194 protein-coding genes, 1 tRNA gene, 1 other RNA gene and 2 pseudogenes (1 of these 198 cut by a window edge) are annotated in these 230,686 nt (G+C 57.4%); 93 read left to right on the top strand and 105 right to left on the bottom strand.

What is annotated here, in order from left to right; translation table 11 throughout:
- From hscA to trmJ, 7 genes are all read right to left on the bottom strand, one after another.
- Positions 1–406, bottom strand: partial view of a Fe-S protein assembly chaperone HscA gene (gene hscA / locus OKB77_RS05645; protein WP_204383024.1) — the 5' end (the start) only. 1,442 nt of this gene lie to the left of the window's left edge; 406 of the gene's 1,848 nt are visible here — the first part of the coding sequence; its start codon is at positions 404–406; its stop codon lies off the left edge, out of view.
- Positions 407–434: 28 nt separating this feature from the next.
- Positions 435–953 (bottom strand): co-chaperone HscB, encoded by a 519-nt coding sequence (hscB, locus tag OKB77_RS05640; RefSeq protein WP_005351031.1) that lies wholly within the window; start codon positions 951–953, stop codon positions 435–437.
- A gap of 118 nt (positions 954–1,071) precedes the next feature.
- Positions 1,072–1,395 (bottom strand): iron-sulfur cluster assembly protein IscA, encoded by a 324-nt coding sequence (iscA, locus tag OKB77_RS05635; protein ID WP_005333812.1) that lies wholly within the window; start codon positions 1,393–1,395, stop codon positions 1,072–1,074.
- Between the two features lie 15 nt (positions 1,396–1,410).
- Entirely contained in the window at positions 1,411–1,794 is a 384-nt protein-coding gene (iscU, locus tag OKB77_RS05630) for a Fe-S cluster assembly scaffold IscU (RefSeq protein WP_005333813.1), read from the bottom strand.
- A gap of 41 nt (positions 1,795–1,835) precedes the next feature.
- Positions 1,836–3,050 (bottom strand): IscS subfamily cysteine desulfurase, encoded by a 1,215-nt coding sequence (locus OKB77_RS05625; RefSeq protein ID WP_013723838.1) that lies wholly within the window; start codon positions 3,048–3,050, stop codon positions 1,836–1,838.
- A 53-nt stretch (positions 3,051–3,103) separates the two neighbouring features.
- Positions 3,104–3,607 (bottom strand): Fe-S cluster assembly transcriptional regulator IscR, encoded by a 504-nt coding sequence (gene iscR, locus OKB77_RS05620; protein ID WP_026035025.1) that lies wholly within the window; start codon positions 3,605–3,607, stop codon positions 3,104–3,106.
- Between the two features lie 92 nt (positions 3,608–3,699).
- A complete protein-coding gene (gene trmJ / locus OKB77_RS05615; RefSeq protein WP_270817102.1) occupies positions 3,700–4,422 on the bottom strand; it encodes a tRNA (cytosine(32)/uridine(32)-2'-O)-methyltransferase TrmJ in 723 nt (240 codons plus the stop codon).
- Between the two features lie 187 nt (positions 4,423–4,609).
- Here trmJ and OKB77_RS05610 point away from each other — a divergent pair, with 187 nt between their 5' ends.
- Positions 4,610–5,026: a hypothetical protein gene (locus OKB77_RS05610; protein ID WP_270817101.1), complete on the top strand. Its 417-nt coding sequence runs from the start codon at positions 4,610–4,612 to the stop codon at positions 5,024–5,026.
- Here the strand turns inward: OKB77_RS05610 and ubiT are convergent.
- Complete coding sequence (gene ubiT / locus OKB77_RS05605) at positions 4,979–5,512, bottom strand: ubiquinone anaerobic biosynthesis accessory factor UbiT (protein WP_005344837.1); 534 nt, start codon at positions 5,510–5,512, stop codon at positions 4,979–4,981. The genes OKB77_RS05610 and ubiT overlap by 48 nt on opposite strands.
- Before the next feature lie 189 nt (positions 5,513–5,701).
- Here ubiT and ubiU point away from each other — a divergent pair, with 189 nt between their 5' ends.
- Both ubiU and OKB77_RS05595 read left to right on the top strand, forming a co-directional pair.
- On the top strand, positions 5,702–6,697 hold the full coding sequence (gene ubiU, locus OKB77_RS05600; RefSeq protein ID WP_042080116.1) for a ubiquinone anaerobic biosynthesis protein UbiU: 996 nt from the start codon (positions 5,702–5,704) through the stop codon (positions 6,695–6,697).
- 11 nt (positions 6,698–6,708) lie between these two features.
- Positions 6,709–7,581 (top strand): U32 family peptidase, encoded by an 873-nt coding sequence (locus tag OKB77_RS05595; RefSeq protein WP_270817100.1) that lies wholly within the window; start codon positions 6,709–6,711, stop codon positions 7,579–7,581.
- 65 nt (positions 7,582–7,646) lie between these two features.
- Here OKB77_RS05595 and nlpI read toward each other — a convergent pair whose 3' ends face one another.
- The 7 genes from nlpI to queA form a co-directional block, all read right to left on the bottom strand.
- Positions 7,647–8,591: a lipoprotein NlpI gene (gene nlpI / locus OKB77_RS05590; RefSeq protein ID WP_005351017.1), complete on the bottom strand. Its 945-nt coding sequence runs from the start codon at positions 8,589–8,591 to the stop codon at positions 7,647–7,649.
- A 90-nt stretch (positions 8,592–8,681) separates the two neighbouring features.
- Positions 8,682–9,050 carry a rhodanese-like domain-containing protein gene (locus OKB77_RS05585; RefSeq protein ID WP_019446086.1) on the bottom strand — a complete coding sequence of 123 codons (369 nt, stop codon included), beginning with the start codon at positions 9,048–9,050 and terminating at the stop codon, positions 8,682–8,684.
- Positions 9,051–9,134: 84 nt separating this feature from the next.
- Entirely contained in the window at positions 9,135–10,082 is a 948-nt protein-coding gene (secF, locus tag OKB77_RS05580; RefSeq protein ID WP_005337322.1) for a protein translocase subunit SecF, read from the bottom strand.
- Positions 10,083–10,092: 10 nt separating this feature from the next.
- Positions 10,093–11,946: a protein translocase subunit SecD gene (secD, locus tag OKB77_RS05575; protein ID WP_043823978.1), complete on the bottom strand. Its 1,854-nt coding sequence runs from the start codon at positions 11,944–11,946 to the stop codon at positions 10,093–10,095.
- Positions 11,947–11,964: 18 nt separating this feature from the next.
- Positions 11,965–12,300 (bottom strand): preprotein translocase subunit YajC, encoded by a 336-nt coding sequence (gene yajC, locus OKB77_RS05570; RefSeq protein ID WP_005337327.1) that lies wholly within the window; start codon positions 12,298–12,300, stop codon positions 11,965–11,967.
- 49 nt (positions 12,301–12,349) lie between these two features.
- Complete coding sequence (tgt, locus tag OKB77_RS05565) at positions 12,350–13,486, bottom strand: tRNA guanosine(34) transglycosylase Tgt (protein ID WP_005337329.1); 1,137 nt, start codon at positions 13,484–13,486, stop codon at positions 12,350–12,352.
- A gap of 74 nt (positions 13,487–13,560) precedes the next feature.
- Entirely contained in the window at positions 13,561–14,613 is a 1,053-nt protein-coding gene (gene queA, locus OKB77_RS05560; RefSeq protein WP_005344678.1) for a tRNA preQ1(34) S-adenosylmethionine ribosyltransferase-isomerase QueA, read from the bottom strand.
- A 212-nt stretch (positions 14,614–14,825) separates the two neighbouring features.
- Here queA and OKB77_RS05555 point away from each other — a divergent pair, with 212 nt between their 5' ends.
- From OKB77_RS05555 to ahpF, 3 genes are all read left to right on the top strand, one after another.
- Positions 14,826–15,272, top strand: coding sequence for a CBS domain-containing protein (locus OKB77_RS05555; RefSeq protein WP_139405300.1), 447 nt, complete (start codon positions 14,826–14,828; stop codon positions 15,270–15,272).
- A gap of 691 nt (positions 15,273–15,963) precedes the next feature.
- Positions 15,964–16,530, top strand: a complete 567-nt coding sequence (gene ahpC, locus OKB77_RS05550) for an alkyl hydroperoxide reductase subunit C (RefSeq protein ID WP_005337335.1) — start codon at positions 15,964–15,966, stop codon at positions 16,528–16,530.
- Between the two features lie 123 nt (positions 16,531–16,653).
- A complete protein-coding gene (ahpF, locus tag OKB77_RS05545; RefSeq protein ID WP_270817099.1) occupies positions 16,654–18,234 on the top strand; it encodes an alkyl hydroperoxide reductase subunit F in 1,581 nt (526 codons plus the stop codon).
- 136 nt (positions 18,235–18,370) lie between these two features.
- Here the strand turns inward: ahpF and OKB77_RS05540 are convergent, their stop codons facing one another.
- From OKB77_RS05540 to OKB77_RS05500, 9 genes are all read right to left on the bottom strand, one after another.
- Positions 18,371–19,087: an SIMPL domain-containing protein gene (locus tag OKB77_RS05540; protein ID WP_270817097.1), complete on the bottom strand. Its 717-nt coding sequence runs from the start codon at positions 19,085–19,087 to the stop codon at positions 18,371–18,373.
- 56 nt (positions 19,088–19,143) lie between these two features.
- Complete coding sequence (locus OKB77_RS05535; protein ID WP_270817096.1) at positions 19,144–19,704, bottom strand: hypothetical protein; 561 nt, start codon at positions 19,702–19,704, stop codon at positions 19,144–19,146.
- 85 nt (positions 19,705–19,789) lie between these two features.
- A complete protein-coding gene (locus tag OKB77_RS05530) occupies positions 19,790–26,173 on the bottom strand; it encodes a retention module-containing protein (protein ID WP_270817095.1) in 6,384 nt (2,127 codons plus the stop codon).
- Positions 26,174–26,436: 263 nt separating this feature from the next.
- Entirely contained in the window at positions 26,437–28,362 is a 1,926-nt protein-coding gene (locus OKB77_RS05525; protein ID WP_213389036.1) for an EAL domain-containing protein, read from the bottom strand.
- A gap of 3 nt (positions 28,363–28,365) precedes the next feature.
- Complete coding sequence (locus OKB77_RS05520; RefSeq protein WP_270817204.1) at positions 28,366–29,118, bottom strand: transglutaminase-like cysteine peptidase; 753 nt, start codon at positions 29,116–29,118, stop codon at positions 28,366–28,368.
- Positions 29,119–29,253: 135 nt separating this feature from the next.
- Positions 29,254–30,579, bottom strand: coding sequence for a TolC family outer membrane protein (locus OKB77_RS05515; protein WP_043819337.1), 1,326 nt, complete (start codon positions 30,577–30,579; stop codon positions 29,254–29,256).
- Between the two features lie 37 nt (positions 30,580–30,616).
- A complete protein-coding gene (locus tag OKB77_RS05510) occupies positions 30,617–32,050 on the bottom strand; it encodes an HlyD family type I secretion periplasmic adaptor subunit (RefSeq protein ID WP_005350982.1) in 1,434 nt (477 codons plus the stop codon).
- The gene (locus OKB77_RS05505) at positions 32,043–34,187 is read right to left on the bottom strand and encodes a type I secretion system permease/ATPase (protein WP_005350980.1); all 2,145 of its coding nucleotides are present in this window, start codon (positions 34,185–34,187) and stop codon (positions 32,043–32,045) included. The genes OKB77_RS05510 and OKB77_RS05505 overlap by 8 nt, the downstream gene beginning before the upstream one ends.
- Positions 34,188–34,564: 377 nt before the next feature.
- Positions 34,565–35,494, bottom strand: a complete 930-nt coding sequence (locus tag OKB77_RS05500) for a TIGR01212 family radical SAM protein (protein ID WP_042083735.1) — start codon at positions 35,492–35,494, stop codon at positions 34,565–34,567.
- A gap of 611 nt (positions 35,495–36,105) precedes the next feature.
- On the opposite strand from OKB77_RS05500, the gene gltB reads away from it, so the two are divergent.
- Together gltB and OKB77_RS05490 are read left to right on the top strand one after the other, a co-directional pair.
- Positions 36,106–40,563: a glutamate synthase large subunit gene (gene gltB / locus OKB77_RS05495; protein WP_270817093.1), complete on the top strand. Its 4,458-nt coding sequence runs from the start codon at positions 36,106–36,108 to the stop codon at positions 40,561–40,563.
- A 12-nt stretch (positions 40,564–40,575) separates the two neighbouring features.
- On the top strand, positions 40,576–41,991 hold the full coding sequence (locus OKB77_RS05490) for an FAD-dependent oxidoreductase (protein WP_040067731.1): 1,416 nt from the start codon (positions 40,576–40,578) through the stop codon (positions 41,989–41,991).
- A gap of 74 nt (positions 41,992–42,065) precedes the next feature.
- Here OKB77_RS05490 and OKB77_RS05485 read toward each other — a convergent pair whose 3' ends face one another.
- On the bottom strand, positions 42,066–42,644 hold the full coding sequence (locus OKB77_RS05485) for an O-methyltransferase (RefSeq protein ID WP_019445094.1): 579 nt from the start codon (positions 42,642–42,644) through the stop codon (positions 42,066–42,068).
- Positions 42,645–42,931: 287 nt separating this feature from the next.
- On the opposite strand from OKB77_RS05485, the gene OKB77_RS05480 reads away from it, so the two are divergent.
- Positions 42,932–44,227 carry a DEAD/DEAH box helicase gene (locus OKB77_RS05480; RefSeq protein ID WP_270817091.1) on the top strand — a complete coding sequence of 432 codons (1,296 nt, stop codon included), beginning with the start codon at positions 42,932–42,934 and terminating at the stop codon, positions 44,225–44,227.
- A gap of 98 nt (positions 44,228–44,325) precedes the next feature.
- Positions 44,326–44,976: a DUF2913 family protein gene (locus tag OKB77_RS05475; RefSeq protein WP_270817090.1), complete on the top strand. Its 651-nt coding sequence runs from the start codon at positions 44,326–44,328 to the stop codon at positions 44,974–44,976.
- A gap of 94 nt (positions 44,977–45,070) precedes the next feature.
- On the opposite strand, the gene OKB77_RS05470 is transcribed toward OKB77_RS05475, so the two are convergent.
- The 3 genes from OKB77_RS05470 to OKB77_RS05460 all read right to left on the bottom strand — a co-directional run bounded on the left by OKB77_RS05470 (position 45,071) and on the right by OKB77_RS05460 (position 47,933).
- Complete coding sequence (locus tag OKB77_RS05470) at positions 45,071–45,310, bottom strand: FeoC-like transcriptional regulator (protein ID WP_184151563.1); 240 nt, start codon at positions 45,308–45,310, stop codon at positions 45,071–45,073.
- The gene (gene feoB, locus OKB77_RS05465; protein ID WP_270817089.1) at positions 45,307–47,577 is read right to left on the bottom strand and encodes a Fe(2+) transporter permease subunit FeoB; all 2,271 of its coding nucleotides are present in this window, start codon (positions 47,575–47,577) and stop codon (positions 45,307–45,309) included. The genes OKB77_RS05470 and feoB overlap by 4 nt, the downstream gene beginning before the upstream one ends.
- Before the next feature lie 128 nt (positions 47,578–47,705).
- On the bottom strand, positions 47,706–47,933 hold the full coding sequence (locus OKB77_RS05460; RefSeq protein WP_005337384.1) for a FeoA family protein: 228 nt from the start codon (positions 47,931–47,933) through the stop codon (positions 47,706–47,708).
- A 119-nt stretch (positions 47,934–48,052) separates the two neighbouring features.
- Here OKB77_RS05460 and OKB77_RS05455 point away from each other — a divergent pair, with 119 nt between their 5' ends.
- The 10 genes from OKB77_RS05455 to OKB77_RS05410 all read left to right on the top strand — a co-directional run bounded on the left by OKB77_RS05455 (position 48,053) and on the right by OKB77_RS05410 (position 58,835).
- Positions 48,053–48,382, top strand: coding sequence for a translation initiation factor (locus OKB77_RS05455; RefSeq protein ID WP_005337385.1), 330 nt, complete (start codon positions 48,053–48,055; stop codon positions 48,380–48,382).
- A gap of 259 nt (positions 48,383–48,641) precedes the next feature.
- Positions 48,642–49,199, top strand: a complete 558-nt coding sequence (locus OKB77_RS05450) for a TMEM165/GDT1 family protein (protein ID WP_005346773.1) — start codon at positions 48,642–48,644, stop codon at positions 49,197–49,199.
- Positions 49,200–49,363: 164 nt separating this feature from the next.
- Positions 49,364–50,302: a DUF2157 domain-containing protein gene (locus tag OKB77_RS05445; RefSeq protein ID WP_270817088.1), complete on the top strand. Its 939-nt coding sequence runs from the start codon at positions 49,364–49,366 to the stop codon at positions 50,300–50,302.
- Positions 50,295–51,299 carry a DUF4401 domain-containing protein gene (locus OKB77_RS05440; protein WP_270817087.1) on the top strand — a complete coding sequence of 335 codons (1,005 nt, stop codon included), beginning with the start codon at positions 50,295–50,297 and terminating at the stop codon, positions 51,297–51,299. The genes OKB77_RS05445 and OKB77_RS05440 overlap by 8 nt, the downstream gene beginning before the upstream one ends.
- Complete coding sequence (locus OKB77_RS05435; RefSeq protein WP_167569499.1) at positions 51,296–51,814, top strand: GDYXXLXY domain-containing protein; 519 nt, start codon at positions 51,296–51,298, stop codon at positions 51,812–51,814. Before OKB77_RS05440 ends, OKB77_RS05435 begins: the two co-directional genes overlap by 4 nt.
- 71 nt (positions 51,815–51,885) lie before the next feature.
- Positions 51,886–52,632, top strand: coding sequence for a substrate-binding periplasmic protein (locus OKB77_RS05430; RefSeq protein WP_245148220.1), 747 nt, complete (start codon positions 51,886–51,888; stop codon positions 52,630–52,632).
- Between the two features lie 130 nt (positions 52,633–52,762).
- Positions 52,763–53,509 carry a substrate-binding periplasmic protein gene (locus OKB77_RS05425; protein ID WP_103251035.1) on the top strand — a complete coding sequence of 249 codons (747 nt, stop codon included), beginning with the start codon at positions 52,763–52,765 and terminating at the stop codon, positions 53,507–53,509.
- Between the two features lie 139 nt (positions 53,510–53,648).
- A complete protein-coding gene (locus OKB77_RS05420; RefSeq protein ID WP_042056222.1) occupies positions 53,649–54,404 on the top strand; it encodes a substrate-binding periplasmic protein in 756 nt (251 codons plus the stop codon).
- Between the two features lie 934 nt (positions 54,405–55,338).
- Complete coding sequence (locus OKB77_RS05415) at positions 55,339–58,335, top strand: RNA-directed DNA polymerase (protein WP_270817086.1); 2,997 nt, start codon at positions 55,339–55,341, stop codon at positions 58,333–58,335.
- A gap of 11 nt (positions 58,336–58,346) precedes the next feature.
- Positions 58,347–58,835: a hypothetical protein gene (locus OKB77_RS05410; RefSeq protein ID WP_270817085.1), complete on the top strand. Its 489-nt coding sequence runs from the start codon at positions 58,347–58,349 to the stop codon at positions 58,833–58,835.
- Between the two features lie 692 nt (positions 58,836–59,527).
- On the opposite strand, the gene cysS is transcribed toward OKB77_RS05410, so the two are convergent.
- Complete coding sequence (gene cysS / locus OKB77_RS05405; RefSeq protein WP_270817084.1) at positions 59,528–60,904, bottom strand: cysteine--tRNA ligase; 1,377 nt, start codon at positions 60,902–60,904, stop codon at positions 59,528–59,530.
- Between the two features lie 212 nt (positions 60,905–61,116).
- Here cysS and OKB77_RS05400 point away from each other — a divergent pair, with 212 nt between their 5' ends.
- From OKB77_RS05400 to OKB77_RS05375, 6 genes are all read left to right on the top strand, one after another.
- Positions 61,117–61,614, top strand: coding sequence for a peptidylprolyl isomerase (locus tag OKB77_RS05400; RefSeq protein WP_033115878.1), 498 nt, complete (start codon positions 61,117–61,119; stop codon positions 61,612–61,614).
- Positions 61,604–62,401, top strand: a complete 798-nt coding sequence (locus OKB77_RS05395) for a DUF4269 domain-containing protein (RefSeq protein WP_270817083.1) — start codon at positions 61,604–61,606, stop codon at positions 62,399–62,401. Before OKB77_RS05400 ends, OKB77_RS05395 begins: the two co-directional genes overlap by 11 nt.
- On the top strand, positions 62,398–63,153 hold the full coding sequence (gene lpxH / locus OKB77_RS05390) for a UDP-2,3-diacylglucosamine diphosphatase (protein WP_270817082.1): 756 nt from the start codon (positions 62,398–62,400) through the stop codon (positions 63,151–63,153). Before OKB77_RS05395 ends, lpxH begins: the two co-directional genes overlap by 4 nt.
- Before the next feature lie 297 nt (positions 63,154–63,450).
- A complete protein-coding gene (locus tag OKB77_RS05385; RefSeq protein ID WP_270817081.1) occupies positions 63,451–66,885 on the top strand; it encodes an ImpA family metalloprotease in 3,435 nt (1,144 codons plus the stop codon).
- Between the two features lie 257 nt (positions 66,886–67,142).
- Positions 67,143–67,319: a DUF3606 domain-containing protein gene (locus tag OKB77_RS05380; protein WP_270817080.1), complete on the top strand. Its 177-nt coding sequence runs from the start codon at positions 67,143–67,145 to the stop codon at positions 67,317–67,319.
- A gap of 246 nt (positions 67,320–67,565) precedes the next feature.
- Positions 67,566–67,814 (top strand): GlsB/YeaQ/YmgE family stress response membrane protein, encoded by a 249-nt coding sequence (locus OKB77_RS05375; protein ID WP_005359720.1) that lies wholly within the window; start codon positions 67,566–67,568, stop codon positions 67,812–67,814.
- Positions 67,815–67,879: 65 nt separating this feature from the next.
- Here OKB77_RS05375 and OKB77_RS05370 read toward each other — a convergent pair whose 3' ends face one another.
- Together OKB77_RS05370 and tctD are read right to left on the bottom strand one after the other, a co-directional pair.
- Complete coding sequence (locus OKB77_RS05370; RefSeq protein WP_270817203.1) at positions 67,880–69,232, bottom strand: sensor histidine kinase; 1,353 nt, start codon at positions 69,230–69,232, stop codon at positions 67,880–67,882.
- 46 nt (positions 69,233–69,278) lie between these two features.
- The gene (tctD, locus tag OKB77_RS05365; RefSeq protein ID WP_108612209.1) at positions 69,279–69,953 is read right to left on the bottom strand and encodes a transcriptional regulator TctD; all 675 of its coding nucleotides are present in this window, start codon (positions 69,951–69,953) and stop codon (positions 69,279–69,281) included.
- A 222-nt stretch (positions 69,954–70,175) separates the two neighbouring features.
- On the opposite strand from tctD, the gene OKB77_RS05360 reads away from it, so the two are divergent.
- Genes OKB77_RS05360 through OKB77_RS05350 form a run of 3 tightly spaced genes read left to right on the top strand, consistent with a single transcriptional unit; the run spans position 70,176 to position 73,195 of the window.
- The gene (locus OKB77_RS05360) at positions 70,176–71,162 is read left to right on the top strand and encodes a Bug family tripartite tricarboxylate transporter substrate binding protein (protein WP_270817079.1); all 987 of its coding nucleotides are present in this window, start codon (positions 70,176–70,178) and stop codon (positions 71,160–71,162) included.
- An 11-nt stretch (positions 71,163–71,173) separates the two neighbouring features.
- Positions 71,174–71,605 carry a tripartite tricarboxylate transporter TctB family protein gene (locus OKB77_RS05355; protein WP_270817078.1) on the top strand — a complete coding sequence of 144 codons (432 nt, stop codon included), beginning with the start codon at positions 71,174–71,176 and terminating at the stop codon, positions 71,603–71,605.
- Positions 71,606–71,614: 9 nt separating this feature from the next.
- A complete protein-coding gene (locus OKB77_RS05350) occupies positions 71,615–73,195 on the top strand; it encodes a tripartite tricarboxylate transporter permease (RefSeq protein WP_270817077.1) in 1,581 nt (526 codons plus the stop codon).
- 77 nt (positions 73,196–73,272) lie between these two features.
- Here the strand turns inward: OKB77_RS05350 and maiA are convergent, their stop codons facing one another.
- From maiA to OKB77_RS05300, 10 genes are all read right to left on the bottom strand, one after another.
- The gene (gene maiA, locus OKB77_RS05345) at positions 73,273–73,908 is read right to left on the bottom strand and encodes a maleylacetoacetate isomerase (protein ID WP_270817076.1); all 636 of its coding nucleotides are present in this window, start codon (positions 73,906–73,908) and stop codon (positions 73,273–73,275) included.
- 139 nt (positions 73,909–74,047) lie between these two features.
- Complete coding sequence (locus OKB77_RS05340) at positions 74,048–75,043, bottom strand: fumarylacetoacetate hydrolase family protein (RefSeq protein ID WP_245132399.1); 996 nt, start codon at positions 75,041–75,043, stop codon at positions 74,048–74,050.
- A 10-nt stretch (positions 75,044–75,053) separates the two neighbouring features.
- Entirely contained in the window at positions 75,054–76,205 is a 1,152-nt protein-coding gene (locus OKB77_RS05335) for a homogentisate 1,2-dioxygenase (protein WP_270817075.1), read from the bottom strand.
- Positions 76,198–77,334 (bottom strand): 4-hydroxyphenylpyruvate dioxygenase, encoded by a 1,137-nt coding sequence (gene hppD / locus OKB77_RS05330; RefSeq protein ID WP_270817074.1) that lies wholly within the window; start codon positions 77,332–77,334, stop codon positions 76,198–76,200. Before hppD ends, OKB77_RS05335 begins: the two co-directional genes overlap by 8 nt.
- Before the next feature lie 224 nt (positions 77,335–77,558).
- On the bottom strand, positions 77,559–78,242 hold the full coding sequence (locus tag OKB77_RS05325; RefSeq protein WP_270817073.1) for a haloacid dehalogenase-like hydrolase: 684 nt from the start codon (positions 78,240–78,242) through the stop codon (positions 77,559–77,561).
- Between the two features lie 26 nt (positions 78,243–78,268).
- The gene (locus OKB77_RS05320) at positions 78,269–78,928 is read right to left on the bottom strand and encodes a TIGR01621 family pseudouridine synthase (protein WP_270817072.1); all 660 of its coding nucleotides are present in this window, start codon (positions 78,926–78,928) and stop codon (positions 78,269–78,271) included.
- A 183-nt stretch (positions 78,929–79,111) separates the two neighbouring features.
- Positions 79,112–79,804, bottom strand: coding sequence for an ABC transporter permease (locus OKB77_RS05315; RefSeq protein ID WP_005337302.1), 693 nt, complete (start codon positions 79,802–79,804; stop codon positions 79,112–79,114).
- 3 nt (positions 79,805–79,807) lie between these two features.
- The gene (locus OKB77_RS05310) at positions 79,808–80,548 is read right to left on the bottom strand and encodes an ABC transporter permease (RefSeq protein ID WP_005352911.1); all 741 of its coding nucleotides are present in this window, start codon (positions 80,546–80,548) and stop codon (positions 79,808–79,810) included.
- Positions 80,549–80,785: 237 nt separating this feature from the next.
- Entirely contained in the window at positions 80,786–81,559 is a 774-nt protein-coding gene (locus OKB77_RS05305) for an ABC transporter substrate-binding protein (protein WP_005337307.1), read from the bottom strand.
- Positions 81,560–81,608: 49 nt separating this feature from the next.
- Positions 81,609–82,379 (bottom strand): ABC transporter ATP-binding protein, encoded by a 771-nt coding sequence (locus tag OKB77_RS05300; RefSeq protein WP_005337310.1) that lies wholly within the window; start codon positions 82,377–82,379, stop codon positions 81,609–81,611.
- A gap of 533 nt (positions 82,380–82,912) precedes the next feature.
- Between OKB77_RS05300 and OKB77_RS05295 the strand changes: the two genes are divergently transcribed.
- The gene (locus OKB77_RS05295) at positions 82,913–83,815 is read left to right on the top strand and encodes a lysine exporter LysO family protein (protein WP_139747607.1); all 903 of its coding nucleotides are present in this window, start codon (positions 82,913–82,915) and stop codon (positions 83,813–83,815) included.
- A gap of 104 nt (positions 83,816–83,919) precedes the next feature.
- On the opposite strand, the gene iadA is transcribed toward OKB77_RS05295, so the two are convergent.
- Complete coding sequence (iadA, locus tag OKB77_RS05290) at positions 83,920–85,050, bottom strand: beta-aspartyl-peptidase (protein WP_236303144.1); 1,131 nt, start codon at positions 85,048–85,050, stop codon at positions 83,920–83,922.
- 66 nt (positions 85,051–85,116) lie between these two features.
- Complete coding sequence (locus OKB77_RS05285) at positions 85,117–85,899, bottom strand: ABC transporter substrate-binding protein (RefSeq protein WP_443111790.1); 783 nt, start codon at positions 85,897–85,899, stop codon at positions 85,117–85,119.
- Between the two features lie 388 nt (positions 85,900–86,287).
- Here OKB77_RS05285 and OKB77_RS05280 point away from each other — a divergent pair, with 388 nt between their 5' ends.
- On the top strand, positions 86,288–86,896 hold the full coding sequence (locus tag OKB77_RS05280; RefSeq protein WP_270817071.1) for an acyl carrier protein phosphodiesterase: 609 nt from the start codon (positions 86,288–86,290) through the stop codon (positions 86,894–86,896).
- 56 nt (positions 86,897–86,952) lie between these two features.
- On the opposite strand, the gene OKB77_RS05275 is transcribed toward OKB77_RS05280, so the two are convergent.
- Together OKB77_RS05275 and arsC are read right to left on the bottom strand one after the other, a co-directional pair.
- Positions 86,953–87,336, bottom strand: coding sequence for a DUF2069 domain-containing protein (locus OKB77_RS05275; protein WP_159157126.1), 384 nt, complete (start codon positions 87,334–87,336; stop codon positions 86,953–86,955).
- Complete coding sequence (arsC, locus tag OKB77_RS05270; protein ID WP_128816765.1) at positions 87,333–87,683, bottom strand: arsenate reductase (glutaredoxin); 351 nt, start codon at positions 87,681–87,683, stop codon at positions 87,333–87,335. The genes OKB77_RS05275 and arsC overlap by 4 nt, the downstream gene beginning before the upstream one ends.
- A 60-nt stretch (positions 87,684–87,743) precedes the next feature.
- Between arsC and OKB77_RS05265 the strand changes: the two genes are divergently transcribed.
- The gene (locus OKB77_RS05265) at positions 87,744–88,226 is read left to right on the top strand and encodes a TlpA family protein disulfide reductase (protein ID WP_270817070.1); all 483 of its coding nucleotides are present in this window, start codon (positions 87,744–87,746) and stop codon (positions 88,224–88,226) included.
- Positions 88,227–88,316: 90 nt separating this feature from the next.
- Here OKB77_RS05265 and OKB77_RS05260 read toward each other — a convergent pair whose 3' ends face one another.
- Entirely contained in the window at positions 88,317–89,771 is a 1,455-nt protein-coding gene (locus OKB77_RS05260) for a beta-barrel assembly-enhancing protease (RefSeq protein ID WP_443111789.1), read from the bottom strand.
- Positions 89,772–89,892: 121 nt separating this feature from the next.
- Here OKB77_RS05260 and OKB77_RS05255 point away from each other — a divergent pair, with 121 nt between their 5' ends.
- Genes OKB77_RS05255 through OKB77_RS05245 form a run of 3 tightly spaced genes read left to right on the top strand, consistent with a single transcriptional unit; the run spans position 89,893 to position 92,064 of the window.
- Entirely contained in the window at positions 89,893–90,126 is a 234-nt protein-coding gene (locus tag OKB77_RS05255; RefSeq protein WP_270817069.1) for a sulfurtransferase TusA family protein, read from the top strand.
- Between the two features lie 25 nt (positions 90,127–90,151).
- Complete coding sequence (locus OKB77_RS05250) at positions 90,152–91,222, top strand: AI-2E family transporter (RefSeq protein ID WP_128816768.1); 1,071 nt, start codon at positions 90,152–90,154, stop codon at positions 91,220–91,222.
- 35 nt (positions 91,223–91,257) lie between these two features.
- On the top strand, positions 91,258–92,064 hold the full coding sequence (locus tag OKB77_RS05245; RefSeq protein WP_158110654.1) for a MipA/OmpV family protein: 807 nt from the start codon (positions 91,258–91,260) through the stop codon (positions 92,062–92,064).
- A gap of 111 nt (positions 92,065–92,175) precedes the next feature.
- Here OKB77_RS05245 and OKB77_RS05240 read toward each other — a convergent pair whose 3' ends face one another.
- Positions 92,176–92,976 (bottom strand): alpha/beta fold hydrolase, encoded by an 801-nt coding sequence (locus OKB77_RS05240; protein WP_158110653.1) that lies wholly within the window; start codon positions 92,974–92,976, stop codon positions 92,176–92,178.
- 114 nt (positions 92,977–93,090) lie between these two features.
- Between OKB77_RS05240 and ppk2 the strand changes: the two genes are divergently transcribed.
- Positions 93,091–93,906: a polyphosphate kinase 2 gene (gene ppk2, locus OKB77_RS05235; RefSeq protein WP_139442065.1), complete on the top strand. Its 816-nt coding sequence runs from the start codon at positions 93,091–93,093 to the stop codon at positions 93,904–93,906.
- A 112-nt stretch (positions 93,907–94,018) separates the two neighbouring features.
- Here the strand turns inward: ppk2 and OKB77_RS05230 are convergent, their stop codons facing one another.
- The 5 genes from OKB77_RS05230 to yejK all read right to left on the bottom strand — a co-directional run bounded on the left by OKB77_RS05230 (position 94,019) and on the right by yejK (position 100,494).
- Positions 94,019–95,155, bottom strand: coding sequence for an ABC transporter ATP-binding protein (locus tag OKB77_RS05230; RefSeq protein ID WP_270817068.1), 1,137 nt, complete (start codon positions 95,153–95,155; stop codon positions 94,019–94,021).
- A gap of 68 nt (positions 95,156–95,223) precedes the next feature.
- On the bottom strand, positions 95,224–96,114 hold the full coding sequence (gene malG, locus OKB77_RS05225) for a maltose ABC transporter permease MalG (protein ID WP_005333868.1): 891 nt from the start codon (positions 96,112–96,114) through the stop codon (positions 95,224–95,226).
- A 12-nt stretch (positions 96,115–96,126) separates the two neighbouring features.
- The gene (gene malF / locus OKB77_RS05220) at positions 96,127–97,779 is read right to left on the bottom strand and encodes a maltose ABC transporter permease MalF (RefSeq protein ID WP_005333870.1); all 1,653 of its coding nucleotides are present in this window, start codon (positions 97,777–97,779) and stop codon (positions 96,127–96,129) included.
- Between the two features lie 75 nt (positions 97,780–97,854).
- Positions 97,855–99,036: a maltose/maltodextrin ABC transporter substrate-binding protein MalE gene (gene malE, locus OKB77_RS05215; protein ID WP_005333871.1), complete on the bottom strand. Its 1,182-nt coding sequence runs from the start codon at positions 99,034–99,036 to the stop codon at positions 97,855–97,857.
- Between the two features lie 408 nt (positions 99,037–99,444).
- On the bottom strand, positions 99,445–100,494 hold the full coding sequence (gene yejK, locus OKB77_RS05210) for a nucleoid-associated protein YejK (RefSeq protein ID WP_270817066.1): 1,050 nt from the start codon (positions 100,492–100,494) through the stop codon (positions 99,445–99,447).
- A gap of 73 nt (positions 100,495–100,567) precedes the next feature.
- Between yejK and OKB77_RS05205 the strand changes: the two genes are divergently transcribed.
- Both OKB77_RS05205 and OKB77_RS05200 read left to right on the top strand, forming a co-directional pair.
- Complete coding sequence (locus OKB77_RS05205) at positions 100,568–100,795, top strand: YejL family protein (RefSeq protein ID WP_005333874.1); 228 nt, start codon at positions 100,568–100,570, stop codon at positions 100,793–100,795.
- 47 nt (positions 100,796–100,842) lie between these two features.
- Positions 100,843–102,693, top strand: coding sequence for a DUF3413 domain-containing protein (locus OKB77_RS05200; RefSeq protein WP_270817065.1), 1,851 nt, complete (start codon positions 100,843–100,845; stop codon positions 102,691–102,693).
- Between the two features lie 85 nt (positions 102,694–102,778).
- Here the strand turns inward: OKB77_RS05200 and OKB77_RS05195 are convergent, their stop codons facing one another.
- Positions 102,779–103,564 carry a MetQ/NlpA family ABC transporter substrate-binding protein gene (locus OKB77_RS05195; protein ID WP_181222306.1) on the bottom strand — a complete coding sequence of 262 codons (786 nt, stop codon included), beginning with the start codon at positions 103,562–103,564 and terminating at the stop codon, positions 102,779–102,781.
- Positions 103,565–104,167: 603 nt separating this feature from the next.
- Here OKB77_RS05195 and asp point away from each other — a divergent pair.
- Positions 104,168–106,042, top strand: a complete 1,875-nt coding sequence (gene asp, locus OKB77_RS05190) for a serine protease Asp (protein ID WP_270817063.1) — start codon at positions 104,168–104,170, stop codon at positions 106,040–106,042.
- Between the two features lie 18 nt (positions 106,043–106,060).
- Complete coding sequence (locus OKB77_RS05185) at positions 106,061–106,519, top strand: serine protease chaperone (protein WP_042053127.1); 459 nt, start codon at positions 106,061–106,063, stop codon at positions 106,517–106,519.
- Between the two features lie 68 nt (positions 106,520–106,587).
- Here OKB77_RS05185 and ppsA read toward each other — a convergent pair whose 3' ends face one another.
- Positions 106,588–108,960, bottom strand: a complete 2,373-nt coding sequence (gene ppsA / locus OKB77_RS05180) for a phosphoenolpyruvate synthase (RefSeq protein ID WP_270817062.1) — start codon at positions 108,958–108,960, stop codon at positions 106,588–106,590.
- A gap of 347 nt (positions 108,961–109,307) precedes the next feature.
- Between ppsA and ppsR the strand changes: the two genes are divergently transcribed.
- Positions 109,308–110,120 (top strand): posphoenolpyruvate synthetase regulatory kinase/phosphorylase PpsR, encoded by an 813-nt coding sequence (ppsR, locus tag OKB77_RS05175; RefSeq protein WP_005344832.1) that lies wholly within the window; start codon positions 109,308–109,310, stop codon positions 110,118–110,120.
- A gap of 239 nt (positions 110,121–110,359) precedes the next feature.
- Here the strand turns inward: ppsR and OKB77_RS05170 are convergent, their stop codons facing one another.
- On the bottom strand, positions 110,360–110,656 hold the full coding sequence (locus OKB77_RS05170; protein WP_233267786.1) for a hypothetical protein: 297 nt from the start codon (positions 110,654–110,656) through the stop codon (positions 110,360–110,362).
- A gap of 386 nt (positions 110,657–111,042) precedes the next feature.
- On the opposite strand from OKB77_RS05170, the gene OKB77_RS05165 reads away from it, so the two are divergent.
- Positions 111,043–112,425 (top strand): amino acid permease, encoded by a 1,383-nt coding sequence (locus tag OKB77_RS05165; RefSeq protein ID WP_005333893.1) that lies wholly within the window; start codon positions 111,043–111,045, stop codon positions 112,423–112,425.
- A 100-nt stretch (positions 112,426–112,525) separates the two neighbouring features.
- On the opposite strand, the gene OKB77_RS05160 is transcribed toward OKB77_RS05165, so the two are convergent.
- A complete protein-coding gene (locus OKB77_RS05160; RefSeq protein ID WP_076494364.1) occupies positions 112,526–112,852 on the bottom strand; it encodes an ArsR/SmtB family transcription factor in 327 nt (108 codons plus the stop codon).
- A gap of 106 nt (positions 112,853–112,958) precedes the next feature.
- On the opposite strand from OKB77_RS05160, the gene OKB77_RS05155 reads away from it, so the two are divergent.
- The gene (locus tag OKB77_RS05155) at positions 112,959–114,029 is read left to right on the top strand and encodes a permease (RefSeq protein WP_270817061.1); all 1,071 of its coding nucleotides are present in this window, start codon (positions 112,959–112,961) and stop codon (positions 114,027–114,029) included.
- 126 nt (positions 114,030–114,155) lie between these two features.
- On the opposite strand, the gene OKB77_RS05150 is transcribed toward OKB77_RS05155, so the two are convergent.
- Positions 114,156–114,866 carry an HAD family hydrolase gene (locus OKB77_RS05150; RefSeq protein WP_216962063.1) on the bottom strand — a complete coding sequence of 237 codons (711 nt, stop codon included), beginning with the start codon at positions 114,864–114,866 and terminating at the stop codon, positions 114,156–114,158.
- Between the two features lie 203 nt (positions 114,867–115,069).
- Between OKB77_RS05150 and OKB77_RS05145 the strand changes: the two genes are divergently transcribed.
- Positions 115,070–116,623 carry a methyl-accepting chemotaxis protein gene (locus tag OKB77_RS05145; RefSeq protein ID WP_159158686.1) on the top strand — a complete coding sequence of 518 codons (1,554 nt, stop codon included), beginning with the start codon at positions 115,070–115,072 and terminating at the stop codon, positions 116,621–116,623.
- 91 nt (positions 116,624–116,714) lie between these two features.
- Here OKB77_RS05145 and gcvP read toward each other — a convergent pair whose 3' ends face one another.
- The 3 genes from gcvP to gcvT all read right to left on the bottom strand — a co-directional run bounded on the left by gcvP (position 116,715) and on the right by gcvT (position 121,462).
- Positions 116,715–119,591, bottom strand: a complete 2,877-nt coding sequence (gene gcvP / locus OKB77_RS05140; protein WP_270817060.1) for an aminomethyl-transferring glycine dehydrogenase — start codon at positions 119,589–119,591, stop codon at positions 116,715–116,717.
- A gap of 299 nt (positions 119,592–119,890) precedes the next feature.
- Positions 119,891–120,280, bottom strand: a complete 390-nt coding sequence (gene gcvH / locus OKB77_RS05135) for a glycine cleavage system protein GcvH (RefSeq protein WP_005333898.1) — start codon at positions 120,278–120,280, stop codon at positions 119,891–119,893.
- A gap of 84 nt (positions 120,281–120,364) precedes the next feature.
- Entirely contained in the window at positions 120,365–121,462 is a 1,098-nt protein-coding gene (gene gcvT, locus OKB77_RS05130) for a glycine cleavage system aminomethyltransferase GcvT (protein ID WP_204483771.1), read from the bottom strand.
- Here gcvT and OKB77_RS05125 point away from each other — a divergent pair.
- Positions 121,439–121,666, top strand: a complete 228-nt coding sequence (locus OKB77_RS05125) for a hypothetical protein (RefSeq protein WP_041915404.1) — start codon at positions 121,439–121,441, stop codon at positions 121,664–121,666. The two genes, gcvT and OKB77_RS05125, sit on opposite strands and share 24 nt — an antisense overlap.
- 212 nt (positions 121,667–121,878) lie before the next feature.
- On the opposite strand, the gene OKB77_RS05120 is transcribed toward OKB77_RS05125, so the two are convergent.
- The 3 genes from OKB77_RS05120 to OKB77_RS05110 form a co-directional block, all read right to left on the bottom strand.
- Positions 121,879–123,147, bottom strand: a complete 1,269-nt coding sequence (locus OKB77_RS05120; RefSeq protein WP_270817200.1) for an FAD-dependent 2-octaprenylphenol hydroxylase — start codon at positions 123,145–123,147, stop codon at positions 121,879–121,881.
- A 122-nt stretch (positions 123,148–123,269) separates the two neighbouring features.
- The gene (gene ubiH, locus OKB77_RS05115) at positions 123,270–124,493 is read right to left on the bottom strand and encodes a 2-octaprenyl-6-methoxyphenyl hydroxylase (protein ID WP_270817059.1); all 1,224 of its coding nucleotides are present in this window, start codon (positions 124,491–124,493) and stop codon (positions 123,270–123,272) included.
- Between the two features lie 177 nt (positions 124,494–124,670).
- Positions 124,671–125,240: a UPF0149 family protein gene (locus tag OKB77_RS05110; protein WP_005333908.1), complete on the bottom strand. Its 570-nt coding sequence runs from the start codon at positions 125,238–125,240 to the stop codon at positions 124,671–124,673.
- Between the two features lie 173 nt (positions 125,241–125,413).
- On the opposite strand from OKB77_RS05110, the gene zapA reads away from it, so the two are divergent.
- Positions 125,414–125,746, top strand: a complete 333-nt coding sequence (gene zapA, locus OKB77_RS05105; RefSeq protein ID WP_005333910.1) for a cell division protein ZapA — start codon at positions 125,414–125,416, stop codon at positions 125,744–125,746.
- A gap of 16 nt (positions 125,747–125,762) precedes the next feature.
- Positions 125,763–125,944: non-coding RNA, 6S RNA (gene ssrS / locus OKB77_RS05100), on the top strand.
- 166 nt (positions 125,945–126,110) lie between these two features.
- Here the strand turns inward: ssrS and emrD are convergent.
- From emrD to OKB77_RS05085, 3 genes are all read right to left on the bottom strand, one after another.
- Entirely contained in the window at positions 126,111–127,307 is a 1,197-nt protein-coding gene (gene emrD, locus OKB77_RS05095; RefSeq protein ID WP_270817058.1) for a multidrug efflux MFS transporter EmrD, read from the bottom strand.
- A 261-nt stretch (positions 127,308–127,568) separates the two neighbouring features.
- Positions 127,569–128,231 carry a glutathione S-transferase family protein gene (locus OKB77_RS05090; RefSeq protein ID WP_043819510.1) on the bottom strand — a complete coding sequence of 221 codons (663 nt, stop codon included), beginning with the start codon at positions 128,229–128,231 and terminating at the stop codon, positions 127,569–127,571.
- 168 nt (positions 128,232–128,399) lie between these two features.
- Positions 128,400–128,855 carry a hypothetical protein gene (locus OKB77_RS05085; protein ID WP_005352991.1) on the bottom strand — a complete coding sequence of 152 codons (456 nt, stop codon included), beginning with the start codon at positions 128,853–128,855 and terminating at the stop codon, positions 128,400–128,402.
- A 199-nt stretch (positions 128,856–129,054) separates the two neighbouring features.
- Here OKB77_RS05085 and suhB point away from each other — a divergent pair, with 199 nt between their 5' ends.
- Complete coding sequence (suhB, locus tag OKB77_RS05080) at positions 129,055–129,858, top strand: inositol-1-monophosphatase (RefSeq protein WP_005352992.1); 804 nt, start codon at positions 129,055–129,057, stop codon at positions 129,856–129,858.
- A gap of 414 nt (positions 129,859–130,272) precedes the next feature.
- Here the strand turns inward: suhB and OKB77_RS05075 are convergent, their stop codons facing one another.
- On the bottom strand, positions 130,273–131,904 hold the full coding sequence (locus tag OKB77_RS05075; protein WP_270817057.1) for a methyl-accepting chemotaxis protein: 1,632 nt from the start codon (positions 131,902–131,904) through the stop codon (positions 130,273–130,275).
- Between the two features lie 387 nt (positions 131,905–132,291).
- Between OKB77_RS05075 and OKB77_RS05070 the strand changes: the two genes are divergently transcribed.
- The 15 genes and pseudogenes from OKB77_RS05070 to OKB77_RS05000 all read left to right on the top strand — a co-directional run bounded on the left by OKB77_RS05070 (position 132,292) and on the right by OKB77_RS05000 (position 145,665).
- Complete coding sequence (locus tag OKB77_RS05070; RefSeq protein ID WP_201998330.1) at positions 132,292–133,224, top strand: ZIP family metal transporter; 933 nt, start codon at positions 132,292–132,294, stop codon at positions 133,222–133,224.
- A 166-nt stretch (positions 133,225–133,390) separates the two neighbouring features.
- Positions 133,391–134,083, top strand: a complete 693-nt coding sequence (mtnN, locus tag OKB77_RS05065) for a 5'-methylthioadenosine/S-adenosylhomocysteine nucleosidase (RefSeq protein ID WP_270817056.1) — start codon at positions 133,391–133,393, stop codon at positions 134,081–134,083.
- Positions 134,080–135,042, top strand: a complete 963-nt coding sequence (locus OKB77_RS05060) for a cobalamin biosynthesis protein CobD/CbiB (RefSeq protein ID WP_270817055.1) — start codon at positions 134,080–134,082, stop codon at positions 135,040–135,042. Before mtnN ends, OKB77_RS05060 begins: the two co-directional genes overlap by 4 nt.
- Positions 135,035–135,868: a cobalamin-binding protein gene (locus OKB77_RS05055; protein WP_270817054.1), complete on the top strand. Its 834-nt coding sequence runs from the start codon at positions 135,035–135,037 to the stop codon at positions 135,866–135,868. The genes OKB77_RS05060 and OKB77_RS05055 overlap by 8 nt, the downstream gene beginning before the upstream one ends.
- A gap of 105 nt (positions 135,869–135,973) precedes the next feature.
- Positions 135,974–136,978 (top strand): UDP-N-acetylglucosamine 4,6-dehydratase (inverting), encoded by a 1,005-nt coding sequence (gene pseB, locus OKB77_RS05050; RefSeq protein WP_270817053.1) that lies wholly within the window; start codon positions 135,974–135,976, stop codon positions 136,976–136,978.
- On the top strand, positions 136,975–138,120 hold the full coding sequence (pseC, locus tag OKB77_RS05045) for a UDP-4-amino-4,6-dideoxy-N-acetyl-beta-L-altrosamine transaminase (RefSeq protein WP_270817052.1): 1,146 nt from the start codon (positions 136,975–136,977) through the stop codon (positions 138,118–138,120). Before pseB ends, pseC begins: the two co-directional genes overlap by 4 nt.
- 26 nt (positions 138,121–138,146) lie before the next feature.
- Positions 138,147–138,863, top strand: coding sequence for a pseudaminic acid cytidylyltransferase (pseF, locus tag OKB77_RS05040; protein ID WP_270817051.1), 717 nt, complete (start codon positions 138,147–138,149; stop codon positions 138,861–138,863).
- Positions 138,860–139,561, top strand: a complete 702-nt coding sequence (locus tag OKB77_RS05035; protein ID WP_270817050.1) for a PIG-L deacetylase family protein — start codon at positions 138,860–138,862, stop codon at positions 139,559–139,561. The genes pseF and OKB77_RS05035 overlap by 4 nt, the downstream gene beginning before the upstream one ends.
- A 7-nt stretch (positions 139,562–139,568) precedes the next feature.
- A complete protein-coding gene (gene pseG, locus OKB77_RS05030; RefSeq protein ID WP_270817049.1) occupies positions 139,569–140,606 on the top strand; it encodes a UDP-2,4-diacetamido-2,4,6-trideoxy-beta-L-altropyranose hydrolase in 1,038 nt (345 codons plus the stop codon).
- Entirely contained in the window at positions 140,603–141,664 is a 1,062-nt protein-coding gene (locus tag OKB77_RS05025) for an N-acetylneuraminate synthase family protein (RefSeq protein WP_270817048.1), read from the top strand. Before pseG ends, OKB77_RS05025 begins: the two co-directional genes overlap by 4 nt.
- A complete protein-coding gene (locus tag OKB77_RS05020) occupies positions 141,661–142,122 on the top strand; it encodes an acyltransferase (protein WP_139478167.1) in 462 nt (153 codons plus the stop codon). The genes OKB77_RS05025 and OKB77_RS05020 overlap by 4 nt, the downstream gene beginning before the upstream one ends.
- A complete protein-coding gene (locus tag OKB77_RS05015; RefSeq protein ID WP_270817047.1) occupies positions 142,109–143,140 on the top strand; it encodes a DegT/DnrJ/EryC1/StrS family aminotransferase in 1,032 nt (343 codons plus the stop codon). Before OKB77_RS05020 ends, OKB77_RS05015 begins: the two co-directional genes overlap by 14 nt.
- Positions 143,137–143,820 carry a WbqC family protein gene (locus OKB77_RS05010; RefSeq protein ID WP_270817046.1) on the top strand — a complete coding sequence of 228 codons (684 nt, stop codon included), beginning with the start codon at positions 143,137–143,139 and terminating at the stop codon, positions 143,818–143,820. The genes OKB77_RS05015 and OKB77_RS05010 overlap by 4 nt, the downstream gene beginning before the upstream one ends.
- Entirely contained in the window at positions 143,807–144,487 is a 681-nt protein-coding gene (locus OKB77_RS05005; protein ID WP_270817045.1) for a class I SAM-dependent methyltransferase, read from the top strand. Before OKB77_RS05010 ends, OKB77_RS05005 begins: the two co-directional genes overlap by 14 nt.
- 138 nt (positions 144,488–144,625) lie before the next feature.
- Positions 144,626–145,665 (top strand): annotated as a pseudogene (locus OKB77_RS05000) (IS481 family transposase).
- Positions 145,666–145,730: 65 nt separating this feature from the next.
- Here the strand turns inward: OKB77_RS05000 and OKB77_RS04995 are convergent.
- From OKB77_RS04995 to flaA, 8 genes are all read right to left on the bottom strand, one after another.
- On the bottom strand, positions 145,731–147,827 hold the full coding sequence (locus tag OKB77_RS04995) for a motility associated factor glycosyltransferase family protein (protein ID WP_270817044.1): 2,097 nt from the start codon (positions 147,825–147,827) through the stop codon (positions 145,731–145,733).
- A gap of 8 nt (positions 147,828–147,835) precedes the next feature.
- Complete coding sequence (locus OKB77_RS04990; protein ID WP_270817043.1) at positions 147,836–148,135, bottom strand: hypothetical protein; 300 nt, start codon at positions 148,133–148,135, stop codon at positions 147,836–147,838.
- Complete coding sequence (locus tag OKB77_RS04985; protein WP_124929136.1) at positions 148,132–148,545, bottom strand: flagellar export chaperone FliS; 414 nt, start codon at positions 148,543–148,545, stop codon at positions 148,132–148,134. The genes OKB77_RS04990 and OKB77_RS04985 overlap by 4 nt, the downstream gene beginning before the upstream one ends.
- Positions 148,546–148,597: 52 nt before the next feature.
- Positions 148,598–149,986, bottom strand: a complete 1,389-nt coding sequence (fliD, locus tag OKB77_RS04980) for a flagellar filament capping protein FliD (RefSeq protein ID WP_139478173.1) — start codon at positions 149,984–149,986, stop codon at positions 148,598–148,600.
- A 30-nt stretch (positions 149,987–150,016) separates the two neighbouring features.
- On the bottom strand, positions 150,017–150,457 hold the full coding sequence (locus OKB77_RS04975; RefSeq protein ID WP_333563154.1) for a flagellar protein FlaG: 441 nt from the start codon (positions 150,455–150,457) through the stop codon (positions 150,017–150,019).
- Positions 150,458–150,495: 38 nt separating this feature from the next.
- A complete protein-coding gene (gene flaB / locus OKB77_RS04970; protein WP_124929134.1) occupies positions 150,496–151,407 on the bottom strand; it encodes a flagellin B in 912 nt (303 codons plus the stop codon).
- Between the two features lie 415 nt (positions 151,408–151,822).
- On the bottom strand, positions 151,823–152,740 hold the full coding sequence (gene flaB / locus OKB77_RS04965) for a flagellin B (RefSeq protein WP_179903624.1): 918 nt from the start codon (positions 152,738–152,740) through the stop codon (positions 151,823–151,825).
- A gap of 580 nt (positions 152,741–153,320) precedes the next feature.
- A complete protein-coding gene (flaA, locus tag OKB77_RS04960; protein WP_124929132.1) occupies positions 153,321–154,235 on the bottom strand; it encodes a flagellin A in 915 nt (304 codons plus the stop codon).
- Between the two features lie 373 nt (positions 154,236–154,608).
- On the opposite strand from flaA, the gene OKB77_RS04955 reads away from it, so the two are divergent.
- Together OKB77_RS04955 and OKB77_RS04950 are read left to right on the top strand one after the other, a co-directional pair.
- Positions 154,609–155,241, top strand: coding sequence for a trimeric intracellular cation channel family protein (locus OKB77_RS04955; protein WP_005333975.1), 633 nt, complete (start codon positions 154,609–154,611; stop codon positions 155,239–155,241).
- Positions 155,242–155,341: 100 nt separating this feature from the next.
- The gene (locus OKB77_RS04950) at positions 155,342–155,734 is read left to right on the top strand and encodes a hypothetical protein (protein WP_005333978.1); all 393 of its coding nucleotides are present in this window, start codon (positions 155,342–155,344) and stop codon (positions 155,732–155,734) included.
- Between the two features lie 77 nt (positions 155,735–155,811).
- On the opposite strand, the gene thiI is transcribed toward OKB77_RS04950, so the two are convergent.
- Positions 155,812–157,260, bottom strand: coding sequence for a tRNA uracil 4-sulfurtransferase ThiI (gene thiI / locus OKB77_RS04945; RefSeq protein WP_270817039.1), 1,449 nt, complete (start codon positions 157,258–157,260; stop codon positions 155,812–155,814).
- 177 nt (positions 157,261–157,437) lie between these two features.
- Between thiI and OKB77_RS04940 the strand changes: the two genes are divergently transcribed.
- Positions 157,438–158,403, top strand: a complete 966-nt coding sequence (locus OKB77_RS04940) for a hypothetical protein (RefSeq protein WP_270817038.1) — start codon at positions 157,438–157,440, stop codon at positions 158,401–158,403.
- 426 nt (positions 158,404–158,829) lie between these two features.
- Here the strand turns inward: OKB77_RS04940 and pbpC are convergent, their stop codons facing one another.
- The 4 genes from pbpC to OKB77_RS04920 all read right to left on the bottom strand — a co-directional run bounded on the left by pbpC (position 158,830) and on the right by OKB77_RS04920 (position 168,849).
- Positions 158,830–161,262: a penicillin-binding protein 1C gene (gene pbpC / locus OKB77_RS04935; RefSeq protein ID WP_270817037.1), complete on the bottom strand. Its 2,433-nt coding sequence runs from the start codon at positions 161,260–161,262 to the stop codon at positions 158,830–158,832.
- Positions 161,228–166,117, bottom strand: coding sequence for an alpha-2-macroglobulin family protein (locus OKB77_RS04930; protein WP_270817036.1), 4,890 nt, complete (start codon positions 166,115–166,117; stop codon positions 161,228–161,230). Before OKB77_RS04930 ends, pbpC begins: the two co-directional genes overlap by 35 nt.
- 166 nt (positions 166,118–166,283) lie before the next feature.
- Positions 166,284–166,946 (bottom strand): DedA family protein, encoded by a 663-nt coding sequence (locus tag OKB77_RS04925; protein WP_270817035.1) that lies wholly within the window; start codon positions 166,944–166,946, stop codon positions 166,284–166,286.
- A gap of 214 nt (positions 166,947–167,160) precedes the next feature.
- The gene (locus OKB77_RS04920; protein WP_270817034.1) at positions 167,161–168,849 is read right to left on the bottom strand and encodes an FAD-dependent oxidoreductase; all 1,689 of its coding nucleotides are present in this window, start codon (positions 168,847–168,849) and stop codon (positions 167,161–167,163) included.
- A 135-nt stretch (positions 168,850–168,984) separates the two neighbouring features.
- Between OKB77_RS04920 and OKB77_RS04915 the strand changes: the two genes are divergently transcribed.
- The 3 genes from OKB77_RS04915 to OKB77_RS04905 all read left to right on the top strand — a co-directional run bounded on the left by OKB77_RS04915 (position 168,985) and on the right by OKB77_RS04905 (position 173,513).
- Positions 168,985–171,921, top strand: coding sequence for a sensor domain-containing phosphodiesterase (locus tag OKB77_RS04915; protein ID WP_270817032.1), 2,937 nt, complete (start codon positions 168,985–168,987; stop codon positions 171,919–171,921).
- A gap of 65 nt (positions 171,922–171,986) precedes the next feature.
- On the top strand, positions 171,987–172,784 hold the full coding sequence (gene pflA, locus OKB77_RS04910) for a pyruvate formate lyase 1-activating protein (protein WP_005333994.1): 798 nt from the start codon (positions 171,987–171,989) through the stop codon (positions 172,782–172,784).
- A gap of 87 nt (positions 172,785–172,871) precedes the next feature.
- Positions 172,872–173,513 (top strand): energy-coupling factor ABC transporter permease, encoded by a 642-nt coding sequence (locus OKB77_RS04905; protein WP_270817031.1) that lies wholly within the window; start codon positions 172,872–172,874, stop codon positions 173,511–173,513.
- 84 nt (positions 173,514–173,597) lie between these two features.
- Here OKB77_RS04905 and OKB77_RS04900 read toward each other — a convergent pair whose 3' ends face one another.
- On the bottom strand, positions 173,598–174,890 hold the full coding sequence (locus OKB77_RS04900; protein WP_270817030.1) for an NAD(P)/FAD-dependent oxidoreductase: 1,293 nt from the start codon (positions 174,888–174,890) through the stop codon (positions 173,598–173,600).
- Positions 174,891–174,964: 74 nt separating this feature from the next.
- The gene (ycfP, locus tag OKB77_RS04895; RefSeq protein WP_005334000.1) at positions 174,965–175,504 is read right to left on the bottom strand and encodes an alpha/beta hydrolase YcfP; all 540 of its coding nucleotides are present in this window, start codon (positions 175,502–175,504) and stop codon (positions 174,965–174,967) included.
- Positions 175,505–176,009: 505 nt separating this feature from the next.
- Here ycfP and OKB77_RS04890 point away from each other — a divergent pair.
- The gene (locus tag OKB77_RS04890) at positions 176,010–177,416 is read left to right on the top strand and encodes a nucleobase:cation symporter-2 family protein (RefSeq protein ID WP_019445490.1); all 1,407 of its coding nucleotides are present in this window, start codon (positions 176,010–176,012) and stop codon (positions 177,414–177,416) included.
- A 63-nt stretch (positions 177,417–177,479) separates the two neighbouring features.
- Here the strand turns inward: OKB77_RS04890 and OKB77_RS04885 are convergent, their stop codons facing one another.
- Complete coding sequence (locus OKB77_RS04885; RefSeq protein ID WP_270817028.1) at positions 177,480–179,276, bottom strand: M3 family oligoendopeptidase; 1,797 nt, start codon at positions 179,274–179,276, stop codon at positions 177,480–177,482.
- A gap of 123 nt (positions 179,277–179,399) precedes the next feature.
- Entirely contained in the window at positions 179,400–180,320 is a 921-nt protein-coding gene (locus tag OKB77_RS04880; RefSeq protein ID WP_270817027.1) for a DUF808 domain-containing protein, read from the bottom strand.
- Between the two features lie 251 nt (positions 180,321–180,571).
- Here OKB77_RS04880 and OKB77_RS04875 point away from each other — a divergent pair, with 251 nt between their 5' ends.
- Positions 180,572–181,174 carry a DUF924 family protein gene (locus OKB77_RS04875; protein ID WP_270817026.1) on the top strand — a complete coding sequence of 201 codons (603 nt, stop codon included), beginning with the start codon at positions 180,572–180,574 and terminating at the stop codon, positions 181,172–181,174.
- Positions 181,175–181,237: 63 nt separating this feature from the next.
- Here OKB77_RS04875 and OKB77_RS04870 read toward each other — a convergent pair whose 3' ends face one another.
- The 5 genes from OKB77_RS04870 to OKB77_RS04850 all read right to left on the bottom strand — a co-directional run bounded on the left by OKB77_RS04870 (position 181,238) and on the right by OKB77_RS04850 (position 186,606).
- Entirely contained in the window at positions 181,238–182,857 is a 1,620-nt protein-coding gene (locus OKB77_RS04870) for a methyl-accepting chemotaxis protein (RefSeq protein ID WP_270817025.1), read from the bottom strand.
- Between the two features lie 104 nt (positions 182,858–182,961).
- The gene (locus OKB77_RS04865) at positions 182,962–184,221 is read right to left on the bottom strand and encodes a dicarboxylate/amino acid:cation symporter (RefSeq protein WP_043819404.1); all 1,260 of its coding nucleotides are present in this window, start codon (positions 184,219–184,221) and stop codon (positions 182,962–182,964) included.
- 204 nt (positions 184,222–184,425) lie between these two features.
- Entirely contained in the window at positions 184,426–184,893 is a 468-nt protein-coding gene (locus tag OKB77_RS04860) for a CC0125/CC1285 family lipoprotein (RefSeq protein ID WP_270817024.1), read from the bottom strand.
- A gap of 180 nt (positions 184,894–185,073) precedes the next feature.
- Positions 185,074–185,150: transfer RNA gene (locus OKB77_RS04855), tRNA-Pro, on the bottom strand.
- Between the two features lie 112 nt (positions 185,151–185,262).
- The gene (locus OKB77_RS04850; protein ID WP_270817023.1) at positions 185,263–186,606 is read right to left on the bottom strand and encodes a dihydroorotase; all 1,344 of its coding nucleotides are present in this window, start codon (positions 186,604–186,606) and stop codon (positions 185,263–185,265) included.
- An 80-nt stretch (positions 186,607–186,686) separates the two neighbouring features.
- Here OKB77_RS04850 and OKB77_RS04845 point away from each other — a divergent pair, with 80 nt between their 5' ends.
- Positions 186,687–187,562 carry a 6-pyruvoyl trahydropterin synthase family protein gene (locus tag OKB77_RS04845; RefSeq protein WP_042053203.1) on the top strand — a complete coding sequence of 292 codons (876 nt, stop codon included), beginning with the start codon at positions 186,687–186,689 and terminating at the stop codon, positions 187,560–187,562.
- A 71-nt stretch (positions 187,563–187,633) separates the two neighbouring features.
- Here OKB77_RS04845 and OKB77_RS04840 read toward each other — a convergent pair whose 3' ends face one another.
- The gene (locus OKB77_RS04840; RefSeq protein WP_100646263.1) at positions 187,634–189,646 is read right to left on the bottom strand and encodes a methyl-accepting chemotaxis protein; all 2,013 of its coding nucleotides are present in this window, start codon (positions 189,644–189,646) and stop codon (positions 187,634–187,636) included.
- Positions 189,647–189,898: 252 nt separating this feature from the next.
- On the opposite strand from OKB77_RS04840, the gene hinT reads away from it, so the two are divergent.
- The 12 genes from hinT (at position 189,899) to tyrA (ending at position 202,347) form a co-directional block, all read left to right on the top strand.
- Entirely contained in the window at positions 189,899–190,249 is a 351-nt protein-coding gene (gene hinT, locus OKB77_RS04835) for a purine nucleoside phosphoramidase (RefSeq protein WP_005334033.1), read from the top strand.
- On the top strand, positions 190,249–191,685 hold the full coding sequence (locus OKB77_RS04830) for a COG3014 family protein (RefSeq protein WP_270817022.1): 1,437 nt from the start codon (positions 190,249–190,251) through the stop codon (positions 191,683–191,685). The genes hinT and OKB77_RS04830 overlap by 1 nt, the downstream gene beginning before the upstream one ends.
- An 83-nt stretch (positions 191,686–191,768) precedes the next feature.
- Complete coding sequence (locus OKB77_RS04825) at positions 191,769–192,167, top strand: YcfL family protein (protein ID WP_158112315.1); 399 nt, start codon at positions 191,769–191,771, stop codon at positions 192,165–192,167.
- A complete protein-coding gene (lpoB, locus tag OKB77_RS04820) occupies positions 192,167–192,763 on the top strand; it encodes a penicillin-binding protein activator LpoB (protein WP_270817021.1) in 597 nt (198 codons plus the stop codon). Before OKB77_RS04825 ends, lpoB begins: the two co-directional genes overlap by 1 nt.
- Positions 192,764–192,773: 10 nt before the next feature.
- Positions 192,774–193,598 carry a phosphotransferase gene (locus tag OKB77_RS04815; protein WP_270817020.1) on the top strand — a complete coding sequence of 275 codons (825 nt, stop codon included), beginning with the start codon at positions 192,774–192,776 and terminating at the stop codon, positions 193,596–193,598.
- A 3-nt stretch (positions 193,599–193,601) separates the two neighbouring features.
- Positions 193,602–194,459 (top strand): DUF6279 family lipoprotein, encoded by an 858-nt coding sequence (locus OKB77_RS04810; RefSeq protein ID WP_005361577.1) that lies wholly within the window; start codon positions 193,602–193,604, stop codon positions 194,457–194,459.
- 95 nt (positions 194,460–194,554) lie between these two features.
- A complete protein-coding gene (locus OKB77_RS04805) occupies positions 194,555–194,989 on the top strand; it encodes a hypothetical protein (protein WP_005334044.1) in 435 nt (144 codons plus the stop codon).
- A 158-nt stretch (positions 194,990–195,147) separates the two neighbouring features.
- Entirely contained in the window at positions 195,148–196,950 is a 1,803-nt protein-coding gene (gene secD, locus OKB77_RS04800) for a protein translocase subunit SecD (RefSeq protein ID WP_144715451.1), read from the top strand.
- A 151-nt stretch (positions 196,951–197,101) separates the two neighbouring features.
- Positions 197,102–198,019, top strand: a complete 918-nt coding sequence (secF, locus tag OKB77_RS04795) for a protein translocase subunit SecF (protein ID WP_270817018.1) — start codon at positions 197,102–197,104, stop codon at positions 198,017–198,019.
- Between the two features lie 280 nt (positions 198,020–198,299).
- Positions 198,300–199,550 carry a glucose-1-phosphate adenylyltransferase gene (gene glgC, locus OKB77_RS04790; RefSeq protein ID WP_270817017.1) on the top strand — a complete coding sequence of 417 codons (1,251 nt, stop codon included), beginning with the start codon at positions 198,300–198,302 and terminating at the stop codon, positions 199,548–199,550.
- A 460-nt stretch (positions 199,551–200,010) separates the two neighbouring features.
- Positions 200,011–201,084, top strand: coding sequence for a 3-deoxy-7-phosphoheptulonate synthase (locus OKB77_RS04785; RefSeq protein ID WP_058058089.1), 1,074 nt, complete (start codon positions 200,011–200,013; stop codon positions 201,082–201,084).
- A gap of 135 nt (positions 201,085–201,219) precedes the next feature.
- Positions 201,220–202,347 (top strand): bifunctional chorismate mutase/prephenate dehydrogenase, encoded by a 1,128-nt coding sequence (gene tyrA / locus OKB77_RS04780; RefSeq protein ID WP_270817016.1) that lies wholly within the window; start codon positions 201,220–201,222, stop codon positions 202,345–202,347.
- A gap of 160 nt (positions 202,348–202,507) precedes the next feature.
- On the opposite strand, the gene OKB77_RS04775 is transcribed toward tyrA, so the two are convergent.
- The 4 genes from OKB77_RS04775 to dapB form a co-directional block, all read right to left on the bottom strand.
- On the bottom strand, positions 202,508–203,659 hold the full coding sequence (locus OKB77_RS04775) for a DUF1615 domain-containing protein (RefSeq protein ID WP_040067843.1): 1,152 nt from the start codon (positions 203,657–203,659) through the stop codon (positions 202,508–202,510).
- Between the two features lie 301 nt (positions 203,660–203,960).
- On the bottom strand, positions 203,961–207,185 hold the full coding sequence (gene carB, locus OKB77_RS04770; protein WP_005337626.1) for a carbamoyl-phosphate synthase large subunit: 3,225 nt from the start codon (positions 207,183–207,185) through the stop codon (positions 203,961–203,963).
- A 20-nt stretch (positions 207,186–207,205) separates the two neighbouring features.
- Positions 207,206–208,342: a glutamine-hydrolyzing carbamoyl-phosphate synthase small subunit gene (carA, locus tag OKB77_RS04765; protein WP_033113584.1), complete on the bottom strand. Its 1,137-nt coding sequence runs from the start codon at positions 208,340–208,342 to the stop codon at positions 207,206–207,208.
- A 669-nt stretch (positions 208,343–209,011) separates the two neighbouring features.
- The gene (gene dapB / locus OKB77_RS04760; RefSeq protein WP_005347132.1) at positions 209,012–209,824 is read right to left on the bottom strand and encodes a 4-hydroxy-tetrahydrodipicolinate reductase; all 813 of its coding nucleotides are present in this window, start codon (positions 209,822–209,824) and stop codon (positions 209,012–209,014) included.
- 273 nt (positions 209,825–210,097) lie between these two features.
- On the opposite strand from dapB, the gene OKB77_RS04755 reads away from it, so the two are divergent.
- From OKB77_RS04755 to serA, 5 genes are all read left to right on the top strand, one after another.
- On the top strand, positions 210,098–211,078 hold the full coding sequence (locus OKB77_RS04755) for an alpha/beta hydrolase (RefSeq protein ID WP_236397553.1): 981 nt from the start codon (positions 210,098–210,100) through the stop codon (positions 211,076–211,078).
- Between the two features lie 438 nt (positions 211,079–211,516).
- Entirely contained in the window at positions 211,517–212,851 is a 1,335-nt protein-coding gene (locus OKB77_RS04750) for a Na+/H+ antiporter NhaC family protein (protein ID WP_236397556.1), read from the top strand.
- Positions 212,852–213,062: 211 nt separating this feature from the next.
- A complete protein-coding gene (locus tag OKB77_RS04745; RefSeq protein ID WP_005337635.1) occupies positions 213,063–213,659 on the top strand; it encodes a 5-formyltetrahydrofolate cyclo-ligase in 597 nt (198 codons plus the stop codon).
- Positions 213,660–213,820: 161 nt separating this feature from the next.
- Complete coding sequence (rpiA, locus tag OKB77_RS04740) at positions 213,821–214,474, top strand: ribose-5-phosphate isomerase RpiA (RefSeq protein WP_139407244.1); 654 nt, start codon at positions 213,821–213,823, stop codon at positions 214,472–214,474.
- Positions 214,475–214,799: 325 nt separating this feature from the next.
- Positions 214,800–216,032: a phosphoglycerate dehydrogenase gene (gene serA, locus OKB77_RS04735; protein WP_005337639.1), complete on the top strand. Its 1,233-nt coding sequence runs from the start codon at positions 214,800–214,802 to the stop codon at positions 216,030–216,032.
- Between the two features lie 81 nt (positions 216,033–216,113).
- On the opposite strand, the gene OKB77_RS04730 is transcribed toward serA, so the two are convergent.
- Positions 216,114–216,494, bottom strand: coding sequence for a diacylglycerol kinase (locus OKB77_RS04730; protein ID WP_005337641.1), 381 nt, complete (start codon positions 216,492–216,494; stop codon positions 216,114–216,116).
- A 144-nt stretch (positions 216,495–216,638) separates the two neighbouring features.
- Between OKB77_RS04730 and OKB77_RS04725 the strand changes: the two genes are divergently transcribed.
- The gene (locus OKB77_RS04725) at positions 216,639–217,703 is read left to right on the top strand and encodes a 3-deoxy-7-phosphoheptulonate synthase (RefSeq protein ID WP_270817015.1); all 1,065 of its coding nucleotides are present in this window, start codon (positions 216,639–216,641) and stop codon (positions 217,701–217,703) included.
- 86 nt (positions 217,704–217,789) lie between these two features.
- On the opposite strand, the gene OKB77_RS04720 is transcribed toward OKB77_RS04725, so the two are convergent.
- The 3 genes from OKB77_RS04720 to OKB77_RS04710 form a co-directional block, all read right to left on the bottom strand.
- Positions 217,790–218,587, bottom strand: coding sequence for an ATP-binding cassette domain-containing protein (locus tag OKB77_RS04720; RefSeq protein WP_270817199.1), 798 nt, complete (start codon positions 218,585–218,587; stop codon positions 217,790–217,792).
- 65 nt (positions 218,588–218,652) lie between these two features.
- Positions 218,653–219,660 (bottom strand): vitamin B12 ABC transporter permease BtuC, encoded by a 1,008-nt coding sequence (gene btuC, locus OKB77_RS04715; protein WP_270817014.1) that lies wholly within the window; start codon positions 219,658–219,660, stop codon positions 218,653–218,655.
- 97 nt (positions 219,661–219,757) lie between these two features.
- Positions 219,758–220,489, bottom strand: a complete 732-nt coding sequence (locus tag OKB77_RS04710) for a substrate-binding periplasmic protein (RefSeq protein ID WP_043825634.1) — start codon at positions 220,487–220,489, stop codon at positions 219,758–219,760.
- Between the two features lie 112 nt (positions 220,490–220,601).
- Between OKB77_RS04710 and OKB77_RS04705 the strand changes: the two genes are divergently transcribed.
- Both OKB77_RS04705 and tapW read left to right on the top strand, forming a co-directional pair.
- Positions 220,602–220,958 (top strand): DMT family protein, encoded by a 357-nt coding sequence (locus OKB77_RS04705; protein WP_005353120.1) that lies wholly within the window; start codon positions 220,602–220,604, stop codon positions 220,956–220,958.
- A gap of 58 nt (positions 220,959–221,016) precedes the next feature.
- Positions 221,017–222,156, top strand: a complete 1,140-nt coding sequence (gene tapW, locus OKB77_RS04700; RefSeq protein ID WP_005353124.1) for a type IVa pilus ATPase TapW — start codon at positions 221,017–221,019, stop codon at positions 222,154–222,156.
- A gap of 94 nt (positions 222,157–222,250) precedes the next feature.
- On the opposite strand, the gene OKB77_RS04695 is transcribed toward tapW, so the two are convergent.
- Positions 222,251–222,700, bottom strand: a complete 450-nt coding sequence (locus OKB77_RS04695; RefSeq protein ID WP_270817013.1) for a methyltransferase family protein — start codon at positions 222,698–222,700, stop codon at positions 222,251–222,253.
- A gap of 173 nt (positions 222,701–222,873) precedes the next feature.
- On the opposite strand from OKB77_RS04695, the gene alr reads away from it, so the two are divergent.
- Entirely contained in the window at positions 222,874–224,103 is a 1,230-nt protein-coding gene (alr, locus tag OKB77_RS04690; RefSeq protein WP_270817012.1) for an alanine racemase, read from the top strand.
- A 62-nt stretch (positions 224,104–224,165) separates the two neighbouring features.
- Here alr and OKB77_RS04685 read toward each other — a convergent pair whose 3' ends face one another.
- The 6 genes and pseudogenes from OKB77_RS04685 to OKB77_RS04660 all read right to left on the bottom strand — a co-directional run.
- Positions 224,166–225,110 (bottom strand): TerC family protein, encoded by a 945-nt coding sequence (locus tag OKB77_RS04685; RefSeq protein WP_005337664.1) that lies wholly within the window; start codon positions 225,108–225,110, stop codon positions 224,166–224,168.
- Between the two features lie 302 nt (positions 225,111–225,412).
- The gene (gene oppF, locus OKB77_RS04680) at positions 225,413–226,408 is read right to left on the bottom strand and encodes a murein tripeptide/oligopeptide ABC transporter ATP binding protein OppF (RefSeq protein ID WP_005337666.1); all 996 of its coding nucleotides are present in this window, start codon (positions 226,406–226,408) and stop codon (positions 225,413–225,415) included.
- On the bottom strand, positions 226,409–227,389 hold the full coding sequence (locus OKB77_RS04675) for an ABC transporter ATP-binding protein (RefSeq protein WP_005337668.1): 981 nt from the start codon (positions 227,387–227,389) through the stop codon (positions 226,409–226,411). It lies immediately after the preceding gene.
- Positions 227,390–227,443: 54 nt separating this feature from the next.
- Complete coding sequence (gene oppC / locus OKB77_RS04670) at positions 227,444–228,355, bottom strand: oligopeptide ABC transporter permease OppC (RefSeq protein ID WP_005337670.1); 912 nt, start codon at positions 228,353–228,355, stop codon at positions 227,444–227,446.
- A 14-nt stretch (positions 228,356–228,369) separates the two neighbouring features.
- On the bottom strand, positions 228,370–229,290 hold the full coding sequence (gene oppB / locus OKB77_RS04665; RefSeq protein WP_069555437.1) for an oligopeptide ABC transporter permease OppB: 921 nt from the start codon (positions 229,288–229,290) through the stop codon (positions 228,370–228,372).
- Between the two features lie 98 nt (positions 229,291–229,388).
- Positions 229,389–230,612, bottom strand: a pseudogene (locus tag OKB77_RS04660) (ABC transporter substrate-binding protein); the annotation flags it as partial.
- Positions 230,613–230,686: the final 74 nt, after the last annotated feature.

Raw genomic sequence — 230,686 nt, 5'->3', positions numbered from 1 at the left:
CCAGCTTTTTGAGAATTTCGGCCGATACCTGCACCGGATTGACCAGCCCCTGACGGGTTTGCAGTTGCGGCATGCCATTGTCGGCGGCAACAAACTGGTAAGGCTGCTGGCGGGTATCGATATCGGCCAGCGCCTTGCCCATCATCCGTTTGACCGAGACGATGGTGTTGTGAGGATCGAGCGCCGCTTCGCGCTTGGCATCAATCCCCACTCGAATGGCGTCGCTTTGATAGTGCACCACCGACGGGAGCAGGTCGCGCCCTTGCTCATCGCAAAGGGTATCGGCGTGACCGCTGCGAACCGCAGCGACGAGAGAGTTGGTGGTGCCGAGATCGATGCCGACGGCACGTTTGTGCTGATGAGGAACAGCGCTCTGGCCGGGTTCGGCGATTTGCAGTAATGCCATGGGTAATGAAACTTCCAGCGTTAAAGGATCAAGACTCGAGAAGCGAGTCTTCGAATCGTTCCAGCTCTTCGAGGAGCTTGTCGACAAACTTGAGTTTGCGAACGCAATCAGCGGCAACGAGATCTCTGCCGGCGGCAAGAGACTCGGTCAGCTGCTGCATCAACATCTGGTGATCATGCCTGATCTCGCTGCGAAAATCCTTGATGGCGCGCTCAGGGTCGGCGTCATCTTTCAGATCGGCCAGACGCTCGCGCCACTCCAGCTGCTGCATCAGAAACGCGGTATCTTGCAGAGTCTGCTGTTCACCACGGATATCGGTGCCACGCAGGGAGAGCAGATATTCGGCACGGCGCAGCGGCGCCTTGAGGGTGGTGAATGCTTCGTTGATCTGGGCGGCACGTTGCACCGCAGCCAGCTGCTCCCGTTCGGGGGCGGTGGCAAAACGATCAGGATGGAATTGGGTTTGCAGCTGGCGGTAGGTATCAGCCAACTGACGGGTATCGAGCTCGAAGCCTTCAACCAGCCCAAACAGCTCGAAATGATTCATGCAAACCTCTTGGAAACGTTCGCCACAACCTCACTCGCCCCTGGCAAATGAGATGTGGTTGAACGGGTCATGGGCGACCCGCTCAACCACAGACGAAGGATCATTGACGTCAAACATCTCAGACACTGAAGCTTTCGCCGCAACCACACTCGCCTTTGGCGTTGGGATTATTGAACTGGAAGCCCTCGTTGAGGCCCTCCTTGACGAAATCCAGCTCGGTGCCATCCAGATGGATCAGGCTCTTGGCATCAACAATAATCTTGACGCCCTGCTGCTCGAACACCTGATCCTCATCGGTCAGTTCATCAACGAACTCAAGCACGTAGGCCAGACCGGAGCAGCCGGTGGTTTTGACGCCGAGGCGCAGGCCAATGCCCTTGCCCCGGTTAGCCAGAAAAGAGGAAACCCGTGCCGCGGCGGCATCTGTCATGGTAATAGCCATACTGCTCTCCGGCGCTTAGAGACCTTTCTTCTGCTTGTAATCGGCGATGGCGGCCTTGATGGCGTCCTCAGCCAGAATGGAGCAGTGGATCTTCACCGGTGGCAGGGCCAACTCTTCAGCGATATCTGTGTTCTTGATGCCAGCCGCTTCGTCCAGGGTCTTGCCCTTGACCCATTCGGTCACCAAGGAGCTGGAGGCGATGGCAGAACCGCATCCGTAGGTCTTGAACTTGGCATCTTCGATGATGCCTTCGTCGCTGATCTTCAATTGCAGCTTCATCACGTCGCCACAAGCGGGCGCACCGACCATGCCGGTTGCAACGCTGGGATCATTCTTGTCGAAACCACCGACGTTGCGAGGATTCTCGTAGTGGTCGATTACTTTTTCACTGTAAGCCATATCTCACTCCTGCTAATTCTGTTGCTCACTGACCCGGTGGATCAGTGATGAGCCCATTCGACCGTGTTCAGATCGACGCCGTCTTTGTACATCTCCCACAGAGGGGACATCTCGCGCAGACGACCGATGGAGTCACGAATAAGCTTGACCGCGTAGTCAATCTCTTCCTCGGTGGTGAAGCGACCCATGCTGAAACGGATGGAGCTGTGTGCCAGCTCGTCGTTCAGACCCAGTGCGCGCAGCACATAGGAAGGTTCCAGGCTGGCGGAGGTACAGGCCGAACCGGAAGAGACCGCCAAATCTTTCAGCGCCATGATGAGGGATTCCCCTTCCACATAGGCAAAGCTGACGTTGAGGTTACCCGGAACACGTTGCTCCAGATCGCCATTGATGTAGACGGCTTCAATATCCTTGATGCCATTCCACAGACGCTGGCGCAGAGCCAAGATGCGCTCGCCTTCACTCACCATCTCTTCTTTGGCGATGCGGAAAGCTTCGCCCATCCCGACGATCTGGTGGGTCGGCAGAGTACCGGAACGCATGCCGCGCTCGTGGCCGCCACCGTGCATCTGGGCTTCCAGACGAACGCGGGGTTTGCGGCGAACAAACAGTGCACCGATCCCTTTCGGACCATACACCTTGTGCGCAGAGACGGAGAGCAGGTCCACTTTCAGTGCTTCCACATCTACCGGGATCTTGCCCACGCTCTGAACAGCATCCACGTGCAGCAGGATCTTGCGGGAACGGCACAACTCGCCGATGGCGGCAATGTTCTGAACCACGCCGATTTCGTTGTTCACATGCATGATGCTGACCAGGATGGTGTCATCACGCATGGCATTCTCGATCATCTCGATAGTGAACAGGCCGTTGGGCATCGGCTCAAGATAGGTCACCTCGAACCCTTCACGCTCCAGCTGGCGACAGGTATCGAGCACCGCCTTGTGTTCGGTCTTGGAGGTGATGATGTGCTTGCCCTTGCTGGCATAGAAGTGGGCAACACCCTTGATGGCCAGGTTATTGGATTCGGTCGCACCGGAAGTGAAGACGATCTCGCGGGGATCGGCACCGATCAGATCTGCCACTTGATTACGGGCCAGATCCACCGCCTCTTCGGCTTGCCAGCCAAAGCGGTGAGAACGGGAAGCCGGATTGCCGAACAGGCCATCCATGGTGAGACACTGCATCATTTTTTCTGCGACACGCGGGTCCACCGGACAGGTTGCCGAATAATCAAGGTAAATAGGCAGTTTCATGTTTTTCTCCGTCACAGTCCGGGTCATACAGAGTCCCGCTGTGGAAAGCACGTTTATAGTTGGACTTTCAAGCTCACATCGCCGTGTTCTGCCCGATCAACCAGGGACAACACGGTCTTCATTTGTTCATCTTGCTTGCCGGCAATGCGGCGCACATCGGCCTGGCGTACCAGCTCGGCCAGCGTGATATCCCCGAGGAAGCTGGAGATCCGCTCACTCAGGTCGCGCCACAGGGAGTGCGTCAGACACTGGGTACCACCGTGGCAACCGCCCTTGCCGAGACACTTGGTGGCATCGACCGACTCATCGACCGCGGTGATCACCTGACCAACCGAAATCTCGCCTGGGGCCAACCCCAGGCGATAACCACCACCCGGGCCACGCACGCTGCTCACCAGACCATGTTTGCGCAGGCGGGCAAAGAGCTGCTCGAGATAGGACAACGAGATGCCCTGGCGCTCGGAAATATCGGCAAGGGGGACGGGCCCCTGCTCTGCATGCAGCGCCACGTCGAGCATGGCGGTTACAGCGTAACGTCCTTTTGAAGTCAGTCTCATGTGCCTTACCGTCTTGCGAAGCAATTTAATGGGGCACATGGTCACATACCCGACCAAATCAGTCAAGTATATGGTTGAGTAAATCAGTCGGATTAATCCGGTATGCGCGCTTTCTGCACCGAGGTCAGAATACCGCGCAGAATGTTGAGCTCAGCAGCTTCCGGCCGAGCTCGATTGAACAGGCGACGCAGCTTGCTCATCACATGACCCGGATGGTCATCGGCAATAAAACCGGTCTTCATCAGGGTTTGTTCCAGGTGCTGATAAAACCCTTCCAGCTGGGCGGCACTCGGGTAGACCATCTCCTCTTCAGGCTCGGCGGTCTGCCCCTGCAGCCAGCGCATCCGCACTTCGTAACAGAGGGTCTGCACCGCCATGGCCAGATTGAGAGAGCTGTAATCAGGATTGGCCGGAATGGCCACGTGGTAGTGGCACTTTTGCAATTCGTCGTTGGTGAGACCGGTGCGCTCACGACCAAACACCAACGCAACCGGGTGCTGCATCCCCTCAACCACCGACTTTTCGCCGGCCTCACGGGGATCGAGCATGGGCCAGCTCAGGGTTCGAGAGCGGGCGCTGGTGCCAATCACCAGACAACAATCGGCGATCGCGTCGTCCAGCGTCGGGACGATACGGGCATTGGCAAGCACATCGCTGGCACCAGCCGCCAGGGCGAAGGCATTGTCATCCGGCAAGGCTTGCGGATCAACCAATACCAGCTGAGTCAAACCCATGGTCTTCATGGCACGTGCCGCAGACCCCATGTTGCCGGTATGAGAGGTGTTTACCAAAACGATACGAATCTGATCCAACATGCCCAGTCAATCTTCAGTCAAAAATGGCGCGCAATTGTAACATAAGAGAACACAATGTTGGCACCGTAAAAGCCGAGCCATTTCAGAACAAAACTACCCGTTTGTATAACAAACCAGCATGAGGGAAGTGAGAGGGGGGGACTAAACTTGATGGATATCCGATAAACGGCACAGGAGACACCACGCCATGCTTCCTCCCTTTATCTATGAGAGATTGCCCAGCCTCTACCTGCTGGCAGCCATTGCCATTATTACGTTGAGTGAACAGCCACTGCTCTGGTTTGCAGGCGCCTTGCTGTTTATCGCCGGAGCGGTGACCTGGATGATGCGCTCCAGCTACCGACGTACCGATCTGATTATCTTTCCGAGCAAACGCTGGCTGCAGCCGGAGTGGCTGTATGAAGCGCAGCCCTTTATCTGGCTGGCTGCGGGGCTGGCCATGTCACAGCTGCCCGCCCCTGCGGCACTCATCGCCTTGGCGCCCTGTCTGTGGGCCTGTCGCTGCCTCTGGGCACGGCACCATTATCGTCGCCATGCCCATGGGGTGATTGTCCACTTAAGACGGGATCCCGCCCGGCGCCGTCTGCACCGGAGCCTGCGCTGACTCGGTGCGGGCGCGTTCGATAAACGTCGCCAGATCCATCAGGGGATACTTCATCAGGCTTGGCAAGCCATCGAGATCCAGACTGTCCATCAAGTTTTTCACCTCAAGGCCCAGTTCGGTATCCCCTTCTATCTTCAGCTTGCGCTGGAAAAAGAGCGAATCCGGATCCTCTTTGCGACCGGCAATCAGGATCAGGTCGTTGGCGGTACCGCTGAAGCAGACATCGGCCTTGTCACACTCGCGAGCCACCACCAGCTGGCCATTCTGCTCACTGATAAACCAGCACAACTCCAGATCAGAGACTTCGACTTTCAGCCACTTGTCTGCCAGAAACTCGAAATCGCCATCTTCGATAGCCTCTTTGAATACCCGGGCCAGCAAACTCTCCATCAGCTGCTTTTGCAGATTGAAGGGAACAAGCTTGAGGGGATGGCGCAAGAAGCGCGGAGCCTGTTCGACCAGGCGACGTTGCAGTTGTTGAAACACGATAGACTCCCTTTTTTGCGCATTCAAACACAGGGAGAGTGGCAAGATCCTGTTGGAAATCAAACTTGTGCAGGGTTACCTCAAGAAGGGTAAAGCCACACAAAGCTGCCTCAGGTCAAAAAGCGGGAGTGCATGGCTGCATACAATCAGGGCTCGTTTGCCCTTCATATGCACTCTCGGAGCGTACCAATGGAATTACTCTGTCCGGCAGGCAGTTTGCCGGCACTGAAAACCGCCGTGGATAACGGGGCCGATGCCGTTTATATCGGTTTCAAGGATGACACCAATGCCCGCCACTTTGCCGGTCTCAACTTTACCGACAGCAAACTGGAGAAGGCGGTGGATTATGTGCATCAACATGGTCGCAAGCTGCATATTGCTATCAATACCTTTGCCCATCCCGGGGCCGATACTCGATGGAAACAGGCGGTTGATCGCGGAGTGGCCCTCGGCGCCGATGCGTTAATCATCGCCGATCTCGCCGTGCTGGAATATGCCAGCCGCCACTACCCCGAGATGGAACTCCATGTCTCGGTGCAGGCCAGCGCCACCAATGCCGCCGCCATTCGCTTCTATCAGCAGCAATTCAATGTCACACGGGTGGTGCTGCCCCGGGTGCTCTCCATGCATCAGGTCAAGCAGCTGGCCCGCGAGACCGATGTTGGCCTTGAGGTATTCGCCTTTGGCAGCCTCTGCATCATGGCCGAGGGGCGCTGCTATCTATCCTCCTACATGACTGGCGAGAGCCCCAACACCGTCGGCGCCTGCTCACCGGCCAAGTTCGTCCGTTGGGAAGAGACCCCGAATGGTCTCGAGTCGCGGCTCAACGAGGTGCTGATCGACCGCTATGGCCCGGGCGAAAATGCCGGTTACCCGACCCTGTGCAAGGGGCGTTTCGACGTGGATGGCCAGACCTACCACGCGCTGGAAGAGCCCACCAGTCTCAATACCCTGGGTCTCCTGCCCGAGCTGTTCAAGACCGGGATCCAGTCGGTCAAGATTGAAGGGCGCCAACGCAGCCCTGCTTATGTGGAGCAAGTGACCCGGGTCTGGCGTGCGGCCATCGATGCCTATCAGGCCAATCCCGAGGCCTATCAGGTCAAAGCTGAGTGGGATGCCCAGCTCGCCCGCGTCTCCGAAGGTAGCCAGACTACCCTCGGCGCCTACCATCGTCAGTGGCAATAAGGAGTCCACCCATGCAATTTTCTCTCGGGCCTGTGCTCTTCTACTGGCCCAAAGCCGATACCGAATCCTTTTACCATGCTGCTACCGACAGTCAGGCCGACATCATTTATCTGGGGGAGACCGTTTGCAGCAAGCGGCGCGAACTCAAAGTCGATGACTGGATTGCACTGGCCCGTCAGGTGGCCAGCTCCGGCAAGCAGGTGGTGCTCTCGACCCTCGCCCTTATCTCCGCCCCCTCCGAACTCAAGGAGGTGAAGCGGCTGGTCGACAATGGCGATCTTATGGTCGAAGCCAACGATCTCGGTACGGTGCAACTCGCCAGGGAGGCAGGGATCCCCTTCGTCTGTGGTCCCGCCATCAACGCCTATAACGCCGATGTGCTGCGCATGTTGCACAAACAGGGGATGAAACGCTGGGTCATGCCGGTGGAGCTCTCCCGTGACTGGCTGATCCAGCTCAATCAGGATCTGGGCACCCTGCGCGACCAATTTGAGGTGGAGGTGTTTGCCTACGGCCATCTGCCGCTCGCCTACTCGGCGCGCTGCTTCACCGCCCGATCCCTCGACAAGCCCAAGGACAACTGCGAGCTAGCCTGCATCAACTACCCCACCGGACGACTGGCCAACAGCCGCGAGGGGCAGCGGGTGTTCAATCTCAACGGGATCCAGACCCAGTCCGGTTACTGCTACAACTTGGGTAACGAGCTGGCTGGTATGGAAGGTCTGGTGGATGTGGTCAGACTTTCACCGCAAGGGATGGAGACGCTGGAGATGCTGGCTCGCTTCAAGGCTAACCAGCAGGGCAATCAGCCCCTCGTTCTGCAGCAGGATCGCGATTGCAACGGCTACTGGCGCCAGATCCCCGGCATGAGCCTGGTGGAGTAAACCCGCCATTCGCCCAACAAAAAGGCCTCATCGCGAGGCCTTTTTTACCACTATCTGGCAGTAGATCAGGAGGGCTGATCACCCTTGTTACGAGCGCTCTGGGCACCTGGCGGCAAGGGCTTGCGCGCCATCAACTCCAGCTCCAGCAGCGCATAGCGGTGCTCGATAAAGTCATAGACGTTGTTGGATAAGGCCAGCTTGAAGTAGCTGATGGCTTCCTTGCGGTTGCCTTTGCCCAGCTCGAACTTGCCCAGATAGAAGTAGGTTTCACACAGGCGCTCGGCAAGCTCCCGGTTATCCTTCACCCCTTTCACCACGTTGCCCATCAGCTGGGAAGCGTTGATCTCGCCGGTATAGAGGCGAACCAGATCCCAGTTCCAGGCATCGTCATCGTACTTGTTGAGACGCTCGCGCATCCGGCTCATGGCGGCCGATGGGTCGAGTTTCTGCTCGGCCAGATAGAGCCAGATCACCCGATAGGGGTCTTCCGGCTGCGCCTCGTAGAAACGCTTCATATCGGCCGCGGCCAGTTCGGGACGGTTGCCGTAATAGAGGGCGATGCCACGGTTGAGATAGGCATAGTCATAGTCCGGTGCCAGTTCGAGGGCGGAATCGAACGCATCATAGGCTTCGTCGTAATTCTGCTGCTGTACCAGATAGACGCCGATGAAGTTGTAGGCTTCGGCGAAATCCGGTTTCTCCCGCAGGGCACGGTTGAAATCGAGCCGCGCGAGGGAACGCAGACCAACCCGATCAAACACCACGGCACGCTCATAGAACAATTCTGCCCGTTGCTCGGTGGTCAGTTCCATTTCACTGAGCATCTGCCCGAGTCGGGCGAGCGCCAGCTCACTCTGGTAGGAGACCTGCAGGGGGGTCGCCAACACCAGTGAAGCAGGCTGCGGCTTGGGAACCTTGGGGGTGTTAACCTGACTGCTACTGCTGCAACCCCACATGGGAAGCAACAACAGGATACCGAGGAGGTATCCAATCCCTTTCCTGACGTTCAATGAACACTCCGACGCTTACGCTTGACCCCGCATATGGTAAAGGTCAACTGCCGCTTTGTCATGTAGCTGTGCCCCTCTACCTCAAATAAATCAGGATTCGACAGGGTATCCGGCATCGCACCAACCGCGAAACCCGCCGTCGACGCTGATCACCTTGCGATAACCCATCTGTTGCAGGTTGTCCGCCGCCAGAATTGAGCGAAAACCACCACCACAATAGAGGTAGAGCTCGGTCTCGAGATCCGGGAACTGGGTCTCGATATCCCGCTCAATCACTCCACGACCCAGATATCGGGCACCGGGCAGATGGCCTTTGGCCCACTCGCTCTCTTCCCGCACGTCGATCAGGTGAAACGTGCGCCCTTCGTCCTGCCAGCGCTTGATCTGGTGAACATCGGTTTCGGTGATGCGGGAGCGGATCCCGTCAACCAGCGCCAAAAAACGGGGATTGTGATGCATGACAAACTCCTGTTGTTTAAATCATGTGCGTCAGCAAACGACACGCAGAGATAAGAAAAGAGCGCCATGAGGCGCTCTTCACTGTTACGGCAGGATTTCCTGTTGGTCCGCACCCTCTTTCTCTACCTGGGTGGGCAGCATGTGCTCGCGCTTGACGCCGAGGAACATGGCAAACGCACTCGCCACATAGATGGAGGAGTAGGTACCGAACGCCACACCGATCACCATGGCCACGGCAAAACCGTGGATCAGCGCACCGCCCTTGAGCAGCAGCGCCAGCACCACGATAAAGGTGAGGCCGGAGGTGATGATGGTACGACTCAGGGTCTCGGTCATGGAGAGATCCAGAATGTACTCGGTATCCCCTTTACGCACCTTGCGGAAGTTCTCCCGCAAGCGGTCGAACACCACGATGGTATCGTTCAGGGAGTAACCCACCAGGGTCATCAGTGCCGCCAGTACGGTCAGGTCGAACTCGTACTGGAAGTAGGCAAAGACACCCAGCGTGATCACCACGTCGTGCACCAGGGAGAGAATGCCCCCCAGCGCCAGACGCCATTCGAAACGCACTGCTACGTAGGCCAGGATACAGAGGATGGAGGCCAGCATGGCCAGCGCACCGTCTGTCGCCAGTTCATCACCCACGGAAGGGCCGACGAACTCGACGCGTTTGAGCACTGCGCCCTCGTCGAGCTGCTTGGCCGCCGCCAGCACTTCGTTACCCTGTTGTTCTACCTTGACCCCCTCTTTCGGGGTCAGGCGGAACAGCACGTCACGGCTGGAGCCAAAGTGTTGCAGGGTTGCCCCTTCAATCTTCTGCTCTTCCAGAGCGTCGTGGATCTTGTCCAGGCTCACCGACTGCTGGAACCCCACCTCGATGGTGGTACCACCGGTAAAGTCCAGACCCCAGTTCAGCCCCCGATCAAACAGGAAGAACAGGGCTACCACCATCAGCACGGAAGAGAAAACCACACCCGGCTTGGCATAGCGCATAAACGGGATCGGTTTTTCAAAATGTAGAATCTGAAACATCTCTCTATCCTCAGATGGGCAGCTTGTCGATACGCCGTCCACCCCAAGCCAGGTTGATAATGGCACGGGAAACTGTGATGGCAGTAAACATGGAGGCGGTCAGACCAATGCCCAGCGTCAGGGCAAAGCCCTTGATGGCGCCGGTGCCGATACCGAACAGGATCACGCAGGTGATCAGCGAGGTCACGTTGGAGTCGGCGATGGTGGAGAATGCCCGATCAAAGCCCAGATGGATGGCTTGCTGAACACCACGACCGTTGCGGATCTCTTCACGAATACGCTCGTAGATCAGCACGTTGGCATCCACCGCCATACCCAGCGTCAGGACGATACCGGCGATACCCGGCAGGGTCATGGTGGCACCAGGGATCATCGACATGATGCCGACAATCAACACCAGGTTCATACAGAGCGCCAGGTTGGCAACCCAGCCGAACGCGCGGTAGTAGATCCCCATGAACAGCACGATCACCAGCATGGCCCAGCCGATGGCTTCCATACCGCTGTCGATGTTCTGTTGACCCAGGCTCGGGCCAATGGTGCGCTCTTCCACGATCTGGATCGGGGCGATCAGGGCACCGGCACGCAGCAGCAGCGCCAGGTTGTGGGCTTCGTTGGCATTGTCGATACCTGTGATACGGAACTGGCTGCCAAGACGCGACTGGATGGTGGCGACGTTGATCACCTCCTCCTGCTTGCGGAACTTGCGCTTGCCATCCGGACCCGGTTGACCGACCGGCTTGTACTCGATGAAGACGGTCGCCATCCCTTTACCGACGTTGTCCTTGGTAAAGTTGGCCATCTTGTTGCCACCCTGGCCATCCAGCTTGATGTTGACCTGGGGACGGCTGTACTCGTCGAAACCGGACTGGGCACCCACGATGTGGTCACCGGTCAGGATCACCCGCTTGTGCAGCACCACGGGACGACCATTGCGATCGTTGTAGACCTTGGAGCTGGGCGGGACACGGCCATCGGCCGCAGCCTGGATGTCGGCAGTCTCATCGACCATGTGGAATTCCAGGGTCGCGGTTGCACCCAGGATCTCCTTGGCGCGGGCGGTATCCTGAATACCGGGCAGTTCAACGACAATGCGCTCGGCGCCTTGCTGTTGTACCAGCGGCTCGGCCACACCCAGTTCGTTGACCCGGTTACGGATGATGGTGATGTTCTGCTCGAGGGCGTACTTCTTCACTTCCTTGATCTTGGCTTCGCTCAGACCAGCCAGCAGGATGAACTCATCCCCTTTCTGCTCGGTAGTGAAGGTCAAATCAGGGTTCTGACGACGCAGATGAGAAACGGCGCGTTCCTGATCGGCTTCGTCACGGAAGATCACCTGCACCTGATCACCGACCCGGCGCACGCCGGAGTAACGGATTTTCTGGGTGCGCAGCTCAGAGCGGAAATCCTGCACCATCTGCTCTTGCTGCTTGGTCAGTGCTTCGGCCATGTCCACTTCCATCAGGAAGTGCACACCACCGCGCAGATCAAGACCCAGCTTCAGAGGCGCCGCACCGATGGCTTCGAGCCAGGCGGGAGTGGAAGGTGCCAGGTTGAGTGCGGTAATGAAGTTGTCGCCCAGCTTGTTGGCAACGATATCGCGCGCCTTCAGCTGGTCTTCGGTGTTCTTGAAACGGATCAGGATAAAACCGTGCTCGAATGCAGCATGTTTGACCGGGATCTTGGCCGCTTCAAGGGTCTCTTTCACCAGATCAAGAGTATCTAGCTTGACTTCGGCACCACGGCTGGCAGAAACCTGCAAAGCCGGATCTTCGCCGTAAAGATTGGGGGCTGCATATAGAAAACCGATGGCGATCACCAGGATCACCATCAGGTATTTCCACAGCGGATAGCGATTCAACACGCTGTGCTCCTTGGGAGATTAAAGGGACTGGATAGAACCCTTGGGCAGAACGGCAGAGACGAAGTCCTTTTTGATGGTGACTTGAGTCTGGTCGTTCAGGGCGATCACCAGATAATCGCTGTCTGCAGCCACTTTGGCAATTTTGCCAACCAGGCCACCGGAAGTGAGCACTTCATCACCCTTGGACAAGGAGCTCATCAGATTGCGGTGATCCTTGGCACGCTTGGCCTGGGGACGATAGATCATGAAGTAGAAGATCAGGCCGAATACGGCCAGCATGATGATCATTTCCATACCACCACCCTGTGCACCCGGTGCTGCGCCTTCTGCATACGCCTTGGAGATAATGCTCATTTAACAACCTCTTATTGATGTAGATTTAAAAAAACAAAATTATATGTTGTTATTTAACGTCATTTTCAGCTAACGGAGGCACAGGCTTCCCTTGCCGACGGTAAAACTCTGTTACAAAGTCGTCTAATTTACCCTGCTCGATCGCGTCCCGCAAACCCTGCATCACGCGTTGGTAATAACGCAGGTTATGAATCGTATTCAGACGGGCACCGAGGATCTCGTTGCACTTGTCCAGATGGTGCAGGTAGCTACGGCTGTAGTTCTTGCAGGTGTAGCAATCGCATTCGGCATCCAGGGTGCTGGTGTCGTTGCGGTGCTGGGCATTGCGGATCTTCACCACGCCATCGGTGGTAAACAGGTGGCCGTTGCGGGCGTTGCGGGTCGGCATGACGCAGTCGAACATGTCGATACCACGGCGCACCCCTTCCACCAGATCTTCCGGCTTGCCGACACCCATCAGGTAGCGCGGCTTGTCAGCCGGAATTTTCGGGCAGACGTGCTCGAGGATGCGGTGCATGTCCTCTTTGGGTTCGCCCACGGCCAGACCACCGACCGCATAACCGTCGAAACCGATCTCCAGCAGCCCCTTGAGGGAGACATCCCGCAAATCTTCGTAGACCGAGCCCTGAATGATGCCGAACAGGGCGTTCTTGTTACCCAGCGCATCAAACTTGTCGCGGGAACGCTTGCCCCAGCGCAGGGACATCTCCATGGACTTGCGCGCTTCTTCATAAGTGGCCGGGTACGGGGTGCACTCGTCGAATATCATCACGATGTCGGAGCCCAGATCGTACTGGATCTCCATGGACTTCTCGGGGTCGAGGAAGATCTTCTCGCCATTGATGGGGTGACGGAAGTGGACGCCCGCTTCGGTGATCTTGCGAATATGGCCCAGGCTGAACACCTGGAAACCACCGGAGTCGGTCAGGATCGGGCCCTGCCAGTTCATGAAGTCATGCAGATCGCCGTGGGCACGCATCACTTCCTGACCCGGACGCAGCCAGAGGTGGAAGGTGTTACCCAGCAGGATCTGGGCGCCGGTTTCACGCACTTCTTCCGGGGTCATCCCCTTGACGGTGCCGTATGTCCCGACCGGCATAAAGGCAGGCGTTTGTACCACACCACGTTCGAAGACCAGTTGACCGCGACGGGCACGGCCGTCGGTGGTTTTCAGTTCAAATTTCATTGCTACCTCGGCTGCGTCAGATAAACAGTCTGACAATAGGAGGGCCGCTCACGGCCCGGTAAATAAGCTGAAGCTTATGCTTCAACCTGGCGACGGGTGACGAACATGGCGTCCCCGTAGCTGAAGAAACGGTACTGCCCGGCCACGGCTGCCTGATAGGCCGCCATCACGTTGTCATAACCGGCGAAGGCGCTGACCAGCATGATCAGGGTCGACTCCGGCAGATGGAAGTTGGTGACCATGGCATCGACAATCTGGAACTGATAGCCAGGGAAGATGAAGATATCGGTGTCACTAAAGAAGGGCGCCAGCGGTTTGCCCTGCGCCAGGGTGACCTTGGCCGCGCTCTCCAGCGAACGCACCGACGTGGTCCCCACCGCGATCACCCGACCACCACGGGCACGGGTGGCCGCGATGGCATCCACCACCTCTTGCGGCACTTCCGCATACTCGGAGTGCATGTGGTGATCTTCAATCTTCTCTACCCGCACCGGCTGGAAGGTCCCCGCCCCTACATGCAGGGTGACGAAGGCCGTTTCAACCCCTTTGGCCCGAATTTTCTCAAGCAGCGGCTCATCAAAGTGCAGGCCGGCGGTCGGCGCAGCGACAGCGCCCGGCTTTTGATTGTAAACGGTCTGGTAGCGCTCCTTGTCGGCATCCTCGTCGGGACGGTCGATATAGGGGGGCAGCGGCATGTGGCCGATGGCCTCCAAAATCTCCAGCACCGGACGCGGGTCGAGGAAGTGGATCTCGAACAGGGCGTCGTGGCGGGCTCGCATCTCGGCTTCAACACCACCATCCATGATCATCCGGGTGCCGGGCTTGGGCGCCTTGGAGGCTCGGACATGGGCCAGCACGCTGTGCTCGTCCAGAATGCGCTCGACCAGTACCTCCAGCTTGCCGCCGCTGGCCTTCTGGCCAAACATGCGCGCCGGAATGACACGGGTGTTGTTGAATACCAGCAGGTCACCCGGATTGAGCTGATCCAGCACATCCACAAATTGACCGTGGCGCAGGGCGCCAGTTTGACCATCGAGCTGCAACAGGCGGCTGGCGGTACGCTCTGCCATCGGATAGCGGGCAATCAGCTCGTCTGGCAGATCAAAATGAAAATCGGATACTTGCATCTTTCACCTCGGGGGGAATCGGCGGCTAGTCTAGTTATCCCCATCTTCCAAGGCAACCCAAAAGACCAAAAACCCAAGAGAGACAAGGGGTAGCGAGCAATATTGAGACACACATCCGGTTAATGATTCTTTAATGTTCTGTATTGACCCTGATCATGTTTTGCCAGTTGGGGCTGGGCTAGGGTGAAAGCAGATACACAAGGAGGCCCACCATGATGACCCTATCCGAAATCATGACCGAACACCCCTTCACTCTGGGTCCGTCAAACAGTGTCAAACAGGCGATGGACCTGATGCAGCAGGAGCGGATCCGCCACATTCCCATCGTCGACGAGCAACATCACCTGCTGGGGTTGGTAACCCTCACCGATATCCTGGCCACCCGGGAATCCAAGCTGCTGCTCATCAGCCCGGAGCGGGAAGCCGAATTTACCGACAGCGTGCAACTCGACGAGATCATGACACGGCAAGTGGCGAGCGTAGATCCTCACGCCGGCATCAAGGAGGCGGCACTTTACCTGCAGCGGCACAGATATGGCTGCCTGCCGGTACTCAAAGGACGCAAGCTGATCGGCATTGTCACCGAGTCGGACTTCATTGCCGTGGCCATCAACCTGCTGGAATTGATGGAAGAGCAGGAACCCCCAACCGAATTTTGACAGAATGCAATGTAATTAAATTACAATAAAAGCGTTTTCAGCCGTCAAAACAAGCTGAAATGATGAAACACTTTCATTTTGATTGAAAAATTACACCAAATGCTTGCCTTGTGATCTGCGTCACACTATCATCCCTCTCATGCAATAGTTGCCGAGGGGGAGACGAGGGATTGTGCACCCATTATCTTCCTCTCATATGTCTGCAAGTTTGCACACCCCGTAGTTAGTCTTTGCTGTAAAGCATTTGTTTATATAGCCATTCCTTGTTTGATGACCCGGCCCTGTCGTTGCGATAGCGCCGGGATTTTTTTATCTGCGCTTTCGGCTTCCCCCTTACCAGCACATCCCCCATCGCTGCGAGCAGCGGCCTCAACCTCCTGCGCCACCTGTTTGCACCACCGTTTATCTCATCGCGTCATCGTGGCTCTGCACACCCCTTCTTATGCCTTGAAAAGGCGATGTAGCGCACAGATATTGAACCACGACAAGGAGTTATCTCAGTAGGCCAGAGATATTCATGTTAGGTACAGCCATAGTGAGTTATCTAATAAGTAGATTTAAGCGATTCAAAATTACGGCTTTTATCGATTAGCGGAAGCCCCTATGATGAATCCATCGAAAGTTAAGCGCCTCGTCTGGCAAGACTCTTCAACACCAGACCGGCATATGTACATCACCAAGGAGCAATTACATGTCTACCTACATCAACACTGAAATCAAGCCGTTCAATGCTACCGCCTACCACAATGGCAAATTCGTTCAGGTGTCTGACGCAGACCTGAAAGGCAAGTGGTCCGTGGTCTTCTTCTACCCGGCTGACTTCACCTTCGTTTGCCCGACCGAGCTGGGCGACCTGGCTGACAACTACGCTGAATTCCAGAAACTGGGCGTCGAGATCTACTCTGTCTCTACCGATACCCACTTCACTCACAAAGCATGGCACGACACTTCTGACACCATTCAGAAGATCCAGTACCCGATGATTGGTGACCCGACTGGTACCATCACCCGCAACTTCGGCGTGATGATCGAAGAAGCTGGTCTGGCTGACCGCGGTACCTTCGTAATTGACCCGCAGGGCATCATCCAGATCGTCGAGATCAACGCAGGCGGCATCGGCCGTGACGCACTGGAACTGCTGCGCAAAGTTAAAGCGGCCCAGTACGTTGCCTCCCACCCGGGTGAAGTGTGCCCGGCTAAATGGAAAGAAGGCGAAGCCACTCTGGCCCCGTCCCTGGACCTGGTAGGCAAGATCTAAGCCTCCCGCTTCCAAGACCGGCCCGCATAAGGGCCGGTCTGCTTTCCGGCCTTGCCAAATAGGCCTGAAAGCAGACCGACTCACATTTAATGCCAACTCGCCATTACAAGAAGGAATTCGACCATGTTGGATACCAACCTCAAACAACAGCTGAACACCTATCTGCAGTACATCGTCAATCCCATCGAGATCAGCGTGTCCGGCAACGACAGCGACAAATCTGCAGAGCTGCTGGCACTGGCCAGCGAGATCGCCGAGATGTCCCCCAAGATCACCCAGACCTCTGGCACTGCCGTTCGCAAGCCTTCCATGAGCGTCGCGCCCCAGGGCCAAGCACCGCGCGTTCACTTTGCCGGCATCCCCATGGGTCATGAATTTACCTCTCTGGTGCTCGCCCTGCTGCAAAGCGGCGGCCACCCCTCCAAGGCAGATACAGCCGTGCAGGAGCAGATCCGCAATCTCAAGGGCGAGTTCCACTTCGAGACCTATATCTCCCTCTCCTGCCACAACTGCCCGGACGTAGTACAGGCCCTCAACCTGATGGCGACCCTGAACCCCGGCATCACTCACACCATGATCGACGGCGCCCTGTTCCAGGAAGAAGTCGCCGAGCGTCAAATCATGGCGGTACCGAATGTTTACCTGAACGGTCAACCGTTCAGCCAGGGCCGTATTTCGCTGGAAGAGATCGTCGCCAAGCTCGACACCGGTGCCGCCGAGCGCAAGGCCGCCGAGCTGAATGAGAAAGATCCCTACGATGTGCTGGTCGTGGGCGGTGGCCCGGCTGGCGCCGCAGCGGCCATCTATGCCGCTCGTAAAGGCATTCGCACCGCCATCGTTGCCGAGCGTTTCGGTGGTCAGGTGATGGACACCGTCGGCATCGAGAACTTTATCTCCGTGCCCTATACCGAAGGCCCCAAACTGGCCGCCAGCCTGGAGCAGCACGTCAAAGAGTACGGCGTGGAAGTGATCACCGAGCAGCGCGCCGCCGCCATCAGCAAAGATGGATATGTGAACGTGGATCTCGCCTCTGGCGCCACCTTGAAGAGCCGCGCCGTGATCCTGGCTACCGGCGCCCGCTGGCGTGATCTGAACGTACCGGGCGAGCTTGAGTACCGCACCAAGGGCGTGGCCTACTGCCCGCACTGCGATGGTCCCTTCTTCAAGGGCAAGCGAGTAGCTGTGATCGGTGGCGGTAACTCCGGCATCGAGGCAGCGATCGACTTGGCTGGCATCGTCGAGCATGTGACTGTGGTGGAGTTCGCCGACACCCTGCGTGCCGATGAAGTGCTGCAGAAGAAGGCTCGCTCCATGGGCAATATCGACATCATCATGAGCGCGCGCACCACCGAAGTGATCGGTGATGGCAGCAAGGTGGTCGGTATGGACTACGAAGATCGCACCACAGGTGAGATCAAACACCTGGCGGTGGCGGGTATCTTCGTCCAGATCGGCCTGGTACCGAACACCGAGTTCCTTAAAGGGAGCGAGATTGCCCTGACCCGCTTTGGCGAGATCGAGATCGATACCAAAGGGGCGACCTCCCTGCCCGGCGTCTACGCCGCAGGGGATGCCACCACGGTACCGTTCAAGCAGATCATCATCTCCATGGGTGCTGGCGCCACTGCCGCACTGGGTGCGTTTGATTACCTCATCCGCAACCCGGCTCCTGAAGCGACCAAGGCTGATGCTGTGACCGCCTGATAAACCCAGCGCAACAAAAAGCCGACGCTCGATTAAGTAAACACGAGCGTCGGCTTTTTTATATCTGCATCGATGCGCAATAAAAACCCCGCAGCAAATGGCGGGGTTGTTCATGACTGGACTTAAACGACGAGCATCACTCCAGCAAGAAAACAGCCTCGATATTATCACTTACCGTGATCTGCTGTTGTTGATAGCTGTTGTCCGCCATATCCGGCGCGGGAGCAGCCATCGCCATGGCCTGCACCACCTTCAGGTTGCGGCTGTAGGCGGTAATGGGCGAAGCATTGCGGTACTCCACACTGTATACCTTGCCAAGCTTCATCCCGAACGCCTTGGCCAGAGATCCAGCCTTGGTTTTGGCATCCTCAACGGCATTCAAACGGGCCTGCTCCTTGATGACCTGCGGCGACTTCAACCCGTACTCAATCTGGGATACGGACTCCAGCCCGGCTTTGAGTGCGGTATCCATCAGGGGGCTCAACTTGTCGAGCTGATAGAGCTTCACCGCCAATTGTCGCTGAGCACGATACCCCAACAATACCGGCTTCTTGTTCTCGCCATACTGATATTCCGGAGAGACCATCAGGTTGCCAGCCTCAACATCGCTGCGCTTGATCCCCAACCCTTCCAGTTGGCTGAAAAAGGCTGCGACCTTGGTATCGACCTGCTGCTTGGCCTTGAGGCCCTGCTTATCCAGTGCACTCACCGCCACATTGAGGGTCAGCATATCGGGTTCGGTCTTCTGCTCGGCATAACCGCTCACCACCAGATGGGGCGCTTGCGGCACTTCAATCGCCAGCAGCGGAGCACTGACAACCAGAGCGGAAAGAGTAAGAAGGGGACGCCACATAGAAAAAAACCTCAATCGGAAAGATTGAGGCCATTATGCCCGTGCAGCTGCGGGATTCATATATCGTGCAAGGGGGGGAGCTGATCCAGTATCTGATTGGTCAGATCGAGACTAATGGTGACCATGCTGCCGGGATCCTGGCTCTGGTTTGCCATATCCAGCGCAGGAGCCGCACCACAGACCAACACCTCATCATCGAAATGGAACGAGTCCCACGACAGAACGTGTCCTTGCACCGCCTGTCCGATATTGGTGCCACCACTATCCTCCTCCATCGCAGACCAAGGAATGGTATCAGATGGCCCTAGCAAATCTTGCAACAACGGAGAGTGAAAACTGGCCAGCGAATACTCCTGCTGCCCCTGATGATGGCCAACCAGAATCATGTTATGAGCAGACTCGGTATCCATGACCGGCACATAAGTGATAGAGGCCGTAGCGAAATCAACATAGAGCGAGCCCGCTACATCACCGGCCTCATTCTCAATCTCCATCCCATCCAGCCGATCCCCCGCGATCGAGGCCTGATAGCCAAACTGGCCTGCGCAGGTAATGTTCCCCTGCCCATCCCAGCTATAACGGATGCCATCAATGTCGACCCAGTTGAATGACTGCATGATTACCCCTCTCATCTACTACCGCTATCTTATCCATCCCCTTGGGAAAAAACAGGGGCCAGGCAAGCCCGGCCCCAAGACAAGGTTACGGATCAACCTTCAAGTTACCGTCATCCAGCAACTTCTGAATAATCTGCAAGTCACTGTTACCCAGGGTCGTCAAGTCAATACTGTCAAATTTTATGACGTGGGTGGTTCCTCCATTCGTACCATCCAAATCAATAGTCAATGTTGATTTGTTTGTGCCTGGCCCATCACTACTGAAATTGAGGTACGCATCAAGCGAACCAGAGTTGGCATGTTCGCCAGTGAGCAGCTCGCTGATATCCAGTACATCTCCGCCAGTGCCGGTGGTGAAGTCTTTGATGACATCCACACCACCGATATCACCCGCCCCCCACTTAAAGGTGTCTTTACCGCCTCCACCTGTCAGGGTGTCAGACCCTGTTCCACCAATCAGAATGTCGATACCGTTACCACCAATCAGGATGTCATTCCCTTTTTGGCCATAAAGCACATCATTACCGTCGCCACCTTCAAGGGTATCATCGCCACCGACAGCCCCCTCCTTACCATACACTGCATGCTGGCTGTAAAGTTCGTTGAGCAGTTGCCCACCACTCTTGCCCGGATTGTCTGCCACAAACTCGAACCAGCCACCATCCACATTGTCTGCATGAATGCTGTCACCAAAAATCACGTCGTTGCCTGCACCGCCCTGCAACAGGTCTGAGCCGACACTAACAGCGGTAAAGAGCGAGCCCAAGCCACTGGACAGGTCATCAAAGCTGTCTACGGCGAGGTAGTTATCTGGCGTGTTGTCAATCGCATTGAGGTTATTGCCAAATGATGCACCGGATGGCACCCCGATCCCGACCGCATTAATCACCACCCCAGGAGCCGTCAACGCATTCAGGGCTGTCATACCGTTAGCAATCTGGGTTGAATTGGTCCAGCTTCCAACAGTTGGCTCCCCGTCCGTAAGGAAGTAGACATACTTATGATCTGCGACAGGATCCCCGGTCATCATGGTATTAAGAGTTGTCAACGCAGCCTGATAGTTGGTCCCCCCCCCTGAGCGAGTTAGATTACTGACAGCCTGCTGAGCAGCAGTAACCGAGGAATAGGTACCCACAACGTTGCTATTATCTGCAAACGTACCAATCTCGACTTGCAACTGTGATATGCCACTGAACTTGGCCAGCAAGTTATTGATGGCATCTTTCATGAGCTGGAATTCAGTGCCGCTAATACTTCCCGACATATCGATCATGAACGTCAGGTTGTAACTACCCGAAGTCACTCCGCCAACATCACCGATCAATACATCTGCCCCAACTCCACCCACTATTGCCCCATCCACATCCGGAGCAAGAAGAGGGTTGGGACGAACGTGATCGTCAATAGCTGTGCTGGCTCCGGAACCTGTGTCATTGGCATTGCTACCAACCACCAGGACCGGATTGATAATGGTCAACTTGGCACTGCTGGTATCTCCATCGCCATCCTTGATCTTGTAAGTGATCTCGACAGGTGCCCCCTCAGCTCCTCCTGATGGTGGTGTGAATCGATAATCACCATCATTTTCAATGTAGAGGGTGCCCTTATTGGTACCCAGTGCGATAGAGAAAGAGGTATTGCTGTTATTAAAGGTGTAGGTTGTTCCGTTGTACTCTACAGAAACCAGTTTGGGCGTACCAAAACCGTCGGCACCAGCACTGTCATTGGCTGTCACATTGCCATCAATTACCTGTGTCAGGTTGGTCAGTGTTCCCGACAGCTGACCCGCGGTATTGATCACCACCACATTGTTGTTGTGAGCGCCACTCGGTGACCACGCGACACTTTGCAGGTCGGCATCAAGTACGCTGGTTGAGCCAATCCCCACGGCATATGCACCATCAATGCCTTTTTGCGTCAGGAAGTTTGTCCAGTCATTGCGCTCTGTGGCGTTAATTGCCTCATCAGCCGAACTGGGCACTCCATCCGAAATGAAGAATACAAAGGTGTTATCAGCGGAAGGCGGTGTCCCATAATTGTCCCGAACCGCTTGCAAAGCATCATCGTAGTCAGTAGAACCGCCAGAAGAGATGCTAGTCAGCTGACCTGTTACCTGATCCTTGGTCAGCCATACCTGACTGCCGACACTCTTGACAGTGGCCGAACTATCAAAATCAACCAGCATCACCTTGACCAGCGAGTTGCCATAGCTGTTCATCAGATTCGTTACAGCATCCTTAATAACCTGCATATTGGTATTACCAATACTGCCTGAGCTATCGAGAACCAGCACTAGGTTGACAGTGCCATTAGTGCCACTGGTAATGGTATCAGCTACAGCACTCGGACCGTCGTCCTCGAACTTGACGCCAGCACCGATGCTCACGCTCTTGCTCGCCACATCACCATCACCATCGGTGGTGGTCACCACCGCCGACAGCTTGCCTGCCAGGTCTACCGGCTCGTCATAGTTGGTCGGGCTATCCGGATGTTTGATAGCTACAAACTGGGTCACGCTCAGTTTGCCGTCTTCCCCTATCTCCAGCTTGAATGCGTTGCTGTCCAGGCTACCGTTACCATCGCTGTCAAACTTGCCGTACACGATGTCGCTGTCAGCACCGTCCGCCACCAGGGTGATGGCCTTGTTGCCCACCGTGGTCACCAGCCCGCTGGCCGCCACATCAATACGCAGCGACACATCGGTCGTGCCGCCGTCCACGCCTGTACTGCCCACGCCACCACTGAAGATCGACGCAACGCTGGTCACGGTGACACCCAGCTGGGTCGATTCATCGGTGGTGACACTGCCTGCCAGCGTCATCGCCGTCACGCTCGGACCGTCGTCCTCGAACTTGACGCCAGCACCGATGCTCACGCTCTTGCTCGCCACATCACCATCACCATCGGTGGTGGTCACCACCGCCGACAGCTTGCCTGCCAGGTCTACCGGCTCGTCATAGTTGGTCGGGCTATCCGGATGTTTGATAGCTACAAACTGGGTCACGCTCAGTTTGCCGTCTTCCCCTATCTCCAGCTTGAATGCGTTGCTGTCCAGGCTACCGTTACCATCGCTGTCAAACTTGCCGTACACGATGTCGCTGTCAGCACCGTCCGCCACCAGGGTGATGGCCTTGTTGCCCACCGTGGTCACCAGCCCGCTGGCCGCCACATCAATACGCAGCGACACATCGGTCGTGCCGCCGTCCACGCCTGTACTGCCCACGCCACCACTGAAGATCGACGCAACGCTGGTCACGGTGACACCCAGCTGGGTCGATTCATCGGTGGTGACACTGCCTGCCAGCGTCATCGCCGTCACGCTCGGACCGTCATCATCGAAGCTGAATACCGACCGCTCGCCAGTAATCAGAGTGACTGTGGCACTGTCGGTCACGCTATCGCCATCACCATCCACCACGGTCACGCTGTACTGCAGCTGCACGGCGCCGTCCTGGCTCAGCAACAGGTTTACCGCCTCGTCAAAGGTGGCGTTATCACCATGGTCCAACGCTTCGTACAAGGTGGTTTCCAGTTGGTAGACCGGCGGGTCGCCGGCATCGGCCACATTGACAATCTTGATCGTGAACACCGGGTCGCCACCATTGGCATCGCGACCCACCAGGTTCCCCTCCTCCAGGAACAGGGTGATTTCCCCCCCTGCAGTCGAACTCAGATTGGTCGCCAGCCCCCCCACCGGTACCCCCACGAAGCTCAGGCTGGCGGTGGTGCTACCCACACCGTCCGAGCCATAGCTGACGCCACTTTGGGCAAACAGGCTGGCCAGTCCGCCACTGACGCTGCTGTACACCTGGGCCAGGCCCGGACCGGTATCGTCGTCATTACCATCGGCGGTCTCACCAGACGCCGCACGGTCGTCCCCGACACTCTCATCCAGGCTGACCTGCAGGGCCGCCAGTTCCCCTTCCGAGGCCTCGGCACTGACACTCAGGGTCGGGCCGTCATCATCGAAGCTGAATACCGACCGCTCGCCAGCAATCAGCGTGACAGTGGCACTCTCGGTCACACTATCGCCATCACCATCCACCACGGTCACGCTGTACTGCAGCTGCACGACGCCGTCCTGGCTCAGCAACAGGTTTACCGCCTCGTCAAAGGTGGCGTTATCACCATGGTCCAGCGCTTCGTACAAGGTGGTTTCCAATTGGTAGACCGGCGGGTCGCCGGCATCGGCCACATTGACAATCTTGATCGTGAACACCGGGTCGCCACCATTGGCATCGCGACCCACCAGGTTCCCCTCCTCCAGGAACAGGGTGATTTCCCCCCCTGCAGTCGAACTCAGATTGGTCGCCAGCCCCCCCACCGGTACCCCCACGAAGCTCAGGCTGGCGGTGGTGCTACCCACACCGTCCGAGCCATAGCTGACGCCACTTTGGGCAAACAGGCTGGCCAGTCCGCCACTGACGCTGCTGTACACCTGGGCCAGGCCCGGACCGGTATCGTCGTCATTACCATCGGCGGTCTCACCAGACGCCGCACGGTCGTCCCCGACACTCTCATCCAGGCTGACCTGCAGGGCCGCCAGTTCCCCTTCCGAGGCCTCGGCACTGACACTCAGGGTCGGGCCGTCATCATCGAAGCTGAATACCGACCGCTCGCCAGCAATCAGAGTGGCTGTGGCACTGTCGGTCACGCTATCGCCATCTCCGTCCACACGGGTCACGCTGTATTGCAGTCCCAGACTGTTCTGCCCACTGAGCAGCAGCGACAGTGACTCATCAAACAAACCGGTGTCGTCATGAGACAAGGCTTCAAACTGGGTGGTCTGCAGTTGGGATCCCCCATCTACCTCCACAATCTTGATGCTGAAGACCACACCTCCTTCACCATCAACCCCTTGCAGCTCGGTCGCGCTCACTGCATTGAGGGTAATCGCACCACCTTTGGTGGCCGACAGGTTGGTGGCAACCCCCGCCTCGCCAATTCCGACAAAGCTGAAACTGCCGGTGATGCTACCTGCACCATCAGCACCGTAGCTGCCACTGCTGGTAAACAGTGACAGCAAACCACCTTCAATCGCTGTTGTAGCCCGGGCCAGTACACCCTCTGCGTCATCACTGACATAGCCGTCATTCACATCACTTTCGCTGTAGGTATCCTCTTTGCCAACCGTCTCGTCCAGACTGACCGACAATCCACCCAAATTAGCCTCTTCGGCCACCCCCACATCTTGGGTCGGCACATCATCCTGAATAACGATGTCCAGCGTTGCACTGGTTGTATCACCGTCATCATCGGTCAAGGTCACAGCGAGACTTTCACCCAATTGCAGGTCAGAAGCGGGTTGTTGATGGGCCTCGTTATCAAGGAGGGTATAACTGTAGGAGACACTGCCGTTACCGGTAACGGGATCGTAGGTTATTGCGGTGATTTGCAATCCATTGCCAAGCGGCGTTTCAATGGATACAGGCTGAGCAACCACGGTGCCATTGCTGATCAACTGGATCGCCCCGATTGCCAGCGTTTGCACACCATCAGGGGCATTAAAGGTAAACACCCCACTTTGAGTTAACGAGGCTGCGTTAGGTGCCAAACCGTCTGCAAGGTTGGCATCACTGACCAACACCTCTCCCCCTTCCAGAGTAAGCCCATCAAGGCCTACCGCCTCATCTACCGGAGTAATGGAGATAACGAGTGTTGAAGTCACTGTATCCTGGCCATCAGTTACCTGATAGTTCACCGGGGGAACAGCGCCATCATAGTTAGGCGCAGGAGTAAAGGTATAGCTCCCATCCGGGTTGATGATCAGTGTGCCCACTCCGGTAATGGTGGCAGCAACACCCGCAGGGACTCCGATATTGATACCCCAGTCATATGAAACGATAGAGGCATCAGCAGGCCCATCTGGATTGGTACTATTGTCGAGTAAATTCCCACTGACCTGAGTGTCTTCCAGGGTCTCGGCGGTTTCGCCCAAATCATCAAGCTGATTTTCAAGAATCAAATCTTCGGCCTGATTTTCATTGATGACAGCAGCCGTATCGTAGGTGGTATCAAACCCTGCAGCCGCTATCGTGGCATCGCCTGTTCGATCAATTGTTACGAAACCACCATTACCACTGGCACCCGCAACCCCACCAATGCCGCCACCACCACCGGCCGCTGGTGCCCCACCAGCAGCAGAAGCCTCAAAGTTTTGAGTCGGGTCAACACCCTGCAGAATCGATTCTTGCAATGCGGCAATATCTGAAGGTGCGCCTTCCTGGCTGGCCGCCACTTGCGGTTGAGCAGGTTCAGCAGACTCGGAACCTGCCGGAACATCCGATGCAGGAGTATCGTCATAAGCGGAAAGAGCCAGCTTGGCGTCATCCGCTATGGTCAATTTTGCTCCGGGTTGGAGAATTTCCCCTTTTTGCAGAGGGCGGCTGCTTCCATCAGCCAGCACAATCTCCACATTGCCTTCTATAGCTGAGACAACCACGGACTTGTCGATGATTTGGGTACGCATATCCATTGCTCCAAGGTGACAGATCTTGATGTCTACACCGTAGAAGGAGATAGTGCGCTGTTCCGTTGCAAAAAAGCGTACGTTCGAGAGGAATTCAACAAATGGACGGAAAAAAATCGAAGAGTTGGAATTTCTTAATACAAATCAGAACCCTAGACACAGCCCCATTCAAGACCGACCTTGAGTTGGTTATAGAAAAATGGCGAAAAGAGAAGTGACTGGTATAAAAAAGGCCCCTATCGGGGCCATTTCCAGCATTTAATTCAAGACAATGGGAAGGCGGGATGAACAAATCCCTGGTAACCATCGATATGCAACTTGGAAAGCAGTTCCACTTGATGTTGATCTTCGACGCGGGTTGCAATGGTGGTCACACCGGCATTATGTGCGGCGCGACACACTGCAGCCAGGAATGAGGTGTCAGCCCCCGGCTCCATGACCTGACTGGTATAACCGTGATCAACCTTGACATAAGCCGGCGACAACTCCTCCAGATAGCCCAGAGACTGGAAGTGACGACCATAGTGGTCAACCCCCCACTGGAAGCCATGAGCTTGCAAGGTGCCCACCAACGCAGCCACGTTGTCTTTATGTTTCATGATGGCAGCTTCAGGTATTTCAAATAACAACCGCTCTTTCAGCTCAACATGCTCGGTCAGGTAACGCGTCAGCCAGGTTAAAAATTCATCCGAGCAGAGCGAGCCAGCAGTGATGTTGATCGCCAGTACCAGATCAAAGTGTTTTTGCAGTAATGGAACGCAAGCATCAAGCACCGCCTGGTCAAACTCGCCACCCAATTTGAACTGTTCAATCGCGGGCAAGAACTGACCGGCAAAATAATCTGTGCCATCCCGAGAGATAGAAGCAAACAGCTCGGCATGCAACCTTGCTCCATTATCAAACCGGCAAGCTGGTTGTGCTTTGAAGCGCCAAAGTTGTCGTGAAATGGCATCTTGTACCAGATCTCGCCAGGCCAAACGCCCCATCAAACCTTGCTCAGTACCCCCTTCCATCACCACAGCACCGCGGCGTTCATTGCGCGCCTTGCCAAGCGCATTATCGGCTTTGGTCAACAAGGCAGAGAGATCATCATTGCCATCACGACCGGCAATACCAATGACGGAGAGCGCATCCCCTTCGCCCATTGGATTCACCACCAGATCAGCAATGCGGCTATTAATCACTTCAGCCAACTCTTTTAGCTGAGTCAGATCGTCAGTTGGACAGAGCAGCGCATATTCCGTCGCGGAGATCCGTGCCAAGGCGGCGCCATCCCACCCTTTTAATTGCTCTTTCAAAGCCTGAGCTATCGATTTGACCATGTTGTCGCGGGCAGCAAAGCCTTCATCGCGATAGATATCATCCAGCATGTCGACCGCAACCAGCATGACGCCACCTTGGCCAGCCTCCGCGATCCATGCGTTTACCTGACCCACAAAATAGGCTCGGTTGCCAAGCCCCGACACGGCATCGACATAAACCCGCTCACGCAATTTCTCGGCCTCATCGGCTTGCTCTTTGAACTGCAACGCCAACTTGCTTGAGAGGGTGTTGATCGCCTGAACGACCTGCTTCAATTCATGGGTTTTAGGCTCCGGGATCGTATGACCGAAATGGTGCAGTTCAATCTCGACGGCTTGATCACAGATCTGTTTGAGTGGCTTGAGCAAGTAGTTGAGTGCTCTCATCAACAAAATGGTGGTGATCAAAAAGCCGACCAGAAACCAGCTCGCCAGCTCGCTCATCCCCCGCCACAACTCGTAATAAGCCTGGCCGGGGTGACCCACTACTTTTAATTTTCCAAGCTGCAACCAGCCAGACGTCAGAATTGACTCGTTGGAAACCTCAGGAAACAGTCCCAAATTTACAAACCACCGCGGTACCCCCTGAATATTGTTGGTATTTTCCTGCTCGATGACATCCTTTGATGCCAGCAGATCAAGGCGAACCAGTCGATAATAGCCACCATCAAAAATGGCCTGGATCACCGACTCGGCACCGACCTTGTCACCGTTTTCCAGATAGGGGGTGAGCGCAAGCCCCAGCGAGGTTGCCGTATTGATGACCGTTGTTTCCTGTTGCTGCGCCAGATAAGTGCGGGTTGAATTGAATTGCACCCAGTATGTGGCCGCAAATAACAATCCAAACAGCAGCAGCATGGTGGCTAATAACTGTCGATAGAGCGTCATAGGTTAATCATCCAAATTCACCACTGGCCGAGCCAATCGCCCCGAGGTCATGCGATTGCGTAAATCATTCCATAATCCCAAGCGGGATGATTGACCAGCCAGTTCCCCTTGGCCTCGTGCCTTCATCAACCACAAGTGACTACCGTTAAAACTGTAAATAGGCACCAGATCACGCCGCTGTGTGGCTGGGCGAATCGAGCCTATCAAATTATCCAAAATAACCGGAACGGAAGAGGGTGTCTCATAATATGCCACCACCATGTGAAACTGGTTGTAATCAAGAGCCTTAACGTACACCATCCGCATTTTATCATCCGGGATCCCAAGCTCGAGCAGCGTAGAGTATTTGGCGATACTGAAATCTTCACAGTCTCCCCCAGCGGCTCCCAAAAATTCTAGCGGGGTTGCCCAATAATCCTTTTTGCGCCACAACTTTATATCGTCAATAAAACGCATCCGATTGAAAAAATTATTTACCCGCTCAAGCTTTTTTTCTTCGCTCAGGGCCCTGCCCTTCGTCTCCATGACCAGCATACGCCAACTAGTTACACGCTTGCCGGCTCTGGCGCCATAGGTCTGCTCCGCCCGTTTGATCAAGTTGACATCTTCCTGTGGCAGAGGCTGACTGGCACAGAGCAGAAGTGAGAAAGGTAACAGCAGGATCCATAAGGAGTGGCGCAGAGCGCGTAAGGATCGGTATCTCCATTCATTAAGAAGATAACACCATCTGCCGCCGGTTCCGCGCTGGAGTGTCACGTCATATTCCTGCTGCATTATTGCTGCTGCACTCCTCAAAGCCCGTGCAACCATCTGCTTTAGCCAAACATGGTGACTGCCAGCAGCAGTCACCATATTGGCGTTCATGATCCCAGCGGGATCATGGGCAAACGGTTATTGCCTGGCCTGCCATTCAGCGGGTTGTTTGACGCTAAATGCATTGAGCAGGCTACCTGTCGCGTTGAGAATACGATAGTCCGCCAGCAGTGCATCATACTCGGCAGTGATATAGCTGCGACGCGCCTCGAACAGTTCGTTCTCGGTGTTCAATACGTCCAGCAATGTCCGTTGACCCAACCCAAACTGCTTCTTGTACGCCTGTACGGTGTCATAGCTGGCGTCAACATGCTCTTTCAGGAAGGTCTTTTGCTTGGCCAGCGACTCTTTCGCGTTCCAGGCCAGACGAGTGCCTTCCTCTACTTGGCGGAACGCATTCAAATGAATGTCTTTCGCCTGAGAGTAGAGCGCCGATGTTGCATTGCTCTCTGCCACATCAGAACCGCCACGGAACAGGTTGTAACGCATGCGCACCATTGCGGTCAGATCATCGTTGCGCCCTTTGACCGCATCGATATCCTCATTCCAGTTCTGATCGACCTCGAATGTTACATTCGGGTAGAAACCGGATTTGGCGCCTTCATGTTGATACTTGGCCGCTTCGATATCCTGCAGGGAAGAGAGCAGGGTTGGGTGGACTTCAGTCGCCGTTTTCAGCGCACTATCGAGGCTGGCCGGGATAAGCTCGGTATTGGGAACTGGCTGTACCAGATCTTTTGGTACCTCGTTCACGACACGAATAAATTCACTCTCTGCGTCGCGATAGTTGTTTTCGGCAGCGGCCTGATTTGAATAGGCCCGGGCAACACGACCTTCAATCTGGGTCTGATCCGCAGTAGAGCCAAGCCCTGAATCAGTCCGCTTGCTGATGTCGCTGCGGATCTGTTCGTGGGTTTCCAGGTTTTGTTTGGAAAGCTCCAGAATCTCCTGCTGGCGCAGCATATTGAGGTAGACCTCAGCTACTCGCAGCGCGGTATTTTCAGCTTCGGAGATCATCGCCAGACGCTGGGCATTGGCTTCAGCTTCGGTTCTGGAGACGTTGTTGCTGACATCAAAGCCATCAAACAACATTTGCCGCAGACTCAATCCAGCCTCTTTGCGAGTCATGGAATCATCAATATTGCTGTTGGCGCTGGCAGCACGGGTAGAAGGGCTGTCAGTTTTTTCATAGCCTACGCCGCCACGCAGATCGATCGTAGGATAATAGCCCCCCTTGGCTCCATCATGCTGATAGAGTCGTGCCTGATACAGATCAAACGCTTCCTTTATCTTGGGATGCGTAGCAAGTGTCTGTGCCACCGACTCTTCCAGAGTCTGGGCCTGACCCAAACTCGGGATCAGGATGCAGCCACTGACCAGCATGGCAACAATCGTTTTTTTCATGTTATCTCCAGTCATGTTTTGTTTTTAGATTGTTGGCTTATCGTTCTCTCAGTGCCGACTGCTTTGCCCGTAAAATCGGCTTAAGCAAATAGTCTAGGACACTTTTTTTACCAGTAATGATATCAGCACTGGCTAACATACCGGGGATGATGGGAAGTGCGTTAAGCTCATCGCCCAAGTAACTCTTCTCTGTTCGAACCCGAACCAGATAAAAGGAGTTCCCCTCCTCATCCTGGATCGAATCCGCACTTATCTGTTCAACCTTGCCATGCAATCCTCCATAGATTGTAAAGTCGTAGGCAGTAATTTTGACGATGGCATCCAGCCCCGGTCGCAGGAAGGCGATATCTTTCGGTGACACCTTGGCTTCTACCAGCAAGGTATCCTCCAACGGCACAATCTCCATCAAATCCATGCCGGGCTGAACCACACCGCCCAGGGTGTTGATCTTGAGTTTCTTGATGGTACCCTTGAGCGGAGCAATCACGCTGGTCCGGTCAACCCTGTCTCGCAAGCCAACCTGCCCTTCTGATAACTGGCCAAGCCGCCCCTGTTTCTCATTCAGTTCAGTCTGGGAGTCTGCTCTGAACTTCAGCGCAATATCATTACGCTTGGAGATGGTCTCACGCAGTACCGAATTGAGTTTTGGGATCAGCAGACGGTTGCTCTCCAGCTCCCCCTGCATCTCGTTGACCTGCCGCTCCAGCTTGATTAGCTCCACTTGAGGCACTATACCTTCTTTCGCCAACGGACGGCTAATATTCAGTTCCTGTCTGGCCAAATCCACACTGCGATTCACGGTGCGGATCTTGGCATTCAGTTCAATCAGCTCCTGCTCTTTCTGTTCGATTTGCTGACCAAGAATATAGAGCTGGTTCTTCAGGTTATTGAGGCGATCCCGCTGTACAGACCGCTCACGGTGTGCGTATTCGGCAAAGACGGTTTCATAACCATCGGGAAACTGGATTGGCGCTTCACCTACCACGACCTGTTCACGCCACCCCAGTGCCGGGTCGTTTTTCACCTCGACGCTGGCCATCTCGGCGCGCAGACGGGCCACATCCCCCTTGAGGGTGACTACCTCTTGTTCCCGTTCTCTAAAGTCGGAGCGGAAACGGGTGTCATCAATGCGCAGCAGCGGCTGCCCCTTTTCGACGATATCCCCCTCTTTGACGAAGATCTCTTTGACGATCCCCCCTTCCAGGTTCTGGATCACCTGCAGCTGACGGGACGGAATAACTTTGCCCTGACCCACTGTGACTTCATCCAGTTCGGCCCAGGCCGCCCAGACGATGGCACTCATGAAAAAGAGGAAACAGCACCATAGCAGGATACGAGCTCCGGTCGGCGTGGTCAGCAGTACAGCTGCCGCGCCGTCATCGACAAACTCCAGATGCTCGGGTGCTGGCAATACCTCGCCGGAAGGCGTCTTTTTGCTGCGCTTGAACCAGTCCATGAGCCCCTTAACCATGGGACACCTCCTGCACGCGCACCTTGCCTTCCTTCAACTGCTGCAACACCACCTCTTTGGGGCCATCAGCAACGATCTGCCCCTGCTCGATGACGATCACTCGCGATGCCACATCCAGCATCGAGGTTTTGTGAGTGATGAGGATCAATGTGGTTTCCGGGCCAAGTCTGGCGAGCTCCTGTTTGACCTGCATCTCGGACTGGTTGTCCATGTTGGAGGTCGGCTCATCCATCACCAGAATGGGGGGGTCATTGAGCAGGGCGCGAGCCAGCAGGATCGACTGACGCTGGCCACCGGAAAGCTGACGGCCACCCTCGCCTATCTGCCGATCCAGCCCGTTGGGATCCCGGTTGGTAAAGTTGGTGACACCCGCCCGCTTGGCGGCGCGTAAGACTCTCACATCATCCACCAGCGGATTACCCAGCATGATGTTGTCCCGCACCGAGCCAAAGAAAAGAATGACATCTTGCGGGACACAACCGATATTGCGGCGGATCACCGCAGGTGGCAGTTGATCGAGTTCAAAACCGTCGATACGTACCGAGCCATCGGTCGGTCGATACAACCCCATCAACAGCTTCTCGAGGGTCGTTTTACCCGCCCCAATCCGGCCGATAATCGCCACCTTTTCGCCCGGCTGAATGCGCAAATTGATATTGTGCAGGGTGCTGGTTTCCATTCCCGGATATTTGAAGGAGACATTTTCAAATTCAATGCGACCGGCAATCACCGGATGATGGATATATTGCTTGCCCTCCTCCTGCTCTCCCGGGGTTTGCATGATTTTTTCCAGAATATCCAGTGCTGACTTGGCCTGGTTATAACGGGTCGACAACACGGAGAGTTGCACCATGGGCGCAATGGCGCGGCTGGAGAGCATCACGGCGGCAATCATGCCCCCCATGGTGACCAAACCTTCGGAGATCTGGTAAACACCGACGATCACCAGACCGACCGTCACCACCTGCTGGATATAGCTGGCCAGCGAGGACATGGAGTTGGTAATGCGGCGGGTCTGTACGCCCCAGGTGGAAATATGGGAGACGGCCTGCTCCCAGCGATGCTGGAACATGCTCTCCGCGCCGAAAATCTTGACGGTTTCCAGCCCGGAAATACTTTCAATCAGGTTGGCGTTCTTCTGGGACGCAAGGCGTGACCCCTCTTCGATGGACTGCTTGAGGGGCTCTTGAATATAGAAGCTGTAGGCGATGAGGATCAGCATGGCGACGATGGGAACCACCACCATTACGCCTGCAAACATCCAGATAATAAAAAGGAAGAAGACGGCAAAGGGCAGATCGATAAGAGTAGAAACCGTTGCGGAGGTGAAAAACTCCCGCACCGATTCAAATTCCTGCAGATGTTTTGCGAACGCGCCAGTGGAAGCGGGACGAGACTCCATCCTCATGCCCATCACCTTGGCGAAAATTTTGGCGGACAGCAGCACATCAGACTTTTTACCGGCAATGTCGATAAAGTAACTGCGCAACTGCCGCATCACAAAATCGAAGGTAAAGACCACCATGGCCCCGACAGCCAGCACCCAGAGCGAATCAAACGCCAGATTGGGCACAATCTTGTCATAGACGTTCATGGTGAAAAGAGGGCTGGCGATGGCAAACAGGTTGATCAGAATGGAGGCGATCAGCACATCGCGATAGATGCCGCGGGATTCGAACAAGGTGCTCCAGAACCAGTGTCCATCACGGGTTTCAAGCACCTTGGGCGAGCGTTCGTCAAACTTGAACTGCTTCTTTACATAGAAGAGGCGCCCCAGATACTCATCACCCAACTGGGCTGCGGTCAGCCATTGCGCGGCATCACCGGCCTGCGGGAAAATCACTTTCCCCTGGCTGCGATCTTCGTTCCACTCCAGCAATATACAGGCGCCACCACTGCGCATCTGCAATACACAAGGCAGCAGCAAGGGAGAGATATCAGCCAGTGGCTGGATCACTTCACGGGCGGATAACCCGCCCCGCTCGGCAGCACGGCAAAAGAGTGCGGTAGTCAGGCGTCCGGAGACCAGTGGCAACCCGGTCGTCAGGGCATCCTGACTGTTGGGCACACCATAAAAACGGGTCAAGAAGACCAGACACTCCAATAACTCATCAATACGACTTGTTTCTGCTTGCATAGCATCCTGTCACTGCATAAATGAGGTAGATAAGAGCGTTCATCGCTCCTATTTCCCTGCTATAGCCACGCTAAAACCAAGTGGCCTTCCCGCTGATGAGACTGATCAGGGGATAAACCTGTCCAGATAGATCGCGACACTCATCCCCAATTTCCCGGCACAGCAGCAATGGCGGCATGATTCGTTATTGGTAAAAATAATCGGCTCATCAACACCATGCTAACACTGCAATCAGGGTGAATGTCGGAGTTAATTGATAATGACATTTATTATGGTGCACCACTATATCAACCGGCACGTACCAAAACTATAGTTTAGGGTATGAAGTTTTTTATATAACCCTATGTTTTACGTGAAAATAATAATCTGGTGCTCAATTATAGGTCAGGAAGTATGAAGGGTCTGCCCAACGCGTGACCTTGCGGGCCATTCAATGAGAGTGCTTTGGCAATATCCGCCATGGCAGTCCAGCGGTTTTCACACCAGGCTGGCGCCAACAGAGTCGGACGGCGCGCGGAGGCCGAAATCCGGTGATACACCACCTCGGGCGGCGTGTGCTGGATCATGGCAACGGCCGCTTCCACATACTGCTCCAGCGTCAATACCTCAAGCCGACCCGCCTGCCACGCTTTGCCAAGAGTACTACCCTCAACCACATGAAGCGGATGCAACTTGATCCCCTCAACACCGGTCTCAACGATGCGATGCAGGGTATCGAGGCTGTCCATCGGCACTTCGCCTGGCAGGCCGACGATCAGATGAGCACATACCTTGATGCCGCGCTGATGGGCACGTCTTACTGCATCCTCATAGGCGGCATAACCATGGCCGCGGTTGATCCGTTGCAGGGTCTTGTCATTAGCACTTTGCAGCCCGAGCTCCAGCCACACCTCGTAACCCCGGGCCTGATAGCCCGCCAACAGATCCAGCACCGCATCCGGCACGCAATCGGGACGAGTGCCCACACAGAGCCCCACCATATCGCTCACTGACAGCGCCTCTTCATACATCCGCTGCAGATATTCGACTTCGGCATAGGTACTGGTATAGGCCTGAAAGTAGGCAAGATAGCGCTTGGCACGGGTGACTTCGTCCCGGCGAGCCAGCAGCTGTTGCACCACAGAGAGTTGCTGAGCCGACTCGTCAGCAAAAGAGGATACGTTGCAGAAGGTGCAGCCACCACGGCCCAGGGTGCCGTCACGGTTCGGGCAGGTGAAGGCCCCGTGGATGGAGAGTTTGTGGATCTTCTGACCATGACGCTGCTTGAGATCCTGACCGAATGTATTGACGAGTTCGTGTAACTGCATGACACCTCCGCTAAAGGAGCGCCATTGTACGAGCTTGCGCAAAACAGGGGCTGAGCTGGATCAAGCTAGCGGAGAGGGTAAAACATATAAATACCCGACCAATTTTGAATAAATATAGAGAAAAAGCGCAAAAAAAGGATTTTTACAGTTCTTTGACGATTCAAACAGTAAACATCCATATGAAAATGAGACCTGATAACCCACTGTTGAACAATGAAAAATTCAAAGAGACCCGACAGCACACAATTGCAAGCATGGGATATTGAAAATGTGATCCCTTCCGCTGTCGGCCACATCGGGTTGGTAAAATTACTACATTCGCCCATCGTCGCCGAGCGCACCATTGAGCCCGCCAATGGCGATATATTTAACCAACAAAATCAAACTACACAGAATAAACACTCCATAACTGCGAGCGAATCCCCCTAACCCGACATTTTGTTATGCGAATGTAACCATGAAGACAAACCTGACCTGCGATTGACCTCGCCAGAAAATCCCATTAGTTTGGAGATTCGCCACGTCAGGCAGACGGAACCACAAGAGCCAATCGCAATTTATGCAGTCAGGTGATGACTGTGCGATACAAGGCCGAGCAAGGGAGAAATGCAATGTCACTATATGATCCAAAGCTGGAGAGGGATAACTGTGGCTTCGGCCTGTTGGCCCACATGGAAGGGGAAGCCAGCCACAAGCTTGTCCGTCTCGCGATGTCAGCATTGGCTCGCATGCAGCACCGCGGCGGGATCTCCGCCGATGGCAAGACCGGCGATGGTTGCGGTCTGCTGCTGCAAAAACCGGACAGCTTCTTCAGAGCTGTCGCCGAGGAGAAGGGATGGCACCTTGGCCGCAACTATGCGGTCGGCATGCTGTTTCTCAACCCTGACCCCGTATTGGCCCAGCAGACCCGCGACATCATCGACGAAGAGCTGGAAAAAGAGACCCTGAGTCTGGTCGGCTGGCGCAAGGTGCCTGTCGATACCAACGTACTGGGTACTATCGCCAAAGCCTCCCTGCCCAGCATTGAACAGGTTTTTGTCAACGCCCCGCCCGGCTGGGTCGACAAGGATCTCGAGCGCCGTCTCTATATCGTGCGTCGCCGCATCGAAAAGCGCGTCAACGATGACTACTTCTACGTGGTCAGCCTCTCCAACCTGGTCACCGTCTATAAAGGGTTGTGCATGCCGGTGGACTTGCCGCGCTTCTATCTGGATCTCGCCGACATCCGTATGCAGGCGGCCATCTGCGTCTTCCACCAGCGTTTCTCCACCAATACCAGCCCGCGCTGGCCGCTGGCCCAGCCGTTCCGCTATCTGGCCCACAACGGCGAGATCAACACCATCGCCGGCAACCGCCAGTGGGCCAAAGCGCGCAGCTACAAATTTGCGACGCCGCTGATCCCCGATTTGCAGGAAGCGGCCCCCTTCGTCAACACCACGGGGTCAGATTCCTCCAGCCTCGACAACATGCTGGATCTCTTCCTCGCCGGTGGTATGGACCTGTTCCGCGCCATGCGCCTGTTGATCCCGCCTGCATGGCAAAAGCACCCGAACATGGATGATGACCTGCGCGCCTTCTACGACTTCAACTCCATGCACATGGAGCCGTGGGACGGCCCGGCCGGTATCGTCATGACCGACGGTCGCTACGCCACCTGCGCACTAGATCGCAACGGTCTGCGTCCGGCCCGCTACGTCATCACCAAGGACAAGTTCATCACCCTCGCCTCCGAGGTCGGCACCTGGGACTATACCCCGGACGAAGTGCTGGAGAAGGGCCGGGTCGGCCCTGGCGAGCTGTTCGTGGTGGATACCAGCAACGGCAAGGTGTGGACCAGCTTCGAGATCGATGACGATCTCAAGACCCGCCACATCTACAAACAGTGGATGGATAAACATTGCCGCCGACTGGTCCCCTTCGAGCAGATGGACGACAGCCAGACCGGTAGCCGCGAGTTCTCCGATGACCAGCTGAAAACCTATCAGAAGCTGTTTGGCTACTCCTTCGAGGAGCTGGATCAGATCATCCGGGTTCTCGGTGAAAATGGTCAGGAGGCGGTGGGCTCCATGGGGGATGATACCCCGATGGCGGTGCTCTCCTCCGGCCCGCGTACCCTCTATGACTACTTCCGCCAGATGTTTGCCCAGGTGACCAACCCGCCCATCGATCCACTGCGTGAGAACCACGTGATGTCGCTCGCCACCTGTATCGGTCGCGAGCAGAACGTCTTCAACGAGACCTTCGGCCACGCCCACCGGGTGCTGTTCCAGTCGCCGATCCTGCTCTACTCCGACTTCCACCAGCTACTGGCACTGGAAGGTGAGTACTACCGTCATCAGGTGATCAGCCTCAACTTCAAGCCCGAAGAGGGGCTGGAAGCGGCCATCTTGCGCATCTGCGAGGAGGCCAAAACCGCCGCCAGGAGTGGCACCGTACTGCTGGTGCTGTCGGATCGCGATATCAGCGCCGATACCCTGCCGATCCCGGCCGCCATGGCGGTGGGTGCAGTGCAGCGCACCCTGGTGGACAACAACCTGCGCTGCGACGCCAACATTCTGGTGGAGACTGCAAGCTGCCGCGATCCGCACCACTTCTCGGTGCTGCTGGGCTTTGGCGCGACCGCCATCTACCCCTATCTCGCCTACGAAACCCTGGCCAAACAGGTTGAAGAGGGCGTGCTCACCATGTCCCTGCGCCAGGCCATGGTCAACTACCGCAACGGCATCAACAAGGGGCTCTACAAGGTGATGTCCAAGATGGGCATCAGCACGGTCGCCAGCTACCGCTGCTCCCAGCTGTTTGAGGCAGTGGGTCTGGCCAAGTCGGTGGTCGATACCTGCTTCCGCGGCGTATCGAGCCGTATTCAGGGTGCCGATTTTGCCGACATCCAGCAGGATCAGCACAATCTGGCCCGTCAGGCATGGCTGGTGCGCAAGCCCCTCCCCCACGGCGGCCTGCTCAAGTTCGTCCACGGCGGCGAGTACCACACCTACAACCCGGATGTGGTGCAGACCCTGCAAACCGCGGTGCGCTCCGGCAACTATGCCGATTACAAAGAGTACGCCCGTCTGGTGAACGAGCGCCCGGTTGCCACCCTGCGCGATCTGCTGGCGCTGAAGAAAGTCGACAATCCGGTCGCGCTGGATCAGGTTGAGCCGGCCGACAAGCTGTTCCCCCGCTTTGACTCCGCGGCCATGTCCATCGGCGCCCTCGGCCCTGAGGCCCACGAGGCGCTGGCTGTTGCCATGAACCGCCTCGGCGGTCAGAGCAACTCCGGCGAAGGTGGCGAAGATCCCAAGCGCTTCGGTACCGAGAAGAACTCCCGCATCAAGCAGGTGGCTTCCGGCCGCTTTGGCGTCACCCCCCACTACCTGATGAACGCCGATGTGGTGCAGATCAAGGTGGCTCAGGGGGCCAAGCCCGGCGAAGGTGGCCAGCTGCCCGGCGACAAGGTCACCGCCCAGATCGCCCAGCTGCGTTATTCCGTGCCCGGCGTGACCCTGATCTCGCCGCCGCCGCACCACGACATCTACTCCATCGAGGATCTGGCCCAGCTCATCTTCGACATCAAGCAGATCAACCCAAGCTGTCTGGTGTCGGTGAAACTGGTCTCCGAACCCGGCGTCGGCACCATTGCCTGCGGCGTGGCCAAGGCCTATGCCGACTTCATCACCATCTCTGGTTATGACGGCGGCACTGGCGCGAGCCCCCTCACCTCGGTCAAATATGCCGGCTCCCCGTGGGAACTGGGTCTGGCTGAAACCCAACAGGCGCTGGTCGCCAACGGTCTGCGCCACAAGGTGCGGCTGCAGGTGGACGGTGGTCTCAAGACGGGTCTGGACATCATCAAGGCGGCCATCCTCGGCGCCGAGAGCTTCGGTTTTGGCACCGGCCCCATGGTGGCGCTCGGTTGCAAATACCTGCGGATCTGCCACCTGAACAACTGCGCCACCGGCGTTGCCACTCAGGATGAGAAGCTGCGTCGCGAGCACTTCACCGGCCTGCCGGAGATGGTGATGAACTACTTCAAGTTCATCGCCGAAGAGACCCGCGAGCTGATGGCCCAGCTCGGCGTCACCCAGTTGACCGACCTGATTGGCCGCACCGATCTGCTGGAGGCCCTGCCCGGCCTCACCGCCCGGCAGGCCAAGCTGGATCTCTCCGGCATTCTGGCCCGTCCGGTGGCACCGGCAGGTTCCAGCCTGTTCAGCCAGCAGCACAACCCCACCTTCGACAAGGGGCCGCTCAACCTGAAAATGGTGGAAGATCTGCTGGAAGCGGTGGAAACCTCAAGCGGCGGCGAGTTCCGCTACGACATTCGCAACACCGACCGCTCGGTGGGTGCGCGCCTCTCGGGCGAGATCGTCAAACGTCACGGCAACCAGGGGATGGCGGCCGATCCGGTCAAAGTGCACTTCAACGGCACCGCAGGCCAGAGCTTCGGCGTCTGGAACGCAGGTGGCCTTGAGATGATCCTCACCGGTGATGCCAACGACTACGTGGGCAAGGGGATGACCGGCGGCAAGCTGGTGATCAAGCCCCATGTCGGCGTGGCGTTCAAATCCCATGAAGCAGCCATCATCGGCAACACCTGCCTCTACGGCGCCACCGGCGGCAAACTCTACGCCGCAGGCACTGCCGGCGAGCGTTTCGCGGTGCGCAACTCAGGTGCCCTGGCGGTAGTCGAGGGGATTGGCGACAACGGTTGTGAATATATGACCGGCGGCATCGTCACCGTGCTCGGTCAGACTGGCGTCAACTTCGCGGCAGGCATGACCGGCGGCTTTGCCTACGTGCTCGACGAGTGCGGCAACTTCGCCAAGCGCACCAACCCCGAGCTGGTGGAACTGCTGGATGTGGCGGATCTCGCCATCCATCAGGAGCACCTGCGCGGCATCATCACGGCGCACCTCAATGAGACCGGCAGCTCGCGCGCCGAGGAGATCCTGGCCAACTTCGACTCCTATGTGCCCAAGTTCAGGCTGATCAAACCCAAGTCCAGCGACGTGAAATCGCTGCTGGGTCACACCAGCCGTTCCAGTGCAGAACTCAGAATCCAGGCGCAATAAGGAGGGAACCCTATGAGCCAGAACGTATTTCAGTTTATCGATGTCCAGCGGGTCGACCCGCCCAAGAAGCCGCTCAAGATCCGCAAAATCCAGTTTGTGGAGATCTACGAGTCCTTCAATCAGCCGCAGGTACAGATGCAGGCGGATCGCTGCCTCGAGTGCGGCAACCCCTATTGCGAGTGGAAGTGTCCGGTCCACAACTACATCCCCAACTGGCTGAAACTGGCCAAAGAGGGGCGCATTCTGGAGGCGGTGGAGCTCTCCCACCAGACCAACAGCCTGCCGGAAGTGTGCGGTCGGGTCTGCCCGCAGGATCGCCTCTGCGAGGGCTCCTGCACCCTCAACGATCGCTTCGGCGCGGTGACCATCGGCAACATCGAAAAATACATCACCGACAAGGCATTCGAGATGGGCTGGAAGCCGGATCTCTCGAACGTGGTCAAGACCGGCAAGCGGGTCGCCGTCATCGGCGCCGGCCCTGCGGGTCTTGCCTGTGCCGATGTGCTGGCACGCAATGGCGTTACCCCTGTGGTGTTTGACAAATATCCGGAGATCGGTGGCCTGCTTACCTTCGGCATCCCCTCCTTCAAGCTGGAAAAAGAGGTGATGCAGCGTCGCCGCGAGATATTCCAGGGGATGGGTGTGGAGTTTCGTCTCGAGACCGAAGTTGGCAAGGACATCACCTTCGCCGATCTGCTCGGCGAGTTCGATGCGGTCTTCCTCGGGGTCGGCACCTACAAATACATGAAGGGCGGCTTTGCCAACGAAGAGGCGCCGGGAGTCTATGACGCCCTGCCCTACCTCATCGCCAACGCCAACCGGTTGCTGGGGTTCGAGAAGGCGCAAGCCGACTACATCGACTTCGCCGGCAAGCAGGTGGTGGTGCTGGGCGGCGGCGATACCGCCATGGACTGTGTACGTACCGCCATCCGTCAGGGAGCTGACAAGGTGATCTGCGCCTATCGTCGCGACGAGGAGAACATGCCGGGCTCCAAGCGGGAGGTGAAAAACGCCCGCGAAGAGGGGGTTGAGTTTATGTTCAACCTGCAGCCGGTGGCAGTCGAACTGGATGCCAGCGGTCGCGCCGTCGGCATCAAGGTGGTGAGCACCGAGCTGGGTGAACCCGATGCCAATGGCCGCCGCAATCCGGTGGTCATCGAGGGCTCAGAGCAGGTGTTGGCCGCCGATGCGGTGGTGATGGCGTTTGGCTTCCAGCCCAACCCCCAGCCCTGGATGGCGGAGTTCGGCATCGAGCTCGACAACCGGGATCGCATCAAGGCCCGCGAGCAGGCGGAATACGCCTTCCAGACCAGCAATCCCAAGGTGTTCGCCGGTGGCGATGCGGTACGTGGCTCCGATCTGGTGGTGACCGCCATCTACGAAGGGCGCAAGGCAGCCGAAGGGATCATGGACTATCTGGCGGTCTAATCCGACCGGCCAAGGCCATGATGAGCTTTCACAATCAGCCCCGCCAATGCGGGGCTGATTTTTTGTAGCTACCCCTACAAACGCACCACCAGCCACTCCCCCTTGCCGACCGGCACCAGCGAGGTGGTAAAAGCCGGATCCTGCCCGACCTCGTTCATCCACTCCACCATCTCGCTGCGATGGGAGATGGCGTTATCGACCACCAGCAAGCCACGGGGTGCCAGCAGGCGGCGGATCTGCGGCCACCATGCCCGGTAGTGCTGACGATCCGAATCGAGGAAGATGAGCTGATAGCCGCCTTGCGGCAAGGTCGGTAACAGCTCGCCTGCATCCCCTGCCAGCAAGGTTACCCAGGGGGCCAGCCCTGCCCTCTGAAAGTTGTCATGGGCCAGCACGCGCTTATCCTCATCCAGCTCAATGGTGGTAACGTGCCCCTCCAGCCGACGCACAGCTTCTGCCAGCCAGAGTGTGGAGTAACCATTGGAGGTGCCGATCTCCAGCACCGCCTGCGCCCCACGGGTCTGCACCAATACTGACAGCAACTCCCCCGTGTCGCGGGTGATATTGAGCAGCTTGCGGTGGCGTGCCTGCTGCATGCTGTCATTGCGCTCGCCAAGCTGCTCCAGCTGGCGTTTTAACTGTTCCAGTTCCATTGATATCCCTCTCGTCCTTGCCCAAAACCGTTAGCCCACACCTCCAAGCTTGGCATTTGGGAGTCAAATGATTGCTTTCAACCGCCATTCACACCACAAAGGATGAGAAAAGGACAACCATATGAGGCAGAATTTGTGACGTCTATCTGTTACACTTCGCGCCCGCCATTTTCCGGCTCACTCTCTGACTTGATGTCAGGCGCAGCCGTCGGTGGTTACAACCTCCGTCTCGCTCATGCCGAGCTAACCAAGCCAAACACAGCCCAGCTGGAACACAGGAACCCATTATGAGATTTGAATCGTTCGATTTTGCCCCCGAGATTTTGCGTGCTGTCTCAGATTGCGGTTATCAGGAGATGACCCCTGTGCAGCAACAGGCGATCCCGGCCATTCGCCGTGGCCGCGATGTGCTGGCCAGCGCCCAGACCGGTACCGGCAAGACCGCCGCCTTCGCCCTGCCCATCTTGCAGCGTCTGGTAGACAATCCGGCGCCGGTCCAGCCTTCCAACGCCCGGGTGCTGATCCTGACCCCGACCCGCGAGCTGGCGGCTCAGGTGGCGAGCAACATCAATGACTTCGCCAAGTATCTCGATATCACCACCATCACCATCGTCGGCGGTGGCAAGCAGGACGTGCAGGCCAAGAAGCTCAAAGCGGGCGCTCACATCATTGTGGCCACCCCGGGCCGTCTGCTGGAGCACCTCACCGCCTGCAACCTCAGCCTCTCCGGCGTCGAGTGTTTGGTGATGGATGAAGCGGATCGCATCCTCGACATGGGCTTCAGTGCCGATGTGCAGAAGATCCTGCAAGCGGTCAACAAGACCCGTCAAAACCTGCTCTTCTCCGCCACCTTCTCCGACGCGGTGAAGAAGCTGGCCAACCTGATGCTGGACAGACCGCAGATCGTCAGCGTCAACAAGCAGAACTCCACCGCCGACACCGTCAGCCACACCGTCTATCCGGTCGAGCAGAAGCGCAAGCGCGAGCTGCTCTCAGAGCTGATTGGCAAACAGAACTGGCAGCAGGTGCTGGTGTTCGCCAGTACCCGCGAGAGCTGTGATGTGCTGGTCGAGGAGCTGAACCTCGACGGCATCAAGTCCGCCGTGGTCCATGGCGAGAAGGCCCAGGGCAACCGTCGCCGCGCCCTGCGCGAATTCATGGAAGGCAAGGTACGGGTACTGGTCGCCACCGAAGTGGCCGCCCGTGGTCTGGACATTCCGGATCTGGAATACGTGGTCAACTATGATCTGCCGTTCCTGGCGGAAGATTACGTGCACCGCATCGGCCGTACCGGTCGTGCCGGCAAGCGCGGCATGGCCATTTCCTTCGTCAGCCGTGAAGAGGAGCGAACCCTGCTGGAGATCGAGGCCCTGATCGGCCAGAAGATCCGCCGCATCATGATGCCGGGCTATGAGGTGAGCAGCCGTGACGAGCTGATCAAGCAGTTGCAGGAGCGTCGCCGCTTCGGCAAGCGCCCGCAGCGTGAAGATAACGCCGTAGCCCAGGTGATGGCCGAAGCCAAGCTGCAGGGTCAGCGCCTCAAGCGTCTGGCCGCCGCCAAGAAGCCCCGTCAGCCGAAATAAGGCGGGCAGTTGCTCTATTGAACCGCAAAGGCGCCACTGGCGCCTTTGCCATCTCTGTCATCGGTGTTGACCTGTGGTGGTCAACTCAAGGATTGCTTATGACCTCTCCGACCTACAATCAGGCCCTGCTCGAGATGGCCACTCAAAGCTTGGCCGAACTGGCCCGCACCGCCGAGCAAAAGACGGGCAAGCGCACTCCGGCGCAAGAGAGCCACTTTCTCTGCGCCTGGATGGCCGACTCCCTCAAGGAGAAGCGCTTCTCCCGTCTGGTGATGGAAGATTTGAAAGCTTGGGTGCAGCTTGGCCGCACTCTGGGTGCGGGCGCCGATCTCAAGGGATTGCTGGAGCGCATCGCCTTCCAGTACCAGTGCGCCATGACCAACCCGCAACAACTGGGGGCCAAGCTGGCAGCCCTGCTGGATGAGCTGGCAACGGCAGGCTGGCTGGTGCTGACCGAGAGCGAGGTGAACGCCAAGCTGCGCCTGCAATCGGGCGGTCAGCCGAGTCTGGTAGTAAGCCATAGCGAATATGAAGGCCATATCGAGGACGGTGAGCTTGTCAAACCCCTCACCCTCTATGTGCGCGGTGACGAGAAGGTGCTGGCCGAGGCGGCCTTCAAGCACGGCCTGCTGCTGAGCCAGGGCAACAAGAAGACCACCCTGGTCAAACACCACAAAGCCTACCGGCTGATGCCGGACAACGCCCAACCGGCGCTGGCACTGCTGAGCGAGGCTCGCCAGAGCGCCTGATCCCGCCAGTGTGCTGCAATAAAAACGGCAGACCCTTGCGCAGGATCTGCCGTTTTTTATTGTTCGATGTTTGGTGATGAGGTTGGGTAGTCGTTTAGCGGATCTTGAACCCAATCTGGCCCGGTGCACACCACTCGAACATCACCTCCTCGCTCTTGCCGCAGCAGCTGCCGCCACATACCCGGCTCTCGCGCTTGATGACCCGCCCCTTGCGCATCCAGACGCCGAGCATGGCCTCCACCGCATCTTCCGAGGTGTGGAAGTGGCGAGCCAGATCACGCCGGCTCACCTTCTGCTGCGCGGCGAGGTAATCCCCCAGCTCGCGCAGGATCATAAGGTCACCACCTTGCGGGCGACGATGTCACCGTGACGACGACCGGCCCACCAGAGCAGTACCAGAGAGAGGCCATAGCTGACGATCCAGAACAGGCTCTGCTCCGGGTGAGCGGCGAAGGTCGCCACCTGATAGAAGAGGGTGGCGCACATAAAGGCCATATAGTTGCACCATACCGCCGTCATCAGCGCCCACTGACGACCGGTTTCCCGCACCAGCGCGCCCATGGCGGCGGCGCAAGGCATGTAGAGCAGCACGAACAAGAGGTAAGCAAAGGCACCGGCCGCCCCGTCGAAGTGGGTCTGCATATTGCCGTAGGTGGAGACATCCACCTCCTGCGCCTCGGCGGCAGCTTTCTGGTCGTCGAGGTTGCCAACATCAAGCCCCATGGGGTCGCTCGGGTTGATCTCCGCCAGATTGGCCGCCACGGCATCGATCGCCTCGTGGAAACTGGCCACCAGCGAGAACTCGCTCTCCTCCTCTGCATCACCACCACCGGCGTAGAGGCTGTTGAGGGTCCCGACCACCGCCTCTTTGGCGAAGATACCGGTGACGATACCGACCGTGGCCTGCCAGTTGTCATCGCGTACACCGATGGGGTGCAGCACCGGGGTCACCGCCTGGCTTATCTTGCTCAGGACCGAGCTCTCCTGCTCCTGATGGCCGAAGCTGCCATCGGTACCCAGGGAGTTAAGCACGCTCAGCACAGCAACCACCAGCACGATGGTTTTACCTGCGCCAAAGACGAAGGATTTGAGCTTCTGCCAGGTCTTGATGGCAACGTTGACCGGACGCGGCCACTCGTAATCCGGCATCTCCATCAGCATGGAGTCGCTCTTGCCCGGCAGCAGGGTGCTACGCAGCAACAGGCCGGTGAGCACCGCCACCAGAATGCCGATGAGGTAGAGACCGAACACCAGGTTCTGGCCAGACTCGGGGAAGAAAGCCACCGCAAACAGGGCGTAAACCGGCAGACGGGCACCGCACGACATGAAGGGCGCCATGGCGGAGGTCATCAGCCGCTCCCGCTCGGAGTTGAGGGTGCGGGTTGCCATCACCGAGGGCACGGTACAGCCAAAGCCCATCAGCATGGGGACGAACGCCTTGCCCGGCAGGCCGAGGCGGCGCATCAGGGCATCCACCACGAAGGCGGCGCGGGCCAGATAACCGGAGCTCTCCAGCACCGCGAGGAACAGATAGAGGCAGCCAATCACCGGAATAAAGGTGGCCACCGTCTGCAAGCCAACGCCAAAGCCGTCCGCCAGAATGGCGCCCAGCCATTCTGGGGCATTGACCAGCCCCAGCAGGTGGTGCACCCCATCGACAAACAGGGCGCCGCCCATGATGTCGAAGAAGTCGATAAAGGCGCTGCCGACGTTGATGGCAAACAGGAACATCAGGTACATGACAAACAGAAAGAAGGGGATGCCAATCCAGCGATTGAGCAGCACCCGATCCAGCCACTCGCTCTGGGCCTCGGTGAGCTTGCCCTTCTGCTGACGCGCCTGTTGTACCCACTGATAGATATGGCCGTAGCGAATATCCGCCAGCTGCAGGTCGATATCCTGTCCCTGATGGGCGCGAGCCACTACATTGGCGGCGGCCGCCTGCTGACCGGGCAGCAGGGTCTCCTGCATCACCGCATCCTCTTCCAGCAGGCGCAGGGCGCGACCACGGGCAGTAAGGTGATGCGGGGCGAGCAGGGTCTCCAGCTCCGCCAGATCGGTTTCAAGCGCGTGGCCGTAATCGAGCTGCAAGGCGGCTTGCGGCTGACCGATAAACTGCCGGATCTGCTGCTTGAAGGCGGCAACCTGCTTGCTGTTGTGGGCAGAGAGGGCCACCACCGGGCAACCGAGGGATTTGCCGAGCTTGCTCTCGTCGATGACGATGCGGCGCTTTTGCAGGATATCCAGCTTGTTGAGCACCACCACCATGGGCAGGCCCAGTTCGCGCAGTTGCAGCGTGAGGTAGAGGGAGCGCTCCAGATTGGCGGCGTCGATGACGTTGAGCAGCAGGTCGGGTTGTTGGCCCTGGGCAAAGCGGCTGGCGATCTGCTCGTCCAGACTGCCATCCTGACTGGCCAGGCTATAGATGCCGGGCAGATCCATCAGCTTGAAGTGATGTTCACCCGCGCTGAACTCACCCATCTTCTTGTCGACGGTGACACCACTCCAGTTGCCTACCTGCTGGCGGGCGCCGGTCAGGGCGTTGAACAGGGAGGTCTTGCCGCTATTGGGGTTACCTACCGTTACCAGGGAATAATTCATACCAGCTCTACCTCTATTTTCTTCTGAGCCCGCCGCCTGCGTGTGGCAAGCTGCTTTGCAGGTTCGACTTCTTGTCTATGAACCGCTCACGGTGACTTTCTTGACCGGAGCGGTAGCCGAACAGGGGGTTATACCGGCTCGACTTCTATTTGCTGGGCCAGACTCTTTTGCATGGAGAGACAGATCCCCTGGCACTGGATCTGGAGCGGGTCCCCCAGGGGGGCGGAGCGCAGATAGATGACTTCAGTCTGGGGCAACAGACCCATCACCATCAGTTTGCGGCGCAGCGGCCGGGCGAGCTGATTCATATTCTTGATGCGAGCACTCTGTCCCGGTGACAACTGCGTGAGTACCATGACTGACTCCTGAAGTTAAACAATAATAATTCGCTTTTACTTGGGGCATTATAAGCTGTGTCTTCAACTTTTATTTGAGTAAAATCAAACTCCGCTTAGCTAACCCATAAAGTATTGCCATGAGTCACGACAACAACAGCCGCCTCGTTTACAGCACAGATGGCGGCATGATCAAGGAGCAGAGCGCTCCCCAATCCGCCTCCCCCTTCCCCACCGACGGCACCGTGCGCATTCGCCGCGAGACCAAGGGGCGCAAAGGTGCCGGGGTGATCACCATTCATGGCGTACCCGCCGATCAGCAAAAATCCCTGGCCACCCTGCTCAAGAAAAAGTGCGGCACCGGTGGTGGTATCAAGGAGGGAGTGATCGAGATCCAGGGGGATAAACGGGACCTGATCAAAACCGAGCTAGAGAAAGCCGGTTTCAGCGTCAAGCTGGTGGGTGGCTGATCCCCTTGTCACTCATGCGGTTTTTCCCTAGAATGCCCGCTCCCATCGAGGGGGAGTAGTCTCGCACGCCGGTGCCATCCATTGCATGAATATCGGTTTGCGACCCTGATCAACATACTTGGTGCCAAATCACCATGGTCAGGGTGATCCATGCCAGCCATGGATTTGACAAGACCTTTGACGGGCCAGTGCCAATACCGGGGACGGATGGCGCAGGCTTGTCTTTGGTTTATAACAATTCCGTCCCCCGGTCATTTTTATGGAAGCTTTGTTAACCTCAACCCTCAGCGTTGCCATTGCCGAAATCGGTGATAAAACCCAGCTGTTGGCGTTGCTGCTCATCTGCCGTTTTCGCAAGCCCTGGCCCATCATCGCCGGCATGCTGGCGGCTACCTTGCTCAACCATGCGGGCGCTGCCTGGATTGGCGAGTTCATCAGCCGCTGGCTCGATCCCAAGATAATGACCTGGCTGGTCGCCATCGCCTTTATCGCCATGGCTATCTGGATTTTGGTGCCGGACAAGATGGATGACGAGGAGAGCCCGCTGGATAAATACGGCCCCTTTATGGCCACCTTCGTACTCTTCTTTATTGCCGAGATCGGCGACAAGACCCAGATCGCCACCGTGCTGCTGGCCGCCAAATATGACTCGCTGGTACAGGTCATTACCGGCACCACCCTCGGCATGATGCTGGCCAACGTGCCTGTGGTGCTGATCGGCAAGCTGGGGGCGGACAAGCTGCCGCTCAAGGGGATCCGCATCGCCTGCGCCATCCTCTTCGTCGGCCTCGGGGTGAGCACCCTGATCTTTGCCTGATCGCCTTTTCCGCTGCTCAAGCCCTCCCCTGTGGAGGGCTTTTTTGTTTGCTGCTGTGTCTATTGCGTAACCCGCTGTCGCAACCACCAGCCTTACAGCCAAGGGGCAGTGCACGGTTGCGGGTGCCTCATGCCATAATGGGGCAAACCTCGTGGAGTCCCCCCATGCACAACGTATCAAGAGAGACGCTTCTCGAATGGGTCAAACAGGGACGGCTGGCGCCAGAGAAGCTGGCGGACGCCCTGACCCTCGCCGATCTTCCCCCCTATCCGGCGCGCTGGCAGTGGCTATTTGACCGGCTGCTGCTCTGGCTCGGCGCCCTCTGTATCGGGGCTGGCCTCATCTTCTTCGTCGCCTTCAACTGGCAAGAGCTGGGCCGGGTCTCCCGCCTTGCGCTGCTGGAGGCACCGCTGCTCGCCATGCTGCTTCTGCTGTGGCGCAAACCGCTGGGGGATACCCCCCGTCAGGCGCTGCTGCTCGCCATCGCCCTCAATATCGGCGCCCTGCTGGCGCTGGTGGGTCAGACCTACCAGACCGGCGCCGATCCCTGGCAGCTGTTCGCCACCTGGGCGCTGATGCTGGTGCCGCTGGCGACATTTGGCCAAAGTCCCCTGCTCTGGACCTTGAGCTGGCTGCTCGGCCAGCTGGCGCTGGTGCTCTACTGGCGGCTCGGTTTGTTCACGTTCTTCTTTACCTTCGATGAAGAAGGATTGGGCTGGTGCCTTACCCTGCTCAACGCCACCCTCTGGGGTCTGCTTCTGCTGGCACCAGCCCGCTGGCGCCTGATGCCAAGCTGGCTGGCGGGCCTGGCTGCCGGTCTGGGAGCTACCCTGCTCACCCTGCTGGCGCTGTTTGATGCAGCCTCCCCGCTGGTGTGGCCGCTCTGGCTTGGCTGGCTCGCTGCGGCCTATGCTCTCTGGCATCACAGATTTATCGCCGGACTCGCCATGGGGTGCCTCAGTCTGATTGCCGTCATCCTCGCCACCCTTGGTAAATGGATGGAACCCGACATCAACGGCTTTTTGCTGCTGAGCCTGATCGCCATCGGTCTTTCGGTCACCGCCGCCCGCTGGCTACAACAACAACGGAGGTCTCATGAGTGACCTGACCCTTTGGCAAGTGCTGCAACAGGCCAATCTGGTGGAAGGGGAGATGCCCCGTGATACCCAACCCCACTGGTCAAGCCGCTTTCTGCTGGGGCTGGTGGGCTGGATTGCCGCCCTGTTCCTGCTCTTTTTCCTGTTTCTCACCTTCGAGCAGCTGACCCGCGAGGCCAACAGCGCCCTGCTGCTCGGGGCCGTGCTGCTGGCGGGGGCCTACGCCCTCAATCGCAGCCAAAGCGGCGATCTCTGGGATCAGTTCGTGCTGGCCCTTACCCTGGCGGCCGATGCCTGGCTGCTCTATGGCCTGCTCGATCAGCTGGATCTCCATCACGCCCTGCTCTGGTTCGGTCTGTGCCTGCTCTCCCTTGCCATCGCCGTGCTGTTCGATCACTGGCTGGTGCGGCTGTTTCACAGCGTGGCGGCGGCCCTGCTGCTCACCCTTGGCCTCGCTTGCCTCGGGCTGCAACTGCTGGCCCTGCCGCTGGTGATGGCGGCCATCACCTTCTGCTGGCTGCGGGCAGATAGGGATCCAGAGCGTCACCAGCTCTACCACTCCATCACGCTGGGGCTCGCCCTCTCCCTGCTGGTGCTGGGCCGTCTGCACCAACCGCTGTGGGATGGCGGCAGCTGCGTGCTGGACGAACTGGGGCTGTCCCGCCTGCCGCTCTGGCTCAATCCCCTGATCTGCGCCGCCCTGCTGCTGGCGGTGATGGTGAAACTCAAGATCCCCCTGCTGTTTGGCCTGCCGCTGGTGCTGATCAGCGCCATCATCCCCGGCATGGGGGCAGGCGCACTGGTGCTGATCCTCGGGTTTTATGCCGGCAGTTTAGGGCTGATGACACTCTCGGCCCTGCTGCTGCTCGGCTATGGCTCGCTCTATTACTACGATCTGGGGCTCACCCTGATGACCAAATCCTGGCTGCTGCTGGGCTCCGGCATCCTGCTGCTGGGTGCCCACCAGCTGCTCACCACCTTCGCGGCAAGGAGCGACTCATGAAACCCGTCACCCGACAGCTCGCCCTGTTGCTGAGCGGCCTCGCCATCCTGGCGGGCATCAATGCCACCGTCTGGCGCTATGAGCACGCCATGAGCAGCGGCGAAGTGGTGCTGCTGCGGCTCGCCCCGGTCGATCCCCGCTCCCTGATGCAGGGGGATTACATGCGGCTCAACTATGAAATTGCCCGCGAGCTGACCAGCCGCGACGCCAGAGCTACTCAAAACAAGGGCAGCGACACCCTGGTGATCCGCCTCGATGCCCATCAGGTAGCCACTCTGGTGGCTGATGGCAAACCGGATCGGCTCGCCAGCGATGAGCGGCTATTGCAGGTGCACCAGAGCGAGCGGCAGTGGCAGATCGGCCCCGATGCCTACTTCTTTGAAGAGGGCACGGGAGAGCAGTACGAGGCAGCCCGCTACGGCGAGTTCCGGTTGCAAGCGGATGGCAAGACCCTGCTGGTGGGGCTGCGGGATGAGGCCTACCAGCCCATCGGGCAGATCCGCGCCCGCTGGTAACGGCAGTGAGTGGCTATTTACTCTGTTCATGGTCACACTCAAGGGAAGGTTGATCGCTAAGGATGTTCCCAATGAGGATATGGCTGATCTGTCATCTGTTGCTGCTCTGCTGGGCCTCGACGGCCCGGGCTGATCTGGGCAAGCTCGAGTACCTCACCGAAGAGTACCCCCCCTACAACTACAGCGATCCGCAAGGCCAGCCCACCGGTCTTGCGGTCGATCTGCTGCAGATGATCTGGCAACACAGCAGCGTGACACCCCAGCCGGTGCGCATCCTGCCCTGGGCGCGGGGTTACTACTTGCTAACCCAGAAGCCCAACGTGGTGCTCTTCTCCACCGCCCGCACCCAGGCGCGGGAAGATCTCTTCAAGTGGGTATGCCCCATCGGCTACTCGGAGTACATACTGCTGGGCCGCAAAGCGCAGAACATCACCCTGACCGCCTTCGAACAGATGAGCCAGTACAAGATCAGCGCGGTGCGCTCGGACGCCGCCGAGCAACTGCTGCTCAACAACGGCATGGATGACAACAACATCATCCCGGCCAACCGCCTGTCTCAGGGGTTGAAGATGCTGCTCTCCGGCCGCGCCGACCTGCTCGCCACCAGCAAGCTGGCGGGATATGACGCCATCCGCGAACTGAAGCTCAATAGCGACGACTTCAACGTGGCCATGGTGCTGAGCGCAGAGCAGCTCTGCTACGCCTTCAGCCGTCAGGTGCCCGACAGCGAGATCACCCTCTTTCAGCAGGGCCTGACCCGCGCCCTCGCCTCGGAAGAGTTTCGCAAATTGCAGGCCAAATACCTGCCGGTGCGCTGAGCACTCACTCACCCGATGGGCAGCAGTTCGCTGCCCATTTTATTGATGAAAGATGCAATAGAGGTGGCTAGCTATTCCCGCCACAAGCAGTCAAACTGGGCTACATAGTTGATTGCGAAGGATCTTTCCCGTGCGGACATGGCACCTACCTCATCTGCTACTGCTCTTGTGGGCCACCTTCGCGCAGGCCGATCCGGGCAAACTCGAGTATCTGAGCGAAATCTCTCCCCCGTTTAATTTCAGCGACCAGCAAGGGATGCCGACCGGATTGTCGGTGGAGCTGATGCAGCTTATCTGGAAAGCGCGGGGCGTGTCGCCCCAGCCAATCCGCATTCTGCCGTGGGCCCGGGGCTACAACCTGCTGCAACAAAAACCCAATGTGGTGCTGTTTGCCACCGCACGCACCCCGCAGCGGGAAGCGCTTTTCAAGTGGGCCTGCCCCATCGATCACTCGGAATTTGTGCTGCTGGGGCGCAAGGCGGACAACATCACCCTAGGCTCCGTGGCCGAGATCAGCCGCTACAAGGTCGGCGTGGTGCGCTCTACCGTCTCCAAACAGCTGCTGCTCGAACGCGGTATCGATGAGCGCCAGCTGATGCTGGCCAACCGCCTCACCCAGGCGGCCAAAATGCTCACCTCAGGTCGCGCCGATCTGTTTGCGACCAACAAGCTGGCGGGCTATCAAACCCTGCAGCAGCTCGGCTTCAAGCCGGATGACTTTCATGTCGCCTTCGTGCTGGATGCCAGACCGCTCTGCTACGCCTTCAGCCGTCAGGTGCCTGACAGCGAGGTCGCCCTCTTTCAGCAGGCGCTGACCCAGGTCGTCGCCTCGGCGGATTTCTCGGCCCTGCAAGCCAAATACCTGCCACTGCGCTAACGCCCTGATCACCGCTGGCATAGGGTGCGTGATGGCGGCGTGCACCCGCGCTTTTTTGCCAAACATGCTCCGTCGCCTTGGCGAAATCGGCCAGCTTGGTCACACTTGAGCAGATATTCCCTTGATCAGGATGGCAAAAATGAAACCATGGATTGGATTGGCCGGGGCGCTGCTGGCCACCCTCGCACAGGCGAGTCCTGAGCTCGGCAAACTGCACTACATCACCGAAGAGTACAAACCCTACAACTACGCCGATGCCAGCGGTGCCCCCACCGGCCTCGCGGTCGAGCTGCTGCAACTGGTATGGAAAAAAACCAATACACCAGCGCAGCCCATCACCATCATGCCTTGGGCGCGCGGTTACTACCTGCTGACCCAAAAGCCCAATGCGGTGCTCTTCTCCACTGCCCGCACCCAGGCGCGGGATCCCCTGTTCAAGTGGGCCTGCCCCATCGGGTATGCCGAGATCGTGCTGGTGGGGCTGGCCGATCGCAATATCACCATCACCAAGCTCGACGATGCCAAGGCATTCAATATCGGCGCGGTGCGAGCCGATGTGGGGGAGCAACTGCTGCTCAACAACGGCTTTGACGAGACCAAACTGATGGCCGCCAACCGGCTGGCACAGGCGCTCAAGATGCTCACCTCCGGCCGGGTCGATCTGGTCTCCACCAACAAGACCACCATGGAGCAGCTGATCGTCGAGCAAAAACTCGATCCCGCCCGCTTCAAGGAGCAGTGGGTACTGAGCTCGGAGCAGTTCTGCTTCGCCTTCAGCCATCCGGTGAGCGACGAGCTGGTCAAGGAGTTCCAGACCGGCTTGACCCAGGTGCTGGCGAGCAGCGAATACCCGCTGCTGCACAGCAAATACTTCCCAACCCCCGCCGCCAAATAGCGGCGCCGCGTCGAGCACCAACAACAAGGGGCCCACCGCGGGCCCCTTCGCTTTTTTCCGTTTGCGCTCCCCTCCTTTACCGTTTGCACGCCTCTCGCGGCGTCACCCCACCGCCCCGCCACGACCCCCCCCCCCGGCAACCAACAACTAATCACTAATTAATAAAAGTTTGTGCCAGCGCAAAAAATCACCCTTTTCTGATAGTTAGCCCATCAAAACCATAGATAAGACCACTCTGGCTCCGTAATATGGCGACGGGCGTCTGTTGACCCCTTTTCCGAGATCAATGGTCAACGGCGCAATCTGGTAGCGACAGTCAGGGGCGGTAGCCACTGTTGCGGAGACCAGCCGGTCTCCTGCGCCTGCGCCAAGGTAACCGTCCCCTCTCCCCTTGCGGGAGAGGGCTAGGGTGAGGGGTCACTAGCCTGATGGGCATGGCTTCGCCATGCAGGACACGAGGACTCCGTCCTCGACGGGGTTTCGCCGCCGCTGCGCGGCTTGGCGAGTGACTTTTCTTTGCGTGGCCAAAGAAAAGTCACCAAAAGAAAGGCCACCCCCACTTGTTCGCCCTCCTGCGTCGGGTTCCCTCGGTTCACCCGTTTGTCCCACGGCACGCGCCGATGGGCCATCCCTGGCCCAGCGGCGCTCACTCGGCGTCCTGCCTCGCGGCCTGGACAAACGGTCTCACCTCGGCGAACAACAGGGGGCAACACCGAACTTGCAACACCGAGGCCAATTAACAGACCCATGTGTATTTTGGGAATAGCCTTATATTGAAAGATCGATAGTGTATATTTAATTGCAATGTGACCTAATTTATCTAATGCCTAGTACGCTTCATTAATTGAACTTAAGACCCGCTCTCATTAAAAAATGAAATTCAAATCGCTATATTTTTAGCATATAAAAACACACCAAACAGAATTAAATCATTATGTCAACAATATTTGAAAAAGAATTTATCACATTGTCAGATTTATATCTGGCATATAGAAAAGCCAAAACAGATTCATTTTTTGATAACTTTCACCCTTGCAAACGTCGATATTCCGAGTTTGAATCAAATTTACATGAGAACTTACTAAACCTTCATAAAACTCTCATTGCTGATGAAAAAAATGACCCATGGTACAAAAATGATTTATTTTTAGGTGGATATTCATATGCCCCTAAGTCGATTGATACTAGCCCTTGGGAGGATAAAGAGTGCATCCATTTTAGGTCAATCGATCAAAATGAAGACTGGCTTAATAAATATACCGAAAATAAAAATAAAAAATTATCAGCTAGCTACCGATTAATCATTAATGCCACTGTTGAATATCAAGTTATTTCTGCACTATGGATTCTTAAGGTTGGGCATAAATTTGAATCTTTGCTCGATAAAAATTTATCCTATGGTAATAGATTGCGTAGAAAACACCACCCATATGAAGATTTTGGACCATATAATGGCGAACTTAACTTAGACTCTCTCGGATTATTTTCACCTTATTTCTCTGCATATAGAACATGGAGGCAGAAAGGTCTTGATGCCATGCGTGATATTGTTCAGAGAAACAATAATGCAACCGCAATAACGATGGACCTTGCTAGTTTTTATCATAAAACATCACCTAATTTTATATTGAGACCTTCATTTCTAATAAAGACTGGAATCCAACTCAGTAAAGACGAACGAAAACTCACGCAACAGCTTATCGACTCAATACATTCTTGGTACAAAAAGACACCTGATTATATAGGACGCCCTAGCGGGGCATTACCCGTTGGTTTATCTGCGTCCAAGATAATATCTAATGTACTATTATATGAACTAGATGAGGAAGTTAGTAAAAACATTAATCCAGAGTATTATGGACGATATGTTGATGATATTTTTTTGGTTTTTAGAACTCCGCCAGAACTATCTAGCGGGAATGATGTGATTAACTACTTATCTGATAAGATTGATTTTTTAAAAATACATAGAACCAGAGGGGAAGCCCCGACTATATCGCTCAAGTTAAATTATGCTAGTGACTGCGAACTGAAATTCACTCCTAGCAAACAAAAAATATTTAGTCTATCACCGAAATACGGCCTTGATCTTGTAAACCAGATTTCTAGCCAAATTCGAGCTCAGTCCAGTGAATATAGAATGCTTCCTTCTGTTCCAGAAGATGCTAACTCTATGGCTGAAAAAGCACTATTAGCCTCATCAGATGCATCCTTAATTGCAGATGCATTAAGAAAAACCGATGTTGTATCTATTAGAAGACTAGGGTTGTCTCTTTTGATAAGAGATCTGGAAAGCTACTCAAATGATTTATCAAGACTAGAGTGGGGAAATATAAGAAAGGAATTCTATGGTCTTGTTGAAAGATATATAATAACTCCAAAGGGCATTTTTGACCTATCAAGTTATTTAAGCAGAATTTTCCAAATCATGATATCTAACTATGACTTCGCTGAAACCAAGACCTTAGTTGACAAAATAAAAAACTGTTTCGACATCATTGCTGAAACCACAGAAAAAAATACACATCAAAATCTTTTGTTATGTAAAAAATATTTTTCGGAGTCTCTTATTGAAACAGCATTAAGGTCATCTACAATAGCTGGTTTTGAAAAATGGAGCGAACTCAGAAGAACCATAATGTATATTAGCAATCTACATGAACATGAATATAAAGCAATAACCAAGACAAAGCTAAAAGAAATCAGTAGAAACTTACTTCTTTCTGATCTAGGCATCAGACCATATAAAGACTACTGGTTTTATAGTCAACATAATGATGAATCATCTATACGAATACCAAAATCACTTAGCGTAAATAAAATACTAAACCTACCTTTAATAAGGAAATTTCGTAAAAGTGCATCGTTAAAGTTACCCCACTGGCCAGCATTAACATTCCCAACGAGACCGTTAAGCATTCCTGAGATTGTTATGGCGTGCCCTAAAACATTAGATGACAGTCAATTACTCAAGGATTTTATCTTTGGGCTTCGTGGAGCAAAAACGATAGAAGACTTTAATTTTTTTAGAACAACAGATGATGCTGGCAATAATAAAATCACAATTCCCAATAAAACTCCAGACATTGTCAGCATAGCTCTAACAAACTTTGAAACCACAGACAACCAATTTACGCAGGCTATAAATAACAAACCAGACTTGACTCTAAAACGCTACAGACGAGTCAATACTTTAATTAACAACATACTAAAATCTGAACATAGGTCAGATTATATAGTATTTCCTGAATGCTCATTGCCGCGTAAATGGGCACTTAATATATCAATGAATCTCGCAAGGAAAAGAATATCTTTTATTGCTGGAATTGAATATCATAAACCAAATTCAAAAAATGAAGTAAGAAATGACTGTCTTTTATCTCTTGTTACAAAGTGGCCTGGTTATAACAGCAGTTTTATTTTTTTCCAACCCAAGCTAAGCCCTGCTCACACAGAAGAGAATCAACTAAAAGCAAAATCACTTAAATTATCTAAACCAGATCCACAAGAAATACTACCTATATATATACATGGAAAATATTGTATAGGCGTATTAATTTGTAGTGATTTAACTAATCCAATGAATAGGGTTAGATATCAAGGGAAAGTTGATAGCTTATTTGTTTTAGAGTGGAATCCGGATGTAAAAACATTTAGTTCACTTGTTGAAGGGTCCGCACATGATATACATACATTTATAATACAGGTAAATAATCGTGCATACGGTGACAGCCGAGTAAGGGCACCATATAGACTTGACTATAAAAGAGACCAAGTAAGAATAAAAGGAGGCCTAGTAGATTATTTTGTAATAGCAAAGATAGATTATAAATCCTTGCGTAAGTTCCAGCAAAAAGGGAAAATGACTGATTCTAGCTCCGAATTTAAACCGACACCGATTGGTTTTACTTTCTCACCAGATAGAAGATGACTAGATAAAATATGAATAATATATATTGCTTTAAAATGGGCCTAGCAGCTTTATTAGATGTATCTCTATGGGTAGAATGGTTGGGTATACTTGCTAATCTTGCAACTTTTTTCGGACTATTTATTGCTGGAGTAGCCGCAATTTATGCGATTCGACAGCATAAAGAGAATATTATAGAGTCTCGACGATCTGTTGCTTATGAACTTTATCAAAATTATCTTTCTTTATGTTTCGAACACCCCGAGTTTGCTAGGGGCTTTAAAAGACCAACAAACCCAAGTGACACAAAATATGAACAGTACTGTTGGTTTATATCATCTGCTCTCTTTGCATTTGAACAAATCCTTCATACAGAATCACAAAAAGAAACTTGGAGCAAAACTATTAAATCTCAACTGTCATTTCATAAGGAACATTTGATTAGGTCTAGTACTATTAGAAATGAATTATGGGATGATGAACTCCAAAATTTAATTGATGAAGTCATCAGCCAACCATAGTGCACTTCAAGTTTATCAATTGCATTATTGCTAAAAAACCGCAGCCTTGAACTGCGGTTTTTTATTTCTATTTCCCTGACACTTTATACCCAAACCCAAATGCTATTTCCCCAACCCCTTGCACTGCTCTCCCCTTTCAGCGAAAAAGGCGGTCAACATGCACGCTAAAGCCACGGGCGGGCACGGTATTGGTTCCCCCTGCAAACCGCCGAGTCGAGTGCAACGGGTCAGGAGCGCCATCAGGGATGATGGCGCAGCCGCAGTCGGCACATGGATGTGCCGTCTGCGGCGCTCCGTCCGACCCGTTGTACGAGACGAGGGAACCCGCGAAGCGGGCGGTTTGCCGGGGGAGAAGACCTTTGGTGACTTTGGGTCTTTCCAAAGTCACTCGCCCCAGCCCGAAGGGCGGGCGAAACACCTTCGAGGGCAAGGCCCTCGCGTCCTGCATGGCGAAGCCATGCCATTAAGGCGTAGGACGATATTCAGCCGAGAAATGACGTTAGCCCCCCTCACCCTAGCCCTCTCCCGCAAGGGGAGAGGGGATCAGAGCGCAGGCCACCGAGGCTTAAGCAGATCGCAGAGGCTTAAGAGGTGTCGAGGGAAGAGACACAAACAAAAACCGCAGCCCAAGGGCTGCGGTTTTTTTATTCGCTCAACCTGTTGGCACCAGACGCCAACAAGGCCAACCGGCCTTAGGCACGGCGCCAGCTGGTCTTGCCGGCGCTGTCTTCCAGCACGATACCCATCTCGGTGAGACGGTTGCGGGCGGCATCGGCAGCAGCCCAGTTCTTGTCGGCACGGGCCTGATTGCGCTCGGCGATCAGGCGCTCGATCTCGGCAACCTCTTCGTCCGCTTCGTCACCCTTGAGGAAAGCCTCGGGGTCTTGCTGCAGGATGCCGAGCACGGCGCCCAGCTCGCGCAGACGGGCGCCCAGCGCGGCAGCGACGGTCATGTCTTCACCCTTCTGGCGGTTGATCTCGCGCACCAGATCGAACAGGGCGGAGTAGGCTTCCGGGGTGTTGAAGTCGTCGTCCATCGCCTCTTTGAAGCGAGCCACCTGCTCGTCGCCACCGGCAGCCGCGGCTACCGGCAGATCGCGCAGGGCGGTGTACATCCGCTCCAGCGCGGCGCGGGCTTGCTTCAAGTTATCTTCCGAGTAGTTGAGCTGGCTGCGGTAGTGGCCAGACATCAGGAAGTAACGGACGGTTTCGGCGTCGTAGTGGGCCAGCACGTCGCGGATGGTGAAGAAGTTGCCAAGGGATTTGGACATCTTCTCTTTATCCACCATCACCATGCCGCTGTGCATCCAGGTGTTGACGTAGTCGCCACCGTGGGCGCAGCAGGACTGGGCGATCTCGTTCTCGTGGTGCGGGAACTGCAGATCGGAGCCGCCGCCGTGGATGTCGAAGTGGTTGCCAAGGTGCTTGGAGTTCATGGCGGAGCACTCGATGTGCCAGCCAGGACGGCCCGGACCCCAGGGGCTTTCCCAGGTCGGCTCGCCCGGTTTGGACATCTTCCACAGCACGAAGTCGAGCGGGTTGCGCTTGGCATCGACCACGTCAACGCGGGCACCGGCTTGCAGTTGCTCCAGATCCTGACCGGAGAGCTTGCCGTAGTCGGCGTAGGATTCGACGATAAACATCACGTCGCCGTTATCGGCCACATAGGCGTGCTCTTTATCCAGCAGGGATTGCACCAGCTCGATGATCTCTTCGATGTGCTGGGTGGCACGCGGTTCGATATCCGGGCGCACCATGCCGAGGGCGTCGAAGTCGGCGTGCATGTCGCCAATCAGACGCTCGGTCAGCTCGTCGCAGGTCACTTGGGTCTCGGCGGCACGCTTGATGATCTTGTCATCCACGTCGGTGATGTTGCGCACGTAGGTCAGGTCGTAACCGGCGTAACGCAGGTAGCGAGCCACCACATCAAAGGCGACGAAGGTGCGGCCGTGGCCGATATGACAGTGATCGTAGATGGTGACACCACACACATACATGCCCACCTTGCCCGGGTGGATAGGTTTGAATTCTTCTTTTTGACGAGTGAGTGTGTTGTATATCTTCAGCATCTTCTAACCACTGCCTGTGAGTAAAATGGTTGGTCATAATACCCCGTTCAGGGGCAGAAAACGAGGCAGAAAAGAGGGCCAATCCCGCCTGCCAGCACGGTTACGGCGCCAGAGAGACTATGCCGCCAGCCCCTGATGGGCTAGAATTGCCACCACTTTATGCCATACACCTGCGGGCACTTCGTCGCCCGCATCAAATGAAAGGACATATCATGGTCACTCTGCACACCAATCACGGCGACATCACCCTCACCCTGAACGCTGAAAAAGCCCCGGAAACCGTGGCCAACTTCCTGCAATACTGCCGTGACGGTCACTACGACAACACCATTTTCCACCGCGTCATCGACGGCTTCATGATCCAGGGCGGCGGCTATGCTCCGGGCTTTGAAGAAAAAGACACCCGCGCCCCCATCAAGAACGAAGCGGCCAACGGTCTGTCCAACAAGATCGGCACCATCGCCATGGCCCGCACCATGGAGCCGCACTCTGCCAGCGCCCAGTTCTTCATCAACGTGAACAACAACGACTTCCTCGACTTCAAATCCGCTACCACTCAGGGCTTCGGCTACTGCGTATTCGGTGAAGTGACCGCCGGCATGGACGTGGTCAACAAGATCAAGGGCGTCAAGACCGGCAACTACGGCCGTATCCACCAGGACGTTCCGACCGAAGACGTGGTGATCACCAAGGTGACCCTTGCTGACTGATCTCTGCCGACTCGGCACTGATAAAACTGCGGCCCCGGCCGCAGTTTTTCCATCTGCCTCCCCCACTGCCAGCCCGAACTGGCGCCGCCTCGACTATCTGGCCCACGGCAACCCGCGCCAGCGCTCGGCTCATGCCCTGCTCACCGCCGGGTTGTGGGATGAGCTGGCAGGACAGTGCGCCGATCTGGCGCTGGTGAGCACGCTGGCCATCGGCCTCGATCGGCCGGGCAGCGATCTCGATATCCTCTGCCAGCATCCTGATCCGGCGGCGTTTGCCGCAACGCTCAAAGCTCAAGGTTGGCTGGCAAGCGCCAAAGATGAGAATGTCTGGCTGCTGGAGCGCACCTTTTCCTGCCTCGACCAGAGCTGTGCAGATACCGGTTCTGACACGAGCGAGGCCAGCTGGCCGCTGGAACTCTATGTCACCCCCGCCCCCATCGAGACGCTGAACGGCTGGCGCCACCTCACCCTGATGGCGGCCCTGCTCGAGCGGTTTGGTGATGCCTTCTACCGCGAAGTGCTGCGCCTGCGCCTTGAAGAGGGATTAAAAGGGGAAGCAGCCATATGCCGGTTGCTGGGGTTTGCTGGCGATCCTTATGCTGCACTGCTGACGCTGGAGGGACGCAATCTGGCCGAGCTGTCATGGCAGCCGCCATGCCGTGACGATATCCATACCGCAACTGGCGCGATGGCGCCCGCTGCGCACTGTTCGTCCCCTGTTGTGTCTACTATCTCTGCCACCCCTGTTTGCCCTGTTTCGACCGAGAGCCCGACCCCCACATCATGAGCACCCTCTTTATCAGTGACATTCACCTCTCTGCCCAGCGGCCCGATATGACCGCGGCACTGGTGCGCTTTCTCGAGCACGACGCCCCCGGCGCCGATGCCCTCTATGTGCTGGGGGATCTCTTCGAATTCTGGATTGGCGATGATGACCCCAATCCGCTCCATCAGCAGATGGCCGACGCCTTTTTGGCCCTGAGCCAGCAGAACGTGCCCATCTACTTTATCCACGGCAACCGCGACTTTCTGCTGGGGCAACAGTTTGCCAAGCGCGCTGGGATGACATTGCTGGGGGACCCTTGCGTGATCGAACTCTATGGGGAGCGGGTAGTGCTGAGCCACGGCGATCTGCTCTGCACCCTGGATGAGGGGTATCAGAAGTTTCGTCGCATCACCCAGCTCAAGTGGCTGCGCTGGCTCTTTTTGCAACTGCCGCTCGCCCGCCGTCAGGCCATCGCCTGCAAGATGCGCGGCCAAAGCCAGATGGAAAATGCCCACAAGAGCCAGATCATCATGGATGTGACGCCCGCGGCGGTGGACGACACCCTGCGCGCCCACGACTGCCGGATGATGATCCACGGCCACACCCACAGACCCGCCATCCACGACTTCACCCTCGATGGCCACCCCGCCCGCCGCATCGTGCTGGGAGACTGGTTCGAGCAAGGCTCGGTGCTGATCTGCCGCCCCGGCGAACAGCGGCTGGAAATGCGGGCGCTGGCAACGATCGACCCCGCCGCTTATCCATCCGTCTGACATCCCCTCTGTGCAGGTTGCAGGCAAAACCTGCGGCCCAGCATCCCCTGTTAACCCGGTGAAGCGACTCATTACGGTGAGCTCAGGCTGGTATGGCCTGTGCTGATGGGGTGCTCGCCCCATCCCTATCGGTTCTGCTGCGCCAGCAACACCAGATACGGCAAAAGCCGGCCAAAAAAACATCCAAGATGCTGAAAATAAAGCAAAATGACCATTCAATCAGCGTTGAAATAAGCAAGGCAGCTCATTAGACTACCGACTCCCCTACCCGTCGTAACACAAGGAACGTATCAAACAATGAAAAAGACGGTTCTCACCCCCTTACTGGCGCTGTTGATCACAGGCTGTGGCGGCGGTGATGGCGAACAGGAAGAGACCCCTATCCGCCCCCCTGTCACCCCCAACTATTTCGAGGCATCCAGCCAGAGCAGCGCGGGCGGACAGTTGAACCCCACCAGCCTGCGGTTGGCGGCGGGTGAACAGGGGCGCTTCTCGGTACAGGCTGACAGCGGTTACCTCCTGACCGAGATAAGCGGATGTGATGGCACCCTGGACGGCCTCACCTATACCACTGGCCCCATGCGCAGCGATTGCCAGATCTCGGCCAGCTTCACGCAGGAGAGTGCCGCCGTCTATTTCAACGCCACCACCCACGCTTCTCAGGGGGGCGCACTCAGCCCCGACGCCCTGCGTCTGAACGCCGGTGAACAGGGCCGTTTCACCGTGCAGCCCGAGAGTGGCTTCGTACTGACACAGATCGCAGGATGTGAGGGCACCCTGACGGGTAATACCTACACCACAGCACCCATGCGCGCCGATTGTCAGATCTCGGCCCGCTTTATCAGCGATGCCGCCAATGCGATTGCCCGGGAAGATCATACCCTTGCCAGCGAGCAATCCCTGATCGCCCATGCCCGTGCGGCGATTGCCGACAGTGAGGCGCACCGCACCGAGCTGGTTCGCAGCCTCTATCAGGGAATGGCACAGATCAGCTGGAACCCGAGCCACGACTCCATCACCTTTTCCAGCTTCCAGCCGGAGAGCACGGTGACCCTGCTCCCCTCCAACATCAATGGCAAGGGGGAGAGCGAGATCCGGGGTCTGGTGATGGTCTCCGAGCAAGCCGATTACCGTCAGGCCGCCATGGGGGCGAACCTGTTTTCCGTTGACCGCACCCCGCAGAGCGAGGCGCTGCTCAAGGGGCTGATTGGCTGGCTGACCCGGGGCAAGGATAGCGATGGCCTGCGCATCCTCACCGCCCAGATGCCTAGTCGCGCCGATAGCGTCTATTTTCCCCACAACGAAGGCGTGCGGGACTGGCTCAAGGTGATCTATCCCGACAAGCACAGTATCAACCCGGCCAATACCTGCGATTATCAGGCGCTGAGCGACTGTATCGATACCATGGCGCCGGAGCTTATCGTGATCAGCGATATCGACCGCCAGGGGCTGGGGTATCAGGGGATCGCACAGGGGATCGCCAAGGCCAAAGCGGCCGGGATCCCGCTGCTGCTCTCCAACTATCGGCGCGATGCCAGCCCGCTGCTAAGCCCCCTCTATCTCGATATGGGGCTGGTCACCTGGGGCAACTACTGGTCAAAACTCAGAGCCAGCGATCTGGCAGTGAACACCATCATGGCACCCGACGCCCAGCTGATGGCGGTCGATACCCTGCTTGGCAACCTTCAGGATCGCAACTTCACAACCCAGTGGCTCGATAGCTGCGGCGGCAACTTTATCAATTGCGGTGGCTCGGAGAGCTTCAACCAGCAGTTCAAGCTGGGTGCCGACTGGCTGAGAAATGCGGCCATCACCCTCGACAAGGCCGGGATCAGTCCCTTTGCCCGTGACGGCGTGACACTGTTGCCCGCCACCCTGCTGCTGGCCGACAAATACCGTGCCGCCATCGACTACCCGATTGCCTGGGATGAACATCAATTCTGGCAGCAGGCGATGTTTGCCGACTGGCTGGTGAGCTATGCCCGCACCCGTACCCCGGCCCAGCCCGATCTGGGGGAGTACGTCACCGATCGCAACAAGGTGGTGAAGGGACAAGCAGCTCACTACGCCTATCCCGCAACGCTCACCGACAGTCGGCGCATTGCGGTTCCCTACAGCGGGCAGTGGACCACCACCGGCTGGTATGCCCTGCCGGGACAAACCATCACCCTGAGACGCACCGATAACGCCGATGTGTCTGCTACCGTCCGACTCAACTACCACAGGCCCAACACCAATCGCGCCTATGAGCAGAAGATCTATCGAGCCCCGCTGGAGCTGACCACCGGACGACTGATCTTGGCCAAGGGGGGCAGTGTCACCTTCACTTCTCCTTATGGCGGCCCTATCTACCTCTATCTGGAAGGGGGGGCAGCATCGCTGGCCGTCCAGGTGAGCGCCACGGGCGTCACCCGTCATCCGGCCATCATGGATTTCAGTGATGAGCAGCAGATACGCGAGTTCAACGAGCGGCTGGAACAGACCGAGCTGCCCCATATCGATCTGCGGGCCGATGGCGCCGAACAGCATCTGCGCCGGGATCGCTTCACCAAGGCGGTGGGTGGCGTCATCCCCGACACCAATGCCCTGCTCGACAGCATCGCCCGGGATCACATCAATGGCGTCTACACCCTGGCGGGCCTGAAAATTCAGGGCAAGGGGCTCGATGAGTCGCTGCCTGCAGATGTTAAAAACGCCTGCGTGGCACTGCTGGGGGAGGGTTGTCTCGATGAATCGCTCCATACCCGCACCATCATCCAGCATGCCAACTATGACCAGAATGCCCATTGCGGCAGCGGTTGCAGTGGCAACCCGTGGGACTCGTCCGGCAGCATCAGTCCGACCGGCTGGCTCGACAATCACGAGCTGGGCCACAACCTGCAGACCAACCGGTTGAACGTGCAGTACGCTGCGGCAGACGATGCCGACAACTGGAGTGGCTACGGCAGCCGGGCGGGGGAAAACTCCAACAACATCTTCCCTTATGTGGTGAAGTGGCGCGCCCATTATCTGAGAGATGGCAACACGGCGCCCATCAAGGATGGGCACATGAATCACAAGGATCTCTTCTATGTGTTCATGTCTGATGCGGCGCAGGTACGGGACAGGAGTGGCAACCGCGTCGTGCTCGGGGCCAACTGCCAGGTGCTCGATACCGGCGAGAGTCGCTACGAAGCCCCCTGGAAGAGCAATGCCTACGCCGTCCACAACGGCTATCGCATGGCGTTTTATATCCAGATGGCATTGCGCGCCCACGGTATGATCCTGACTGATGGCACCCGGCTGAACGATGGCTTCACTATCTTCACCCTGCTCTATCAGCATTCACGGATCTTCGGCGCGGCAGCAGACAGTGAAGCGCAGTGGAATGCCAACAAGGATAGGCTCGGCTTTAGCCTGTTCCCCTACTCGGGGCATGCAGTCTATGGCGGCAAACGGGTGCGCGACATACCGGGCAATGACTTTATGCTGGTTGCACTCAGTCGGCTCACCGGTTGGGACTGGCGCAATCACTTCGATCTGCTTGGCCTGCGTTACTCCAGCCTCGCGGTCGCTCAGGTGCAGGCCAACCAGCGTTATGGCAGCCTACCGATGGGGATGTATGTGCTGGAGGATGACCTGCCCCCAGCCAACATGAGCGAAGGCGTCACATTCCTGACGCTCTCTGAAAGCGACGGATCCACCCTCTGGCCCCGCAACAGTGGCTCGCCAAGCGCCTGCCCAACACCCTGAATAAGATCATCGCGATAACCCCAACAAGCGCCCGGCTGGGCGCTTGTTGTTTATCCGGCCTCTGGCCCCGTTGTTGATGATGTGAAGAGGGTGGAATTAAGTGGTGATCGCTCACAGATCAGCAAAGCAAACCTGCACTCCTCCTTCAGTCCCCAGGTTGTGTGAACCCCGTCACCTTGCCCCTTGCCGATTGAGAGGATGATAGCGCTCAGGCAGAAACGTCTTTCTCGCCAGTATTTCAACAAGTTGAGGTTTGTATGCCTGACAGCAATGCGGTCGCTCACCCGTTCGATGCCAAGAAGATCAATGTCAACGATCCCTATGAGATGAAGCAGTGGATCAAAATGTTCGAGTGCACCGAAGTCCAGCTGAAACGGGCGGTCAGGGCAGTCGGCACCTCAGGCAAGGCGATCAGAAAATACCTCAAGAAGTGAGGGTGCAACCCCGTCACAAACCCGGCCCCGCTGACGGGCTTTTCTCATTTTGGCCTTTACGTGGGCCATCCCCGCCCCTGTTTGGCGGTGCACATACCGCCATTCAGCCGCTCATAACCGGACTGTGCAGCCCGACCAGCACTGGCCGCCGTCCGACAGCTTGTGACCAGCCCGCGCCGTCTGGCCCTTCGCATCCCGGCATCCCTGCCTATAATGCGGGCTCAAACACACAGAGAGGATTAATCCATGGGCTTTATCACCTGGATCGTATTGGGACTGTTGGTGGGTATTCTGGCGAAGTGGATCATGCCGGGCCGCGATGGCGGTGGCTTCTTCATGACCGCCCTGCTGGGGATTGTCGGCGCCATGGTTGGCGGCTATGTGGGTACCCTGCTGGGGCTGGGCTCGGTGACCGGTTTCAATATCCCGAGCATCGCGCTGGCGACCGTGGGCGCTCTTATCGTCCTGTTTGTCTTCAACAAGATCCGCAGCTGACCCCCAACGCCATCTATGTGTAGATAAACAGGGCACCGCGAGGTGCCCTCTCTTTTTTATCGCCCTCACGATGTTGCCAGCGGCAAGATCAACCTCACCAGCAAGCCCCCCAGCTGGGTGGCCGGCAGCAACACCACTTCGCCGTGGTGGTAGTGGGCGATATCGCGCACCAGTGCCAGACCTAGCCCCGCTCCCGGCTGTTCACTCCCCTGCTCGAGGCGCTGGAACGGCTGCCAGACTCGCTCCGCCAGCTCGGGGGCGATGCCGGGGCCGCTATCCTCCACCTCCAGCCAAATCTGCCCATTGCTTCGCACCACCCGCGCCGTCACGGTGCCGTGGGGCGGGGTGTATTTGATGGCGTTGTCGAGCAGGTTGGCGCACAGCTCCCCCAGCAGCAGCGGCTCCCCCGCCACCATGATGGCGGACTCCTTCCCTTCGTAACCGAGATCGATCCCCTTGCTGCGGGCCTGCGCCAACCGTGACAGACAGGCCTGCTGCACCAGCGCCGTCATCTCGATGGGCTCACGCTGGCGCAGCCCGGAGCACTCGTCCGATTTGAGCCGGGCCAGCAACAGTAACCGTTCGGTCAGGGCGATGGTGTGATCGAGCCGCACGGCCATGGCATCGAGGCTTTCGCTCATCAGGGCCGGATCGCCACTGCCGCGCGCCACCTCAACTTGGGTTTTCAAAATGGTGAGCGGGGTGCGCAGCTGATGGGCGGCATCGGCGCTAAAGCGCTCCTGCCGGGCCACCAGCTGGCGCAATCGGGCCAGCTGGCGGTTGAACGCCTGCACCAGCGGCCGGGTCTCCTGCCAGGGGAGCAAATCCGGCAAGGGGGCAAGATTGGCGGCATCGCGGCGCAGGATCTCCCGCGACAAACGGCGCATCGGGGTGAGCAGCCGTTTGAGCAACAGATAAGCGAGCAGCAGGGTGAGCACCACCAGCGCCCCCTGGGTCAGCAGGGCCGACCAGAGCAACTGCTCCGCCAGCTGCTGGCGACCGAGCAGGGTTTCCGCCACAGTGATACGAGCCATGCCGTTGACGCCCCCCTCACCCACCGGTTGCAGCAGCATCACGGCACGGATCTGTGCCTCCTGATAGAGCCCGTCGTAGAAGTAGGCGAGCGCCGGATAACGGTCGGTCAGCGGCGTACCGTCCGGCATGGGGGGCAAGTCGTCAAAGCCGGAGATGACCCTATCGTCGATGCCGCGCACCTGATAGAAGAGGCGATCGCGCATGTTGCGCTCGAAGCTGTCGAGCACCACGTAGGGCACATCCACCCTGAGGCTGCCCTCGGCTGCCGTCAGCCGCTCGGCAACGGTGCGGGCCGAGGCGAGCAGAGTGCGATCATAGGCCGAGGTAGCCGCCGCCAACGCGCCGTAGTAGCTGTACCAGGCCGAGGCAGCCCAAAGGGTCAGCAGTGGGCCACCCAGAAACAGCAGCAGTTGATGGAGCAGGGAGCGACTAATGGGAGGCCTCCGGCGCCGCTTCCAGCAGATAGCCGAGACCGCGCAAAGTGGTGATCACCACCCCGCTGCCCACCAGCTTTTTGCGCAGCCGGTGGATATAGAGATCGATGCTGTCGAGCCCTACCTCGTCATCGAGGTTGAACACCTGCTCGAACAGCTGCCCCTTGGCGACCGGCCGCCCGTGGCGGTACATCAGCGCGGTCAGCAGCGCCTGCTCACGCGGAGTCAGGGCAAGGCGGGCATCGGCCAGCAGAAAATAGCCGTCGGGGTGCAGGGTCAGGCGCCCCAACCGCAGCTCGGCACCGCCACTTTCGCTGCGCCGCAGCAGGGCTCGCAGCCGGGCATCCAGCTCCCCCAGATCGAACGGCTTGGCCAGATAGTCATCGGCACCGGCATTGAGGCCACAGATCCGCTCCTCCACCGCGCCGCGGGCGGTGAGCAGCAGCACCGGCACCCCCTGCCCCCTACTGCGCAACCGGCCGAGTACCGCCAGCCCGTCGAGCTTGGGCATCTCGATATCGAGCACCGCCAGCGCGTACTGTTCGTGGCGCAGCAGGTGGTCAGCCTGAGCCCCGTCAGCCACCCAATCCACCGCGAAACCGGCGCTGGTGAGTGCCCGCGACAGCCAGTGGGCCAGTTCGTGATTATCTTCTGCCAACAGCAAGCGCATCCCTCTCCCCTTGTTCCTAACCACGGCATTCAGCCGCAGTGCTTCAACTGCATCCCTTCGTCACTGCCAGTACAGGAGAAGGTGAGATCAAGGTCACACTCCCGGCTCTTGGTCAGCGATTGAAAGGTGAATGAAAGGTTGCTGTTTTAACAATTTCGCATCACTTCGTCTATCGACGGAGTCACACCCAGGAAAAACAACGACAAGATGGAGCACACAACCATGAAGCAACGCACACGTCATGCCCTCGCCCTGCTGACCCTGCTCGGCGCCCTGCCACTGCAGGCGGCCGAAAGTGCCGCGACCCCGAGCCGTACCGAATGCATCGCACCGGCCAAACCGGGCGGTGGTTTCGATCTCACCTGCAAGCTGCTGCAGGTGAGCCTGCAGGAGACCGGCACCATCGACAAGCCGATGCGGGTCACCTACATGCCGGGCGGGGTCGGCGCCGTGGCCTACAACGCCATCGTGGCCCAGCGCCCCGCCGAGGCGGGGACTGTGGTCGCCTTCTCCGGCGGCTCCCTGCTCAACCTCTCACAGGGGAAATTTGGCCGTTACGGGGTGGACGATGTGCGCTGGCTGGCGGCGGTAGGGACCGATTACGGCATGATCGCGGTGCGCCATGATGCCCCCTATCAGAACCTCAAGGATCTGGTGAATGCCATGGCAAACGACCCCAACAGCGTGGTCATCGGGGCGGGAGCCTCCATCGGCAGTCAGGACTGGATGAAGACGGCGCTGCTGGCCAAACAGGCCGGAGTTGACCCCCACAAGATGCGCTACGTCGCCTTTGAAGGGGGTGGCGAGCCGGTCACTGCACTGCTGGGCAACCATGTGCAGGCAGTCTCCGGCGATCTGAGCGAGATGGTGCCCTATATCGGTGGCGACAAGCTGCGGGTGCTGGCGGTGTTCGCCAAAGAGCGGTTGCCCGGCAAGCTGGCCACCATTCCTACCGCCAAAGAGCAGGGTTATGACCTGGAGTGGCCGGTGATCCGCGGCTTCTATGTCGGCCCCAAGGTGAGTGACAGCGAATACCAGTGGTGGAAAAAGACCTTCGATCAGCTGGTGAAGACCGATACCTTCAAGGCGCAGCGGGATCTGCGCGGGCTGTTCGAGTTTGACCTGACCGGGGATGCCCTCGACAGCTACGTCAAGACCCAGGTGGCGCAATATCGCGAGCAGGCCAAGGCCTTCGGTCTGGCCAAGTAGGAGCTGCAGCCATGAGCGATCGCATCTTCGCCGCCATCTGGCTGCTGCTCTGTCTGGCGGGGGCCTCCCTCGCCTGGCAGTACCAGAGCGAATACAGCTATGAGCCGCTGGGGCCACGCCCCTTTCCGCTCGGGATCCTCGGCCTGATGGCACTCTGTGCCCTGCTCCTGCTGCGCCGCCAGCCGGACACCGTCAGCTGGCCGCCGCTGCGTACCCTGCGCCACCTCGCCATCATGGTGGCAGCACTGGCCGCTTACGGCGCCAGCTTCGAGTGGCTGGGCTTTCCGCTGGCTACCACCATGCTCACCTTTGTGCTGGGGCGCCTGTTTGGCGCCTCGGCCAAGGCAGCCCTGCTCTCCGGCATCGTCGGCGGTCTGGTGCTCTATTTCGCCTTTGACCGGCTGCTGGATGTCACCCTGCCCCTCGGCATCTGGTTCTCTTAAGGAGTCAATATGGATACCTGGATGTACCTATCCCAGGGCTTTGCGGTGGCGCTCACCCCGGAGAATCTGGTAATTGCCCTGATCGGCTGCTTTGTCGGCACCGTGGTCGGCCTGCTGCCGGGCCTTGGCCCCATCAACGGCGTCGCCATCCTGTTGCCGCTGGCCTTTGCCCTGAAACTGCCCCCCGAATCGGCGCTCATTCTGCTCGCCACCGTCTATATCGGTTGCGAATATGGCGGGCGGATCTCCTCGATCCTGCTCAACGTACCGGGGGATGCCGCCGCCATCATGACTGCGCTGGATGGCTACCCCATGGCCCAGCAAGGCAAGGCGGGCGTGGCCCTCTCCATCTCGGCGGTCAGCTCCTTTGTCGGCTCCATGCTCGCCATCGGGGGGATCATTCTGTTCGCCCCGGCGCTGGCGCGCTGGTCGCTCGCCTTCGGCCCGGCGGAGTATTTCGCCCTGATGGTGTTCGCCATCGCCTGCCTTGGCAGCATGATGAGCCAGAACCCGCTCAAGTCCTTTATGGCGGCGCTGATCGGGCTCGGGCTCGCCACCGTCGGGGTGGATGCCAACACCGGCATCTATCGCTTCACATTCGACAGCGTCCACCTCTCGGACGGGGTGCAGTTTATCGTGGTGGTGATAGGCCTCTTCTCGGTGAGCGAGATCCTGCTGATGCTGGAGCACACCAGTAGTGGCGGCAAGCTGGTGCGCACCACCGGGCGGATGCTGTTCAACTTCAAGGAGCTGGTCTATTGCACCGGCACCATGCTGCGCTCCTCCACCATCGGCTTTTTCGTCGGCATTCTGCCGGGGGCTGGCGCCACCATCGCCAGTGCCATCACCTACATGAGCGAGAAGCGACTGGCGGGGCCCAATGCCAAATTCGGCGAAGGGGACATTCGCGGGGTGGCCGCGCCAGAGGCGGCCAACAATGCCTCCGCCTGCGGCTCCTTTATCCCCATGCTGACCCTGGGAGTGCCGGGGTCGGGCACCACGGCGGTCATGATGGGGGCGCTGACCCTCTACAACATCACCCCGGGCCCCACCATGTTCACCGAACAGCCCGATGTGGTGTGGGGACTGATCGCCGCCCTCTTGCTGGCCAACGTCATGCTGCTGGTGATGAACATCCCCATGGTGGGCATTTTCACCCGCATGCTCTCCATCCCGCTCTGGTTTCTGGTGCCCGCCATCGCCAGCGTCTCGGCGGTGGGGGTCTATGCGGTGCACAGCACCACCTTCGATCTGCTGCTGATGGTGGGCCTAGGGGTCTTTGGCTACCTGCTGCGCAAGATGCACTTCCCCATGTCGCCGCTCATTCTGGGCTTCGTGCTGGGTGAAATGCTGGAGCAGAACCTGCGCCGCGCCCTCTCCATCAGCAATGGCGACACCGCCATCCTGTGGAGCAGCAGCATCAGCCAGACCCTGCTGGTACTGGCGATCGTGGTGATCGCCCTGCCCCCACTGGTACGCCTGCTGCGCCGCCGCAAAGCCGATCCGCTGATCCCGGACGCCCGCCCGGAGCAGGGAGCCAGATCCCCTCAGAGCAGAAAGAGGCACGCCAGCAAACTGGAGTGCCGTTAACGAACAAGGGCCCCACACAGTGGGGCCCTTGTTTATGAATGGCGTGTTGATGCCATCCCGCGATTCAAGTCAGTAGGTCACTGCGCGTCCGGCTGGTTTGCGGGGGCGGCCTTGATAAAGGCTTGCAACTGTTCGCAGTTGGCGACGATGCGGCGGATGGTGGGGTAATCGTCCAGCGTCATGTCGTAGCGGCGGGCGTTGTAGACCTGAGGCACCAGCATGCAGTCGGCCAGGGTCACTTCGTTGCCGACGCAGTAGACACCGGCGGTGGTCATCAACAGCTGTTCGAGGGCGGTGAAGGTCTCGTCAATCCAGTGGCGATACCAGCAAGCCTCCTGCTCGTTGTTGGCCCTGAAGTGCTCTTCCAGATAGTTGAGCACCCGCAGATTGTTGAGCGGGTGGATATCGCAGGCGATCATGTTGACGATCTGGCGCACTCGGGCCCGCGCGTCGGGGGAAGAGGGCATCAGGGAGTAGGCGGGATAGGTCTCGTCAAGGTACTCCATGATGGCGACCGACTGACCGAGCTGCACATCGCCATCCACCAGAAACGGCACCAGCCCTTGCGGATTGATCCGGCGATAGGCCTTCTCGCTCTGCTCGCCTTGCCGCAAATTGATGGGATGCTGCTCGTAGGCGAGCCCCTTGAGCTGCAACACGATCCGTACCCGAAAACTTGCCGACGAACGCCAATAGCCAAACAACTGCAACATAATCTGTCCCTGCATCTTATCTGGGCCCGAAGCCCGGCAGGTGCTCGCCACCTGCCTCCTTGTGTACCCGGCACCGGTTGAGGGCTCGTCGTGATCCGGACATATCCCGAATAGGTTTGCCGCCAACCGGCGCTGGCCATCAACCTCCCTGACCGCTCGCTGGCACCACCTGTTGAGAGATGGTGCCAAACAGGTTTTGGCCAGAGCGATCTTCCATCGCGATCGACACTCTATCACCAAACTGCAAATAGGGGGTTATAGCTTGATCACAATCAAGAATTTCCAGCATGCGGCGCTCGGCGATGCAGGATGAACCGGCGCTGCGATCGTAATTTGAGACGGTGCCCGAGCCGATGATGCAACCGGCACCAAGGGGACGGGTCTTGGCCGCATGGGCAATCAGTTCGAAGAAGCTGAAGGTCATGTCCACCCCGGCATCCGGTGCGCCAAACAGGGCGCCGTTCAGATGGGTGCGCAGGGGCAGCATCACCTTGCCATCGTGCCAGTCATCGCCCAGCTCGTCCGGGGTGATGGCCACCGGCGAGAAGGCGCTGGACGGTTTGGACTGGAAGAAACCAAAGCCCTTGGCCAGCTCGCCCGGAATGAGGTTGCGCAGGCTCACATCGTTGACCAGCATCAGCAGCTTGACGTGGCTAACGGCCCCCTGCGGGCTCACCCCCATCGGCACGTCGTCGGTGATGATGGCGACTTCCGACTCGAAATCGATCCCCCACTCCTCAGAACCCATCACGATGGGGCCACGGGGGGCGAGAAAGCTGTCGGAGCCCCCCTGATACATCAGCGGATCGTGCCAGAAGCTTTCCGGCATCTCGGCGCCGCGCGCCTTGCGCACCAGCTCCACATGGTTGACGTAGGCGCTGCCATCGGCCCACTGATAGGCGCGCGGCAGCGGAGAGAGACAAGACGCTTCGTCAAAGGGGAACGCCTCGGCCACACGGCCCTCGTTAAGCTGCTGATAGACAACCTCCAGCCTGGGGGCAACCTCGGCCCACTCGTCGAGAGCGGCCTGCAAAGTCGGGGCAATCTCGCTCACCCGTACCGCCCGGGTCAGATCCCGGCTCACCACCACCAAAGCGCCATCGCGCTTGCCATTGTTCAATGTTGCCAATTTCATAAGCGATTCCTTATTTGCCGGCAGCCGCGTCCGGGCGCTGCCAGCTGGAGACATACCGGGTGTTCTCGATCCCTTCGCACAGACTGCCAACGTTCAGCGCATCGCGGGTGTCTAGCATGACCGCCACCTCGTCGGTGAACTTCTTGGCATAGGCCTGCCCTGCCGCAAACGCCTTGGGATGGGGGCCGTGGGTGAAACCGGCGGGATGGAAGGTGACCATGCCCCGCTCGATATTGTCCCGGCTAAAGAAGTCCCCGGCGTGGTAAAAGAGCACCTCGTCATAATCATCATTGCTGTGATAGAAGGGCACCTTGAGGGCGCCGGGATCGCTCTCGATGGGGCGCGGCACGAAGGTACAAATCACGAAGCGGCTCGCCACAAAGGTCGAATGAGCTGACGGCGGCAGATGGTAGCGGTGGCTCATCAGCGGGCGGATATCCCGCCAGTTGAGGCGCACCACGCACAAATCCCCGTGCCACCCCTGCGCATCCAGCGGGTTGAAGGGCCAGGTGATGACCGATACCTGATCGTGGCGTTTCACCTGCAGCGACCAGGGATTCTCATCCTGCTGGGCCAAAAAGCGCTCGTTGATGGCGGGCACATCCAGCGCCGCCGGGTCGAAGATGGCGTGATTGCCCACCAGCCCCTTGTCCGGCAGCTGATAGCTGTCGTTGGTCGCCTCGATCATCAGGATGAACAGGGGCGCTGTCGGCTCGATGCGCCACATGGTGCCACGGGGGATCACCACATAGTCGCCGTCCCGCAGGCTCAGGTGGCCGTAGTCGCAGAAGAACTCGCCGCTCCCCTCGTGGATAAAGAGCAGCTCGTCGCCGTCGGCGTTGCGCACCAGAAACGGCATCGCCTCGGATAGCCGCCAGACTCGGTAGCGGCAGTGAGGGTTGCTGAGAATGTCGGGAGCCACCCAGGGGGAGAGTGAGCTCACCTCCTCTTGCAGGGCATTGAGGTCAAACAGCCGTGGCCGCAGCGGTCCCTCCCAACTGCTCCAGTCGGTGGGAGCATGCTTGTGATGCATGTGGGTAGCCGGGCCGAAAAAGCCGCTGCGCCCCAGTTCGCGCTCATAAATGGCCTGTTCCGGCAGGTCGGCATGGGCCTGCCGAGAGTGAGTCCCCTCCCGATGGGGGAAGTTAATCCAGTTACGCATTGTTCGCTCCCTCTTTACGTGCCCCCTTCTCATCCTCGCCGCCATCCAGCACGCCGCGGCGGATCTGGTCCAGCTCGATCGATTCAAACAGCGCCTTGAAATTGCCCTCGCCAAACCCTTCGTTGCCCTTGCGCTGGATGATCTCGAAGAAGACCGGGCCAATCACGGTATCGGTGAAGATCTGCAGCAGGATGCCATCCTTGGTGGGGGAGCCGTCGATGAGGATGCGCAGCTCTTTGAGGGCCGCCAGATCCTCCTGATGCCCCTCGACACGACTGTTCACCTTCTCGTAGTAGGTATCGGGCGTCGGCATAAAGCCGGTACCGCGGCTGCGCAGGGTGCGGATGGTGTGGTAAATATCGCTGGAGGCCATGGCGATGTGCTGGATCCCCTCCCCCTTGTACTGGCGCAGGTACTCCTCGATCTGCGACTTGTCATCCGCCGACTCGTTGATGGGGATACGGATCTTGCCGCAGGGGGCGGTCATGGCGCGTGAATGCAGCCCGGTCAGCTTGCCCTCGATATCGAAGTAGCGAATTTCGCGGAAGTTGCCGATCCGCTCATAGAAGTTGGACCAGACATCCATATTGCCGCGATGGACGTTGTGGGTCAGGTGATCGATCTCCATAAGACCGGCATCTACCTCTGCCATCCGGGCCTGCCAGTCGGGGTAGAAAACAAAATCCACGTCATAGATGGAGCCCTTGTCGCCATAACGGTCGACAAAGGAGAGAGTGCTCTCGCCGATACCGTAGATGGCGGGAATATTGAGCTCCATCGGGCCAATCTTGCCGACAAAGGGCTTGGCCCCCTTGGCGATGGCGTACTGCTGAGCTTTGCCCGCATCGCTCACCCGAAATGCCATGCCGCAAACGCTCGGCCCGTGCAGGCTGGCAAACTGCTCCGCCTGGGAGTGAGGCTCAGCATTGACCACAAAGTTGATATCCCCCTGCCGGTAGAGCCAGCACTGCTTGTGTTTGTGCTTGGCGACCTCGGCAAACCCGAGCGAAACAAACAGGCTCTTGAGGGCAGCAATCCCCTTGGCATCGGGGGCCGTGTACTCGACAAATTCGAAACCGTCTGTGCCTAACGGATTGATGGTATGGGTGGCGGAAGAGGTGGCATTCATCGGGCGCTCCTTGCTCTTGATTCGGTTAAAACGGATTGCAGCACCCAGCGGCGCGGCAAGTGTTAACAACTTGTTTCATTAGAAGCAGGGCGTAGCAGGAAGAGAAGAGGCGGGTTGCAGATAGTTTTTCGCAGCTGGCAGCAAAAGATGTAAATGAATTGTGACATTCAAGCCACAACCTTGCGGATCAAACGGTGACGACCCGCAGGACTGTCAGCTTTGCCTTACAGTTGCCAGTTTTTGATCATCAGATGGGGCAAGCAGGCCCGGGCTTTTTGCAGTCGCACAGGCGTCGGATTGATCAACCACGCCTCTTTCCCCAACCCCAGCAGCGGCAGATCGTGCAGGCTGTCGCTCAAGGCCAGCTCGGCATCGAGGGCGCAAATCTCCGGCAGCAGCTTGTGCTGACCGTGGCAATAGAAGCGCGGCATCAGGCCGCCAAAACGGTAGTGCATCTGCGAGCCAATGATCCGGTGAGGCAACTGGCCGGGCAGTTGCTGATAGAGCTGGGCTCGCACCAGCGCGCAGGGACTGGCGGAGATCACCCAGCAGCGCGCCCCCTCGCTTTGCAGCAATTCGCGAGCCTGACGAAACAGCCCCGGCCTGGTGCGGCAATAGGCGCGCACCAGCTTGCGCCAACCGAGGGGAGAGAGCCAAAGCGTGATGGCCCACCAGATAAGGGAGATACCGCGCCGCCGCTGGCTGGGTAGCAGCTGACTTGGCAACAAATAGACCAAGCCACCCAGCGCAATCACTGGCAACAGCAACAGCGGCCAGATCCGGCGGCGCAGGATATAGCACAGCAGACCGGCGTGGCTGTCGCCGGGGGCCAGGGTGTCGTCAAAGTCGGCCAGGATCCAGCGCGGTGCACGTCCGTCAGGATCACGCTCTTTCGCTGAATGGATCATGGTGTCAGACGCTGGGCGCATAAGCATCAGGGCGCAAGGGCTGCGATGGCTGCCGTGAGCTCGGGAGTGACAAATTCACTCCCCACATCGGGCGGACAGACAAAGTCGAAAGGCTCGCCCGAAAGGGTAAAGCTGAGCCGCCAGGCGTGCAGATAGCCGCGATCGGCTGGCGTACCGCCATAGCGCTCATCCCCGAGAATGGGGGCGCCGATACTTTTGAGGGCAACCCGGATCTGGTGGGTTTTGCCGGTCTGTGGCTTGATGCGATAGAGCCGCAGCCCCTCGCGCACCGACACCGAATCAAACCAGCTGATGGCAGGATTATCCAGCGTGCGCGCCAGCATCCAGCTGCCGCCACGCCCCTTTTGCATATCCCCCTTCACCCAACCCTGCTTCTTCTTCGGTTTGCGATCGGAGAGCGCCAGATACTGCTTGCTCACCTCACGGGCTGCAAAGGCCATGCTCAGTTCGCGGTTCGCCTCTGTGGTGCGGGCCAGCAGCACCAGCCCGGAGGTCATCTTGTCGAGCCGGTGTACCGGATAGAGAGTGAGCCCAGTATCGGCCTTCACCCGATTGACCAGTCCCGGATTGACCGCCTCCCCGTCGCCCTTCTCGTCATGCATGCCGATGCCGGGCTGCTTGTCGATAACCAGGAAAGCGGGATGCTCAAACAATATCCGGTACATAAAACCTCGGGACTCGGGAACTGGGGGATTAGGCATGCAGCCAACAGCTGGCGGCGCTCGGGAGTGCTGCATTCTCCCTGCTCGGCCGCCATTTGGCAAACCGGGCGGGCAGAGGCTGAAGATAAAAAATGGCCCCGCCTGCAACAGGCGGAGCCATTTTCGCTCATCTTGGCAGGTCAACCCTTACACATTGCGCGGGCGCAGGTGAGCGTGCCAGCGCGCTTCCCACTTTTTGAACAGCCAGACGATGACAAAGGTGAGCAGCATATAGAGCAGCCCTGCGGTCAAAAACGCCTCGAACGGACTGTAGTAGCGAGAGTTGATGATCCGCGCCGCGCCGGTCAGATCGACGATGGTGATGATGCCCGCCACCGCCGAGCCTTGCAGCATGAAGATCACCTCGTTGCTGTAAGCCGGCAGTGCCCGACGAAACGAGTTGGGCAAAATGATCCGGGTCAGGGTCTGCCAGCGGGTCATGCCAAAGGCGTTGGCAGCCTCAATCTGGCCGCGCGGCATATTGTGTACCGCCCCGCGCACGATCTCAGCGGTATAAGCGGCGGTATTGAGGGTGAAGGCCAGCAGCGCACAGAACCAGGCTTCGGAGAAGAGCGACCAGGCGGCACTGTTCTTCAGCCACTCCCACTGGGCGGCGCCGTAGTAGATGATAAAGAGCTGCACCAGCAGCGGGGTGCCGCGAAAGAAGTAGATATAGGCCCAGATTGGCCCCTTGATCAGCCAGTTGCGGCTATTGCGCAAGATGCCCATGGGCACCGCCAGCATCAACCCAAGGATCAGAGAGAGGGCCACCAGCCAGACGGTGGTATAGAGCCCCTCCCAGTAGGTGGGCCACTCTTTGAGAATGATTGAGAAATCCATGGCTTACCTCGTCTTGATGGCATAGTGACGCTCGGCCCACTTGAGCGCCGAGGTGGAGACTGCAGTGAAGATCAGGAAGATCAGCGCCACCGCCATGTAGAAGGTGAAGGGTTGCTGGGTCGAGCCCGCCGCCAACGAGGCTTTGCGCACCATGTCATCAAGGCCGATGATGGAGACCAGCGCGGTGGTTTTCAGCAGCACCAGCCAGTTGTTGCCAAACCCCGGCAGCGCGTGGCGCATCATCTGGGGGAAGAGGATCCGCACAAACACCTGGGTTGCCCGCATGCCAAAGGCCCGTGCTGCCTCCAGTTCGCCTTTGTCCACTGCCAGAATGGCGCCGCGAAAGGTCTCGGTCATGTAGGCGCCGAAGATAAAGCCGATGGTCGCGACACCGGCCACAAAGGGGCTGATGTCGATATAGTCCGGCAGCAGGGAGACCCACTCCTGATTGGGATTACTCTCGAGTAACCAGCTGTTGTAAGTCTCGTTGACCCAGGTGCAGATACCGTTGATCAGCACCTGACCGCCAAAGAAGAGCAGCATCATCAGCACCAGATCGGGGATGCCGCGAATGATGGTGGTGTAGCCGGTGGCGATGGCCCGGGCCCACTTGTAGGGAGAGAGTTTGGCCAGCGCCCCCAGCATCCCCAGCAGCAACGCCAGCAGCAGGGAGGCCAGCGCCACTTCCAGGGTGACCCAGGCGCCCTCCAGCAGCGAGGCTTCGTATCCTTTCAAATCAAACATATGCAGCTCCATCGCCACTGAATCTTCACGCACCTGCTAACCAGAAGGCTCCATAGCAGTCCGAATGAAATATGTGCAGCTCCATTGCAATCAATGCGGGCCCGTAAACTCCCTCAGGGAGGTGACGGGCCCGATGACTACTGACGGGATCAACCTGTCGTTACTTGCCGTAGACGTCTTTGGACTTACTCGCCGTAAACGTCTCTTTGTTTTACTCTCCGTAAACGTCTCTTTGTTTTACTCTCCGTAAACGTCGAACTCGAAGTACTTGTCGTTGATTTCCTTGTACTTGCCGTTGGCACGCAGCGCCAGAATGGCGGCATTGAATTTCTCTTTCAGATCCTTGTCAGCCTTGCGCACCGCAATACCGGCACCCTCGCCAAACCACTTGGGATCGGTCAGTTTCGGGCCGACGAATTCGAAGGCATCACCGCCCTCTTTCTTCAGCAGACCGTCGGTGATGGCGGCAGAGTCGGCCAGCACATAGTCCACACGACCGGATTTCAGATCGAGATAAGCTTCATCGGCGGTGCCGTAACGCTTGATGGTGGCATTGGGGAAGTTGTCGGTAATAAAGGTATCCATGGAGGTTGCACGCTGCACCGCGACGGACTTGCCTTCCATAAAGGCTTTGTCGAGCTGCACATCAGTGCCCTTCTTGGCGGCAAAGCGGGCCGGAATGTGCTGGTACTTCTGGGTGAAGTCCACCTTCTTCTTGCGCTCTTCGGTGATGTCCATGGTGGCGATGATGGCGTCAAACTTGCGCGACAACAGCGCCGGAATGATGCCGTCCCAGTCCTGCTTGACCAGGGTGCACTTCACTTTCATCTCTTCGCACAGGGCGTTGGCGATGTCGATATCAAAACCTTTCACCTCGCCACTGGGCTCGGTCCAGGAGAAGGGGGGATAGGCACCCTCAACCCCGATCCGGACCTCTTTCCACTCCTTGGCCATCAGGCTACCGGACGCGAGGGCAGTAACTACGGCTGTCGCCAGCATCAGCTTGTTCATGTATCTCTCCTTGATAAAACAGTTGATTGGGTAACCAGGCATCCCGCCATCAGTAGATGGAGGAGATGAATTGCTTGAACCGCTCGGATTTGGGATGGGCGAAAATCTCCTTGGGGTTGCCCTCCTCTTCCACCCGCCCCTGATGCAGAAACATCACCTTGTTCGATACATCCCGGGCAAACGACATCTCGTGGGTCACCACCAGCATGGTGCGCCCCTCTTCGGCCAGCTCGCGCATCAGACCGAGCACCTCCCCCACCAGCTCGGGATCCAGCGCCGAGGTGGGTTCATCGAACAGCATCACCTCGGGCTCTACCGCCAGCGCACGGGCAATGGCGGCTCGCTGCTGCTGACCACCGGAGAGGTGGCCGGGATAGTAGTCACGCCGCTCCCAGAGTCCAACCCGGTTGAGCAGTTGCTCTGCCTTGGCCAGTGCTTCGGCGCGAGGCACCTTGAGCACCTGGATTGGCACTTCGATGATGTTCTGCATGATGGTCATGTGTGACCAGAGATTGAAACTTTGAAACACCATGGCCAGCCGGCTGCGGATCCGCTCAACCTGACGCATATCCTCGGGCAACCGCTCGCCGGCGCGGCTGGTTTTCATCCGGATCAGCTCACCATGGAGCGAGACGGTGCCGGATGAGGGGGTTTCGAGCAGATTGATACAACGAAGAAAGGTCGACTTCCCCGAGCCGGAGGAGCCGATAAGGGAGATGACATCCCCCTTGTGGGCGGTCATGTCGATGCCCTTGAGCACTTCGTGGGTGCCAAAATATTTGTGCAGATCACGTACTTCCAGTGCGGCAACGTCGCTCATCCATTACAACCTTGTCTGTCCCTAGACGCCGCAGGGGGCGTGACTCAACCACCGTCCATTTAACAAAAAGTTAACCGATGGCAACCTTCAGCGAAAATATCACCCGGATAGTGAAAAAACAATACAGAACGAGGGTCTTCAGGGGATTCGCTCTATTTTTATTCGCTCTTTGCGTATTTTTCAGCACTTTGTTTGCATAAACAGCCGTTTCAATAGCTATTCCGATACCGCCTTTTTATACCCCAATCATATCAGTGGCAAGAGAAAAGCGTGATGTGTGCCAAACCGGCACCAAAATGGCTTTATGCACACCCTTACCGAGCGAATTATCGGCTCCCCGATCGGATCAACTTGATTTCATTGGTGCACTCGGGCTCGCACAGAACCTTATCAAACAGAGAGGTTGTGGCAAAAAAGTAACAATCAGCCCCCAAAAGGGCTGTTTTTGGCCATGAAAGCGAGAGATATGTGACACAGAGCCAATAAGTAATGATAAGGTGGTGTTTTTATCAGTTTTTGTGATCGAGGCCTCGATGCTGCTCAATGTGTTGCTGATCCTGTTGCCACTGGCAATCGGTTATCTGATTCCCCTCTCCTCTGCCCGACTGATCAAGTTGGTCAACCAGAGTCTGGGCAAGATGGTCTACCTCATTCTGTTTCTGATGGGGCTCGGGCTTGCCTATGTGGAAAACTTGGGCAGCAATCTGGCGGTGATCTTCAAAGTCGCCGGGGTGATGCTGACCGCGATCACGATCTGCAACCTGCTGGCCCTCTGGTGGCTCGACAAGCGCACGCCGCCGACCCACGAGGCGAGCGATAGCAAAATGCCGAGCAAGCTGCACCTGTTGTGGGAATCCCTGCAGCTCTGCTTTGTGGTGCTCGGCGGTGTGCTGCTCGGGTTGCTGGTGGATCTGCGCGCCCTGCCCATCGACAAGTGGAGCGAATGGGCCCTGATGCTGCTGCTGTTTCTCATCGGGGTGCAGATGCGCAACTCCGGCATGCGGCTGCGCCAGATCCTGCTCAACCCCTGGGGGATGAAGATCGCCGCCACCGTCATCCTCAGCAGCTGGCTTGGCAGCCTGCTGGCGGCCCAGTTGCTGGGCATGCCCTTTACCCATGGTCTGGCGATGAGCTCGAGCTTCGGCTGGTATTCGCTCTCCGGCATTCTGGTGGCCGACAAACTGGGGCCGGTGCTCGGTTCTGCTGCCTTTATCAACGATCTTGGGCGCGAGCTTATCGCCATCCTGATCATCCCGGTCCTGATGCGACGCCACCCCTCGGCGGCCATCGGTTACGGCGGCGCCACGGCGCTGGACTTCACCCTGCCGGTTATCCAGAAATCAGGGGGCATTCAGGTGGTGCCGGTGGCCATTGTCTCCGGCTTTATCCTGAGCCTGCTCGGCCCCATCCTGATCCTCGGGTTTCTGGCGATCTAAGCCTGATTCCCACATTGCAGATAAAAAAAGCCCGACCTTGTTGTCGGGCTTTGGCTGTTTGGAGCAACCACGCTCTCGCACTGACTACGATATTGCCCGCAGCCTTATTCGCGCCACAGGCCGCCGCTCATCACCCTTTCGATAGCAAACGTCCGGTCGTGCACCAGCAGCAGATCCGCATCCTGCCCGACCCCGATACGCCCCTTGCTGCCGAGCCCCAGCGCCTGCGCCGGATTGCTCGTCACCGCGGCCAATGCCCTCTCCAGAGAGACACCGAGCCGGGTCGCGCGCACGCACTGCTGCCACAGGCTGGCAATCTGGCCGCAGCGCATCTCGATTAGCCGCCCTTCGCCATCAAAGCGCGGCAGGCTAGCGTTGGCATCCGAGCTGAAGGTGATGCGCTCGGCAGGCACATTGGCGGCCAGCAGCTCAAGGAGTGCATCGGCGGCAAGCCGCTCGCCATCCTCCAGCAGATCGGGAAAGCTCGAGGTGGTGAGGTCTACCCAACCTCCCGCCTTGCCCCACTCGATGGCCTCGGCAAAGAGCCAGGGGTTGCGGTTGCAGTGAGTGGGATAGAGCTGGCGCAGCGGAATGTCGGTCTCATCGCGCAGGGCCCGCAGGGGGGCCAATGCCCCCTTGCCATCCCCGACATGGAAGAAGCTGACCCCGCTCTTGCCCGCAAGCAGCCCGGCCACTCGCGCCTCGCTGGCAAGCCTGGCCAGCTCATCGTGGGTCGGCGCACTGGATCTGTGGTCACTGATGGCCACCTCCCCCACCCCCAATACCTCGGGGATCAGGATGATGTCCGACTCCACCGTGCCGGTCAGGGTCTTGACCGGCAGATGGTAGGAGCCGGTATACATAAAGGCGCTCACCCCGGCGGCGCAAAACTCGCGCACCTTGCCGAGCACCTGCGCGGGAGTGCGGGTCAGGCTGTCGGTGCCAAGCGCCGCCACCAGGGTAGTGACACCTGCCTTGAGCGCCTCGCTCGCCGCCAGCTCCGGGGTGCGAAAGGCAAAGCCCCCCTCACCGCCACCGCCAGTAATATGGGCCAGCGGATCCACCAGCCCAGGGACCAGATAGCGGCCACGACCATCGACCCGATGCAGCGGCCAGTTTGTGGGCACCGTCAACCCCTTGCCCATCCAAGCGATACGGCCATCGGCCACCAGCAAATCCTGCTGGCCAAGGTGGGTGGGGCTGAAGATCTCGGCTCCCTCGATCAGGGTCAACATGGCGATCCTCCTTGCACAATTGTCGCTTGCCCAATGAAAAGAGAGGGAGCAAGCTCCCTCCCCCCGTCAACCACCATATATATCGTACTTGAAGTACTTCTGGTTGATCTGCTGATAGGTGCCATTGGCACGCAGGGCCTTGATCGCCTCGTCCAGCTTGCCCTTGAGCTCCTTATCGCTCTTGCGCACGGCGATCCCCATACCATCACCAAACCACTGGCGATCGGTCAGGGCGGGCCCCACATAGTCGAACTTGTCGCCCCCCTCTTTGCCAAGCAGCCCCTGCTCGATGGCAGAGGCATCGGCCAACAGGGCCAGCACCCGACCCGCCTTCAGATCGAGATAGGCCTCATCGGCATTGCCGTAGCGGACTATGGTGACATTCGAGCCAAAATTGTCGGTCAGGTACTTGTCGTGGGTGGTAGCACGCTGCACCCCGATGCGCTTGCCCGCCATGCCTTCCGGGGTCAGCGTCAGCTCGGTCCCCTTAACCGCCACAAAGCGATTGGGAATATGGGCATATTTCTCGGTGAAGTCGACCTTCTGGCGCCGCTCGTCGGTGATCGACATGGCGGCGATGATGGCATCGTATTTGCGCGACAGCAGGGCCGGGATCATGCCGTCCCAATCCTGCGCCACCAGCTCGCACTTGACCGCCATCTGCTGACACAGGGCGTTGGCGAGATCGATATCAAACCCCTTGATCTCGCCCGACGCATCGGTCCAGGAGAAGGGCGGGTAGGCCCCCTCCACCCCGAAACGCACGGTTTTCCACTCCTTGGCCATAGCGGGGGTGGCCAGCAGGCTGGCAACAAACAGGGCTGAGAGGGTCAGTCTGATCTTCATCATGAGTACTCCATTACATAAAAAGCGCACAGGCGCGGACAAGGCACCGCAAGCGAATGCATGCGATGACCAAAAGCGGCAAAATCTGGATGAGCGAGATCACGCCCAAGCGGGCGTCAGTGAACTGCTCCAGGGGTTCGATCTATTCGTCGAACCACTCGGAGAGATAGAAAGGCTTGAAGTAGAAGGCCAGAAAAAAGCCTCTGGCTTTGCGCATCATGGTGGTTTGTCGCGTCCTGTGACAAAAGATGGCAATCACCTTAGCACGCCCGAATTTTGCCCGGCAAGAGGCAGCCGCAGGGCAGTAGCAAAATCCCGATCATGGTCAAGGCGGGCGGGATCCGTTAGGCTCGAAGCACCTTGCCATCCCATAACAGACCCACAGCGACCGATGAATTTTCTGGCCCATCTCCATCTGGCTGCCCACACCCGAAGCTCCTTCACCGGCAATCTGCTCGGCGATTTCGTCAAAGGCACGCTGCCCACGGGGCTTGCCGCCCACTTCGATGAGGGGATCTGGCTGCACCGCAAAATTGACGCCTTCACCGACGGGCACCCCGAGCACAAGGCGGCCGTCGCCTGTTTCGAGGCCCCCTGGCGCCGCTTTGGCGGCATAGTGGTGGATATGATCTACGACCACTGGCTGAGTCAGCACTGGGAGCAGTTCAATACCGAGCCCCTGCCCCGCTTCCTGCAACGCAGTTATGACCAGCTATTGACGGATCACCCACGCCTGCCGGATGGACTGCCACTCCCCCTCAAGCGGATGGCCGAGCAGAACTGGCTCGCCTCCTACCGCCACAGGGAGGGGCTGGGGCAAGCGCTGAATGGCATAGGTCGCCGACTGCGCCGCTCGGTACAACTGGGAGAGGCGCTGTTGACCCTCGATGAGTCGCAGTGGCAAACATGCGAGGCGGGATTTCTGCGCTTCTATCCCGCACTGATGGCCTTTAGCCAGCAGCAGCTGGCCCAATATCGGGCAGCCCAAGGGGCACAGTGATCCCTTTGGATAAAGCAGCTTTCCCATAAAAAACGCCCCTTGCGGGGCGTTTGTCATCAGTTGGCTTCGTCTTTCTTTTTGCGAATGCTTAAGCCAAGTTCCCGACCACGCAGTCGGGCGTAATAGATGGTGCCGATAAAGGCGAGAGTGGTGAACAGCAGCTCCACCACCGCCAGCCACCGCTCCCCCTCATCCGTGGTGATCAGGGTGAGGGCGTGAAGGAAATAGGGCATCAACACAAAGTTGCCCCAGGCGTGGGTGTAAGGGTTGCCCTGCACTATCCCCTTGAGGGGGAAGAGCAGCGGCACCGTCCAGATCACCGGCAGCAGCCAGGGGTTGAGGTCCGGATGGGGTGATAGCCACAGATGCCAGAGGATGACCCAGCCCAGCAGGCCGAAGAAGCCGACCAGAGTCAGCCAACGTGCGAAGCGGGTGCTCACTTGAGGATCTCCAGCACCTGCTCCGGCGGGCGACCAATGCGGGCCTGACCATTCTTGATGACAATGGGGCGCTCGATCAGCTTGGGATGCTGGTGCATGGCGCGAATAAGGGCATCACCGCTGACATCGGCCAATCCCAGCTCCTTGTAGAGATCCTCCTTGGTGCGCATCAGCTGGCGGGGATCGCTAAAACCGAGCTGAGAAAGCAGGTTGCGGATCTCATCTTCGCTCGGGGCCTGCTCCAGATAGAGCACCACATCAGGGGCGATCCCGTGCTGTTCCAGCAGAGCCAGGGTTTCGCGACTCTTGGAGCAGCGCGGATTGTGGTAGATTTGGGTCTCGCTCATGGTAACTCCCTGATTAATCGCAAGATGGGACTAGAAACGGCGCTATTGTAGGGGAAAGTGATGGTCAGGGTAAGCGGCAGTGGAAAGGAATTGAAACGAATTTGTTGGCTGATTGTGGCTGGCCTGCTGGGCGCCTGCACGCCCGCCCCCGAATTTACCGATGCAACAGGGCAGTCGGTCAGCCTGCGCCACTTTGCCGGCAAGCCGCTGCTGGTCAACTACTTCGCCCCCTGGTGCGCTCCCTGCCTGCGCGAGATGCCACGCCTCAACAGGCTGGCAGCGGAGGGCCAGATCACAGTGGTGGCCATCAACTACGACCCGACTACGCCAGCAGAGCTGGACAAACTGGCTGCGCAGTATCACATCAAGGTGCCGCTCCTTATTGCCAATGAAGATGCCAGGCTCCCCTTCCCTCGCCCAAGCGGCCTGCCCACCAGCTATCTGCTCGATAGCGAGGGCAAGCTCAAGCAGACGCTGGTCGGCGAGCTCGACCAGCAGCAGCTCGAGATGCTCAAGGCGACCGCCAGCAGCATGAGTCACTAGCCCATCGCTGCTATCACCGTCCCCCACATCAACGCCACCGCCATAAACAACAAGGGCGCACCATAGTGCGCCCTTGTTTGATAGGTTTCGTTAGCCCTTGAGGCTGTCGAGATCCTTCTTGGCCCGCTCCAGCTCGGTGATGCGCGCCTCCAGACGAGCCAGGGTCATCCGATCGCTGGTGGTACCGCGTGCCACGATCAGCTCGTCGATGGCCGCCTGATAATCCCCGCGCAGCGCGAGCATCTCGGCCCGCGCCATATGCAGCTCGGTCATTCTGCCCGCCTTGCGATAGGCATCGGCCAGCAGGTTCCAGGCCAGATTGTTCTCCTCATGGGCACGGGCATAGGGGTCGAGGATGGCGATGGACTTCTTGTAGTTGCCGCTCTCGAGGTAGGCGTTACCGAGGTTGACCACCACCACTTCGTTATCCGGCATTCTGCTGCGGAACTTCTCGAGGCGCGCGATGGCATGGGCACTACGCCCCTTGGCCAGATCGATGTCGGTCTGGGCATCGACGATAAAGAGATCTTCCGGATGACGGGCCGCCAGCTCCTGCATCAGGGTATCAGCCTCGTCGGTGCGCTTGAGCTGGATCAGCGCCAGCGCCTTGCCATAGATGGCGGCATCCTTGAGCGGGTAATCCCCCTTCTGGATCCGGCTATCGAAGTAGCTCAGCAGCCCCTGCGGGGTATCGGTACCAAAACGCACCTGAATCCGTACCTTGGCCAGCCAGAAGTCGAGGCTCGGCGGCAAGTCGCGGCGACCATAGCTGCCCGCCCGAGCGCGGGCCTCGCTGATCCGGGTCTCCGGCAGCGGGTGAGTGAGCAGCATCTCCGGCGGCTTGCTGGCGTAACGGTATTCGGCAGCCAGTTTCTGGAAGAAGTTGGCCATCCCCATGGGATCGAAACCGGCATCATAGAGCGTCTTCATGCCGATGCGATCCGCTTCGTATTCGTTGTCGCGGGTGTAGTTGATGGCTGACTGCATGGAAAGACCCAGCGTGGTCTGCAGCGCGGCGATACCAGCAGTCGGGTTGATCACTGCCAGCGCGATGGATCCCACCAGACCGGCCAGAGTCACCGCCGAGCTGCTTGCCTGCGCTTCCATATAACGGGCGATGTGGCGCTGGGTCACGTGGGTGATTTCGTGGGCCAGTACCGAGGCCAGCTCGCTCTCGCTGTCGGCGTAGAGGAAGAGGCCAGTGTGCACCTTGACTCGCCCGCCGAGGAAGGCGGCCGCGTTGATGCTGGGATCATTGATGAGGAAGAAGGTAAACGGGAAACGCACCCCATCGGCGTTGGTCAGCAATCGCTGACCCAGATCGTCAATGTACTGGCTCAGCACCGGATCATCGATGATCGGCAGACCCGCACGGGCAAAGCGCATAAAAGCGTTGCCGTAACGCACTTCCTGCTCGATGGGCAGGGCAGCAACCCCGGCCGTGCCGATGTCAGGAAGCTGATTGTTGGCCTCGGCATGAAACGTGGCGCCCATCAGGGAAGCCAGCAGGGGAAGCGATGCCATCAGGGGGGAAAAGCGTGCCACGTTATCTCTATCTCCATCAGAAAGGGCCTCGGCAGAATACCCTTGCCCATCAAGGGCTACAAGCGTTGTTTCACGCTCTTATCACGGCCATAATAGCGGCCACTTGCCTGATGGAGCCCCCATGGAAGTTCTCGACCTGACCCCCTGGCGTTGCCCCGAGCCGCTGATCCGGCTCAAGCTCTGGTTAAGGAAGGCCCAAAGCGGTCAAACCGTCACCATCCTGCTGGCCGATGCGGGTTCACGGCAGGATATTCCGGCCTATCTGCAGCGTCAGGGCCACCATGTCGAGATGCAGCAACAACCGGACAATACCCTCTCTTTGCAGTTGGTTGTCGGGGCGAAGCAACCATCTTGAGCTCCAGTGATGTAAGGATGCAGTCATGTTAGAAGTATTGAAGCGCTGGTATCAGACCCGTTTTTCCGATCCCGATGCCGTTACCCTGTTCCTGTTGCTGGTGTTTGGCTTTGCGGTGCTATGGCTGTTTGGCGACCTGCTGGCTCCCCTGCTGGTGGCGCTGGTGCTGGCCTATCTGCTGGAGTGGCCCATCGGACGGCTGCAGCGAGCCAAATTGCCACGGACCCTGGCTGTCACTCTGGTGCTGCTGTTGTTCATCTCTGCATCCGTGCTAGTGGTACTCGAACTGGTACCAACCTTGCTGAACCAAGGGGTCAATCTGGCTAAAGAAGCACCGGCAATGCTCTCCCACGCGCAGGATTATGTGCGCACCCTGCCGGACAAATACCCCGAAATCATCGATGTCAGCCTGGTGGAGACCGTCATCGACAATATTCGCCAGCGCATCCTCACAACCGGTGAACAACTGGTGACGCTCTCTCTCAGCTCGCTGGTCAACATCGGGGCGCTGCTGGTCTATCTGTTTCTGGTGCCACTGATGATGTTTTTCCTGCTCAAGGACAAGCAGTTCTTGATAAGCTCCCTGCGTCGCTTCCTGCCACGCAACCGGGCACTGGTCCAGCGGGTCTGGATTGAGATGAACGAGCAGATCATGAACTATATACGCGGGAAAATTATCGAAATCCTGATTGTCGGCGTGATCACCTACGGCGCTTTTACCCTGCTCGGCCTACGCTACTCAGCCTTGCTTGCGGTCGCGGTCGGTTTCTCTGTGCTGATCCCCTACATTGGTGCTGCCGCCGTCACGGTTCCCGTGGTGATGGTCGCGCTGTTTCAGTGGGGGTTGACGCCGGAGTTCACCTGGCTGGTCATCGTCTACACCGTAATTCAAGTGCTCACCGGCAACTTGCTGGAGCCGCTGCTTTTTTCCGAAGCACTCAACCTTCATCCTGTGGCCATTATCATCGCCGTGCTGGTGTTTGGCGGCTTGTGGGGATTCTGGGGAGTCTTCTTCGCCATTCCCCTCGCCACCCTGGTCAAGGCGGTGATCAATGCCTGGCCAAAACGTGAAGAGATGCCCGGTGCCGCAAAATAACCCGCATCCCCTGCAATCGTGACAACGGAGTGTCCATGACCTTTTTTCGTCAAATCAGAGCGGCAGGGATGACGGCCCTGCTCCTCGCTGCCGCTATGCCAGCGCGTGCCGATATCGATCTTGGCGCCATGGATCTGCTCACCAGCGACAGCCCTACCAGCCCGGTGCCACAGGGCTTTGTCGCCGGTGCGGCGCTCATCGGGGGACAGGCCCGTTATGAATCGCAGGACAACGCCCTCTACGCCATCCCGGGCTTTATCTACTTCGGCGACCAATTCATGTTTCTGGGGGATCGGGCCCGCTACTACTTCCACAAGGATGAGAACGTGGCCCTCTACGGCTATGGCCGGGTCCGTTTTGGCAATCTGGATCCCGAGGACTCGCCCGTTTTCAGTGGTATGGAGCAGCGAAAATGGCAGCTGGAAGGCGGGATCGGTGGCAACATCATCACCCCCTATGCCCTGCTGACCGTGCGGGCCAACAGCGATGTCACCGGCCGCAGCAAGGGGCAGGAGCTGCTGCTGTGGGCCGACTTCCCCATCCTGCGCGACAACCTGCTGATCATGCCGGGGATGGGGCTGATGCTGCGCAGCGACAAGATGGCCAACTACTACTTCGGCGGTATCTCCGAAAGCGAGGCCACCGCCCAGCGGCCAGCCTGGGACACGGGCTCAACCCTCTCCCCCATGGCGGCGCTCATCACCAGCTACCGCTTCAGTCCCAACTGGATTGGCATGTTTGCCATGAACTACGAATGGTATGATCGGGACATCAAAAACAGCCCCATCGTCCAGCACGATGGCGAACTCTATGCAGGATTTGCCTTGGGCTATATCTGGTAACAGTTATGAGTCTTGAACCGTGAGACACGACCAAACAAAAGGGAGCCCTCTGCTCCCTTTTTCACGACCATCAGGCTGGTAGTAAAGCCTGCTCAAGCTGCCAATTCAGGCTTACAGCGCCGCCAGAAACTCGGTCAGTTGCTGATTGACGAAGGACGGATTTTCCAGCGACGAGATGTGGCCAGCGGCCGGGATCTCCTTGAACGGGCAACCCAGTACCTCGGCCATCAGATAGCCCTCCAGCACCGGGCGCGCCTTGTCCTCGCAGCCGGTCATCACCAAGGCAGGAGTGCTTATCTCCTCCAGCCACTCGATGCGATCCTCGCGAGTCACAAAGCTGCGGCCCACCGCCACCATGGCGGCAATCTTATCCTTTGGCCAGGCGGCAAGGCGCGCCTTGAAACCGCTCATCAGCGCCTCATCAGGCTGATTGGCAAAAAAGAGCGGCGCCACCTGTTCGACGATGGGCGCCGGCACGGTGCCAAGCTGCTCGATCATCGCCAGCATGCCGAGGTAGCGCTCGCAGGTGATCTGCGGCTCGAGGCCAACGAAGCTGTCCATCAGCACCAGCCCCTTGAGGCGAGCTGGTGCCATGCGCGCCAGCTCCACACCCCACATGCCGCCGATGGAGAGGCCCACCAGCACGAACTCGTCGACCCCGAGGGCATCGAGCAGCGCCAGATGATCGCGCGCCAGGGTTGCCAGCGTGCAGGCGCCTTCCGGAAGCAGATCGGAATCGCCGTGGCCCCACAGATCGGGAACGATGCAGCGATAGCTCCCTTTGAGCGCCTCGATTTGCGGCGCCCACATGGTGCTGTCCCACAGATAGCTGTGACCAAACAGCAGCACCGGCCCTTGCCCTTCATCCAGATAGGCCATCCGGCGGCCCGCTATCTCCATAAAATGCTTCATGTTATCTCCTGTTGCCAGCGATGGGCGGGCAGTGTATCACGTCCCCCTTGGCAGTCGACTCTCCCTGGTGCAAGCTGAAGTGACGGCAAGAAGGGACTCAAAGAGGAGAAGAAGATGCCGAAGGACAAGAGCAAGAAGCGGCCACGACTGGACAAGAAATGTTATGAACACCACCTCGCCCACCTGCAGGAGGAGCTGGTCAAGCTGCAGGAGTGGGTCAAGCAGGAGGGACTGAAGGTAGTGGTGCTGTTCGAGGGACGGGACGCCGCCGGTAAAGGGGGCGTCATCAAGGCGATCACCGAGCCCCTCAACCCCCGGGTCTGCCGGGTTACGGCGCTGCCCGCCCCCTCGGACCGCGAGCGCTCCCAGTGGTACTTTCAGCGCTATGTCGCCCACCTGCCCGCTGCTGGCGAGATGGTGCTGTTTGACCGCTCCTGGTACAACCGGGCCGGGGTAGAGCGGGTGATGGGCTTTTGTAGCGACGCCGAGTATCGCGAGTTTCTGCGCGCCTGCCCCGAGTTTGAGCGGATGCTGATCCGCTCCGGCATCACCTTGATCAAATACTGGTTCTCAGTCAGCGATGAGGAGCAGGAGAAGCGCTTCAAGGAGCGGATAAATACGCCCATCAAGCGCTGGAAGTTCAGCCCGATGGATTTGCAATCCCGCTCACGCTGGGTGGAATACTCCCGCGCCAAGGATGACATGTTCACCTACACCGACACCGAGGATTGTCCCTGGTTCGTGGTGGAGGCAGATGACAAACGCCGTGCCCGCCTCAACTGCATCGCCCATCTGCTGAGCAAGGTGCCCTACGAGGCGATCCACTACGAGCCTATCAAGCTCCCCCCCATCAAGACCGAAGGGTATGAACGCCCGCCGCTGGCCAGCCAGACCTTTGTGCCCGATATTACCGCCGAACTCGAGGCTTGAACCGGGTTACCTTGCCTATCTGCATGTTCAGATCGCAGGCAATAAAAAGCCGGTCTGACGACCGGCAAAAAGGCATTGATTATTAAGAAAGGAAAACCAGCACAACAAAAAATCAGGTACGGATATATTTGGCGGTACGGGGGAACGCCTGCTCCTTGGCATCGAACAGGTAGCAGGCTTCGGCCGGGATACCCACGCTGTAGGTCTGACCGGTCGCCACATCCACATCCGAGGTGGCCTTGACGGTAAAGTCGTGACCATCCACATCCATATAAACGAAGGACTCGGCACCCAGGTGCTCGGCCACCTGCACGATCCCGCTCACCTTGCTGTACGCATGGGGGTGATCCAGCGGCATCAGGTGCTCGGGGCGAATGCCCAGCTCCACCTTGTCACCCACAGCGCCACTGCGGGCATCGACCCGGGCACGCACGGTATCGCCAGAGGTCAACTTGACAAGGCACTCCTGCTCGCCAATCTCCAGCAACTCGCCCGCCAGGAAGTTCATCTTGGGAGAGCCGATAAAGCCCGCCACGAACTTGTTGTCCGGGTTGTGGTAGAGATCCAGCGGTGAACCGAACTGTTCCAGGTTGGTGGCAGCTTCGGCCTTGAGCGGGCTCAGCACCACAATCTTGTCGGCCAGGGTCATCGCTTCCACCTGATCGTGGGTCACGTAGATGATGGTGGAGTTAAGCTCCTTGTGCAGCTTGGCGATCTCGATCCGCATCTTGACCCGCAGGGCGGCATCCAGGTTGGACAAGGGTTCGTCAAACAGGAATACCTGCGGCTGCTGCACGATGGAGCGACCGATGGCGACACGCTGACGCTGACCACCGGAGAGCGCCTTGGGCTTTCTGTCCAGCAGCGGCTCGAGACCCAGGATCTCGGCGGCGCGCATCACCCGCTTGTGGATGTTCTCCTTGTCCATTTTCTTGAGCTTCAGACCAAAGGCCATGTTCTCGTAGATGTTCATGTGCGGATAAAGGGCGTAGGACTGGAACACCATGCCGACGTTGCGCTCTACCGGCGGCACGTCGTTCATGTAGCGACCGCCGATGGTCAGCTCACCGCTGGTGATGTCTTCCAGACCCGCGATCATCCGCAGCAGGGTGGATTTGCCACAGCCGGACGGGCCGACGAAGACAATGAACTCCCCTTCCTTGATGGAGAGGTTGATGTTGCGCAGGGTGTCCTTGTGAACAGCCGGATCGTAATTTTTGCGAACGTTGTTGAGTACTACTTCAGCCATGACGAGCTCCGCTCTTGAATCTTTGCAAATCGTGATAGCGGGGGGAGTCAGCTCCCCCGGCCATAAACTTAACCTTTCACACCACCGGCGGTCAGACCGCCAACCAACCAGCGCTGTGCCAGCAGGAACACCACAGTGATGGGGAAACCGGAGAGCACTGCGGCCGCCGCGAAATCACCCCACAGATAGTTCTGCGGATAGAGGTACTGCTGGGCCCCGACCGCCAGGGTCAGATTATTCACATCCTGCAGCAGGATGGAGGCCATGGGCACCTCGGTAATGGAGCCGATAAAGGCCAGAATAAACACTACCGCCAGGATGGGCACCGACAGGGGCAACAGGATCAGACGGAATGCCTGCCACGGGGTCGCACCGTCGATGGCCGCCGCCTCCTCCAGGGAGGAGTCGATGGTCTCGAAGTAGCCCTTGATGGTCCAGACGTGGAGGGCGATACCACCCATGTACGCCAGGATCAGGCCACCGTGGGTATTGAGACCCAGCCAGGGGATGTAGTCACCAATCTTGTTAAAGAGCGCGTAGATGGCTACCAGTGCCAGCACTGCCGGGAACATCTGGAAAATCAGCATGCCCTGCAGGATGGTGGACTTGCCACGAAAACGCAGGCGGGCAAAGGCGTAGGCACAGGTGGTGGAGAGCGTCACGATCATCAGGGCAGTGATGCCGGCGATCTTGATGGAGTTCCACAACCAGGTCAGCACCGGGAACGGCGGCGGCGTGATGCTGCCGTCGGCGTTGGTGATGGACATGCCCAGCGCAAGCTTCCAGTGATCCAGCGTCGGATTGGAGGGGATGATCTCCCCTACCGCGAAGTTACCGTTACGGAACGAGATGGCGATAACCATGATCAACGGGAAGATGATCAACGCCAGGAAGCCCCACATGACCAGGTGGGTTGCCCACACCCGGTATTTGACTGATTTGGGTTGTACGATTGCCATGTTGAAGCCTCCTTACAGCTGCTTGTCGGCTTTGGACAATTTCAGGTTGAGCAGCGCCAGCGCACCCACGATGAGGAAGATAGCTGTGGCGATGGCACTGGCCAGACCGTAGTCCTGACCACCCGATCCCTGGAACGCAATCCGGTAGGTATAACTCACCAGCAAGTCGGTGGTACCGGCCGGGGTGCTGGCGCCGATGATGTCGGGCGCACCGTTGGTCAACAACTGGATAAGCACGAAGTTGTTGAAGTTGAATGCGAACGAGGCAATCAACAGCGGTGTCAGCGGCTTCATCAGCAGCGGCACGGTGATCTTGAAGAAGTTCTGCACCGGACCGGCACCGTCCATGGCGGACGCTTCATAGAGATCTTCCGGGATGGCTTTGAGCAGGCCCATGCAGAGGATCATCATGTAGGGGTAGCCGAGCCAGGTGTTGACAATCAGGATCATCACCTTGGCCAGGAAGGGGTTGGTATACCAGTCCGGTTTGATGCCAAACGCCGCTTCCAGGAACATGTTGATCTCACCGAAGTTCTGGTTGAACAACCCCTTGAACACCAGGATGGAGATAAACGCAGGGATCGCATAGGGCAGGATCAACATGACCCGATAGAAACCGCGCCCCTTGAGCTCTTCCCACTGCACCAGACAGGCCAGCACCATGCCGATAGCCAAGGTGAAGGCGACAGAACAGGTTGAGAAGATCACGGTCCAGATGAAGATCTGCAGGAAGGGTGACTGGATGCCCGGATCGGTGACGATGCGCGCGAAGTTCTTCCAACCGACGCTCACCACAAAGCCCGGAGCAATCCCCTTGCCGACAAACTGACCCTGTTCGTCGATGTACTGATAGAAGCCGGTCTCGCCATTGGGCAGCATCAGTTCGCCATTCTGGGTATCACGCAGCAGGTTGCTGTCTTTGATCACCACGCCGGACTTGAGCACGGCACCATCCATCAAACGGGTGTAGTGCTGCTTCTGGGCGGCAAACTTGCGCAGGCTGCTCAGGGTCAGGTGGGTACCGCCATCCGGCAGCACCAGATCAAGGTCACTCAGGTGAGTACGATGCTCAACAATGGCGCGGATCGGTGCGGCCTTGCTGGCCGCTTCGCCGGTGAAGGGCTGCAGCTCGACCACTTGCTGGGTGTTCTGCACACGGCCCTCGCGGGACGCCAGCTCACGGGCCTTGTTGGTCATCAGGGAAACAGGTTGGCTGATAAAGGATTGATCATCCTGTGTCAGCAGCAGCTGGAACTGGCCGTTGTCGCCACCCAGCAGGGTAAAATCGAATTCACCGCCCGCCACCTTGTAGGTTTTCTTCAGGTGGTAGTCCCGCGCCTGCTCCACGGAGAGCAAGTTGGACCCCGAATAGTTGGTGAAGGCAATGCCAATGGTGTAGGCAAGAGGGAAGATGATAAACACAACCATGCCCGCAACACCCGGAAAGATGTAGCGATGGGCATAGGTCTTCTTGTTCATGAAGACATACAGACCGACGGAAACCACCACCAGATCCAGCAGCGCGAATACCCACTCGCCACTGGCGTACATCATCACGGCTGCGTAGCCGTTGAGGATGGCAACCAGGGCCGCTATGGTCCACTTAAGCCAGGTGTGCTTATCCTTCGGACCGGCATAGGACTCAACAGAAGGTACTACTTCCATGCCAATTAACCTTTATAACGCCAAGAGAGATTTGAGAGAGTGGGAGGCCATGACGGCCTCCCGGGTAGTGCGTGCTTACTGAACGATACGCTTGGCAGCGGTATCCAGAGCTTCGTCAACACCCTGACGACCGGAGGTCACGTTCTTGAGGGCAGTTTCGAAGGAAGACCAGAAACGGCTCATCTCGGGAACGGATGGCATCGGCTCGCCAGCCTGGGCGTTCAGCATGGTGGCCTTGATGTGCGGATCGGATTCCAGGGTCTTCTGGAAGGATTTCAGCGCAACGGCACCCAACGGCTTGTCGGCGTTAACCGGCGCCAGACCGGCATCGGTCAGCAGGTAGTTTTCCAGGAACTCGATAGCCAGATCCTTGTTCGGGCTGGCGGCGTTGATGGTGGCACCCAGTACGCCAACGAAGGCTTTGGCCGGCTTGCCGTTCAGGGTCGGCAGCGGCGCTACGCCGTACTTGATGCCGCTCTTGTCCAGGTTGCTCCAGGCCCAGGGACCGTTGATCATCATGGCCACTTCGCCCTTGTTGAACTTGGCGTCCATCACACCGTAGTCGATGCCTTTTTCCAGGTGACCGGACTTGATCATCTCGGAGATGTAGCCCACGCCCATCTTGGCACCTGCGTTGTTCACGCCGGTATCTTTAACGTCATAACCGGTAGCGGTTTTCTTGAAGGCGTAACCACCGTTGGCAGCCACCAGCGGATAGCTGAAGTACGGGGTGTCATAAGCCCACATGATGGCGCGCTTGCCGTTTTTCTTCAGAGTCTCGTCAATCTTGGCGATCTCTTCGAAGGTTTTCGGCGGCTCGGGCAGCAGGTCTTTGTTATAGATCAGGCTGACCGCTTCCATGGCAACCGGGTAGCCATAGGTTTTGCCATCAACAGTCATGGCATCCCATGCCAGCTGTTCAAATTTGCCTTTGGTGGCAGCGTTCGGCGTTACCGGAACCAGCAAACCGGCTTTGACCCACTCACCGTAACGGTCGTGAGCCCAGAAGAAGATGTCCGGGCCGTTGCCAGTGGCGGCGGCTTGCTGGAATTTCACTTCAACCTGATCCGGGTGAGCCACAGTAACCTTGATGCCGGTTTCTGCTTCAAACTTCTTACCCACTTCAGCCAGACCGTTGTATCCCTTGTCACCGTTGATCCAGATGGTCAGCTGGCCTTCATCGATGGCAGCAGTAGCAGAGCAAGCGACGCCAAGAGTGGCCAGACCGATCAGGGATGACAGCAATTTCTTTTTCATGAGCCTTTCCTTGTATTAGTTCCGCGCTGTAAGAGCATTGTGTGCGAGATGAATATTATCCCAAGCGGCAAACGGCTCACATGACGCAACTCGCATTTTTGAAATGCAATTACGTATTTCCTTCCAGAAAGTTTTGAAAACATTTTCTTATTTCAGGGAATTACGGCCATTTATCGGCTTAATTCCAGACAACCACAGAATAATAATTACCAAAATGAAATAAAATTTCATGAATGAAAGGGTTTTCACCTCAATGAAAACCCTTTCAGATGGTTTATTTTGTTTGATTTGTTAACAAAGTACCGCGCCAGTTTCGAGGTCTGCCCGGGCGCAATAAAAAAAGAGACCCCGCCGGGGCGGAGTCTCTTTTTGCCAGAAATGACGACTTGATCACACTCGGGAGCATGACTACGACTGGCGCAGCAGCTGATCCTTAAGATTGGGCGGCACACCCTTGATGGTCAGGGTGTCGGTCTGGGGGTCGTAAAAGATCCGGCTGTTCAACAGCTTCTGCTCAAAGCTCAAAGTCAGGCCGCCACCGGAGCCGACAAACTTGGTCAAACCACGCAAGGTAGAGCGATCCGCCGGGAAACGCTCTTCCAGCTCATACTCCTGACCGATAAAGCTGTAAAAATCGAGGTCACCGTCGCTGGGCAATTCTGCAGACAGCTCCTTGATTTCAATCTCTTCACCGGCACTCGCCTGTTCGGTGCAATATTTGAAGACCTGCTTTTTATAGTCGTTGCGCTCGGTCGGTTCGAGCTGACGACTGTCGCAATAATCTTCAACCGCCTGCAGCAAGCCTTTATTTTGTACCTTGGCATCCATGCCCTCGCGGGCACCCAGCAGATCCATAAAGAAGTCGCCCAGTTTGCGACCAATGCGCCCCTTGCTGAAGGTGATATAGCGGCGCGAATCAGGTTGGGTTTTCCATTCGGTCAAATCAATGCGGGCCACCAGATTGAGTTTGCCGATATCCAGATACTGGATATGGCGCAATTCCAGCGCTTCGCTGACGGTGACGCTCTCCTTGCCCTCCAGCAGAGCAATCAGCAGATAATCGACCCCGACGTAGTTATATTTGGCAAACAGCAGCACCCCCTGCTCATCGAGGGCGTGCTCCACCAGCTGCTTGACCAGCATCTGGGTCACGGTGACCGAGAAGGGAACGAATTCGGTCTGCTCGTCGAGCAGCTGTTCGAGGGCGATACGAAACGCGGGTGAAGGCTGCTTGGGAGCCTCTTCACCGTCGGCCAGCTCGGCCACGGCGGCCTCGGGGTCAGCAAAGAAGCCAAAGCCCTTGCCGCCCTTGCCGTTGTAGATCCGATGCAGTTCCGCCATCAGTCCCTGTACCGCCTCATCAGGGGGCAGGGTCTGGCTGCGGGTATCGGCGTGGGGTTGACCATCGCCGCCCTGGCGCAAGGAGTGAAGAATGATCTTGTCGATATCGAGACTCATGTCACAAAGCCATAGTGTTAGCCGAAAGGGTGAAGTATTATAAGGCGCTTTGAACCGAGATGAACTGAAGATTATGCCTATCGTATCAAAGTACAATAACGAGCAATTTGACGCCCTGATGAACGACCTGATCACCGCGCTGGAAAAGCATAAAGCGCCGGTAGATCTCAGCCTTATGGTGCTTGGCAATCTGACCACCAATATCATCAACGGTATGGCACCGGCCCAACGCCAGGCCATCACTGAAAAGTTTGTCCAGGCCCTGACCGCATCGGTCGATAATCGCCACGACGCACACTGAGTCCCCGACTCTGTTGATTTGACGTTTCTCAACGCAGATGGATCACTATGGTCGAAACCGGTAACCCCTATCGTGATAATGTCTCTCGCCTGATCACCTGGGGGCATTGGTTCTCCTTCTTCAACATTATTCTGGCCATGCTCATCGCCACCCGTTATCTGGGTGCCATCAGCTGGCCATCGACCACGCTTGGCGTGATCTACCTCGTTGTAAGCTGGATTGGCCACTTCTCGTTTCTGAGTTTTGTCACCTACCTGTTGACGATCTTCCCGCTCAGCTTCGTGCTGCCCAAGGAGAAGTCGTTGCGGTTCATCTCGGCCATCATCGCTACCCTGGCGCTGGTGCTGCTGCTGATCGACACCCAGGTATTCCGGCTGTTCAAGTTCCACCTCAACAGTCAGGTATGGCAGTTGCTGCTGGATCAGGCGCAAACCGAAGAGGGCTCAATCTGGAGCATCATCTTCGTTGCCGTACCCACCATCTTCCTGCTGCAACTGCTGCTGTCGGCCTATGTCTGGCGCAAGATCAACAAGCGCAAGCGCCGCCAGTACGGCAATCAGGTGGGGCTGGCCCTGCTGATCTGCTTTATTCTGACCCACGTGGTCAACAGCTGGGCGGATGCGACCCTCTATCAGCCCATCACCATGCAGAGAGCCAACTTCCCCCTCTCCTACCCTATGACGGCCCGCTCCTTCCTGGCCAAACATGGCTGGCTGGATCTGGATCAGTACGAGAAGCAGGCGGCCTCCCAGGGTGATAACAGCGACAGCCGGATGCACTACCCGCTGCGCCCGCTTAACGTCAACGCCCCCCTGACTCACAACAATCTGCTGATTGTGGTGGTCGACTCATTGCGTTTTGACATGCTCAACAACATCAACATGCCCAATCTACAGCGCTATGCGGATCAGCATCTGACGTTCCGCAATCACCTGAGTGGCGGCAACGACGACCTGATGGGCATGTTCAGCCTCTTCTACGGGTTGCCCGGTCACTACTACAAGGACATCAGCAGCGACAAGCGTCCGCCGGTGCTGTTCGACGAGATGCTGCGCCAGGATTACCAGTTCGGCCTGTTCGGGGCGATAGAAGATGGTCAGAAGTATCGCAAGAGCATCCTCGCCGGTCTGCGCAAACAGGTGTTTGTCTCCGAACAGAGTGACGATGGCAAGCTGCTGACCGACTGGCAACAGTGGCTGGAGAAGCGCTCTCCCGAGCGTCCCTGGTTCTCGCTGGTCTATCTCTCGAGCCCCGGCGACTACCAGTTGCCCGCCACCATGAAGGGGCCGTTCCAACCGGAGCTAGCCAACTTCAATCCGGCGACCGCCTATCGGGCGGAGAACCTGCAAAAACTGGAGAACCGCTACAAGAACTCGGTCTTCTATACCGACCAGTTGCTTGAGCAGATGCTGACCAAATTGCAGTCGCAGGGGATGGACAGCAACACCATCGTCGTCATCACCTCCAACCACGGCCAGGAGTTCAACGACACCCGCAGCAACAGCTGGGGCGCAGGCAGCAACTACTCACTCTATCAGGTGCAGGTACCTCTGGTACTGGCCTGGCCGGGGCGCGGCAGTGACGTTCGGGAGCAACCAAGCAGCCATTTCGATCTGGCGCCGACCCTGATGCAGGGGATGCTGGGCGTGCGCAATCCGGCGCGCGATTACAGCATTGGCCGCTCGCTGTTTGATACCAGCCCGCGCAACTGGCTGCTGGCCGGGGATCAGAATGACTTCGCCATCTATGAAGGGGACACCATCACCCACTTCAACAAGCAGGGTGACTTCGAACTGCTGGAACGCAACAGCTATCGCCCGATCAAGCACGGCACCCCGGATATGGGCGCCATGATCCAGGTGATGAACGAGCTGAACCGCTTCTATCGCAACCAGTGAAACGCCCGTTGATGGCTTGATACCATAAAAAACGCCCCGAATTCGGGGCGTTTTTCGTTGTATAGCCGGGCCACGTTCACGACAGTTAGCCACCCCACCCTTGCGGGTACTTGTAGCCGACGAAACGCTTGGCTGCATAGGCCTTAAAAGCCGCCGAGTTGTAGGCCGCCGCCACATCTTTGGCAAAAGGCTGGTCCGCATCTGCGCTTTTCACCACCACCCAGTTGATAAAATCGTAGCTGCGTTCCAGAAACAGTCCTTCACTGAACGGGATTCCGCTGGAGGCGGCAAAATTACCGTTGATCACCGAGAAGTCCACATCCTCCCGCGAGCGGGGCAGTTGCGCCGCCTCCAGCAACACCAGCTTGAGATTGTGCGGATTGTTCACCACATCAAACTCGCTCGCCTTGAGCGGGTTTATCCCCTCCTTGAGAGTGAGCCAACCAAGATCCTGCAGCATCAGCAGCGCCCGAGCCTGATTGGTGGGATCGTTGGGGATGGCCACCGTGCTCCCCTCTTTCACCTTGTCGAGTGCTGCCAGCTTGCCGGAATAGAGTCCCATCGGACCGGTTGGCACCTGGGTAATGGGCGCCAGCGACAAGCCGCGATCTTTGGCAAAACTCTCCAGATAGGGTTTGTGCTGGAAGCAGTTCACATCCAGTGATCCGTCAGCCAGAGCAATATTGGGCGTCACATAGTCGGTGAACTCCACCAGCTTGACCTTGTACCCCCTGGCCTCCAGCTGCGGCTTGATGGAATCGGTCACCATGTCGGCAAAATCCCCCACCGTGGTACCAATCACGATCTCCTGTTTGGTCGGCAAGGACGCATCGGCGGCAACCGCGGAAAAAGAGAGGCTCCCGACCGCCATCGCGGCAATAAAGGTGCTGGCGCCAGCAGTGGCGCGCAAGGAAACAGTCAAAGGAGAAGATAAGAAGGAACGAAACGGCATAGGGACTCCCTGTCAGGTACGCATCAAACTATGGGACTACGGCGGGGTGGCTCTCAGAGATTAAGCCCCTCAAGCCGCAGCAATCCAGCCATCCGGACGGCTATTTCATTTACCATAACAGAGCCATCCACCGCCGCCAAGCAATAAACCGCTGGTCCCACCTCATCACCCTTGCTGTCACCCCCGAATGCATAGCTGTACTCACATTGGCACACACAACCATGCCGCTCACGTTCAAGAGCGCACGAGCTCCCCTCGGGATTGCCCCGAATCGAGATGGCTGCGGCGAAGGAGAGTCGCGAGAGGAGTAAATTACAGATAAAAAGATCAGTAGCGAGCGGTGAGAACCATTCTCAATAGAACACATAACCAGTGTCATTGGAATACCTACCACAAACTGAATCGGATTTCTTTGAACCTCATTGCGTTTTTTGAAAATGGCTCTTTTTGAACCCCTACCACCCGTGTATAGATTTCCGTCGCACTCAGGATGGTGCGATCCAAGATGGAGTTAAAAAAATAATGAAGCAAACATCGTTAGCACTGGCGATCACAGCACTGCTGTCGACCCTGCCCAGTGCGCTCGTTCAGGCAAATGAAGGTTGTGCGCCGCTCACCGGCAAGGAGAGCGGCATGGATATCGGACGCAGCAGCACCGAGCGCTGCCTGCCAGGAGCCAATCCCCTGCAGGATCAGCAGTGGTATCTGCTCAACAGCGGCCAGGATGGATTCAGCGCCCGTGGCGGTATAGCGGGCAATGATCTCAACCTCTGGTGGGCTCATCGCACAGGCGTGCTGGGCCAGGGGGTCAATGTGGCCGTGGTGGATGATGGTCTGGCCATCGCCCACCCGGATCTGGCGGAGAACGTGCGCCCGGGGTCGAGAAACGTGGTAACCGGCAGCGATGACCCGACACCGACCGATCCGGATACGGCCCACGGCACCTCGGTCTCCGGCATCATTGCGGCGGTAGACAACGCCATCGGTACCAAGGGGATTGCCCCGCGAGCCCAGTTGCAGGGGTTCAACCTGCTGGATGACAACAGCCAGCAGTTGCAGAAAGATTGGCTCTACGCCCTTGGCGACAGCGATGCCAGCCGCGATAACCGGGTGTTCAACCAGAGCTACGGCATGAGTGTGGTGGATCCCCGCTCTGCCAACTCTCTGGATCAATCCCAACTTGATCGTCTGTTTGAACAGCAGACCCTCAAGGTGCAGGGCGCGGCCTATATCAAGGCCGCCGGCAACGGCTTCAACAAGATAGCGGCGGGCGGCTATGTGCTTAACCGCACCGGTAATGGTCCCAAATTACCGTTTGAAAACAGCAACCTCGATCCCTCCAACAGCAACTTCTGGAACTTGGTGGTGAGCGCGCTCAACGCCGATGGCGTCAGATCCTCCTACTCCAGCGTCGGCAGCAACATCTTCCTGAGCGCGACCGGCGGCGAGTACGGTACCGACGCTCCGGCGATGGTGACCACGGATCTGCCCGGCTGCGACATGGGTTACAACCGCACCGACGATCCCAGCACCAACCGGCTGCACGGCAACCCGCAACTGGATGCCAGCTGCGACTACAACGGTGTGATGAACGGCACCTCCTCCGCCACCCCCAGCACCTCCGGCGCCATGGCGCTGCTGATGTCCGCCTACCCGGATCTGTCGGTACGTGACCTGCGGGATCTGCTGGCGCGCAGCGCAACCCGGGTCGATGCCAAACATCAGCCCGTGATGGTCAGCTACACCAGCAGCACCGGCAAGGTGCGCGATGTGAAAGGACTGGAAGGTTGGGAGCGCAATGCCGCCGGCATGTGGTTCAGCCCGACTTACGGTTTTGGTCTGATTGACGTCAACAAGGCTCTTGAGCTGGCAGCCAATCACCAGCCCCTCCCCCCGCTGGTGCAACTGCCGTGGCAGAAAATCAATGTCAGCGGCAGTGCCGCTGCCATCCCGGATGTGGGCAACAGCCCGACCAACTCGACAACCCGCATCGCGACACCGTTGACGGTAGAAGCGGTTCAGGTGATGGTGAGCCTGGATCACCAGCGTCTGCCCGATCTGCTGATCGAACTGGTCTCCCCCGCCGGCACACGCAGCATCCTGCTGAGCCCCTTCAACAGCCTGGTCGGCCAATCTCTCGACCAGCAGCAGCTGGGCTTTGTGCGCACCAAGGGATTGCGCGACATGCGGATGCTATCCAACAAGTTCTACGGCGAATCGGCGCAAGGCACATGGCGACTGGAAGTGACCGACGTTGCCAACGGTACCCGTCAGGTCTCTCTGCTCAATCGCGAGACCCGTGAGCGTACCACCCTGACCGAGCGCAACAATCGCCAACCGGGCAAGCTGATCTCATGGTCCCTGCGGGTCCTGGGTCACGATGCCAACCGCAGCTAACACGCTAGGAGTATTACCATGAACAAACCTGTTACCTTGCTTCTGGCAACCCTGCTGGCCCCCCTCTCGGGACAGCTCTGCGCCCAGGAGTCCGTCACCATGGATGGCAAGCAGTACAGCACCATAGAGGTGAACGGCCAGACTTACCTCATTCCCGACAACGGCAGCAAGAAGCGGGTCGCCCGCAGCCTTGACAGCAAGGTCCCGCAACAGACCCTGCGCCGCGGTGACGTGTTGATGCAAGGGGCCGCCAGCCCGGAGCTGACTGTAAGCGGCACCCTGCTGGTGGAAGCTGACGATGCCAGCGCCAAGGCGCTGGCGACTCGCCACGGCCTGAACTTCAAGCAGAGCAGTGGTGGTATCGCCCTGCTGGAGGCTAAATCGGGCACCGATCTCAACGCCATCGCCACCAAGCTCAAGAGCGAAGGGGTGAATGTGCAGATCGAGCTGTCGGGGGCCGAACAGCAGCCGAAATAGGCCGCGACACCAGATAACAAAGGGGGCCATTATGGCCCCCTTTCTGTGCAGCTCATTTTGATAGTGGCTTACTTGGCACCATGCTGCTCCGCCAGATAGAGCCAGGTATCGACCACGGTATCGGGGTTGAGAGACACCGAGTCGATCCCCTGCTCCACCAGCCAGGCGGCAAAGTCCGGATGATCGGATGGGCCTTGGCCACAGATCCCCACATACTTGCCCGCCTTGCGCGCGGCCTGAATCGCCATCGACAGCAGTGCCTTGACCGCCTCGTTGCGCTCGTCGAACAGGTGGGCAATCAGCCCCGAGTCCCGATCCAGCCCAAGGGTGAGCTGGGTCATGTCATTGGAGCCGATGGAGAAGCCATCCACGTGCTCGAGGAACTTGTTTGCCAAGAGGGCATTGCTCGGGATCTCGCACATCATGATCACCTTGAGCCCCCGCTCGCCGCGGCGCAGACCGTTCTCGGCCAGGATGTCGATCACCTGCTCCGCCTCGCCCACGGTGCGCACAAAGGGGATCATCACCTCGACGTTGGTCAACCCCATCACATCGCGTACCCGCTTGATCGCCTCGCACTCGAGGGCAAAGCAGGGGCGGAAGCTGTCGGCGATGTAGCGGGATGCGCCACGAAAACCGATCATCGGGTTCTCCTCGTGGGGCTCGTAGCCACGACCGCCCACCAGATTGGCGTACTCGTTGGACTTGAAGTCCGACATCCGCACGATCACCCGCTCCGGCCAGAAGGCGGCCCCCAGAGTGGCGATCCCCTCGGTCAGCTTGGCCACATAGAACTCCCGCGGGCTGTCGTAACCGGCGATCATCTTGCCGATGGTGGTCTGCAGCTCTGGGGTTTGCTGGTCAAACTCCAGCAGCGCCTTGGGGTGCACGCCGATCATCCGGTTGATGATGAATTCAAGGCGCGCCAGCCCAACCCCTGCATTGGGCAACTGGGCAAAGTCGAAAGCGCGGTCCGGGTTGCCGACGTTCATCATGATCTTGATGGGCAGGCGCGGCATATTGCCCACCTCGGTCACCGCCACATCGAAGTCCAGCTCGCCGTCATAGATAAAACCGGTATCCCCTTCCGCACAGGAGACGGTGATCCGCTGGCCCGGCTGAATATGGTCGGTGGCGTTGCCACAGCCGACCACCGCCGGAATGCCCAGCTCGCGAGCGATAATGGCGGCGTGACAGGTGCGGCCTCCCCGGTTGGTGACGATGGCGGAGGCCCGCTTCATGATGGGCTCCCAGTCCGGGTCGGTCATGTCGGTAACCAGCACGTCACCGGGTTGCACTTCGTCCATCTGGCTGATGGAGGAGATGACCCGCGCCGGGCCCGCGCCAATCTTGTGACCGATAGCCCGCCCCTCGATCAGCACCTTGCCCGCTTGCTTGAGGGCAAAACGCTCGAGGGTGTTGGCCTCCTGGCGGCTGCGCACGGTTTCCGGGCGGGCCTGCACGATATAGAGCTGGCCATCCTGACCATCCTTGGCCCACTCGATGTCCATCGGGCGGCCATAGTGCTGCTCAATGATGAGGGCCTGTTTCGCCAGCGCCATCACCTCCTCATCGCTGATGCAGAAGCGGCTGCGCTCGGCCTCATTGGTGTCGACAATCTTCACCTGACGGCCATGACCGGCATCGTCAGAGTAGGTCATCTTGATAAGCTTGGAGCCGAGGGTCTTGCGTACCACCGCCGGGCGGCCCCCCTTGAGGGTCGGCTTGTGCACATAGAACTCGTCCGGGTTGACCGCGCCCTGCACCACCATCTCGCCAAGACCATGGGCGCCGGTGATAAAGACCACGTCGTTGAAACCGGACTCGGTATCCAGGGTAAACATGACGCCGGAGGCGGCGAGATCCGAGCGCACCATCCGCTGCACCCCGGCCGAGAGGGCAACACCCTTGTGGTCGTAGCCCTGATGCACCCGATAGGAGATGGCGCGATCGTTGAACAGAGAAGCAAACACATGCTTGACCGCCGTCATGACGGCATCGATGCCACGTACGTTGAGGAAGGTCTCCTGCTGACCGGCAAAGGAGGCGTCCGGCATATCCTCGGCGGTGGCGGAGGAGCGCACCGCAAACGAGGCCTCGACACCGGCACTCAACTTTTCATAGGCAACCCGGATAGCCTGCTCCAGCTCGGGCTGGAACGGGGCTTCGATCACCCAATCGCGGATCTGCTGACCGGCCCGGTTGAGGGCGGCGATATCGTCCACGTCGAGATTGTCGAGCAGATGGTGGATCTTGCCGTTGAGGCCGCTTGACTCCAGAAACTCGTTAAACGCAAAGGCGGTGGTGGCAAAGCCCCCCGGCACGGATACGCCGGCGCCAGAGAGGTTGCTGATCATCTCGCCAAGGGATGCGTTCTTGCCGCCAACTCGTTCTACGTCCTGCATTCCGAGTTGTTCGTACCAGAGCACGTACTGTTGCACTTGGATGTCTCCAGGTTGGTGGGCACCGATGCCATAGCACCTCGTGCGCCCGATTTAATCGATGAGGTTATGGGTAAGTCAGGTGCGTTATTGTCTGTTTCTTTTGTTGCCAACGACAATGAAAACGTTTTCTACTGATTTTCAAAAAAATCCCCGAGCAAGAGTTGGGGATGGTCGAATGACCGGAACATTCTACAATGGCGACACAAAAAGATAACGATTCAGGTTTGCAAGCCACTTCACAACTTGGGCACAGCAGACCGGTTGACAAAACAGGTATGGTTTCGGGAGATACTTCTCACCCCTTACCCCATGCGACCCCACCCGCGGTATCACAGGAGCCCTACGTGCACACCGTATTTTATGTTTCAGACGGAACCGCCATCACCGCCGAAGTGTTCGGCCACGCGGTACTGAGCCAGTTTCCGCTGGCCTTCGAGCAGATCACTATCCCCTTTGTGGAGACACTGGAGAAAGCCCGTCAGGTACGGATGCGGATCGACGAGCAGTTCCGCCAGACCGGTGTACGCCCCATCCTGTTTCACACCATCGTCGACCCGCTGGTACGGGAAGAGGTACTGAAATCGGAGGCGTGCGGCCACGACTTTCTCAATACCTTCGTCAGCCCGCTGGAGCAGGAGCTGGGGGTAAAAGCCGAGCCCCGCCTCCACCGCACCCACGGTATGGAGAATCGCAAGCTCTATGACGATCGCATCGAGGCGGTCAACTTCGCACTGGCCAACGACGATGGCATCACCACCAAAGAGTACGATGAGGCGGACATCATCCTGATCGGGGTCTCCCGCTGCGGCAAGACCCCCACCAGCCTCTATCTGGCGCTGCAGTTCGGCATTCGCGCCGCCAACTACCCCTTTATCGAGCAGGACATGGGGATGCTGGAGCTGCCCGCCCCCCTCAAGGCCAACCGTCACAAGCTGTTTGGCCTCACCATAGCGCCGCAGCGGCTGCACGAGATCCGTAACCAGCGCCGTGCCAACAGCCGCTACTCCTCCATCGAACAGTGCGAGCAGGAGCTGGCCTGCGTGGAGCGGCTGTTTCGCCAGGAGGCGATCCGCTTCCTCGATACCAGCTCCCACTCGGTGGAGGAGATCAGCGCCAAGGTCCTCGAGGCAACCGGTCTGCGCCGCCAGCTCTGTTAAGCCAGCTTGACAGCTATCGGCATCAACAAAAGATAAAAATTACAGTGTCGCGGCGAAAGTCAGCTGTGGCGAACTGCAATTCACATAGATGACAGTGAAAAGCGTGGATAAAAAAGGGATAAGCACCACAAATGCTTATCCCTCTTCTTGTCGACCTTAGCGTTGTGCCCTTGTCACCTGCAGCCAGTTAGCCGCTATTCGATTCCGTTCTGCTGCGCTCGACAAACAGCCAGCGTTAACTAACGATTGAGCTCCGGGTTGTTCATCAACCGGGCATAGAAGGCCAGCAAACCGTGGCGCAGGCGAACCCGCTCCGCCAGCCAGCCGCCAACGAGCGCCCCCGTTACCCCACCCGCCAGCAACAGCGACTGCCAGTAGTGCAGCAACTCCTGATCACCGAGTAACAGCCAACCCAGCAACATAATCGCGGCCACCAGCAACAACAGCGGACTGGCGGCAATCCCTAACCAGAGCGCCACCTGTACACCCCGGGCAACCCCCTGTTGCAGCACGCTTTCGCACTTTCTGTACTCCAACTCCCTGCACTCTTCCCTGTACTCTCGCTTGTTTGGCATCATTTGCATCCATTTGTGGCTTGGCACCACGAAAGCACACCAACAAGACAAAATGTCAATCAAACAGAATTCGACTGCACAAACATTAACCAAAAACTACCAAGAAGCCTCTTCAGATCATGAAAAAGCTGCCTTTGGTACAAAACACGGCCATTAGAGATGGAAAACAGGTGCATTCATGGCGGATTATCACTATTCTGCTTCGGTTGCCAGCCAACACTAAAAATTGAAAATGGCATGGTGTAACGAAATAAATACAGCTTTCGTCAGGTTTTGGCTACGCACTGCGGCCTGCTCAGGATGAGCCCAACACCGACCAGAGACAACAGAGACGTAAGGACAGACCCATGGATTTGAAACAAGACGGTGAGGAGCTGAAGCGCGGCCTTAAAAACCGCCACATTCAGTTGATTGCTTTGGGCGGCGCCATCGGCACCGGCCTCTTTCTGGGCATTGCCCAAACCATCAAGATGGCAGGTCCCTCGGTCCTGCTGGGGTATGCCATCGGCGGCTTTATCGCCTTCCTGATCATGCGCCAGCTCGGTGAAATGGTGGTGGAAGAGCCGGTAGCCGGTTCATTCAGCCACTTTGCCTACAAATACTGGGGCGAGTTTGCCGGTTTTGCGTCCGGCTGGAACTACTGGGTGCTCTACGTGCTGGTGAGCATGGCCGAGCTGACCGCGGTGGGCATCTATGTCCAGTACTGGTGGCCCGAGATCCCGACCTGGATGTCGGCAGCCTTCTTCTTCGTGCTGATCAACGCCATCAACCTCTCCAACGTCAAAGCGTTTGGCGAGATGGAGTTCTGGTTCGCCATCATCAAGGTGGTCGCCATCATCGGCATGATTGGCTTTGGCGGCTATCTGCTCATCTCCGGTGCCGGCGGCCCCGAGGCGAGCGTGACCAACCTGTGGGCCCAGGGCGGCTTCTTCCCCAACGGCATCAGCGGTCTGGTGATGGCGATGGCGGTGATCATGTTCTCCTTTGGCGGTCTGGAGCTGGTGGGCATTACCGCCGCCGAAGCGGACAACCCCGAGAAGAGCATTCCCAAGGCCACCAATCAGGTGATCTACCGCATCCTCATCTTCTACATCGGCGCCCTGGCTATCCTGATGTCCCTCTATCCCTGGGGTAAAGTGGTGGAAGGCGGCAGCCCGTTCGTAATGATTTTCCACGCTCTGGACAGCAATCTGGTCGCCACCGTGCTCAACATCGTGGTGCTGACGGCCGCACTGTCGGTCTACAACAGCTGCGTCTACTGCAACAGCCGTATGCTGTTCGGTCTGGCCAAACAGGGCAACGGCCCGAAAGCCCTGCTCAAGACCAACAAGAGCGGCGTACCGCTGGTTGCCCTCTCGGTCTCGGCCATCGCCACCCTGCTCTGCGTGCTGATCAACTACCTGATGCCGGGCAAGGCGTTCGGCCTGCTGATGGCGCTGGTGGTCTCCGCACTGGTGATCAACTGGGCGATGATCAGCCTCGCGCACCTCAAGTTCCGCAAGGCCAAGGTCGCAGAAGGCGTCCAGCCCAAGTTCAAGGCGTTCTGGTACCCCTTCGGCAACTATCTCTGCCTCGCGTTCATGGCTGGCATCCTGGTGATCATGTATATGACCCCCGATTTCCGCATCTCGGTCGAACTGATCCCGGCATGGCTGGTCGTGCTGGGTATCGGCTTTGTCATCAAGCGCAAGGGACAGGCCCAAAGCAAGGTTGCAGCCAATCTGGGTTAATACCCGCAGCTGAGAAAAACAATGCAAAACGCCGATCGGATGATCGGCGTTTTTTTATTGCGCGCAGCGCAACTGACCGCACTACTAGCAGCCATAGCCCTCAGGAAGGCAGCTCTTGCCTTTGATCTTGCCGATGCTCCGGGCTGTTGACGCAACACTCATCGCGGAAAAAGGCGATGATCTCCTCCAACACCGCGTATTGAGAGACGCAAAGCAGGGTGCGACTCTCCCGGTTTTGCTTCACCAGCCCCACCGAGACCAGCGCCGCGATATGGTGGCTGAGGGTGGATGCGGGGATCGCCAGCTGCTTTTGCAGCTCACCCACCGGCAGCCCCAGCTCTCCCGCCTTGACCAGATGCTTGAAGATAAACAGCCGGGTCGGATGACCCAGCTCTTTCAATGCCTTGGCGACCTCTTCCAGTTGCATCTCTGCGCCCTCCACAAATTTGATATTTCGATAATACCAGAAATATCTTGACTGGCCATTCATTTCGATTATTTTGGAAATATAGAAGCTAAGTGAGGATACGACAATGAATGAGTGGTTAACCATGCTGACCGATGCAGCCCAGATGTTCCTGTTTCTGGCTGTCGAGCTGTCGGTTCTGTTTCTGGTCATTAGCGCCGGGGTCAGCCTGATCCGTCAGAAGATCCCCGACGAGAAGATCCAGCGGATGCTGGGGGCGAGACATGGCAAGGGCTATCTGCTCTCGGCCCTGCTCGGCGCCGTCACCCCCTTTTGCAGCTGCTCCACCATCCCCATGCTGAGAGGGCTGCTCTCGGCCAAGGCTGGCTTTGGCCCCACCCTCACCTTCCTGTTTATTTCGCCACTGCTGAACCCTATCATCGTCGGCTTGATGTGGGCCACCTTCGGCTGGAAAGTAACCCTGCTCTACGCCGTGATCGCCGCCAGCGTCTCCGTCATGGCGAGCATGCTGCTCGACAGGCTCGGGTTCGAGCGCCACGTCATCGACCCCAAAGAGGCCACCCCCTCTTGCGGTAGCGACTGTGGCCCGGCGACCCGCGCCACAACTCAAACAAATTGCAGTGACAACCAACGCGGTACCATTCGCGCAATCAAACAACTCAAGGGGACGGCGTGCTGCCCGGCTCCGCAACCAGAGATGGCAGAACAGGCTACCCTCCCCTGCTGCGGCGATGGCACGGCTGCCCTGACCAGAGCGCCACTGCTCCCCACCGCCTGGGTCAAAGCTCGCATCGATGCCTGGCAGCAGTTCAAAACGGTATTGCCCTTCCTGCTGCTGGGGGTGCTCATCGGCTCGTTTATTTACGGTTTTATTCCAGCCGAGTGGATCGCAGCCCATGCTGGTGCCGACAACCCGCTGGCCATCCCCTTCAGCGCCATCGTCGGGATCCCGCTCTACATCCGTGCCGAGGCCGTGATCCCGCTGGCGTCGGTACTGCTGGGCAAAGGGATGGGAATGGGCGCCGTCATGGCGCTGATCATCGGCAGTGCCGGTGCCAGTCTGACCGAGGTGATCCTGCTCAAATCCATGTTCAGAACCCCGATGATTGCGGCCTTCCTTACTGTGATCCTCGGCATGGCGATCCTGATGGGCTACCTGACGCAACTGCTGTTTTAAGTCGCCCATCATTAAACAGACAGGGTATTAAGCCAGCAGAATGTGAAACCATCAGGCTTCCCATAGACAAAACGCCGATCAACTGGTCGGCGCTTGTCTATTCCGTACGGCAATCTGCAACCGGCGTTACAGATATTGCCCTACGATGGGGAGCAGATCCTCGACGTCACGAGCGATATAGTCGGGTTGGTGTTCCCAGCGCTCCGGGGTCGCGCGGCTATAGGCGACAGCCACCGATATCACACGGCTCTGCTCGCCAAGCGCCGCTTGCAAATGACGGGCAAACTGCACATCCGCTTCATGGTCACCGATATAGACCAGCGACTGGCACCTGGCTGGGCCGAAGATAGACTCCAGACATTTGAGGCCACCGAAAGGATGAGGTTTTTGCTGCTGTCCGGGCACGTCATCATAGCCGACCACAGCCTTGAACAGGCTGTTCACGCCATGCTGCTCCAGTACCCGGCGAATGTTCTTTTGGGAGTTCTGCGAACAAATTCCGTGAGGAATGGCAGAGAAATGGTCAATCACCGCCTCCAGCCCCGCAAAAAAACGCACCTCGGTCCGGTTCATCTCCTGATGCTTGGCCCACAGACGGCCAGCCAGCACCATCTCGTCCCGCGACAAACCGTAGTAATCCATATAGAGCGCCTGCCAGTTCTTGGCGGCGTGATTGGCATGGTGATACTCCGCTTCGCTGCGCAGATAGCGCGGCAGATGTTCTCCGGTCAGATGGGGGGCGACCTCAGCCAGGATCTGCTTGGTGATATCGATATTCTTCGGCACCGAATTGACCAGAGTACCGTCATAATCCCATAAAATCGCATCCAACTTCATTGCGTTACCTGTCTCGCTGCACAGCCATAAGTCACGCCATGTTACTTGGCTTGCCTCCCCTCGCCAAACCGCGCTGTAAAAATGTGAGACCCATCCCGTCCCCACGCAGTAGCACAAGAGTTAATGTGCAACAACATAATAAATGAACATCCTCTGCCATACTCAGACGAAGTATTCCGTTACGCCGAAACCGGAGTCTGATCATGGTAACCAGCTCGCTTCACACCACAGATACCGAGGTTGAATTTGCCGATGATATCCAGTTGGTATCGACGACCGACCTCAAAGGGGACATCACCTACGCCAATCCGGCGTTTTGTCAGGTGGCAGGCTATCGCCTGGAAGAGATGTTGGGGCAGCATCACAATCTGGTGCGCCACCCCGACATGCCCAAGGCAGCGTTTGCCGATCTCTGGGCCCACCTGCAGGCGGGCAAACCATGGCGAGGCATGGTAAAAAACCGCTGCAAGGATGGTCGCTATTATTGGGTTGATGCCTATGTCACCCCGATTTATGAAGATGGCAAGATGGTGGGTTACCAATCCGTCCGCTGCCGTCCCGCCGCAGAGCACAAAGCGCGTGCCAGCCAGATGTACAAAACCCTTAAAGCCCGTGAAACCGGCTCTGCCATTCACATGGGCCTGCGTCAGCTCACTCCGGCCATGATGACCATCCCCCTGCTGCTCGTCAGCGTGATCAGCGCGCTCTGGCTGCTCTCACCGCTGCAGGCGCTTTGGGTCATCATTCCTCTCTTGGCAGCCATCTGGTTCAATCGCCACCCTCTCTTCCTCACACCGCGATTCTTGCAGCAGCTCGAGCAGGATTACGACAGCATCAGCCGCCTTATCTTCTCGGGGGATGCCCCCCACAGCATTGCCGATTTCCATATCAAGCTCGGGCAAGCGAAGATCCGTACCGTACTCGGCCGGGTGGATGACACCACTGCTTCGCTCAATGCCATGGCCAATGACCTGCGCGGCTCCGCCTCGCTGGCCAGCCAGGATATCTCTTCGCAAGACACGCAGATCCAGCAGATTGCCACCGCCGTCACCCAGATGGCTTCGGCCGCCGAGGAGATCAACCGCAATATTCAAGACAGCAACAGCCAGATTGAAGAGGCCCGCAGCCACTGCATCACCACCAGCACCCAGCTTTCGGAAGCAGGAGAAGAGATGTCGGCGCTGGCCACCCAGGCGGAACAAGCCTTTCAGTCAGCCGTTGAGCTGGCGAGCGAGTCCGAGCGGATCGGCACCATCATGAGCGAAATTCGCGGCATTGCGGATCAAACCAACCTGCTGGCGCTCAATGCCTCCATCGAAGCCGCACGGGCAGGCGATCAGGGGCGTGGCTTTGCAGTGGTGGCGGACGAGGTTCGCAGCCTGTCGACCAGAACCCACAAGGCGACAGAGCAGATCCAGAACAGCATTGGCCATATCCAGCAAACCCTGGGGGGATGGAAAGAGATGATGCATCTCAATGTGACCAGAACCAACGCCTGCCTCGCCACCACCCGGGCAAGCACCGGCAACCTGAATCAGGTTGTGGTCGAGATAGACAAGGTCTCTGATTTTTCCAACCAGATCACCGCCGCGGCCACCGAGCAACAAGCGGTCATCGAGGAGATCAGTCGCAATATCAACCAGATATCCTCGCTCTCTCACGATAACAGTCTCAAAATCGATCAGGTGAGTGAAACCAGTGCCAACTTGCAGAGCAAAGCTAGCCAGCTCAAGGACTTAAGCCGGACATTCGGATAGCAACATGCAAATAAAGTCCATGTAAACGAAGGGCCACCCGTCTGGGTGGCCCTGTTGTTTATAAGGCTTAACTGTAGCTCCTAAACGCCACTTACTTGGCGTAATCCTCAGTCGGGATACAGGAGCAGAACAGGTTGCGATCGCCGTAGACGTCGTCGATGCGGTTCACAGAGGGCCACAACTTGGCGGCGCGCACGGCGTCGGACGGGAAGACCGCCTCGGCGCGGCTGTAGCCACGGGACCACTCTGCATCCATCACATCATCCTGCGTGTGCGGCGCATGGACCAGCGGGTTGTCGGCGAGGCTCCACTGCCCCTCCTGCACCTTGGCAATCTCGGCGCGGATGGACGTCATCGCCTCGACGAAGCGATCCAGTTCGCGCTTGGATTCCGACTCGGTCGGCTCGACCATCAGGGTGCCCGCTACCGGGAAGCTCATGGTCGGCGCGTGGAAGCCGTAGTCCATCAGCCGCTTGGCCACGTCCATCTCGCTAATGCCGGAAGCTTCTTTGAGCGGGCGGATATCCAGAATGCACTCGTGGGCCACCCGACCGTTGCGGCCAGAGTAGAGCACCGGGAAGGATTCACCCAGCTTCTTGGCCAGATAGTTGGCGTTGAGGATGGCGACCTGAGTGGATCTCTTTAGCCCCTCGTCACCCAGCATGGCGATATACATCCAGCTGATGGGCAGGATGCTGGCCGAACCGAATGGTGCAGCCGACACGGCGCCATTGTCACGGCTCTCCTTGTCGGTCTTGACCACGGCATGACCAGCCACGAACGGTGCCAGATGTTTCTTCACGCCGATGGGGCCCATGCCCGGGCCGCCACCGCCGTGAGGAATGGCGAAGGTCTTGTGCAGGTTGAGGTGAGAGACGTCTGCCCCGATAAAGCCCGGTGCCGTCAATCCAACTTGCGCGTTCATGTTGGCGCCGTCCAGATAGACCTGACCACCGTGCTGGTGAACGATGTCGCACACCTCCTTGATGGTCTCCTCATACACCCCGTGGGTGGAGGGGTAGGTCACCATCAGACAGGAGAGTTGATCCCCCGCCTCGGCCGCCTTGGCGCGCAGGTCGTCGAGATCCACGTTGCCGGACTTGTCACAGGCGGTGACGATCACCTTGAGCCCCGCCATCTGGGCAGAGGCCGGGTTGGTACCGTGGGCAGAAGCTGGGATCAGGCAGATGTCGCGATGCCCCTCGCCGCGGGATTCGTGGTACTTCTTGATGGCGAGCAGACCTGCGTATTCACCCTGCGCACCTGAGTTGGGCTGCATGCAGACCGCATCGTAACCGGTCACTTTCACCAGCCAGTTTTCGAGGTCGGCCAGCAGCAGTTGGTAGCCCTTGGCCTGTGCCAGCGGGGCGAACGGGTGCAACTTGCCGAACTCGGGCCAGGTCACCGGGATCATCTCGGCGGTGGCGTTGAGCTTCATGGTGCAGGAGCCGAGTGAAATCATGGCGTAGTTGAGCGCCAGATCTTTGGCTTCGAGACGGTGGATATAACGCAGCATCTCGGTTTCGGAGTGGTACTTGTTGAACACCTCGTGGGTCAACACGGCATCGGTGCGCAGCAGATCCTGCGGGATGGCGTGATGGGTCTGCGCCGCCTTGTCGAGGGCCTCGATGTCGAGGCCATGGCCTTGGCCGAGGAAGAGATCGAACAACTCGGCCACATCGCCGCGAGTGGTGGTTTCAGAGAGGGAGACCCCTACCGCACCGTCGAGGTCTGCACGCAGGTTGATGCCATTAGCTTCAGCCTTGGCAATGAGTGCTGCTTTATCTGCCGTCAGCACGGTCAGGGTATCGAACCAGCTGGCATGCTTGAGGGCCACACCCTTAGCCTTGAGGCCAAGCGCCAGAATGGTAGTGAGACGGTGCACGCGGGAGGCGATGGTTTTCAGCCCTACCGGACCGTGGTAAACGGCGTAGAAGCTCGCCATGTTGGCCAGCAACACCTGTGCGGTACAGATATTGGAGTTGGCCTTCTCGCGGCGGATATGCTGCTCGCGGGTCTGCATCGCCATACGCAGCGCAGCCTTGCCACGGGCATCCTTGGAGACACCGATGATACGACCCGGCATGGAACGTTTGTAGGCATCGCGGGTGGCAAAGAAGGCGGCGTGGGGGCCACCGTAACCCATGGGCACGCCAAAGCGCTGGGCGGACCCCAACACCACGTCGGCGCCCAGCTCACCCGGGGATTTGAGCAGCAGCAGGGAGAGCAGATCGGCGCTGACGCAGGCCAGCCCTTTCTGGGCCTGTACGGCGGCAATCAGGGCGCGCAGATCTTTCACCTCACCGGTGGTGGTGGGGTACTGGAGCAGGGCACCAAACACCTCTTCGCTCACCGCATCGCTCGCGGCGCCAACCGCCACGTCGAAACCGAAGTGAACCGCGCGCTCCTTGACCACGTCGATCACCTGCGGGTGCACATCATCGGCCACGAAGAAGAGGTTGGATTTTGACTTGGCCATCCGCTTGGCCAGCGCCATCGCCTCGGCGGCGGCGGTCGCTTCATCCAGCAGGGAGGCGCTTGCCAGATCCATGCCGGTCAGATCCAGCGTCAGCTGCTGGAAGTTGAGCAGGGCTTCGAGACGGCCTTGTGCCAGCTCGGGCTGGTAGGGGGTGTAGGCGGTATACCAACCCGGATTTTCCAGTACGTTGCGCAAAATGACGTGGGGCACATGGGTATCGTGATAACCCATGCCGATATAGCTCTTGGCAATCTTGTTCTGGGCGGCATAGCCCTTGAGCTTGGCGAGCGCCTCCACTTCGGTCATGCCGGCACCGATGCCGAGCGGGCCCGGCAGGCGAATGGCGGCAGGCACGGTCTGGGCAATCAGATCGTCCAGGCTTTCGGCCCCGACGGTCGCCAGCAGCTGGCGCAGTTCTTCCTCGCCCGGGCCGATATGGCGGCGGACAAAATCGGTTTTTTGCTCGAGTTCAAACAGTGACTGGGTCATTTCCCTATTTCCTGATAAATAAGTCCTGGCATGACATCCTGATAACCAAGACCTGATGTTCCTGATCGTCGGAAGATACCGACTCCACTCATGTTCTGGGTCCCGCAGACAGGATGCGGCACCGGATGCTGCGGCAGCATCAAGAGGGGATCGCCTTGTTGCGAACCGACCCGTTTGCCCCCTGGGCTCCCAGGGTGGCAAACGGCAGGCGCGGACGACTTCACCCTTCCACCGGCCGGTGCTTGCCCGGCTGGCGGTCATACAAAGGGGCCCTGCTGTGTTGGCAGGGCCCGGGGGCATTACTCTTCGTCCACCACGTTCTGGTAGCCTTCGGCATCCAGCAGGTTGGCCAGTTCGCTCTCGTCATCGAGCTTGATGCGGAACAGCCAGCCAGCGCTGTAGGGGTCGGAGTTGACCAGCTCGGGGCTCCCTTCCAACTCTTCGTTGACGGCAATGATCTCGCCGCTCACCGGGCTGTAGATATCGGAGGCCGCCTTGACCGACTCGGCCACGGCGCAGTCGTCACCGGCACTGACCTGCTTGCCCACTTCCGGCAGCTCGACAAACACCATGTCACCCAGCAGCTCCTGGGCGTGCTCGGTGATACCGACCACGGCCTCGCCGTTGGCTTCAACACGGATCCACTCGTGGGAAGTGGCATATTTCAGTTCGCTCGGGATATGGCTCATTTGTGCTTCCTTTGATCTTTGAGTCGCGTTTAAAAACGAATATGAAAAGGGATGGGGGAGGCACTGCCCTCCCCCAAAACGGTATTAAACCAGCTTCTGGCCGTTACGGACGAAAGCGGGCTTGGTGACCTTCACGGTGACCAGCTTTTTGCGGATCTCCACCTCGGCCAGTTCACCGATATCACGGGGCACCCGTGCCAGGGCAATACTGTAGCCCAGGGTGGGGGAGAAAGAGCCGGAGGTGATCACACCTTCCCGCTTCTCACCGTTTGCCGCAGTGAAGGTAACGGGCATACCGGCACGCAGCACCCCTTTCTCTTCCATCACCAGACCCACCAGCTTGGGCTGATTGCCCGCCACTTTCTGTGCTTCCAGCACGTCGCGGCCGATGAAGTTGCGATCGCTCGGCTCCCAGGCGATGGTCCAGGCCATGTTGGCGGCCAGCGGAGAGACTGACTCATCCATATCCTGACCGTAGAGGTTCATCCCCGCCTCGAGGCGCAGGGTATCGCGGGCACCGAGGCCGCACGGGGCGACGCCGTTATCCAGCAGTGCCTGCCACAGCTCGCAGGCTTTCTCTTGCGGCACCACGATTTCATAACCATCTTCGCCGGTGTAGCCGGTAGTGGCGATAAAGAGATCGCCAGCCTGCACGCCGAAGAAGGGTTTCATCCCCACTACGGCAGTGCGCTGGGCGGCGCTCAGCACGGCTGCGGCCTTGACCTTGGCGTTGGGGCCCTGCACCGCAATCATCGCAAGCTCCGGACGCTCGGTCACTGTGATGTCGAAATCGATGGCGTGATGGCGGATCCAGGCCAGATCCTTCTCGCGGGTAGCGGAGTTGACCACCAGCCGGTAGAAGGTATCGGTGAGGTAATAGGTAATGAGGTCATCGATCACGCCGCCTTCCGGATTGAGCATGCCGCTGTAGAGGGCCTTGCCGGGGGCAGTGAGTTTGGCCACATCGTTGGCCAGCAGGTGTTGCAGAAAGGCTTTGACCCGTTCGCCGGTCAAATCGACGATGGTCATGTGGGAGACATCGAACATACCGGCATCGCTGCGCACCGCGTGATGCTCTTCCAGCTGGGAGCCGTAGTTGATGGGCATTTCCCAACCGTGGAAGTCCACCATCTTGGCGCCGGCTTCCAGGTGTTTGGGATGCAGTACAGTAGTCTGGATCATCGCATTCTTTCCTTAGCAAAAAGCCTTTTCGCTTTGGCGACCACCCTTGCGACCCGCGCCACCGCTCTGACTGCACTGCGTGCAACAAAAAGCGACCGGATCCAAAAGTGTGTGCTCGCTCCTGCCCTTGCCAGGCAAGAGGGATTCCTTGAACGGAGCGGATTATATGACAAGCAGGCGAGCGTGCCGCTCAAAAAAAACTAATCCCCTCCCGTAAAACTGACTCCAGACACTAAGATAAATGCAGTGATAAAAACAGCCATAAGCCGACTCAGGCGAGATTAAATTTTGATTTTTACCGTTTCGTCACAATTTGCAGAAAAACGTTTCGCCCCAGAGCAAAATTAAAGGCTGACACCCAAAACGGGTCATCAGCCTTGTCGGATTACTTTTGTTGTCAAAAACGGCGAGTAATATTAGTTTTTTTCACCCTTGGCCTGCATGGCACTGCCCTTGGTCGCAGCAACAGCCCAGTCAGGACGGGCCAATGCGGGCAACTCTCCCTCCAGCCCCATGGCGGCGCGGATCACCCCCTCCTTGAACGGCGTCAGCAGATTGGCCGCGCGCAATCCCACGCCCCGCACCAGCTTCTTGAGCGGGTTGGCCCCGCTGAACAGCCGCTTGAGCCCCTCCATCGCAGCCAGCATGCGAGCCGCCTCGCTCTTGCGCCAGCGCTCGTAGCTGCGCAGGTTGGCGAGCAGGCCGATATCCTCACCCGCGACATGATTTTGCAAGATCTGCTCCGCCAGCGCGGCAGCATCCAGCAGGCCAAGGTTGACCCCCTGCCCCGCCAGCGGGTGGATGGTATGAGCGGCATCTCCCACCAGCACCAACCGCTCGCGAGCAAAGTCGCGGGCATAGCGGGCAGTGAGGGGAATGGCGCTGCGCGCCCCCTCCACCTTGCACAGACCGAGCCGGGCATCGAAGGCGGCAGTAAGCTGGCTATTGAACTGTTCGTCATCGCAGGCGCAGAGCGCCTCGGCACGGGCCGCAGGCAGCGACCAGACGATGGAACAGAGGTTCTCCTTCCACAGCGGCAAAAAGGCGAGCGGGCCATCCGGGGTGAAGATCTGGCGAGCAACAGCTTCATGGGGTTCGGCGCAGCGCACCGTCGCCACCAGGGCGTGGTGGCCATAATCCCAGCTGGTAAGCGGGATATCAGCCTGACGGCGCACCCAGGAGTGGGCGCCATCGGCAGCCACCACCAGTTTGGCCGAGATGGCCTGACCATCTTCAAGGAGCAGCAGGGCGCCCGCCGGGCCGCTCTGCAGGCTCTTGGCTCTGGCGGGGGTCAGCAACTGGATATTGCTGGCACCTTCAATCGCCTCAAGCAGCGCCAGCTGGATCACCCTGTTCTCGACAATATGGCCGAGGTTGGCCTGACGCAGGCTGGCGGCATCGAAGTCGATATGGCCGAAACTGTCTTGCTCCCACACCGCCATCTTGTCATAGGCCTGCAGGCGGCGCGCTTCAATGCCGTCCCAGGCGCCGACATGGCGCAGGATCTGCTGGCTGGCCAGACTCAGGGCGCTGACCCGATTATCGGCCACCTCCCCCAGCTGCGGGTCGGGCAGTTGTCCCTCCACCACCAGCACCTTGAGGGCGCTATGTTTCAAGGCCGCAGCGAGCCCCAGCCCCACCATGCCGCCACCGACAATCACCACATCCACATTTTTCATCTGCATCATCTCATCCTTTCAGGGCTGACCGGCTGGCCAGCGAGGGGACGCCCGCAGGCATCACCTCTTTATTCAATAGGTTTTGATCAACGAATGGCGGTCAACAGGTTCCACTCAACAAGTGCTGGCTAGTTGCCGCACACATCAGCGACAAAGCCCAGGGTGCGCGAGGCAAGCGGCGCCTTGAGGCACGGGAATCGCCCCATCAGGGTGAGCGCCAGATTGCGCCCTGCCACCAGCGGATCGTGACCATTGGAGAAGAGCTGGGCCAGCGAAGAGGTGAGCCAGACGGTCTGCTCCTGATCGCGCTGACGCTGCTGCCAGTAGCCACTCAGTACCTTGAAGCTGCCGATATCCTCCCCCTCTGCCAACGCCTTGGCTACGGCGCCGGTAAGCAGGTCCAGATCCCGCATCCCGAGGTTGAAGCCCTGCCCGGCAATCGGGTGCAGGGCGTGGGCGGCATTACCGACCAGCACGGTGCGCTGGGCCAGCGGGTAGTCGCAGGCGGTCAGAATGAGCGGATAGACATTACGCACGCCGCATCGCTCGAAGCGACCAAGCCGCCAGCCAAAGGCCTGCTGCAGACGGGCAAGAAACGCCGCCTCATCGAGGGCCATCAGCTCATCCACCTCATGCTGCCCGACGCTCCATACCAGAGAGGAGAGCCCATCCTGCATCGGCAGCAGGGCCAGCGGCCCCCCTTCGGTAAAACGCTCGAAGGCGCGTCCCTCAGGGTCTTGCGCCGTTTTGACCGTGGCGATGATGGCGTACTGCTCAAAGTCGTGGCGGGTCACCGGCAACTTGAAGTGCTGACGCACAAAGGAGTTGCCGCCGTCTGCCGCCACCAGCAGGTGGGTCTCAATCTGTTCACCGCTCTCGAGGGTGAGAGTCACCTTCTCCTCATCGGGCACAATCTCGCTCACCCGGGCCGGACAGCAGACCCGGATATTGGGAGAGGCCGCCATCGCCCGTTGCAGCTCCTTGCCGGCGGATGCAAGCTCGATCACCTGGCCCAGAGCAGGCAGACCGTATTCGGCAGCCGACAGGCTAGCCTGGCCGAAGTGGCCCCGATCCGAGACATGAATCTGGGTAATGGGGGCGCAATGGGGGGCAAACAGCGGCCAGAGTCCGCGTCGCAACAGCGCATCACAGGTACCGGCCGAGAGCGCAATGGCGCGGGCGTCGAACCCTGAATGGGTGTGCTGTTCGGGGACGCTTGCCTCCAGCAGCAGGATCTCGAGGGGGCAGCCATCGGCTCGAAGCAGGGCTGCCAGCGAGAGGGCCAGCACGGCGCCGCTCATTCCACCGCCGACCAGGGTGACATCGACCTGTCGCACATCAGATTGAGACATAAGCAGAGAGGAAGAAGTGAAAAAGGTGGCTTCATGCTATCACAAAGCCGCTGGCCGAATGCGAGGTCACCGGCAAAAAACCGGTTGCGCCTCACAGGGTTAGCCACCACAAGGGAATAAAAAAGAGCGCCATCAGGCGCTCTTGCAGATTCAGTAAGGGTCGCGTTGACCCGCACCTCAATGCAGGGTCGGCGGCGCGCTCGGGGTATCGGGGCGCTTGCCAAACTCTTCGAAGGCCATCATGACACCCAGTTTGACGTGTTCGTAGAGCACCAGGAAAGAGGCTTCGTTCTCGTCATCTTCCTGATCGAACTCGGCGGAGACCTGAGTGATGCTGGCGATATCCTGGATCATCTCCTGCAGCTCTTCCGACGCGCGGGAGAGCTCCTGCTGCACCACGCCAAAACCGGCCAGAAATGCCTGTGACCAGTCCACCAGCGAATCGATGCGCTCATCAAGGGGAGCATCATCGCTTGGCAGCAACAGCTCGACGCCCTTCTGGGCCATCAGGCTCTCGACCACATTGTGATAAAGATCGGTCATCACCTGGCGCACCGGGGCCGGCAGGCCGAAACCGTCGTTCACCAGATCGTTGAAATGGGGCAGCCAACTCTTGTCGTCCAGTGCCACACCGCCGCACACCAGACCGCAGATCACACCATGGGCCTCTACTGCGCTGGCCATCAGCTCATGTTGTTCCATGATGTCGGCCACTGCCGCATATTTAAGGGGGTTCGTTTTGCTCATCGAGGATCCGCTCAAAGTTCAGTCAAATTTGCAGAATTAATGGTCAGGATCCTAGCATTCTCCCTCTTGCAGAGCCAGCAAGGCCTTGAAACTTATGCATCTGCGCTATATAGTCCCGCCCAGTTGTCCACGTGGATAAAGGCGGAAATCAGCTCCGCCGTATTGAGGAAGGCATGAGCACAGAGGCCGTAGAAATCGTCATTTTGGGACGTCCCTACAAGGTATCCTGTCCCTTGGGACAGCAGGATGCCCTGCGCCAGGCCGCCGAGCAGCTGACCGACAAGTTGATCGACCTGCGTCAACGCTCCAAAGTCTCCAGCAACGAGCAATTGGCTATCATGGCGGCGCTCAATTTCTGTCATGAGCTCTGCCTTGAAAAAGAGAAGAACCACCAATACTCTGAGACCATGGACAAGCGGATCAAGATGCTGCAGCGCACCATCGAAGCGGCCCTGATCGAGCACGGACAATATGGTGATTCCAGCGAAGAGGGGCAACAGCCCTAATCGCAAACCGTTTTAAAATTCCCTGGGATGTTTGTCAGCCGGTTCAAGTCCCCGAGCCGATATTCATACCAAACAGGGGATCTGCCTTCTGGCTATTGCGCATGCTCGGCACGACCGAGAAGCCTGCGGTCAGATCCGATCCCCGCCTTGAACCGACGGTTCAAGGGCCCAAACCGGCAACGGCATCTCGGGGTACCAACAGCAAAAGCCCGTCACCAGCGTGACGGGCTTTTTCTTTGCCTGAAGTTAACCTCACAACATCGATCACTACATCAAGCTAATGCGATCTCCTAGCCCGTTCTCCGGATAAAACAAAGCCCACCGCTGAGGGTGGGCTTGCTCCAGATGCAAAGAGAGCGGCAGATCAAATTGCCATCTGCTCGTGGGGGGAGCCGTGGTGGCGTAACCAGACAAAGCTCAGCGCCACGATCAGCACCATCAGGGTCATGATGGCCCCCAGGGTTACCTGTCCAGTCATCGGGAAACCGGCGGTCAGCAGGGTCACCACGCCCGCCCCCAGATTCTGCATCCCGCCGAGAATGGCCCCCGCGGTGCCGGCTTGACCCGGGAAGGGCTCGATGGCACAGGAAGTGGCGGTCGGGTAGAGAATACCGCTACCGATGAAGTAGACAGCCGCACCACCGACCAGCGAGGCGGCACTCACCACCCCGAACAGTCCCGGCACCAGAATGATGAGGGAGCCGAGCGCCAGAAAGGCGATGCCAAGACGCATCAGTTTGCCCTGAGTCAAACGGAAGCTCAGCTTGGCAGAGAGCCAGGCCCCGAACAGATAGCCGGGCAGCGGCAGCACGAACAGCACGCTCACGGTACGGGCGCTCAGTTTCAGCACATCGCCGAGCAGCACACCGGCCGCCGCTTCAAATACCGCGAGTCCCGCAAAGGTCGCCATCAGGCAGAGCAGGTTGCCCTGAAACTTGGGGTTGCCCAGCACATGGCGATAGGCAGCACCGACGAGCAGTGGCTGACGGGCAGCAGCAGGCAGCGTCTCACCAAACCAGGCCATGATTGCCAGAGTGGCTACGGCACCAAAACCGAACAGGAACCAGTAACCGGCGCGCCAGTTGAACAGCTCGGTCAGCCAGCCACCCAGCACCGGGGCCAGCAGAGGGGAGAAGATCACCCCCATGCTCACCAGACTGTTGGCGCGGTTGAGCTCGGCACCGTTGTAGCGATCGCGCATCACGGTACGGCTCATGGCGCCACCGGCACCGGTACCCAGCCCCTGAATAAAGCTGCCCACCAGCAGGGCGGCAAAATGGGGGATGACCTGAATGATCAGGGTGCCCACCAGAAACACCATCATGCCGACGATCAGCACCGGACGACGACCGATGCGATCCGACAGCGGCCCGTAGACAAACTGGGAGAGGCCATAGGGGATCAGGTAACAGGCCATCACCGCCTGCAACTGGCCCGAGGCCACATTGAAGTCCCCCGCCATCATGGGAATGGAGGGGACATAGAGGGTCTGGGTCATCTGGCCCACAGCGACCATCAGAATGGTCAGTAAAAACAACGGATAAAAACTGTGCCGATCCATATCAGTCCCAAAAAATCGAAAAAATGCTGCCGCCCTCTGGCACAAAATGGCCCAGAGGAATCTGATCACAGAGGCTGTGATGCAATCAAAAACAGTGTTGGAAACAGTAGGCGGGGAGCCCGCCAGACCACCGCACAGGACGCTTGGTGGTATGGGGGCATCATAGTGATTCAGCTCACAGAAAACGAACGAATCTTTATAATCGGCTTGCCTTAGTTTTTCTAATATTACGGGGCTTTATGCCCCGTCTGCAGTTCAAAATCAACGTGTTACCATCTGTTGTGCCTGCTTGATCAGCTCATCCGGCTGCTCTTTGCGCGGTGGTATGGTGATCCCCTTCTGGCAGGCAGGCTTCTCGGCCATCCGATCCATCCAGGCTTGCAGATGGGGTAACCCCTCGATGGAGATGCCGCTCCAGTCATAAATCCGCACCCAGGGCCAGGTGGCGATATCGGCGATGCTGTACTCGTCCGCCAGATATTCGTGATGAGCCAGATGGCTGTCGAGCACCTCGAACAGGCGGCGCCCCTCCTTCTGGTAACGTTCGATGGCGGCGGGGATCTTCTCGGGGAAGTAGCGGTAGAAGACGTTGGCCTGCCCCATCATGGGCCCTACCCCGCCCATCTGGAACATCAACCACTGAATGGCCTGAGAGCGGCGTTTGGGGTCCGCCGGCAACAATTTGCCCGTTTTCTCCGCCAGATAGATGAGGATGGCACCCGACTCGAATACGGCGAAGTCGTCGTTATCCCGATCGACGATGGCCGGAATGCGACCGTTGGGGTTGATGGCCAGAAACTCAGGCTTCTTCTGATCCAGTGCCGAGAGATCGAGAGGAATGACCCGATAGGGCAATCCCAGCTCTTCCAGTGCAATAGCCACCTTGAAGCCATTGGGGGTCGCGGCGGTGTAAAAATCGATCATGATTCACTCCTTGTTGGTCATAGCCAGATTGCACAGTTTTAACAGAGTGCAACACCATAGCCGCCTCATCTTGCAACAAGTGACCAGCTCCAGACCATTAAAAAGCGGCGCACCATAGGCCAAACAAGGCCACGGTGCGCCGCTGGTGCGCTCTGGCAATGGTAGATATTAGTTGATCACGGCGACCGGCTTGCGCTGGCGCAGCATGATCAGGCGGGAAAGCAGCGGGAAGTAGGACTCCAGCTTGCGCAACAGCACCCGGCTGCAGGCAGGCTCGGCCAGCTCCGACTCATCCAGCACGATGCCGTTTGAGACAAAATAGAAACGGGGGTCACGCACATCCGGCCCGCAGACCGTCAGCTCCTTGTCCCCCTTGCGGATCAGCAGCGGCAAGACCGGCAAACCGATCGTCTCATCCTCTCCTCGGGCAAATCCGGCATCCTGCCAGGGCGCATCGCCGTCGATCAGCAGGATCGCCGCCTCCGTCTTGGCCGGTTGCCACTGGGCCAGGGGGGTCACGGTGATGTGGGCAAAGTGATCACCATACTCGGGTGATGACCGCAAGATGGCCAACAGTCCCTCGCTGGCCGCTGACACGTTCTGACTCACTAATGACAAATTCATGGTTCACATCCCTATGCTCATGACAGCCTGTATCCGGCTGCTGGGATAAGACTAGCGCAGATCTGGTCTATATTGGAGCCGTCAAATCTGGCAGTGGTAATCAATTGGTCGTAGGGGGATAACAGTTGCCATCGCACAAAATACTGGTATCATACCGCGTCCTTTTATCCCCCGTTCTTTAACATCCAGTGGTGAACCTATGCATCCTATGCTGAATATCGCCGTGCGCGCTGCGCGCAACGCCGGTCAAGTTGTAGTAAAAGCCTTCTCCCAGCCTGAAAACATTGAGGCAATCCAAAAAGGCAGCAATGACTTCGTGACCAACGTTGACCGTGAAGCCGAAGCGGCCATCATTCACACCATCAAAAAATCTTACCCGGAGCACAGCATTGTGGCTGAAGAGTCTGGTGAGATTGCCGGTACCAATCCGGACTACCAATGGATCATTGACCCACTGGATGGCACGACCAACCTGGTCAAAGGCATTCCGCACTTTGCCGTCTCCATCGCCCTGCGCGTGAAAGGCAAAACCGAACAAGCCGTTGTTTACGATCCCATCCGTGACGAACTGTTTACTGCTACCCGTGGTAGCGGCGCCCAGCTGAACGGCTACCGCATCCGTGTCGGCAAAGCCAAAGAGCTGGCTGGCACCGTGCTGGCGACCGGTTTCCCCTACAAGCAAAAGCACCACATCGAGTCCTACCTGAAGATGTTCCAGAGCATGTTCATTGAATGTGCCGACATCCGTCGCTCCGGCTCTGCCGCACTGGATCTGGCCTACGTGGCTGCCGGTCGCGTCGACGGTTTCTGGGAAATCGGCCTGAAACCCTGGGACACCGCTGCCGGTGAACTGCTGGCCAAAGAAGCTGGCGCCATCGTCACCGACTTCGTAGGTGGTCACAACTACGAAAACTCCGGCAACATCGTGGTTGCCAACCCGCGCGTCCTGAAAGAGATGCTGGGCAAGATCCGCGAAGAGCTGCCGGAGTCTCTGGCTAAATAAGCCAGCTCCCCAGCCTTCACCAATATAAAAAAACCGGCGCAAGCCGGTTTTTTTATTGCTGCGATATACCCTGTCAGGGCATTCCAACCAACTGCTTATGCTCTTCTTCCCCCGTAGCTCGCGCCCCAACCGCTCGCCCCGTTCCCCATCCCCAGAACAGTTCGTCGCCCTTCTCTCGTTAGCAAACACGCCTTAACCAACCTTCTTGAATATCACCACACAGGCAGAGATAAGCATCTGATCTCCCTCCCAGTTTGCCCTGATCTCCATCCTCTGTATGAAGATCCCCAACCATCAGGCCTCGTAACGATTGCCAGATAAAGAAACACCCGGCACATGGCCGGGTGTCGTGAGGGCAGGCAAAGCGCCCCGACTTTTTATGAATAAAGGGGCCGGAGCACTCCAGCCCCCTTATCAGGCGAGACGGAAGCGCCCGATTGTCTGCTTCAGACCCACCGCCAGCTGGCTCAGCTCCAGACAGGCGCGGGCAGTATGATCCGCCCCCTGCGCCACCTCATTGGCGGATTCGTTGATCCGCTCGACGTTGCGACCCAGCTCGTCAGACACCGCATCCTGCTCACCACAGGCACTGGCAATCTGGATCGCCATATCGGCAATCTGGGCGACCGCCTCTTCGATCTGCTGGATACCGGTACCGGTCTGCTCGCTCTGATCCACACACTGGCGGATCATCTCGCAGCTCTGGCCAGTCACCTCTTTGGCCTGATTGGCGCGTGCCTGCAGGGTTTCGATGATGGCCACGATCTCGCCGGTCGAGGCCTGGGTACGACCCGCCAGAGTGCGCACTTCGTCGGCAACCACGGCAAAGCCACGACCTTGCTCGCCGGCGCGGGCTGCTTCGATGGCCGCATTGAGGGCCAGCAGATTGGTCTGCTCGGCGATGCCGCGGATCACATCCACAACGACGTTGATCTGGGCAGATTCACGCTCCAGTTCGGCCACCAAGGTGCCAGCCTGCTCAATCTCTTCAGCCACCCGGGTGATCGCCACCAGCGAACACTGCACATCCTGGTTGCCTTTGCGAGCCAAGGTATTAGCCGCACTGGCAGACTCAGAAGTGTGCTCTGTATTGCCCGCCACATCGGCCACAGTGGCCTTCATCTGGGTCATGGCGGTCGCCACCAGCGAGATCTCCTGCTGCTGGCTCTGAATGCCCTTGGCGGACTGCTCGGAGACGGCGCTCACCTCCTCGATGGCAGTGCCAAGCTGGGTGACCGCAGCCACCACCTCTTCAATCAGACCGCGCAGATTGTCCTGCATCTTGAGAGAGGCTTTGGCCAGCATGCCCAGCTCGTCACGGCCGATGTGCTGACGCTCCAGCTGATGGGTCAGATCGCCGGCGGCAATGGCGTTGGCCTGAGCCACCACGGCTTGCAGCGGCAGGCAGATCTGGCGAGTCAGGAACCAGGTCATCACCACCATGAACACCAGCAGGGCACCGATGCTCACCATGGCGAAGGTGGTCACCATGCTGACGCTGCCAAGCAGACTGCCACGGTTCTCTTTGACGAAACCGAGGTTCACCTGGATCAGCGAGTTGACCGCCTGCTCCAGCGCCCCGAAGAGCGGGTTGGAGGCAAACAGCTGGGTTTTGGCCTGATCATGCTGACCCTGCACCAGCAGCATATCAAACTCGTTTACCGAACGTTGATAAGTGAGCCACTGTTGTTTGGCTTGGTTAAACACCTGGCGCTCGTTGTCGGCCCCTACGGTCGCCTCGTAGGCACGAAATGCCTCATCAACCTTCCGAATATTCTCCTGAATACGGCCACGACGGGCCTGCAGGTCGGCAGCATCATCCACCATCAGCAGGGCAAACTGGGCCCGACGTACATAAGAGACGTCGTAGAGCAGGGTTTCGACCGACAGGACACTCGGCAGCGTAGAGTCGGTAAAATTCAGCACCCGATCGCGCACGCCGCGCAATTCGCTGGAGAGAAAAACACCGAAGACAACGTTGACTGCGGCAATGACCGCAAAAACCACGGCAATCTTTTTGCCGATGGAGAGATTCTTGTAAAACATGATTGGCTGTTGATCCTCAACTGCTGACAAGCAGGTAAACAGTAGCGATCACATCCGTATGAGCTGATCCCGGCCATTCCTGACGGGAGATGGAAGGTTGCGAAAGCGGGGGAAGGACGATTTCGCGAGGCGCGCACTCTATCACAATATCGCCTAATCCTTCACCAGATTTCACCAAATGAATGCAAGCTGATTTCCTTCACAACCCGACATTCATCACAAAATATTTATAGCGACCAAATCATTTCAAATAGTTAACCGATAAATGCAATCGAGGCAGTGGCATGGACAAGGGGCTATCAACTCGTTGTAATGACCAACATGACCCGATGGCGGAGCGCCATCCCCCTTCGTTGTAACCATTTGCTGTAACAAGAGGCCCTGTTTATGGATAACAGCTCGTATCTGCCCGCTTCAACCTGGTCTGCCCAGCTGCGTGAACAACTGCAGGCGCGGCCACTTACCGCCCTCGGTCTCTTTATCGCGCTGGCTGCCGTCTTGTTGCTGCTGTTGCAAAGTCTCATCATGCTCGCTACCGGCGAGGTGACCAGCGGCGTGCGCTACGGCCTCATCGGTGGTGCCGCCGGGTTTGCCGCCACCGCCATCGGCGCCCTGCCCGCCCTGTTTCTGCGCTCGGTACCGCAAAAGGTTGAGGACACCATGCTGGGCTTTGCCGCCGGTATGATGCTGGCGGCCAGTGCCTTCTCCCTGCTGCTGCCGGGGCTGGAGGCCGCCGAGGGGATTACCGGCAACGGCTTTAGCGCCGCCGCCGTGGTGGTGGTCGGCATGACCCTCGGGGTGCTGTTGATGCTGGGGCTGGATCAGTTCACCCCCCACGAGCATGACAAGACCGGCCCCTGCGGCCCCGGCCATGAGAGCTGCTCCCGGGTCTGGCTGTTCGTCTTTGCCATCGCCCTGCACAACCTGCCGGAGGGGATGGCCATCGGGGTCAGCTTCTCGCAGGGGGATATGTCGGTGGGGCTGCCGCTTACCACTGCCATCGCACTGCAAGATATTCCGGAAGGATTGGCGGTGGCGCTGGCCATGTGCGCCGCCGGTTTTCGCCCCTCGGTGGCGGTGCTGGTCGCCATCGCCAGCGGCCTGCTCGAACCGATTGGCGCCCTGCTCGGGGTGGGGCTCTCCAGCGGCCTTGCCATCGCCTACCCCATCGGACTTGGGCTCGCCGCCGGCGCCATGCTGTTTGTGGTCTCGCACGAGGTGATCCCGGAGACCCACCGCAACGGTCACCAGACCTATGCCACCCTCGGTCTGATGGCAGGCTTTGCCCTGATGATGACGCTCGATACCGCGCTCGGCTAAAGGCTCTCTCCTCTCTCATCCATGCTTTTGTCACCTGCGGCGCTCCCATATTGAGCGCCGCACTTCATCTCTCCTTTCGCTTGCGCCTCTCGGCGCCGACGCCATCTTTTGTTATGATCTACAGCAACTTAAATTCAGCCACACGGCTATCAAGACGAGGTCAGCAATGAAAGTAGGTATTATCGGCGCCATGGAGCAAGAAGTAGCCCTGCTGCGCAGCCAGATGAGCAACCCCACCACCCTGCAACTGGGCGGCTGCGAGTTCTATCAAGGGATGCTGGCAGGCAAAGAGGTGATCCTGACCCGCTCCGGTATCGGTAAGGTCGCCGCCAGCGTGGCCACCAGCCTGCTGCTGGAAAAATTCGCCCCCGACTGCGTCATCAATACCGGCTCTGCGGGCGGCTTTGCCCAGGACCTGCACATCGGTGATGTGGTGATCGCCAGCGAGATGCGTTTTCACGATGTCGACGTGACCGCCTTTGGTTACGAGATGGGCCAGATGGCGCAGCAACCCGCCGCCTTCCCCTGCGACGAGAAGCTCATCGCGGTCGCTCAGGATTGCATCGGCGAGCAGGGCAAACACCAGACCAAGGTCGGCCTTATCTGCACCGGCGATCAGTTCATGTGCAAACCGGACGCCATCGCCAAGGCTCGCGCCGACTTCCCGCAGATGCTGGCGGTCGAGATGGAAGGTGCCGCCATCGGTCAGGTGTGCCACATGTTCAACGTGCCCTATCTGGTGGTACGCGCCATGTCAGATATCGCAGGCAAGGAACAGGTTGAATCCTTCGATGCCTTCATCGAAGTGGCCGGCAAGCACTCCGCCGAAGTGATTATCAAGATGCTCGGCAAGCTGTGATAGAGACCGGCTCGCTTGATTTGATGGCCGACGCCCTCCTCTCGACGACGGCGGCCATTCTGGTAGGTGCTGCCCTGCTGGAGGCGGTGATCCCGTGGCCATCCCATCTACGTCTTTCGGCCGTCACGCCCCTGCTGACCCGGCTGGGGCACAAGGTACACAGACCCGATGGTTCACCCGGCCAGCAAATGCAGGCCGGCCTGCTGGCAATGCTGGTAGTCTGGCTCCCCTGCGCCGCCGGGCTCTGGTCGCTGCGCAATCTGGCCTTGAGCGAGCCGATCTTCGACCTGCTGTTCCTGCTGCTGATGCTCGAATCCCGTCCACTGCGCGAACTCGCCCATGCCACCCGCTCGCTCGCCACCCAGGTGACCCTGCCGCTGGCAAGATTGCAGTCTGCCCCCTGGCTCAAACGGGAGACCGGTAAACTCTCGGCCATGGGGCTCGCCAAAGCGGTGACGGAGAGCTGCGCCCTGCGTCTGGTCGGCCAATGGGCTGGCCCGCTGCTGGGATATGCTCTGGCTGGCGTACAGGGCGCCCTGCTCTGGCGACTGGCGCAGCTGATGAATCAGAGCTGGAGTCGCAAAGATCCCGCCTTCGACCACTTTGGTCGCGCCGCCAGCGCCCTCTATCAGGGGCTCAATGCCTCCGTCATTTTGCTGCTGGCGCTGCCACTGCTGGCAAGCCGTCTCAAACAGGCCGCACAGCTGCTGCGCAGTGGCGCGCTCTGGCCCTATCCCGCCATGGGGATGCTGCTCACTCTGCTGGCCGAAAAGTGCCGATTCCGAGTTGGTGGCCCTCGCTACTATCAAGGGACTCTCCAGCGCTGGCCCGTCATCGGCACTGGTGCTGAACCAGATAGCGAGTCACCGCGCAAGGTGCTCAATATTCTGCAAGCAATAGGTTGGGGCTGGTTGATGCTGGCGCTGATTATCACGGTAGCGGGGTTATTTCATGGGTAGGGTGTTGCGCTTGCCGATCTGGCTGCCCTGCGTGCTGCTTGCCTGGTTGCCCGGTGTCCTGCAGGCCGCCACGCCAACCCGGGTGGTGAGTGTTGTTCCTCACCTGACCGAATTGCTCTACGAGATTGGCGCCGGCGACAAACTGGTGGCCATTGACGATGCTTCCGACTATCCAGCCGAGGTCAAGACCAAACCAAAGGTAGCGAATTATCGCAGCATCAACGTCGAGGCAGTGCTGGCGAAAAAGCCGGATCTCATTCTCGGCTGGCGCTCGGCTCAATCACGGATGCTGACCCCACTGGCACAGCTGGGTATCCCGATTTTCTACTCGGAGCCTACCGATTTTGCCTCGCTGGCCACCGAGATGCGGGCTCTCGGCAAATTGCTGGGAGTGGAAAAGAGTGCCGACGAAGCCGCCGATCGCTATCTAGCACGCCTGCATACCCTGCAACAGCGCTATGGCCAACCAACCGGCGTCAAGGTGTTCTACCAGCTCTGGTACCCGCCGCTCACCAGCGTCAGTGGCAATGCCTGGCCGGCTCAGGCCATCGAACTCTGCGGCGGAGTCAACGTCATGACCAACGCCAGAACACCCTATCCTCAGGTGAATATTGAACAGGTCATCAGGGCCAACCCATCGCTGATCCTGGCGGGGAGTCAAGATCCTGACGCCCTTCGTCACTGGCAAAAGTGGCCAAATCTGGACGCTGTACAGCATCAGCGACTCGATTTAATCAACTCGGATGAGCTGCACCGCTTCACCCCGAGAGCCCTCAATGCGGTGGAGCAGGTTTGCCGAGCCATTGCCCAACGCAGCAACAAATAGCCAAAAAACAGCCATTCAGATCACGCCTTCCAATTTACGTCTGCAAATGGCATAAAAAGTGCTTTAGAATTCCATAGATACCAATCTTCATCATGGGACACCGTCATGTTTAATGGAAAAACAATCCTGGTTACCGGTGGCACGGGGTCATTTGGTAAGAAATTCATTGCAACCGTGCTATCCCGCTACCAACCCGCACGACTGATCGTCTACTCCCGTGATGAGCTCAAGCAGTTTGAAATGCAGCAGTGTTTCAATCACCCCTGCATCCGCTACTTTATCGGCGATGTTCGCGATGCCGAGCGCCTCGACATGGCGATGCGCGATGTCGACTTTGTGGTGCATGCCGCTGCGCTCAAGCAAGTGCCAGCAGCCGAATACAACCCGATGGAGTGCATCAAAACCAACGTTGGAGGAGCCGAAAACGTCATCAAGGCCGCTCTCAACAATGGCGTGCAGAAGGTCATTGCACTCTCAACCGACAAGGCTGCCAACCCGATCAACCTTTACGGGGCAACCAAGCTCTGTTCTGACAAGCTCTTTGTCGCTGCCAACAATATGGCGGGCAAGAACCCGACCATCTTCTCGGTGGTACGTTATGGCAACGTGGTCGGCTCAAGGGGCTCAGTAGTTCCCTTCTTCGACAATCTGATCAAGAGCGGCGCCACTACGCTGCCTATCACCCACCCCGAGATGACCCGCTTCTGGCTGACCTTGCAGCAGGGCATAGATTTTGTTCTTAGCAACTTCCAGCGTATGCGCGGTGGCGAATTGTTCGTGCCGAAAATTCCGTCGGTCAAGATCACCGATCTGGCGGCGGCCATGGCGCCGGCCCTTCAACAGGAGATCATCGGCATCCGCCCTGGGGAAAAGCTCCACGAGGTAATGTGCCCGGCAGACGACTCTTTCCACACCTATGAGTTCAGCGACTACTACGTGATTGCCCCCAGCATCAGCTTCAATAGCCGCAACAATGATTTCAGCGTTAATGCTCTGGGTGAAACAGCCACACTGGTTGCACCGGGCTTTGAATACAATTCCCTAAATAATCAGCACTTTCTGTCGATAGCCGAACTACAGAGCATGAACCAGCAGGTATTGTCCGAATGATTCCTTATGGTAAACACAACATATCCAAGGCAGACATATCTGCTGTATGTGATGTCCTTGAGTCAAGGTACCTTACTCAAGGCCCAAAAGTCGCTGAATTTGAGCAAGCCTTATGCGATTATACTGGCGCAAAATACTGCATTGTAGTAGCTAGTGGAACTGCAGCATTACATCTTGCGGTTGCAGCACTAAATTTGCCTCAAGACAGTGAAGGTATTACTACTGCAAATACCTTCGCTGCGACAGCCAATAGCATGGTGTATTGTGGTCTTGTCCCCGTTTTTGCTGATATTGATGCCGCCACTTACAACATAGATCCATATAGTCTGGCACAACTTATTACTCCAAAAACCAGGTTGTTAACTCCTGTACATTTTGCCGGTCAACCCGCGGATATGGAAGTAATAAAAGAGATCGCTGATAAACATAACTTAAGAGTGATTGAGGATGCTGCACATGCGATAGGTTCTACATATAGAGATGGTAATCGTGTTGGCTGTTGCAAATATTCAGATGCAACAATTTTCTCATTTCACCCTGTAAAAACAATAACCTGTGGTGAAGGTGGCGCAATTCTGACCAATGATCTGTCCCTTTATGAAAAGATATTATTATTGCGCAACCACGGCATAACTAAAGACATTACAAAAATGAGTATTGACCTAGGACCATGGTTTTACGAAATGCAAACACTGGGCTGGCATTATCGTATGACAGATATGCAAGCGGCACTAGGACTAAGTCAATTAAAACGATTGGATGAATTTAAAGCGCAGCGGCGAGCATCCGTAGCTCGTTATAACGAAGCATTTTCAGATATTCCATGGATAACGATTCCGTATGAAGATGAAAACACATCATCTTGTTTTCATTTATATGTCGTACTTATTGATTTTGCCGCCATTGATAAAACTAGACGTCAAGTCATGGATTTGCTATTTAATAAAGGGGTTGGAACACAAGTTCATTATATTCCTGTATATCACCATCCCTGGTATCAACAACACTATGATTACCCTGATGGAATGTGCCCAATAACAGAAAGTTATTACCAAGCATGTCTTTCATTACCACTGTATAGCACATTAAGTCATGTGGAGCAGGATCAAGTCATAGCCGCAATCCGCTGTCTACCCAGTTAACCTGTTAAAACGCAATGGTGATATGCATGGGCACATCAAAAAAAATTACACTGGCAGTAATCCCTGCTCGAGGGGGAAGCAAAAGGATTCCGCAAAAAAATATCCGTTTATTCGCAGGAAAACCCATTATTGCGCACTCGATTATAGCTGCACAACATGCTGGGTGCTTTGACCAGATAATCGTTTCAACAGATGACCCACATATCGCAGATATAGCCAGACAATATGGTGCCGAGGTACCTTTTATTCGCCCAGATGCATTGGCAGATGATCATGCAGGTACTCAGGAGGTTGTTGCACATGCGATAAACTGGGCGATAGCACAAGGATGGCACCTAGGTCCAGTATGCTGTTTATACGCGACAGCTCCTTTTATTCGAGCCAAAGACCTATGTCTTGGTCTCCAAATGCTAAATGAAAGTAAACAACACTTTATTTTCAGCGCGAGTAATTTTGATTATTCACCTTATAGGGGATTTGTACGAGCTGGCAAAGGAGTCGAGATGCTTTTCCCGCATTACTTTCCGACTAGATCCCAAGACCTCCCGCAAGTATTACATGATGCTGGCCAATTTTATTGGGGTATAATTGATGCTTGGCTCCACGATACTCTATTGTTCAGCGAAAAAGCTACACCACTCATACTACCACGTCATCTGGTAATTGATATTGATACCCCAGAGGACTGGTTACAAGCTGAGCTTATGTGGCAGTATCAAAAGCAACAAGGCTTTATTCTATGACAACACATCCTCGCAAAGTATTGGTTGTTGCTGCACATCCGGATGATGAAATTTTGGGATGCGGAGCTACTATAGCCAGCCACATTGAACATGGAGATCAAGTTTCCGTGTTAATTATGGCTGAAGGAGCCACCTCACGGCTTTCTAAACGAAATCGTAGCGAGGTAAAAGATGAACTGTCAGAGCTTCATCTGGCAGCACTGGCGGCCAATGATATTCTTGGAGTAACAAGACTCCAGCTATTGGATTTTCCTGATAATAGGATGGATAGTGTTGACCTTCTCGATGTTATTAAAGTTATCGAGGCAGAAATAAATGCGTGGCAACCGAATATTCTGTACACGCACCATTCTGGTGATGTAAACATTGATCACAGAGTTATACATGATGCGGTCATAGCCGCAACTCGTCCACAACCATTAAATAATGTGCATACTCTGCTTTTTTTCGAAGTAGCATCGAGTACTGAATGGCGTCCAGCAGCCTCTGCACAACCGTTCAGTCCAAATTGGTTTGTTGACATTACTAATCACTGGCAAAAAAAACAGGCCGCGCTAGAGGCATACAAATCAGAAATGCGTCCATATCCACACACGCGTTCCATTGAGGCACTTGAAAGTTTGGCGAAATGGCGAGGGTCCTCTGTCGGTTATGCATATGCAGAAGCCTTTATACTAGGTCGACATATAATATCGTAGGTGACTGATGATCATTTTTCGTGCTGATGCATCGTTGATATTAGGACATGGACATGTCATGCGCTGCTTGGCTCTTGCAGATGCTTTCCAAGTATTAGGAGAGAACTCATTATTCATCTTTTCGAAGGGAGGTGATACGCTTGCACAAGAAGTTGTCAATAGAGGTCATCAATATTTAACTTTTGCCAACGATTTTGATCTTGCTCTGGATGTTGGTGTAATTATGGATGCTAAAGCGACACTTAACATTATCCCCAAAGAGAGAAAGTTGTTAGTTGTTGATCATTATGACTTACAGACCAGTTGGGAACAAACAATAAAAAACTCTCAGATCCCGCTTCTGGTTATCGATGATTTGTTACGAGATCACCTTGGCGACTTTTTGCTCGATCAAAACCTTGTTACATCTCACAAAAATGGTCTCTATAAAACTCCAGAAACGACGACCTGTTTTTATGGTCCAATGTACTCTCTACTCTCTTCTTCTTTTCAAGAGTTAAGAAGCCAAGTGAATATAAGAAAGAAGTTCAAAAAACTTCTTATATTTTTTGGTGGTAGTGATCAAGGTAATGAATCAGAAAAAGCACTATTGGGAGCCTTATCTAGTGATAAAAATTTTCATATTGATGTAGTCATTGGTAAAAGTAATCCCCATTACGCCAGATTATCAAAGATATGTCGCAAACAAAACGTGACATTACACGTACAGACACCTCATATGGCTAAGTTGATGCTAATGGCAGATCTTGCTATTGGCGCAGGTGGTAGTGCATCGTGGGAAAGATGTTGCATGGGATTACCCTCTATTGTCTCTATACAAGCAGACAATCAAGCTCCGATTGCCAAAATATTAGATCAACTCGGCGCTGCATATAATTTAGGTATGGCGACAAGCCTGACATCAGCCGACTATAAAGAAGCCCTACTCTCAATTACCCCACAGACACTGAGCAAGATGTCTAATGCCGCATTATCGATAACCGATGGCAAAGGTGCAATACGAGTTGCATCTTGTATACTTACAGCTCTTGAGGATAAAAAGTGAATATTGACAATATGAACCATCTATTTTCAGCACCAGTAACTCATAATAAATCTCCATTCATTATACTTGAAGCAGGAATTAACCATAATGGGGATATCGCTATAGCAAAAGACATGATCTGCATGGCTAAAAGCTTGGGAGCTAACGCAATCAAGTTTCAAACATTTAAAGCCGATGAGTTTGTAGGTGATCCAGGACTAAAATTTACATATCAATCTCAAGGTGAATCAGTTACTGAATCCATGTTAGATATGTTTAAGCGTTATGAGTTTACATATGATGAATGGCGGATACTAAAGGAATACTGTGATGAGCAGGGAATTATGTTTCTCTCAACACCTCAAAATATCTCAGATATGAAATTGCTACTTGAGTTAGGTGTCCCGGCACTCAAAGTAGGATCTGATGATTTCACAAACATTCCGTTGCTAAAAGAGTATAGCGCTCAAGGACTTCCATTACTTATTTCATGTGGTATGGCAGATATGGCAGAGGTGTATCAAGCACTAGACGTAACGGGCGCACTTATTGGCAAAAAAGTTGTGTTGATGCTATGTACTTCACAATATCCAACGCCATCAAGCGATGTTAATTTGAATAAACTGAAAACATTATCAGCGGCATTTCCAAATATAACACTAGGTTTTTCTGATCATACACAAGGGCCATTAGCTGCAGTAATTGCATATGGACTTGGAGCTGTTGTATTTGAAAAACACTTTACTCTTGATCATCAACTACCTGGTCCGGATCACTGGTTTTCAGAAGATCCTATTGGGGCAAAAGAGTGGATAAACTCTCTTCATAATGCTTATCAAATGATGGGGTCTCCACATATAAAACCAACTGATGCGGAACAGCATATGAGAATATTAGCACGTCGTAGTATTACTGTTTTATCTGATATAGAAATAGATACGCCCCTCACTGCTCTTAATATAGGGCTAAGACGTCCAGGGAATGGACTACCTCCCATACATTTCCATGAAATCGTTGGGAAAAAAGCATCACGAAATCTTATTAAAGGACAATTATTAAAATGGGAAGATATTTCATGAGTGACTATGAAAACTACAAAAAGCTCTTCCAACAGCTAACAAATTTCAAAGAAAACCCATATCATCCATTCGTATGGATCCTAGGTGAGCCTATAATCGGTGATAATGTATACATCGGTGGTTTTAGTGAAATTAATAGTCAAGGTGCGAAAATTACAATTGGCAACCATTGTGATATTGCATCATTTGTTTCAATTAACTGCGCAGACTCTCATTTAAAATGCATTGGACTTTCAAAAAGCATAGTTCGCAAAGATATTATATTAGAAGATCACATATTTATCGGCTCTCACTCGGTAATTAAGGGGGGAGCTCACGTGGGCCATCACTCTGTAATAGCGGCAGGAACAGTTGTCAATGCTGGCTATGTACCACCATACTCATTGGTCGTTGGAAATCCGATGGTAATTAAGGCTGGATATTATGCAAAAAGCAAGGATGACAATGATCCCTCATAATAGGCCAACTATTGGGAATGAAGAAATTAACGCATCCATTCGAGTCCTTTCGTCTGGTTGGATTGCTCAAGGAGAAGAAGTTGCAGCTTTAGAGGCTGAGATTGGGGTATTTATTAATCTCCCTGCAGAGAATGTTGTTGCGGTATCAAGCGGTTCCTCTGCACTGTATTTAGCATTGAGTATTGCAAATGCCGTTGATAAAAAAATCTCCGCACCAGCATATTCATGCAGATCCATTTGGAATGCCATTCAAATGGCTCGTGGATTGGCTGTATTCAGGGATAATTCACCGCTCTGGCCAAACGCGCCAATCGTTAATAAAAATGAACATATAGATATATCAATCGTGACTCATATGTTCGGAATACCAGATGAAAGTGTGTTAACCCATGATTGCTCTTCATTTATAATAGAGGATGCAGCACAAGCTATAGGAGCCAAAATAAATAATCAATCTGTCGGCATATTTGGTAATATCGGTATATTTTCACTAGGCGCAACCAAGCCGATTACAAGTGGTGGGCAAGGAGGAATTCTTGTCTCACGAAACAAGGAGTTGGCAAGTGTAGCCAGGAGCATTCGTGATTATGATTCTATTATGGATAATAGCTCTTTTAAATTTAACTTTCAAATGACTGATATCCAAGCTGCTATCGCTAGAGTCCAACTTACGCGACTTCCATATTTTATTCATCGTCGTGAAGAGATTTTTCAAAAATATGTATCCTCCGGACTGAGTCTCATCGATGGTAAAAATGAATGTATATCACCAATAAGGTATAGAGCTGTTATTTTAAATACACACGAGAGTATTTCAAAATGCAGGAGTGAACTCCTTTTACATGGAATCAAGAGTATCATTCCAATAGAAAAATCTGAGTTACTCTCCCTAGGTTTATCTACTCCAAATGCGGTAGCCTTAACTAAAAAGAGTTTATCTATTCCATTATATCCATCATTGACAGATCATGAAGTAGATAAAATAATTAACATATGTTGCAAAGCGTTAAAAATATGAAAGTTAGTATCCATCAACCAGCATACCTACCTTGGCTTGGTTACTTCGACCGTATAGCTAAAAGTGATTTATTTATTTTTTTGGACAATGTTCAATTTGAAAAAAATAGCTATACCAATAGAAACATAATTAAAGGACCTAATGGTCCTCAATGGTTAACCATTCCAATAAAACAAAAAGGGCATTTAAATAGAAAGCTATATGAAATAGAAATTGCTACTGATATAGACTGGAGATCAAAACATTTAAAATCAATTAAAAATTGCTATGCACGCGCTAACGGTTTCAATGAAAAATACGAGAAAATACTTTCATTATATGATTCGAATGAAAAAAATCTTTCTAACCTATGTTTTACACATCTGTGTTTCTGGCTCAATGAGTTAAACATTGAAACCCCCATTATAAGAGCATCAAACTTAATTACGACTGAGAAAAAATCAGATTTAGTTCTTGAGCTTTGTCGTATGTTTAATGCTACAGACTATCTCTCAGGCCCAATGGGAAAAGACTATTTGGATGAAGTTAAATTTAATCATCATGGAATAATGATCCACTACCATCACTACCAACCACACCCATACGAGCAATTATTCGGCTCTTTTGTTCCATTTATGGGAGTTGTTGATTATTGGTTTAATCAAAGAGATAAGGAGAGCAATAATTATGGCATTTTCTAATGAATGGGATGAACAGTATAAACACAATCATCATATGAGCATTTGGCCTTGGAGTGACCTTGTTTCTAGCATATATCGATACACAAATCCTAAAAATGGATATAAAAAAGTCCTTGAACTAGGCTGTGGAGCTGGTGCTAACATCCCCCTGTTTTTGTCTCTTAACTTTGACTACTATGGTATCGAAGGTAGTCAATCTATTTCAAAGCGAGTCATTGAGTATTATCCACAACTTAGCGGCAAAATAATCACTAGCGACTTTACAAAAGAGCACCTTTCACAGTTCAATGATACTGTTGATATTGTGGTAGACAGAGCTTCAATTACTCACAATGATACACTCAGCATTGAAAAAATCCTCATGTCTGTTTTTTTATATCTTAAGCCAGGCGGTAAATTTATTGGAATAGACTGGTTTTCGACAAAACACGATGATTTTTATAGAGGAATATGTGTAGATACGTATACGAAAAAGGACTTACCTGCTAACAGCCAGTTTTCAGGTGTTGGTCAAGTACACTTTAGTGATAAAAATCATATTCTTGAGTTATTTTATAATGCCGGATTAACCATTGAAAGACTAGAGCATAAAGAACGAAATATAGAAATCCCAATAAATCAGTGCCACTTTGCAAGCTGGGATATTATTGCTGTGAAACCTAACTAAAAAACTAAAGATGACACCAAAAATATTGGTGTTCATGGAGATGGTATTCACCTGACAGTTGCCCACAAAAGAGAGTGGTCATACGGCTTCAAACCGGATAACAAAAGGGTATCCCTACCGTGTTATCTGGATCACCGTATGACCACCAACGAGAAAGTAGCACGTCGCAAAAGCCTGCTAGAGCTCACCAAAGAGCTCAATAACGTCAGCAAAGCCTGCAAGCTCATCGGCTACAGTCGTCAGCAGTTCTACAAAATTCGCCGTAATTACCAAACCTATGGTGCCGAGGGATTGCTCGACACATTGCCCGGCTGTAAATAGGCTCATCCCAATCGGGTCGCTCCTGAGATTGAACAGGCCATCCTCGATTACTCCCTCACCAGACCAACCCATGGCCCGCTGCGGGTCGCGCAAGAACTGGCTCTGCAAGGCATCAACGTCAGTGCGGGCGGTGTGCGTGGCGTGTGGCAACGTCACGACTTGCTCTCTAAGCACGACTGCTTGTTGCGCCTCGAGAAAAACCACTGGGAGCAGACCATTGAGCTCAATAACGAGCAAATTCGCCTGCTCGAGCGCTTCAGCCCAGAGTTTCGCGAACGCCAGATTGAGGTTCACTACACCGGATAACTGGTGGCTGTCGACACCTTCTTCGTCGGCGCGCTCAAGGGGGTTGGCAAGGTGTATCTGCAAACAGTGCTGGACTGCTACAGTCGCCACGCCTGGGGACGGCTCTACACCAGCAAGCTGCCGGTGACCTCGGTTCATGTGCTTAATGAAACGGTGCTGCCGTTTTTCGAGGCCCACGAGGCGCGGGTCTATACCATCCTGTCGGACAACGGGCGCGAGTTCTGTGGGCGCCCTGACCACCATCCCTACGAGAGCTGTTCCTGCAACTGGAGGGAATTGAGCACCGAACCACCAAGGTGCGTAGACCGCAGAGCAACGGCTTTATCGAACGGCTGCATCGCACACTGCTGGATGCACACTTCCGTATCAAAGGGAGGACAACCTGGTATGAGTCGGTAGAGCAGATACAAATAGATCTAGACAGCTACCTAGAACACTACAACACCCAGCGGCCACATCAAGGCAGGATGATGGAGGGGCAGACCCCTTACAGCATGTTCAAAAAGGGTCTGAAATTGATACCGAAGGAAGTGTGCACTAAAGTAGCGTAAGCAAGACACCGGTTTGAGGCCGGTGTCAGGTGATAGCTAGATCTGTACAATTGGTGTCATCATTATTATTGTATTTTTCTAAAATGACCAATAATCTCCAAATTATTTTTATCAACATGACTTAGTGCATACGGGTACATTCTTTTAATTTCTCTCATGAAATTGATTACTATACATTTTGCTTCGTTTAACAGTTTCATGTACGCATCGCTTTCATTAAAGCTATATAGTATTGTTGTAATGAATGAAAAATAATAATTTATCGAGCCAACTAAAATTCGATGTATATGAGATTGTCTTGTTGACAAGAAATAATTCAGATAATCATAATGTCTCTGCATCATTTCTGACATGTCTCTTTTATTAAGAGACACATCTTCCCACTCTATCACCATTAATCTTACTAGCTCATCAAATCTCTCTACAGACAGAGCTTCTTTTATACAACCTATAGAGATAGAGAGCGGTTCAAAGCAATTTGCATATATATCTTCCACAATATTTTTTTTATCAATACATTGTTCATTGAGATCTGCCTCATAATATCTTAGAGGTATAGCTCCTCTAACAAGAGCTCCATCACTACAGTTATAACAAGTTACATCAGGATACATAGCGATCACTTTGCTCATTGAGTTTGCTGACAACCCAAAAATACAGTCAGCACTAATCTCACCACCAAAGTTTGCCGGAACAAGAAATGACTCATGTGCCGTGACTGCATCAGTTAACTCTTTGATAGCTGAACCATTCTCTTCATAATATGCACTATGGCGAGAGTGATGATGATTTTTTTCCTTATAACCACTATCAAGACCAAACATATATATTTTTTTGAATCCCAGAGTCAAGGCATAACTTAACCCAGTATTCCCAACCAAAGGATTAACATATGGAAGATAACCAAACTTATGTAAATCAGGTCTATTCTGCATCAACATAGAAAACATAGCTTCATTATGCTTAAACCCAAGTGCAGACCTGGAGAAATACTTTCTACAATCAGGATGAATAACATCAACACTTAAAAATAAAATGTCCTTTAGATACTCTTTATCTTCAAAAATATCAAAAAAATCAGCCATTGATTTAGTTCTCTCAACAGCCACACATATATCCGGTTTTACCCCAGCTTTATATAAGGCAGACACAGTACTACCACATGAAATGATAATAGCAGAGTCTTGATGTTTTTTAATATAACCAATGGTTTCATCTAATGACGGTCCATTACCTACAACAAAAACAGGCGTATCTTTATGAGATGAATAAACCTGCCTGTCTTTTAACAGGAATGGTACCCCATCACATATATTTGTTGCACTGTGGGCAATAGCAAATAAGTTATCATCAAAGAACCCCCATCCTGTCTTCAATAAATAAAATTCTTTTGCCACCCTTTCTATCAGTGAAAAAATAGCAGGTGATGGATAATGCCAGAATGCAAACATACTGGCGATCCAGAAAGCACCTCTCTTGTGTAATCCTGTAAGAAGATCAACAACAATACTATCTTGATCTTGCCCTATAAATATATGCAGGCCTAACTTCTCTCGTTCCAAATATTGTAAAAGAGGGGCCCAGTCAAACGAAAACAGTGAAGCATAAAAAAGATCCATATCCGGTTCAAATATAAATAGATTTTTTATGCTACAGCGTTCATATAACAAGCCTAACTGGTATCCCAAGCCAACACCAAACATGAATGCCATTGGCATACTATCTGGAATTGAGGACGTTTTCTCTTGGACACTCTCAGCTTTAATATAACATTCAGCCAATAAATTAAGATATTCGACATGTACTTGATTCATGTCATTTTCACTGATGTTATAAATAAAACGCTCAATCTCTGACGTACTTAACACATATTCTATCTGCTCTTTAGCCTGTTGATATGGGTCAGAGCCATATAGGGAAACATTATCATCTAACCAAAGTAAATTAGGTATTCCATTCTCATTACAAAAAAAACGGAATGCACGCTTAGGGCGATAGTTTTTGAATTGCTCATAAATCTCGGGGATATATTCGCCAAATGCAGCCATATTATCTGAAAAACGTAATGGCAATACCTCAGCCATTGCATTTTCTTGCTTTTGTTGCTCTTTCAAACGATTTATTTCGGACTCAACAGATTTTATTTTTTTATCAATGCTCATGAGCAATCCTATTTTGAATAGGCCTTATATAATTGCGCGACCTTATCAGCCGTCATGATGCCTCGTAATTTAATTTGAATACGTGATTTTTGCTCTTCTATCAGAGCGCATATTTTCTTATCATACTCTAATGCCCCCTTAGCCGCTAAGATAAGTTCATCTGAATAGGGTTCCTCTATGCAATTTTCTTTTAGCCATTGTAAACGTTGATCAACTAATTTATGTGCTAGCTCAATATCATTATTTAAGATGGCTAATTCAATTCCTTTACTAAAATCAATGAGCTTATCTGATAGATTTGATATCATAATGAAGCCTGGCGAGCTAAAGCTAGCTCCCTCTCTTCCAAAGGAATTGAATCCCAACCAGTTTTAATAGTCAACATCAAATCAGAGACCTCTTCTAGAGGCTCTATGACCATATCACGGCTAGCATCCAGCACCCTTTGTTTCATATATTCATAGAGAGAAAAAAGATCCTCTGGTACTTTGCCATATGAAAGGTCCAGTGCTTCTTGTAAACCGTATATCAATCCCAATACTTTTGATATCGCAATTGATTTAGCCTCAAAATCTTTTCTTAATATAGCGCCTTTGGCTTGGGCCAAACGCTCAATACACCCTTGCATCATCAGTTGGATAACACGATAAGGGTCAGCCACAGCAAGCTCAGATTGAATATTCTGAGTTGTGTATGCTTTTATTTTTTTCTGATACATATAAGACTCCCATTATATCAGACGAATACTCTCAGCAATTACAGCATTAAATTCAGTTTGTTTTTGTTGATGTTTGAATATTATTTAAATATGAAGCGGAGCGATTCATTTTAGCCAATAAAGCATCCAAACCACCATATTGAGCACGTAAACTCGCTTCATACTTGACAAGTTGAGCTGTGGCGTCCGCCTCTTTTTGTGCTAATGAACGAAGCTCTGAATTCAAAGAATCTTCACGCTGAGCCACTAAACCACCAGTCTTTGAAAACCCCTCTAAAGAGGTGGCCAATTTACCGGCAACCCCTTTCTCTCCACCAAATATAGCGACAACTTGCTCAAAATTTTTATCTAAAACCTCATTGAATTTTTTCTCGTCTAAGGACAATACACCTTTATTATCCATTTTAATACCGAGCTGGAATATTGTAGATATATCTTTAGATGTCTCTGAAGGGGATACTATTGCACCGCTCATAAGGTTAACAACGCTACGAGTCATTGAGTCACCAGCTAAAGCTCCACCATCATTTTTGGTCTCACCGGCTACCACGGAATTTCGTTTACCGAGAGCGTTGGATTTACTGACTAACTCATTATATCCAGAGATAAATCCTTTAACCATTTCCTTAATGCCATCTTTATCTGTCGTGACATCAATTTTATTGGACTTAGCTGCACCCAAGGTATCTTTATCTGAAACTCTTAATACAGTTAGCTTCAACCCCACAATCGTGCCATCAAACGTGTTGCTGTCACTTTGCAATGTACTACCATCTACAGATATCTCTGCACTACTTGCAGCTTGAGTTTTGGTTAATGATGATGAAAATGTCCCCAGCCCGGTGGTACTACCTGTTATTTCAAGATCTTTACCCGTACCACTAACCCCTGAGTCTATGACTAGCTTAGACTTACCATCTGAAGTATTTATAATATTGGCTGTTAACCCAAAATTATTACCATTATTATTAACACGTTTTCGGATATCTTGCAGCGAGTCTCCACTCTTAACATCAACATTAAATGTTTTATCACCAGCTTTAAATGTAAGAGTGCCATCTTCAGTGACAAGGGAATCTGTTGCGTTATTAAAAACACCTTCAAATTTACTTGTAGTTGCCAACTTATTTACAATAATGTTGTATTGTCCATTAGATGCACCTGTTTTACTTTCTACCTTGAGCACAGGGTTATCTTTATCTTGTGTTACGTTCACGGCCCTCTTGTTAAACGCATCGGTTTTTGCCATTTCTTTAAGACTCGTAACATAAGAGCTAATGGCTGATTTCAGTTGGCCAAGACCGGATAATGTAACCTGAGCATTAACTCTTTTCTTCACTATCGGCTGTTGGATCTGAGCCTTTCTTGCCTCCAGGCTGGCAGATATTACACTTTCCAGATCAATTTGTGACCCCGCTCCAGCTGAAGTAATCGCTGCCATAGCCCTCTCCTCATTTTCCTTACGGATTTTTTAAATTTCGCTATCCAGTAGTAACCCTAACTTTGACGATGCACCGACATCACCTTCACGAAGCGCTTGGATGCGCTTGTTTATCACCAGCAACTCCTCACTGGGTATCTGCCTTATCACCGACTTCGTATCAGAATCAACTACTTTGATAACTACTTTATTCAAGTCCTGTTCCATACTGAAACTAACTGTCCATCCCTGCGACTGACCGAAATCTTGCAAGTTTTGTACCTGAACTGATAGCTCATCATCACTAATCTTGCTAGTTCGAGTTGAAGCTCCAGCACTCTCTTTATCCTCTGGTTGCTCCGCCTGTGCTGGCTGTGTGTCGGCTTCTGCCAATCTGTCGGAAAGTGGCTGAGCGGCCAATGGGCCGCTCTTCTCCTTCAACAGTGCGGAAGAGCCGTTAACAGATGACAGGCTTCCAATTTCTAAAGTCATCATTTCTCTCCCATATGAACGTCAAAATTCTGACAGATTTAGCCCAGTAACGACAGCGCGGACTGTGGCCGTTGATTCGCTTGTGCCAGAATACTGGACGCCGCTTGCTGCAAAATATTCTGCTTGGTCAAGTTAGCTGTTTCTGTTGCAAAATCTGCATCACGTATACGTGAACGTGCAGCACTCAGATTCTCGGATACGTTGGCCTGGTTACGAATTGTTGAATCAAAACGGTTTTGAACCGCCCCCAACTCTGCACGTTTGCTATCGACCGACTGAATCATAAAATCCAAGTTTGCCATTGCTAACTGAGCACTAGATGCGGCTTTAATATCCTGAACTGACGCAACAGCAACCGCAGTGGTCAGTTTTGCTACTGCATAAGGTTCTGTAGTAGTGGTGCCAGCCGCAGATACAGTAGCACTACCTTGGGTGGCTCCCGCAATACCTGCCAAAGTGAACGCAGAGGTCATCTTAAATGAAATAGTCTGTGCAGCATCGGCACCAACCTGGAATGACCCCTTGTAAGTGCCATCCAGCAATTTCTGCCCACCGAATGTCGTGTCTGATGAGATACGGTCAATCTCTGTGGTCAATTGATCATACTCTTGCTGCAGCGCAACACGATCATCCGCATTGTTTGAGCCATTAGCTGATTGTTGGGCAAGTGTACGCATCCGTTGCAGCATGGAGGTAACTTCATCCATCGCACCTTCTGCCGTCTGTGCAACCGAAATACCATCGTTAGCATTACGGTTACCTTGGGTAAGACCATTGACCTGGGAGGTCAAACGGTTGGAGATCTGCAAACCCGCAGCATCGTCCTTGGCACTGTTGATACGTAAACCCGAAGCGAGTCGGGTATACGAGGTATCCAACGCTTTGTTGGTATTCATCAAGTTACGCTGGGCGTTCAATGATGAAATGTTGGTGTTAATGTACATGGCCATAAAATATTCTCCCGAAGAACATACGACTGCGGGTTGTGCTGACAAGACAGCAGCCCACCAGTTGAAGAGCCGGTTGAACAGACCTGGCTCTTCTGGCGGGTGGCTGTTTGAACGAACAGGTCACCCGCAGTAGTGCAAACGTTGGATTCCGAACACCCCTCGATTGCCTCACTCTATGTAGCGGCTGCTCTAGGGGAATGTTTAGGCAAAAAATTGCCAAGCACGGAAAAAAAATGCCGGTCACTTGTGCCCCCCAACAAAGATTCACAATTCCCCCCCCCAAACACCTAGTTCTTCGAACAAAATGGAAAGCCCCCGATGCAATGCACCGAGGGCTTTAACCAGACTAACTAAACTCAAGAGAACCTAGTCTTACATATTGCTGTATAAGTTTTACTGCCTGCCCATTATCTTGTTAGCCCAGCAGAGATAGCGCTGATTGCGGTCGTTGATTCGCTTGTGCCAGAATACTTGACGCGGCTTGCTGCAAGATATTCTGCTTGGTCAAGTTAGCTGTTTCTGTTGCAAAATCTGCATCACGAATGCGCGAACGTGCAGCACTCAGGTTCTCGGATACGTTAGCCTGGTTACGGATCGTTGAGTCGAAACGGTTCTGCACCGCCCCCAACTCGGCACGCTTACTGTCTACGGCCTGAATCATATAATCCAAGTTTGCCATTGCTAGCTGGGCAGATGAGGCATCCTTGATGCTCTGAACTGTAGTTACGGCTACAGCAGTACCCGCAACTTGTGTGACTGAATATGGCTCATTTGTCGTAGTCACTGTTACACTTGCGACGGTAGCACTGCCTTTAGTCGCACTGGCAATACCTGTTAATGTAAACGCAGACGTCATCTTGAACGAGATGGTCTGTGCAGCATCAGCACCAACCTGGAATGACCCCTTGTAAGTGCCATCTAGCAATTTCTGCCCACCGAATGTCGTGTCTGATGAGATACGGTTAATCTCTGTGGTCAATTGATCATACTCTTGCTGCAGTGCAACCCGGTCATCAGCATTGTTAGAGCCGTTAGACGATTGTTGAGCCAAGGTTCGCATCCGCTGCAGCATAGAGGTAACTTCATCCATCGCGCCTTCTGCTGTCTGTGCAACCGAGATACCATCGTTAGCATTTCGATTACCTTGCGTAAGACCATTGACCTGGGAGGTCAAACGGTTGGAGATCTGTAAACCCGCAGCATCGTCTTTGGCACTGTTGATACGCAGACCTGATGCCAACCTGGTATAGGATGTATCCAACGCTTTGTTGGTATTCATCAAGTTACGCTGAGCATTCAATGATGAAATGTTGGTGTTAATGTACATAGCCATAAAATATTCTCCCGAAGAACATGCGACTGCGGGTTGTGCTGACAAGACAGCAGCCCACCAGTTGAAGAGCTGGTTGAACAGACCTAACTCTTCTGGCGGGTGTCTGTTTGAACGAACAGGTCACCCGCAGTAGTGCAAACGTTGGATTCCGAACACCCCTCGATTGCTTCACCTTGTTTAACGGCCCGATAGAGACAAGCTTTAGGAAAATTGTTGCCTAACGCGGCAAGTCTCTTCCTCTAAGCGGCAATAGAATGATGGTGATATGGTCCAACCAAGTTGTACACATTGGATGTGTAGCCAATTTCACCGATGAGGAGGGGTTGGCATGGTTCATGCTTTTAACTGAGAGGGTGACGTCAATTTGGCGACACAATAAAAAGAGGCCGGTAAACCGGCCTAAAGATGAGCATATGCTCAGGAGAATATGACCAAGCGTGACAGAACTGAACATCTGAGCAACACTTGGCTTTACTAGTAGAGATTATATCTCTCCCGATAGAACAAGGTGCAAACCCGAACACCCCTTTGTTCCATCTCTTGACCAGGGCGGCCTGAACAACCGCCCTGTTTTCTTTTATTAACCTTGCAGCAGAGACAGAGCAGACTGCGGACGTTGGTTCGCCTGTGACAGAATGGTCGAAGCTGCTTGTTGCAGAATGTTCTGCTTGGTCAGGTTGGCAGTTTCAGTCGCAAAGTCAGCATCACGGATCCGTGAGCGGGCCGCACTAACGTTTTCAGATACGTTAGCCTGGTTGCGAATTGTTGAATCGAAGCGGTTTTGTACCGCACCGAGTTCAGCTCGCTTGCTGTCTACCGTTTGAATCATAAAATCCAAGTTAGCCATGGCCAACTGTGCAGAAGATGCATCAGTGATTGTTTGCACTGTGGATGCGGTAACCGCAGTGGTTAACTTGGCTACAGCGTAGGGTTCTGTTGTTGTAGTGCCTGCTGCAGAAACTGTTGCACTGCCTTGGGTGCCACTAGCAATCCCTGTCAAAGTAAACGCCAAGGTCATCTTGAAAGTAATAGTTTGAGCTGCATCAGCCCCAACTTGGAATGACCCAACATATCCCCCAGCCAACAATTTTTGTCCACCAAAGGTTGTATCATTGGATACCCGATCAATTTCAGTCATTAACTGACTATATTCTTGCTGCAAAGCCACCCGGTCATCCGCGCTATTAGAACCATTAGAAGACTGCTGAGCGAGCGTACGCATTCGCTGCAACATAGCGGTAATTTCATCCATCGCCCCTTCCGCTGTTTGCGCTACCGAAATACCATCGTTGGCGTTACGATTACCTTGATTTAACCCATTGATCTGAGAGGTCAAACGATTGGAAATTTGCAGACCCGCGGCATCATCTTTGGCACTGTTGATACGCAAGCCAGATGCCAGTCGAGTGTAGGAAGTATCCAGTGATTTGGTCGTATTCATCAGGTTACGCTGCGCGTTGAGTGATGAAACGTTAGTGTTGATATAAAGGCCCATGACTATTCTCCTAAGCTATTAAATTTACTCTTCTATTTGCTCTGGCTTTATTATTTTCTGTGCCCGATGCGTCTTATTTAACGGCTCGTTTTTGGATGTCTTTAGCATTTTTTTCAACGCTTCATCGCATTAACGCCGCTTACCTTATATATCGGCGGGTCAGGGGGATACTTAAGGAAAAAATCGGGCCAAAACCAGTGACAGACTCAACCTTCTGAAGCTAGCCAACGGCAGGGGGCAAACGAGACACTACCGTTCGTGCTGCGAGAAAAAATCCGTCCCGACTCTCAATTTTGTCGAGCACTGTTGGCGATTGGGCTCACCAGCCCCTAAAATCGCGGCCCCATCAACAATTTGGCGTGAGTTGTTCTCCATGCAGACACTGGTTGAGCAGATTGTTTACATCAGCGACATGTTTGGTACTGCGGTATTCGCGTTTTCAGGGGTATTGGTGGCTGGCCGACTCAGAATGGACGGGTTTGGCGTCATGGTTTTGGCGGCGGTCACTGCCATCGGCGGCGGCACCATCCGTGACATGATCCTGGGAGCCACCCCCGTATTCTGGGTGCGCGATCCCCTCTATATCTGGGTCGTCATTGCCACGGCGCTGATCGGTATGTGGATGGTCAAGCTGCCCCGCAGAATGCCCTGGTATGTGCTGCCGGTGGCGGATGCCTTCGGGCTAGCTCTCTTTACCGTTATAGGTGCCCAGAAGGCCCTCAACTTCGGCACCCCGGGGCTGATTGCCGTGATCATGGGCACCATGACCGGGGTAGCCGGTGGCATGATCCGCGATGTACTGGCGCGGGAGGTGCCCATGGTGCTGCAAAAAGAGATCTATGCCACCGCCTGTATCCTTGGCGGCATTCTCTATACCCTGGCGCTGGAGGCAAACATGGACAGGGTAACGGCCATGCTCATCTGCATGACGGCCGTGTTTGGCCTGCGGGTAGCTGCTATCTACTGGCATCTGTCGCTGCCCACCTTCTCGCTGCAACGCAATTGAGAGCAGGCCCACAGCGTCATCATGTCGCTGTGGGCCGCGCGTTGAACCAAATAGGCTTTTCTGTTGTCATAGAAGCAGTCGTTGTTAGCCGGAACTTCTCATGCGCAAAATCGGTATGCTTACCACCCTTCTCCTGGCGAACGTGACAGCAGCCCACGCCGAAGCACAAGTGGTATTTGGACGACTGGCCTCGGCGCCGGTGCAGCAGTTCAACCAGCAGATACGCCAGGCAAGCCATCAACAGCAAAACTGGGTTAATGACTACCGTGAGGTCGCTCTGCGATTCGTCGGTCATGGTGACACACCCAGCCGCATCCATGCCCAGCAGCTGGACAATGATCTGGTGCTCTCGGTCGCCCTCGACGGTAGCAAGAGCGACATGATCTACATTCTGACCCTATATCGCAGCAACAACCTGTGGCAGATGCGGGAGGCGGAAATGGGCTGGCGTTGTCAGGGGCAAGACTCCTTCACTCCGGTTCCCTGTCCCTGATAGTCATTGCTCACTCTGTGAAATAAAAAAATCCGGCACATTAGGCCGGATTTTTTTATTGAAGGTAAAAAACACGCTTACGGGCGGTACACCTTGACGTTGTCAAAGCCCTTCTCTTTCAGATAGAGCGCCTGCAACTTGCTCATCACGCCGCGATCGCAGTAGAGCAGATAGGTCTTCTCCTTGGGCAGATCGCCAAAGGCGGTGGCCAGCTTGAAGAAGGGGATATGCAGCACTTCACGACCTTCCACCACCAGCGGCTTCTCATCGTGTTCATCGGCAGAGCGGATATCCAGGATCACCTCGTCAGCGCCCAGCACCTGGGTCGTTTCCACCTCTTGCACTTCAGCGGCAGTCTCTTCGCCGATACGGCGGATATCGAGGTAACGGGCCTCGGAGACCACCTTATCCAGAATGGAGAAGTCAAAATTGGCCTCTTCCTCTTCAATGCGGGAGAGCTCGGCCTTCACGGTCGGCTTTTTGGAGATGACGCCACAGTACTCCGGCATGGTCTCGGCAAACTCCAGAGTGCCGATGCGGCGGGCTTCACTGATGATGTCCGGCTTGTCCCAGGTGATAAGCGGGCGCAGGATCACCTTGTCGGTGACCCGGTCAATCACGTTCAGGTTGGTGAGGGTCTGGCTGGATACCTGACCCACACACTCGCCGGTCACCAGCGCCGGGATCTGGAACTCGTCAGCCACTTTGGCAGCCGCACGCATCATCATCCGCTTGAGCACCACGCCCATCTGACCGTTGTCGATCTTCTCGAGGATCTCGGCAACCACCGGCTCGAAGTCCACAGCGGTGAAACGTACCCGGTGGGAGGAGCCGAAACGGTTCCACAGGTGGTAGGCCACCTGCTTGACGCCGATTTCGTGGGCAGCACCGCCCAGATTGAAGAAGCAGTAGTGCACCCGGCAGCCGCGCTTGATGAACTGGAACGACGCCACGCCGGAGTCAAAACCGCCGGAGATGAGACTCAGCACATCTTCCTGAGTCGCGATGGGCATGCCGCTCAGGCCCTGATGGATGGCGCTGACGATGAAGAGCTCTTCGCCGTCAATCTCGAGGTTGATCTTCACATCCGGGTTCTTAAGGCGCACACCATTGCTTTCGCAGTGCTGGTTCAGACCGCCCCCCACATAGCGCTCAACCTCGAGGGAGGAGAACTCATGCTTGCCGTGGCGCTTGGCGCGCACGCAGAAGGTTTTGCCCTTGAGCTGTTCGCCCCATACGGCTTTCACCTGCTCGAAGATGTCGTGCAGATCGGTAAACTTGCTGGCTTGTACCTCGAGGAAGGCCTGAATGCCCGGAATACAGGCCAGGGCTTCAATAGCCTGTTCGCGGAACTGGTCATTACGGGAGCTCACAATCAGCTTGTCCCAATCCATCCGTACGCGGGCATCGTCGTCGAAGCGGCGCAGGACATTGCGGATATTGCCCTGCAGGATCTTGATAAAGCGCTGGCGAACCGACTTGCTCTTGATGGTGATTTCCGGGAACAGCTTGATAATGAACTTCATGGTAATGACTCGGGTGACCTTGATTTAAGGGCGCGAATTATATCAGAACTTTGTGGCCAGCGCCTACTGGATGAGCGTTTGCTCACATTACCCCACGCAGTGTTTGCCGTGCAGCGCCAATCTTGCGTATATTCCCGACCCTGCGCCTCGCCAGATTTTTGACAACAGACTGATCCGATGAAGACCTATATCTACTACCCCGGCATGGAGGTACGCGACGAGCTCTGGCTCAAATTTGCCTTGCTCTATCTGGAGCGGCTCGCCTTCGTCTTCACCGTCAGCGAAAAGAGCGGTCTCACCGCCCTGCTCGATACCCTTCAACAGCAGACCGATCTGCTGGCCGAGCGGCCCGGTGCCGCCTTCTTTGCCGCCATTACCCCGCAACTGGAGAACCAGATAAGCGGCCTGGTGGCCCCCGATTTCGTCCGCCACAAGGTGTTTGGCAACAAGGAGCTGATTGGTCGCTGGCGTCAGGAGGTCAACCACGACTGCTTCTGCCCGGAACAGGCGGGGCTGGAGCGACTGCACGGCTTTTGCCTGACTCACGGCTTTGCGACCCGGGATGAGGGTGGGATCAGAATGGCACGACGCTTTGCCAATCTGCTCTCCATGCGTCTTGCCCGTGAGTGGGCACTCGCCAATGACGGGGCGCTTATTACCGATCACGACTATCTCGACCGCCTGCTCCATCTGCTCGAATCCCGCTACCACAATCGCGGCGGTCAGGATTGCTTCCTCCTCGAGATCCCGTTGCAAGTGCCCACTCACCTGGCCGACATTCCGTTTGCAGAGCTGATTGCCCTGCGCGGGCGCAGCGGCTTTCGCCAACAGCTGGCCGAATTTCATCTGGCCCTCGACAACCTGCTCACCATGCTGGGTAGCGGCTATGCCGACCCGGCGGCCCTGACCCGCTTTGAGCAGGCTCAGCAAGGGCTCAATCAACTGCTCGGGCCCGAGACCCTCAGCATGCCACTCACCACCCTGGTCAGCACCAGCCTGCCCGCCGTAGCCATGCTCCACCAGTTAAAAGCAAGCCATCCCGAAAGCAACCTCATCTTCCATCCCATCAAGAAGAGCCACTTTCACCAGCGCAAGAGCCAGCACTTCTTCACCCGGCTCGGCCATCTGCGCCAACCGGGCTGAATTGGCGGAATGAAAAAGGGGTTGGCATCTGCCAACCCCTCTCGTTTTCTGCGGCCTACCAATCATCACCCCGGTGATTGGCCCGCTCTTGCGCCTGCCTGCGCGCCTCCATCGCCCTGTCACGGCGGATATTGGCAGGGGTACAGGCAAACTGTTTCTGATTGCAACGCGCAAAACTCTCGGAAGCAGGTTCGAAAGGTGAATAGAACCCGGTACGTTCAGGAGAAACATGGTGATCACCATGATTGGTTGTGGCACAACCCGAACTCATCAGCACCAGCAAGGGACACAGAACACGCAGCAAAAGAGAACTCCCGATTGGATTTGAATGAATTCGTAATTATTCACAAATTAATTCATCCAATCAAATATTGATGCATTTCAAATAGTTAATTACATTCACCTCAATGGTTGTCGGCAAAACGCTCAACGGGTGATGGTGCTGGCATCACCGTCAGGATGCACCACGCGAAACTCGATATGATCGCTGTTGCCCGCTTCATCCACCACCACCAGCTGATAACGACCCGCCACACTCAGCACCTGATCCCCGTCCCAGCGCAGCCGCTGGCCGTTGAGAAACCAGGCCGGCTTGCCGACACCGCCGAGCACCTTGGGCTGCAACCGATAGCGCTGGCTGCGGATAAGGTTGCCCTCCCCCAGCGCCACGATGCGAATGGGGGCCTGCAGCTCGGCGCTCTGCCCTTCCCCCGCGCAGCCGCTGGCGAGCAGCGCCTGCCGTCGCTCACCAGGTGACCGCCAAGGCTCCAACGACAACGGCCAGAGTGCCCGAAAACCGGATTGTGCCGCATCGGGGCAACGGGTCAGCGTCGGCTTGCCTTCAGCAGTGAGTGCAACTTGCCGCAGCGGCGAGGGCCAGTCCATGGGATCCGGCAAGGTGGGAGGATCGCGCCCTTCCAGCAACCAGGCGCTCTGGCGCTGCAAACAGGCTTCAGGCAGGGTCGCGCTCATTTTGCGCCCCAGCGGCCAGCAGATCTCGGCCTCACTCACCGTGTTGGGTTGTGCCGGCAAGGGGCTGTTGTCAGCCAGCCGCGAGTAGACCGAGAGCAGCAGCGGCACCGCCGCGCTCTGGCCATAAAAACCGGGCATGGGGGTGCCGTCGGGGCGCCCAAGCCAGACGCCGATGGTCCAGCGACCGGAGACTCCCATCGCCCAGCTGTCGCGATAGCCGTAGCTGGTGCCGGTCTTCCAGGCCAGCCTGTTGACCCGGCCAGTCGCCTCGCTGGCAAAGGGCTGATCAGCCCGTCCCTGCGCGCTCAATATTTGCCAGATGATCCAGGCCGCGCCCGGACTCAGCAAGGGGCGCGACACCGCCTGCTGCCCCGCCAGCCAGACCGGCATTGCCACCTGCCCCTGTCGAGTGAGCGAGCTGTAGAGCGCGACAAGCTGCTCGAGCCGAATACCCGCCGCCCCCAGCGCGATGGCCGGGTTGGGCTTATCGGAGAGCGCCAGTCTCACCCCGGCGTTGTCGAGGCGACTGACCAGTTTATCCGGCCCAAGCGCCTCCAGCACCTGCACCGCCGGTACGTTGAGGGATTGCTGCAGCGCTTGGGCCAGCGTCACCGGCCCCTGAAAGGCACCGGAGAAGTTGGCGGGGCGATAGTCAGATCCCAGCCTCGGCGCATCGGAGAGCAGAGAAGCCGAGTGCACCAGCCCCTCGTCCATGGCCAGCCCGTAGATAAAGGGCTTGAGGGTGGAGCCGGGGGAGCGGATCGCCTGCACCATATCGAGGTAACCGTGGCGGCGCAGGTTGCCATACTCGGCGCTGCCCACATAGGCACGCACCGCCATGGTTCTGTTATCGACCAGCAGCAGGGCGGCGGAGGTCTGCTCGGGGAAGCGGCGAATGTAGCTGGCTACCCGCCCCTCCAGCCAGTGCTGCAGATCGCCGTCGATGGTGGTGTGGACCAGCGCCCCGGCCTGTTGGTTGGCAGCGAGACGGGCAAACAGCGGCGCCTCCATCGGCGTAAAGTGTCCCCGGGCCAGCACCGGCTCGATACGCCCCTCCAGCCACGCCTGTTCGGGCCAGACACCCTGCGCTACCAGTCGCTGCATCACCTTGTCACGGGCGGTGCGGGCCCGCTCGGGATGCCGGTCCGGCCGGTTGCGGCTGGGAGCCTGCGGCAGCACCGCCAACAGCGCCGCCTCGGCATAGGTCAGCTTGGCCGCACTCTTGCCGAGATAGGCAAAACTTGCCGCCTGCACCCCCTCCAGGTTGCCGCCAAACGGCGCCCGGTTGAGGTAGACGGTGAGCAGGGTGCGCTTGTCGTAGTGCCACTCCAGCTGCAGCGCGCGGGCCATCTGACGCAACTTGCCGGGCACGCTCCGGTGGTAGGGCTCGATAAGACGCGCCACCTGCATGGTGAGGGTCGAGCCGCCCGACACGGCGCGCCCGTAGCGCAACCACTGCCAGACCCCGCGCACCATGGCCACCGGATTGACCCCGGGATGACGCCAGAAGTAGCGATCCTCGTAGCCGAGCAGCGCCTCGATATAGCGGGGGGAGATCTGCTCCAGGGTCACGGGGTAACGCCACACGCCGCTGGTATCGGCAAAGGCACGGAGCGGTCGCCCCTTCATGTCGAGCACCACCCGTGCGTAGGCAGGGTCGAGCGGTGGCGGCGGGAAGAGTCTATCCAGCGCCAGCAATGACAGGAGTAGTGCTACAACTCCCAGCACCGAGAAACGCAGCCAGCGCGGCAGGCGACCAAGCCAGCGCCAGCCTGCGCGGCCACTGCGACCCAGGCTCAGCCAACCACGCTGCCAAAAAGTGAGCGGGCGAACCCGCTCAAGGGAGGGTTTGTTACTCAGAGATACGCACCTCGTGGATATCCTCACCCACAGCCCGCAGTTCAGGCCGGTACATATCCTCCACCTGGGTCGGTGGCACCTGATAGCGACCCGGCGTCACCGCCCGCATCAGGTAGACCAGCTGCTGGTTGCTCCCCTCACTCAGATCCAGCGCCGCCGTATAGCGGTCATCGCGAAACTCCTGATGCTTGAGATAGTCGTTCCATTCGCTCTGCCACGCTGGTTTCCCCTCGATGGAGAGCTCTTCGAGCTTGATGCTGTTGCCAAGGGCGGGGTTCTCCAGCTCGAAGCCGGCGGGCACCATCTCTACCAGCAGAGCATCGGGCACCGCCGACTCACTGCTGACGTTGAGCCGCACCACCACCAGATCCCCCACCTTCACCTTGGCGGGGTCAAAACGCTGACCATCGCTGTTGAACCAGCTGCGGGTCACACTCATCCCTTTGCTAATCCGTGCTGGCGCCTGTTCGGGGTAGCCGACCAGAGTGCGCTGCACATAAAGCGAGCCCTTGCCCTCGTTGGTGACGGCGCTGGCGGCCAGTGCCTCGGGGGCACCCTGCTGCAACGGAGCCGAACCGCTCAGGGATCCACTGCCAAGAGAGGAAGTTACCTTGGCCTGCCAGTCGGCGGCCGGATCGAAGCGGGCGAGTCGCAACAGGGCGAGCCGCTCCTGAGTGCTGAGCCACTGACGATGGGCCAGGGTATCTGCCACCTTGGCACTGAGGGCTGGCCAGCGCTCCGCAGCCAGCTTGTGCTGGCGCAGCAAGGAGAGCTCGAGGGCTCCATCGCGTAACTGCGAACCGTAATCTCCGAGATAGTCATCCCCGCGCTCGGTCGCCAATGCCCGGCTGAGGGCCTTGGCGGCGTTCTGCTCATCCCCCATGGCCGAGAGCGCCAGCGAGAGGTGCAAAAGCGGCAAACCGGAGCGGGCGTGATCAGCCTGCTGCTCCCAGATAAGTCGCAGGGTAGCGAGCGGTGCCTTGCCCACCCGGGCCAGCACATAGGCGCTGTAGGCCTGATAGGCCAACCGGCTGTGCTCGGGGGCACTGCTCCTGCGCTCACCATACTGACTGTCGGTGAGATAGCTTTGCAGCCGGTTCAGCGCCTGATTGAGCATTGCCTCCGGCACTGCGTCGCCTGCCTCCTTGCGCGCCAGCAGGTAGTCGGCGGCATAGGCGGTGAGCCACAGCTCCTCGTCGGAGCGGCCATCCCAGAGGCCAAAACCGCCGCTTGGCAGTTGCAACCGCTGCAGTCGTTGCAGCAGGGCACGCTGCACGTCCGCCTCGCTCGCCGCTTTCTTGCCCTCTGCGGGTTTGCTCCAGGCGGCCCGCTCATCGGACGTAGTCAGCAAGTAAGGCCAGGCGCGGGAGAGGGTCTGCTCCAGACAGGCGTAGGGGTAGTCGGCCAGCGCCTGCCACTGGGCTCCCGGGTCCCAGGGCGGAGTGCCGGAGAGGCTGAGCAGCCCCTGGAGGTTGGCGCGATCCAGCCCGACCAGCTCAGCTGGCGAAAAGCTCATCTGCTGACCGGGGGCCAGCATCTGGTAGCGCTGGCGAGTCTCGGCAGGCCAGGGGGAGCGCAGCGGCAAAAACCAGTCGCGGCTGATGGCAAAATCCTTGCCGCTGGCCGCCAACTGCAGGCTTGCCACACCGCTCGCCCCGGTCACGGTGAGCGGCAGGGTCAGCCACTGCTCCTCGCCATTTTTAAGGGAAAGGGTGCTGGGCAACTCGCCGTTTGCTTTCAGTCCACCATTAAGGGTCCAGACAAGGGAGAGGGCCTGATCCTCGCCACTCATGTTGCGCAGCTGCACCAACGCCCGGGTCTCATCCCCTCTGGCGCCAAAGCGTGGCCAGCCAATTTCGGCCACCAAGGGCGCCACTACCTTGACGGCGCGCTCGGCCTCCCCGACCTGCTGTTCGTTCCAGGCCAGCGCCATCAGCGCCAACTCGCCGTTGAAGTTGGGCAGATCGAGCGGGATCACCGCCTTGCCCTGCTCATCAAAACTCACCTCGCCGCTCCAGAGCGCGGCTACTTCGACCCTGCTCTCCAGCGCACCGCCCTTTTTCAGTGGCGCCCGATCGCCCCCATAGTTGAGGCGGGCCAGCTTGCCATCTTGCGGCGGGATCACCTGACCGTAGTTGTCGAACAAATCTTGTGCGAAGCGCTTGCGACCAAAGAAGATCTCGAACGGGTCGAGCGGCTGGTAGTCGCTGATATTGAGCACGCCCCGATCCACCGCGGCCAATACCACGCGCCCCTGACTGTTGGGGGTGGAGGTAGCGGTCACCTCCAGCCGGGTGAGCGGCACCGCTTTATCAGGCGCGCTCAGGGTGAGCGGCAGACGGCGCGCTTCCCGATCCAGCGTGAGCGGCACCAGCCCGACCGAGCGCAGGCTCTGCCCCTGCTGGCTGCTGACCGGTTTGGAGGCGCTGTCTGGTGCGGCGATCTGGGCCGAAATGTGCAAGTCATGGCGCTGCCACTCGGGGCTGACCGGGATCTCGAACTCGCCGCGGGCATCCTTGGCATCGCCACCGGCCCCCTTGAGCTCGATACGCTGCCACCAGCGCAGGCCGTCGCCATCTTCCACCAGCAGCAACCCCTTGCCGGGGCGCGGGGCCACCAGCGTCACTTTGGCCTTGTCGCCCGCCTGATAGGCGCGCTTGTCGAGGGTGATGGCAATCTTGTCGGGCCGCGCCTGCTCGCCACCACCGCCCCAGGCGTAACTGCCGATCTCCACCCGCAGGCTCGATTGATGGCCTTGACTGTTCTCCACCTCGAGGCGATACCAGCCCGCCGCCAGTTGCAGCGTGAGCGGGGTCGGCCCCTTGCCATCCAGCTGCAGGGTCTGCTCCTGCTCCAGATAGGGCTGGCTGTTGAACTCGTACTTCCACCCCTCGCCATCGGCGTAGTGCCAGTAGTAGTCGCGGTACTCGTTGATAAGGCGCACCTTCACCGCCCCCACCACCGGTTGACCTTGCTCATCGAGGTTGAGGATCTGGAAGGGGAGCGGCTTGCCCCCTTCCACCCGATCGGCCACGAAATCGGCCTTGAGTGCCGGCCACTGGCTGCCCGCGGGCCAGCCATACTGGGTGCGGCTGCGATTGACGGCGCGACCACCGGGCTCAGCGAGCGACACCCGATAGGCCACCTCCAGCGGCCCGAGGGCGCGCACCCCATCGAGCTCATCAGCTAACGAAAAAGTCCCCTGCCCCTGCGCATCGAGGGTGAGATTGAGGGGCTCGAGATCTTTGGCCTGCTCGGCCAGCAGCACGTCACCCAGAGTGAACTCCTGCCACTGGGTAAAGGGCATGGTGGCGCGGCTGATCTTAACCTCCGCCTTCGCCTTGGTGGCGCTCGCCGGCGCGCCGTAGAGATAGTCCCCCTGCAGTGGCAGCGTCAGGGCAGCGTCCAGACTCGTGACTTCCCCATCCGGCCCCTTGCCAAGCTGCAGTTTCAGCCGTTCCGGCAGAAACTCCTCCACCAGGAAAGGCCACTCGAAGCGGCTGCCGGCGGCGGTCTTGAGGTTGATGGTCCAGCGCCCGAGCGGCGCATCGTCCGGCAGACGCAGGCCGTAGTGGGCGGCGCCAAGGCTATCGGGTAGCAGCCGTTTCTGTTCGAGCAATTGACCGTCCGGCTGCTTCACCTCCAGCTCCACCGCCATGCCGGGCAACAGCTGGCCATCCTGCCCCTTGAGCAGGATCTCGCTGTCGAGCCGCTCGCCGGGGCGATAGAGGTCGCGCCCGCTAAAGAGATACAACTGCTGGGCCTGCCAGGGCTGGGTGCCGAGATCGAAGGTGGAGAGATCGAGCGCAGCCCCATCGAGGCGCAGCACCGCCAGATGGTTGCCCTGTTCGGCCAGCAGCAAGCGAGCCCCCTGCACCTGATCAAAGCGGCGATGGCCCTGCGGATCAGTGGTTTGCACCTGCAACCGGTTGCCCTTCTCATCGAGCAGGGAGAGCTGCACATCCTTGAGCGGGTCGGCGCTGGCCAGGGAGCTCACGAACACCTCCAGCTGATCGCGGTAACGACGGGCACTGAGCCCCATGTCGCTCACCGCGAAATAGGTGGTCTCCTTGCGCCAGTAATAGTTGCCAAGGGGCGACATCACAGCAAAGTAGACGCCAGCCTCGGCCAACTGCGGCTCTTTCACATTGATGAGACGGGTCTCGCGCCGGTTGGCATCGAGCTCCAGCGCATAGCGGCCACTGAACACCCGCTTGGCCCGCTGGGTGATCTGCTCAAGCTCCCAGTTACCCATGCCGGCACCGGGGCGATACTCGGCCAGAAAACGGGGTAGATATTCCGCATCGACCCGAAAGAAGTCGATATTGACCTCATCGACGTTGACCGCGCTGATAGGCAGGCGCAGCTCATCGCGCAGCGGCAATACCATGCCGCTGGCGGTAAACGAAGCCCCCGCCTCCAGCGGCCGGGTCTTGAGGGTCCAGCTCTGGGGGGATGGGCCCAGCCCTGCCTTGAGGCTCACTTCATAGCTCTTGTCGGGCTGAACGTTCGGGAAATAGAGGGTGCGACCATCGTCGGCGAGGATCCACTCCCCCTGCACCTGCTTGCCCCCTTCATTGACCGAGAGCCAGCTCTGCCAATTGGCCTTGGGCGCCAATTGGCCGGAGAAGACCAGCGCCAGCGCCGGCGCATCCCGGTATTGACGGGCATTGGCCTGCACCACGGCGCTTGGGGCACCCGTTTCCTGCTGCGCGGCAGGCTTTATAGTCGGCCCATTGGCAACAGGCTTGTCGGGGCCGCAACCGGCCAGCAGCAAACCGGCCAACCCGGATAGCAGCAGGGCCGACCAGCGGCGACGATTCAGAGGGTGTGCTCCTTGGACAGAGCGACGGGAAACCGGGCGAGCGTGAAAGAGGCGCATAGATTCCATCCTGGCTGGGATCCGCTGCAACAGCAGCGAGGCAGCAAACAGGATAAAGCATCGAGCGCCCCTGACACAAAGAGGATTCTCGCGGCAACAGGCAGAAGCCACCGTGCTGCGACAACGGCCGCCCTTTCAGAGCGGCCAAACACTCAGCAGACCGAAATCAACGGAGGGGGGATTGCTCTCTTTTGGCACCGCCCTTGAACCAGCGAAAGAGGATGGCCGAGACGGCGATAAGGAAGAGCACCAGAGAGGTGATGAGCAGCATGCGGGTCAGCAGCTCGCTGTGTGCCACAAAGAAAGGCACCGTCATCGCCAGCTTGCCCACCAGACTCAGACAAAGTGACCAGAGCACGGCGCTGGCGAAACTCGCCACGCACATGCGCAGCACGCTCAGACGACCTATCCCCATCAGCATGGGGGTCAGCACCCGGACGAACGGAATAAAGCGGGAGGCAAACATGGCCAGAAAACCGTACTTTTTCAGCAGCCGGGTCGCCTTGGGCAGGCTGTCGGGAGGCAACATCCGTTCGATATGATCCATAAAGCGGGTGCGCTGCAGTGCCCGTCCCTGCCAGTAGGCGAGCACAGAACCTATGCCAGCAGCCAACGGCAGATAGACAAGAGTCACTTCAGGGCCAAACACCCCCATGCCAACCAACCCACCGGCCAGCAGTACCAGGCTGTCCCCCGGCAGGGGCAGGAAGACGAATGCGGACTCCAGCAGCAGTACCAGCATCAGGCAACTGATCAGCAGGGGTACCGCCTGCATCTGAACCAGGGCGTCAAAATCCTGATGCCAAATGGCCATCAGCATATCCAGCATGTCACTCTCCCTACTACACGGTTCATCATGAACGAGGCAGGGGTTATAGCACCCATCCCCTGAACAAAACGTTAATTTTGTCCGGCACAGGAAATAAAGTGTGTCGAAATATTGCTGCAATTAGGGAATGCAAGGAGGGCGAAAAGCAGAAACAAAAAGCCCCTCATCTTGCACGCACAAGGGAGAGGGGCAAACAGGCACAGAAATAAAACGGTTACTCGGCGGTGGCCATCTGCCAGGTTTTGAAGCCGCCGGAGAGATTCTTCACTTTAAAGCCGTGCTGGCTCAGCAAGCGGCAGGCGACATGGCCGCGCAGCCCAACCTGACAGCTGATCAGCAGCTCTTTCTCTTTGGGCAACTCATGGAGGCGACCACGCAACTCGTCGAGGGGGATATGCAGCGCCCCCGGAATGCGACCCAGCTTGTCAAGCTCGGGGCCATTGCGCACATCCACCACCAGCTGATGGGGGTTACGAGCCTGCACCTCGGCCACGTGGCAGAGCAGGGAGTCCCCCTTCAGGTGGTTGCTTGCCACAAAGCCCGCCATGTTGATCACATCCTTGGCCGACCCAAACGGCGGCGCATAGGTGAGCTCCAGATCCTGCAGGTCAAACACGGTGAGACCGGCGCGCTGGGCCACTGCCAGCACATCGATGCGCTTGTCGATGCCATCCTTGCCGATGGCCTGGGCGCCATAAATCTTGCCATCCGGGGCAAACAGCAGCTTGAGGCTGACCGGATGGGCGCCCGGGTAGTAACCGGCGTGGCTGCCCGGATGGACATAAACCTTCTCGAACGGCAATCCCAGTTGCACCAGTCGCTTCTCGTTGAGGCCGGTGCTGGCCACCGCCAGATCGAACAGCTTGCAGATGGCGGTCCCTTGCGTCTTCTTGTAGGTTTCGCTTCGGCCCAGCATATTGTCGGCGGCGATGCGCCCCTGCCGGTTGGCCGGGCCCGCCAACGGGATCAGCACAGATTCGCCGGTGACGAAGTCTATCTCTTCCACCGCATCCCCCACCGCGTAGATAAAGGGATCCGAGGTACGCATCCCGGCATCAACCTTGATGCCGCCCCGTGGGCCCAGCTCCAGCCCCGCCTTGGCAGCGAGCAGGGTTTCCGGCTTGACGCCGATGGCGAGGATCAAGAGACCGGTATCAAGATGGGAACCGTCATTGAGGGTCAGGCGCAGGCCACCGCTTTTGGCGGTCGGCACAGCGGAGGTCTTCTCGGCAGGCAGATCCAGACTCTCGATGGCAGTGAGGCCGGTGCGCAGGCGAAGGTCGATCCCCTCTTCCCGGATACGGGCATGGAGCATGTTGGCCATCTCCTTGTCCACCGGCGCCATCACCTGATCGGCCAGCTCCAGCAGGGTGACATCCAGCTTGCGCTGATGCAGCGCCTCCATCATCTCCAGCCCGATAAAACCGCCACCCACCACGGTAACGTGGCGCGGCTGATCGTGGTGCAGGGCCGCCAGAATGCGATCCATGTCCGGGATGTTGCGCAGGGTATAGACATGGGGGCTGTCGATACCGGGGAAGGGAGGACGGATCGGCGCCGCCCCGGGGCTCAGCAGCAGCACATCGTAATGCTCGCGCTGCTCTTCACTGGTTTGCAGGTTGCGCACCAGCAAGGTCTTGCCCGCCTTGTCGATCTCAATCACATCGTGGAAGACCCGCACATCGACGTTGAAACGGCGCTTGAAACTCTGGGGAGTCTGCAGCAGCAAGGCATCCCGGTCGGGGATATCGCCCCCGATGTGATAGGGCAGACCGCAGTTGGCGAAGCTGACAAACTCGCCCCGCTCGAACATCACGATCTCTGCCTCTTCACTCAAACGACGAGCACGAGCCGCCGCCGATGCGCCCCCCGCGACACCACCGATAATCAGGATCCGTTTCATCTGCAAGACTCCTCATACATGATAATGGGCAATAAATTAGACTTTTCTAATTTAGAATTCAATGAAATTTTGTTTCACACCATTTTGCAGTATTCTTGCAACCCCGACGGTTGCTTAACAGGATGTTGTTTGTTCATGTCGTCTACCGCACTCAGTCATCTTCCTCCTGCCCTCCAGACGCCGCTCTTTTTCCGTCTGGATCTGCGCAGTCAACGGCTGGTCGCCCTGACCGACGTGATGCAAACCCCGCTCTACTGGCTCGACGAACCGCGCGCCCCCTGGCCTGCCCAGCTGCCCGATGCCCTGCGCCTGCCCATCGAACAACTGCTGACCAACGGCCATGGCGGCAAGATCACCGTGCGCTTTGCCAGCCAACTCTGGCACATCGCCCTCGCTCACGAGCAGGATGGCTTCTGGCTCATCTGTCTGCAGAACCTTCGTCAGGAGCCCATCGCCGATCTGGCATTGCAACTGCCGCGCCTCAGCCAGATGGCGAGCCAGCAACAGTATGCGCCCCTGCTCGAGGCCCTTAAAGAGAGTTTGGGGGCCGATCGGCTCATCCTCTGGCACTATCAGGCCAACGGCGATCTCGGCAGCGAGCAACTCACCCCTGTGTTCACCCTGGGGGTCGAGGCGCTCTACCCCATTCGTGGTGACAGCCGCTATATCCGCGCCCTGCGTACCCGCAAAGCGTTGAGCTTCTCGGAGGCCGCCCACCAGCCGATGCTGAGCAATCACCTCTATCTGACCAGTGCCGGTGTGCGCTCACGCCTCGATGGTGCCCTGCTGGAGCAGGACAAGCTGTTCGGGGTGCTGAGTCTGGAGTATCTCGATCCCACCCCGCTTAGCGAGGAGATGTTGCAACTGGTGCGCAGCAGTGCCCAGCTGCTCGGCCACTGGCAGCCGCAACCGGAAGAGCACCGCGCCGAGCTGGCCCTCCCGCCCGAGCTGCACCAGCAGACCGGCATCGACTACTGCAAGACGCTGGTAAGCTGGGCCATGAGCGCCAGCGGTGCCCGGGTGGGCTGGATCGGCGAGTTTCAGCCCCGCGGTCAGGATCTCTGGATCATCCCCCGCTGCGTCATCAACGAGGAGATCTGCTCCACCCTCAAGCCCATCCAGCTCGACCCCGGCCCCGCTCAGGAGCTGTTCCAGCATGGTCAGGCCATCTATGTGGAAGATCTGCCAGTGCGCTATCCCAAGGCGACCCGGCTGCTGGCCCTCAATGCCAGCGCCTACATCGGCATTCCGCTCCATGGCCAGAGCGGCGCCCCCATTGGCCAGATCACCCTGCTGCTCGATACCCCCCTTGAGGAGCCCGAACAGCTGCTGGATCTATTGAGCAGCCAGCACGAGCGGGCCGCCATCGAACTCAAGCGCCTCGCCACCGACGATGCCCTGCGGCTGGCCGAGGTAGCCTTTAATACCCACGATGGGCTGATTGTGATGGATCACAACGGCATCATCCTCAAGGTCAACCACTCCTTCAGCCGGATCACCGGATTTGGCGAGGTAGAGGTGATCGGTCACTCCATTCGCAAGCTGCGCCCCACCTACTACGGGGATCATCTCAAGGAAGATGTCAGCCGCACCGTCAACGAGCAGGAGTGCTGGCTCGGGGAAGAGCGCTGCCTGCACAAGGATGGTCACCTCTTTCCGGTGCGCTTGATGGTGAACGGCGTCAAGGATGAGCAGGGAGAACTGAGCCACTTCATCTGCAGCTTCTACGACATCACCCAGGAAAAAGAGGCGGCCAGACATATCGAACAGCTCGCCTACTACGACGATCTCTGCGGTCTGCACAACCGGCGCAGCCTCAACCATATTTTGCAGCAGACCCTGAGCGCCTCCAACGGCCAGTGGGGCGCCCTGCTGCTGGTCGATCTCGACAACTTCAAGTCGATCAACGACTCCCTCGGTCATGCCTGCGGCGATTTGCTGCTGCAGGCCGTGGTGCAGCGTTTCAGGGAGCTGCCCCAGGACAATCTGGTGCAGGCGCGCATCTCGGGGGATGAGTTTGCCCTGCTCTTTACCCAGCTCGGACAAGGCGAGGTCACCGCCAAAATTCTGGCAGAGCACTTTGCCCGCGAGCTGATGGGGCTGTTTCGCACCCCGTTCGACATCGGCGATCACAAACTGCACTGCAGCGCCTCGGTGGGGATCAGCCTCTTTTCCGGCAACGAGACGGATCATCTGGTCCTGATGCAACAGGCCGACACCGCGACCCACATGGCCAAGCGCGCCGGTCAGGGCCACTACGTCTTCTTTACCGAGGCGATGGCCCAGCACGAGAAAAATCGGCTGACCCTCACCAATGAGCTGCGCGATGCCCTGCGTCATCACGAGCTGCAGCTCCACTATCAACCGCAATACCGGGTCGACAATGGCTCGCTGTCGGGTATCGAGGCGCTGCTGCGCTGGCAGCGCAGCGACGGCACCATGGTGCCACCCGGGGAGTTTATCCCCATCGCCGAAGAGACCAGCCTGATCCTCGAGATCGGCTACTGGGTGATGAAGACCGCCTGCGCCCAATACAGCTTCTGGCTCAACCGTGGCCTGCAGATCCCCCATCTGTCGGTCAACGTCAGTGCCCGCCAGTTCCACACCCAGGGCTTCGTACAACAGGTGGAGTACATCTTGCGCGACACCGGTGTGCCCCCTTCCCGCCTGCTGCTGGAGGTGACCGAATCGGTAGTCTTGGAGAATCGGCAGGAGAGTATTGCCAGAATGCGCCAGCTCAAGGAGCTCGGCATCCTCATCTCCATCGACGACTTCGGTACCGGCTACTCGTCGCTGGCCTATCTGCGGGATCTGCCCGCCGACGAGGTGAAGCTCGACAGAAGCTTCATTCAGACCCTGGTACACAGCGAACAGGACAGAGCCATCGTCAAGGCGATACTCGATCTGGCCCAGGTCTTCCGTTTTACCGTCACCGCCGAAGGGGTGGAAGAGGAAGCGCAGCTGGCCATCCTCAAAGCGCTGGGATGCCAGCATTATCAAGGGTTTCTCACCAGTCGGCCGCTCACCGTCAAGGGGCTGGAGCAGCTGCTTGGCAGCCGTGCGCCGGACTAAAGGTGTAGGATCAATAGGGGTTTATGTAATAAAATAACGGCCTGCTCGAATCGTTGGAGTTGTTTATGTCTGTCATTAATCGGATCCCTGCCGTTGAAATCAGCCAGCCAGCCGGAGCTCACGGCACCGTTGGCCGGATCCATTCCGTCGAAACCTGCGGCACTGTCGATGGCCCGGGAATACGCTTTATCGTATTCATGCAAGGCTGCCTGATGCGCTGCAAGTACTGCCACAACCGCGATACCTGGGATACCGAAGGTGGCCGCGAAGTGACCGTACCGGAGTTGATGAGTGACATCACCAGCTATCGCCACTTCATGAATGCCTCCGGCGGTGGCGTGACAGCGTCCGGCGGTGAAGCCATGCTGCAACCCGCTTTCATTACCGAACTCTTTACCGCCTGCAAAGAGAAAGGGATCCACACCTGTCTCGACACCAACGGCTTCGTCCGTCATCTCGACGAACAGGTGGACAAGCTGCTCGACCAGACCGATCTGGTGCTGCTCGACATCAAACAGATCAATGACGAGAAACACATTCCGCTGACTCACGTCAGCAACAGGTACACCCTGGAGTTTGCCCGCTATCTGGCAGCCAAAGGCAAGACCATGTGGATCCGCTACGTGGTGGTACCGACCTGGAGCGACGACGACGAGAGCGCCGAAGGGCTGGGCCAGTTTATCGCCGAGCTGGGCGAGAGCGTGGAGAAGGTGGAGCTGCTCCCCTACCATGAGCTCGGCAAACACAAGTGGGACGTACTGGGCGACCCGTACGAGCTGAGCGGGATCAAGCCCCCCAGCAAGGAGACCATGGAACGGGTCAAGGGCATCCTCGGCAAGTACCACAACAACGTCAAATATTGATGGTAAAAGCAGGCTGACTCGTCAGCCTGCTCTGCTATGGGCGGTCGGGAAGGCCGCCCGGACTCTACTGCATGAATGGACGACAAGATGAGTGAAGGACAACTCGCCGCCCTCCTGATCTGGCTGGTACTGCTGGCCTTCAGCCTGCGCCGCTCCCTGTGGCAGACCCTCCGTGACAACCCCCTCTATCAGCACCTGTTGCTGGGTAGTGCCATCGCGCTGGTGCCGCTCTGGTATCTAAGGGCCGGTCTGCATGAGGGGCTGGAGGTCCATTTTCTCGGGCTCACCACCCTCACCCTGCTGCTTGGCTGGCGGCTGGCACTGCTCGCCCCTTGCCTGACCCTGCTGGTGCTCGGTTACTTTGGTGTCACCAATCTGGCCGATTTTGGCTGGCAAGCGCTGGTGGGCATCGCCCTGCCGGTAGCCACCAGCTGGCTGCTGTTTCTGGCCAGCTGGGCCTGGCTGCCGCGCCATCTCTTTGTCTATATCTTCGTGGCCGCCTTTCTCGGCGGCGCCATCACCATCTCGGTCAAGGTGGCCGCCAGTGCGTTGCTGATGGGGCTAAGTGACAGCTACCCTTGGCACACCATCACGGCGGATTACCTCTCCATCTGGCCACTGCTGCTGTTCCCCGAAGCTCTGCTCAACGGCATGGCGATGACAGTGCTGGCCATCTACCGCCCTCACTGGGTCAATACCTTCTTCGACCGTACCTATCTGGGCAAGTAACGCTCTCTTTCCTGATCTGCGCCCATAAAAAAGGAGAGGCCATCGCCTCTCCTTTTGGTATTCAACATGTTGCCAAATCCCGGCTTAGTGCAGCTTCAGGGTCGGGCGCAGTACCCGGTTGATGCGACCCACCAGCATGATGAGGCCGGTCTTGACGTAGCCGTGCAGGGCGATCTGGTGCATCCGGTAGAGGGAGATGTACACCAGACGGGCGATATAGCCTTCCACCATCATGGAGCCGCGCATCAGGTTGCCCATCAGGCTGCCCACGGTGGAGAAGCGGCTGAGGGATACCAGCGAACCGTGGTCGTGGTAGAGGTAGGGCTTCATCTCGCCGCCGTTCATCTTGGCCAGAATGTTCTTGAACGCCTGGCTGGCCATCTGGTGGGCAGACTGGGCGCGCGGCGGCACGAACTTGCCATCCGGCTGCGGGCAAGCGGCGCAGTCACCGATGACGAAGATGTTCTCGTCACGGGTGGTCTGCAGGGTCTCTTTCACCACCAGCTGGTTGATGCGGTTGGTCTCAAGACCCGCGATATCCTTCATGAAATCCGGAGCCTTGATACCGGCAGCCCACACCATCAGGTCAGCTTCAATCAGCTCGCCATCCTTGGTATGCAGACCTTCGGCGGTCGCTTCGGTGATCATGGTGGCGGTACGCACATCCACACCCAGCTTGACCAGCTCCTGATGAGCGGCGCCGCTGATGCGCTCCGGCAGGGCCGGCAGGATGCGGGGGCCCGCTTCCACCAAGGTCACCTTCAGGCTGTCGGTGGTCAGATTCTTGAAGCCGTAGGCATAGAGCTGCTCGACCGCGTTGTAGAGCTCGGCAGAGAGCTCGACGCCGGTGGCGCCGCCACCAACGATGGCAATCTTCACCTTGTCGCCCGGCTGATATTCGGTGGCGAACTGCAGGAAGCGGTTCATCATGCTGTTGTGGAAACGGTGCGCCTGGGAGGGGCTATCGAGGAAGATACAGTTATCCTTGATCCCCTTGGTGTTGAAGTCGTTGGAGACAGAGCCGATGGCCATCACCAGATAGTCGTAGGGCAGCTCGCGCTCGTTGACCACGATGTCACCATTGTCGTCGTGGATCGGGGCCAGCACGATGCGTTTCTCGTCACGCTTGATGTCGGTCAGGGTGCCGAGCTGGAAGTCGAAACCGTGGTTCTTGGCGTGAGATTGGTAGCTCAGGGCATCGATGCCCGCATCCATGGAGCCGGTGGCTACTTCGTGCAGCAGGGGTTTCCACAGGTGGGTGCGGTTGCGATCGACCAGAGTGATCTTGGCCTTGTTCTTCTTGCCAAGCTTGCGACCCAGACTGGTGGCCAGCTCCAGGCCACCGGCGCCGCCGCCTACAACGACAATATTCATCATGATGATTTTCCTCGGTTCCTCAAAACGAAAGGGAGCCATTGGCTCCCTAAAACGAAATCGGTCGACGTGATGGATCAGGCTTCTTTGAAGGCCTTCATCCGCTGCAGATGATGCGAGATATTTTTGAACTTATGAGTCTCGCGCTCATCCCACACGATGTCGTAATAGTTCTTCAATTCACGTTCAGTGTCCCGATTATCGCGCACTTCATCCTGAACGGAAAGGATACACAGGCAGTTTCCTGAATTTTTCTTACGAAATTCAGTTACACACTTGGTGCCGATATCGTCATATTCTTCCGGCCGGTCGATCTTGCCCTGCATGTTCTCTTCCGGATGGAGGTTGGGGTTGAAGATCACCTGGCGAATGCCGCACAGAAAGCCGATTCGCTCGCTCCAGTAGCCACCAAGACCCACGCCGCAGATCAGCGGTTTGGGATCGGTACTCATATCGAGCTGTTTTTTCACTTCCTTGAGCAGATGGCTCATATCATGACGGGGGTGAACCGTGCTGTAGTGCACGAAACGCACATCATCATCAATAAACTGCAACTGCAGCACTTTCTCGTGATTGCCTGGGCTGGTGGCATCAAAGCCATGCAGATAGATGATCATGGATAAGACCTCAGGATCTGTGTCGGTTTTATCGAAACTACCCCAGCGGCGGTCCCGTGCGCCACCAAAACATCCAACTTTCTTGCTTTGGATCACGCCCCTGCCCCCGATTGCGCCCTGCGGCCCGCGAGCGCCGTCACATGCAGAGGGGCACATTGCGAGCAACGTTATGGTGCCCGGCTATCAAAGTGAGATCGCCAGACCGATAATGATAAACCCCTTACCAATCTGAGATGCCCCCACCTCCTTCCCCTGCCAGCAGCCGGACACTTATCTGGCCGATATGTGACTCATCCCGCAAAAACAAGGCGTTATCGCCAAACGTTTTCTCTCGTGAGCGGCGTTGTGCATGTTTTGTGCACTGACCCGTGCTGCACCGGCTCCCTCTCACTACTGCCGAGGGATCTGGCACCTCTGTCAATACACGAGATCAATGACCGGGAAAGCTGCGGCTTTCACTATCTTGCCTGTAGCAGTTGCGCGGGCTTCAAGGAGTGATCTGTTGATGAACGAGACCAATCCCCCCTCCCCCCGACCGGGTGCGCGCAAGCGCCCGGTGGATGAAGTGGAGCGCATGCTCCCCATGGGCCAACTCTTTACCCTCGGCCTGCAACATGTGCTGGTGATGTACGCCGGCGCCGTGGCGGTGCCGCTGGTGATTGGCGGCAGTCTGGGGCTGCCCAAGGATCAAATCTCCTACCTCATCAGTTCGGATCTCTTCTGCTGCGGCATCGTCACCCTGCTGCAATGTGTCGGGATTGGCCGCTTTGCCGGGATCCGGCTGCCGGTCATCATGTCGGTCACCTTTGCCGCCGTGATGCCGATGCTGGCCATCGGAGCCAACCCGGATCTGGGGCTGACGGGCATCTTCGGCGCCACCATTGCCGCCGGTATCATCTCGACCCTGCTGGTGCCGCTGATAGGTCGGCTGATGCCGCTCTTCCCCACCGTCGTGACCGGGGTGGTTATCACCTCCATCGGGATCAGCATTATGCAGGTGGGGATCGACTGGATGGCGGGGGGCAAGGGCAATCCGGAATATGGCAGCCTGCGCTATATCGGCACCAGCTTTCTGGTGCTCGTCTTTATCCTGCTGGTGACCCGCTTCACCAAGGGCTTTTTCAGCAATATCTCGGTGCTGCTCGGGATCATCTTCGGTTTCGTGGTGGCCATCGCCATGGGCGAAGTAAGCCTGGATGGCCTCGGTGAAGCAGCCTGGTTTGCCCCCATAGTGCCCTTCGCCTTCGGCTGGCCCACCTTCGATCCCATCTCCATCGCCACCCTGACGGTGATCATGCTCATCACCTTTATCGAGTCGATGGGGATGTTTCTGGCCCTTGGCGACATCGTCGGCCATCCGGCCAGGCGCGGCGATATCGTGCGCGGGCTGCGGGTGGATGGCATCGGCACCATTATTGGTGGGATATTCAACAGCTTCCCCCACACCTCCTTCTCCCAGAATATCGGTCTGGTGAGCGTGACCGGAGTATCTAGTCGCTGGGTCTGCGTGATGTCGGGGGGGATCCTGCTCGCCTTTGGCCTCATCCCCAAGATGTCGGTGCTGGTCGCCTCCATACCGCCCTTCGTGCTGGGGGGCGCCGGTATCGTCATGTTCGGTATGGTGCTGGCCACCGGTATTCGTATCCTGGCGCGCACCGATTACAACAGCAACCGCCACAACCTCTATATCGTCGCCATCAGTCTCGGAATTGGCATGATCCCGACGGTCTCCGGGAATTTTTTCCAACAACTTCCGGCGCAGCTACAACCGCTTTTTCATAGCGGTATCCTGCTGGCCACCATCAGTTCGGTGCTGCTCAACCTCTTCTTCAACGGCTATCAGCCGGATCTGAGTCACCAGACCCGTCCTCTGTTCGTTGGTCCCATCAAACCGCAGCAAGAGCAGGCATAACAAACAGGCCCCCGGACTGCGAGACTGTCCGGGGGCCTGTTGTTAATATCACCGCTGACCCAATCAGGCAGGCAACTGCGCGAAGCGCTCTACTGCCTGCGCTACTTGTGCCAGACTCCCCTGCCAGAAGGCGGCCTCACGGATATCCTGCCCCAAATGCTTGGCTACCAGATCTTCGGCGCTCATCCGGCCGGTATCGCGCAACAAGGCACGATAGGCCTCGGCAATGCCCTCTTCCCCCGCCGCCTTGCGGCTCATCAACTGCTGATAGACCCCGAGGCTGAACAGATAACCGAACAGATAGGGGTAGTTGTAAAAGCCCAGCCCCGCGATGGAGAAGTGCGCCTTGGCCGCCCAGAACATGGGGTGATAGCGGGTCAGGCTCCCCTCATACCAGCGTCCCCACGCCTCGTCGGTCAATGCTTTGAGTCGCTCTGCGGATACATAACCCTGCGCCCGCTCAGCCACCAAGGCCCGCTCGAAATCGAAGCGAGCCGGGATATTGACCAGGAAGGTAGCTGCGCCATCGGCCTCGGCCCAGGCGATCGCCAACTGCTCTTCCGGGCTTTGCGCCTGCTCGAACAGGGCGCTGCGCACCAGAGTCTCGGCAAAGATGGAGGCTGTCTCCGCCAGCGTCATGGGGTAACTGCGCTGACTCATCGGCAGATCGCGGATCACCCAGTTGTGCCATGCGTGACCCAGCTCATGGGCCAGCGTAATGACATTGTCCATGGTGCCGGCATAGGTAACGAAGACCCGCGGTTCGACCGGTTCGGCAAACTTGGTGCAGTAGGCGCCGGTGCGGCGATTTGGCGTGGGCGCCGCATCAATCCACCCCTTCTCGGCCATCATGCGGGCAAACGCCCCCATCTCGGGATCGAAACGGCTAAAGGCATCGGCAATCAACTCGATCGCCTCATCAAAAGGAATGTCACGGCTGCTGGAAGCTGGCGGCGGCGCAAAGAGATCCTCCGGCCCCAGATCGTCGAGACCAAGGCGCTCAGCCATCAGCTCCAGCGCCCGCTGACCCAACCCACGGGCTCGCCAGGTTTCGCTCATCAGGGCATCGAGGGTGGCACGCTCGATATGGCTCTGGTGGCAAGAGAGAGCCAGCGCATCGAGCAACCGGGTGTTGCCACGCTGACGGGCCAGCTCCAGCCGCCAGCCGTTGAGGGCATTGAGGATAGCGGCAACCGTCTCCTGCTCCCCTTCCCAACCGGCGCTGATGGCATCAAAGGCTTCTAAACGCAGCGCACGTATCGGACTGGAGAGCAGATTGCTCGCCTCGGCCAGCCCCATCTCGCGGCCATCAATGGTCAAGCGGATCTTGCCCACCAGATCGTTATAGAGGTTGCCCCAGGCGTGCAGACCATCGGTGCCCAAACCGATCACCAGCTGCTCCGCCGCCACCGGCAAGCGCTGATCCTGTAAACGACGCTCATGGCCCAAGCGGTACGCCTCCTCACCGAGCAGTGGATCACTCATCAGCGCGGCGAATTTCTCTTCCGGCAACGCCAGCATCAGATCTTCCACCGGCGCCAGCGTCTTGAACAGATCGGCATTAAGGGCGCGGGCACGGGACGCCAGCTGTTTGGCCTGCGGATCCCGCGCATCCTGACTGCCGCGGCAGGCGGCCAGAATGGCGACGTTCCAGCCGACATGGCGAATATCACGGGCGCGCAGCCGCACTTCCCGCAAGAAATCCAGCAGCGCTGCGTCATCGTCGCGCACCCCGTCCAGACCTGCCATATAGCTGGCCAGCTCCTCCAGCGCGTGGCGGGCTGCGGGCATGTCCGCTTCCAGCTCGGTGCTGTCGAGGGCCGGGTAGATATGGTCGTTATTCCACTGTTGTTGATACATAGCTTCTCGCAAAGGCCTTTATCGGGAGGCGCAGCAGACCTTCGGGCAGCAAGTCCGAAACCGGGCAACCCGAAGGCCAAAAAATGAAGAGAGGAAAAAAGAGAACATGGCCCGCAAGCTCGCTTATACCTTGGCCGGGGCAAGACGGCTCACCAGCGTCATCACGGCAACCAGCAGCAGACCTGCCACCACACCGGCCACGGCGTTAAGCAAAGTGGGGGTCACCACTGCCAGTACGGCCCCCACAGTGGGCAGAGTGGCGACAACAGCGGCGGCGCCTTCAATCAGGTGATGGGCAAAAGGCCAGCCATGCACCAGAATGCCACCGCCCACCATAAACATGGCGATGGTGCCGACCAGTGCCAGCAGGTGCATCAGGCGGGGCGCTGTCACCAGCAGTCCCTGCCCCACCGCGCGGCGCAGGGCGCTGCCATCGGGCTTTTGCAGCAGATGCAGACCGATGTCATCGAGCTTGACGATCAGCCCCACCAACCCGTAGACCCCGATGGTCATCAGCAGGGCAATGCCCGCCACTACCGAGAGCTGCAGCGCGAGGCTTGCTCCCTGTACCGTGCCAAGGGCGATGACGATGATCTCGGCAGAGAGAATAAAATCGGTGCGAATCGCCCCTTTTACCTTCTGCTGCTCGAAGGCTACCAGATCATCGGGAATGGGGGCTGTATGTGCCTCCCCCTCGCTCACTTCATGAGGCAGGAACTTGTGGGCCAGCTTCTCGGCCCCCTCAAAGCAGAGGTAGGCACCTCCCAGCATCAAGAGCGGCGTGATAAGCCAGGGCACCAGGGCACTGATGGCGATGGCGGCGGGCACCAGAATCAGCTTGTTGCGAAATGACCCCTTGGCCACCGCCCACACCACCGGCAACTCCCGCTCGGCGCGCACCCCGGAGACCTGCTCCGCGTTGAGGGCCAGATCATCACCCAACACCCCGGCGGTCTTCTTGGCCGCCATCTTGGTCATCAGCGCCACGTCATCAAGCACGCTGGCGATATCGTCGAGCAGGGCCAACAAACTGGTTCCGGCCATATCAAAGCTTCCTTATATCAGTGAGAACAACACCGCGAGAGAGGTGTACGTCCCGATAACCACCAGGGTCAACAAGACCACCTCATGGCGATGGCAGGCCATCATCGGCCGCGCCAGGCAACCGTCGCTCGCCATCTGGGGTTACTTCTTTCGGGCAAAAGATGGCACAGTGTAACGAGAAGCTACCGTTTCGGCAGCACCCCGGAGCCATTTGTTATTGGCCCTCCTCAACACACCAGCAAGGAGTCCCCATGCAACCCTGGCAACCTCTGCTCGATTTCTGGTTTGGCGACCCGACCGACGACGCCCTGCGCGCCAAACGACAAGCCCCGCTCTGGTGGGGGAAAAGTCGCGAGACCGATGCCCTGCTGGCCCGGCGCTTTGGCGCGCAGGCAGAGGCGGCCGCCAACGGGGAGCTGGCCGACTGGGCCGACCTGCCCCACGGCAGGCTGGCACTGATCCTGCTGCTCGACCAGTTGCCCCGCAATATCCATCGCGGCACCCCCACCGCCTTTGTCCGGGATCCGCTCGCCCGCGAGCAGTGCCTCAAGGGGCTATCCCTTGGCATGGACCGACAGCTCTCGCCACTGGAGCGGGTCTTCTTCTATCTGCCGCTGGAGCATGCCGAATCCCGCGAACAACAGGCCAGAAGTGTGGCGCTGTTCGAGGCACTGGCTGCCGAGCAGGCTGGCACACCGGCGCAGGCGACCTTTGCCGGATTTGCCGACTTTGCCCGCCGTCATCAGGTGATCATCGAACGCTTTGGCCGCTTCCCCCACCGCAACGACATTCTGGGTCGCACCAGCACACCGGAAGAGGCGACATTTTTGCAGCAACCGGGCTCAGGCTTCTAAGCAAGCCATATAAAAAATCCCCGCCAGCTGGCGGGGATAGCAGATGGATAACAACCGTCGGCGTTACTGAATGCGATAGCGGGATATCTGCTGGTGGATGCTCTCGGTGGTGACATTGAGCTCCTCGGCGGCGGCTGAGGTCTCTTCCGCTGTGCTGCTGGTTTGCTGCACGACCTGAGCAATCTGCTCTACCTGATGGGCAATCGACTCGGCAGCCGAACTCTGCTCGCGGATGGCATTGGTGATCTCGCCCACCTGATCCATCACCCGGTGCGACGCACTGCGGATCTCGGCAATAATGGCACCACTCTCTGTCGCCATGGTGACCCCCTGGCTCACCTTCTCCTCCACCAGATGCATGCGGGAGACCGTATTGTTCGACTCCTGCTGGATCGCCTCTACCGTGGCGGAGATCTCCTGGGTGGATTGGGCTGTGCGCTCAGCCAGTTTGCGCACTTCATCTGCCACCACCGCAAAGCCACGGCCGGACTCTCCGGCCCTCGCCGCCTCAATGGCCGCGTTCAAGGCCAGCAAGTTGGTCTGCCCCGCCACATCACGGATCACGTTGACCACACCGCCAATGCGCGAAATGCCCTCACCCAGCGCAATGACCTCGGCCGAGGCCTGCCGAATGGAGTCGGCGATCTCGTTGATGGCATGAACGGTGCGCTCGATGGTCCGGCCCCCCTCGGTCGCCAGCTGCCCCGACTCATTGGTGATACGGCTCGTCTCTTGGGTACGCTGGGAGATATCTGTGATGCTGACCGTCATCTCTTCCACACCGGCGGCTATCAGACTGGTGGCATCATTGGCCTGATTAGCCGAGCTGGCCAGGTGTTGCGCTGCCTGAGAGAGGGATTCGGCAGTGCTCTTGATCTGCAAGCTGCCGACGGAAAATTCGGTAAATGTCTGTTGCAGCGTATCGAGCAGCCGGTTGACCGCATTGAGGGTCAGGCCAATCTCATCCTGCTGTTTCACATCCGCTCTGAGGGTAAAGTTGAGGTCACGCTGGATCCGGGTCAGGGTATCCATGGCGGTGCGAAGGGGATTGGCCACCTGATTGAACAACCAGACAAACAGCCCCATCGTCAGCACGGTGGCACCACCGGCGATCAACAACAGGGTTTGCAGGCTGTTGTCGTAGTTCTCCTGACCCTGCTTCTTGAGCGCCAGTCCCAAATCCATATTGAAGTTGACGTGAAGTTCGATGGCCTTGGCAAACTGCTGGAACAATCCGTATGCCTCTCCCGCCAGCATGTCTCTGGCTTCATCATTCTTGTTTTGGCGGGAGAGCTGCAGAACCTTGTCTATCTCCTGATAATATTGCGCGACAATGCGCTGATCATCGTCGGTCAGGCGCCGATCTTCGTCATTGGAGAGCATCTCTGCCTTATATTTGTCGAGCAGCGAATTGATCTGTCCCCGTATCTCGGTGATACCCGTTTCAATCTGCTGCATCCTGCTTGAGTCGGTATTGAGCACATGTGTTTGTACCAACGAGTGCAATTCATAGAAATCGGCCTGCACTTCCTTAATCAGCGAAATACTGGGCACCGTATTGTCCGTCACATAGCTCAAATCACGGTTGCCTGCCCCAAGGCGATTGATACTGAACCAACTGAGAAAAATGAGCGTCAGTATCACCAGCAGCGCTATCAGTTGCAGTCGACGAGCAATATTCATAACCGTACACTCCAGATGGAAACTATCTAGCAGTGTAGACGAGCCATAAACAACAACGGCCCGCATTGGCGGGCCGTTGTTGTTTATTTTTCATGGCTTTGTGATCAGGCTTTGGCTGGCTCACTCTCGCCCAGCGCGACGGTTTCACCCAGACTGTCTTCGGTCTTGGCGACCACGCTGGCGGCGATGGCGTTACCCAGCACGTTGGTGGCTGAACGGCCCATGTCGAGGAAGTGGTCGATCCCCAGCAGCAGCAAGATGCCCGCTTCCGGAATATGGAACTGGTTCAGGGTAGCGGCAATCACCACCAGAGAGGCGCGCGGTACCCCGGCCATCCCCTTGGAGGTGACCATCAACAGCAGCAGCATGGTGATCTGCTGGGCCATGGAGAGCTCGATACCATACGCCTGGGCGATGAACATCACCGCGAAGGTGCAGTACATCATGGAGCCGTCGAGGTTGAAGGAGTAACCCATAGGCAGCACGAAGCTGGCGATGCGCTTGTCACAACCGAACTTCTCCAGACGATCCAGAGTCTTCGGATAGGCCGCTTCGGAGCTGGCGGTCGAGAAGGCGAGCAGGATGGGTTCGCGAATCATCGCCAGCAGCTTGATGACACGGCCACGCAGGAAGACGCTGCCCATGGCGATCAGCAGCAGCCAGAGGCAGGCCAGCGCGATATAGAACTGAGCCATAAAACTGCCGTAGGTAACCAGAATACCCAGCCCCTCTTTGGCTACCATGGCGGCGATGGCGCCAAACACCGCGAACGGCGCAAAGTTCATCACATAACCGGTCACTTTCAGCATGATCTCGGCGGCGCTGGCCATCAGCACCACTACCGGCTTGGCCAGATCGCCGAGCGCGGCGGCAGCCAGACCGAAGAAGAGGGAGAAGACCACGATCTGCAGGATCTCGTTGGTGGCCATCGCCTCAACCACGCTCTTGGGGATAGCGTGGGTCACAAAATCTTTCAGGGTAATGGCACCGGCAGCAATGCCCGAGCTGGCGGTGTCATTGGGCAGGGAGAGTGAAAGACCCACACCCGGCTGCATCAGGGTCACCATCACCAGACCCAGACTCAGGGACATCAGGGAGGCCAGCATAAACCAGCCGAGGGTCTTGGCACCGATACGCCCCACGGTGCGGGTGTCGCCCATCTTGGCGATACCGACCACCAGGGTAGTGAAGACCAGGGGAGCGATGATCATCTTGATCAGGCGCAGGAAGATATCGGTCAGGATCGTGATGTTACTGGCGAAATCCGCAGCCTGATCTGCGGCAAACATCCGATAGCCCTGGCCGGTGAGGATGCCAAACATCATGGAGATGAGGATGGCGACCGTCAGTTTATTCATTTTCATGGGGGAGTCCCGGTTTTGATTGGTGCAAGCCGTAAACAGTGGCGTGGGAGCCACTACAGTCCGTTTTTGTGATCCGAGCCGTTGATTCCTGGCGGCTGGTATGCTGGGAGAATGCCTAAAAGCAGGGGGTAAATCTAGAGGCTTTATCCAGAATTTTATCCTGCCATTAGGTGTATGTGATATAGATCTTGCAATCCACCAATATTAATCACTGTTTATTTTGATTTCGGCGAGATATTTCGCATCCAGAGTTCGCTCATCGAGTGCCCGTGGCAACAGGCGAAAAGTGAGCAGCGCCGAGATGGTATGCTGCACCTGCATCTGGGCCATAAAGAGATCCGGCTCGTCCTCGTCAAAGCCGAAGAGCGGCCGTGATGGGGTCACCCTGACGGCATCACGGTTAATGGTCAGCTCATCGACCTTGAGCCAGGAGTAACCCTCTGCCAGTGCCAGCTCTCCTGCCCGCTTGAGCACATATTTGCGGGCGGTCTCCCTGTCCACCAGATCGTTGCCGACAAACTCCAGCTGCCACTTGTCCGGGCCAAGCCGGGTCTGCGAGAAACCGGTCTGGCCATTCCAGAACGACTTTTCACTCTCATAAGGGGTGGCGCAGCCCACCAGCAGTAGGGTGAGTATCAGCAGACAACAGGGTTTAGATACGGATGCAGACACGAGAGGCCTCGCCAGGCAAATGAGCAACAGAGTTGTTACTACACCATAAAGCGCGGTGGCTGCACAATCGACTCACGCCAACATCGACCGGCACGCATCACCACTGGCTTCGCGCCTGTGCGGCAAATCGCAGGCAAAAGAAAAGGCCTTGTCGTTTGACAAGGCCTTTACCGGGGAATTTGGTCGGTGTGAGAGGATTCGAACCTCCGACCCTCTACACCCCATGCAGATGCGCTACCTGGCTGCGCTACACACCGACGGAGTCAGCTCGGCTGACGGGGGCAGAGTTTATGGAGATGACCCTGTCCTGTCAACAGGGAAACGCCGCCAATTCCTCGGCCACGGTGCGTTCGCCTGCTTTGCGAACAATCAGCGGTTAAAGGTCAGCCGCTTGCCCAGGATCTGGTCAGTCACCTGCCCGTTTTGCCAGGCGATCTGGCCGTTCACCAGCGTCATCTCCACCGTGCTGTGGAAGCGGTAGCCGTTGAAGGGCGACCAGCCACAGTGGTAGAGGATGTTGTCATCGTTGACCACATAGGGCTTGCCCAGATCCAGCAGCACCAAATCGGCGAAATACCCCTCGCGGATATAACCGCGATCCTGCACCTGGAAGCGCTCAGCTACCGCGTGGGAGGTCTTCTTGACGATAGTCTCCAGGGTAAACACGCCGTTGTGGTAGAGCTCCAGCAGCGCCTGCAAAGAGTGCTGCACCAGCGGCACACCGGACGGCGCCTTGAAGTAGCTGTTCTGCTTCTCTTCCCAGGTGTGGGGCGCGTGGTCGGTGGCGATGATGTCGAGCACGTCGTTACGTACCGCATCCAGCAGAGCCTGCTGGTCGGCGGCACTCTTCACCGCAGGGTTGCACTTGATCAGGCTGCCCTGGGTCTCGTAATCGGCTTCATTGAAGAAGAGGTGGTGAACGCACACCTCCGCGGTGATGTTCTTGTCCTTCAGCTCGCTCAGATCGTGGCTGGCGGTAAAGAGCGACAGCTCCTTGGCCGAGGTCAGATGCAGCACGTGCAGCTTGGCACCGTACTGCTTGGCCAGCGCTACCGCCATGCTGGAGGATTTGTAGCACGCCTCGTCGCTGCGAATGCGGCCGTGCTCGCCCATCGGCACATTCTCGCCCCACTTGGCCCGCGCCGCCTCTTCGGCCTTGGCGATGGTCGGAGTGTCTTCGCAGTGGGTGACAATCATCACCGGACTTTCGCGGAAGATGGCCGCCAGGGTCTCCTGATTGTCCACCAGCATGTTGCCGGTCGAGGAGCCCATAAACACCTTGACCCCGCAGGACTGCTTGGGGTCGAGACGCTTGATCTCTTCAAGGTTGTCGTTAGTGGCACCGAGATAGAAGCTGTAGTTGGCAACGGAGGAGTTGGCGGCGATTCGGTATTTGGCTTCGAGGGCGTCGAGGGTGGTGGTCTGGGGATTAACGTTGGGCATTTCCATGAAACTGGTGGTGCCACCGGCGACGGCGGCGCGGGATTCGCTGGCGATAGTCCCCTTGTGGGTCAATCCCGGCTCCCGGAAGTGGACCTGATCATCGATCATTCCGGGGATGAGATGGCGACCTGCGGCATCGATAACCAGCGCATCGGGCGCCTCGATATCCGGGGCGATGCGAGCAATCCGTTCCCCCTCGATCAACACATCGGAGGCATAGATGCGGCCTTCGTTGACCAGGGTGGCATTCTTGATAAGCAGTTTGTTCATGGGGGGTTCCAGTTCCTTTGCCGATAATCGCGGGTCATAATAGCGCAAAACTGCCCTTTCTCTGTAGCAAGGCCTGACTGATGAAGTTATTTGTAAGAGATTTGACCGTGATCGACTCCAGCTACCTCTGCGAACGCCGCGGCATGGTGGGCGAGAGCTGGCTGGTAGATATCGAAATGAGCGGTGAGCTCAACGAAATGAGCATGCTGCTGGACTTTGGCCGGGTAAAGAAGCTGATCAAGTCGATCATCGATGAAGAGGTGGACCACAAGCTGCTGGTGCCGACCGAGTGCCCGCTGATCCACGTCGAGACACTGGATGGTGACGAAAGCACAGTGGATCTGCTGCGCCCGGGTCGCTCCATCCATCTGCGCTGCCCATCCCAGGGCTTTGCCTTTATCCCGGCCCCGCAAGTTGATAAAGAGTCGGTGACCCGCTACCTGCTGGCGGTACTGGCCAAACGGCTGCCGGGCAATATCAAGGATCTCTCCCTGACCCTGCGTCAGGAGGCGATCACCGGCGCCTTCTACCACTACAGCCACGGCCTGAAAAAGCACGATGGCAACTGCCAGCGTATCGCCCACGGCCACCGCTCTCCCATCGAGATCCACGTCGATGGCGAGCGCGACCAGGAGCTTGAGCTCAACTGGGCCGAACGCTGGGGGGATATCTACCTCGGCACCGAGGAGGACAAGGTGGCGCTGACCGAGCTCGCTTTGAGCCCTCGCGCCAATGCCCAGCTTGGCGAGCATCACTGCGGCTTCAAATATGTGGCGCCGCAAGGGCTGTTCCAGCTGGCCATCCCCACCGCCGAGGTGGAGATGATCGACACCGACACCACGGTTGAGCTGCTGGCCTGCTATATCGCCCGCGAAGTGAAGAAGATGGTGGGCGACAAGTTCGTCAAGATTGTCGCCTATGAAGGGGTCGGCAAGGGCGCGATTGCCTACGCCTGATCCCCTTGTCGCTGCCGCAATAAAGAGAAGGCCCCGCATCTGCGGGGCCTTGTTGTTTCAACTCTCGACCATCAGGCGCTGAGGCGGAAGCGCTTGACCAGGCTCTCCTGCTGCTCGGCAAGGGAGTCCAGCTGCTGGCTGGTCTCGGCCACCCGCTCGATCCCCTGATAGTTGAGATCCGAGATATCGGAGATGCGGTTGAGGTTGGTGGCGATATCGGCGCTGGTGGCCTGCTGCTGCTCGGCGGCAGAGGCGATCTGGCTCGACATGTCGCTGATCAGCACCACAATCCCCTGCACCTCCTCCATGGCGTTGTTGGCGTGAGAGCTCTGATCCACGCAGCTGTCCATCTCGCGAGAGCACTCCTGCATCACGGTCACCGCCTTGGCTACCCCCTGCTGCAGGTTCTCGATCATGGTCTGGATTTCGCTGGTGGACTGGGCGGTGCGGCCCGCCAGACTGCGCACCTCATCCGCCACCACCGCAAATCCGCGCCCCTGCTCGCCGGCCCGCGCCGCTTCGATGGCAGCGTTGAGGGCCAGCAGATTGGTCTGCTCGGCGATGCCGCGAATGACGTCGAGGATATTGCCGATCTGGCTGCTCATGGCGCTCACATCGCCAATCACCTTGCCGGTCTGTTGCAGCTTGCCCGCCAGTTGATGAGTGGTGGTGATATTGCCTGCCATCACCTTGCGCCCCATCTCGGAGGCCTTCTCCACATCCTGCACCCGCTCCAGGGTCTGGTTGGCAGCCTGCGCCACCTCCCGCACCGAGGCCTCCATCTGGGTCATGGCGGCGGCGACCGAGGCGGTCTCCTGCCGCTGTTTCTCCAGATCCGCCCGCACTGATTCGGTGGTGTGGCGATTCCCGTGGGCGGCATCGTTAAGCTGGGCAGACGCTTGTGAAAGCTGTGCCAGCACCTCCCCCATCTGGGCAATCAGCAGGTTGATCTGGCTGCCCAGCTGGCCGAATTCGTTCTTGCTCTGAAAACCGATGCGCTGGGTCATGTCGCCCTGGGTTACTTCGGTCAGCACCCGCAGCAACTCCCTGAGCGGACGGCGAATGGCCTTGCCCAGGGTATAAGCCACCAGCATGGCGATCAGGATGGCGACGACGATGCTGGTGCCCTGGGTCAGAGTGCTCTGGCTCTGAGTGGCTTTGGCGTGCTGAATGCTTTGACTCATCAGCTGCTGACTCTGGCCGGTGATCCGCTCAAGCCGGTTCTGGATCTCGACGATCAGGGCGCTGGCCTGCTTGCTCTTCTCCCGCATCTGTTCCTGCTGCTTCATCAGCGCCAGATACTGGGAGAGCACGCCTTCGCTGGCGGTGGTGTCGCGCACGAAGCCGTGAACATAGTGGCCCATGTCGTTCTCGAAGTTCTTCAGCTCCCCCTGCAGATCCTTGATGGTGCTGTTGAACCCCTCGATCTGCATCTTGTTGCGCTTGAGCGCCCCTTCGATGGGGGCCGGAATGGTCTGGTTGAGGGCGTCCATGGTGGAGAGTTCGATAGCGGAAAGCTTGGTGGTCAGGGTCTCGGAGAGCATCTTGATAAAGCTGTCGTCGATGGTGACCATCATGTCACCCAGACTCTTCTTGAACTGGGGCAGACTGACCTGAAACTGCCCCTTGGCCAGATTGACCTTGTGCAGTCGGGTGAGCAGCGCCTCGTGTTCGCCTGGCAGGGTATCGGTCAGTTGCAGGTAGCTGTCGACCTGTTGGCTAAGGCTGCTCATCTCCCCTTGCAGTTCGGGGTGGTGGGCGACCTGCTGGCGCAAGACGTCGAGGCTCTTGCCCACCGCAGCCTTGGCCTGTTTCAGTTCGGCCACTTCGGCCGGCAGCTGTTTTGGGTCCTGCTCGGTGAGCACATCCCCCAGCCACTTGTTGGCGCTGAGCAGGGTGATCTGGGTCTGGCTGCTGGCAATCACCAGCGGCATAGACTGCTGGGTAACCTGCTCCAGTGCGTTCCCCAGGGTCTCCTGACTACGAAATGTGAGCAGTGAACTGGCCACCATCACGGCCACCAGGATCGCGAAGCCAAGGTAGACTCGCTGCAAGATGGAGAGATCCGACATTGTTTGTTTCATTATTGTCCCGCTGTATATGCAAAAGTCCCTTGCCTGAGTACCCCGTCCTTTTGATACCCTGCAGACCACCCTGAACAGGCGCTGCAGATGACGTCCCTCTGGCTATCGGTATTTTTAACAATAACTGAAGGGAATGGGACATCAGCTGTGTCAAATGTCGGCTTGTGTCACACTTGGCGTGCTGCTCGCCCCCCTTTCGGGAGCCGCTTGGGGTTCTAGTTCAATTTTCTGTTTCATATAAGGGAGTTAGCCATGGCGCAAGAAACCATTTTCAGCAAAATCATCCGTAAAGAGATCCCCGCCGACATCCTTTATCAAGACGATCTGGTCACCGCATTCCGGGATATCCAGCCCAAGGCCAAGACCCATATTCTGATCATCCCCAATGTGCTGATCCCCACCGTCAATGACGTGGAAGCCGAACATGAACTGGCACTTGGCCGGATGTTCACCGTGGCCCGCAAACTGGCCGCTGAGGCTGGCATCGCCGAAGATGGCTACCGCCTCATCATGAACTGCAACCGCCACGGCGGGCAGGAGGTCTACCACATCCACATGCATCTGGTCGGTGGCCAGCCGCTGGGACCGCTGCTCAGCCTGTAATGAATCGCCACGCCTCAACCTGCCGCAGCGCCCTGTTGCTCTGCGGCGCCCTGCTGTTGCTGGGAGGCTGTGCCTCCCGCTGGCAGGATATGTTCGTCTCCTACTCCGATCAGATGGTGCCCCTGCGCAACCAGCTGCTGCTGGGCCATGCCGCCGAGGCGCTGCCCGAAGTGCGCGACTCCACCCTTGGGGATGACACCTTTGTGCTGGATCGGCTCGAACAGGGGCGTATCGCCTGGCTCGCCGGTCAGGATGCGGGCAGCAAGCAGGCGTTCACCGCCGCCGACAGCCGCCTTCAGTGGGAAGACAATCAGGCCGAATACCGGCTGAGCCACGGTCTGGATCAGGTGGGCAGTCTGCTCACCAACGATCAGTCGATGGCCTATCGTACTCCCGATTACGAACGCACCATGCTGCATCACTATCTGGCCCTCAACTATCTGCAACGGGGTGATGCCGATGACGCCCTGGTAGAGGTGCGCCGGGCCAATCAGGTGCAGGAGCAGGCGCTTAAACGGCGAGCCGATGAGGTGCGCAAGGCGAAGGATGAGAGCGAAGAGGCCGAGGCTGAAGGTGAGATGCGCCAGCTGATGTCGCGCGGCGCACCGGATCTCGATCGGTTGATCGGCAAGGTCAAAAACGGTTTTCAGAACGCCTACACCTTCTATTTTTCCGCCGTGCTCTATGAGGCGGCCGGGGATCTCAACGATGCCTGGGTCGACTATCAGCGCGGCTACCAGATAGCGCCGGACAACCGCAGCCTGCAAGATGCCTTGCTGCGTCTGGCGCGGCTGCGTGGCTCACCGGACGAGATCCGCGAGACCGAGAAAAAGATAGGCCGCAAAGCACCGCCGCTTGCAAAAGATCAAGGCCAACTGGTGGTGCTGTTTGAAGATGGTTTGATCCCGGCGCGGCGCGAACTGTTCCTGCCGCTGCCCATCTCCACCTCCCGCGGCGATTTTCGCACCTTTACCGTAGCCATCCCCTATTACGATAATCGGGCCAGCGACACCGGCCCGCTGACGGTGGAAGTCGGCAAGCGGGCCTGGCAGACCAGCGAGCTGGTCAGGCTGGAAGCGCTGGCCGCCAAAGATCTGCAGGAGCGGCTGCCCGGCATGCTGACCCGCCAGGCGCTGCGACTGGTGGCCAAAGAGCAGATGCGCCGCACCGCTGCCAAAGAAGGAGGGGATGTGGGCAATATTCTGGTGGGGATCTTCAACACCCTCTCGGAGCGGGCCGATACCCGCAGTTGGCTGACGCTGCCAGCTCAGGCATCGAGCTGGCAGGGGATGGTGCCGGCAGGTGACATCAATCTCACCCTGGGCGCGGGGGCAGCCCAGCGGCAATTGCCGCTCACCATCCACAAGGGCCGCACCACCCTGGTCTGGGTACAGCGCCTCGGCGCCGGTCTGACCACCCGGGTGATGCCGCTCTGAGCAGATGGCGAAGAGATATGAGCAAGACCATTAACGGGCAGCCCCTCAGTGCTGCCCCACTCACTCCAATCAAGGAGAGCAAGATGAAAGCATACGGGTTGGCCCTCGGGCTCGCGCTGCTGCTGACCGGCTGCGCCACCAACACCTCAGGCGTGGCGCTCTATGGCCCGGCGGGCGGTGCTCCCACGCTGGAGCAGCATCAAAACGTCAACGTCACCCTGAGCGAGCTGAGCCGCCGCCAGCAAAATGGCCTGCTGCAGGTCAATGTGGCCGCCGCCAGCACCCAGCGCGGCGATAACAAGCTGCAATATATCTTCTATTGGTATGATGAGGCCGGTCAGGAGGTCGCCAGCGATGGCCGCGGCTGGACCCCCATCAAGCTGCATGGCTATCAGACCCGCACCCTCTCGGCCCTGGCGCCCAGCCCGGCGGCGCAGGGTTACCGGATTTACGTACGCGAAGTGATTGAGGAATCCTACTGATGAAAATGAATCATGCCCTGCTGATATTGACCTCTGCATTGCTCTTGGGCGGCTGCTCCAGCACTACCGTCAGCTATGGCGATCCCACTGAAACTGAAACCGTCACCGTCGATTACGGCTCAAGCGACCTGCAGGCCATCGCCGACAAGATGGCGGACTCCATGCTCGCCTCCCCTGCCACCAGCGAGATCACCGCAGGCGGTCGTCCGGTGATGTTTATGGACTCTATCCGCAACAAGACCTCCGAGCACATCGATACCGAAGCCATCACCGATACCATCCGCACCAAGTTGCTGCGGGCCGGCAAATTCCGCTTCGTCGACATGAGCAAGGTGACCGCCGTCAAGCAGCAGCTCGAATATCAGCAGAGCAGCGGCATGGTGGATCCTGCCTCCATGGTACGTCTGGGCAAGCAGACCGGTGCTCGCTACATGGTCTATGGCAACCTCGCCAGCATCGTCAAGGACAATGGCAAGGTGAAGGATGTCTACTACCAGATGACCATGAACCTGATGGACCTGCAAAACGGCGAACTGCTGTGGGCCGATCAGAAAGAGATCCGCAAACAGGCGAAGAAATCCACCTTTGGCTGGTAACAGGCTCCTGGTGACAGGCAACTGTGATCCGCTACTGGCCAGCCTGCCCGCCCCCTGGCGGGAGGGGCAGCTGGAACCACTCGGGTTAGGCCTGACCAACTGCAACTATCGACTGCGCCTCCCCTCGGGGCGCAGTTACTTTTTGCGTCAGGGCCACTCCGACCCGGTGCGCATTGGCATCGACCGTCCCACCGAGTGGCAGCTTTATCAGGGGGCGATGGCCGAAGGACTAGCGCTGCCTTGCCACTATGGCGATGCCGCCAGCGGTCTGATGCTGCTCGAATGGTGCGATGAGCCAAACTGGGTACACGCGGCACCACCGGAAGCCGATCAGCCCCGTCTGCTTGCTGAGGTGCTGCGCAAGCTCCATCGCCTGCCGCTGCCTGCGGTGGTGATGGCGGTGCGGGCTCACGCCGCAGGCTATCGCGCCCGACTGGCCCGCATTCCCTCCTGGCTGCCTTCGCTGGAGCGGGGCTTGCTCGCCAGCAGTGAGCCAAATGATTGCTGGTGCCCTTGCCACCATGATCTCAATCCGGCTAACTTGTTGGGAAGCAAACCCTGGGTCATCGACTGGGAGTATGGCGCGGCAGGTCACCCCGGCTTTGAGCTCGCCAGCATCCAGCGCACCCATGAGTGGCCCGCCGAGCGGCGCGACGAGCTGGAAGCTCACTATCTGCAGGCCGTGCCGCGCCACCAGTGGCCCGATTTTCAGAGCGAGGCATTTTTACCCTGGGTCGACTATATCGGCCTGCTCTGGGCCCTGCTGATGGCAGAGCAACAGCCCTCACTCGACTATGACACCCTGATCGCCATCAACCGGCAACGACTGGAGTAACAGATGATAAACAAGGTGCGCTGGCACAAGCCGAAAACCTGGGGTCTGCTGCTGATCGGCCTGCTGCTGACCGGCTGCTCCACCCGGGTGATCTACTACTGGCTCGATACCGCCATCATCTGGCAGCTGGATGACTACTTTGCCCTCTCCTATTCGCAGAAGGATCTGCTCAGCCGCGAAGTGAAGGGGCTGATGGCCTGGCATCGCCAACACGAGCTGCCGCGCTACGCCAGGGATCTCGATGCACTGGCCAAGGCGGTGGCCAGCCCCATGACGCCGGAGCAGATCTCGACCAACCTGGATGCGGTGCAGCAGAGCCTGACCCGCACGCTGGAAAACACTATCCCCCGTGCGGTCAGGCTGGCGCGCACCCTGACCGACGAGCAGGTGGCCCGCTTTATGACCGATCGGGTCAAGCGGCAGCAGGAGCGGCAAAAGGACTTTGCCACTGAGCCCAAAGAGCAGATGCTGGCGGAGTTTCGCGACAAGATGAACAAGCGGCTCGAGTTCTGGATTGGCGAGGTGAAACCGGCACAGGCACCACTGGTGGCCCAGTGGGCCGAATGGCAATACGAACTGATGCCTCCCTGGCTCGAGTTTCAGGAGTCATGGACCCAGGAGCTGGACAGGTTGATGAAACAGCGCCAGAGTCCCGACTTTACCCGCGAGCTGACCGACCTGCTGGCCGAGGGGGATGGGCTGATGGATGGCCGCTTTACCGGCTATACCGAGCAGTCACGCCAGCGCACCGTCAACTGGCTGAGCGCCATGAGCCAGTCGCTGGATATCTCCCAGCGGGCCCATCTCTACTCCCTGCTCAAGGGTTATGCCCGCGACTTCAAGCAGATGAGCGGCAGCTGACGAGCGGCACCGAATGGTGCCATGCGCCCGGGACAACCTTGTTCAAACCGGGCGCTTATGGTAGTTTGCCCTTCCTATTTATCGGGAATTAACTTTTGCGCCTTATCGACAAAGTAAAACTGGTGCTGGTAACTCTGGTTATCGCCCTCACCCTGCTTTGTTCCATCGCCCGAATGGAAGGCCCGCTGCTACCCGCATCTCCCCAGAGTGAACAGCAGCAGACTCAGGTGTTCAATCAGCTTAGCGACAGCGATGATGGCATCATCAAGTTTGTCGGCAGCCATCAGAATCACCTGCTGCGTCTCGAACAATCCCTACGCAGTGACAACCAGCCCAAGAGTGTGGTCTACGAGCTGATCCAGAGCTGGTCGGCCCAAGCCATCCTGCTGTTGCTGCTCGGCTGGCTGATGCTGGCACCCGAGCTCTATCACAAACAGAGTTTTCGCGATCGCTTCGGTGCGATCCATCGGCGCCATCTACAGCGCCAACATCTGCAATACCGCTTCACCCAGAGCTATCTGAGCGCCTGACCCCGGAGGGGCTGGCACATCCACTGTTTGCTCATCTCCTCTTCCTGACGGATCCGGCGGCTGCCTGATCCGCATCTGATGCATCCCATTTTTTGCGCCTTGCCGAGCCTTGTTGCTATCGGCCCGGGCACCATTCTCCTGACAGAGGCTTGTTTGCCATGAGAAAGAGCAATCGCACCGTTCTCAACCGCATGAGCAAGTGGCAGTACGCACTACTGCTGTTGATGCTGTTGACCTTTACCTTTTACTCCCTGCCCACCTTTTTTGGTGAGCAGCCCTCCCTCGGCCTGCACGGACAGCAGCGCCTGACCACCCAGCAACAGATGCTGCTGAGCGACAAGCACCTGACACCGGTCAAAGTGATCGAGCAACCTGAGCGGGTCGAGCTGGTCTTTGCCAGCCAGGGCGAACAGCAGCGCGCCAAGCAGTTGCTGGAGCAGCAAGGGGTCGACAGTGCTGCCCTGACACTGGAGTTTCACTCCAACGCACCGGCCTGGATCACCCGCCTCGGCGCCGACCCCATCAAGCTGGGGCTCGATCTGCGTGGCGGCTCCCAACTGCTTATCGGGGTGGACGTGGACTTTGTCATCGACAATCAGACCAAGAATCTGGTCGACACCCTGCGCACCCGTTTCCGTGAAGCCAATCTGCGCGGCGCCAGCGTCACTCGCACGGCACAGGGCGCCGTAGCCGTCACCCTGCCGGAGGTGGCCGAACAGGAGAGCTGGCTCGCCATCATCAAGGAGAGTGCCGGTACCCGTCAGGATCAGTGGAAGCTGACCCGCTCCGGCAATGACCTGAAACTGGTGCTGAGCGAGACGGAGCGTACCCTGCTGGTCAACAACGCCGTGACCCAGAACCTGTCGATCCTGAAAAAACGGATCAACGAGCTCGGCATCGTCGAGGCCTCGGTGGTGCGTCAAGGTCAGGATGGCATCCGTATCGAACTGCCCGGAGTACACAACCCCAAACAGGCGAAAGAGGTGATCGGCGCCACCGCCTCGCTGGCCTTCTACGAGGCCAAGGCCGACAGCCACTTCTATATCGCCGATCGCAACGGTCAGGCCGTCGGCATGGCACGCAAGCCGGTGCTGACCGGCGAGCACATCGTCGATGCCCGCGCCAACATGGGCGAGATGGGTCAACCCCAGGTCAATATCGTGCTCGACACCCTGGGTGGCAGCAAGATGAACCAGTTCAGCCGCCAGCATGTGGGCAAGCCGATGGCGACCGTCTTCACCGAGTACAAAACCAACGCCCAGGGCAAACTGCGCGCCCAGAGCGAGGTGATCAACGTCGCCACCATCCAGACCGCCCTTGGCAACCAGTTCCGCATCACCGGCATTGGCAGTCTGCCGGAGGCGCAAGAGCTGGCCATGCTGCTGCGTGCCGGCGCCCTCACCGCCCCGCTCAAGATCCTGGAAGAACGCAGTATTGGCCCGACGCTGGGGATGCAGAATATCGAGGCAGGCTTCACCGCGCTGGCCTTCGGCATGGCAGGCATGATGCTGTTCATGATGGCCTGGTACCGCAAATTCGGCTGGGTTGCCATCACGGCGCTGGTCGCCAACCTGTTGATGCAGGTCGGTATGCTGGCGGTGCTGCCGGGCGCCGTGCTGACCCTGCCGGGGATCGCCGGTCTGGTGCTGACGGTGGGCATGGCGGTGGATACCCATGTGCTGATCTTCGAGCGGATCAGGGACCGGCTGCGAGAGGGGGGCTCACTGGCCAACGCCATCGACTTTGGCTATCGCTCGGCCTTCCACACCATTTTCGATGCCAACATCACTACGCTCATCTGCGCCGTGGTGCTCTATTCAATCGGCTCCGGGCCGCTGCAGGGCTTCTCCATCACCCTCATTCTGGGTCTGCTCTCCAGCATGATCACCGGGATCTGGGGGACGCGCGCCATCATCAACCCCCTATGGGGACGCAGCAGCGAGCGCACGCTGAAGGTGTAACGGGACAGCAGTCCCTCTGATGAGCGGCTTTGGCTGCGCCATCGGCTATGGATATGGCCGGAGCGGCCAAAGCAGAACACTATTTTCCCGGCGTGTCACGGCACGTCGTGATGGGCCAACAGCCAGATGCTGGCTGGCCAAGGAGAGAATTATGTTGAGAATGATCGTTGCCATGGGGCTGACCCGTTGGCGTTATATTGGCCTGTGGGCTTCCATCCTGCTGACCGTGGCCAGCGTCGCCATCTTGCTGGTGAACGGCCTGACACTGGGGCTCGATTTTACCGGCGGGATCCTGCTGGAGTTTCATATCCAGACCCTGAAAGAAGCCCATGAACTCAATGCCATGCTGGTCTCCCCGCTGGCGGGAGCCGTTGAGCTGAGCTCGGCCGGTATTCCCGGCGAGTGGCTGATCAAGCTGCCCCCCCACGAACTGCCCTGGCCCGCGGCAGATCTCGCCACAATGCTGACCCAACAGCTGGGGATGCCGGTCGAGTTGCTGCGCACCACCATCGTTGGCCCTCAGGTGGGTGCCGAGCTGTTCCAGCAGGGGATGCTGGCGGTGCTGGTCGCGTCGCTGGCGATGTCGGCCTATCTGGCGTTTCGCTTCGAGTGGCGTCAGGCCATCGGCATCCTGCTCTCGGTGGTCCATGACGCCATCGTAGCGCTGGGGCTGCTGTCACTCTTTCAGATCGAATTCGATCTGAACATCATCGCCGGTTTGATGGCGGTGATCGGCTACTCCCTCAACGACAGCATCGTCATCTCGGACAGGTTGCGGGATCTGCTGAGCTCGCGTACCCAGATGGGCATCCACGAATGCTCCGATGTGGCCATCAAGGCAACCTTCAGTCGCACCATGATCACTTCGGGCACCACCCTGTTTACCGTGGGAGCTCTGTTGCTGTTTGGCGGTGACGCCCTCTACGGCTTCTCCTTCACCCTGTTTGCCGGGATCCTGGTGGGCACCGTCTCCTCTATTACCGTCGCCTCGACCGTGCAGGAGCTGCTGGGCCTCACCCCGCAGGCCTATCAGAAAAAGAGCGAGGAGCCACTGGCCAACGCAGTCTGAATCTTGTTAATCAGGCCCGGCCCACCGGGTCTCAACGAACCGGGCCCCTGCCAACCATTGGCAGGGGCTTTTTCCATCCCTCTCTCGCCGCCCATTTTGTCGTTCGGCTCGCCTCAATTGACAACTGACCATATTGAAAGCAATAACGGGTCAACCCGTCATTTTTAATAACAAAAAGGTCATTTTATTACGTCGTAAACCATAAAATGTGACTGAAAGCACTTTCTTGAGGGCTCAAAGGAGGCAACATTGTAGTGATTTATCTACAAAGGGATATGAGATGTTGTTACAACCTGCCAATACAGCAAAATCCAGACAGTTGCTGAACGAGACCATGGCTTTGGTACTCGCAGGAGGGCGGGGTAGTCGCCTCAAACAGTTAACCGACAACCGTGCAAAACCTGCCGTTCATTTCGGCGGCAAATTCCGCATCATCGATTTCGTGCTCTCCAACTGCATCAACTCCGGCATTCGTCGGGTCGGTGTCGTGACCCAGTACAAATCCCACAGCCTGTTGCGCCATCTCCAATCGGGCTGGTCTTTCCTGCGCTACCAGATGAACGAGTTTATCGATCTGCTCCCTGCCCAGCAGCGGGTGGATGAGGTGAACTGGTATCGGGGTACCGCCGATGCGGTCTACCAGAATCTGGATATCATCCGCGATCACGCCCCCAAATATGTGGTGGTGCTGGCAGGCGATCACATCTACAAGATGGATTACGCCGCCATGCTGCTCGACCACGTCAATATGGGCGCCAAGGTGACCGTTGCCTGCATCGAGGTGCCACGCAGTGAAGCAAGCGCCTTCGGGGTAATGGCGGTGGATGATGATCGCAAGATCAATGCCTTCGTCGAAAAGCCTGCTAACCCGCCCGCCATGCCGGGCAAGGCCGACACCGCGCTGGCCTCCATGGGCGTCTATATCTTCGATGCGGAGTATCTCTATCAGCTGCTGGAAGAGGACATTGCCAACGAGCAGTCCCATCACGATTTCGGCATGGACGTGATCCCCCGCGTGGTGAAAGAGGGCACCGCATTCGCTCACCCGTTTGGCATGTCCTGTGTCGGCTGCTGTCCGGATCGCCGCCCCTACTGGCGCGATGTGGGCACCGTGGACTCCTTCTGGGAAGCCAACATGGATCTCGCCTCAGTCACGCCGGAGCTGGATATCTACGATCAGGACTGGCCCATCTGGACCAGCCAGAACATGACTCCTCCCGCCAAGTTCGTGCAGGACAGAAATGGCCAGCACGGCATGACCATCAACTCCATGTTTGCCGGGGGCACCATCGTCAGTGGCTCTTTCATCCTGAGTTCGGTGCTCTTTACCAATGTGCGGGTCGACTCCTTCTGCACCCTGGATCAGGCCGTTATCTTCCCGGGTGTGGAGATTGGTGCCGGTTGCCGACTGCGCCGGGTGGTGATCGACAAGGGGTGCAAACTGCCGGAAGGCACGGTGATCGGTGAAAACGCCGATGAAGATGCACGTCGCTTCCACCGCTCCGAGCAGGGCATAGTGCTGGTCACCTAGGGGATGCTCACTCGCCTGAACAAAGAGCTGCAGGGAAAACAAAAGCGCTGATCCGCAGCCAGACGGGATCCCCCTTCCTACCGCAAAGGGAGCCATGATGGCTCCCTCTTTCTATGGCTGACCAGATAGCCACCTCACACCATCATTGCCATCGCGTTGCAGTCTCCCAGAGATACCATTTACTGTGGGTAAACAGCTGGGCAACGCAGCCTTCACACCCTCAAACCGTAAACATTAAATTACAAAATAACCATTAACCCTCCGAAAACCTCTCTGTATTATTCCTGTTCGCACTATATAGCAGCTCCTTTATCTGACTTTTTAGCGGTAAATCCGCTAGTTTCACTTGATTGTTTGTTTTTCCTTGGTAAGGTGAGGGCGGTTGCGTAACGAAGCAGGTACCGGTGTAAATATTTAGGTACAACCGCTTTTGGCTTAATACAGTAGAGAGAATGAAATCATGCAAAGAGACCCCCTGAACAACATCCATATCCAGTCCGAACAAGTGATGATCACGCCTGCCCAGCTCAAGGAGAAGTTACCCATCTCCGACAAAGCGCTGGCATTCGTGCAAGGGGCCCGCAATACCATCGCCGACATCATTCACCGCCGCGATCACCGCCTGCTGGTGATCTGTGGTCCCTGCTCCATCCACGATATGGACGCCGCCAAAGAGTACGCAACCAGACTCAAAGCGCTGCATGATGCCTATCAGGACTCTCTCTACATTGTCATGCGGGTCTACTTTGAGAAGCCGCGCACCACGGTCGGCTGGAAAGGCTTTATCAACGACCCCAATCTGGATGGCACCTTCGATGTGGAGCTGGGGCTGCACCGTGCCCGCGAGCTGCTCTGCTGGCTGGCGGAGCTGGAGTTGCCGCTGGCCACCGAAGCGCTCGACCCCATCAGCCCGCAATACCTGGCCGAACTCTTCTCCTGGTCAGCCATCGGCGCCCGCACCACCGAATCCCAGACCCACAGGGAGATGGCCTCCGGTCTCTCCATGCCGGTCGGCTTCAAGAACGGCACCGACGGTAACCTGGGGACCGCCATCAATGCGCTGCAGGCGGCCTCCTCCCCTCACGCCTTTATGGGGATCAACCAGCAGGGCCAAGTTGCGCTGCTGCAGACCCAGGGCAACCCGGATGGTCACGTGATCCTGCGCGGCGGCAAACATCCCAACTACGACTCGGTCAACGTGTCGCTGGCGGAAGAGGCTCTGGAGAAAGCGGGCCTGCTGCCGAGCCTTGTGGTGGATTGCAGCCACGGCAACTCCAGCAAGGATCACCGTTTGCAGCCCAAGGTGGCCGACAACGTCATCCACCAGATCCAGGAGGGCAACCGCTCCATCATCGGGGTGATGCTCGAATCCAACCTGTTCGAGGGCAACCAGTCCAGCGAGCAGCCCAAGGAGCAGATGCACTACGGGGTCTCCATCACAGATGCCTGCATCGACTGGGACACCACCGCTACCCTGCTGGCCCGCTGCCACAACCAGCTGGCTGACCCCCTCAAGGGCAGAACTGCACGGTAAGCCGTGGTATCTTGTCGTAACCTATTGAACAATCTGGGTATCACCGCAGGTGGCATCTGGCAGCTCATGCCGTGATACCTTGTTGCATCTTGAATTTCAGGGCGCCGCCGCTCGCGGCGCCAGCAGGGACTGGATATGGCTGAAGAGTTGAATGTACTCAGGGACAAGATAGATGCGGTGGACAAGCAGCTGATCGATCTGCTTGCCGCCCGTCTTGCCCTGGTGGGAGAAGTGGGTGAGGTAAAGAGCCGCCACGGCCTGCCCATCTATGCACCGGATCGGGAGGCGAGCATGCTGGCCCGCCGTCGTGCCGAGGCTGAGCAGTTGGGAGTGCCCGGCGATCTCATCGAAGACGTGCTGCGCCGGGTGATGCGTGAATCTTATGCCAGCGAGAAAGATACCGGCTTCAAATGCATAAAGCCGGATCTTGGCAAGGTGGTCATCATCGGCGGTCAGGGCCAGCTTGGCCGCTTGTTCGGCCATATGTTCAGCCTCTCAGGCTATCGGGTCGAGACGCTGGAACAAGCCGACTGGCCGCGCGCTGACGAGATCCTCGCCGGAGCAGGTCTGGTGATGGTGGCGGTGCCCATCGATATCACCTGCCAGATCATCGACCGCCTCGGCAACCTGCCCGCCCACTGCCTGCTGGTCGATGTCACCAGCGTGAAAGCGGCGCCGCTCGAACATATGCTGACGGTGCACCAAGGGCCGGTACTGGGACTGCACCCCATGTTCGGGCCGGATGTGGCAAGCCTCGCCAAGCAGGTGATCGTCTGCTGTCAGGGGCGTGACCCCGCAGCGAGCCAATGGTTGCTGGATCAGATGACCATCTGGGGCGCCCGCTTGCAGCAGGTGGAAGCCAAGGCCCACGATGAGGCGATGACCCTCATTCAGGCACTGCGTCACTTCGCCACCTTTGCCTATGGCTGGCACCTCTCCCGGGAGCAGGCCAATCTGGATCGCCTGCTGAGTTTGAGCTCCCCCATCTACCGGCTGGAGCTGGCCATGGTAGGGCGGCTGTTTGCCCAAGATCCCCACCTCTATGCCGACATCATTTTGTCGTCACCGCAGAATCTGGCGATGATCCGCCGCTACTACCAAAACTTCGGCGACGCGCTGGGGCTGCTGGAGCGTGGGGACAGGGACGGTTTCATCGAGGCCTTCTCGCAAGTCTCCGGTTTCTTCGGTGAGCATGCCGACCAGTTCCTGCGTGAAAGCCGCATGCTACTGGCCCAGGCCAACGACCGCCGCCAACACGGCTAATCCTGCAAAAGTAGTAACAACTCATGCCACTCGGAAGGAGCCGCCACCGTTCATAACTGGATGCGAGCCAAAGATCTCCATTGGAAGGGGCAATTAAGCGTGCGGGTTGCCATTAACAATGGCAACCCGCTTTGCAACTAGTCTCGAAGCAAACCCTGTCTTACCTAATCGTCGCCATCTGCCGCACACATCGCTGCTCTCTGTCATCCACCCGCTTGGCAAACCAGGCGGTGGTGAGGTTGCGGGTAATTTTCGGGCTCTTTAGCTGAATGCCGGGCAGGATGGCGCGGGGCAGTCGCTTGCCCGCTTGCTTGTCGGCCAAGGTAAAGATGCGATGGTAGAGATCGGTCTCGGCAAATTCGGCTGTATCCCCTTTGCGAAGGCTCTGGTGGATCGCCTGTTTGCTCATATTGACCCGGTTGGCGAGGGTGTAGACGGCAAGCTCGGTGTTACCCGGCAGATCCGAGTCATAGCGGATCAGGTCCCCGTCCAGCGCCAGAGTTTTGCCACTCAGGCGGCTGACGGCGGCCTGAAAAGCGGCATTGCGACTGGCATACCAGCCGGCGTTGAAGTCGGCAAAACGGTAGAGGGTATCCGGGTAGTCGACGGGATAACCGAAGATATGCTTGGTGCCAAACCAGATGCCGCCGCGACGGGTAAAGACTTCGTGGCGAATGGAGTCCTTGATTGGATAGGGGTAGCCACGGGCGTTGGCCTCGGCAAAGGCGATGCTCACCTGCATCGGGCCGCCGGTATGCACCGGGTTGAGGTTGCCAAACAGCGTCTTGCCCATCGGCAGCATGCTGATCATGTCTTCGAAGATTTCACTCATCTCCCGCTCGGTACGCAACTTGTCGATCCGCTCGGCGTAGCTCTTGCCAGTGGGCGAGTTGATGGAGAGCGCGGCCCGCACCATAAATTCGGGGATCAGCAGCTTGGCTGCCCGTGAGTTGATCTCTTTCCAGGCGATCTTGCCAAGGCCCGGCACCACGGGGTCGGCCTGATAAGTGGCTTCCTGCTCCGCCACCGCCAGCACGCTACAGACATTGTGATCATTGACCGTCACCCCCTGGGTGGTGAGCGCCGTCACCACGTCGTTGGCCCACCCCTGTTTGTCCGGCACCTGACGGGGCAAGAAGCGCACGATGCGGCTCTTCATGTCCGCTGGTTTGCGCGGCTGCATGGCAGGCGGCGTTTTGGGGTTGCTCACGCTCGCCTCTTTGGCAGGCGCGGAGGCGGGATCACTGGCACAACCGGCCAGCAACAAGGCAGAGCAGAAGGCAAGAAGACGACAGGAAGGCAAAGCGGTCATAAGCATGTCCATTTTTTGTTGGCCCTACAGGCAGCGCCGCTGGCACTGCACTGACAAGCAAAGTGGGGCCATTGTAGAGGATTGCCTGCCGCAGTTGAAACCCGCGCTCGCAGCATCCCCTCCCCTTGCCAGCTTTTGCCACCCCACGCGCCATCAGTTGTCTGCGATGCGGAACTCATGACCTTCCTCAATGGCTCACCCGGCCAGAACCGTACGGTGAGCGACAGATAAAAAGAAACCCCCGCCATCGCTGGCGGGGGTTGGTCGTCTGGCAAGTCGGACTGATGCCCGCTGCAAACGCTTAGCGGTTTTTCACCTTCTGGTGCAACTCCTGCACCGAGTTGACGTTGGCGGTGGCATCCACGCTGATGGCCATGCAGGTGGCAAACGCCTCATTCATGGTGGTGGTGTAAGCCACCTTGTTCTGCAAGGCGGCGCGACGCAGCTGCTTGGAGTCCTGGATCGCCACCCGCCCTTCGGCGGTGTTGACGATGTAGGTGTACTCGCCATTCTTGATGCGGTCGAGAATGTGCGGGCGACCTTCGTGCACCTTGTTGACCAGGCGCGGGTTGATGCTCGCCTCACCCAGCGCGACGGCTGTGCCGTGAGTGGCATCCAGCTCGTAGCCCAGCTCCAGCAGCTTGGCAGCCAAGTCAACCACCTGCGCCTTGTCGCTGTGACGCACTGACAAGAGGGCACGACCCTCTTTCGGTACGGCGTGGTTGGCACCCAGCTGCGCCTTGGCATAGGCCTCGGCAAAGCTGCTGCCCACACCCATTACCTCACCGGTAGAGCGCATCTCCGGCCCCAGCAGCGGGTCAACCCCCGGGAACTTGGCGAACGGCAGTACCACCTCTTTCACCGAGTAGTAGGGTGGGATGATCTCTTTGGTGAAGCCCTGTTCTTGCAGCGACTGACCGGCCATCACACGGGCGGCAATCTTGGCCAGCGGGGCACCGGTCGCCTTGGAGACGAACGGCACGGTACGGGCGGCGCGCGGGTTCACCTCGATGAGGTAGATGTCATCACCCTTGACCGCGAACTGCACGTTCATCAGGCCGATAACGCCGAGCTCCAGCGCCAGCTTGCGCACCTGCTCGCGGATCTCGTCCTGAATTTTCTTGGACAAGGTATAGGGAGGCAGGGAGCAACCGGAGTCACCGGAGTGGATACCGGCCTGCTCGATGTGCTCCATGATGCCGCCGATGACCACATCGGTGCCGTCGCAGATGGCATCCACGTCCAGCTCGGTCGCATCGTCCAGGAAGCGGTCCAGCAGCACCGGCGATTCGTTGGAGACGCTCACCGCCTCGGCGAAGTAGCGACGCAGATCCTGCTCGTCATAGACGATTTCCATGGCGCGGCCACCCAGCACGTAGGAGGGGCGAACCACCAGCGGGTAGGTAATGCGCTCGGCCAGCAGCACGGCCTGTTCCAGCGCGGTGACGGTGCCGTTTTCCGGCTGCTTGAGGCCGAGGCGCTCGACGGCAGACTGGAAGCGCTCGCGGTCTTCGGCGCGGTCGATGGCATCCGGGCTGGTACCGATAATCGGCACGCCGTTGGCTTCCAGTGCTCGGGCCAGTTTCAGCGGGGTCTGGCCACCGTACTGAACGATGACGCCCTTGGGTTTTTCGATGCGTACGATTTCCAGCACATCTTCCAGGGTCACCGGCTCGAAGTAGAGACGATCGGAGGTGTCGTAATCGGTGGAGACGGTCTCCGGGTTGCAGTTGACCATGATGGTCTCGTAACCGTCTTCGCGCAGGGCCAGCGCCGCGTGCACACAGCAGTAGTCGAACTCGATACCCTGACCGATACGGTTCGGGCCACCGCCGATGATCATGATCTTGTCGCGGTTGCTCGGGGCCGCTTCGCACTCCTCGTCATAGCTGGAGTACATGTAGGCGGTGTTGGTAGCGAACTCGGCGGCGCAGGTATCGACCCGCTTGTAGACCGGGAAGATGTTGTGGCGGGCACGCAGTTTGCGCACTTCCCCTTCGGCCACACCGAGGATCTTGGCCAGACGGGCATCGGCAAAGCCTTTGCGCTTGAGGGCACGCAGGAAGTCGGCATCGAGACCGGCCATGCCGCGCTCTTTCACCTCTTCTTCCAGCTTCACCAGATCTTCAATCTGTACCAGGAACCAGGGGTCAATCTTGGTCAGCTTGAAGATGCCGTCCATGGAGAGACCGGCGCGGAACGCATCGGCAATATAGAAGATACGGTCGCTACCGGCGTCCTGCAGCTCGTGACGGATGCGGGTCAGGGAGTCCGGCGCATTGAGGTCAACCATGGGGTCGAAGCCGGTTTTGCCGGTTTCGAGGCTGCGCAGCGCCTTGTGCAGGGACTCCTGGAAGTTGCGGCCGATGGCCATCACTTCACCGACCGACTTCATCTGGGTAGTCAGACGATCGTTGGCACCGGCGAATTTTTCGAAGTTGAAGCGCGGCACCTTGGTGACCACGTAGTCGATGGCCGGCTCGAAGGAGGCCGGAGTGCGACCGCCGGTGATATCGTTCATCAGCTCGTCGAGGGTGTAACCGATGGCGAGCTTGGCGGCGATCTTGGCGATGGGGAAACCGGTCGCCTTGGAGGCCAGCGCAGAGGAGCGCGACACCCGCGGGTTCATCTCGATGATGACCATGCGGCCATCTTTCGGGTTGATACCGAACTGGACGTTGGAGCCGCCGGTCTCAACGCCGATTTCGCGCAGCACCGCCATGGAGGCGTTGCGCATCAGCTGGTACTCCTTGTCGGTCAGCGTCTGGGCTGGCGCGACCGTGATGGAGTCACCGGTGTGGATACCCATGGGGTCGAAGTTTTCGATGGCGCAGACGATGATGCAGTTGTCGTTGCGATCCCGCACCACTTCCATCTCGTACTCTTTCCAGCCGATCAGCGACTCGTCGATGAGCAGCTCTTTGGTCGGCGACAAGTCCAGACCGCGCTCGCAGATCTCGACGAACTCTTCGGTGTTGTAGGCGATGCCGCCACCGGAGCCGCCCATGGTAAAGGAGGGACGGATGATGCAGGGGAAGCCGACCATCTGCTGCACGCCCCACGCCTCTTCCATGTTGTGGGCGATGCCGGCACGCGGGCACTCCAGGCCAATGCTGCGCATCGCCTTGTCAAAACGGGAGCGGTCTTCGGCCTTGTCGATGGCATCGGCGGTGGCACCGATCATCTCGACACCGAACTCGGCCAGCACGCCATGCTTCTCCAGCGCCAGTGCGCAGTTAAGCGCAGTCTGGCCGCCCATAGTGGGCAGAATGGCGTCCGGGCGCTCTTTCTTGATGATTTCGCGCACCACTTCCCAGGTGATGGGCTCGATGTAGGTGGCGTCTGCCATCTCCGGGTCGGTCATGATGGTGGCCGGGTTGGAGTTGACCAGAATAACGCGGTAGCCCTCCTCGCGCAGGGCTTTGCACGCCTGGGCGCCGGAGTAGTCAAATTCGCAGGCTTGGCCGATGACGATGGGGCCGGCGCCGAGGATCAGGATGCTCTGAAGGTCATTACGTTTTGGCATGAAACTCTTTCCTCTATTTCTTAGGCGCGATACTGCTTAATCAATTCAATAAAGTGGTCAAAAAGACCGGCACAGTCGTGCGGGCCCGGGCTCGCTTCGGGGTGTCCCTGGAAGCTGAAGGCCGGACGGTCGGTGCGATGGATACCTTGCAGGGAACCATCGAACAGGGAGACGTGGGTGGCGCGCAGGCAATCCGGCAGGCTGTTCTCGTCTACCGCAAAGCCGTGGTTCTGAGCGGTGATCATGACGGTGTTGTCATCGAGGCTCTTCACCGGATGGTTGGCGCCGTGGTGGCCAAACTTCATCTTGACGGTCTTGGCACCGGAGGCCAGACCCAGCAGCTGGTGACCCAGACAGATGCCGAACACCGGCGTGTTGGTATTAAGGAATGTCTTGATGGCCTCGATGGCGTAGTCGCACGGCTCGGGGTCGCCGGGGCCGTTGGAGAGGAAGATGCCATCCGGGTTCAGCGCCAGTACCTCGGCGGCCGGGGTCTTGGCAGGCACCACGGTCAGGCGGCAGCCACGGTCAACCAGCATCCGCAGGATGTTGCGCTTGACGCCAAAGTCATAGGCTACCACGTGGTATTTCAGCTGGTCGGCATCTGGGGTGACGTGCCCCTTGCCAAGCTGCCAGCTCCCTTCGGTCCAGTTGTACGCCTCACCAACCGTCACCTCTTTGGCCAGATCCATCCCCTTCAGACCGGGGAAGGCGCGGGCCTGTTCGAGAGCATAGGCTTCATCGACCTGTTTCCCGGCCAGAATGCAGCCAGCCTGAGCGCCTTTCTCGCGCAGGATGCGGGTCAGTTTACGGGTGTCGATGTCGGCGATGCCAACTATGTTGTGAGACTTGAGGTATTCGGAGAGGGATTGCTGATTGCGGAAATTGGAGGCAAGTATCGGAAGGTCCCGGATGATCAATCCCTGAGCATGGATCTGACTGGACTCTTCATCTTCGCTGTTGGTGCCGGTGTTGCCTATATGGGGGTAAGTGAGGGTGACGATCTGACGGGAATAAGAGGGATCGGTGAGGATTTCCTGATAGCCCGTCATCGACGTATTGAAAACCACTTCACCAACGGAACATCCCTCGGCGCCTATCGACACGCCTTTGAACACAGTTCCATCTTCCAGCACTAGCAATGCAGTGTGATTCAAGACAACCTCCAGTTATTTAGCTTTAAATTCAGCAATTTACCTGGGTGTTGCGGGCTCGGTTCCGGTCTTGGACAGGACTCGAACCCGGCAGATTTCTGGCAAATTGGGCGCATTCTACTTAAAAAAAGTGGCATTTCAACGTCTTTTCTCAGATGAAATGCATCTAAATTCAATAAAAAAGCAACATTACCCATTATCTATGCACTTAATCGCTTTGCAACCCCCTCCCGCGAAAGAAAAGGAAAAACCACCATCAAAAGATGCTACCAAGCCAGCAATAACGACAAAAACAAACAAAAAAACCAATTAAAACAATGGCTTTTATTTTTACACAAAAAACATTAATGACAAATTTAACGCTTTTACGATGACAATAGTGAACATGAAAAATGGAAAACGTTTTTCCGTGTTTGAATTTTTAGTCTTTTCTTGCCGGTGTAAAAAAATGGCTTCATCAGCCATAAAGATGCTCAAATCTGTTACCTGGTGATGACATTCAGGAAGGAAAAATCTGGCGGATAACGCAATGGTGTGATTTATAAGGAGTTCAGTTAAAAATTGCAGGCAGTGTGTCTTTTTATACAAACTCTGACTAACTGACAGCAAAAACCCCGGCAAGCCGGGGTTTTTCACTGGGTAGCAGTAATACGAAAGTGCCGCTCAGATGCATCACTTGAGATTGAGCACATCCTGCATGTCATAAAGGCCTGCACCCTGCTGACCAAGCCACTTGCCCGCCCGCACAGCACCGTTGGCGAAAGTCAGGCGACTTGAAGCTTTGTGGCTGATCTCCACCCGCTCGCCGATATCGGCAAACATGACGGTATGCTCCCCCACCAGATCACCAGCACGAATGGTGGCAAAGCCGATAGTGTTGCGATCCCGCTCGCCAGTGATCCCCTCGCGGCCATAGACGGCGCACTCCTTGAGATCCCGGCCCAGCGTTTTGGCGACCACTTCCCCCATGGAGAGCGCGGTACCGGATGGCGCATCCACCTTGTGGCGATGGTGGCCTTCGATGATCTCGATGTCGGTGTAATCCCCCATCACCTTGGCGGCCTGCTCCAGCAGTTTGAACACCAGGTTGACCCCGACCGAGTAGTTGGAGGCGAACACGATACCGATCTGCTTGCCCGCCTCTTTCAGGGCGGCCTTGCCTGCATCGTCAAAACCGGTGGTGCCGATCACCATCTGCTTGTGGTGGGCCAGCGCAAAGGCCAGATTGGCAAGGGTCACCTCGGGGCGGGTGAAGTCGATGATGAGATCAAACTCATCGCGCACCTTATCCAGACTGTCGCTGATGGCCACACCCAGATGGCCCAGCCCATTGAGCTCACCGGCATCAAGGCCGATCACCGCCGAACCCGGCCGCTCCAGCGCAGCACCAACCACCACGCCATCGGTGTTGGTGATGGCCTCCAGCAGCACCTTGCCCATACGACCATTACAGCCCATCACGGCCACACGGATCGGATTGTCCATCTCCACCCTCTCATCGCTTTTAATTATGGAAAGAGACCGTTTTACCAGCCCGCACCGGGTTTGAAAAGCCATGATGCCACCACACCTTGCTGCGCTCGCCAACGGCAGCGCTCACTGGCTGGCCAAGAACTTCCTTTTGGTCACAGGCCGCTTTTCATCGTTTCACACCATCATTTGGCAGACCGGGTGCCATCTGATAGGTTCGAACGAGTGAAATGCCAGAATACACGGAACCAGGGCAACGCCCGTGTCGATATCAAACGAGGTGCAAGGATGAGCGCAGGATTGCTGTTTGCTGTGGGGTTTATATCACTGACCCTGGTCATACTGGCCGCGGCTCTGCTGTTTGGCGGGCCGAACCCGGCACCGGCGATGGCCAGCATCAACGACCCTTTCAAGGGGAGTGACTGGAGCAGCATGCCACCTCTCTCAAGATACCCGGCGCGTGACGGCACACAGTTGGCCTATCGGCACTATGGCGCAAAGGAGCACGCAGAGAACAACAAGGTCAAGGGCTGCGTGATACTGGTTCATGGCTCTTCTGCCAGCAGCCAGAGCATGCACAAGATGGCGAGCGCCTTTTCGCAAGCGGGATACGACGCCTACGCCCTCGATATTCGCGGCCATGGCACATCGGGCAACAAAGGCTCCATTGCATACATCGGCCAGCTTGAAGACGATCTGGAAGATTTCATCAAGTCGGTGGCCCCCGGCAAGCCTGCAACACTCGTCGGCTTCTCGTCAGGCGGCGGCTTTGTGCTGCGCGTTGCTGGCAGCACGCGACAAACCCTGTTCGAGAGCTATCTGCTGCTCTCCCCCTATCTTGGCCCCACCGCCGCCAACTACCGGCCCAACAGCGGTGGCTGGGTGCGTGTCGGCTTGCCTCGCCTCATCGCCCTGAGCATCCTCAACGGTTTCCATATTTCCGCACTCAACCATCTGACCGTGCTGAACTTTGCCCTTAATGATGAGGCGAAATCCCTGCTGACCCCCTCCTACTCCTTCAACCTTGCCTCTAACTTTCAGCCAGAGCGCGACTATCAGCAGAATTTACGCAATGTGCAACGCCCCTGCGCCGTGATCGCGGGTGCAAATGACGAAGCCTTCCAAACAGATCAACTTGAACCTGAGTTAAGACGTCTCGGCATCTCCTGGCCTGTCACCCTGCTACCCGGAATTGGCCACATTCCGCTGACGCTGGAACAGGATGCTCTCGCGACAGCCGTTCAGGCGGTGGAGAAATTGACACAGTAACCACACAGCCCAGGTCTTGTGTCCACGCGTTCTGGAAATATCCGTACCATGCTCACGTAGAGATAGAGAGAGGTGCGGCTGACGTTTGGCAGCGGGAGAAATCCCCAAGATGGCATGCAGAGATCTTATCGTTTACCTCTTTCCTTATTAAAGGCACGCGATACCCCCAGATACCCGCGGACTGCGCCAGAACAGCAATGAACAATAAACAGCGCTAACTTCTTTTTCCGAATATTCTTTGGATATCTCAATAACACCAGAATCATCAAACAAAAACACCTATCCATCTGGACGTCTATCTTGACCAAGCGAGGTTGACTCACTACTGTGGGCACCCCAATGCGGCAGGATGCCCGCCCTGTTTTCCCCCTATCCCTATCCGATACAGGTACAAAGCAGTTTATGACAGGAGGTCATTGTTCAATTTCAGAGGAACACATGATCCAGACTCAACCCAGTGCCAGGGCCTTGTTGCCACTTCTGGTTTTTCTCGCACTCTTTATCGGTACCGGTACCTGGCTGACCCTGCAGGGGGTCGAATTCGCCTTCTATCAGCTGCCCGCTCCGGTTGCAGCCCTGCCTGCGGTGATGCTGGCCCTGCTGCTTGGCAGAGAGAGCTTCAACAGCAATCTGGAGACCTTCTTCAAGGGGGTTGGCCACAGCAATATCATGGCGATGTGCCTTATCTATCTGCTGGCGGGCGCCTTTGCCAGCGTGGCCAAGGCCACCGGCGGGGTTGATGCTACTGTGGCGCTGGGTCTCTCCCTCATTCCCGGCTGGGCGCTGTTGCCCGGACTGTTCCTCATCTCTGCCTTTATTGCTACCGCTATGGGCACCTCCATGGGCACCATAGGTGCCGTGGCGCCGGTCGCGCTGGGCGTGGCGCAGGCGGCCGGTATCGATCCGGTACTGATGGCAGGCACCATTCTCTCCGGCGCCATGTTTGGCGATAACCTCTCCATCATCTCCGACACCACCATAGCGGCCACCCGCAGCCAGGGGTGCGAGATGAAGGACAAGTTCCGCGAGAACTTCAAGATTGCGGCCCCGGCTGCCATCGCGGTGATCCTGCTCTATCTGACCCTGGGCTCAGTGGGTGAATCCCCTGCCAGCGGCAGCGCCATCGAGCTGTTCAAGGTGATGCCTTATCTGCTGATCCTGGGGCTGGCGCTCGCCGGAGTGAATGTGTTTGTGGTGCTGGGGATCGGCATTCTGGCCGCCGGAATGGTGGGCATGATCAACGGCTACGCCATCGGTCAGTTCAGCAAGGATATCTATCAGGGCTTTACCGGCATGCAGGAGATCTTCCTGCTCTCCATGCTGATCGGCGGCCTCGGCGCCCTGATGGAACGTCAGGGTGGACTGGCATGGATCAGCGAGCGCATCAGCGCCCTGATTGCCCGTTTCACTCGCGAGCACAATGGTGAACAGAACGAGAAAGCCGCCGAGCTCGGCATCGCTGGGGTGGTGAGCCTCACCAACCTCTGCACCGCCAACAACACGGTGGCTATTATCGTCGCCAGCAAGGTAGCCCGGGATCTGGCCGAACACCACGGTGTCACCCCGCGCCGCGCCGCCTCCATGCTCGATATTTTCTCCTGCGTGGTACAGGGTCTGATCCCCTGGGGCGCACAGGCGCTGCTGCTGGGCTCCATCTTCGCCCTGTCACCGCTGGCGGTAGTGAGCATGAGTTTCTACCCGATGGCGCTCGCGGTGGCGGCACTGATTGCCGTGTTCGTGAAGCACCAGATGCGCGGCAAAGCTGACAAGTAACAGACCAGACGCTGGCGCGCCGACATGCCATCAACAGGGGCCACACCCTGGCCCTTGTTGACTCACTATCGGATCCGCCAGCATTTATCCCACCGTTCTGGGCATCAGCCGTCCGGGACGGGGTTTCCCTGCCCCCCTTAACGTCAAGAGTGAATGTGCTAAGGTAGAGCGCGTTCAAGCCATCGATGCGCAGCTATACCAGAGGTTCCCCATGCATGAGTCCCAACCCGAACGTCAATCCCTGCGCCAACTGGTTCGTCAACGCCGCAAAAATCTGAGTCCGGCCGAGCAGCAGGCGGCGGCCCAACAGCTGCTGGCCCAGTTCAAGCAACACCCCGAGATCCTCGCCGCCAAACGCATTGCCCTCTATCTGGCCAATGACGGGGAGATCAATCCCTTGCCCACCATCCATTGGCTGTGGGCCCAGCACAAAGAGGTCTACCTGCCGGTGCTCCACCCCTTTACTCCGGGTCACCTGCTCTTTTTGCGCTATACCGCCACCAGCCCCATGGTACGCAACCGCTACGGAATCGAAGAGCCGGAGCTGGATATCCTGCAGGTGGTGCCCCACAGCACGCTCGATCTTATCTGCACCCCGCTGGTCGCCTTCGATGCCCAGGGCAATCGTCTTGGCATGGGGGGCGGCTACTACGATCGCACTCTCGCCATCTGGCATGAGCACAAGCTGGGCCCCAAGCCGCTCGGCATTGCCCACGACTGCCAGCAGGTGGATGCGGTCCCGCAAGAGGAGTGGGATGTACCGCTGCCCCAGATCATCACCCCGAGCCACTGCTGGCGCTTTGAATAGGCTGTTTTTGGCAGGCAGCCCCTGCTTTGTGCGCGCAAACGCAGAATAAACAGGCAAACGATTTACAAAGTCCCTCTTTTTGCCCCGGAACGTGAGCAACAAGGTCGCGACGGGGTACCGGGTTGGATATAATGCGCCCGCTTTTTTCTTAAGGAACGATCATGACTCAAGATGAAATGAAGAAGGCGGCCGCTTGGGCTGCGCTCAAGTATGTGGTTCCCGGTACCATCGTCGGGGTAGGCACCGGCTCTACCGTCAACCACTTTATCGACGCGCTGGCGACCATGAAGGACGAGATCAAGGGGGCGGTATCCAGCTCCGTTGCCTCCACCGAGCGCCTCAAGGGCTTCGGCATCACCGTATATGATCTCAACGAGATCGACGCCCTCTCCGTCTATGTGGATGGCGCCGATGAGATCAACGGTACCCGTGACATGATCAAGGGCGGTGGCGCAGCCCTGACCCGCGAGAAGATCGTTGCCGCCGTGGCAGACAAGTTCATCTGCATCATCGACAACACCAAGACCGTCGACGTGCTGGGCCAGTTCCCGCTGCCGGTGGAAGTGATCCCGATGGCCCGCGAATACGTGGCCCGCGAAATCCGCAAACTGGGTGGCAACCCGGTCTGGCGTGAAGGGGTGGTCACCGACAACGGCAACCACATTCTGGATGTAAAAGGGATGGCCATTACCGACGCCAAGGCGCTGGAAGTGCAGCTGAACGCCATCGTTGGTGTGGTCACCAACGGCCTGTTCGCCGCTCGCGGTGCCGATGTGGTCCTGATCGGTACGCCGGACGGCGTGATTACCCAGTAATTCCGATACAGATGACACAATGCTGCGGCATCGTCCCTCGCCCGCCAACGCCATTTTGCCAACCCTGACACAGCGATGGCGTTGATTGAGCCCCGGGATGGGATACTAACCCAGACATTGCATTCTGAATAAATGACGGCGCCTGATGGCGCCGTTTTTATTTATCCCTCAACAAGTTGCATACGGATGTTTACAACATTCGTTGATAACTTCAAAGAATTTGACTTTCGTCACAAATATTCCCTCTCCCAAACGTTTTTGCTACTTTACGGTTTTCTTCGCACACCAAATCTGCACTTACGTTTGCACATACAGAGGGATCGTCATGACTGCCAAGTTTTCGTTGGACAAGGATAAAATCAAGGTTCTGCTGCTGGAGGGGGTTCACCCCAACACCGTAGAGACCTTTCGTGCCGCAGGTTACACCAGTGTGGAGTATCTCAAGACCTCGCTCTCCGAAGAGGAGCTGATCGAGCAGATCCGCGACGTCCATTTCATCGGGCTGCGCTCCCGCACCCAGATCACCGAGAAAGTCCTCGACGCCGCCAACAAACTGGTCGCTATCGGCTGCTTCTGCATCGGTACCAACCAGGTAGAGCTGGAAGCGGCCCAGATCCGCGGCATTCCGGTCTTCAACGCCCCCTTCTCCAACACCCGTTCGGTCGCCGAGCTGGTACTGGGCGAGATCCTGCTGCTGCTGCGCGGCATCCCCGAGAAAAACGCCAAGTGCCATCGCGGCGTGTGGGAAAAACTGGCCAATCGCTCGGTGGAAGCCCGCGGCAAGAAGCTCGGCATCATCGGCTACGGCCACATCGGTACCCAGCTTGGCATCATCGCCGAGAGCATCGGCATGAAGGTTTATTACTACGATATCGAGAACAAGCTCTCGCTGGGCAACGCCATTCAGGTGCCGAGCATGGTCGAGCTGCTCAATATGTCTGACGTCATCAGCCTACACGTGCCGGAGACCGCCTCCACCAAGAACATGATCGGTGCCGAGCAGCTGCGGATGATGAAACCGGGCGCCATCTTCATCAACGCCGCCCGCGGTACCGTGGTGGATATCGATGCGCTGGCTGACGTCATCAAGAGCGGCCATATCGCCGGCGCCGCCATCGACGTCTTCCCAGTCGAGCCCAAGTCCAATGACGAGGAGTTCCAAAGCCCGCTGCGTGGGCTGGAGAACGTGATCCTGACTCCGCACATCGGTGGCACCACCCATGAAGCGCAGGAGAACATCGGGCTGGAAGTGGCCAACAAGCTGGTCAAATACTCCGACAACGGCTCCACCCTCTCCGCCGTCAACTTCCCGGAAGTGTCGCTGCCGGGCCACAAGGGCTCCAGCCGCCTGCTGCACATTCACCGCAACCAGCCGGGTGTGATGAACCAGATCAACCAGATCTTCGCCGAAGAGGGGATCAACATCGCCGGTCAATACCTGCAGACCAGCAGCCATATCGGTTACGTGGTGATCGACGTGGAGACCGAGCACAGCGAGAAGGCGCTCGCCAAGCTCAAGGAGATCAACGGCACCATCCGTGCCCGCATCCTCCACTGATAGACCCTTATCTGCGCAGCAAAAAGCCCGTCGTGATGACGGGCTTTTGTATGAAGCAGAACCTCAAAGCAGCGTGATGGCTTACCACCACCCCAACAGGTTGCGGCCTACCAGCGCGCCCCACACCAGGGCATTGAGGGCCAACGCGATAAAGACGGCGGCAGAGCCCAAATCCTTGGCGCGACCGGAGAGCTCATGATGCTCGGAGCCAACCCTGTCTACCACAGCTTCAATGGCGGAGTTGAGGATCTCGACGATCACCACCAGCCAACTGATGACGATAAGCAGCAGGATCTGGTTGAGAGAATCCCCCAGCCAGAAGGCCAGTGGCATCAGCAACAGGATCAGCATCAGCTCCTGCCGAAAAGCCGCCTCATTAATCCAGGCTGACTTGAGCCCCTTCATGCTGTAACCGGTTGCGTTGATGATGCGGGTGACCCCGGTTGCCCCTGGCTTTGCCACGCTATCTACCTCATTTGGAATCGATTTTGGCCTCACATCCTATCAGAGCCCCCCAAGGTTTCAATCAGGGGACTTTTGCTTTATTTTATCCCTTTGCTTTTTCGCCCCTTGCGGCTGACACCACCCACTCGAGACTTGAGTTGTATGTCCATTCACACAGATGAATTGCGCACCCGTCGCCTGGAGTCACTGATCACTCCGAGCGAGCTTGCACACGCGTTTCCGATCACCGATACCATTGCCCAGAATCTGCTGGATGCCCGTCGCGAAGTGGAAGCCATTCTGGCCGGAGACGATCAGCGCCTGCTGGTCATTGTCGGCCCCTGCTCTATTCATGATCCCGCTGCTGCTCGCGAGTATGCCCAGCGCCTCAACGCCCTGCGCGAGCAGTATAAAGAGAGCCTCTGCATCGTGATGCGCACCTATTTCGAGAAGCCGCGCACCATCGTCGGCTGGAAAGGGCTGATCAACGATCCGCGCCTCGATGGCAGTTTCGACGTCAACGAAGGGCTGAAACTGGCGCGCAAACTGCTGGTCGACATCAACGAGATCGGCATGCCCACCGCCACCGAATTCCTCGATATGGTGACCGGCCAGTATATTGCCGACCTGATCACCTGGGGCGCCATCGGCGCACGCACCACCGAATCCCAGGTACACCGCGAGATGGCTTCGGCCCTCTCCTGCCCGGTTGGCTTCAAGAACGGCACCGACGGCAATACCCGCATCGCCATCGATGCGGTGCGCGCCGCCCGTCACAGCCACATCTTCTATTCGCCGGACAAAGACGGCAAGATGACCATCTACCGCACCGCCGGTAACCCCTTTGGTCATGTGATCCTGCGTGGCGGCCACCGACCCAACTACGACACCGCCAGTGTCGATGAAGCCTGTGAAGCGTTGGCCGATGTGGACCTGCCGGAGCGTCTGGTGGTCGATTTCAGCCACGGCAACAGCATGAAGGATCACCGCCGTCAGCTGCTGGTGGCGCAAGATATCTGCGATCAGCTGCGCCGCGGCCGTACCGGCATCGCCGGCATCATGGCAGAAAGCTTCCTGGTGGAAGGGCGTCAGGATGTGGAGAACGGCTGCGCCGCCACCTTTGGCCAGAGCATCACCGATGCCTGCCTGTCGTGGAACGATACTGAAACTCTGCTGGCGATGCTGGCCGAGGCGGCACAGGTGCGCCTGAGCAAGCAAGCTCGCTAATCCCACGTTACCCGAGACGCCAAAGGGGCCGGATATCCGTGATATCCGGCCCCTTTTCTTTACCTGCGAGTGACTGCCAACACGTGCTAGAGGCTCGGCATAAACCAGACCCGACCCGCCGCTTCGATGCGGTCGGTGCGGATCTGGAATACCTGCGCCAGCAGTGCCTCATCCACCAGCTTGACACCCCCTTCGCGCACCACCGCGCCCCCTTGCAGGCAGAGAATGCGGTCCGCCCAGTCGATGGCCAGATTGATATCGTGGATGGCGAGCACCACCAGCAATCCCTGCCCGGCCAGGGTTTTCAGCAAACGCAATAGCGCCAGCTGGTGATGCAGGTCGAGCCCCGCCAGCGGCTCGTCCAGCAGCAGCACCTTGCCGGTCGGATTGAGGCCCGGCCACACCTGCAGCAGGGTGCGGGCAATCAGCACCCGCTGCTGCTCGCCCCCCGACAACCGGCTAAAGTCACGAGCCAGCAAGGCTTCCAGCTCCAATGCCTCGCACAGTGCGTTTATCGCCTCATTCTGTCTGGCGGGCGCAACCGCCTCATCGAACCCCAGGCTCAACACCTGAAACACCGGAATATGAAACAGCTGGGGCTGACGCTGGGGTAGCATGGCACGCTGCTTGGCAAGCTCGGGCCAACTCAGGTCAGTAAGCACCGCCCCCCCCAGCAGCACTGTGCCATCGGCGGGTAAAATCCCCGCCAGCGCCCCGAGCAGGGTCGACTTGCCACTGCCATTGGGGCCAAGCAGCGCCACCAACTGGCCGCCATGCCAGCGGATATCTAGGGGAGAGAGCCGTCCGGCAATAGCGAGTGCGTGCGCCTCCAGCAGCGGCGCAGCAGCACGAGAAGAAACCGGCATGGGATCAGCGGGTGACATCGGCATCTTGCCTCAACAACGGGTAAATAAGGAGACTGCGCGCCCCGACCAAATCATGCAGATATTCATGCAGCACCATCGGCAGTTTGCCTCAATAGCAGGTAGATAAAGAGCGGCGCCCCCACCGAGGCGGTGATGACGCCGATAGGCAACTCCCCCGCGCTCAGGGTGGATCGAGCAACCAAATCGGCCGCCAGCAGCAGGGCCCCGCCGCCAAGCGCCGAGGCAGGCAGCAGAAAGCGCTGATCGCTGCCACCGCAGAGCCGCAGCAGATGGGGCACCACCAACCCGACAAAACCGATGACACCACACAACGACACCGCCACACAGGTCAGCAGACAGACCGCCAGCACCAGCCGCACCCGCATCTTGTCGACATCCATCCCCATCAGGCGGGCCTGGGTCTCCCCCAACAGCAACTGTTGCAGCGCCTTGCCCTGCCAGCAGAGCCAACCTAGGGTGAGCGGCAGCACCAGCCACCACCAGGCAAACTGCTGGCTGCCGTAAGAGAGGCTGCCCATCATCCAGAACATGAATTCACGCAAGGAACCATCGTCGGCAAAGTACATCAACCAGGTCATGGCGGCATTGGTAAGAATACCGATGGCGACGCCAAACAGCAGCAAGCGAGCATGACCGAGACGCGCCCGGCGAGCCAGCCGAATGAGCAGCATGGTCACCAGCAAGGCGCCACCGAAGGCCGCCAGCGACAGCCCCCAGCCTGGCAGATAGAAGCCAAGGGATTTGGCCACCGCCATCGCCACCATGGCAGCCAGTCCTGCCCCGCTTGAAACGCCAAGCAACCCGGGTTCGGCCACCGGGTTGTGCAGCATCACCTGCAACACGGCGCCGCCACAAGCAAGCGCGGCGCCAGCCAAGAGGGCCAGCAAGGCACGGGGCAGCCGCAGCTCCAGCAGGATGCGCTGTTCGAGATCGCCAAGGGGCTGCCAGGGCAGCAGCACAAACTCGCCCCAGACGAGGGAGAAGAGAAACAGCAGCAGGGTCAGCAGCGTCAGGCCACAGAGCCAGCGCCGCTGCCAGCGCTGCTGGCGGGCGATAAGGGAGAGGTACAAGGAGGATCCCCGAATAACAAGGCTTCCCCCCGGCCCTGTCGCAGCGCCGGGGGAGAAGCAGGAAAAGGGCATGATAACAGTGGCTTGCCACCCAAGGTCAAGGCTGGTAACGCTTGGCCATCACCCTTATCTCGCCGCTGGCCACCAGATTTTGCAGCGCCACCAGCAAGGGCTGGCGCAGCGACTGGTGAGGTGAGTGCTTGCTCATCCCCAGATAGAGGGTCACCGGCGTGGCGGGGCGGTAGTCCGCCTTGCCTATCCGGCTGGCATTTCCCTGACTCAGGGCATAGTCCACCTGACAGTCGGTGCCAATCATCAGCGGCAGGTGGCCGCGCTGCACCATGCGCAGCAGCTGATCTTCGGTGGGTACTCCGTGCTTGTCGAGGCGGCTGTCACTGTTGAAGGGCTCAAAATAGGCGGAGTTGAGCACATAGCCCACCTTCACCCCCTGCAGATCGCGGTATTGGTGGATCCGGGCCACATTGACCGGCTGACCATAAAACGCGGGCCAGCACTGATAGTAGGCTGGCTGCAGATAGTCGATGAACTGCGCCCGCTCGGCGGTATAGGCGAGGCCAATCATCAGATCGACCTGACCGGTCTGCATCTGCTTGAGCGCCCTGCCCCACGGCATCCGCCGTACCTGCAACTCAATGCCGCTCGCCTGTTGCAACCGGCGCAGGATGTCCATGTCGAGCCCCTGCAACCGGCCATCCGCTTGCAGGATGCGAAATGGCGGCCACAGATCGGTGGCCACCGTCAGCGTCGGGGTCGCTCGCACCGGCATGGCAAATAACAGTAACAACACAATCCCGCATAACTTGCCCATCCCGTCGCATACCTCGCACGGCTTATCCTGTTGGTTAAAAATACCCTCCCGCACCACGTATGAAAACCCGTGGTTCAGGGATAAAATGCGCCGGATTTTCAAGGAGAACCCTATGAACCCGATTTTCGCCAGTATCGGTCTGCTGCTCTGCAGCAACGTCTTTATGACCTTCGCCTGGTACGCTCACCTCAAGAGCATGAACCATAAACCCTGGATCATTGCCGCCCTGGTGAGCTGGGGTATCGCCCTGTTCGAATACCTGCTGCAAGTGCCTGCCAACCGCATCGGCCATACGGTGATGAGCGTGGGCCAACTTAAAATCCTGCAAGAAGTGATCACACTCACCGTATTCGTCCCCTTCTCTATCTTCTATCTCAAGGAAGATCTGAAATGGGACTATCTCTGGGCAGGGCTCTGCATTCTCGGTGCGGTCTTTTTTGTCTTTCGCGAGAAACTGACCGGCGCCTGAGGCTGTACACTCAATATCATCCCGCTCATGGCATCTCATTGATCGACGAGGCAAAAAAATGGAATTGCGAGACATGTTACAGATCCTGGCCAAGCAGGATGGCTCAGACCTCTATCTGTCGACCGGCGCGCCCCCCTGCGCCAAATTTAACGGCGGCCTGCGCCCCCTCAACGAAACGCCGCTGGAACCGGGTGAAGTGGCGCGGATCGCCGCCGAGATCATGGATGGCGAGCAGAAGCAGCAGTTCGAGAAGGATCTGGAGATGAACCTCGCCATCTCCCTGCCCCAGATCGGCCGCTTTCGGGTCAACATCTTCAAGCAGCGCAACGAAGTCTCTCTGGTGGCCCGCAACATCAAGACCGAAATCCCCCGCTTTGAAGATCTCAAACTCCCGCCTGTGCTGCTCGACACCATCATGGAGAAACGCGGTCTGGTGCTGTTTGTCGGCGGTACCGGCTCGGGTAAATCCACTTCGCTGGCGGCGCTTATCGACCATCGCAACCGCAACAGCGGTGGCCACATCATCACCATCGAGGATCCGGTGGAGTTCGTTCATCGTCACCGCAAGAGCATCATCAACCAGCGGGAGGTGGGGGTAGATACCCGTAGCTTCCATGCTGCCCTGAAAAACACCCTGCGTCAGGCGCCGGACGTCATTCTTATCGGCGAGATCCGCGATCGCGAGACCATGGAACATGCGCTGGCCTTCTCCGAAACCGGCCACCTTGCCATCTCCACCCTGCACGCCAACAACGCCAACCAGGCGCTGGATCGCATCATCAACTTCTTCCCCGAGGAGCGCCGCCCCCAGCTGCTCAACGATCTGGGCAACAACCTCAAGGCTTTTGTCTCCCAGCGGCTGGTGAAAACCACCGATGGCGGCCGCCGGGCCGCAGTGGAGATCATGCTTGGCACCCACACCATCCGCGACATGATCAAGCGCGGCGAATTTGGCGGCCTCAAAGAGGTGATGGAAAAATCCAAGGCCCTCGGCATGGTTACCTTCGACAGTGCACTGTTCGATCTGGTGGTGGAAGGGGTGATTGAGGAAGAAGAGGCGGTGAAAAACGCCGACTCGGCCAACAACCTGCGCCTCAAGATCAAGCTGTGGAAGGAGAAGGGACAGATTGCCAGCAGCAGCGATGCCACCGGCTGGAGCCTCGAACCCACCAAGGACGAGAAGGGGGATTTTTTCTAACTAGCCCCTCGAGAACCCCGGGCCAGCCCGGGGTTCTCTTTATCCAGCATGGCTGGCCCGACTTATCCGCTCAGCCCACGCAGATCACAGCCAGTCAGCACCAACGGCGAACGCGCTGGCAATACGCCACATACTCGTCGCCGAAACGGGCGCGTAGCAGCCGCTCCTCCGGCATGATCTGAAAGCGAGTCAGCCAGGCCACCAGCACAATTGGCCCAACCCAGACCCAACTTCCACCGAGATAACAGCCCCAGGCGGCCAGCCAGCAGAGCAAGCCCAGATACATGGGATTGCGACTGACACGATAAACGCCGCAGGTTACCAGACGACTGGTGTGCTGAGGTTTGGTGGGGCTGACCGTGGTCTGGTGGTGACGAAATCGTTGCAGGGCCCCAAAGCCCATGATGGCCCCCGCCACGACCAGCACAGCAATCAGCGCCATTGCCCAGATGCCGGGCTGGCTCTCCCCTCTTAGCCACCACATGGCCCCGGCACAGAGCAGGAAGATCAGCGGTGGTGGCAAACGTAACTCAAGATTGACCATTTTATTCCCCTGACGAGTGTCGGCCGAACCCGTGTTGCGGTAGACTCCCAACCAGTCAGCGCCTGTTGAGAGTGACAAAGATCATAATAATAACAACAAGTTGTGGTTAAACCACCACCAATGTGGCCGACCCCGTCCAAACTATCCAACGCGAACAACAAAAAGGAACCACCATGCACAAGAAAACACTGCTGGCCACCCTGATCCTCGGCCTGCTGGCCGGGCAAGCGGTTGCAGCCCCCTACCTGCCGCTGGCCAGCGATCACCGCAACGGCGAAGTCCAGACCGCCAGCAATGCCTGGCTGGAAGTCGATCTCGGCGCCTTCGAGCACAATATCCAGACCCTCAAGGATCGTCTCGGTGACAAGGGGCCGAAGATCTGCGCCATCATGAAGGCGGACGCCTACGGCCACGGTATCGATCTGCTGGTTCCCTCGGTGGTGAAAGCGGGTATCCCCTGCATCGGTATCGCCAGCAATGAAGAAGCTCGTGTCGCCCGCGAGAAGGGCTTTACCGGCCGTCTGATGCGGGTGCGTGCTGCCACCCCGGATGAAGTAGAGCATGCCCTGCCCTACAAGATGGAGGAGCTGATCGGCAGTCTGGTGAGTGCCCAGGGTATCGCCGAGATCGCCCAGCGCCACCATACCACCATTCCGGTGCATATCGCGCTCAACTCCGCCGGCATGAGCCGCAACGGCATCGACCTGCGTCTGGCCGATGCCAAGCAGGATGCGCTGGCCATGCTCAAGCTCAAGGGGATCACCCCGGTCGGCATCATGACCCACTTCCCGGTTGAGGAGAAAGAGGACGTCAAGATGGGGCTGGCCCAGTTCAAACTGGACTCCCAGTGGCTGCTGGAAGCAGGCAAGCTGGATCGCAGCAAGATCACCATCCACGCCGCCAACTCCTTCGCCACCCTGGCCGTGCCGGACGCCTACTTCGACATGGTGCGCCCGGGCGGCCTGCTCTACGGTGACTCCATCCCCTCCCACACCGAGTACAAGCGGGTGATGGCATTCAAGACCCAGGTCGCCTCGGTCAACCACTATGCAGCGGGCAACACCGTCGGTTATGACCGCACCTTTACTCTCAAGCGTGACTCCTGGCTCGCCAACTTGCCGCTGGGCTACTCCGACGGTTATCGCCGCTCCCTGAGCAACAAGGCCTATGTGCTGATCCAGGGTCAGAAGGTGCCGGTGGTCGGCAAGACTTCCATGAACACCATCATGGTGGATGTGACTGATCTGAAAGGGGTGAAACCCGGCGACGAGGTGGTGCTGTTTGGCCGTCAGGGTGACGCCGAAGTGAAACAGGCGGATCTGGAGGAGTACAACGGCGCCCTGCTGGCGGACATGTACACCATCTGGGGCTACACCAACCCCAAGAAGATCAAACGCGGATAACACGATATGAAAAAGGGCTCCCGCGGGAGCCCTTGTTGTTATTGCTTAATTGTCTGCCGCGCTCAAGCGGCCTTTTTACGGGTCACAAACAGACTCAGCCCCATGGATGCCAGCAGGATCAACGCGACTACGCCCAGTGCTATGCCGGTCGGGATCTTGAAGATATCCAGCAGCAGCATCTTGACCCCGATAAACATCAGGATCAGCGCCAGACCGTATTTGAGCAGGGCGAAGCGATCCGCCACACCGGCCAGCAGGAAGTACATGGCACGCAGACCCATGATGGCGAAGATGTTGGAGGTCAGCACGATGAAGGGATCCGTGGTCACCGCGAAGATGGCCGGGATACTGTCCACCGCGAAGATGAGGTCGCTCACCTCCACCAGCACCAGGATCAACAGCAGCGGGGTGGCATAGCGCACACCGTCACGCCAGACAAAGAACTTCTCCCCTTCCAGGGTCTCGGTCACCTTGAAGCGACGGCGCATCCAGCCCAGCAGCGGGTTGTTGGCCAGATCCGGCTCCTTGTCGGCCGCCCACAGCATCTTGGCGCCGGTCAGCAGCAGGAAAGCGCCGAACAGATAGAGGATCCAGTGGAACTGCTCGATGAGCCAGCTGCCTGCGAACACCATACCGGCACGCATCACGATGGCACCCAGCACCCCGTAGAGCAGTACCCGGCGCTGCAGCTCGGCCGGAATGGCAAAGTAACCGAACAGCATCAGCCAGACGAAGACGTTGTCCACTGCCAGCGCTTTCTCGATGAGGTAGCCGGTGAGGAACTCCAACCCCTTCTGGTTGGCGATTTCACGGCCCGCGCTGTGATCGAGCCAGAGCCAGATAGCCAGGTTGAAGAGCAGGGCCACGCTGACCCAGATGAGGGACCAGACACCCGCCTCTTTGAGGGACACCTTGTGGGATTTGCCACCACCGACAAAGCGTATGTCTATCCATAACAGGACCAGCACTATGCTGAAGAAACCGGTCCACATCCACCATTCACCCATTTTCACATCTCCCAAAAACGACAAAACCCACGACCGAGAGGCGTGGGTTTGCGTTTGGAGCAGATACACCTTGCCTCTCGGCAAGGTCTCACTTACAGCTGATTTGCATCGACTGCCCGGCTGCCGGGTGCACTGCAGGAAATGGGTGCACCGTAATGACGACAAACCGGCGAGAAGTTACTCCCCTTGTTGCGCGGATAGTAGCAGCGGTAAAAGATAACGCCAAGAGGCATCTTCACTGCCGTCAAAAATAAATCGGGGCCCCATCAAGGAGCCCCGCAAACAGGTTCAACACATCCCCATCAGAGCGGATCGACCTTGAGGCAGGAGACTGCGTGATCGAAGTTCCCCTCCAGCACAGGGCGGGTCTTGGCGCACTCGGGGCCAGCCACCGGGCAGCGGGTGCGGAACACGCAACCGGACGGCGGGTTCATCGGCGATGGCAAATCCCCCTCCAGGATCTGGATCACCTTGTTGCGCTCAAGCTCAGGGTCCGGGATCGGCACCGCTGACATCAGCGCCTTGGTGTAGGGATGCAACGGGTTGGCGAAGATCTCCTTGCGGGTCCCCAACTCGACGGCGTTGCCCAGATACATCACCAGCACCCGATCGGAGATATGCTTGACCACCGACAGGTCGTGGGCGATGAAGATGAGCGACAGCCCCATCTCCTTTTGCAGGGATTTGAGCAGGTTGACCACCTGCGCCTGAATGGATACGTCCAGTGCCGACACCGGCTCGTCGCAGATGATCATCTTGGGCTCGAGGATCAGCGCCCGAGCAATCCCGATCCGCTGGCACTGGCCACCGGAGAACTCGTGCGGATAGCGGTTGACCAGGTTGGGCAAGAGCCCCACCTTGCTCATCATGGCGCGCACCTTCTCCTTCACCTCTTCCCGTGGCAGGTTGGGGTAGAAGGTGATAAGCGGCTCGGCAATGATGTCGCCAATGGTCATGCGCGGGTTCAGGGAGGCCAGCGGGTCCTGGAAGATCATCTGGATCTCTTTGCGCTTCTCGCGCAGGGCATTCTGATCGAGCTTGGTGAGATCGTCACCCAGCCACACCACCTTGCCATCGGTGGCCGGTACCAGACCGATGATGGCGCGGGCAAAGGTCGACTTGCCGCAGCCGGATTCACCCACCACGCCGAGGGTTTCCCCTTCGTAGAGGCGCAGGGTAACGCCATCGACCGCCTTCAAATCGGATGGCTTGGCCCAGGGCCACGCCTTGCCACTCTTGATACTGAAGTGGACCTTGAGGTCAGACACTTCCAACAGCAATTTTTTGTCGGCACCCATTTAGTTGGCCCCCTTGTTCATGGCATCCGAAACCCAGTGACAAGCACGCTCCCGACCGTCGTTGAACGGGGTCAGGATCGGTGACTGCTGGCCGCAAATCTCGCTGACCCGGTGGCAACGCTCCTGGAAGGGGCAACCGGTGGGCAGACGCAGCAGGTTGGGCGGATTGCCCGGGATGGTGGGCAGCACTTCCCCTTCGGTATCGAGGCGGGGAATGGCGCGCAGCAAGCCTTCGGTGTAGGGGTGGCTCGGGCGATAGAAGATATCGTCTACCTTGCCGTACTCCATGGTACGACCGGCATACATCACCAGCACCTTGTTGCAGATACCGGCGACCACGCCAAGGTCGTGGGTGATCATGATGATGGCGGTGTTGAACTCGCGCTTGAGCTCGTTCATCAGAGTCATGATCTGGGCCTGTACGGTCACGTCGAGTGCGGTAGTCGGTTCGTCGGCGATCAGCAGTTGCGGCCGGCAGAGCAGCGCCATGGCGATCATCACCCGCTGGCGCATACCGCCGGAAAACTCGTGGGGATACATCCCCATCCGCTTGCGTGCTTCGGGGATCTTCACCGCATCGAGCATCCGTACCGACTCTTCGAACGCTTCCGCCTTGCTCACCCCTTTGTGCAGCATCAGCACTTCCATCAGCTGATCCTGCACCTTCATGTAGGGGTTGAGCGAGGTCATGGGGTCCTGGAAGATCATGGCGATCTTCTCGGAGCGGATCTTGTTGAGCTTGGACTCCGGCAGGTTGAGGATCTCCTCACCCTGAAACTTGGCGGAACCGGTAATAATGCCGTTTTTGGCCAGCAGCCCCATGATGGCAAAGGCCGTCTGGGATTTGCCGGAGCCGGACTCGCCGACGATCCCCAGGGTTTCGCCCGCAGAGAGAGAAAAGTTGAGGTCGTTAACCGCCACCACATTGCCGTCCGGGGTCTTGAACTCGACCCGCAGATCTTTCACATCCAGTAACTTCATATAAAAACTCCTTATCGATCTTTCGTGATGCTTTCCTGTCGACCCGATGCTCGATTAACGATCTTTCGGATCGAGGGCGTCACGCAGACCATCCCCGAGGAAGTTGAAGCAAAACAGGGTCACCACCATAAAGCAGGCGGGGAACAGCAGTTGCCAGATGGCCACTTCCATCGACTTGGAGCCTTCATCCAGCAGGGCACCCCAGCTGGTCATCGGTTCCTGAACACCAAGGCCCAGGAAACTCAGGAAGGATTCAAACATGATCATCCCCGGCACCAGCAAGGTGGCGTAGACGGCCACGATACCGAGTACGTTCGGTACGATATGGCGGGTGATGATCTTCCACTTGGAGACGCCACAGACGTGGGCTGCCTCGATAAACTCCTTACTCTTGAGGCTGAGAGTCTGGCCGCGCACGATCCGCGCCATGTCGAGCCAGCTCACCGCCCCGATGGCGATAAAGATGAGCGCCAGATTGCGGCCAAAGAAGGTGACCAGCATGATGACAAAGAACATGAACGGGAAGGCGTTGAGGATCTCCAGTACCCGCATCATCAGGCTGTCGACCCGACCACCGATAAAGCCGGAGGCCGCGCCATACAAAGTACCGATGATGACCGCTACCATGGCGCCCATGATGCCGACCATCAGGGAGATGCGCCCGCCCAGCAGGGTTCGCACGAACAGATCGCGCCCCAGACTGTCGGTTCCGAAGTAGTGACCCGCTTCCATATCGGGCGGCGACTGCATGGCGCCCCAGTCCGGATCGTCAAAGGTGTATTGGGACAGATGGGGGCCAAAGATGACCGCCAGACCGATGATGGTCAGAATGATCAGGCTGGTCAGTGCAGCCTTGTTGCGCAGGAAACGGCGACGGGCATCCTTCCACAGGGAGCGCCCCTCCACCACTTCCACTTTTTGCGCGAACGCCTCGACGGCATCGCGTTTTTCAGTTGAAACAACCATGATGAACTCCCGAATTAGTAACGGATCTTGGGATCGATAAAGGCGTAGAGAATATCGACCACAGCGTTAAAGGTGATGGTGAGGGCGCCGACCAGAATGGTCAGACCGAGCACCATGGAGTAATCACGGTTAAGGGCACCGTTGACGAACAGCTGACCGATCCCCGGCAGGCCGAAGATGGTCTCGATCACCACGGAACCTGTGATGATGCCGACAAAGGCCGGGCCCAGATAGGAGACCACCGGCAGCATGGCCGGACGCAGCGCGTGTTTCAGGATGATGTGGCGCAGCGGCAACCCCTTGGCACGGGCGGTACGGATGAAGTTAGAGTTCATGGTCTCGATCATGCTGCCCCGCATGATCCGCGAGATGGCAGAGATGTAGTACATCATCATGCCGAACACCGGCAGCACCATAAACTGGATGCCACCGCCCTGCCAGCCACCGGCAGGGAACCAGCCCAGATGAATACTGAAGAACAGCACCAGCAAGGGCGCCAGCACAAAGCCCGGGATCACCACCCCGGCCATGGCCGACGACATCAGCAGATAGTCGATGATGGTGTTCTGTTTTAGTGCCGCTATGGTGCCGAAAGTGACCCCCAGCAGCACGGCGAAGAAGAAGGCCGTGGTCCCGATCTTGGCGGAAACAGGCAGCGCCTGGCTCACCAGATCATTGACGGTAAAATCCTTGTATTTAAAAGAGGGGCCCAAATCACCCTGCACCAGGTTGCCCAGGTAAGTGAGATATTGCATGCCAATGGGTTTGTCGAGACCATATTTGGCTTCGATGTTAGCCATCACTTCAGGGGGGAGTGAACGTTCGCTGGTAAAGGGGTTACCCGGGGCGAAACGCATCATGAAGAAAGAGACAGTGATCAAGACCAGCAGAGTCGGGATCGCTTCCAATAGCCGTTTAAAAATGAATTTCAACATAGACATTTCCTGTCCTGTACTGCTTCCAAATGGTCGCGGTTGTAATAAAGGCCCGCCGTCCGGCGGGCCCTGCTTGTTATGCGACTTGTTGCTTTAAATCAGTGAGCAATGATGTACATATCTTTGCTGTAGAGGTTATCCAGCGGGTTGGCCGGGTAGCCGCCTACATAGGGTTTGACCATACGGGCAGTCACGTACTGGTAGATAGGGGCAATCGGCATGTCCTTGGCCAGGATCTCTTCCGCCTGGACGTAGAGCTTGTTACGGGCCGCCACATCGACCTGATCACGGGACGAATCCATCAGCTTGTCGAACTCCGGATTGGAGTACTTGCCGTCGTTGTTGCCGTGGGTGGTCTGCATCAGATCCAGCATGGAGGAGGCTTCGTTGTAGTCGGCGATCCAGCCGGCACGACCTACGTCAAACTGACCCTGTTTCTTGGTTTCTAGGTAAGTTTTCCACTCCTGGTTGACCAAGCTCACCTGCACCCCCAGCTTCTTCCACATGGAGGCCACGGCCACAGCCACTTTCTTGTGGTTGTCATCGGTGTTGTAGAGCAGCTCGAACTTCAGCGGCTTGCTGGCATCGAAACCGGCCTCTTGCAGCAGAGCCTTGGCCTTGGCATCACGCTCGGCCTGGGTCATCTTCGACCACTCGGGCGCTACCGGCTTGAAGCCATCGACGAAGTCCGGCACCAGGGTGTAACCCGGCGTCTGGCCCTGACCCATCACCTTGTCGGCGATCACATCACGATCGATGGCGTAGGAGAGCGCAGTACGGACACGCACATCGTCAAACGGCTTCTTCTTGACGTTGTACTGGTAGTAGTAAGTACCAACATAACCGGTCACTTTCAGCTCGTCCGGCTTCTCTTTCTTCATCTGCTTGAAGCGCTCGATGGGCATCTGATAGGTGATGTCCACTTCGCCCGCCAGATAGCGGCTCAGGTCGGCGTTGGTAGACTGGATGGGCAGATAGACCACCTTGTTGATAACGGTCTTGCCATCGTTCCAGTAGTGCTTGTTGCGCTCCACTTCGACGCGCTCGTTCACCACCCAGTTCTTCAGGGTATAGGCACCGTTGGATACCATATTTTCCGGCTGGGTCCACTTGTCACCGAACTTCTCGATCACCTTCTTCGGTACCGGATAGGTGGTGGTGTGGGAGAGCATGCTGACGAAGTAAGGGATCGCTTTCTCGAGCTGCACTTCGAAGGTGTAGTCGTCGGTCGCCTTCACGCCCAGCGTATCAGCCGGCTTTTTACCTGCGATGATCTCGGAGGCATTGGCGATAGTCGGGATCTCCAGATACCAGGAGTAAGGGAAGGTGCGAACAAGTCCCTGATGTGAGATCATGAGCCCCACTTGGCATCAGGGATAAGGTTCAGCATGAATCA

Source organism: Aeromonas sp. Y318-3 (genome assembly GCF_027706185.1).
GTDB classification, from domain to species: Bacteria; Pseudomonadota; Gammaproteobacteria; order Enterobacterales; family Aeromonadaceae; genus Aeromonas; species Aeromonas veronii.
Note: the sequence above shows the minus strand (reverse complement) of the source record. Positions and strands in the feature narration are given on the sequence as shown.

Coding starts and splice junctions, on each gene's coding strand:
- OKB77_RS04985 (WP_124929136.1), bottom strand. CDS start 148,545: ATGTATCAGAAAAAAATAAAAGCATACACAACTCAGAATATTCAATCT.
- OKB77_RS05150 (WP_216962063.1), bottom strand. CDS start 114,866: ATGAAGTTGGATGCGATTTTATGGGATTATGACGGTACTCTGGTCAAT.
- OKB77_RS05510 (WP_005350982.1), bottom strand. CDS start 32,050: ATGGTTAAGGGGCTCATGGACTGGTTCAAGCGCAGCAAAAAGACGCCT.
- oppB (WP_069555437.1), bottom strand. CDS start 229,290: ATGTTGAAATTCATTTTTAAACGGCTATTGGAAGCGATCCCGACTCTG.
- iadA (WP_236303144.1), bottom strand. CDS start 85,050: ATGTTGACCCTGATCGAGGGAGCCGAGATCTTCAGCCCCACCCACCTT.
- OKB77_RS04775 (WP_040067843.1), bottom strand. CDS start 203,659: ATGACCGCTTTGCCTTCCTGTCGTCTTCTTGCCTTCTGCTCTGCCTTG.
- OKB77_RS05195 (WP_181222306.1), bottom strand. CDS start 103,564: ATGGCGGTCGGGAGCCTCTCTTTTTCCGCGGTTGCCGCCGATGCGTCC.
- OKB77_RS05440 (WP_270817087.1), top strand. CDS start 50,295: ATGAGTGACCTGACCCTTTGGCAAGTGCTGCAACAGGCCAATCTGGTG.
- OKB77_RS05185 (WP_042053127.1), top strand. CDS start 106,061: ATGAACAAACCTGTTACCTTGCTTCTGGCAACCCTGCTGGCCCCCCTC.
- iscR (WP_026035025.1), bottom strand. CDS start 3,607: ATGAGACTGACTTCAAAAGGACGTTACGCTGTAACCGCCATGCTCGAC.
- OKB77_RS05515 (WP_043819337.1), bottom strand. CDS start 30,579: ATGAAAAAAACGATTGTTGCCATGCTGGTCAGTGGCTGCATCCTGATC.
- OKB77_RS04705 (WP_005353120.1), top strand. CDS start 220,602: ATGAACCCGATTTTCGCCAGTATCGGTCTGCTGCTCTGCAGCAACGTC.
- OKB77_RS04685 (WP_005337664.1), bottom strand. CDS start 225,110: ATGGGTGAATGGTGGATGTGGACCGGTTTCTTCAGCATAGTGCTGGTC.
- OKB77_RS04975 (WP_333563154.1), bottom strand. CDS start 150,457: ATGACTTTAGAAATTGGAAGCCTGTCATCTGTTAACGGCTCTTCCGCA.
- OKB77_RS05455 (WP_005337385.1), top strand. CDS start 48,053: ATGAGTCACGACAACAACAGCCGCCTCGTTTACAGCACAGATGGCGGC.
- secF (WP_005337322.1), bottom strand. CDS start 10,082: ATGTTTCAGATTCTACATTTTGAAAAACCGATCCCGTTTATGCGCTAT.
- suhB (WP_005352992.1), top strand. CDS start 129,055: ATGCATCCTATGCTGAATATCGCCGTGCGCGCTGCGCGCAACGCCGGT.
- mtnN (WP_270817056.1), top strand. CDS start 133,391: ATGAAAGTAGGTATTATCGGCGCCATGGAGCAAGAAGTAGCCCTGCTG.
- OKB77_RS05460 (WP_005337384.1), bottom strand. CDS start 47,933: ATGGTACTCACGCAGTTGTCACCGGGACAGAGTGCTCGCATCAAGAAT.
- OKB77_RS04850 (WP_270817023.1), bottom strand. CDS start 186,606: ATGAACAAACTGCTTATCAAGAATGCCACCCTGGTCAACGAAGGCCGC.
- gcvT (WP_204483771.1), bottom strand. CDS start 121,462: ATGATCCAGACTACTGTACTGCATCCCAAACACCTGGAAGCCGGCGCC.
- OKB77_RS05285 (WP_443111790.1), bottom strand. CDS start 85,899: ATGATGAAGATCAGACTGACCCTCTCAGCCCTGTTTGTTGCCAGCCTG.
- OKB77_RS04885 (WP_270817028.1), bottom strand. CDS start 179,276: ATGTATCAACAACAGTGGAATAACGACCATATCTACCCGGCCCTCGAC.
- tyrA (WP_270817016.1), top strand. CDS start 201,220: ATGGCTGAAGAGTTGAATGTACTCAGGGACAAGATAGATGCGGTGGAC.
- OKB77_RS04830 (WP_270817022.1), top strand. CDS start 190,249: ATGAATCGCCACGCCTCAACCTGCCGCAGCGCCCTGTTGCTCTGCGGC.
- oppF (WP_005337666.1), bottom strand. CDS start 226,408: ATGGGTGCCGACAAAAAATTGCTGTTGGAAGTGTCTGACCTCAAGGTC.
- OKB77_RS04950 (WP_005333978.1), top strand. CDS start 155,342: ATGCGCAAAATCGGTATGCTTACCACCCTTCTCCTGGCGAACGTGACA.
- OKB77_RS05420 (WP_042056222.1), top strand. CDS start 53,649: ATGAAACCATGGATTGGATTGGCCGGGGCGCTGCTGGCCACCCTCGCA.
- ppk2 (WP_139442065.1), top strand. CDS start 93,091: ATGCCGAAGGACAAGAGCAAGAAGCGGCCACGACTGGACAAGAAATGT.
- secF (WP_270817018.1), top strand. CDS start 197,102: ATGTTGAGAATGATCGTTGCCATGGGGCTGACCCGTTGGCGTTATATT.
- OKB77_RS05360 (WP_270817079.1), top strand. CDS start 70,176: ATGAAGCAACGCACACGTCATGCCCTCGCCCTGCTGACCCTGCTCGGC.
- OKB77_RS05020 (WP_139478167.1), top strand. CDS start 141,661: ATGAGTGACTATGAAAACTACAAAAAGCTCTTCCAACAGCTAACAAAT.
- glgC (WP_270817017.1), top strand. CDS start 198,300: ATGTTGTTACAACCTGCCAATACAGCAAAATCCAGACAGTTGCTGAAC.
- OKB77_RS05310 (WP_005352911.1), bottom strand. CDS start 80,548: ATGTTTGATTTGAAAGGATACGAAGCCTCGCTGCTGGAGGGCGCCTGG.
- OKB77_RS05320 (WP_270817072.1), bottom strand. CDS start 78,928: ATGTACCGGATATTGTTTGAGCATCCCGCTTTCCTGGTTATCGACAAG.
- OKB77_RS05230 (WP_270817068.1), bottom strand. CDS start 95,155: ATGGCTGAAGTAGTACTCAACAACGTTCGCAAAAATTACGATCCGGCT.
- OKB77_RS05155 (WP_270817061.1), top strand. CDS start 112,959: ATGAATGAGTGGTTAACCATGCTGACCGATGCAGCCCAGATGTTCCTG.
- OKB77_RS05280 (WP_270817071.1), top strand. CDS start 86,288: ATGAATTTTCTGGCCCATCTCCATCTGGCTGCCCACACCCGAAGCTCC.
- OKB77_RS05010 (WP_270817046.1), top strand. CDS start 143,137: ATGAAAGTTAGTATCCATCAACCAGCATACCTACCTTGGCTTGGTTAC.
- pseF (WP_270817051.1), top strand. CDS start 138,147: ATGGGCACATCAAAAAAAATTACACTGGCAGTAATCCCTGCTCGAGGG.
- OKB77_RS05415 (WP_270817086.1), top strand. CDS start 55,339: ATGTCAACAATATTTGAAAAAGAATTTATCACATTGTCAGATTTATAT.
- OKB77_RS05435 (WP_167569499.1), top strand. CDS start 51,296: ATGAAACCCGTCACCCGACAGCTCGCCCTGTTGCTGAGCGGCCTCGCC.
- lpoB (WP_270817021.1), top strand. CDS start 192,167: ATGAAAATGAATCATGCCCTGCTGATATTGACCTCTGCATTGCTCTTG.
- flaB (WP_124929134.1), bottom strand. CDS start 151,407: ATGGCCATGTACATTAACACCAACATTTCATCATTGAACGCCCAGCGT.
- OKB77_RS04750 (WP_236397556.1), top strand. CDS start 211,517: ATGATCCAGACTCAACCCAGTGCCAGGGCCTTGTTGCCACTTCTGGTT.
- secD (WP_144715451.1), top strand. CDS start 195,148: ATGAGAAAGAGCAATCGCACCGTTCTCAACCGCATGAGCAAGTGGCAG.
- OKB77_RS05255 (WP_270817069.1), top strand. CDS start 89,893: ATGGAAGTTCTCGACCTGACCCCCTGGCGTTGCCCCGAGCCGCTGATC.
- carB (WP_005337626.1), bottom strand. CDS start 207,185: ATGCCAAAACGTAATGACCTTCAGAGCATCCTGATCCTCGGCGCCGGC.
- pflA (WP_005333994.1), top strand. CDS start 171,987: ATGTCTGTCATTAATCGGATCCCTGCCGTTGAAATCAGCCAGCCAGCC.
- asp (WP_270817063.1), top strand. CDS start 104,168: ATGAAGCAAACATCGTTAGCACTGGCGATCACAGCACTGCTGTCGACC.
- OKB77_RS04920 (WP_270817034.1), bottom strand. CDS start 168,849: ATGAAACGGATCCTGATTATCGGTGGTGTCGCGGGGGGCGCATCGGCG.
- OKB77_RS05335 (WP_270817075.1), bottom strand. CDS start 76,205: ATGCGTAACTGGATTAACTTCCCCCATCGGGAGGGGACTCACTCTCGG.
- OKB77_RS05610 (WP_270817101.1), top strand. CDS start 4,610: ATGCTTCCTCCCTTTATCTATGAGAGATTGCCCAGCCTCTACCTGCTG.
- OKB77_RS05480 (WP_270817091.1), top strand. CDS start 42,932: ATGAGATTTGAATCGTTCGATTTTGCCCCCGAGATTTTGCGTGCTGTC.
- OKB77_RS05555 (WP_139405300.1), top strand. CDS start 14,826: ATGATGACCCTATCCGAAATCATGACCGAACACCCCTTCACTCTGGGT.
- OKB77_RS05375 (WP_005359720.1), top strand. CDS start 67,566: ATGGGCTTTATCACCTGGATCGTATTGGGACTGTTGGTGGGTATTCTG.
- OKB77_RS04865 (WP_043819404.1), bottom strand. CDS start 184,221: ATGAAAATGAATAAACTGACGGTCGCCATCCTCATCTCCATGATGTTT.
- OKB77_RS05585 (WP_019446086.1), bottom strand. CDS start 9,050: ATGCATCACAATCCCCGTTTTTTGGCGCTGGTTGACGGGATCCGCTCC.
- OKB77_RS05535 (WP_270817096.1), bottom strand. CDS start 19,704: ATGCAGTCATTCAACTGGGTCGACATTGATGGCATCCGTTATAGCTGG.
- iscA (WP_005333812.1), bottom strand. CDS start 1,395: ATGGCTATTACCATGACAGATGCCGCCGCGGCACGGGTTTCCTCTTTT.
- dapB (WP_005347132.1), bottom strand. CDS start 209,824: ATGGACAATCCGATCCGTGTGGCCGTGATGGGCTGTAATGGTCGTATG.
- OKB77_RS05380 (WP_270817080.1), top strand. CDS start 67,143: ATGCCTGACAGCAATGCGGTCGCTCACCCGTTCGATGCCAAGAAGATC.
- OKB77_RS04695 (WP_270817013.1), bottom strand. CDS start 222,700: ATGGTCAATCTTGAGTTACGTTTGCCACCACCGCTGATCTTCCTGCTC.
- malG (WP_005333868.1), bottom strand. CDS start 96,114: ATGGCAATCGTACAACCCAAATCAGTCAAATACCGGGTGTGGGCAACC.
- OKB77_RS05315 (WP_005337302.1), bottom strand. CDS start 79,804: ATGGATTTCTCAATCATTCTCAAAGAGTGGCCCACCTACTGGGAGGGG.
- OKB77_RS04840 (WP_100646263.1), bottom strand. CDS start 189,646: ATGAAACAAACAATGTCGGATCTCTCCATCTTGCAGCGAGTCTACCTT.
- flaB (WP_179903624.1), bottom strand. CDS start 152,740: ATGGCTATGTACATTAACACCAACATTTCATCATTGAATGCTCAGCGT.
- OKB77_RS05500 (WP_042083735.1), bottom strand. CDS start 35,494: ATGCAGTTACACGAACTCGTCAATACATTCGGTCAGGATCTCAAGCAG.
- OKB77_RS05265 (WP_270817070.1), top strand. CDS start 87,744: ATGGTCAGGGTAAGCGGCAGTGGAAAGGAATTGAAACGAATTTGTTGG.
- OKB77_RS05055 (WP_270817054.1), top strand. CDS start 135,035: ATGGGTAGGGTGTTGCGCTTGCCGATCTGGCTGCCCTGCGTGCTGCTT.
- OKB77_RS04905 (WP_270817031.1), top strand. CDS start 172,872: ATGAGTGAAGGACAACTCGCCGCCCTCCTGATCTGGCTGGTACTGCTG.
- OKB77_RS05485 (WP_019445094.1), bottom strand. CDS start 42,644: ATGGAACTGGAACAGTTAAAACGCCAGCTGGAGCAGCTTGGCGAGCGC.
- yajC (WP_005337327.1), bottom strand. CDS start 12,300: ATGAGCATTATCTCCAAGGCGTATGCAGAAGGCGCAGCACCGGGTGCA.
- thiI (WP_270817039.1), bottom strand. CDS start 157,260: ATGAAGTTCATTATCAAGCTGTTCCCGGAAATCACCATCAAGAGCAAG.
- pseB (WP_270817053.1), top strand. CDS start 135,974: ATGTTTAATGGAAAAACAATCCTGGTTACCGGTGGCACGGGGTCATTT.
- OKB77_RS04825 (WP_158112315.1), top strand. CDS start 191,769: ATGAAAGCATACGGGTTGGCCCTCGGGCTCGCGCTGCTGCTGACCGGC.
- OKB77_RS05145 (WP_159158686.1), top strand. CDS start 115,070: ATGGTAACCAGCTCGCTTCACACCACAGATACCGAGGTTGAATTTGCC.
- ubiH (WP_270817059.1), bottom strand. CDS start 124,493: ATGTCTCAATCTGATGTGCGACAGGTCGATGTCACCCTGGTCGGCGGT.
- OKB77_RS05385 (WP_270817081.1), top strand. CDS start 63,451: ATGAAAAAGACGGTTCTCACCCCCTTACTGGCGCTGTTGATCACAGGC.
- OKB77_RS05015 (WP_270817047.1), top strand. CDS start 142,109: ATGATCCCTCATAATAGGCCAACTATTGGGAATGAAGAAATTAACGCA.
- OKB77_RS05540 (WP_270817097.1), bottom strand. CDS start 19,087: ATGTGGCGTCCCCTTCTTACTCTTTCCGCTCTGGTTGTCAGTGCTCCG.
- rpiA (WP_139407244.1), top strand. CDS start 213,821: ATGACTCAAGATGAAATGAAGAAGGCGGCCGCTTGGGCTGCGCTCAAG.
- OKB77_RS05250 (WP_128816768.1), top strand. CDS start 90,152: ATGTTAGAAGTATTGAAGCGCTGGTATCAGACCCGTTTTTCCGATCCC.
- OKB77_RS04810 (WP_005361577.1), top strand. CDS start 193,602: ATGATAAACAAGGTGCGCTGGCACAAGCCGAAAACCTGGGGTCTGCTG.
- OKB77_RS04785 (WP_058058089.1), top strand. CDS start 200,011: ATGCAAAGAGACCCCCTGAACAACATCCATATCCAGTCCGAACAAGTG.
- OKB77_RS05125 (WP_041915404.1), top strand. CDS start 121,439: ATGCAGTACAGTAGTCTGGATCATCGCATTCTTTCCTTAGCAAAAAGC.
- OKB77_RS05300 (WP_005337310.1), bottom strand. CDS start 82,379: ATGAGCGACGTTGCCGCACTGGAAGTACGTGATCTGCACAAATATTTT.
- cysS (WP_270817084.1), bottom strand. CDS start 60,904: ATGCTGAAGATATACAACACACTCACTCGTCAAAAAGAAGAATTCAAA.
- tgt (WP_005337329.1), bottom strand. CDS start 13,486: ATGAAATTTGAACTGAAAACCACCGACGGCCGTGCCCGTCGCGGTCAA.
- ubiU (WP_042080116.1), top strand. CDS start 5,702: ATGGAATTACTCTGTCCGGCAGGCAGTTTGCCGGCACTGAAAACCGCC.
- OKB77_RS05165 (WP_005333893.1), top strand. CDS start 111,043: ATGGATTTGAAACAAGACGGTGAGGAGCTGAAGCGCGGCCTTAAAAAC.
- OKB77_RS05625 (WP_013723838.1), bottom strand. CDS start 3,050: ATGAAACTGCCTATTTACCTTGATTATTCGGCAACCTGTCCGGTGGAC.
- OKB77_RS04720 (WP_270817199.1), bottom strand. CDS start 218,587: ATGTCACCCGCTGATCCCATGCCGGTTTCTTCTCGTGCTGCTGCGCCG.
- OKB77_RS05525 (WP_213389036.1), bottom strand. CDS start 28,362: ATGACGCTCTATCGACAGTTATTAGCCACCATGCTGCTGCTGTTTGGA.
- OKB77_RS05450 (WP_005346773.1), top strand. CDS start 48,642: ATGGAAGCTTTGTTAACCTCAACCCTCAGCGTTGCCATTGCCGAAATC.
- OKB77_RS04875 (WP_270817026.1), top strand. CDS start 180,572: ATGCAACCCTGGCAACCTCTGCTCGATTTCTGGTTTGGCGACCCGACC.
- gcvP (WP_270817060.1), bottom strand. CDS start 119,591: ATGACCCAGTCACTGTTTGAACTCGAGCAAAAAACCGATTTTGTCCGC.
- OKB77_RS05005 (WP_270817045.1), top strand. CDS start 143,807: ATGGCATTTTCTAATGAATGGGATGAACAGTATAAACACAATCATCAT.
- OKB77_RS04710 (WP_043825634.1), bottom strand. CDS start 220,489: ATGGGCAAGTTATGCGGGATTGTGTTGTTACTGTTATTTGCCATGCCG.
- OKB77_RS05205 (WP_005333874.1), top strand. CDS start 100,568: ATGCCTATCGTATCAAAGTACAATAACGAGCAATTTGACGCCCTGATG.
- OKB77_RS04900 (WP_270817030.1), bottom strand. CDS start 174,890: ATGATGAATATTGTCGTTGTAGGCGGCGGCGCCGGTGGCCTGGAGCTG.
- OKB77_RS04755 (WP_236397553.1), top strand. CDS start 210,098: ATGAGCGCAGGATTGCTGTTTGCTGTGGGGTTTATATCACTGACCCTG.
- OKB77_RS04745 (WP_005337635.1), top strand. CDS start 213,063: ATGCATGAGTCCCAACCCGAACGTCAATCCCTGCGCCAACTGGTTCGT.
- oppC (WP_005337670.1), bottom strand. CDS start 228,355: ATGGTTGTTTCAACTGAAAAACGCGATGCCGTCGAGGCGTTCGCGCAA.
- OKB77_RS05090 (WP_043819510.1), bottom strand. CDS start 128,231: ATGATCGATTTTTACACCGCCGCGACCCCCAATGGCTTCAAGGTGGCT.
- gltB (WP_270817093.1), top strand. CDS start 36,106: ATGTCACTATATGATCCAAAGCTGGAGAGGGATAACTGTGGCTTCGGC.
- arsC (WP_128816765.1), bottom strand. CDS start 87,683: ATGAGCGAGACCCAAATCTACCACAATCCGCGCTGCTCCAAGAGTCGC.
- OKB77_RS05340 (WP_245132399.1), bottom strand. CDS start 75,043: ATGAAATTGGCAACATTGAACAATGGCAAGCGCGATGGCGCTTTGGTG.
- OKB77_RS05470 (WP_184151563.1), bottom strand. CDS start 45,310: ATGATCCTGCGCGAGCTGGGGGATTACCTCGCCGCGCAGCAGAAGGTG.
- hppD (WP_270817074.1), bottom strand. CDS start 77,334: ATGAATGCCACCTCTTCCGCCACCCATACCATCAATCCGTTAGGCACA.
- emrD (WP_270817058.1), bottom strand. CDS start 127,307: ATGGATCGGCACAGTTTTTATCCGTTGTTTTTACTGACCATTCTGATG.
- maiA (WP_270817076.1), bottom strand. CDS start 73,908: ATGTTGCAGTTGTTTGGCTATTGGCGTTCGTCGGCAAGTTTTCGGGTA.
- OKB77_RS05325 (WP_270817073.1), bottom strand. CDS start 78,242: ATGATCCATTCAGCGAAAGAGCGTGATCCTGACGGACGTGCACCGCGC.
- queA (WP_005344678.1), bottom strand. CDS start 14,613: ATGCAAGTATCCGATTTTCATTTTGATCTGCCAGACGAGCTGATTGCC.
- OKB77_RS05085 (WP_005352991.1), bottom strand. CDS start 128,855: ATGAATTTGTCATTAGTGAGTCAGAACGTGTCAGCGGCCAGCGAGGGA.
- OKB77_RS05430 (WP_245148220.1), top strand. CDS start 51,886: ATGAGGATATGGCTGATCTGTCATCTGTTGCTGCTCTGCTGGGCCTCG.
- yejK (WP_270817066.1), bottom strand. CDS start 100,494: ATGAGTCTCGATATCGACAAGATCATTCTTCACTCCTTGCGCCAGGGC.
- flaA (WP_124929132.1), bottom strand. CDS start 154,235: ATGGGCCTTTATATCAACACTAACGTTTCATCACTCAACGCGCAGCGT.
- malF (WP_005333870.1), bottom strand. CDS start 97,779: ATGGAAGTAGTACCTTCTGTTGAGTCCTATGCCGGTCCGAAGGATAAG.
- OKB77_RS05245 (WP_158110654.1), top strand. CDS start 91,258: ATGACCTTTTTTCGTCAAATCAGAGCGGCAGGGATGACGGCCCTGCTC.
- OKB77_RS04845 (WP_042053203.1), top strand. CDS start 186,687: ATGAAGTTATTTGTAAGAGATTTGACCGTGATCGACTCCAGCTACCTC.
- malE (WP_005333871.1), bottom strand. CDS start 99,036: ATGAAAAAGAAATTGCTGTCATCCCTGATCGGTCTGGCCACTCTTGGC.
- OKB77_RS05295 (WP_139747607.1), top strand. CDS start 82,913: ATGCTGCTCAATGTGTTGCTGATCCTGTTGCCACTGGCAATCGGTTAT.
- OKB77_RS04925 (WP_270817035.1), bottom strand. CDS start 166,946: ATGCTGGATATGCTGATGGCCATTTGGCATCAGGATTTTGACGCCCTG.
- OKB77_RS05595 (WP_270817100.1), top strand. CDS start 6,709: ATGCAATTTTCTCTCGGGCCTGTGCTCTTCTACTGGCCCAAAGCCGAT.
- OKB77_RS04880 (WP_270817027.1), bottom strand. CDS start 180,320: ATGGCCGGAACCAGTTTGTTGGCCCTGCTCGACGATATCGCCAGCGTG.
- feoB (WP_270817089.1), bottom strand. CDS start 47,577: ATGAATTATTCCCTGGTAACGGTAGGTAACCCCAATAGCGGCAAGACC.
- alr (WP_270817012.1), top strand. CDS start 222,874: ATGCACAAGAAAACACTGCTGGCCACCCTGATCCTCGGCCTGCTGGCC.
- OKB77_RS05070 (WP_201998330.1), top strand. CDS start 132,292: ATGGATAACAGCTCGTATCTGCCCGCTTCAACCTGGTCTGCCCAGCTG.
- zapA (WP_005333910.1), top strand. CDS start 125,414: ATGAGCACAGAGGCCGTAGAAATCGTCATTTTGGGACGTCCCTACAAG.
- hinT (WP_005334033.1), top strand. CDS start 189,899: ATGGCGCAAGAAACCATTTTCAGCAAAATCATCCGTAAAGAGATCCCC.
- OKB77_RS04870 (WP_270817025.1), bottom strand. CDS start 182,857: ATGAATATTGCTCGTCGACTGCAACTGATAGCGCTGCTGGTGATACTG.
- OKB77_RS04930 (WP_270817036.1), bottom strand. CDS start 166,117: ATGCGCCTCTTTCACGCTCGCCCGGTTTCCCGTCGCTCTGTCCAAGGA.
- fliD (WP_139478173.1), bottom strand. CDS start 149,986: ATGGCAGCGATTACTTCAGCTGGAGCGGGGTCACAAATTGATCTGGAA.
- tapW (WP_005353124.1), top strand. CDS start 221,017: ATGGAATTGCGAGACATGTTACAGATCCTGGCCAAGCAGGATGGCTCA.
- OKB77_RS04675 (WP_005337668.1), bottom strand. CDS start 227,389: ATGAAGTTACTGGATGTGAAAGATCTGCGGGTCGAGTTCAAGACCCCG.
- OKB77_RS05200 (WP_270817065.1), top strand. CDS start 100,843: ATGGTCGAAACCGGTAACCCCTATCGTGATAATGTCTCTCGCCTGATC.
- lpxH (WP_270817082.1), top strand. CDS start 62,398: ATGAGCACCCTCTTTATCAGTGACATTCACCTCTCTGCCCAGCGGCCC.
- OKB77_RS05350 (WP_270817077.1), top strand. CDS start 71,615: ATGGATACCTGGATGTACCTATCCCAGGGCTTTGCGGTGGCGCTCACC.
- gcvH (WP_005333898.1), bottom strand. CDS start 120,280: ATGAGCCATATCCCGAGCGAACTGAAATATGCCACTTCCCACGAGTGG.
- OKB77_RS04995 (WP_270817044.1), bottom strand. CDS start 147,827: ATGAGCATTGATAAAAAAATAAAATCTGTTGAGTCCGAAATAAATCGT.
- serA (WP_005337639.1), top strand. CDS start 214,800: ATGACTGCCAAGTTTTCGTTGGACAAGGATAAAATCAAGGTTCTGCTG.
- pseG (WP_270817049.1), top strand. CDS start 139,569: ATGATCATTTTTCGTGCTGATGCATCGTTGATATTAGGACATGGACAT.
- tctD (WP_108612209.1), bottom strand. CDS start 69,953: ATGCGCTTGCTGTTGGCAGAAGATAATCACGAACTGGCCCACTGGCTG.
- pseC (WP_270817052.1), top strand. CDS start 136,975: ATGATTCCTTATGGTAAACACAACATATCCAAGGCAGACATATCTGCT.
- OKB77_RS05355 (WP_270817078.1), top strand. CDS start 71,174: ATGAGCGATCGCATCTTCGCCGCCATCTGGCTGCTGCTCTGTCTGGCG.
- OKB77_RS04890 (WP_019445490.1), top strand. CDS start 176,010: ATGAACGAGACCAATCCCCCCTCCCCCCGACCGGGTGCGCGCAAGCGC.
- OKB77_RS05035 (WP_270817050.1), top strand. CDS start 138,860: ATGACAACACATCCTCGCAAAGTATTGGTTGTTGCTGCACATCCGGAT.
- OKB77_RS05160 (WP_076494364.1), bottom strand. CDS start 112,852: ATGCAACTGGAAGAGGTCGCCAAGGCATTGAAAGAGCTGGGTCATCCG.
- OKB77_RS05120 (WP_270817200.1), bottom strand. CDS start 123,147: ATGCAGATGAAAAATGTGGATGTGGTGATTGTCGGTGGCGGCATGGTG.
- ahpC (WP_005337335.1), top strand. CDS start 15,964: ATGTCTACCTACATCAACACTGAAATCAAGCCGTTCAATGCTACCGCC.
- OKB77_RS04955 (WP_005333975.1), top strand. CDS start 154,609: ATGCAGACACTGGTTGAGCAGATTGTTTACATCAGCGACATGTTTGGT.
- OKB77_RS04915 (WP_270817032.1), top strand. CDS start 168,985: ATGTCGTCTACCGCACTCAGTCATCTTCCTCCTGCCCTCCAGACGCCG.
- hscB (WP_005351031.1), bottom strand. CDS start 953: ATGAATCATTTCGAGCTGTTTGGGCTGGTTGAAGGCTTCGAGCTCGAT.
- OKB77_RS05445 (WP_270817088.1), top strand. CDS start 49,364: ATGCACAACGTATCAAGAGAGACGCTTCTCGAATGGGTCAAACAGGGA.
- OKB77_RS05530 (WP_270817095.1), bottom strand. CDS start 26,173: ATGCGTACCCAAATCATCGACAAGTCCGTGGTTGTCTCAGCTATAGAA.
- OKB77_RS05505 (WP_005350980.1), bottom strand. CDS start 34,187: ATGCAAGCAGAAACAAGTCGTATTGATGAGTTATTGGAGTGTCTGGTC.
- OKB77_RS05490 (WP_040067731.1), top strand. CDS start 40,576: ATGAGCCAGAACGTATTTCAGTTTATCGATGTCCAGCGGGTCGACCCG.
- OKB77_RS05075 (WP_270817057.1), bottom strand. CDS start 131,904: ATGTTTTACAAGAATCTCTCCATCGGCAAAAAGATTGCCGTGGTTTTT.
- OKB77_RS05305 (WP_005337307.1), bottom strand. CDS start 81,559: ATGAACAAGCTGATGCTGGCGACAGCCGTAGTTACTGCCCTCGCGTCC.
- OKB77_RS05240 (WP_158110653.1), bottom strand. CDS start 92,976: ATGAAGCATTTTATGGAGATAGCGGGCCGCCGGATGGCCTATCTGGAT.
- OKB77_RS05400 (WP_033115878.1), top strand. CDS start 61,117: ATGGTCACTCTGCACACCAATCACGGCGACATCACCCTCACCCTGAAC.
- ycfP (WP_005334000.1), bottom strand. CDS start 175,504: ATGATCATCTATCTGCATGGCTTTGATGCCACCAGCCCAGGCAATCAC.
- OKB77_RS05410 (WP_270817085.1), top strand. CDS start 58,347: ATGAATAATATATATTGCTTTAAAATGGGCCTAGCAGCTTTATTAGAT.
- trmJ (WP_270817102.1), bottom strand. CDS start 4,422: ATGTTGGATCAGATTCGTATCGTTTTGGTAAACACCTCTCATACCGGC.
- OKB77_RS04990 (WP_270817043.1), bottom strand. CDS start 148,135: ATGATATCAAATCTATCAGATAAGCTCATTGATTTTAGTAAAGGAATT.
- OKB77_RS04725 (WP_270817015.1), top strand. CDS start 216,639: ATGTCCATTCACACAGATGAATTGCGCACCCGTCGCCTGGAGTCACTG.
- ahpF (WP_270817099.1), top strand. CDS start 16,654: ATGTTGGATACCAACCTCAAACAACAGCTGAACACCTATCTGCAGTAC.
- OKB77_RS05110 (WP_005333908.1), bottom strand. CDS start 125,240: ATGAGCAAAACGAACCCCCTTAAATATGCGGCAGTGGCCGACATCATG.
- OKB77_RS05475 (WP_270817090.1), top strand. CDS start 44,326: ATGACCTCTCCGACCTACAATCAGGCCCTGCTCGAGATGGCCACTCAA.
- iscU (WP_005333813.1), bottom strand. CDS start 1,794: ATGGCTTACAGTGAAAAAGTAATCGACCACTACGAGAATCCTCGCAAC.
- OKB77_RS04940 (WP_270817038.1), top strand. CDS start 157,438: ATGAAGACCTATATCTACTACCCCGGCATGGAGGTACGCGACGAGCTC.